This is a genomic window from Enterobacter sp. 04-C-12-SI-ECC (assembly GCF_047530715.1).
Taxonomy (GTDB): domain Bacteria; phylum Pseudomonadota; class Gammaproteobacteria; order Enterobacterales; family Enterobacteriaceae; genus Enterobacter; species Enterobacter bugandensis.
Map to the genome: position 1 here is coordinate 1 of NZ_JBLKDI010000004.1, position 224,354 is coordinate 224,354.

Consider the following 224,354-nt stretch of genomic DNA (forward strand, 5'->3'; position numbering starts at 1 on the left):
CGGCTGCTATGAAGTGTGGTGGTACAGCACGAAAGTGGGGGTGATCGACCTGAAGAAAAAGTCGATCACCATGGGTAAAGGATGTTAAAAAGTGTTCACCATGTCCCCGAACACCTGTCTACCATGTCCCCGGACTGTACAGGGAGAGGGTCAGGGTGAGGGCAACAGTCCGCAGAAGCCCCTAAAGCCCCCGCACCATCAGCGCCTCATCCAGCTCCCTGTAGGCCTCCACCAGCTTGTCCAGCGTCGCTCTGTTGAGCCCGCTAGGATTCGGCAACACCCACACCTGCGTAACGCCAATGGTGATGCTCTGCTTACCCCACTTAGCCCCGCGCTGGCTGAACGCCTGCTCGTAGGCCTGCTTACCGAGGATCGCCAGCGCGGCGGGCTGATAGTCTTCAATCTTCTTCACCAGTTCCCGCCCGCCGCTGCGCAGCTCATGCAGGTTGACCTCGCTTGCCTGTACCGTCGGCCGCTCGACCAACATGGTAATTCCGCAGCGCGTATCCAGCAAATGCTGCTCCTCTTCCGGCTTGAGTAACCTGTCGGTAAACCCGGCCTGGTAGATCACCTTCCAGAAGCGATTGCCCGGATGGGCGAAGTGAAAGCCGGTGTGCGCCGAGGACTTTCCCGGGTTGATTCCGCAAAACACCACCCGCAGGCCAGGGGCCAGAATGTCGTTGATCATCTTTACTCCCACTGATACGTCGTTATGGAAGTATAAAGGATTGATAATGCGTTGTTTATAAAAACAGCAGGCAGGTGTGAATGGCTGGATTGCTGCGGGGAGTTACTTTATAATTCACCGCCACGGCCCCTTAGCTCAGTGGTTAGAGCAGGCGACTCATAATCGCTTGGTCGCTGGTTCAAGTCCAGCAGGGGCCACCAAATTTTAGCTTTAGAATCATATAATTAAGCCACTCTCGCGAGTGGCTTTTTTGTTTATAGTTTCATCATTGGCAGCAAAATGGCAGCAGGAAATAAGCTGCCACCAATAAAAAACCCGCCGAAGCGGGTTAGTTTGTCAAAAATTCATGTGCCCCTGACCACTGTTTAAAGGGTGCGGAGGCACATAATCGACCTGTCCGGGTGTTACGATAAAGCGCACTACGGTTTCATGAGTAACAAAAGTGGTTCCACAGTTTATGTTTTGGCACTGGCAATAACGCTCTTTCGTATTATCTGATACACGAAAGCTACTGCGAGTATGTGCCGCGTGTCCGCATTTCGGACAATTCATCATATCCGTTTCTCCCCAAGTCATTACCCGCAATCCCATAATGATACACGAACATCCATTTTGTGAACATTATCATTCCATTTCTAAATCATCTATCTTTACCTCAAGCTCCAGAGTCGTAGTGAAACCATTATCTGCATTGACACTATGCGTCAGGGTGGTAATGGTCCATTCGGCATCATCAATGGGCTGTTTAAAGCCGCTCACCTTCACCGGCATTTCGGTATACAGATCAGCCCTTCCCTCTGCGAGCTGCAGGGAGAATGTTGCCACCCCGCGCTGCAGGCGCTCCCACTGCATCTTTGCCGCTCGCTCTGCATTGCTGCGGTTTGCATAAGTTCTGTTGAGTACAAGCACGTTTTCATCCGTCCCAACCAGGTAATCTCCCTGTTTTGCTTCCGGCTCCTTTGCCGCAGTGGTTTTTTTTCGACGGCGCCTAACCTTTGCAGTCTCTTTTTTCTTTGGCTCACGGGTATGGAGCCAGCTGGCAATTACCCCCGTATAGGCATCGCGATCAGCCAGAGTAAAACGATGACCGTCACCGGCCTGGCGGGTTATGGTGATAACCGGCAGCGGCTTACCGCTTGCCGTTCTGCCCTGCCCCTGGCGGATAAACAACAGATTGCCGTCCTTAACTGAGGCTATCGCCCCATACTGCCGCGCCAGCTTCATCAAAAAGCTGGCGTCGCTTTCATTAGTCTGGTCAAGATGATCGACAGGCTTGTCCAACAGGTCCTTTCCCAGCGCCATCTTTAATTTATGCCTGCCCGCGATTTCCTTCACAACTTCGCCCACCGTTGTCTGGTGCCAGGACTTTTCACGCCGCGTATTCAGGGTTTCACGGAAATCTGCACTACGCGCGCGGATTGTGAGACGGTCAGGCGCGCCGCTGTGCTCAATCTCATCGACAGTAAACGCCCCTTTCGGAAAAAGCGACTGACCTTTCCACCCCAGCGCAAACTGAACAATGGCCCCCCGACGAGGCAGAACGATTAGCCCGTCCGAGTCGTCCAGTTCCAGATCAAGCTGGTCCGCTTCAAAGCCCCGGTTATCCGTCAGCGTCAGACTCACCAGGCGCGCATCCAGCACGGTAGTCACATCTTTACCTTCAATGATGATACTGAAACCGGGAGTTTTGCTGTTCAGGTTCAGGAGATCAGAGCTGAAATTCACTGCAGTAACCCTCCAACCGTATTTTTCATATTGCCTATCGCAGAGGTGGCAGATTCCTGCAAATTACTGAGCTGGTCGCTGAGGCTGCCGAACATATCAGACAGCGACTCATCCACCCGTTTCAGGCTCAGCGAAAATTCGATGCGCCGGGGCATACCGCTCTCAAAAAATTCTGTTTTTGTCTGGCTCAGACTCTCGATCACAAACATGCCGTAAATCGTCCCGCTCCCCTCAATCAGAGGCCAGGCTTTTCCCAGCTCCGCCATCTGCTCCAGCGCCAGCAAAGACAACCTGCCGCCGGTAATCTCCGGCAGCAGGACACCGGACAGAGTAAGCGTATCGTTATCCGGTCCAAGAAACTGCGTTGACGGGCGCCGGTTAACCCGGCTGTTGGCTGCGTGCCGCCAGCTGCGCTGATACTGCAGCTCCTGATAGGGCACTGTTCGCAGCATGAATACGTACAACCCCAGCACCATCATCATTATTCGTAACCCCCTCGATCACTGAAATTACTGCGTGTTTTTGCCCTGGCCCTGCGCTCACGCTCATCAAGCTGCCGGGCCACCTCGCGGGCGATATCCTGCGCGCTTTGCCCTGGCTGCGCGACAATATGAATTGGCGCGCTTATCTCGTACTTAATTACCTGCGGCTGTCTCTCTTCCTTCGGCGACGGCGCCGGTTGCGTCCTGACAGGCACACTGTACGGATGAAGTGGTGCGGCTTCTGCCGGGGCAGCCGCCAGGCCCATTACGCCAGCGACCACGGAAGCGAACACCTTCTGGCGCATAGCCATCGGGTCAGCCCTTTTATCCGTGATTTCCATAATGGCCGGTGCTGGCATGACGGCAGCAGCGATATCAGCCAGCTCCGCAGCACGATCCCGACTAGGAAGTTTTACCGGGGCGTTAACAATCTCAGGAGGCAGTATTAACCTGCTTTCAGGCCGTTGCTCCGGGCTGGCTGTTACATCACGAACGGGGCTTACTGTTGCCGCCAGTTTCACCAGTTCAGTAGTGCGATTGATTACCGGAATATTTGCCGGACCGTTCACACTATCAGGCGGGAGAACTATCCCGCGTTCAGGACGTTGTTTAGCGCTGGCCGGTTCCGTCCGGGAAGGATTGAGCGTTGCCGCCACCCTCGCCAGATCAGCTGTCCGTTTCCTGCCGGTGACATTGGCGGGTCCGTTAACAATCTCTGGGCCATTCTCGCCCACGATGCCGAACTGGCCGCGCGGAATGGTACCGCCGCTGTCGTACATTCCAGCAAAACCCATCGTCGGGAATCCGCCAGGCGGCAGCACCACTTTACCGTCTCTGTTGACCGTAGCTGGCTGCTGCCGCGTGACCTGTTCAGGAAGCTTCGCTTTGGCCGCCTCCTTGCTGACAATGCCGAGTTTTTCAAGCAGCCAGGACACGCCCGATTTAAGCGAATCCAGCGGGTGCATGACCATGTTCAGCCCTGCCGCCAGCGCTTCGCCAAACTGCCGCCCCATCGACGCCGCGCTTTGCAGTTCTGCAGAGGTGGATTTAACCGGCGTCAGCAGATCAGTAAACCAGCCCCATAACGCCTGGACCTTGTCACCTATCCACTGGAAAACAGGCTGCAGTGGCTCAAACGCCGCACTGATAGGCGCAGCTGCAGCTTTGAATCCTTCAACCACTCCGCCTAAAAATGCGCTTATCGGCTGCCAGTATTTCCAGACAACCAGCGCCACGCCAGCCAGCGCCGCCACGACCAGACCTATCGGACTAAGCAGGGCGCCCAGCAATCCAGAAATCCCGTACAGCGCAACGCGAAGGAGGGCCAGCGGGCCGGACGCCAGAAAACGCAGCACGCCACCGGCTGCGGATAATCCCCCGCGCAACGCGGCCAGCGGATTCATTACCATGCCGATAATGTTGCGAATACCAGACATTCCGCCGCGAAGGACAGCAAGCGGCGCACCGGCCAGCGCTTTCAGCGCATTGCCAGCCAGCCCGGCAGAACGGCGCAGGGAGTTAAGGGGAGACGCCAGCAATCCGGCGCTGCTGCCTGATTCAGCCAGGCCACGGCGCAACAGGGAAAGCGGCGCATTTGCCAGCCAGGACAGCGCACCGCCGGTGCGGGTCACTGCAGACATAACGGAGGGGAGTGTTTTTACACCCAGCACGGACAGGCCTAAACGGATCACCGCCAGTGGCCCCAGCACGGCAGCCACGGCTACCGCCAGCGTGCCGAGTACAACGGTGATCGCAGCAGCGGCCGCCGCCACTTTCATCAGCGTGCCCGCCAGCTGCGGGTTAGCCTCAACCCATCGACGCAGTGCCCCGGTAACGCTTTTGACGTACCCCATGATATCCATCAGCGGCTGGCGCAGGGTTTCACCCAGGCTACTGAAAGCGTTCTGCGCGCCCGTTTTAACAAGCAACCACTGCGCGGAAAGTGAATCCTTATTGATATCGGATTCTTTCTGCATGGAGCCGTTAGCCTCAGTGCCTGAGGTAAGTTTCAGCTGTCGCTGCAGCTCCGGCAGGTTATTTGCCAGCTTCGCCGCATCGTCGCCAAACTCCTTGCCAAATATCATCGTCATGGCGGACAGGCGCTTGTCCTGCGGCAGTTTGTTGACCTTCTCCAGCACACGCTGAATGGTCCCCATTGCGTCCTTTGTCATCTGCTTTTCAATCTCTTCTGGATTGAGTTTCAGCAGATCCATACCTTCCATGAACCGCTTGCTCTGCATGGTTGCAATCGACAGTTCGCGCACCATCGCATTTGATGCGCTGGCGGCAATTTCAGGCGCGGCGCCCAGAGACAGGAAGGTGGAACCCAGCGCGGCCGCCTTGCGGAAATCAAGCCGGTCAGCCACGCCGCCCATGCGCTGCAGCACATTGATGATATCGCCGCCCTTAGACATGGCGTTATCGTCCAGGTAGTTCAGGGCATCGCCAAGCTGTTCAATATTTCGGGTCGGCACTTTATAGAGCTGCGCGATTTTTCCCAGCCCCTCCGCCAGCTCATCAGCGGGCAGCTCGAATGCCGTTGCGGCCTTTGCAGCAGTGGATGCAAAGGCCAGCAGGTCACGCTTCTGGTCTTCGTAAGAATCGTTCTGGTTTGTCACGCCCATGCGGGCGCCACCTTCAACCAGCGCGGCATAGTCGATGGCGCCATTCTCCATCGGCAGCTGTTCACTGGCGGCCTTGATGGCATCCTGCATGTCATAAAACTGTTTTGTGCGGTTGCCGTTGTCGTCCCGCAGCCCGTTAACCTGCTTTGCCACGCCTTTCATCGCATCTTCCATGCTGGCATAGCTTTTAACGGCAGCCATCACCGGCGCGCCCATCGCCAGCCCTGCGGCAGTCGTCGTTGCTCCGGCGCCCGCAATACGATCCCGCACCTCAAGGCGCCGCGAATACTGATCGCGGACGGCGTTCATACGGGCCTGCTGCTCGCCCAGGCGCTTAAGGGATTTCTGCTGTCGGTCCAGCGCCTGCCGGGTTTCGTCGGCATTCTGCCGCAGCTCCCGCTGCGCACTGCTCAGCTTTTTGGTGTCCAGCCCGGCCTCATTGAGCGCAAGACGCTGACGCTGCACCGACTGACGCAGGCCGTTATATTTGCTCTGCAGCTCGTTAACGCGGTTTTTTGCCTGCTCCAGCAGACGCGCCTGCGCCGCCGTCGGCCGGTTAGTGGCCGAGAACTGCGTGGCAAGCTTCGCCGCTTCTTCGCGTGCGGCTTTAAGACTGTTGCCGGTGACGGCCAGCTGCGCGCTTGCCTTGCGGAAACCGTCAATACGGCCCGCCTGGGCGTCTAGTTCTTTTAATCTTGCGCGGCTTTGCTGAATGGCGGTAGCCAGCTCTTTAGAACTGGCCTGCGCTGATCGGAATGGGCGGGTGAGTTTATCAACCGCATTTAGAATTACCTGCAAACGCAGGTTAGTGTCACTCATCGCTGGCCCCGCTTCTCTGAATCGCTTTATGCCGCCACTCCAGCACTTCGGTCAGCGGCATAACGTCAGTGACGGACGGCGGCCAGTGAAAAATGGTGGCGATATCAGCCACCAGGTCTTCTACCGTCAGGCTGTCGGCAAACCGGCAAGCACCGATTTCTTCAACAAAAAAGTGACCACCTCAACCGACAGCGCGGTGAGATCGGCGGGGTCCATTTCAGCCATTTCCTGAGCGGTCAGCGCGGGCGTGGAGATGCGGGGAATAATCGTCATCATCGCGCCGACGTCCATATCCATGATCGCCTGCAGACGAGTGCCACGCAGCGCGCCGGACTGCGGCTTGCGCAGCACAATTTCGGCAATTTCGGTTTTACCGCGTTTGATTGGGGTGTCCAGCTGTACGGTTTTTTCAGTCAGTTGTTCGCTCATTGTCATTTCCTGTTAATAAGGTACTGGCGCGGCTGCCCGCGCCTTTAAAGTAGATCAGAGGCCCAGGGCGTTGCGGTGCTCTTCCATCAGGTCCACGCCATCAACGATTTCAATCATGTTGATCACATCAACCTCATAGAGCACCTCGCCGTTAATGGTCAGCTTCGCGTAGCTGTTTGTGCTGCTGACTTTTGTGGTGTTGCTCTCCCCGGTTTTCCATTCGCCGGAATCGACTTCTTTATGTCGCCCGCGCACAACCAGCTCAACGGCCTGCACTTCGCCGGTATCGTCACGCTGAATGGAGCCGGTGAAACGCAGCTGGATACCGTCAACGGTGGCTTTACCCATCTGTTTGAATAACAGCAGTTCGGTGCCACCGATTGAAAATTCCGTGTCCAGCGCGCCATCATCCAGCCCCAGATCAACATCAGCCGAACCGGGCATACCGCCGCCGCGATACTTTTCAAACTTGCGGCCGAATTTAGGCAGGGTCAGGGACTCAACAATCCCCTGATAGTTATTCCCGTCGTTAAACAGGTTCAGGTGTTTTAACTTGCGTGGTAAAGCCATATTGTCCCCTTACGCGCTGACCTGGCTGGAGAAATCCAGCAGATACTGATCGGTGATGCGCTGGCGCAGCATCAGGTTTTCCAGAGGCGGTACCGGCGTATAGTCGTAATCGATAGTGAGCTTCCCGGCTTTCAGGGAATCTTTATCGTTTACGGACTCATCCAGCCAGCAGTCGGCGCCGATGATGTAGCCCTGCGTTTTCAGGTTGCGCAGTTTGGCGCGAATACCTTCGATAATGTCGCGGGCCAGTGACGGGTTAAGCACGCCATCCACCGCCCACATATGCGCTTCGGCGATGGTGTCAGCCAGTACCTGAGCGGTGCGGGTGTAGTTTTCAAAGGCAAACAGTGGATCGTCACTGAGGCAACGGGAACCCCAGAAGCGGAAGCCGTCTTTGCGGATCAGCGTGGTGACATCGTTCTGGTTCAGCAGCCCCGCATCGGTTGCCGGGTCCTGCAAATCCCAGAACACATCAGCAGAAATGCCGGTGACGCCGTTCACGCCCACGTTGGACAGGGTTTTGTGCCAGCCGGTCTGCTCGTCAATTTTGGCGCGCAGGCCGAGCGCACGGGCGGAGGCGTAAGCCGTCGCATCTGCATTCAGCACGGTGTCAAAGTTGATGAAGTCAGGCCAGATCAGCATCCCCTCGCGCTGGCTGAAATTGTCACGGTAGGCAATCGCTTCTTCCACCGTTTTGCAGCCGTAGGCGGACAGGTAGGCAAACCCGCGCAGACTCTGCGCCACGCTCAGCAGCTCAGTAGCAACCGCCTGCGTGTCGTGTCCCGGCACGCCGAGAATACGCGGCTTGACGCCGAGCTGCGACTGCGCCGAAAGCAGCGCTTTCATGCCTGTTTTTTTACCGTCAGCGGTCACGCCGCCGATAATGTTGGAGGTGGTTTCCGCTTCGGTTTCGCCCTGCGCCACGCGCACAACGACGGTCACGGGTTTAGCCTGGTCTGCAATCGCATCCAGCGAACGGGCCAGCGTGCCGGACTCTCCCGCTTTGCCGCTGGCGGTCAGCACATCGGTCAGCAGAACCGGCTTGTTGAGGGGAAACATAGACGCATCAGCATCATCGCCGGTGCAGACCATGCCCACGATGGCGGTGCTCACCGTGGTAATGGATCGGGTGCCCTCGTTGATTTCAACAACGCGCACCCCGTGGTGGTAATCCTGAGCCATAAGGCAGTCTCTCCGGTTTACAGGGGGTACGCCTATGTTCTGGTTGATATGCGTGCGGCGCACGCGCCGGGCTATGTGTGGTGAATGGTACAATGGAAGGGGTAAAAAAATCCCCGCAGGTGCGGGGACAGGATTAATCTTCGTGAGGTTCAGGCCAGTTAATATCCGGCGCTTTACTGGTATCCACACGGTTAAGCAGGACGCGGTATTTCTTCCACTCGGTGAGTGCGACAGTTTCTTTTGTCGTCGCAATCCCCAAATCAACTGCATCCTGCAATGGAGCAATCTCAGCATTAGCCATCTGCATCAGACGTAACTTTTTGCTTTCCGCCTGCGCAACGAGTTCCTCAGGTGTATAGTCGGGCTGATCTATTAGTACAGGGCCAGCAGGAGTATGGTTAATGTATTTTCCCCGCTCCTGACCGAGGAACAGTGCGGCGTGCTCTTCCTCGCTGACGGGTATCAGGTCAGCGGGAATATCGTTTCCCTTAAGTTCATCTGTACTCAGCCAGAAAAAACCTTTTGCCGAATAGCTGTAGTAATATTGTTCAGTCATTATCAGTACCCCAGTGCAAACCATGAAATGCCGTATGCGGTATCAGCGCCAGAGTTCGCTTTGCTGGCCAGATAGAATTGCGTTTTGCTTACCGGATAACCATAAGCGTTATCAATCGCGCCGCCCTGCCCATCTTTATTTGTGGCAAAGACGGCAAAGCAGGTGTCATTGAATGCCCTTGGGAACGAGTAGGTTCCCCTGGCATTATCCACATTACCCCACTGCATAATCAGCCCCGTTGACTCATCACGACTCCAGCCTGAGAAACCTAATGTAGCCGTGTTTTTCTTATTAAAATTGCTGTTAACCCAGTCTACCGTGGCACGCGCATTAATATTTGCGTCGCGAGTAGCGAGTTGACTATTGAGCCAGTTTGTTAGCGCCCCACCCCATGCGGAGCCACTAATATCTCCGTTTGTGTTTAAAACAGCCTCTCCAGCTTTAATTAGTGCTGGAGAGCGCAGCTCACCTGTTGCAACATCAAAAACCCAAAGTTTATCGTTAACCTCAAAATCTGTTTTCGCATGGAGCACAATTTGTGGGAAATTCGGCTCTCCTGTAGTGAGTAATCCCATTGACGCAGCTACCGGATAACCTGACTGAAGACTTACAATTTGCTTCCATAAAGGAAAGTAATTGTTATCATTATTTTGACGCACTATTGCCGGGCTATAAAATGGTGCTCCGCTGGTAAGTTGAGAACCAAACCCTCCAGCCCCCTCTGTCGCGTTTCCGGTTGAAATAGCCCGAAAGATTTTTGTCAGTACCTTTTCGTGATGCTGTAATTCATTTTCCGAGAAATACCCGGCAAGAACACTATTTGCCATCAGCGCAATGTTACCGTCACCATTTGACTTAAACCCTGAATCGCTGTCACCGATGGCAATGGAATTTCCACCGAGCGTGTTCTCGGTAGCCACACCAAATGAAGATGTTCGTGTCAGACCAAGCGGTCCTTCCATGTTGCCACCGGACTTCTGAATAGCACCGTCAGCTTTTTTTACCGTTTCTTCCAATTGAAGGTATTGTAGAAGGGCTGAAACGCTTTTCCCGCTGAGGTTAGTCAAAGTGGCATCGAGGGGCTGTTTCCCCGCCAGCGCGTTCATCACCGTTGTCGCAAAGTTAGGATCATTTCCCAGCGCTGCCGCCAGTTCATTCAGTGTATCCAGCGCCTCCGGCGACGAACCGACCAGCCCCGCAACGGCAGATTTCACAAACGCGGTAGTGGCAATCTGCGTATTATTCGTTGACTGAACAGCAGTAGGAGCCGTTGGCGTTCCGGTCAGGGCCGGGCTTGCCAGCGGTGCTTTCAGTGCCAGCGCATTGTTAATGGTGGTACTGAAATTCGGATCATTATTGATAGCTGCCGCAATTTCTTTCAGCGTATCCAGCGTTGCCGGTGCGCCACCTATCAGGGCAAGAATAGCGGCCTGTACAAAGGCTGTACTGGCAATCAGGGTGCTGTTGTTTCCTGCCGGTGGCGTTGGCGTTTTAGGCATGCCTGTCAGAGTCGGACTGTCTTTTGGTGCATACTGCGAATGAGGATCAACAGCAGCAAGATGCTTTGCCATCAGGTCATCCACATACACCTTAAGTTCCAGCACCTTGTCATCCACATATTTGCGGGTTGCCAGAACCACAGCGGGGTCAATTTTCAGGGTGATGTTATCGGTGCTGCTGGTAATCAGTACCATTCGCACGGTCTGCGTGCGCCCGCTCCCTTCCGCCAGCTGCGGCTTGTAGCTCTCAGGGCAGTTACCGACGGCAATCAGAGCGCCGGTGTCATCGAACAGACCTACCTCACGAATCCACCAACCGCCCTCAGTTTCGGGGATCACCTGCTCAGCAATAATCTGACTGCTGTTCTGCGGATCGATGTACAGCATATTGAGGGAAGCGCGGCGTTTTTCAGCAACCAGCGCTGTCTGCTGCGCGCTTGGAGTCGGCAGCACGCCGCCACCGTCGCCCACCGCCATCTGGGTAATTTTCAACGGGACACCGAGCGCGGCGGCGCTTGCCAGTTTCGCCGCGCCGATATCCGTCAGCAGGGTATAAAATTTTGCGCTCATGGATTCACTCTCATTGTGTCAATAACATGGACCGCCCCGCCCTCGTAAGCGGTGCCGCCAGAAATAATGGTTTCGTTGATATACGGGTAAATCGTGATTTCCTCGCCGGTGTAGGTGGCTGCCCCCACAAAATAGGGACCGCTGGTCTGCAGGTTGATGGACATGCCGATCAGATGGCGGCTACACGGCTTGGCGTCACCGATCAGGCGCTCCAGTTCCAGATAGGTTTCTTCCGTGATGCCCTGGTCCTGCACGCCAATGTCCAGGCGAAACGTGCCCGGTTGCTCGCCGGTCTGCCACCACTCAATGATGCGGATCAGGAAGCCGAACGGCTCCACCACGCGCCGCACGGCGCTGGTTGTCCCCTTGTGCTGATGGATGTAGAAAGCATCCTGCACCACGCGGCGCTTGACGTTTTCCGCCCAGCTTTCGTCCCAGCGATCAACGGAAAACGCCCACGCCAGATACGGCAGAAAGCTGACCGGACACGTTGCCGGGTTCCACAAATCGCGCAGCGGCACCTGCAGATCGGAAATACCGCTGCAAGTCTGCGCCAGTCGGCGCTCAAGCGGAGATGAACCGGGCGGCAGCAGGCTATTCATCCGTGCCCCCGTTGGTCACGCTCCATTCCGTACAGGACGCCGCCTGCGTCTTATCCAGCACAACATCTGCCAGCGGGGAGGCCAGCTCCACACGCTGGACGCCCTCAACGTGCAGCGCGGCATAAATCGCGCTGCGACGGATATCACGGCCCAGCCGTGTCTGACTGGCGATGTACTTTTGCAGGCTGGCTTTTGCCGCCGCCATCACCGGCTCAGCTTCCGGCCCCGGGTAAAGAAAAATCGTCGCATCCACGCTGTACGGGATTATTTCGGCACTGCGCACCGTCAGGCGGTCTGCCACCGGACGCACGTTTTCGCTGTTAAGCGCCTGCTCCACCACCGCCAGCAGATCAGCCTCTGCCGTACCGTCACCCTCACGGCTCAGTACGGTAAGCACAACCTCCGCCGGTGCCGGGCTGGTTGCGCTGGCATCTGCCACGCGCCCGTCCGCGCTTCTGGCGTGAAATTCATAGGCTCCCGTCGGGCCAGCAACCGACAGCCCCTCAAACGCAGCAGGGATGCGCTGGCGCATCGCCTCATCATCTTCCATCACGGCGGCGACCGGCGGTACTGCATCATTATCAGCAGGCACTACCGTCAGGCGTTTCACGTTGCAGTTGGCTGCCAGCTGCTCAAGATCATTTCCCACCGAATAGGCCACCATCACCGCCTGCGCAGCCTCGTTAATACGCTGGCGTAGCAGGATTTCGCGGTAGGTGCTTTCCTGTAGCAGCTTGGTGACTGGTTCAGATTCCAGCGCCAGCGTGCGCCGTACGGCGTCCTGCTCATCCGCAGGATAAAGGGCCACAAAAGCGGCCTTACGCTCAGCCAACAGCGTCTCAAAATCCGGCACGTCCACTATCTGCGGCGCGGGCAGCTGGGAAAGGTCAATCACTGCCATTGTCTGCTCCTGTTGATACCGAAAGGGAAACGGGCGCGCCGTTGTTGCGCTGGCCGGTAAGCTCAACCACCATGGAGCCGTCAAAATTACTGCTGATGGTGATGGAATCCAGCGTAAGCCGTGGCTCCCAGCGACTCAGCGCCACATAGACTGCAGACATGACCTGCAGGCGTAGCGCCGGGTTCTGCGGCTGGTCAATCAGGGCGGACAGCAGGGAACCATATTCCCGGCGGGCGATCCGGCTGCCCTGGGGAGTCAGCAGAATATCCCGCACTGACTGGCGCAGATGGTCCGTATCAGTAATGGCCTTGCCGTTGCCCTGGCTCATGCCGATATACAGCGTCATACCGGGCCTCCTGACGTATCGCCGCCTGACTTCACGCCGGTGTGACCGTGTTTATCCACCACGATCCCGTTGGAACTCATCGCGCCGCCGCCCTGGGTGACGCCGCCATTGATCACCATCTCGCTGTTAATGCGCGTGTTGCTTGCTTCCACCACAAACTCCCCCGTTTTCAGGGTTATGTTATCTGCAGCCTCGATCACCATGGATTTGATGCCCCGCACATGCCAGCGGCCGGTCGCTGGTTCATATTCAAACCAGCCACCGTCCGGGTATTCCGTTACGCAGCCGTCCACGGAGTCCGACGGCGGCGCGAACTGGTTGGAATAGATCGCAGGTAAGGCAAAAGCGGTTTCCAGATTGCCACCCATACTCAGCACCACCACCTGCTCATCCGGCGACGGGCACCACCATGTACGGGCACCGCCTGCGCGCAGTGTCAGCCAGTTAATCCAGTTGGTTTCAAGCTCGCCCACTTTCACCCGGCACAGCCAGTTTTCCCGGTCCACTTCGGTTACGGTGCCGGTGCGGATCAGGTTGGTGATAAGGCGCATGATTTCGGTTAGTTGTGCGTTCATAACGAAAGGTTGCCATCAGAGGGAAAAGGGAGGCAGCGTTGGGTTTTGTGCCGTCCGTGACACAAATTTCACTCCGACAGCCAGCGCAACAGCGTGTCACGGGTGATGGTTTCCACCTCATCATTCACGCCCAAAAGACGGCGTGCCGGGTACCGGGCCTCCGGGCCGTTGCGCCTCACTCGATCACGCAGACCATAATGGTGAACACGGGCGATGCGCTGGACTTTCCCATCAAACTGCACGCTGACAGAGTCCGCAGTGGCTGCGGTCTTCAGGTATTTAGTAGTGCGCAATTTGGCGAACATCTGGCGCTTGATACGCCCCTTTTTACTTCTGGCCGTCACCCGGCGCGCCTCAAAGGCGGTGCCGTCTGGATTTCGCTGCAGCCTGATGTTTTGCTGTTGCGACCGGCGCAGCTCCTGCGCCAGTTGTCGCATCATACGGTTGCGGACTGCCGGTTCCAGATTCGCCAGCAGGGCCGCCAGCCAGTCATCCACCCTCTGCAGGTCATCCACGTTTCACCGTCCACATTTCTTCGGGTACGTCGGGTTCCGGCACCGCTTCAACGCTCGATACGGTGCCGTCAGTGCTTACAATCACGCGCTCCGTGAGCTGCAGATTGAGGCTGATATCACACAGATCGTTGCTCAGGATATCGACGTCAAAGGTAAAAAGTTTTTCGCGCAGCTCCGGGTTGTTGATAGCGTCCGGTTGATTGGTCATTAACCAGAGCAATACGGGCGCCATCACTAAATTCTGGTTGCCGCTAAAGTCTTCAATCACCACATTCAGGGTGTAGCGATATTCCCATGACATTGAACTGGCGCCGGTTGCGACCAGCGAACCGTTATCAACAAAAAGGTGCAGTTTGTCCGGGCTGTCACGGACATACGCCACCGATTTATTCAGGGCGTTGCGTAAGGACTGCGGCTTGTTCACTGTCTCGCTCCTGACACGCTATGATCGTGTCCACTTTGTCGGCACATACTGCCCAGGCGGCCTCAGTCTCATCCAGCACCTGGTTCAAATCCCCATTACTGCGCGGCGCTGACCTGTCCAGGCGGCATTGCGTCACTTTTGGACAACCACTCACGGTAAGCTGCACCTCCGGCGAGGGCCGGGCGCTCCCGCAGCCGGATAATGTCAGCAGGCAAAGGAGTGTCAGCCCAGCGGCGTAAATCCTCGTTTTCACGTTTTAGCTCCTCGATCCGGCGCTGGCGACTCCGCAACAGCGAGGAAGTCTCCTCCGCTGCAGCATAAAGTTGCATCTGCGCCCGGCTGTTGGTTTCGGTAAGAATGGACAGGCTGATGAGCTGGCTGTTTTTCTTCGCCAGCTCCTGCTTGTTCTTTTTAAGCGCCCCAGCCTGCGTCCCGATGGTGTGACCGGCATTGTTAAGCCGCCATGACTGCCAGCCCAGCAATGCCAGCACCAGAGCCAGGATCACCGCCAGCGCGCGCGTCATGCCCCTACCCCTTTAAGACACCAGGCAAGCTCACGGGCGCGCCTGTTTTCCAGCCCTTTATTCCGTTGACCATTTACATAAATCCAGCGGGGGAGCTGGTTGCACGCCTGCCACCATTGCTGGCGATTGATGTAAGAAACCATTGTTGACCGGCAGATGGCCCCCGTTCCGACATTAAAACCGATACTGATCAGGGCATCGTAAACATGCTGAGGTGGCTTAACCTGCAGGCAGGCTTCAATCCTTTTTTCCGTCATCAACACGTTATTAATCAGCCCCTGCGCGGCCTGTCGCTCCGTTATGGTTTTGCCCGGTACTACCCCGGACGTATTGCCGATCCCGTCAGTCCATACCCCGGCGCTGCACTGGTATGGCTGGAGGCGACACCCTTCGAAATCAGCAATCAGTTTCAGCCCCTCGACGGAGGTATGAAGCGACTGAAAGCCCGGCAGCGTGGCGGCAATCGCCAGCACCGCGCCGACCAGGCAACGCTTAACGATTGAAGGACTCATATTCCCCCCTGGATATTCTGCCGTCCCGCAGCAGCTGGTAGGCTTTCCAGCGTAAATAACAGGTCACCGCTGCAGTAATAATCCCCAGCGCAAGACCGGTGATGGTCGACACATCTTTAAGAGACAAATCGCCGAGCCATGCCAGAAGCAGGGCAACGCAGTAAGTGATAAAGGCGCTGATTCGTTCAAGCGTCATAGTTCAGTCCCATAACTGGACAGTCTGCGCAGTGGTTGACGCCGTAATGTCCGGCAGCTCCACCTGCAGCCCGTGCGGTAAAAAGGGGCCATACTCAGCCAGCCCCGGATTCGCCTGCAGCACCTGTTCAGTGACTCCCTGCGTGCGCCCGTAATGGCGCCAGCAGAGTGCGTCCACCGTGTCATACTGATGCGCACGCACTTTCATCAAATCAGCTCCACCGTCATATGCGGCATATCGCGCAGGCGGGACTCCGCCCAGCGCACATCGCGCCACAGCTCGCCTAAGGTTGTTTCGATATCTTCAGCTTTCTTGCTTCCGTCGCCGGTTGCGTCAAAATCGCGATAGCGCTCAACCAGGTTTGCTTTTGCCCAGCAAAACACCGCACGGCGATACAGCATGAGCCGCTGGCTTTCGCCGTCGATCACATCTGCAGGGACGTCGGCCAGGCTCGCATACCCCTGCGCCCGTTGTTTCTCGCGGAACTCATAAAGATCGGCGTTAACTTCAGCAATCGCTGTCAGCAACGCCAGACGCAGGCGCGGATCGGTGACACTCCCATCCATGCGCATATCACGGCGGAACTCTGAAACCCTGACATCAGGCCAGAAACTGGTGTTTTTAATAACGTCCTGGGTACTTTCCCCGGCCTGTTCCGGCGAAACGAATTGCATATTTCTGGCACTCCCAAATAGTTGGGCGGTGGACGGGGTTTTGACGCGGCATAAAGCCTGTCGCCACCCCGTGCCGCCCCGCGCGTTGGCACGATTCGTTAAGCCGACATTGCCTGTCGCAATCGGCTTTCAAGCTTGTTGATTTCGGTTTTGACGCCAGAACTGTTATCCAGCTGCAGGGCACGCTTCAGATGGTTAAGTGCCGCCACTGCCTGATCGTTATCCCGCAGCGCGTAGCCCATCGCCTTATGAAGTCGGGCGCGGGACTGATCCGGCATATCCTGACCTTCAACGATATCGAGCACCTGGGTAAGAATGGCGGCACTGAATGATTCACCGGCAGAAAAAGCGCGCATTGCCGCGTCGGCAAACTCTTCCGCAACAGCGGTCCCGCAGGTCCGGTTGAATCGCTGCGGCAGGACCCAGCCGTGTTTAATGGCATGACGGGCAATGTCCAGCGCGCCGATATAGTCTCCGGCATCAATGCGCCAGATCATGACGTACATCGCCACGTCGTCCTGGCCTGACGCGTCAGCATCCAGTAAACCGGCAATCCATGAGGCATAAGCGGGAAGAAACTCACGTTTGAGCTGAGCCTTGCGCTCATTTGACTGGACGGTTTTAAGGCGCCTGCGGTGTTCTGTCAGCTGTAACAGCATCTGGTTGTAGCCCGTCAGGCTGGCATTACTGCCGCCCTGCCGGGCGGCATCCTGTGCCTGTACATACTGAGTGTGAGCACGGAACGGATTCATTTATCACGCTCCGGCGCCAGCACCGCCAGCTGCCTGCGCATCAAGCGCGCCTTTCACCGCTGCCGTGACGATTTCCTGGATGGTTTCAGTTGTCAGCGCTGGGCTGGCATTGCCATCTGCCTGCACGGGCAACAGTTCGATGTTCTCAACCAGGCAAACGCCGTCGTAATCTTCGACAACATACGCCTCGTTAACGGACTCGAAGTTCTCCACGCGGTCACGCTTAGGATTGTCGATGACCGAACGGCGGCGGGAGCCTGATTGCCAGTAAATAGACAGGTTATCCAGGCGGGTGATCAGCATGGCATTCGCCGGGAAGAACGGCGCACGAACGGCCGGGAGGTTGCCGATACGCTTCTGGCTGACGATGAGATCTGCCGCCAGCGCTTCGCTGTTTGGCTGGTCACGGTTGACGATCGGGAAATATTTATCCGCCAGTAACTGGCGCCCGACGATAACCACAAGCTCCGTATCTTCCTGATACCACGGCGCGATTTTCTCATTCACGGCGCCCATAACCAGTGCGTCCAGATTCAGGAAATCACCGCCTTTACCGACACGGATAGTCTGAGAAATCACCTCGCCTTCGGACACGATCTTATCCATCACCTGAACGGGTTTCTCCTGGCGGATTTTTTCCAGCCAGCCGATATTCACATCCTGCAGCAGTGGATAGGTCGCGCGGTCTGACGTTTTCTCACGCTTCACGCCGTTGAAGCCGATCATGATGCGGTCAAGCGCCTGGCGGGTAATGATGGCGTCACGGATGCGCGTCTGGAAGTCCTGGAATTTGGCCCATAAATCCAGCTTCGCATAGGGCAGCGCCGTATCAGAGTTGGTCTGGGTACACTTGTACCCTTCACCGTCGATGTAAGTCGGATCAACGGGTTCACGGTCTTTCTGGGTGGTATCAGTATTTCCGGCAATACTGGAACCAATACCCAGCCCCAGACGCTCGCCGGACTGCTCATCAACCGGGACAATGTTGATTTTCTGCAGGAACGAGGAAGACTCCTGGATTTTCGTTTCCAGCGTCTGCGCTACTGACGGCTCAGCCGTATATTTCGAAGTGATATCGATCACAGATACGCCGTTGAGTTTGGCGAGCTGCGATAGATAGCCGTTGAATTTAAAACGTGTCTCTTTTTTCATTGTGCATTTGCTCCGTCAGCAATCGGTGGTTTGTTCTGCGCCGTTATTGCCGGTCGCATTAGGGCGGCGCTCGCTGCGGCTGTCCTGAGTGGAAAGCTGCTCACGCAGGGTGGAGAGTGCGCTGGTTGTCTCATCAACAACCTTTTGCATATTGCTCAGCTTGTTGCTGAAATCGGCCTGATGGGTGCTGACCTGCTCCGCCAGCGTCTGATGCTCACGCGCGATGGTTTCAACAGCCTGATTAACATCAGCAAAGCGGGCGTTATCATCGGCGCCTTTGCGGGACAGCAGCTCTTTCACGCGGGTAAACAGGCTGGTTTTTTCCGGCACGTCCTCAAACTCGATCAGCGTTTCAAGAGCAGCGGTAAACAGGTTGTCTTTGTCCAGCTTGCGGCGCGCCAGGGGGTTATGTTCTGCGCTGGCGCTGAACTGCAGCATTTCAGTGCCGAGGCTTGCCGGATCGTCAGTAACCGCCAGACCAACCAGATAAGCGGAGCCGGTATCGGCAAAGCTGGTGTTAACTTCCATTGAGGTGAAAAGCTTCTGCCAGTTACCGGTCATGGTGACCAGATCGTCCGTCGGGGCAATCCAGCCATACAGCGCCATCTTCCCGGACAAAGCCCCTTCGGTGATTTCTTCCGCTTCCAGTTTTTCCACCATGCCAAAACGACGGAAAGGACCATCAGGGGTAAAACCCTTGATGTGTTCCATATTGATCAGCGCGGTGTATACCTGCGGGTTATAGCTCGCCGCCATCTGGGTGATCCAGTCACGTTCAATAACGCGCCCGTCAGTGGTGGCCCCTTCGACCCCAATACGAAAACGCTTAGATTTTTTTGCCATCGGTCCGGCTCCGGTTAGTTAGTTCGTAACACGTTCAGAGCCTTATGTTTGCGGTGATAGGCGCGTGTAAACAACGCGTTGGGCTTGTGCGAACTCCCACACAATGCGAAGCCGGGGAAAGTGCTGATTTGAGGCCGTATGTTTGTGCCATGACAACACTGACCCCCGCAGACCTCGATCCCCGTCGTCAGGCAATGCTGATGTACTTTCAGGGATACCGCGTAGCCCGCATTGCTGAAATGCTGGGCGAGAAAGTTGCAACCGTTCACAGCTGGAAAAAACGCGATAAGTGGGGCGAATATGGCCCACTGGATCAGATGCAGCTCACCACCGCCGCACGTTACTGCCAGCTCGTCATGAAGGAGCAGAAGGAAGGAAAGGACTTTAAAGAAATTGACCTGCTGGCGCGTCAGTCAGAACGACAGGCCAGGATCGGCAAATTTAACAACGGCGGGAATGAAGCAGACCTGAATCCCAACGTGGCGAACCGCAATAAAGGCCCGCGCAAGCCGCCGGAAAAAAACCTGTTTACCGACGAGCAGATCGAAAAGCTGGAAGAGATTTTCCGCGCCGGTATGTTCGAGTACCAGCGCCACTGGTGGGATGCTGGCATCAAGCACCGTATTCGCAATCTCTTAAAGTCACGCCAGATCGGTGCAACCTACTATTTCGCCCGTGAAGCGTTGATAGACGCGCTCACCACGGGGCGAAATCAAATCTTTCTGTCAGCGAGTAAAGCTCAGGCGCACGTTTTTAAACAGTACATCATCGACTTTGCAAAAGAGGTGGACGTTGAACTGAAAGGCGATCCCATGGTGCTGCCTAACGGCGCGTGTCTTTACTTCCTCGGTACAAATGCCCGTACCGCGCAGAGCTATCACGGCAATCTGTATCTTGATGAGTATTTCTGGATACCGAAATTCCAGGAGCTGCGCAAGGTGGCCTCCGGTATGGCGCTGCACAAAAAATGGCGCCAGACCTATTTCTCTACACCTTCCAGCCTGACGCACAGCGCCTACCCGTTCTGGTCTGGCGCCCTGTTCAATAAAGGGCGCCCGAAAGCCGACAGGGTAGAATTTGACCTTTCTCACAGTAGCCTGGCTCACGGCGTTTTATGCCCTGACGGCCAGTACCGCCAGATAGTCACCATTGAGGATGCCGTAAACGGCGGGTGTAACCTTTTCGACCTGGACCAGCTGCGCCTGGAGTACAGCCCGGACGAATACAACAACCTGCTGATGTGTCAGTTTGTTGACGACCTGGCGTCCGTGTTCCCGCTGGCGTTGCTGCAGTCCTGCATGGTTGACAGCTGGGATGTGTGGGACGATTTCGAACCGCTTTTACTGCGGCCGTTTGCATACCACCCGGTCTGGATCGGCTATGACCCGGCAAAAGGAACGCAGAACGGTGACAGCGCCGGTTGCGTTGTCATTGCGCCTCCCGTCGTCCCCGGCGGTAAATTCCGTATCCTTGAGCGTCACCAGTGGCGAGGGATGGACTTTCGCGCCCAGGCCTCAGCGATTGAGGAAATCACCAGACGCTACAACGTGACCTACATCGGCATTGATTCGACCGGCGTTGGCGATGGCGTTTACAAAACGGTTAAGCAGTTCTTCCCTGCCGCGCGTGAGTTTGTCTACAACCCGACCGTTAAAAATGCCCTGGTGCTTAAAGCCTACGACATCATCAGCGGGCGCCGTCTGGAGTTTGACGCGGGGATGTTGGATATCGCGCAGTCCTTTATGTCCATTCGACGTTCAACCACCGCCAGCGGCAACCGGCCAACCTACGAAGCAGCCCGCACAGAGGAAGCCAGCCACGCGGATTTAGCCTGGGCAACCATGCACGCACTTTATAACGAACCACTGGCAGGAGCTTCCGCCAGTACCAGCAACATCGTGGAGATTTTTTAATGGCTAACCGCAAAAACCGCAGCAAGGCACCGCGCGGCCAGACCGCCACCGATACGGCCAACATGGTCAGTAATGCACATGCGGAGGCGTTTACGTTTGGCGATCCGATCCCCGTGATGGACCGCCGGGAGTTATTTGATTACCTGGAGTGCGTTCAGGTAGACCGCTGGTACGAACCACCGATCAGCATGGATGGCCTGGCGCGAACTTACCGCGCCGCCGTGCATCATTCCAGCGCTATTCAGGTAAAACGCAATATTCTTACCAGTACCTTCATCCCTCACCGCTGGCTGTCTAAACAAGCCTTTTCCCGGTTCGCCCAGGACTTTCTGGTATTCGGTAATGCCTACCTTGAAAAACGCATGAACCGGTTAGGGCAGATCATGGAGCTGCGCGCCTCGCTTGCCAAATATACCCGTCGCGGCATTGACCCGGACACCTACTGGTTTGCACAGTATGGCCACAACTCACAGCCCTATCAGTTCGATGAGGGAAGCGTGTTTCACCTGATGGAACCCGACGTTAACCAGGAGCTTTACGGGATGCCGGAATACCTCTCCGCCATTCCCTCTGCCCTGCTGAATGAATCGGCCACGCTGTTTCGCCGTAAGTATTACCTAAACGGTAGCCATGCTGGTTTTATCATGTACATGAGCGACCCCGCCGCCGATCAGAAAGACGTGGACAACATACGCGAAGCGCTGAAAAAATCGAAAGGGCCAGGCAACTTCCGCAACCTGTTTATGTACAGCCCGAACGGCAAGAAAGACGGCATTCAGATCATCCCGCTGTCAGAAGTCGCAGCGAAAGATGAGTTTCTTAACATCAAGAATGTGAGCCGTGATGACATGCTGGCAGCTCACCGCGTGCCGCCGCAGCTGATGGGGATTATTCCAACGAATACCGGCGGGTTTGGCGATGTGGAAAAAGCGGCGCGCGTTTTCGTTCGCAACGAACTTACCCCCCTGCAGGGCCGTATCACAGAAGTTAACGAGTGGCTGGGTGATGAGGTGATACGCTTTGACCCCTACCTGACCGATGAAGACTGACGCTCAGCCGACCAACCTTTAATATTAACCGCCCTTCTCCGGGCGGTTTTTTTATTCCCTTACGCCCTGCCCCACCATCAGAGCGCCTCAGCGCCTCGCTGAGCGCTCCTACACTTTCGCCACCTGGCAGCTCACGACGAAACGCAGCGCCTCACCACGACGCAGGCGCGCACGACCAGCCACAAAAAATGACCATGCCCGCCAGACATTGAGGCCCCAAAACCGCGATTAACCCCAAAACCGCGCGCTCGTATCCCCGCCACGCCTGCCCGCTTTGTGTAGCGGTTTTCATGCACCTGCATGACATAAGCAAAAGCCCGCCATTCCTGGCGGGCCTCAGCAAAAACGATCCTCAAACGATCATGCGGATTCATGCAGCATAGTCATGCACTACCCTGCTCTGCGTCGCCAGTAGGCCTTCTCCTGCGTGTTGATGGCTTTTTACCACCCAACTTGCGGCAGTCTTTCCGGTCGCGCGCTTCGTCTTCTTTAAATTTGTTATACGTTTCAGTGTCAAAAAACGAGATAGTTTCAACTTCATCTTTAGGGATCAACACACGGAAATCCTGAATATTCAGGCGCGACATTCCACTAATGACGCCGCTTTCAAGATAGTGCTGATGGTAGTTTGTCGTGATATTTATCGTTAGGTCGTCTTTGTCACGATATCCGCTCAGCATGGGGAGAATTTCAAGGTGTTCCGACAATCCATTTTCCAGCGCCGGACAAGTCACCAGCCCTACATAGATTTTGCGTGATGAAAGTGTAGCGATGATAGGGAATTGACGCGCTGATGCTTCCATGAGTAGTGACTCAAAGGCATTGTTTCCCACAGCCTTTGCCAGTGCATCCCAACGGCGATCACCCTTCGAAGTACGCCGTTTGTTTAGCCAACCGAACAGGGCCGCCAGAACTATTGAAATCACAACCCACGCGATCTGCTTAATTTCATTGATGCGCTGCGGCTTATCCGTTGTGGTGGATAACATCCCGTTAAAGCTGTCTGGAGTCAGATTCAGCGCATTGGAAAGCCAGCGAAACCCACCACTGATGTTAAGAGCAAATGTAAGAAAGCCGCCAGCGAGGAAAAAGACAATTCCCCATGCAGCCACAAAAAAATAAGCGTCCCAGCCATTGGAACGCTTATATCTATAGCGTGTTGAAAGTGATAGGTTTACATATATAAAACCACTAACCAAAATCACTGCTAAAAGTAATGTTGCCATTATCGGGTTCTGTAATAATGTTTTGCTTTGACAGTGCTCGTTTTGATCCCTTCAAGCTTATCCATCTGATCTCTGATGGCTTTCATAGCTTCTTCGTTGGACAAATCTACGGACACAAAACCATCTTTACTCAGATTGAGCTTGTCCTGGTTCTCTTTCAGAACCCGTGCCAAACGTTCAACTGGATTACCCAGCCTCAATGCGGCGATACTTGACATAACCCCTCCTTCTTATATGGCGCGGAAGTGTACACTTCGTCACCAGCAACCACAACAGCAAATTCCTTATAACTAAGACAACCGTTTTAACTGTTGGTTGCGTTACTTAACTTAAGTTCATTGCCCCTAATCGCGCAAGATGTTTCTGCCTTAACCCGCTGCATTTAGCATATATAGTGCCTCTTATGAGAAGTAGGCACTAACCAAGACAATTTCTAACGCCTCGCGTGGCTCGTTGTTCAACCTTGCGGACGGTAAAAACCAGTTTTATCGTCCGCAACGTTCGCTAATGTAACCAGCTGTCGTCCTCCCAGACCTGCTGCATTATTTCCATCACTCGCTTTTTGTCTTCATCTAGCTTTAACCCGCTCAGCTCAACGCCATTGGCGCTGCCCTTACGGATACGAATTGCTGTTTTGGGATACAGAGGGCGCAAATTACGGTAAAGCTCGGATTCAAGGGCGTCCAGTGTAGCCTGGCTTATCTTCTGCTCTTTATCGATCATTATTTCAATGCGCATAAAGCCCCCTTAGTTGATAACGTCCATCGCCTGGCCGTAATCATGGTTCCGAATTTTCGCCATCAGCTCGTCCGTCAGTTCCGACACCCACTGGATCGCAAGGCGTTTCTCTTCTTCGCTGCACTCACTAGCCGCTACAAGCTTGATAAAGAAATCAATACGCTGGAGTTTCAACGACTCCAAAAGATAGTCCTGCATTTTCCCTCCTATCCTCACTACGGGATAAACCAACCAGCATCCCCAGGAAGAGATGCTGATAACTGTATGCATATCCACTGTTTATATATACAGTATAGGAGGATTTCGGGGTTGTAAAATATTTTTTATCAATCAATCAGATGAGTCTGTTTGCTGAGGTTAATCATTAACTTCACTCAGCGCCGTCATTATTGCCAGTCGCTCGGCATGGGGCAAAGCTGCGAACTTTTCGCGCCAGCGCTTCGCCTTGCGTTTGATGCGCTCCCTGTCGTTGTAATCCTTACCCGCAAAAGTGTGCGAGTAGGCTCTCCCCTCCGGGTAATTCATCCAGATTTTCTCTGTGCGCACGCCGCCGCGTGTCATGGCCTGAAATTCTTTCTGGCGCCAGCCCGTTAACAGTTCGTCATAAAGCGCTGATGGGTAGCCGGACAAAATCACACTGGCATTTTTTGGCAGGCTTTTAAGGCAGGCCAGCAGCCGCTCATGATCGGCAACCGTATATTCATTGCGATAACGCGCGGCACTGGTGCGCGTTTCATGCAGATAGGGAGGGTCTGCGTAAACCAGCACACGACCGGCGGAGGAAAAATCGAAGTCCCTTAAAAACTGCACCGCATCGGCAACATCGATAAAAAGGCTATCGCCCACGGTATCAAGGAAATCAGCATTGCCCTGGCAGAACGCCTCAACCGTCAGGGGATCAATATCAATGCCCCAATTGCGGCGGGCCGGTGGCTTACGCAACATGACAGCGCCACCGCCCAGGTGCGTCTCAATGTAGGTATCATGCGGCGGCATTTCCGCAATAATCTTTTGAAAAACACCGCTTGCGGCCTTGCTTCCCAGATAGGTCATTTCTTTTTTCCTCAACTCCTGATTTCGTTTTAATTCACCTGCAGCACAGTCGAAAATGACGTTACTCGATGAATGGCCAGCACTGTCATTTCTGACGGTGAATGACGGAACGCGGTACCACACCGTCAGACCTGACCATGTTGATCACGGGCTATTCACGCGCTGAAAATGCACGCTTCATTCGGTTCAAAAGGTCATCCGCCTGCTGTTTAATCTCCACAATCTGGGACGCCAGACGTTGAACACCTGCAGCAGTACGGTTTCGGACAGTAAGGCGCCCTTCTTCAACCGTTAACACCTGATCGCCAATGGCAACCACCGCGCCAGAAATCAACGAACGGACCATTCCGGCACTGGCATCCACACCACGCAGAGACAGCAGCTCACTAATTTGCTTTTCCTGCTCCGTCATAGGGCTGGCTTTTGGCCTCACTTTGACGCGCTTGTTAGTTACCCTTGCCGCGTCGCTCAGCCGCTGCGCTATCACCCGTTTTTCTTTCCGGGATAAAGAGCCAATATCCGCCCAGCTGGCACAGTCATTCATGACCGTGCCGCCAGGATCGGCGTGTTTTTCAACCTCCCGCGGCTCCCGCGTACAGTTATTGACAGAACTCCGAGGGGCGGCGGGGCCGCCTGAAAAATCAAGGTCAAAACCGGAAACGCCGTCGGCCTGACGTTTCGGCACAATTTTGTATTTGGTAGTGCGCGTATGAATCAGCGATTCCGGCCCACGGATCGGAGAGTAAACGCCGGAAATTTTGGAGACGTCATCCCCGTAAAGGTTGCCGTTTTCGGTGACTTCATAGCTGAGGCGCACGCGCAGGAGATCACGGGAAACCAGCGGGCCACCCTGAGCACTCACGTACAAATCCCACGCGCTGCTGTCAGCGGCCTGGCGCACTGGCTCAATTTCGGGGTGCAGGACCAGCTCACGATCACCGAGGCGGCGCAATTCACGCCACACTGTTACCGGTGCGCCGCCTATCTGCTGGAACTGACGGATCGCCCAGCGAGACGCCCAGGCACTTACGCGGCGCGCCATCTCTTTCAGAGGCTTGCCGGTTTCATCATCCAGATCGTCATCAAGCTGATAGCCATCAATATTTTTTGAAATGTATTTGGCGATATAGCCCGTAGCGCTGCCCTTCTCTTTCTCGATGGGTTTCATTTCGAAGCGGTTTTCAGCGGCGCCAGGCTCATTCCCATCCTCACGCATGGCGTGCTTACGAAAGATTGTTGTTGCTGGTTCGATATGCTCCGGGCGCATGAAAAGCAGGAGGTGCCAGTGCGGGGTTTCGTCGTGGTGAGGCTCAACAACGCGAAAGCCAAACACGCGAATACCATTGCGCAGCCAGGCCGCACGCGTGCGCGCCCATACTTTGCAAAGATATTTCTGCGTTTCACGCGGTGACGCGCCGCTGTATTTGTTGTTCCGGCGCCCGTCGTACTGCATTGAGTGGTATTTGGATGGAGCGGTAAGCGTGAAGAACGCCCCGGCCAGCCCGGCCTCATTCGCTAAATCTTCGAACCCACGCATGCGCGCCATCAGTTCACGGCGTCGGTTGGCTGGGTTGGCAACGCTGCCGGCCACTTTATCAATCAGCGATACGCGCTCTCCGGTGTCCTCATCTTCCAGCTCCATCGCTTTCAGAAATTCGCGGTTGGCTTTCTTTTGCGCCGTCCATTCCTGCAAACATGGGTCACTGCAGTACGGTGCGGATTTTTTGTGTACATATCCGGCCGCAACCATCAGATGCTCACGCCAGCGAGCATGCATACGGCGCAGACGATTAAGCCACCACTGCGGAGACTGCAGGCGGGCAACTGCTTTCAGTGCGTCTTCCGCCTCCAGCTCTTCTTTGCAGTAGGCCGTCCAGCACGGGACCGACGTTTTGAGGTGATTGGCAAGAAACCCCATGCGGCCATAACCTGACAGGGTGGCGAAATGGGGATCGGACGCGCGGGCCATCTGGAAATCAAACTCGCGGTTAAACTCGCTACCCAACAGGTCAGCAAGGTTATGCGCCAGCCGTTTCAGCTCTCTTTTGCCAGCCCAAAGCAGGCGCCAGAATTGTTCACGCAGAGGCAACAAAGCCGCAGGCATAACCCCCTGCGGCAGATACTGCTCGTTGACCTGATCTATACGACTCAGAACGAATCGTTCAAAGGTATTGATTAGCCAGGCATCAGCCGCTTGTTTGCCTTTACGGTCTACCTGTTCAAGTTTTTGAGCATACATACGACGGACAAAATGAGGCAGCGAAGCCAGGCGACGACGAACCGCCCGGCCCCGGTCTGGTGCTTCATCCGTTTCTGCCAGTTCGGCAATCGACAAACGCTTGCGATTGCCGTCCGGCGTCAGATACATGATCCCCGGCGCCGCATCGGCTTGCTTAAAACCACCGATTGCAGGGCGCGGGGCATTCCATGCGTAGGGAAAAACTGCATCAGTCATTCATCAATCTCAACGCTGATGAATGCTTCCTCACCCAAACCTTCTGGGTTTCGGTTTATAGAAATCACCGTAAAAATTCCGGTTTCGCGGTCGAAACGTATAACAGCCGAAACAGCGATTTCTTCCCCGTTGGCCGGGTCATATGCAGTGATGAGCAGCGCATCTTTTTTCATGCCCTGGCCTCCACAGATGAGTCATGGGCAGACAGGAGGGCATCAACAGCGACTCTTGATGGTTTTGATACGGCGATGATTTCCACGGCAGACTTAGCATCACCAGCAGCAACCCCCATGCTGCGTTTTGCTGTGAGGCGTTTATGAGTGAAATCCCGGTAAAGTGAACGAGTAAGAAAAGTGTCGCTGTTTGAAACAATGACCGGATGGCCCTCAGATGAGCGGCGTTCAAGAATAGACGCCAAATGATACTGATCATCCTCAGTAAACCCGGCGGTATGATAATCAGTGAAAGTACCGTCATAAGGCGGGTCGCAATAAACAACATCGCCAGGCACCAATAAGGCCAACGTTTCGTCGTAGCTGGCACAAATGAACGTTGCGCGAATGGCTTTCTCTGCAAAAGCGCGGATTTCACTTTCCGGGAAATAAGGATTTTTATAATTACCGTAAGGGACGTTAAACACCCCCTTTTTGTTATAACGGCAAAGCCCACGGTAACAGTGACGATTTAAGAATAAAAAAAGCGGCGCGCGCCATTCAGGGTCTTTATCGTAATTGAATGAATCACGGCTATCATAATAACCATCTTCACTATTAAAGACTTTAAACAGATGTTTGGCACGCTCAATAAAAGCAGATGCGTCTGTTGCTATGTCACGATATAGATTTATTAAATCAGGGTTGATATCCGCGACAAGATAATGAGGATAGTCTGTTGCCATCATCACAGCACAGGAACCCGCGAAAGGTTCAACCAATCGCGGGCCAGCTGGGAGGTGCTTTTTCAGTTCGGGCATGATGGCGGTTTTGTTTCCCGCCCATTTCAGGATAGTGCTCATTTGACACTCCCTGTGAATAAGTGAACCAGCGCTTCTACGGTTGTGAACGGGCGAATTGATAGCATCACCCAACTACCCGGAATCCAGTTTCCCGGCATAGGAAGAACGTCATTTACTGGCAGAATATGGGTAATAACTGCAGCGCATTCTCTGCCGGTATATTTGCCGTCGTGGTCCCATTCGCACAAAGAAAGAAGGTCACCGACTTTATAGCCCCGATCATCCTTCCTAAGCTCTGCACGTTTTTCGCCTGCAACAACGGCATTGAAATAGGCCGGAGCGATTTTTACCTGGTGAACGCGCGTAGTCATAACGCACCTCCGTTGTAGTGTTTGCTTTTTAGCTCTGCGATTTCCTGACAGGTCACACAGCACTGCACGCCTGGAATAGCGCGGCGGCGAGCTGGCGGGATCGGAGCATCACACACCGCACAGAGGACACGGGAAACGCCCGGCACTTTTGCGCGGGCATTGTTGATATGGCGCTCACGATCTTCCTGTTCGCGCTGCTGGGCGAGGTCCATTGAATCAGCCATTAATGCAGCTCCTGCGCTTCGTTCTGGATGCGTACCGCTTCAACGCGAAGCAGTTCGGCCGCCTCGATATGGCTCAACTGACGGGAAACGATGCGCACGGCCAGACTATCCAGACGAGCCGCCATTGCATCAGCACGGCAACGGCGCTCATCCAGGCGCGTTTCATTTAACAAAGCGAACAGGCCAGCATCGTCTGGGCCTGTTTTCGTTGAGTGGGTTTTAATATTTTTCATATTCATTTCCTCAAAATTCGGGCAAAAAAATGCCCGGCGGGTTTACGCCATAAAAAACGGGTTATTTACTCAGATATAGCCCGCGCAACGCGGGCTGTAAGAATCAGGCTTTCTTAAACATTGGAAGCGCTACTGCAATAATCCCCGCAACCAAAACACCATCAGCCAACATCGACATAAGACGGCCCGTGAAATCTACTGCAACAACCAAGAACAGCAGCACACAGATAATGAGACAACGCAGCTTTCCCATTACAGGTACTGGTCTAGTGACAACTGGAGAGCCTGCGCAATTTTCTTAAGCTGCGCTTCTTCCTCGCTGCCGATACCGTCCTGGTCAGCAATATCAAGACACAGGCACAACACGTTTACCGCGTCGTCAGTTCCCGCAACATCCGCAAGTTCACGCAGAGCCTGAGCATTAGCGCTACGCGGCGATGCTTCATAGCGGGCGCGGATATTACTGCTCATCTGCGCAATTTCACCGGCAAAAGGCGCAAAGGCTGGCAGAGCTGAAATTGTTTTTTCCAGCACGCCGATTTCTTTCGCGTCACAGGTTCCGTCAGCGTACGCAATGGAATAGACGCCCCAAACAGTGGCCTCTACCGCGTCGCGGTTTTCCATTTTTTTAACTTCAACAACGGCTTTACGAGCTTTCTTTTTAAAGATTCCAAACATTGTTATTTCCTCATTTTTAGTTGACTGTCTTCACAATGCCCACGTTATGAGCATTAGGCAGGCGTCAAATTAGATATAACCGGCAACCGGAACAGGCTTACTTTTAATTTGGTTGATAATTTCAGCCTGCAAACCTTCTTTAAATTCTTTGCAGCACTCCCATTCAGGATCGACACGCAAAACAGCGCCGTCACGGGTTTTAATTTCAAAACCTTCCGCCATATTTGGGATGATCACGCCCAGAATAATTCTCAGCTCATTACGAGACATGTTTCACTCCTTTAATAATCAAACGAGCAATGCGAATAATTAAAAAAGCTGACGGCTTAGCCGCTTTTGTTTTCAGCCCGTTTAATAATTCGGACTGATCGCGGCACGGGTGCCAGCGCTTGCCGTTATCTCCTGTAATCCAGCCGTGGCCGTAGTGCATTGCCGGGCTTTGCTTTACCAGGAGCGAGGCGAAAGAAGGTTCGTTTTTCAGCATGACCACCTCACATAAACCCGAAAGTCGCACTGATACCTGTAACCGTATCAATAGTGCTAGCCATGGCTTGGTTAGCCTGCAGACGCGCCTGCATGGATATCGCAGCCAACGCCATAAGGCGGGTGACAGAATTGATGCTGCTGATCACATCGCGCCGCCCAGCTGTTGTCCCAACTTCACCCGACACAGCACCGGCAGCCACACGACCAATTTCAGCTGTCGCGCTCATGACGTAATGCGGGAGTTTTTCTTTTGCCACTTCGTTCGTAGGTACGCACGGCAGGCAATGAATTTGAGCAAGGAAACCATCAACCAGCGTGGAGTCCTCAGTTATATCCGTTAGCAGCCAGATTTCCGGCGGCGTGAGCTGATGGGGCTGCTCAGGGTTAAGCTTGTTGCGCAGCGTCTGGACCTTCATTCCTGCGCGGTCTGCCAGCTTCGCCATATTGTGACGCAATGCAAAAGCGCGGCAGGCTTCATCAAAGTGAGGATGTTTGGAAACGCGATAATCAAACATGCTGTGAGTCCTTTTCTATCCCAAAATGGAACTATCAGGCTTGCATTGCGATTTCACAGCCTTGAGCGGCTTCCATCGTCAACGCGAACATGTTCACTTCAACCAGACCGTTAGCGTTTTCTTTCTTGCGGATTGGTAGGCGCCCTTCGCGAATCATTTGGCGGGCATAGCTGGTTTTATAACCGGTACGGCGGCAGAACTCATCAAGCGTGATATATGGCTCTGACACCACAAGGTTGATACTGGGGCGCATTGATAATTGACGGCTCATGATGCACTATTCCTCTTTTGTAACGTTCTCTACACTATTCGGGAGCGTTCAACACTATTCGACAACTCACTTTGCGTAAATACTATGATCCAAAATTGGAACGGTCAACAAAAAGATTTTACGAATCGTAAATCAATCACACTCCCAAATGGTGGCAAGGACCCCATTGAAAGGATTTGTGCGGCTTATGGTTTCACATCGCGTCAAGCGTTATGCCGTCATTTAGACGTGTCTCAAAGCACAATGGCAAACAGGGTAATGCGCGGTAACTTCCCTGCTGATTGGGTGTTGATATGCGCGATGGAGACTGGAGCATCGCTGGAATGGTTGGTTTATGGACAAGGCAACCCACCTATGCCCATACCACAAAATGAAGCAAACAATCTCAACAGGCACGCGCCAGAACAAACCCAAATAGAGCTTTCTGAAATCCAAAATGGGGTTATAAGCAATCACAAAACGGTATCAATTGCATCAGAGCTACTACCACCGAAAACGAGTGAACCTCGCTTAATTAGTTTCGATGGTGTCATTTGGATAGTTGATACCTTTAGTGGTGAGCTAGTCGATGGTTTCTGGCTGATAGAAATGGATAACGTTATCAGCGTTCGTGAAATGTACCGCTTACCGGGTGGAAGGTTACGGGTTGAAAATGGCAAAGCTTCATTCGAGTGTAATGCTGATGACGTTAAGGCACTTGGGAAAGCAGTCGGCAAAATGGAATTCATAGAGTGAAGAGATGATCGTTTTCATTGAGGCAATAACAATCTTTGTCTGTGGGTTCATAGTGATGCGCACAGCGAAGAAGAAGACAGAAAAAATCACCTGCAGCGTCATTTTGATAGGCGTTTTTTATCTAATTCAACATTTCTCTGCGGTAGGCGCGCATGCTTTTACAGCTTTCGTAATTTTAGGTGCAATTGGCGCCATTCTGGAAATGCTGCGCCCTTCTTCCAAGGGCCCATCAGAATCAGCGGCGGATGCAGCTGTTGACAATGGCGGCACTAACTCGTCAACGAACAGTGCCAGCATTAATCTGAATCTAATTACTTTTCAATATTGTAATTCTGCCGGGGTAGCAACAACGCGCGAAGTTAATGTTAAGAATGTGGGTTTAGACTGCCTTACTGGTTACTGCAACTTACGCAAAGAGATCAGAACGTTTCGGATTGATCGCATTACTAACCAAGAAATTGTCCTTCGAGAATCCGGCGAGGTGATGAATGTCTATGACTGGATCACCATGTTATATCCACTTCCAGAGGAATAATTTATGGCAGTAAGCAAACTCCCCAATGGTAAGTGGCAAGCCCAGGTATTCCCGAACGGCCGCGAAGGAAAACGCATCCGGCGCCAGTTTGCCACTAAGGGCGAGGCTCTGGCATTCGAGCGCCATGTAAAGGAACAAGCCCAGGATAAGCCGTGGCTGGGCGAGAAGACAGACAAACGCCGCGTTCGGGATTTGGTTACAGCCTGGTATAACGCACATGGTGTAACACTCGCTGATGGCGAGAAGCGTAAAGGCGCAATGGAGTTTGCCTGTCTCGCTATGGGCGATCCCCTCGCAACTGAATTCAACGCAAAATTATTCTCAACGTATAGAGAGCAGCGTTTAAGCGGGAAAATAACCCGCTCAGATCGCGTTAAGTCCGTAACTCCTCGCACGGTAAACCTGGAACTGGCTTACTTTCGGGCTATGTTCAATGAGCTGAAAAGACTTGATGATTGGACAGCGCCAAACCCTCTCGAAAACGTCAGAGAGTTTAAGATTGCAGAAGTTGAGCTAGCCTGGCTTACGGTTGAGGAAGCGACGCGCTTGCTTGAGGAATGCGAGAAAAGCAAAGCAGGTGATTTAACCACGATTGTCAAAATCTGCCTTGCGACCGGCGCAAGATGGGGAGAGGCTGAAAGCTTAACTGGCAAGCAGATAAGCCCCGGCAAAATAACCTTTATCAAAACGAAAGGTAAGAAAAACCGTGCGGTTCCAATCAGTGATGAGCTTTACGAATTGCTACCCAAAAGTCGAACCTCGAAGCCACTCTTTACCGGATGTTATTCAGCATTCAGGAGCGCGATAAAGCGCGCGGGAATAGAGCTGCCAGACGGCCAGCTGTCGCACGTTCTACGACATACTTTTGCCAGCCATTTCATGATGGGGGGCGGCAATATTCTGGTCTTACAACGCATACTTGGACATACGGATATTAAAGTGACAATGCGGTATGCTCACTTTGCCCCCGACCATCTAACAGAAGCGGTTCAACTTAACCCCTTAAACCTAATTGGTGGCAGCAAAATGGCAGCACAGCGCAGCACTATGCAATACTTTTCGACAATATACGAAATCCTATGCGCTTGAATTTACTGTAAATCATTGTTTTTAATGAAATACGGTTCGGACTCATAATCGCTTGGTCGCTGGTTCAAGTCCAGCAGGGGCCACCAAATTTTAGATGTAGAATCAAAGAATTAAGCCACTCGATTGAGTGGCTTTTTTATTGGTTTTTTATGAGCCGGTGGCACCGCCGTTAACCGTGACTCAACGAAGCCGTTCGGACACGTTCAGAGGCGCCAGGAGTTGCAATCAGACGCTCTACGGATTCCATCGTCACGAACGTACAGCTGCAGTCCACATTGGTGCACTGATGATAGCGCTCTTTGGTGTTTTCACTTAAATAGCGACTGGTACGCGCATGCGCTGAATGCTTGCACTTAGGACAATGAAACATACACCCTCCCTTTAATTCACTTTATGTGAATTAATAATACTCAAAAACAACGTAATGGCAAATGAATTACTCTCTATCCACAGAAAATTTTTCGTCGGTGACGTTCAGCTCAAGGTTCAGCTGCGTGGTAAATCCACTCCCGCTCAGCGTATGAACCACTTCGCTGATGATCCACGCCTGCTCGTCAATGACTCGTTTAAAGCCGTTAACCAGCACCGGCGTTTCGGGAAACAGATCGGCTCGCCCCAGCGCCAGCTGGATAGAAAATTTCACGGTTCCCCGCTGAAGCGCGCGCCACTTCGCCTCCGCAGCCCTGAGCGCCTGCTCTTCAGACGCATACACCGTAGCAAGCTCAAACACGTTCTCCGCCGATCCCACCAGCCTCTCTTTCGGCTTCGGCTCCATGCCTTTAGCTCCCGACGCGGCGGCATCCGGATGCTGTAGCACCTCTGTGGGCTGCCCCCCAACTTGGCGATTAATACTCAATTGAGTATTTTGCTGTTTTGGATCGCGCGTTTGCAGCCATTTGGCCGTCACGCCGGAATAACTTTCACGGTCGGCGACGGAAAAAAGGTGCCGATCGCCATCCCCACGTTCAATCATCATTAAGGGAATCGCTGTGCCGCTGGCCGTCACGGCCTGGCCCGCTTTCATGAAAATGACCTTCCCGGCTTTGATGGAAACAAATGCACCATTGCGTTCGGCCAGGCGGGTGAGAAACGCCGCGTCAGTCTCCTGAGACTGGTCAATATGAGAAATGGCAATGGATGAAAGCCCAGCCGCAACGCTTGTGGTCAACTGGTTCCGCTGAGCGATAGTAGTGACTATCGCGCCGATCGTCGTGTCATGCCACGACTGTTCGCGCCGCACGTTTAGCTTCCCACGAAAATCCGCGCTGCATCCCCGAATGGTCAGGGTGTCCGGCGCCCCCCGAAATTCAATTGTGTCGATCGTGAAGTTCCCTTTCGGCTGGAGCGGAGCTCCCTCCCACCCCAGCCATAAGGAGAGCGTTGCTCCCCGGGCTGGCAGGTCTAACAGCCCATCGGAATCATCCAGTTGAATATCCAGCTGATCGGCTTCAAGCCCACGTTTGTCGGTCATGGATAAACTGATAAGGCGGTGGCTGAAATTTTGCGTGATATCACGGTCGTTAAGCTTAAGCATAAAGTCAGGGGCGATTTTGCCGCCCGCCCGGATATTCATCTCGGCGATCATCCCACCAGCCCTCCAATACTATTACGTGCGCTCGTCACCAGCTCTTCAGCCTGCGTTCTCAGATCGCCAAACATCTTCATCAGCGATTCGTCCACGCGTTTTAGCGACAGGGAAAATTCAATTTTTCGCGCGGTACCATCGCTGTAGAAATCCGAATGTGTATGCGTGACTTTCTCAATGATAAACATGCCGTGAATGATGCCGGTACCATCTATCAACGGCCATGCCCGCCCTTCATTCGCCATCAGCTCAACCGCCTTGAGAGAAAGCCGCCCTCCCGTGAGCTCCGGGTAAAGTACTCCGGTGAGGCTAAAGGAGGTCTCACCTTCGCCAAGATATTGCCAGGCTTTGGGCTTCCCGATGCGATCGTTGGACGCCCAGCGGTAGTCCTTTGTAAACTGCATTGTCTGATACGGTAAGGTTCGTCGTTCAAAGACAAACAGACCCAGCACCATTAACATTTTCTCTCTCCTCAACCATACATAAAGCTGGATTGCTGCCGTCTCGCTTTATCCTGTTCAATGTTATCTATTGCCTCTCGGATTTGACGCGTCAGATCCATTCCGGAGGCCGGGCCTCCCTGCAGGGTAATGTTGTACTCGCTTTTACTCTGATCGACGTAAGAGCGTCCCCCTGTGGCGATGGTTGGTTGATACCCTTGGTAACCGCCATAGGTCCCCGTACCCGGAATATAAGAGCTGCCCACAGGAGAGGATGCCGCTTCTGCTTTTGCCGCAGCGGAGTCGAGATTGCCCGACTCGTTTTTGATAAGACCGAGTTTCTCCAGCAGCCAGCTGGCCTTGCCGCTCAGGCTGTTAAAGAGATCAAGCGGTGCCGTTAACGCATCGCCCAACGCCTGCCCAAAAATCACGCCAGCATTTTTACAGCCATCCAGCGTTTCCTGCGTCGCCTTGATCGGCGCAACCAAATCGGTGAACCATTGCCAGATACCGCCCAGCTTCTCCGAGATAGCATCAAATACCGTTATCACCGGTGAGAACATCGCCCCCAGTTGTGCGAAGGCCGTCGAAAGCCCTTCCATCACCCCGCCAAAGAAGGCGCTGATGGGTTCCCAGTATTTAAAAATCAGCAAGGCTCCGGCGGCAATCGCCGCGCCAAGGGCAATCACCGGCCAGCTAAGGGCACCCAGCACCGTCATGATGGCGCCGCCCACCACGCTGAATACCGTTCCCAACATCCCGGCCGCGGTGATGATCATATTGACGCCCGTCAGAACCGGGGCGATAACTGTTCCTACGCCGCCCAGTACGCCAGCAAACGCCTGCGCGCCGACAACAATGCTGGCGAGAGTCTGCGTCAGCTCAGGGTTGGCATTCACCCAAAGGGAGGCCGTGCTGAGCCAGCCGGTTGCGGTTGTTATCAGGTTGCGCAGAGCGCCATCCGCTTTATCGAACACGTCAATCTTCAACCCGCTCCACGCGGCCTGGAATCGGTTGATATCGCCGTCAAGATTATCGGTCTGAACGGAAGCCGCGAGCGCGGTACTGCCCTTTGCCCCCTGCAGCTGCTTACGTTTTTCATCAAGCGATCCATCACCCGCGGCGGAAACCAGCGCCCCTGCGGCTTTTATGGCATCCGGAGTCTGAACCTGGCGCAACATCGCGCTGAGCGCGTCCCCGGCGGCAGCACCGTACATCCCCTTTTCCGCCAGAACGCCAAGCCGCGCCGTTGTCTCTTCAAGCCCGATACCGGCGGCGTCCGCGGCTGGCGCAGCGGCGTTCAGGGCCGCCGCCATCTCAGCGAGGCTGGTATTTGAAGAGGTAGAACCGCGCGTAAGCACATCTGCGATGCGTCCCGCGTCCGCATCGGCCAGGCTGTACGCGGCCTGCGTGCTGCTGATAATATCGGCCGCTTTTGCCGCGTCGACATTCCCCGCCAGGCTGAGGTTGACCGTTGGCGCGGTGGCCGCAAGCAGCCCATCGGCGTCATAGCCTGAACGGGTCAGTTCGCTCTGTGCCCGGACGACCGTATCTGCAGGTACTCCGGTCCTGGTACTGACCTCCCGCGCCTGCTGGCGAATGGCCTCAAGCCGGGAATCCCCCTTATCCAGACCAAGGTTTGCCTGAATGGCAGACATCTGCTTTTCAAAGCTGATGCCAGGCGCCATAAAGCGGGACGTCTGGTCAAAGCCCGCTTTTGCTATGCCTACACCCGCATTAGCCAGCTGCTGCACCCGCGCGACAGCGCGCTTGCCTGACTCGTAGCGGTTCTGAACGGTACTCAGCCGCTCCTGCTGCTGGTTGACGCGGGCCAGCGCATCCCGCTGCCGGTTAAGCTGCTGCGTTTTCTCGCTGATGTTGGTTCGTAGACGACGCTCGTCCGACGAAAGCGTGCGCGTGTTTATCCCCGCCTGTGCGAGCTCAGCACGTTGACGCTGTACCGAGTAGCGTAAGCTGTTGTACTCAAGCTTAAGATCGGCTGCCGATTTTCGGGCCGCGGACAGCGCATCAGCCTGTGCCTGGGTGGGGTTTTGCGTGTTTTTAAACTGCACCGCCAGCGCCGCTGCCTGCTGTTTCGCCTGAGCAAGGGACTGCTCCGTCATGGCGAGCTGGCCGTTTGCTTTCCTGAAGCCGTTGATACGCCCCGCCTGCTCATCGAGTGCCCCGAGCGCCACCTGCGCATCGCGGATATCGTTCGCGAGAGTGAGGCTGGCGTTATGGAGAGCGTTAAGCGGTCGGGTTGCCCGGTCGACAGCCTTAAGCAATTCCTGAAGTCTGACATTATTACTCATGGTGGTTTCCGCTTCGCTGCAGCGCTTTTTCGCGCCATAAGAGGAGTTCGGTCACGCTCAGGGTGTATAGCTCTGACGGCGGCCAGTGAAATATCACCGCGATATCCGCCATCAGATCGTCGACCGACAGATTTTCAGGAAATTTCAGCGAGCCGAAGCCGGTGACAAAAAACCGATCACCTTGCCTGCAAAAGAGAGCAGATCGCAGGCATCCAGGCGCGCAACCTCGTGCTCGGTCAGGGCTGGCGAGGTCATTCGCGGCAGCACCTTGATCAGCGCATCTACGTCAGATTGCGCCAGCGACGCCAGCGATACCCCTCGCAGGGTCCCTGCATTCGGTTTTGAAACGGTCACCTTTTCAATTTTTTGCTCACCGCGCTGAACGGGGCTATCAAGCGTGACGATATGTGGATTTTCGTTCATGGCGATCTCGTTGGTATTTTCCATTTCGTTACTCTTCACAAAGTTAACTTACCGGCCGGCGATCCCGGCCGGTTAAAGGGTTACAGGCCGATGGCCTTACGGTGTTCTGCCAGGCGATCGACGCCATCGACTTTCAGCACCATGTTGATGATGTCGATTTCGATGATCTCTTTGCCATCAATGGTCAGCTGGTAGTAGGCGCACTCGGTGGACATTTTGGTGGTGCCGCTCTCGCCCTGCTTGTTTTCACCGCCATCAAACTCTTTATGACGACCGCGCATGACGATTTCGACGGCGGAAATTTCGCCGGTGTCATCGCGCTGATAAGAGCCGGTAAAGCGCAGCGGCACGCTGTCCGCGCCCGGAGAGGCATACTGCGCCCACAGCGCGGCGTCCGGCAGACCGCCAACGGTCCACTCCAGCGCCAGGGCATCATCGTCCAGGCCGAGATCGACAGAGACCGAGCCGGGCATACCGCCGCCGCGATACTTCTCCAGCTTGCGGGTAAGCTTCGGCAAGGTGACGGACTCAACAACGCCCATGTAGCTCAGGCCATCGTTGAACATATTCAGATATTTCAGTTTGCGTGGTAACGCCATGCTTCAGCTCCTTAGCTATTAACCGAATCTGACAGGTCTGCCAGATAGGTATCGGTGATGCGCTGGCGCAGGGTCAGATTTTCCAGCGGCGGGACAGGGGTGTAGTCATAATCGATATACAGTTTCCCCGCTTTCAGGGTTGATGCGTCGTTCGACTCAGGGTCATACCAGCAGGAGCCGTCGACGATATAGCCGTTGGTTTTCAGCTCGCGGAACTTGGCATTAATACCGGAGACGATGTCGCGGATAAGCGTTGGCGTGATGGGTTTATCCATCGCCCACGCGTGCGCTTCCGCCATGGTATCGGCCAGCACCTGCGCGGTACGGGTGTAGTTTTCAAAGACGAATAATGGATCGTCTGAACAGGTGCGGTTACCCCAGAATTTGAAGCCGTCGTTGCGAATCAGCGTGGTGACGCCAGCCTGGTTAAGCAGGTTCGCGTCGGTGGCCTGTTCCTGCAGATCCCAGGAGACCGAAGCGCTTACGCCAGTGACGCCGTTAACGCCAACGTTTGACAGGGTTTTATGCCAGCCCATTGTCTGATCGATTTTGGCACGCAGGCCAAGCGCTCGGGCGGTCGCCCAGGCCATTGTCGTCGCATTCGTAGTGGTATCCCACGCCAGAAAATCAGGGTGGATAACCATCAGCTCGCGCTGGCTAAAGTTTTTGCGGTAGTTGATCGCCTCAGAAATGGTTTTGCACCCCCATGCGCTGACATAGCCAAACGCGCGCAGGCTCTGGCACGTGGCGGCCAGAGCGGTCGCCACTTCCTGAGAGTCCAGCCCCGGTATGCCGAGAATGCGTGGCTTAACGCCGGTCACCGTTTTCGCCGTAAGAAGCGCCTTCAGACCGGTGTATTTACCGTTTTCATCAGTGGTACCGATGATGTTGGAAACGGTCTGTTTGCGGGCCTCTTCCGGGGTCTCTGCAGTGCCTTCAGCCACGCGAACAACCACGACAACCGGTTTACACTGGTCGGCGATCGCCTGCAGAGAAGCGGACAGCGTCCCCGCCTTGCCGGCTTTCGCAATCGCAGTTTGTACGTTGGTAATGAGCACGGGCTCGTTTAAAGGAAATGTCTTGTCGTCAGCATCGCTGGCCGTACAGACCATGCCGATGATTGCCGTCGAGACGGTGGAAATGGTGCGGGTGCCATCGTTGATTTCGATAACTTCCACGCCGTGGTGATAGTCGCCCATCCGGTTAACTCCTTCGTTTAGTGGTGAGGCTATTGTCTGTGGAGCGCGCGATTGATGCGACGTATTGGGGTTGGGGAAAGGATTACACAACAAACGAAAAGCCCTCCGGAGGGAGGGCTTGGGGTCAGGCAGGGCGTTCGGGCCAGTCGATATCAGGGGCAGTACTGAAATCCAGCCGGTTTAGCGTCACCCGGTAGCGCTTCCAGAGTAACAACGTGGCTGCTTCCTCGTTTGTTGCAATGCCGAGCTCGAAAGCATCCTGGAGGGGGGCAATAACATCCGAAGCTTCGGCAAGCAATTCACCTCTTCTGGTTTCCGCCTGTTGAATTAATTCCTCCCGGGTCAACTGGCGTGGAATAATTTTAGTGCCATTCCATACCCACTCACCGTGTATATTCAGCCCTTCAGGCACGTCTGTTGGATCAACTTCTGAAACTGACATCCCCAGAGGAAAAAGGCGATCAGCATCATTACTAAAAGAGCGAATAATATTATTTTTGTCGTAGCAAATTTTCAGTGTTTCAGGCTGAAATCGTGACATATGATAATACCAGTCAAGCCCCTCATCTGACTGAAGAAATATAGCATTAAACAAAAACTCTTTGTATTTTGGTTCATATTGAACGAAATTTTTAAGGGTAATCATGCTGTATGACCTACAGTAATCCATCCGATATTAGACATGTACTTCTGAATTGGGCGATAGAAAATGGTATCGCCACCGGGGTTATCACCTTCAAAGTTGTAGCCTGTCATAGCACATCCAGGAGGCACACGCTGCCAGGCATTTTTTACAATCGTAAATGCTCCCTCCGCACCCATGGCAACATCCCGGACAAAGTATTGCAGTGTCCAGTCCTGTCGTGCATAAGGGCTTAAATCCTGCTGAGGGGGTGGATTGTTTGATGAGTAAACTCGTACTCTGCCACCAGATTCAAATACACCTTGCCCTGAATAGATATTTCCACTATTCGCAATCGCTCCATCAGGAGCAACTGTTGCCAGAAGATGATTATTCATCAAAATAGCGAAGCCGGTAACGTCGGTTCCTCCCCCTCTCGTCAGACCGATAGCCATTGAATTGTCATACCATTCAAACACCGCGCCAGAGACAATCCCACCCACACCAGGCTGAGCACTTACAAGTGTCGCTGTGTTTCTTTCAGATGGCAGCGTGCCCACACTTCTAAACCTGAATGTGCCGTTATAACCTCCGCCATTCGCTGATACCGCGCCAACCTCGTCAGGGGTGGGTTTATTTACGGTATCATACTGTTTTGTCCATGGTGACCACATACCGCTGTACAGCGTACGGATATATGAACGAGATCCAACGTATATCCGGTAAACCTGCGTAATACCTGCGTGTTTAAAAATCTCAAGCGCCCCGGCAACAGCCTCAGGATAGTTTTTCCCGGTTTGCGCCTGCGCGTTTGAGGGCTGATAATACAGTCCCGGTGTGGTATAGGCATTCAGATCAGCAGCATTACCTATTTCCACAGCCTGAGTATTAAAAATATCCTGGGCGGTGATACTGATATCTTCCGTCAGAATATGTCCGTTAACCTTTCTTCCTGATGGCACACGGCCATTAGCATTATCGTTAGCAGCCTTAACCGCTTTCGGCGTCGCCGCCAGCACTTCTGAGGAGCTATCAGTCGCACTACTAAGCTGAGTAAACCCTTTAGCCGTTAGCGTTGCATCAGGATGGCGACGAGACTGCTCATGTTCTTCAAGCTTCTCATCAACGTACTCCTGGGTCGCCATTACCGTAGACGTATCTATCGAGAGTTCGACTGACTCAATGTCGCTTACCATGATGACCATACGCACGGTCTGCGCACGTCCGGATCCTTCCGCCAACAACGGCTTATAGCTTTCTGCCATGTTCCCAACGGCAATCAGTGTCCCCGTGTCATCATAGAGGCCCATTTCTCGCATCCAGAAACCACCGGTTTCAGGCGGAATGAGCAGCTCCGCGATCACATAATTTTGATGCTTGTTATCCTGGCTGATTTTATTAAGCGCGTGGCGCCAGACTTCATTAACCAGCTTCGTCTGCCCGGCATCAGGCACCGGCAACGTGCCCCCACCGTCACCCACCGCCATCGCCGTAAAATTCACTTTCTTGCCGTTCGGGACGGTCGCTGCAGCCAGTTTTTCGGCACCGGCTTTGGTGATAACCGTTTTATATTTCACTGTCATTGTGCTCTCACTTATTCGGGATAAACCGTGATGATGTCGCCGTCATAGCCCAAGGCGCCGGTATAGAGATAACCCGGAATGTCCTGGATGATATTCAGGCCAATAAGGTGGCGGCTGGCAGGCTTTGCATCAGCAACCAGCCTCTCCATTTCGTAATACATTTCCTCGTTAATACCGGTGTCCAGCACGCCAATATCAAGGCGGAAAGTGCCGGGCGGATCGTTGGTTTCCCACCACTCGGTGATGTTAATCAGATAGCCAAGCGGCTCCACCACGCGACGCACGGCGCCAATCGTCCCTTTGTGGGCATGGATAAACCACGCCGCGCGGATCACGTCCCGCTTGGTGGCTTCCGGCCAGCTCTCGTCCCAGCGGTCAACCGAAAATGCCCATGCCAGCCACGGCAGCAAATTCGCCGGGCAGGTATCCACATTCCAGAGGTGGCGCAGCGGAACGGGCGTATTTTCGATGTCCGCACAGGCGCGCGCTGCCGCGACCTCAAGGGGCGATGAGCCAACCGGTAAAAGGCGGGTGTTACTCATCGTTCCCTCCCACGGTTACGCTGTAGTGGCTGCACCATGAGGCCTGGGTTTCATCAAGCACGATGTCAGCCGCGGGTGCGGTCAGTTCCACCCGCTGCACCCCTTCTACGTGAAGAGCGGCATAAATGGCGGACTTGCGAATATCGCGTCCAAGACGATGCTGAGCCGTGATATAGGCCTGTAACCGGGTTCTTGCCGCGTTGAGTACCGGCTCGCTTTCGGGGCCGGGAAAAAGGAAAAGCGATGCTTCGATGCTGTAATCAACTATTTTGGCCGACTGGACGGTAACGCGGTCGGCAACCGGCCTGATGTCTTCATCGTTTAGGGCGTTACGAACAATAGCGATCAGCTCTTCAGACGCTATGCCGTTATTCTCCCGGGAGAGTACGGAAATCGTGACGTTCGCCGGCTGCGGACTGATGACGGAGATGTCCGCTACCCGGCCATCGGCACTGCGGCCATGGAACTGGTACGCGCCCGTCGAACCGGCCACGCTCAGCCCTTCCGGCGCCTGCTGGATGCGCAGACGAAAATCGGTATCGGACTCCATCACAGCCGGCGTGGGTGGGAACGTGGTGTCGTCGGCAGGGGCGATCACCAGACGCGCAAGATTAGCGTTTGCCCCAATCTGCTCCAGATCGCTGCCCGCTGCATAGGCTAACATGACCGCACGCGCGGCCTCGTTAACCCGCTGACGCCACATGACTTCCCGGTAGGCATTCTCCTGCAGCAGCTTCACAATCGGCTCGGATTCCAGGGTCAGCGTCCGTGCAATCGCCTCTCGCTCCTCTTCCGGATAGAGCGAGACAAAGGTGGCCTTTCGTTCTGCCAACAGCGTTTCATAATCCACCTCCTCCACGACATCAGGCGCGGCGAGCTGGCTCAGATCAACAATAGCCATAGCGTTTAACTCAGTGAAATGGTGATAGAAAAGGATTGTCCGGAGGTCGGGCGCGTGCCGGTGATATCAACATACAGCGTCCCGTCGTTCTCCGAACGCTCGAAAGTGATGGCCGTCAGGCTTATCCGCGGCTCCCATTTCTGGATGGCGGAATAGCAAGCGGACATGATTTGCAGGCGCAGCGCCGGGTTCTGCGGCCTGTCGATCATCGCCGCCAGCAGCGAGCCGTAGTCCCGGCGCATAACCCGCGAGCCAATCGGCGTGACTAGAATGTCGCGCACGCTCTGCCGGATGTGTTCAGCCTCTGAAATGCTCAGCCCGGTCTGCCTGTTCATTCCCCTGTATCGCACCGTCATTGTGTCCCCTTAGTCCAGCTTCCGCCGCTTTGCACGCTGCCGTGCGCGTGGTTGTCCACCTGCACCCCGTTGGAGGTGAATTTACCGCCGGAATGCTCAATATTTCCGGCCATCACACCGCCCTGCTGCACTTCAAGAGAGGCGGTAATTAACTTGTTGGTACACACCACTTCAGGCGTATCCAGCGTGATGCGGGAAGTTGACGTCACCCGCACCTCCGGCACGGTGGCGGTCAGCGATTCCGAGGCGGTAATGTCGGCCGTTTTAATGCCAGTAACCGTCAGCGCCCCGCGTTCGGGTTCGTACTCGATCACCGCGCCGTCAGGGAACGATACATGGAGCGCGTCAGACGACCCGGACGGGGCCGGATGGTCGTCCGAGAAAATGCCGGGCAGCACAAAGGCGGTATCAAGCTCGCCTCCGATGGCCAGCAGCAGCACCTGCTCGCCCTCGGAAGGCGCCCACCAGACGCGTGAACGTCCCGCACGACAGGTTAGCCAGTTCAGCCAGGTAGTTTTCATCCCGCCGGTCTGGACACGACAAAGCCCTCTGTTGAGGTCAACCTCGGTCACAACACCGATACGAATCAGATTGCGGATCGCGCGAGCGATACCGTTCATGGAAGTTAATGTATTCATGAGAAGAGAATGCCGTTCAGGAGGAACGGCAGCAACGAGACGGGGTTTTATGCGGGATGAAACAACACGGCGCGGGGGAAATTACGCCTCCCACTGGCTGACCAGCTCACCGTTGATGTACAACGACGTCGGACGCGTGACGGGCTCCGGCAGCGGCGGCTCCGGGGAATACGTCACGTGCAGAGCGCTCTGATCCTGTGCAACAAGCATGCGCTCGGTTAATTGCAAACTGATGCTGATATCCATCGTATCGTCATCGTTTAAGACGATCGTGAAGGAACATCCGTTTTTACGGCCTTCATCAAGGGTAAAAATGTCCGGCTGGTTTTCCCGAAGCCAGGCCAGCACGGGAACGAACAATCCCTCGCTGTCGCCGGTGAAACCGCTGACCTTTGCATTCAGTTGATAGTGTTTTTCAAAGGAGAGCGAGGAGGCCAGGCGGGCGTCAATATGCCCGCTTCCGACCGAGATCTGCAGGCGTTCCGGGCTGGCGTTCAGTTGGGGGATCGCGTCAATTAATGCCTGGCGCAGGCTCTTGAGTTTGTGCATCGAATTTATCCTGACAGTTTTTAATGGTTCCAACCTGCAGCGCGCAGGCGATAAGGGCATACTCAAGCCTGCGAATATCCGCGCTGAGATCGCCGTTAGTGGCGGGTTCGCTGCCCGGCATCGGGCAGAGGCTCACCTTCGGGCAGGCGTGGTAAACAATGGGCTGCGGAGGCGCAGGCGGTGCGGGTGTGCAACCTGCGGACAGCATCAGGCAGCCGAGCGTTATACCAGCGGCGTAACACTTCATTTTCATTAAGTAATCTCCCGATAGTCGCTTCCCGTTTCGCGCTCTCCTCACCCGCAGTGACAAGCGCCTCACGGAGCCTGACCTGGGCGTTTTCGTTTGATCGGGCAATCCGTTGCGACAGGGACAGCTGATGGTTAAGCGTGGCGAGGGCATTTTTTTGCTCGCTGGCGACCCGGTTAGCCGTAGCTAAAGAACGGGACAGGGTCAGGTTGTCATGACGGAGCCACAGCGTGATGGCCAGCAGCCCGGCCAGCGCCAGCATGAGGGCTCTCATGGCAACCCCTTCGTGCACCATACCTTCTCGCGGACACGGCGATTTTCGAGCCCGGTATTTTTAACGCCGTTGACGTACACCCAGCGGGTAAGCTGCTCGCACGCCTGCGACCACTGTTTACGCTTGATAAAGGACACCAGCGTCGAACGGCAGGCAGCGCCTGCGCCGACATTAAACGTGAAGCTCACCAGCGCGTCGTAGACCCGAGGCGGCATCTCCACCGGCGCGCACGCCGCCAGCCGCCGCTCCACGTTGAGCACGTCAGCGACCAGGTTTGCCGCGGCCTCGCGTTCGGTAATGTCCCGCGTGGGCACAACGTTTGCCGTGTGGCCAATGCCTGACGTCCACACCCCGGCACTACACCGGTAGGGCGAGAGGCGGCATCCTTCAAGATCGGCAATCAACGCCAGCCCCTCCGGAGACGTTTTCAGTAACCGAAAATCAGGCATCAGCACCGCCAGGGCCAGCACGCCGGCGACGCTGCAACGCTTAATGATTGAGTTCACGAATGCTCTTCTTATCGAGGCCAAGAGATTTGAGATAGCGCCAGGTTTTTCGCTTAAACCAGTAATTCGTCAGCGCGGTAAAAATGGCGCAAAGACTTCCCACGTACAGCGCGACTTTGTCAGGAGACATCGCCCCGAACCAGGCCAGCGCCACGGCCAGCCAGTAGGCGATAAACGTGGTGATTTTCTCCAGGCTCAGTCCCATAGGTTTACGGATTCTTTTGTGGGGGCGCTATCCACCTCCGGCATCTCTACCGGCGTGCCGTGAGGCAAGATAACCCCTAACTCCGCGAGGCCAGAGTTGGCCTTCAGAACGGCTTCAACGACGCCAGCCGTGCGCCCATAAAAGCGGGCGCAAACGGCATCAAGCGTGTCCCCCTGCATTGCATAGATCTTCATCAGTCGCTCCCAACATCCGGTTTCCAGGTACTGAAGAGTTTCCCGGGCCAGCAGGCTTTTCGCTATCGCTGACGGATGGACGCTCGCGGACACAACAAACCATCCGAGGGAAGCGAAGCGCGGTTCAATGGGAACGTAAAAATCTAATGAGGGTGTTCGGTCCGGGTAACAAAACCGGGTTTAGCGCCAGCTCTCGTCTTCCCAGACTTCCCGGAGAATAGTGTCCAGCGCCTCGCGATCGGCCTCTTTTTCAAGCCCCTGGAGCTCTACCCCCGTCACCGAGCCTACTCTCACGGTCACCCTCGTTGACGGAAACAGGGACCCTATTCTGCGGGTCAGTTCGCACTGAAAGGCTTCGGCGACGGACTGGCCAGCCAGCCGATCTTTATCGAGAGTAATGTTCACCCGAACGTTACTCTCTTTTTTGATTCGTTCCGGAACAGGCGATGCCGAGAAAACAACGGTAAAGGCGTTGTTCTTGATTAAATTTCCCCGCGCAATCTCAGCAATCAAATTCAGGGCAATCTCACGATCTCTTTCCTGACACGTTCCTTCTGTCGTCAGCCGAGCAATCATCTCGACTCGTTCAATCATGACCTGCTCGTTCAACTCTCTGTCCACACAACCTCCACCACGAGATACTGTATAAACATACAGTAGCATGTATTCATAAAAAGAGTGAAGCGAAAAATCAGAACCTTTAACGGTATGTACATGATATCGATAAAGATTAGCGTACTCGACTGGTTAACAGATCCGTTAAATACCCAATACGTTCAAGGATTTTCCGCGCCTTTTCCTGATAAGAACACGCTGCAGGAAATAGCGTTCCGTCAGCTGCGCCCCTGCACCATTTGTCGTTAAAACGGCTAACGCCTCCGGCCATAAGATGCAGGGCCTCGCCCCGGCTGATGGCTATCCCGGTGGCGAGCCGTATCTCGTCAATCACCTTCTCTGGTACCCCGTTCTGCGGGTCGCTCGCGAAAACGATGGGCGACGTAGCGCCGGGGCGGATGAATTTGATGCGTTCGGTTAATGCCCGTCTCGCACGCCGGCTTAGGGGCTGAGACAGATCGTCCTGCGTACAGTTATTGACAGAACTCCGAGAGGGCTCAGGCGCATTCTTAATTTCCGAGGCCCTCTTCGGCACAATTTTCCACTGGGTGAGCCGGGTGACAATCGGGCTGCCCGCGCCGACGGCGGAGTCGTACACGCCACGAATACGGACCGTTTCCTCGCCGTACTGGTTAAACCCGGCGCGCGGTCCATACAGCGTGCGCACCTGTAAATCATCGCGACGGACAAACGGCCCTCCCTGCGCAGTAACGTAACCCGCCCAGTCACCGGCGTCGGCGGCATCATGGACGGCGGCAAACTCAACGCTCAAGCCGCGCGCGGCCTCAGTATCCGCCATACGTCGCAGCTCGCGGTAGACCGTTACCGGCGCGCCGCCGATGAACTGAAACTGACGAATGTGCCAGCGTCCCGCCCAGGCCGAAACGGCGGACGCCGTCTCCTTCAGAAGCCCGCCGCTTTCGTTATCGGTCTCGCCATCGAGCGCATAGCCGTCGATATTCTTTGAGATGTATTTGGCTATGTAACCGGTAGCACTGCCTTTCTTAGGATCGATCGCTTCCGCGTGAAAGCGCGCTCTTATGGCACTTTCGCTCTGCAGCTCAACAGCATCCTCCTGCCGCGCGTAATCCCCGATAATCTGGCGAACGCAGTCAACATCTTCCGGCAGCATAAACATCAGCATGTGCCAGTGGGGCGTACCGTCGTGATGGGGTTCCGCAACGCGGATACCAAAAATACGTCGCCCGTCCCGGTGGAGTTTTGCCCGGATACGTGCCCAGAGACGGGTAAAGTAGCCTTGCGTATCCGCCGGGCTGGCCCCGTTCCACTTAGCGTTGGGGTAGCCCGATTTCACGGTCGCGTGATACTGCGCGGGCGCGGTTAAGGTATAGAACTCGCCCACGTAGCCCAGCGCCTCACAGATATTTTCAAACCCGCGGATGCGGGTCATCAGTTCACAGCGGCGTATCGCCGGGTTAGACACCGAGGTATCGTATTTTTCAATCAGGCTGATGCGGTTGCCCTCTTCATCTTCAAGCTCCATGCCCTTGAGAAATTCGCGGGTGCGGCGCTTCTGCTCGCGCCACTCGGTCACGCAGCGCCTGCTCGCATACGCCGTTCTCTTTTTGCTGACGTTGCCGAGGGCAATCTGCAAATGCTCGCGCCAGGCCGCCGCGATACGGCGCAGGCGCCTGCGCCACCACACCTCGGAAAACATGCGGATCACCGCCGAGGCAACGTCATCTTTGTTGAAAAACGTCTTTGACACCCGTTCCCAGTGGGGAGGCGAAACGTTGAACTGCCGGGCGATCAGTCCGGCGCGCTGGTACCAGACGTAAAGCGTCCGGTATTCGCCCATCTCAGCATCGTTAATATTCGCCAGCTCGCCGCGAATAAAGCTGGCGATATCTGCGGCCAGCAGGTCGATGTCCGCGCGGGACATATCCGGAAGACGGTTATAGCGCGTAACCAGCTCAACCATCCTCGAAGCGAGGTATTGCAGAATCTGGGTGTCGAAATGGTCATTAAACACGGCCCTGGAGACCGTATTGTGCAGGCCCTTGCAGGCATAGCGTTCAGAGACCAGACGCAGGCGGGGCAACATCCTTTTGCAGAAGCGGATCGAGAAAGCATTAGCCTTCAGGCTGCCCTGATGCTGCTCGAGGGCGTCAATCGTGCGCCAGACCTCGAAGCGCACGCAGTCAGGCTGCTGTGAGAGGGCAATTCTTGCCTGCTGCAGCGCCGCGAAGAGGCGATCGCGACGCTGCTGTTGGGTGTGCGTGAGGTAAGGGCTGGCAATGGCCGACCGTGGAGCGTTCCACGGATAAGCAAATGACGTCGCCAACTCATCCTCCCCGGACGTGTTTATTTTTCATCTCCGCGATCTCCTGGCATGTGATGCACAAGGCCACTCCAGGTACCGCCTTTCGACGCGCCTCAGGTATCGGCGCATCGCAGTCCTCGCACAGAAAACGCGAAGGCGATGCGGGTCGCCTGCGGGCGCTGTTAATGTGGCGCTCTCGGTCTTCCTGCTCGCGCGCCTGCGCAAGATCGATAAAATCGGCCATCAGTGCAGCTCCTGTGATTCACGCTCGTAGCGGGCTGCCTCGTGGCAGAGCAGTTCGGCAACGTCCTCTCCGCTCATGCCGGTTTTGTAGATATGGCTCGCCAGCACCTCCAGGCGCAGGGAGACCGCGAGGGCTCGCGCGCATCGTTCCTCAGTTTTAGCCTCCATCAGCAGGCGTTTCAGTTCTTCACTTCCGATCGGATATGGACGGTTTTCACTGTTTCGCATCACGCGTTCTCCTTAATTTCAGGCAATAGGCTGCCCGGCGGGTTTACGCCATTAGGTTTTTGGTTGGGTTATATCGGCATGGTCAGCCGTTCAGGAAATAAACTCACAACGGCACGAAAATGATTCATGGCGTTAATTAGCGCCCGTTTCTCTTCGGTCGTCAGCTCGCTGATATCGCACTCATGACGGGCGACGGGTAATCTCGCCAGGAAAAAGATGGCGGCCAGCGCCCTGCTGTTCTCCTCAAAACAGGGATCGCGCTTATCGCGCAGCTCGGCCATAAACCGTGCCAGCTCTTTTCCGCTATCGCTCCCGTATCGGGCGCGCAGTTCAGCGACGTGGTTAAGCCCGTTAAGACGTGCTCCCACGCTAAGAGGAACCTTTGCATGGGCAGCTTCTATCGCCATATCTCCCCTCGCATAAATTCACGCACGCTAATGTGCTGAAAACGCTCATAGCACGGCATTTTCCGCCGTTTGATGATTGCGATTTCACAAACCATGCTGCAAAATTCCCATTTTGATAATGTCTGCAATCATTAGCCTCTGTTTGCCAACTTCTGCCGCTGATTGCTCGAATATGCAATGATATTAATACCCAATTGAGTATTAGTAAACACCCAAAGGAATATATTTTGATACTGGATTCTCAAGTGAATAATGAAGAGTTACTCGATAGAATCTGTCAGGTATATGGTTTCACGCAGAAAATCCAGCTGGCCCGGCACTTTAATATCGCCGCCAGCTCGCTTCAGAACCGCTACGCGCGCGGTACCATCTCTTACGACTTCGCGGTTCAGTGCGCGCTGGACACCGGTGCCAGCCTGCGCTGGCTGATGACCGGGCAAGGTGCGCAGTTTGAAGGTAACCCCGCATCGGGCGATCCGGTTTCAGTTTCGGCATTCACACTCAGTGATGGTAAGCTGGAAGAAAATACCATTTTGAGCATCGATGCCAGTTTCTTTAGCAAACCGCTGGCTCGCGGCATCGCTGTTCGGGCGGAGGGAAAGCTTCACTTTATCGAAAAAGAGGCGTCTTTAACCGACGGCCTTTGGCTGGTCGAGATTGAAGGCACCGCCAGCATCCGCGACTTAACGCTGTTACCGGGCAAAAAACTTCACGTAGCGGGCGGTAAAGTTCCATTTGAGTGCGGTATCAACGAGATAAAAACGGTGGGTCGCGTGGTGGGGATCTACAGCGAGGTTATTTAAGGGACAGAGCAGGAAACAGTGAAAACGAAGCCATTTTGCGTATTCGCTTTCCTGCTCATATCTCATACCTCACAAAGTGCAAATCTAAAGAAATCCCCCATCGCGCCGATCATCATCCGTGTGTATTATTTCCTGTAGCTTTTACAACAACTACCCTTAACTCAAATACTTAAGCGCCAAAGCGAAAGGCATCATGAGCACACCGATCAAACGGCTAGAAATCATTAAAAATGCCATTGAACTGGAAGATGACGACATCATCCAGAGCCAGCTGACACGCCTGAAAAATGAAGCGTTTGACGATGAGCTACAGGCAATCGTCGTGGCGCTTGAGGAAAAGAACTATACCTCGGCCATGGCGGCCATAACCGCCTGGCTGCAGGGCCAACGCGCCGTGACCCAGTGGCGTGACCCACAGGTAGCCGCCAGCAAGCTGGAGCTGAAGGCGCTGGAAGAGCGTCTGCGCGATCTGATTGACCGCCGCAACGCGCGCGTGCAGCAGCTTGATGAGTTCAACGATCTCTATTTCTCCCGCCTCGGACCGCTGATGCAGCAGATCCTCGCCCTGCGTAAAACGCTGGCGGAGCTGAACCTGCGTCGTCAGCAGGCGGAGGCACGTCGTCGCGAGGAGGATTATCGCCGCTGTCAGCGCTATATGGCGCAGGCGGTGGAGGTGCTGGCGACGCTTACCCAGCGCTGGCGCGATCTCCCGGCTGACTCCGTCCAGGCCGCTCAGGCGCGTAAGCATCTGGAGCAGCAAAGCAATCTGATTGCCAACCTGCTGGCCGAAGCGCTCGAACTGGAAAGCGGCTTAACGCGCGAAGAAGAGCCCGCGCGTCAGGCGCGCGACGAGGCCAACGAAGAGTACGAGAAGTATCGCGAACAGCATCACGATGCCGAAGTGCGGCTGCGCAAGGGCAAGCATCTCTCGGAAGAAGATCAGAACGAACTCAAGCGCCTCTGGCGGCAGGCGAGCAAGCTCTGCCATCCGGATCTGGTGGCGGACGATCTGAAAGAAGAAGCCAACAACATGATGGTGCAGCTCAACCAGGCGAAGCAGCGCGGCGACGTGAAAGCCATTCGTTCGCTGGTGGCCCGCCTGCACCAGGGGTTCGAGCCATTGATGGCGAGCGACAGGCTGAACGATCTGGAGCGTATCCGCAAAAAAATGGCGCAGGTCCGCGAGCAAATCGACACCTTAGTGAACGAGCTGGCGGAGCTGGAAAAAGAGGAATCCTGGCTGCTGGTCTCGTCGCTGAGCAATATGGAAGCGTACTTTGCTCAGCAGGAGAAAGCGCTAAAAGAGGTATGCGCCTCGCTCGAACACCAGGTTAACGAAGCGCAGATGGATTCGGCAGCCTGATTATTTAGCGTGCCAGTATGCGCTGGCACGCACCAGCTGTGGGTCAATCGCGTCGGTTTCAAACTGACGGCTCAGGCGTTTCACCACCTTCCCTTCTCCGGTCAGCCAGATAAAGTAATCCTCCTCCGGCATGGCCAGCGCCGCCAGACGGTCAGCCACCGCCTGCTCGCTGTGGCCCACCGCCCAGGTGATGTTGTAATCACTCAGGTGCGCCAGATAGTCCTTATAAGATTCGTCACCTACGGTCACCACCGCGTGAATCTCCGGACAAACCGGCAGTTTAGCAACGCTCTCTAAACGTCGACGCAGCGCCGGCATGCCGGACTCGTCGCACACGTACAGCTGCCAGGCGTAATCCTCCGGCACTACCAGCGAACCGCGCGGACCGCCGATCGTCAACCTGTCGCCCACCTTCGCCTCGACTGCCCAGCCGCTGGCAATCCCGCCGTCATGAATGAAGAAATCGAGCGTCAGCTCATGATTTGCCTCATCGTACAGCGGCGTATAGTCGCGCGCCTGTGGACGTACGCCGTCGCCCCAGTCGATGCCTTCATCGGTGACCTTCGGCGGGACAAACGTGGTGCCAGGTGCAGGGAAAAAGACTTTGGTGTGGTCGTCGAAGCCGCGGGAGCTAAAGCCCTCCAGCGCCTCGCCGCCTAAAACAATGCGCTGAAAGCCTGCGCTAACGCGCTCAACGCGGCGCACCGTCAGCTCGCGAAAGCGCAGGTCATTACGCACGCGCTGTGGGTAACGGGTAGATGCCATTTTTAGCCTCTTATCTGATGAATACGATATATCGGAATTGATTTTTAAATGATAATGATTACTAATCAGTAAAAAAGCAAGATTTTTTAGATTGCATCTGAATATATCTTAGATATAGTTTAGATATATCAAATTAAGAGACATAACATGCGACATGAACACGACGGCGGTGGACGCCGACCGCGCTTTTTCGGCCACGGCGACCTGCGACTGGTGATTCTGGATATCCTGACCCGCAGCGCCAGCCACGGCTATGAGCTGATCAAAGAGATCGAGAACCTGACCCAGGGGAACTACACGCCGAGCCCCGGCGTGATCTACCCGACGCTGGATTACCTGCAGGATCAAACCTTTATCACCATTACGGAAGAAGAGAGCGGTCGTAAGAAGATTGCGATTACCGCTGAAGGACAACGCTGGCTGGACGAAAACCGGGAACAGCTGGAACAGATCCAGGTGCGTATTAAGGCGCGCAGCGTCGGCTTTGAACTGCGCAAAAACCCGCAGATGAAGCGGGCGCTGAATAATTTTAAAGCGGTGTTAGACCTGAAGGTAAATCAGGGAGAGCTCAGCGACGCGCAGCTCAAGCAGATTATTGGCATAATCGACCGCGCGGCGCTGGAGATCTCCCAGCTGGATTAAGCCGGCGCGTGCTCGCTCACTCGGAATACGCGTACCAGCTCTTTCAGGTGCATCGCCTGCTCGTTAAGGGATGCCGCCGCCGCGACGGACTCCTCCACCAGCGCAGAGTTCTGCTGGGTGGTGGCATCAATCAGGCCAATCGCGCTGTTGATCTGCGAGATCCCCTCCGTCTGCTCGTGGCTGGCCTGGCGGATCTCGCGCAGGATCGTGTCCATCTCCTCCACGTTGCCGACCATGCCGTTGATCAACGCGCTCGCTTTTTCCACCAGATTCATCCCGTCCTGGGTCTGGCTGGTGGAGCTCTCGATCAGCTCGCGAATTTCACTGGCAGACGACGCGCTCTTCTGGGCAAGCTGGCGCACTTCCCCCGCCGCGACCGTGCTCACCGGCACGGGCGGCTTCCACCGCTGCGTTGAGCGCCAGAATGTTGGTCTGGAACGCAATGGCGTCGATCAGGTCGATAATGTCGGACATCCGGTTCGACGTCTCGTTAATCAGGCGCATTTTGCTGGTCACCTGCTTCATCATCTCCCCGTTGTTTTTGACCACCGTGGCGGCATCTGCAGAGAGATTAGTCGCTTCCCCGGTGTGCGAGGCGGTGTTTTTCACCGTCGCGGTGATCTGCTCCATCGAGGCGGCGGTCTGTTCAACGGAACTTGCCTGCTCCTCAGTGCGCGCGGCAAGATCCTGGTTACCGGCGACAATCTGCGCGGCTGCGCTGGAGATATTCTCCGAGCCCGTTTGCACCTGCTGCACAATATCCAGCAGGCGGTTTTTCATCTCCATCAGCGCGTGCAGCAATAGGCCCGTTTCGTCTTTGCCGTGCGGCGTGATGCTGCCCGTCAGGTCGCCCTCTGAAATGGCATTGGCAAAATTCACCGCCTCGCCGAGTGGGCGGGTAATAGCGCGCACGATAAACCAGCCAATCAGGCTGCCAGCGGCGACGCTAAAGAGGGTGATCAGGATCAGCAGCAGTCGGCTGGACCTGAAGTCTCCTTCCACCTGCGCCCCCGCGCTCTGCATCTCATGGTTCTGAATCGCAATCAGCTCCTGCACTTTAGCTTTATAGGCCTGCTGCACGGTGAGGGTATGGGTCATCATCTCCTGGATAGCACCCGCACGGTCATTATTCTGCACCGCCTGCAAAATGCGATAGCGCGAGTCCAGATATTGCTGACGCACGTCGCGGATCTCGGCAAGGACCTGCTGCGATTTCGGGTCCTGCAACACCGTATTCAGCTCGCCCAAAATCACCGTGATATGCTCGCTGATCTCTTTAAGATGCTGCTGCGACTGTGCCGTGTACGTTCCCTGTTCATCCAGCAGCATGAGCTGCTGAGTGCTAATAAATTCCTGGAAGTTGTCGATTAACTGGTTCGCTTTTACCGTGGTGGGATAATCATGGGTAATGATGGATTGCATCCCGTTGTTAGCCCGGTTCAGGCTCAGTAAAGACATACTGGCGCTGATCACCATCAGGACAATAAAGAATCCAAACGCCAGAAATAATTTCGTGCCGATCTTTACGTCATGTAAGAACATATTTTCTCCATCGATGTGATTATTTCTCAGACGATCGCTGTTATCGGTAACGAATCCGCTAACTTTATGACTTTGATCGTTTTTTTATTTCATAACCATCACAATGGATAGGTAGAGGCTATTAATTCCGCCCCATCGATCGTTACCAGACCACCAGAACAGGGTTTTGCAAAATAGCATCGGGGAAAACTGACTTAGGCAGGGATAAATAACTGAGACACTTTCTTTAGTTATTTAATATCTCATTAACAATAAAAAACATTAATAGTCACAACCACAAATAAAAAAGCCGTTTATTCCTTACGGTATAAACGACTTTTCCGGAACATTACTGGCTCAATGGAGCACCGTCACCGCATCCTTAAGACGCCCGGCGCGGTGTTTCACCATGGCAGAGATGTGCGCGCTCTCCTCGACCAGGTCGGCATTTTTTTGCGTAATGCTGTCCAGTTCCGCCACCGCGCGGGTTAGCTCTGACAGCCCGGTCGCCTGTTCGGACGTCGAGTGGCTGATCTGCGCGATGAGCTGCGTGACGTTTTTCACCTGCTCGACAATGTCATCCATCGTGCGGCCTGCGGCGTGCACCTGCTCCGAGCCGGACTGTACCCTGCTGGCGCTGGCATCAATCAGCTTGCGGATATCGTTAGCCGCATTCGCGCTGCGGCTGGCAAGGTGGCGAACTTCCCCCGCGACCACGGCAAAGCCTTTCCCCTGCTCGCCGGCTCTTGCCGCTTCAACGGCCGCATTCAGCGCCAGGATATTGGTCTGGAAAGCGATGTCGTTAATCAGGGAGGTAATCGAGCCGATGCGCTGCGTGCTATCGGCGATGTCATCCATCGTTTTCACCACGGTCTGCATCGCGTTGCCGCCTTTCGTCGCCGCGCTGCTCGTGGCGACGGAGAGTTTGTCCACTTCGGCGGCGGTTTCTGAGTTGCTCTGAACGGAAGCGGCCATCTGGTTCATCGTTGCGACGGTCTGCTGCACGTTCGCCACGGTCTGACGCGTACGATCGTTCAGCGCTTCGTTCCCCTGCGCCAGCCTGTCGCTGCCGTCACGGACGCTCATCACCTGGCTTGAGACGTCATTGATGAGCCAGCGGCACATCAGCCCCAGCTGTCCTACCGCGCGCAGGGTCAGCCCCAGCTCGTCGCTGCGGTTCAGATGCTGCACGCTGTTGCGCTCGCCGGTCGCCACCTTCAGCGCCTGATGCGCGACGTTTTCGATCGGGCGGACAATCTGTTGCTCAAACAGCAGCGTTCCCAGCAGCGTTACCATGGCGGCCGCGGCGAGCGGCACCCAGCCTGCGGAGGTGGTCACCAGGGCAGCGGCAAGCGCGGCAAAGAGCGCCGCCATCACGCTGCGTACGCGCCAGCGTAGCGGCATGGAAGGAAGTTTACCCAACCAGCCCTTACGCACCACCAGTCCTTTTTGGATGCGTTTTTTACAGCTCCCGTTATTCAGCGCCCGGTAGAGCGGCTCTACGGCAGCGATCTCTTCCTCCGTGGCTTTGGTGCGGATCGACATATATCCCGTCACCTGCCCATTCCGCACCATCGGTACCGCATTCGCGCGCACCCAGTAATGATCGCCATTCTTACGTCGGTTTTTGACAATGCCGCTCCACGGCTCACCCTGCTGCAGGGTGTACCACATATCGGCAAACGCCGCTTTTGGCATGTCGGGATGGCGCACCAGATTGTGCGGCTGGCCCATCAGCTCATCAAGCTGATAGCCGCTCACCTGCACAAAGGTGTCGTTTGCATGGGTCATATAGCTGTGGACGTCGGTGGTCGACATTAAGGTGGTGTCATCGTCCAGAGGATAATTATTCTGGGTAACACAGGAAGGTGAAGACATGACGGGCATTCCTTGCAGGTTATTCGAATGTTAATTTTGTGGTTTATTGTTTTTTCGGCGGTAAACAATTTATCTTTAGTTGTTAAACTTGATGGAGATCGCAGATTTCACTTAAACCGCACTTTTTGTGAGATTTTATAATTCATTGATTCCAAATACTTTCGTAAAGAAATTACCTATAAAGCATGACCTGTTAACGCCCACTTAAGCCGCAAGCCATGCACTCCTTTAGTGCAATTGCCTTTTTGTGCACCTGAGAATGCGGGTTGCCCTGTACCCCTAAATCCCGTTTCGATTGCTCCGGCATGATTAAATATTGCGCAACATAATTTTAACCTGGCGTTTATCCCGATTTTCGTTAAGTCATCTGAAGTGGCGTAATCCCTGCAATACTTAACTCAGTATCATGTGATACGCGATCCCCGGGAGCATATTTTGAACAGGTTACCTTCCAGCGCCTCGGCTCTTGCCTGTACCGCGCACGCACTGAATCTCATTGAGAAGCGAACGCTCGATCATGAGGAGATGAAACAACTTAACCGAGAGGTCATTGATTACTTTAAAGAGCATGTGAATCCTGGTTTTCTGGAGTATCGCAAATCTGTTACCGCCGGCGGGGATTACGGAGCCGTAGAGTGGCAAGCGGGAAGTCTCAACACGCTTGTCGACACCCAGGGACAGGAGTTTATAGATTGCCTGGGTGGTTTCGGTATCTTTAACGTGGGGCACCGTAATCCAGTAGTGGTTTCCGCCGTACAGAATCAACTTGCGAAACAACCTCTCCATAGTCAGGAACTGCTCGACCCGCTTCGCGCCATGCTCGCGAAAACGCTGGCGGCCTTAACGCCCGGCAAGCTGAAATACAGCTTCTTCAGCAACAGCGGCACCGAGTCGGTCGAGGCGGCGATCAAGCTCGCCAAGGCGTACCAGTCGCCACGCGGGAAATTCACCTTTATCGCCACCAGCGGCGCGTTCCACGGGAAATCCCTGGGGGCACTGTCTGCGACCGCCAAATCCACCTTCCGCAAACCGTTTATGCCGCTGCTGCCGGGCTTCCGCCACGTGCCGTTCGGCGACATTAACGCCATGCGCACCGTGCTGAGCGAATGCCGTAAAACCGGCGATGACGTGGCGGCGGTGATCCTCGAGCCGATTCAGGGTGAAGGCGGCGTGATTTTGCCTCCACAAGGCTACCTGCCCGCCGTGCGTCAGCTGTGCGATGAGTTTGGCGCGCTGCTGATCCTCGACGAAGTGCAGACCGGGATGGGGCGCACCGGTAGGATGTTTGCCTGCGAGCACGAGAACGTTCAGCCGGACATTCTGTGCCTGGCGAAAGCGTTGGGCGGCGGCGTGATGCCGATTGGCGCGACGGTAGCTACCGAAGAGGTTTTCTCGGTGCTGTTCGACAATCCGTTCCTGCACACCACCACCTTTGGCGGTAACCCGCTGGCCTGTGCGGCGGCGCTGGCCACCATCAACGTGCTGCTGGAGCAAAACCTGCCCGCGCAGGCGGAGCAGAAAGGCGACATGCTGCTGGACGGCTTCCGCCAGCTGGGCCGGGAATATCCGGACCTGGTACAGGAAGCGCGCGGCAAAGGGATGCTGATGGCAATCGAGTTTGTCGACAATGAAATCGGCTACAGCTTCGCGAGCGAGATGTTTCGCCAGCGGGTGCTGGTAGCCGGCACGCTCAACAACTCGAAAACCATCCGCATTGAGCCACCGCTGACGCTGACGATTGAGCAGTGTGAGCAGGTGCTGAAAGCGGCGCGCAAGGCGCTGGCGGCGCTGCGAGTGAGCGTGGAGGAAGCGTGAAATACGCCGGGTGGCGCTACGCTTACCCGGCCTAAAAAATCAACACAACCCCGTACCCGCAGGCCCGGTAAGCGTTAGCGCCACCGGGCAAATCCGCTACTCCGGCAACAGCCCCACAAAACTGCGTTTCTTACGCGGCTCCGACATCAGCTCCTCAAGCTTGTCCACGCACGCCAGATAGTGCGGGGTTTGCTTATGCGCCAGCACCGCCGCTTCGTCTTTGTAGGCCTCGTAGATAAAGAACCGGGTTTTCACCCTCGGGTCCTGCAACACGTCAAAGCGCAGGTTTCCCGGCTCCCTGATGGACCCCTCGTGGTTGGCGCGAAACACCTCCAGAAACTCGTCCACCCGCTCGGGCTTGATGTTAATCTCAACCAGCGTCACGTTCATTTTGCTTCTCCCTGTTTCTCTTCCTGCCAGAACTGGAACGCCTCCCGGGCGCTCACGTTCTCGTGAACCACTTTTTTCACCGCTTTCAGCATGGCGAGCGGCGCGCTGGACTGGAAGATATTGCGTCCCATGTCCACGCCGGACGCCCCCTGATCAATCGCCCGCCAGCACATCTCCAGCGCCTCGAGCTCCGGCAGCTTTTTGCCCCCGGCGATCACAATAGGCACCGGGCAGCTGGCGGTCACTTTTTCAAAGCCCTCGTCCACGTAGTAGGTTTTGACGAACTGCGCCCCCATTTCGGCGGCGATGCGGCTGGCGAGCGAGAAGTAGCGCGCGTCGCGGGCCATCTCCTTGCCGACGCCCGTTACCGCCAGCGTTGGCATGCCGTAGCGTGCCCCTGCATCGACAAGCTTGATGATGTTGTTGATAGACTGATGCTCAAACTCGCTTCCGATATACACCTGCGCCGCCACCGCGCAGACGTTCAGGCGCAGGGCATCCTCCATCGCCACCGCCACGCACTCGTTCGAGAGTTCCCCCAGAATGGAGTTACCGCCGGAGGCGCGCAGCACCACCGGTTTGTTTGTCGCGGCGGGCACCTGGCTCCTGAGAATGCCGCGGGTACACATCAGCACGTCGGTTTCACCGAACAGCGGCGCAATGGAGAGATCGATACGCTCAAGGCCGGTGGTCGGCCCCTGAAAGTAGCCGTGGTCAAAGGCCAGCATTACCGTGCGGTTGCTCTTCGGGTTAAAGATGCGCGCCAGGCGGGACTGCATGCCCCAGTCCAGCGAGCCGCAGCCCTTGAGCGTGAACGGCACATTCTGCTGCGGCGTGCCGATGCCAAAATCCTTGCCGTCTTTGATGTCGTCTAAATCAGCCATTTGCTCCCCCGTCAGAAATCGTATTTGCTGATGTTCTCTTTGGTGAACACCACCCGCTCCGGCAGCAGCACGATGCCGTTGCCCTTCGCCTCATACTGATAGCCCTGCACGCTGTTCGGCTCCACCTTCAGCGCGCCGATACCTTTTACGTCCACGCTGTCGCCAGGGTTAAGATCGCCCTTTTTCAGCAGACGATCGGCGACATTGACCGCAATTTTGCCCTGTTGTACGACATCCCACAGGCCGAAGGCTTTCACCGTCCCGCGCTCAACGTATGGACGCATGACGTTCGGCGTGCTGAAGCCGACAATCGCCACCCCTTCCCGCTTCAGGTTTTCCGCCGCCTGCGCCGCCGCCGGCAGGGCGTTGGCGTCCGGCGCGATGATCGCGTCCAGATCCGGATACGCTTTTAAGATCCCCTCGGCGGTCTGCAGAGATTTGGTGGCGTCGTTATAGCCAAACTGGGTGGTCACGACCTGCCACTGGGGGTGATCTTTCTCGATTTTGGCCTTCGCCTCTTTCACCCACTGGTTCTGGTCGGTGACGGTTGGGCTGGAGTAGAAGAACGCCACTTTGGCATTCGGCTTGGTGACCTGTTTGCCCGCCATCTCCACCAGCAGGCCGCCGAGCTGTTCCGGCGTCCCCTGGTTGATATAAATGCTGCGGCACTCCGGTTTGGTGTCGGAATCCCAGGTCAGTACCTTCACGCCGCGCTGCATCGCGCGCTTCAGCGCCGGGCAGAGACCATCCGGCGACACGGCGGAGACGATAATGGCGTTATAGCCTTGGTTGACGAAGTTGTTGATGAGCTGCACCTGGCCGGAAACGCTCGGCTCTGTCGGGCCGTCGTAGGTCACGTCCACGCCAAGATCTTTCCCCGCCTCTTTCGCGCCGTTGCCGCCGCTGGTGAAGAAACCCACGCCCACCAGCTTGGGGATAAAGGCAATGCGGTCCGCCGCCTGCGCCGAAGCGAAGCTGAGGGCCATTGCCAGGACGAGCAGTTTTGTTTTCATCTTACGCTCCGGATAGTTTTCTGAAGAGAGATCGCACCCATTCGCGGTGCAGACTTAGCGAACGTCCCATCACCACCACAACCAGCAGCGCCCCAGACAGCGCGCTCGACACCTGGTTGGGGATGCCGACCATCTGTAATCCCTGCTGGAGATACCCCACCAGCAGCGCCGCCAGCGCCGTACCCAGCACCGACCCTGAACCCCCGTAAATATTTGCCCCGCCGAGTACGGCGGCGGTGAGCGCGGGCATCAGCAAATCGCGCCCCAGATCCGAACGCGCAGAGCCGAAATAGGAGACCATCACCAGCGCGGCCACCGCCGACGCCACGCCGACCAGACCGTACAGCGCGTAGGGCATGCCGTTCACCGACAGCGCCGCATAGCGCGCCGCGCGCGGATTCTGGCCGATTAAAAACAGATGGCGGCCAAAGCGCCCGCGATGGGTAATCAGCCAGAAAAAGGCTGTAATCACCGCGAACAGCACCAGCGGGATCGGCAGCCCCAGCACCGTGAGGTTAGCGAACGCGGTAAAGCTGTCCGGGAAGCCGCCGATGCCCTCGTAGCCCGTCGCCCCCGCTATGCCGGAGAGCAGTAACGCACCGCCGCCGTAGAGGTAGAGCGTGCCGAGGGTAATGACTAAAGGGCTGATGCCGGTGTAGTGGATCAGCGCCGCATTCACCAGCCCACACAGCAGGCCAAGCAGCAGCGTCAGCGGAACGGCGATCGTCATGGGCCACCCCGCCTGCATCATCACCCCCAGCGCGATGGCGCACAGGCCGATGGTGGAGCCCAGCGAAATGTCGATCCCGCCACTGATAATCACCAGCGTCAGCGGCAGCGCCACGATGCCGATGCAGATGAAATCGCTGGTGCTGAACAGCAGCATGTTAACGTCGAGCATGCGCGGGTTGATGGCGCCGAAGAGCAGGATCTCCAGCATCAGCAATATCAGCAGCGCGCTTTCCCAGTTGAGCCTCATTTACGCCACCTCTTTGTTGCGTTTGGGAAAGGGGGTGACGTGCTTTCCCCCTCTGTTGCCAGGCTGGAACCGGCCGTACTTCAGCGCCCGCTGATGGCGTGACAGCGCCTGGCGCAGCCGCCCGTCGAGCACCAGCACGCCCAGCAGCACCAGCCCGGCGATAAAGTCGTTCCACCACGCCGGTAGCCTGAACAGCACCAGCACGGTGTCGATTTGGGTAAGGAAGAACGCGCCGAGGAACGCACCGACCAGCGTGCCGGTGCCGCCCAGCAGCGAAATGCCGCCGAGCACGCAGGCGGCAATGGCCTTCATCTCCAGCCCGCTGCCGGTCTGGTTGGGCACAAAGCCGATCTGCGCGGCAAAGACAATCCCGGCGCAGGCCGCCAGCATGCCGTTGAGGGTGAAGGCGATCATGCGCGTGCGGTTCACCGCCACGCCCAGCTGGCGCGCGGCGGCGAGGTTATCCCCCACCGCGTAAAAATCACGCCCGAACGAGGCGCGCGATAGCCCCCACGCGCCAACGACAACGAGAATCAACACTCCCACGCCGAGCGGTGAAATGCCGATGGCGGCAGGCTCGGAGAGAGATTTCAGCCCCGGCGGCAGCCCTTCAATCCACTTTCCGCCCGTCCAGAGCAGCATCGCTCCGCGGTACAGCCCCAGCGTGCCGAGGGTGGCGACAATCGCCGGAATGCGCAGCCCCACCACCAGAAAACCGTTGAACGCCCCCGCCAGCGCGCCAATCGACAGCGCAAAAAGTATCGATACCGGCAGGCTGTAGCCACCGTTGAGCGCCACGCCGACGGCAATGGCGGACAGCCCGACGGTCGAGCCCACGGAGACGTCGATATTGCGGGTCAGCATCACCAGCGCCGCACCGATGGCCAGCAGGATCAGGATCTGCGCGCTGGCGAAGATCATCCCCAGCGTTTGCAGGCTGAAGTAGGACGGATTCAGCGCCACCAGCACGGCGAACAGCGCCAGAATGGCAAGAAACGCGCTCAGCTCGCGGTTTTTGAGTAAGATCTTCATGATTGTCCTCCAAACGCCAGCGCCATCATCCGATCGAGACTGACGGCGTGGCGCGGCAGCTCGCCGCTGAGTACGCCCTGATGCATCACCAGCACGCGGTCCGCAAGGCCGGGAAATTCATCGAGATCGCTTGAGATCATCAGCACCGCAACATTCTGCGCCGCCACGCTTTTAATGAGCTGGTAGATATCGGCGCGCGCCGACACGTCCACGCCGCGCGTCGGCTCATCGACGATCAGCAACAAAGGATTGGCCTCCAGACAGCGCGCCAGCAGCACCTTCTGCTGGTTGCCGCCGGAGAGCGTGCGCACGGTTTGATCCGCATGATTGAGCTTGATCCCCAGCGCCCGGTGATAGCGCTCCACCACCGCAGACTCCCGCTTTCGCTGCTGCCAGAGCGACGGCTCGTTCAGCGCCACCGTGTTCCAGCGGACAGGCGCGTCGAGAAACAGGCCGGACACCTGCCTGTCTTCCGGCAGATAAACCAACCCTTTTTCCAGACGTGAACCCACCGGATCGGAGGTGATCTCCCGGCTCTCCAGCCACACCCGCCCGCCGCGTACGGGACGCAGGCCGTAGAGCGTTTCGGCAAACTCGGTGCGCCCGGATCCGACCAGTCCGGCAAGGCCGACGATCTCCCCGGCGTAAATCTCCAGGCTGAGATCGATAAAGCCCTCTCCGGTGAGATCTTCCACGCGCAGCACCGGAAAATCCTGCGGCTGGGTGCGGCGGTTTCCCGGCAGCGCCAGCCACAGCTTTTGCGCATCGCTAAAGCCTTTCTCGCGGCTGACCGGCGTCATGGCGGCGATCAGGGCGCTGTCGTCAAACTGGGCGGTTTCGCCGCTGAGCACCACCGCGCCGTCGCGCATCACCGAAACGTGGCTCGACAGCGTGCGGATTTCCGGCAGCTTATGCGAGATAAAGACAATCCCGACGCCGAGCGCCTGTAAGGCGCGGATCTGGCGAAACAGCCGTTCGGTTTCGCCGGGCGTCAGCGAGGCCGTGGGCTCGTCGAGGATCAGAATTCTGGCGTTGCGCATCAGCCCGCGCAGGATCTCAACCATCTGCTGGTCCGCCACTTCCAGGGTGCTGGCCGTTGCGTCGAGATTAAGCTGACATTGCAGCTGCTGGAGTTTCTCCGCCAGCCGCTTTTCCCGATCGCGCTCTCGCGGCAGGCGGAACAGGATGTTTTCCCGCACGGTCAGGTTGGGGAAAAGCAGAGGCTCCTGCGGTACCAGATAAATGCCTAACCGGTGCGCCTGCGCCGGGGTAAGCCGTGCAAAAGACTCGCCCGCAACCGAAAGTTCACCGCTATCCGGCGTTTCCACCCCAGCGATGATCTTCATTAGCGTCGATTTTCCCGCGCCGTTACCGCCCATCAGCGCGTGCACCTGCCCCGCAAGCAGCGTGAAATCAATGCCTTTTAAGACCGGCACGCCTGAGAACTGCTTGCTGATATTTCGCGCGTTGAGAAGTGGTGTCATCATCGCTCCGCTATTGAACAAATGATTTTTAGATTTAATAATGTTCAAAAGCGTAGACGGTGAACTATATTTACAACCGTGCAGGGATCACAGTTTTATCGATTGAGATTCAGATTAACCAGAAACGATCTAAATGATCCGTTTTGCCGCGTAGCTCACATTTTCACGCCGCGCCATTACGAACATATGATCTAAATTTTTATAAGAGTTCAATTATGAGCGATAAACGCACTGCGGAAGAAGGACGGTTTGCCGGGCTGGCGCTGGCGGAAGAGGAGCTGGTGGCGCGCGTCGCCTGGTGCTACTACCACGACGGGCTGACCCAGAATGATATCGGCGAACGGCTCGGTCTGCCGCGCCTGAAGATCTCCCGCCTGCTGGAGAAAGGCCGCCAGTCGGGGGTGATCCGCGTGCAGATCAACTCCCGCTACGAGGGCTGCCTGTCGCTGGAAACCGAGCTACAGCAGCGCTTTGGCCTGAAGCTGGTGCGCGTGATGCCTGCCCTAAATACCCCGCCGATGAACGTGCGGCTGGGCATTGGCGCGGCGCAGTCGCTGATGGGCGTGCTGGAGCCCGGCCAGCTGCTGGCGGTGGGGTTCGGTGAAACCACCATGAGCAGCCTGCAACACTTAAGCGGCTTTATCAGCTCGCAGCAGATCCGCCTCGTGACGCTTTCCGGCGGCGTGGGGCCGTATATGACCGGTATCGGCCAGCTGGATGCGGCCTGTAGCGTCAGCATGATCCCCGCCCCGCTTCGCGTTTCATCTGCGGAAGTCGCCGGGATCTTAAAGCGCGAAACCAGCGTTCGGGACGTGATCCTCGCCGCGACCGCCGCTGACGTGGCGGTGGTCGGCATTGGTTCCGTGAACCAGCGACGTGACGCGACGATACTGCGCTCCGGCTATATCAGCGAAGGTGAACAGCTGATGTACGCCCGTAAAGGGGCGGTAGGCGATATCCTCGGTTATTTCCTTAACGCCGAAGGGGAATGCGTCGAGGAGCTGGAGATCCATAAAGAATTACTCGGCGTCACGCTCGATGAACTGGCGCAGCTGCCCACCATCGTCGGCGTGGCCGGAGGGGAAGAGAAAGCCGATGCGATTTATGCCGCACTGAAAGGTCGCCGTATTAATGGCCTGGTGACGGAAGAGACGACAGCCCGCGCGGTGCTGGCTCTGGCCGAATAAGAGTCGCCCTGCGCTAACATCGAGGCAAGCTCATGAGTTACCTTTTAGCGTTAGATGCAGGGACAGGCAGCGTTCGCGCCGTAATTTTCGATTTGCAGGGCAACCAGATTGCCGTCGGCCAGGCCGAGTGGAAGCACCTGAGCGTGGAGAACGTGCCGGGGTCGATGGAGTTCGATCTCGACACCAACTGGCAGCTGGCCTGCCGGTGCATTCAGCAGGCGCTGGAGCGCGCGCGCCTGAGCGCGGCGGATATTCAGTCCGTCGCCTGCTGTTCGATGCGCGAAGGGATCGTGCTGTACGACCGCAGCGGCGAGGCCATCTGGGCCTGCGCCAACGTTGACGCCCGCGCCAGCCGCGAGGTGGCTGAACTCAAAGAGATCCACGACTACCGTTTTGAATCCGAAGTGTATGACGTTTCCGGGCAGACGCTTGCCCTTAGCGCCATGCCGCGCCTGCTCTGGCTGGCGCATCATCGCCCGGATATTTATCGTAAGGCCGCCACTATCACCATGATCAGCGACTGGCTGGCGGCAAAGCTCTCCGGCGAGCTGGCGGTCGATCCGTCTAACGCGGGCACCACCGGCATGCTGGATCTCTTTTCACGCGACTGGCGTCCAGCGCTGCTCGACATGGCCGGGCTGCGCGCCGATATTCTCTCGCCGGTAAAAGAGACCGGCACCGTGCTGGGGGCCATCACGAAAGAAGCCGCACAGCAGAGCGGTTTACGCGAGGGCACGCCGGTAGTGATGGGCGGCGGCGACGTGCAGCTGGGCTGCCTGGGGCTGGGCGTGGTCCGCGCCGGACAAACGGCGGTGCTGGGCGGCACCTTCTGGCAGCAGGTGGTTAACCTGCCGCAGGTGCGCACCGACCCCGAGATGAACATCCGCGTAAACCCGCACGTTATCCCCGGCATGGCACAGGCGGAGTCGATCAGCTTCTTTACCGGGCTGACCATGCGCTGGTTCCGCGACGCCTTTTGTGCCGAAGAGAAGCTGATTGCCGAGCGGATGGGGATGGACACCTATTCCCTGCTGGAAGAGATGGCGGGCCGCGTACCCGCTGGCTCCCACGGTGTAATGCCAATCTTCTCCGACGCGATGCATTTCAAGCAGTGGTACCACGCCGCGCCGTCGTTTATTAACCTCTCCATCGACCCGGAAAAGTGCAACAAAGCGACGCTGTTCCGCGCCCTGGAGGAGAACGCGGCAATCGTCTCGGCCTGTAACCTGACGCAGATTTCACGCTTCTCCGGCGTGACGTTTGATAGCCTGGTGTTTGCGGGCGGCGGCGCAAAGGGCGCCCTGTGGAGCCAGATTTTAAGCGACGTCACCGGCCTGCCGGTGCGCGTGCCGGAAGTCAAAGAGGCAACGGCGCTCGGCTGCGCCATTGCCGCCGGAACGGGTGCGGGGCTGTTTGCGGATATGGCCTCGACGGGCGAGCAGCTGGTGAAGTGGAGCCGCGAGTTTACGCCAAACCCGCAGCACCGGGAGCTGTACGACGGCATGATGGAGAAGTGGCAGGCGGTGTACGCGGATCAGCTCGGGCTGGTGGACAGCGGGCTGACCACGTCGATGTGGCAGGCGCCGGGGTTAGCGCGGGCAGCGACGCCGTAAATAACGCCGGATGGCGCTGCGCTTATCCGTCCTGGGGTTTTGTAGCCCCGGTAAGCGTAGCGCTACCGGGGAAGTTCTTTGAGATCTATCACAATCATTCGATCCCGCTTTTACCTTTCTGCTGCCGCTGGCTAAATTAGTAACTCATCCGACCACATAACAATAATTTTACACTGGAAGAGACTATGAGCCGCTACCCGTCGCTATTCGCCCCCCTCGAGCTGGGGTTTACCACCCTCAAAAACCGCGTGTTAATGGGCTCGATGCACACCGGGCTGGAAGAGCGTCCGGACGGAGCCGAGCGCCTGGCAGCCTTCTATGCCGAGCGCGCCCGCCACGGGGTGGCGCTGATTGTCACCGGCGGCGTAGCCCCTGCCCCTTCAGGCGTGACGATGGAGGGCGGCGCAGTTCTGAATGATGCGACACAGCTGCCGCATCACCGCATTGTCACGGACGCGGTGCATAACGAAGGCGGCAAAATCGCCCTGCAAATTCTGCATACCGGGCGCTACAGCTATCAGCCAAAGCTGGTTGCGCCATCGGCTATTCAGGCGCCGATTAACCGCTTTACCCCTCACGCCCTCAGCCACGACGAGATCCTGGCGCTGATCGACGATTTTGCCCGCTGCGCCGCGCTGGCGCGTGAGGCGGGCTACGACGGTGTGGAGGTGATGGGCTCTGAAGGCTATCTGATTAACGAATTCCTCGCCGCCCGCACCAACCAGCGCGACGACGAATGGGGCGGTGACTATGCCCGCCGGATGCGCTTTGCCGTGGAGGTGGTGCGCGCGGTGCGCGAACGTGCGGGCGCGGACTTTATTATTATCTTCCGCCTGTCGATGCTCGACCTGGTGGAGGGCGGCGGCACGTTCGACGAAACCGTGCAGCTGGCGCAGGCGATTGAAGCCGCAGGTGCCACCATCATCAACACCGGGATTGGCTGGCACGAAGCGCGCATCCCGACCATCGCCACGCCGGTGCCGCGCGCGGCGTTCAGTTGGGTAACGCGCAAGCTGAAAGGCAAAGTCTCCGTTCCGCTGGTAACGACGAATCGCATTAACGACCCGCAGGTGGCGGACGATGTGATCTCACGCGGCGACGCCGATATGGTCTCAATGGCGCGTCCGTTCCTCGCGGATGCCGAACTGCTCTCTAAAGCGCAAAGCGGCCGTGCGGATGAGATCAACACCTGCATCGGCTGTAACCAGGCCTGTCTGGATCAGATCTTCGCCGGCAAAGTCACCTCATGCCTGGTGAACCCCCGCGCCTGCCATGAAACCAAAATGCCGGTGGTTGCGACGGTCAATAAAAAACGCCTGGCCGTGGTGGGCGCTGGCCCCGCTGGGCTGGCGTTTGCGGTGAATGCCGCCTCACGCGGGCACAGCGTGACGCTGTTTGATGCCGCCGGTGAAATTGGCGGGCAGTTTAATATCGCCAAACAGATCCCCGGCAAAGAGGAGTTCTATGAAACCCTGCGCTACTACCGCCGGATGATCGATCTGACGGGTGTTGATCTGCGGCTTAACCAGCTTGTCAGCGCGGCGGATCTGATCGGTTTCGACGAGGTGATCCTGGCGAGCGGGATCGCACCGCGCACGCCTGCAATCGAGGGTATCGATCATCCGAAGGTGTTGAGCTATCTGGACGTATTGCGTGACAAAGCGCCCGTTGGCGAGAAGGTGGCGATTATCGGCTGCGGCGGGATCGGCTTTGATACCGCGATGTATTTAAGCCAGCCGGGCGAGGCCACCAGCCAGAACATCGCCGAGTTTTGCGTAGAATGGGGCATTGATACCAGCCTGAGCCAGTCCGGCGGATTACGGCCGGAAGGGCCGCAGCTGCCGAAAAGCCCGCGCCAGATCGTGATGCTCCAGCGTAAGGCCAGCAAGCCGGGTGAAGGGCTGGGCAAAACCACGGGCTGGATCCACCGCGCCACCCTGCTCTCGCGCGGAGTGAAGATGATCCCGGGGGTGAGCTACCAGAAGATCGACGACGACGGGCTGCATGTGCTGATCGGTGGTGAACCGCAGCTGCTGCGCGTGGATCATGTGATTTTGTGCGCCGGACAGGAGCCAAAGCGCGATCTGGCCGATCCGCTGCGCGAAGCGGGTAAAACGGTGCATTTGATCGGCGGGTGCGACGTGGCGATGGAGCTGGATGCGCGGCGGGCGATTGCGCAGGGCACCCAGCTTGCACTGGTTATTTAGCGACGGCGACCCAGCTTCACCGCTTTCAGCACCACAAACTTGTTATTGGTCGCAATGGTGACGCAGTTGCCGAAAATCTTCTTCAGCTTGTGGAAGTAGTCCAGGTGGCGGTTCGCCACGATATACAGCTCGCCGTTGATTTTCAGGCAGCGGCGAGCGTGGTGGAACATCTCCCACGCGACGTTATCCGTCAGGGCGTGCTTCTGGTGGAACGGCGGGTTGCAGAACACGGCGTTGAAGCGGAAAGGCTCAACGCCGGAGAGCGCGTTGTTGATCATAAATTCGCAGCGATCCACCGCTTCCGGCATGTTGGTTTCTACGTTCAGACGGCTGGAGGCCACCGCCATCGGCGACTCGTCGCTGAACACCACGCTGGCTTCCGGATTCTTCGCCAGCAGCGTCAGGCCAATCACGCCATTGCCGCAGCCCAGATCGACAATCTCCCCTTCCAGGTTTTCCGGCAGATGCTCCATAAAGAAACGCGCCCCAATATCCAGCCCGGTGCGGGAGAAAACGTTCGCATGGTTATGGATGGTCCAGTCGGTGCCTTCCAGTTTCCAGCTCAGCGTCTCCGGCGCGTCGGCCAGCTCCGGTGCGCTGAAGGTGCAGTTGATCAGGCGCGCTTTTTTCCAGGCAAGCGTGGTAGTGGTCGGGCCGAGGACCTTCTCGAACAGCTCCAGCGTCGACGTGTGAATATCGCGCGCTTTGGCACCCGCAATGATCCGGGTTTCCGGCGTGACGACTTTGCGCAGCGCGCGCAGCTGCTGTTCCAGCAGCGCCATGGTTTTTGGCACCTTGATCAATACCACGCCCGGCGCCTGCGGGTAGTCCGCGGTGCTGTCGAGGAACTTCACGCTGGACTCGTCGATGTCGTTATGGCGCAGGTTTTCACGCGTCGCCAGTTCGCTCAGGTAGGAATCGCCAATGCTGTACGGCGTGTGCTCTGCCAGGGCGCAGCCCAGGGCACCAAACGCGTCATTCAGGATCAGAACCGGGCCGCGGATTTCAGTCTCATCCAACTGCTGCAGCAGATATTCATCCGCCGCTTCCCACGCCTGAAGCGGGTTTACGTCGTCCGTTTCCGGGAAACGTTTAAGGTTGAGTGAACGGAAACCGTTGTCTAAGTGGCTCATCGGCCCTCCTGAATGGTAAAATTTGGCGTATCCCTGAAAAGGGTGCGTGAGTATACCCGTTTTCGCATTAATTTGGGCTTTTGATGAACCAACTTACTTATCTCCAGGGCTACCCGGAGCATTTACTGACTCAGGTTCGCAGCCTGATTGCCGAGCAGAAGCTCGGCGCGGTGCTGGAAAAACGCTATCCCGGCACGCACGATTTCGCGACCGATAAGGCCCTCTGGCAGTATACGCAGGATCTGAAAAGCCGGTATCTGAAGAGCGCGCCGCCGATCAACAAGGTGATGTACGACAACAAGATCCACGTGCTGAAAAACGCGCTCGGCCTGCACACCGCCATCTCCCGCGTGCAGGGCGGCAAGCTGAAGGCTAAGGCGGAGATCCGCGTGGCGACGGTGTTTCGTAACGCGCCGGAAGCCTTTCTGCGGATGATCGTGGTGCATGAGCTGGCGCACCTGAAAGAGAAAGAGCACGACAAAGCGTTCTATTCCCTGTGCTGCCACATGGAGCCGCAGTATCACCAGCTGGAGTTTGATACCCGCCTGTGGCTTACGCATTTATCGTTAAATGGTAATGCGGAATAGCGCACTGGTTTTGCAATAATCCCGTGCTACAGTGGCTAAAGGTTCCCCGCTACGGAGTACGTAAACGTTTATGATACGTTTCGCAGTCATTGGAACGAACTGGATCACGCGCCAGTTCGTCGACGCCGCCCACGAAACCGGCAAACTTAAACTCACTGCAGTCTATTCCCGCAGCCTTGAGCAGGCGCAGAGCTTTGCTAACGACTACCTCGTCGAGCATCTCTTCACCTCTCTGGATGAAATGGCGCAAAGCGACGCCATTGACGCGGTTTATATCGCCAGCCCGAACTCCCTGCACTTCCCGCAAACGGCGCTGTTTCTCGGCCATAAAAAGCACGTAATTTGCGAGAAGCCGCTGGCCTCGAATATTGAGGAAGTGGAAGCGGCCATTGCGCTTGCCCGCGAAAACCAGGTGGTGCTGTTCGAAGCGTTCAAAACCGCCAGCCTGCCGAATTTCCTTCTGCTGCAGCAGTCCCTGCCGAAAATTGGCAAAGTGCGCAAAGCCTTTATCAACTACTGCCAGTATTCGTCGCGCTATCAGCGCTATCTGGACGGCGAGAATCCGAATACCTTTAACCCGGTCTTCTCAAACGGCTCGATTATGGATATCGGTTTTTACTGCCTGGCCTCTGCCGTAGCGCTGTGGGGCGAGCCGCACGGCGTTACGGCCACCGCCAGCCTGCTGGAGAGCGGCGTGGATGCACACGGTTTGGTGGTGCTGGATTACGGTGATTTTAGCGTCACGCTGCAGCACTCCAAGGTGAGCGATTCCGTGTTGCCGAGCGAAATTCAGGGCGAAGCCGGCTCGCTGGTTATCGAGAAAATCTCCGAGTGCCAGAAGGTGAGCTTCGTGCCGCGTGGCGGCAAAGCGCAGGAACTGACGCAGCCTCAGCATATTAACACTATGCTCTATGAGGCAGAGGTCTTCGCCCGTCTGGTGGAAGACAACGAAGTGAATCACCCAGGCCTTGCGGTAAGCCGCACCACGGCGAAGCTGCAAACCGAGATCCGCCGTCAGACCGGCGTGGTGTTCCCGGCAGACGGCGTGAGCGCGGAAGCGATCGCGTAAAGCTGTGTAATGAAACGGCGCAGGCCATTGACGAAACCGATGGTCTGACATATTTTGTTACCTGCAAAGGGGAGTAACTTCTTCGCCGGTGGATCGTCATTACGATGCGTGCAATACCGCATCCGGTCGCCGGGCAACCCTCGTGGTTGTAAGTGAGACCTTGCCGGAAGGCGAGGTCTATGCATAAAAAGCTAACGGCTATCGTCTTCTGACCATGGCCGTTTTTGTTTTTTATGTGTAAGGAAAATAGTATGCATTCTGTCGGCACTCCAATGCTGTGGGGCGGATTCGCGGTTGTCGTGCTCATCATGCTGGCGATCGACCTCTTTTTGCAGGGTCGTCGCGGCGAGCACGGCATGAGCGTTAAGCAGGCCGCCGTCTGGTCGCTGGTCTGGGTTACCCTCTCACTCCTCTTTTGCGCCGCCTTCTGGTGGTATCTGGCCTCGACTGAAGGCCGCGCGGTGGCCGATCCTCAGGCGCTCGCCTTCCTCACCGGTTATCTGATTGAAAAAGCCCTGGCGGTTGATAACGTCTTTGTCTGGCTGATGCTGTTCAGCTACTTTGCTGTGCCTGCAGCCCTGCAGCGCCGCGTGCTGGTCTACGGCGTACTGGGTGCCATCATCCTGCGTACCATCATGATTTTCGCTGGCAGCTGGCTAATTACCCAGTTCGAATGGCTGCTGTACGTGTTCGGCGCGTTCCTGCTGTTTACCGGGGTCAAGATGGCGCTGGCAAAAGAAGACGATACCGGTATCGGCGATAAGCCGCTGGTGAAGTGGATCCGCGGCCATCTGCGCATGACGGACAAGATCGAGAGCGAACACTTCTTCGTGCGTAAGAACGGTCTGCTGTTTGCCACCCCGCTGCTGCTGGTGCTGATTCTGGTCGAGCTGAGCGACGTGATTTTCGCGGTAGACAGCATCCCGGCAATCTTCGCGGTGACGACCGATCCGTTCATCGTGCTGACCTCTAACCTGTTTGCGATCCTCGGTCTGCGTGCCATGTATTTCCTGCTGGCAGGCGCGGCAGAGCGCTTCTCGATGCTGAAGTACGGCCTGTCGGTGATCCTGGTGTTTATCGGTATCAAAATGCTGATCGTCGATTTCTACCACATCCCGATCGCCATTTCGCTCGGCGTGGTGTTCGGCATTCTGCTGGTGACGCTGGTTATCAATACCTGGGTTAACCGCCAGCACGATAAGAAGCAGCAGGCTTAGTGCTTTTTGCCCGGTGGCGTTGCGCTTACCGGGCATTTTTCGTTAATCAATAGTTAAAAAACATGACGCAACACGTAAAATCCAGCATTTTACGCTTCCCTCCGCAGACACTTTCCCTATACTCGACCAGGCAAACATTTACTTACATCCGGACATAAATGTGACTAAGAGCACAGCCGGGATGGAACGCAATTTCACTTAAGGAACACTCATGACGATATCCTCATCGGGCCTGCTTGCGCGCCTGTCGCGCGGCAGCCTTGTTAAGCAAATACTGATTGGACTGGTGCTCGGCGTCGCGCTGGCACTGATCTCAAAACCTGCCGCCGAAGCCACTGGCCTGCTGGGCACGCTGTTCGTCGGCGCGCTGAAAGCGGTCGCGCCGGTTCTGGTTTTAACGCTGGTGATGGCCTCAATCGCCAACCACCAGCAGGGGCAGAAAACCAATATTCGCCCGATTCTGTGGATGTATCTGCTGGGTACATTCTCAGCCGCGCTGACGGCGGTTGTCGTTAGCTTTATTTTCCCGTCCACGCTGCAGTTGACCACTGGCGCCACCGACATCACGCCGCCCGCGGGTATTGTTGAGGTGATGCACGGCCTGCTGATGAGTATTGTCGCCAACCCGATCCATGCCCTAATTAACGCGAACTACATCGGGATCCTGGTATGGGCCGTCGGCCTCGGCTTCGCTCTGCGCCACAGCAACGACACGACCAAAAACCTGGTTATCGATCTTTCTCACGCCGTCACGTTTATCGTGACGGTGGTCATCCGCTTTGCGCCGATTGGTATTTTCGGTCTGGTAGCATCCACGCTGGCAACCACCGGTTTCGGCGCGCTGTGGGGCTATGCGCAGCTGCTGCTGGTGCTGGTTGGCTGTATGGCCGTCGTGGCACTGGTGATTAATCCGCTGCTAGTGTTCCTGCAGATCCGACGTAATCCTTACCCGCTGGTGCTGATGTGCCTGCGCGAAAGCGGCGTGACCGCTTTCTTCACCCGCAGCTCGGCGGCAAACATTCCGGTCAACATGTCCCTGTGTGAGAAGCTGAATCTGGACCGCGATACTTACTCCGTCTCCATTCCGCTGGGCGCGACCGTCAACATGGCGGGAGCGGCTATCACCATCACGGTGCTGACGCTGGCCGCGGTGAATACGCTGGGTATTCCGGTGGATCTGCCCACCGCGCTGCTGCTGAGCGTGGTGGCCTCGCTGTGTGCCTGCGGCGCATCCGGCGTGGCGGGCGGTTCCCTGCTGCTTATCCCGCTGGCGTGTAATATGTTCGGCATCCCGAACGAGATCGCCATGCAGGTGGTTGCGGTGGGCTTTATCATCGGCGTATTGCAGGACTCCTGCGAAACCGCGATCAACTCCTCCACCGACGTGATGTTTACCGCCGCCGTGTGCCAGGCGGAAGACGCGCGTTTAGCGAAGAACGCCCTGCGAGGTTAACAGCAAAACGGCAACCCTGAGGTTGCCGTTTTTAATGTTTGTACCCTCTCCCCGTGGGAGAGGGTCAGGGTGAGGGCATCAGGCCGCACCGATTAAAGTTCAGTAGGTCGGGTAAGCGCTAGCGCCACCCGACAAAACACTTAAAGCGTCACACCACTCTTAAAGATCGCCAGCTCGCGGAAGTCGTTCTTCTCGTTACAGGTCTGCCTGCCGTTAGCAAACTCCACGATAGTATCCACGAACTCCGTCAGCAGCTGCGGCATCGCTTTGCCGTGGATCAGCTGGCCTGCGTCGAAATCGATCCAGTGCTTTTTCTTCGCCGCCAGCTCGCTGTTGGTGGCGATTTTGACCGTCGGCACAAAACCGCCGTACGGCGAACCGCGACCGGTGCTGAACAAAACCATGTGACAACCCGCCCCCGCCAACGCGCTGGTGGCGACCGCATCGTTACCCGGTGCGCTCAGCAGGTTCAGGCCATGGGTTTTCAGGCGTTCACCGTAGCGCAGAACGTCCACCACCTGGCTGGCACCCGCTTTCTGGGTGCAGCCGAGGGATTTCTCCTCCAGCGTGGTGATTCCGCCCGCCTTGTTCCCCGGCGACGGGTTCTCGTAAATCGGCTGATTGTGGGCAATGAAGTACTGTTTGAAGTCGTTCACCATGGTGACGGTCTTCTCAAACGTCTCTTCGTCACGGCAGTGGCTCATCAGAATGCGCTCCGCACCAAACATCTCCGGCACTTCGGTCAGCACCGTGGTGCCGCCGTTGGCAATCACGTAATCCGAGAAGCGGCCCAGCATCGGGTTGGCGGTAATGCCGGAAAGACCGTCAGACCCGCCGCACTCCAGACCAAACTTCAGCTCGCTCAGCCTGCCCGGCTCGCGCCTGTCGTGGCGCATCACCTCATACAGCTGATGCAGCTGCTCAACGCCCGCTTCCACTTCGTCGTCCTGATGCTGGCACACCATGAAGTGAACGCGCTCAGGGTCGAATTCTCCCAGCGTCTCGCGGAAGGCGTCGACCTGGTTGTTCTCGCAGCCGAGGCCGATCACCAGCACCGCGCCCGCATTCGGGTGGCGCACCATGTTTTGCAGCATGGTGCGGGTGTTGATGTGGTCGTCACCCAGCTGGGAGCAGCCGTAGGTGTGGCTGAACAGATGTACCCCGTCGATGCCCTCGGCATCGTGGGTCTCCTTCAGAAAGCGGGTCTGGATCTGACGCGCAATGCCGTTCACGCAGCCGACGGTCGGCAGGATCCACAGCTCGTTGCGGATCCCCACATCACCGTTTGCGCGACGGTAAATTTGCACCTCACGATCCCCTGCCTGCACGCCTGCCTTCGGGAGTTCAGGCTGATAGCTGTACTCGTCCAGATCGCTGAGATTGGTGCGGGTATTGTGGGAATGAATATATTCACCCGGCGCAATATCCGCCAGCGCATGGCCGATGGGCAAACCGTACTTCACCACGTTCTCCCCTTTTGCAATGGGGATCAGGGCAAACTTATGTCCACGTCCAATGGCCTGGCGCAACGTGACCGACTGGTTATCGAAGGCCACTTCCGTGCCTTCGGTTAAATCTGCCAGCGCGACGGCCACGTTATCCAGCGAATGGATTTTGATGTATTGCATATCAACCTCAGACGGCCTTAGTTCAGTTCAATGGCGAAGTAGTCACGCGCATTGTTAAAGCAGATGTTTTTCACCATTTCGCCCAGCAGCTGGAGATCCGCTGGCGCTTCGCCCGCATGCACCCAGCGGCCAATCATCTGGCACAGAATGCGGCGGAAATATTCATGACGGGTATAGGACAGGAAGCTGCGGCTGTCGGTCAGCATACCCACGAAGCGACTTAACAGACCGAGCTGCGCCAGCTGCGTCATCTGACGCTCCATGCCGTCTTTCTGATCGTTGAACCACCAGCCGGATCCGAACTGCATCTTGCCCGGCATACCTTCGCCCTGGAAGTTGCCCACCATGGTGCCCAGCACTTCGTTATCGCGCGGGTTCAGGCAGTAGAGAATGGTTTTCGGCAGCAGGTTTTGCTCGTTCTGTTTGCTCAGCAGTTTTGACAGCTCTTCCGCCAGCGGGCGGTCGTTGATGGAGTCAAAGCCCACGTCCGCGCCCAGCAGTTTGAACTGGCGCTGGTTGTTATTGCGCAGCGCGCCGATGTGGTACTGCTGTACCCAGCCGCGACGGGCGTATTCCGCGCCGAGGAACACCAGCACCGCGGTTTTGAACTGCGCTACTTCATGCTGGCTAAGCGATTCACCGGAGAGGCGACGCGCCAGGATGCTGTCCAGTTCGGCTTCGTTGGATTCCGCGAACAGCACCACGTCCAGCGCGTGGTCAGAGACTTTACAGCCGTGCGCCGCGAAGTGATCCAGACGTTTGGTCAGCGCGGTTTGCAGATCGGCGAAACGACGGATGTCGGTATCGGACACTTCCGCCAGCTTCGCCATATAGTCGGTGAAGGTGGCCTGTTCGATGTTGAAGGCTTTGTCCGGGCGCCAGCTTGGCAGCACTTTAATGTCAAAAGAGGCGTCTTTGGCGACAACGGCATGATGCTCCAGGGAGTCAATCGGATCGTCGGTGGTGCCCACCATCTTCACGTTCATCTGCTTCATGATGCCGCGCGCGGAGAAGTTATCCTGCGCCAGCAGCGCATTGCACTGGTCCCAGATCTCATCCGCCGTAGCGGGAGAAAGCAGCTTGCCGGTGATGCCAAACGGACGGCGCAGTTCGAGGTGCGTCCAGTGGTAAAGCGGGTTGCCGATAGTGTGCGGAACGGTCGCCGCCCAGGCGTCAAACTTCTCGCGATCGGTCGCGTCGCCGGTACACAGGCGCTCGGCCACGCCGTTGGTGCGCATCGCACGCCATTTGTAGTGGTCACCTTTTAGCCAGATATCATACAGGTTTTTGAAACGATAATTTTCGGCAACCTGCTGCGGGGGTAAGTGGCAGTGGTAGTCGAAAATCGGCTGGTCTTTAGCGTAGTCATGGTACAGGCGGCGGGCAAATTCGGTATCTAACAGAAAATCGTCGGTCATAAACGGCGTCATTATCGTCTTCCTCATTACGGGAGCGTCAGAAAGCGTATGTTCATATGCTGCAAAGTTATCACACCAATTTCCACCCACCGAAGCTTTTTTCGTGAGTGAGATCAATAAACGCTAACAAATAAATTACCCTCAATGGGGTAAACCCTTCTACAGGCCGCGCCGTTACTGGCTTTGCGCGCAGCGATTAATGTCCCTACAAAGAATCATGCATTTGTGATGTCACTCACCTTTTAAAGTTGTATGACAAGTTATCTTTTCGCCGTCGCAAACTATAAGCCGACGGAATGCATTACCGGTGTGAGAGGCATCGGGTTTAACGGTACGGATACCGACTTATGCACGCTTACTTATGGCAAGGTTCGGGCCGTTCCGGGACATGCTTCCGGCTACGCCCCTCCCGTTACCCAACGGCTCCCGGAAACGGTTGAGAAGTTGCCGTGCTCTGGCGCGGACATAACATAACGATGAGGTTTTAGATGCGTAAAATTAAAGGGTTACGTTGGTATATGATCGCACTGGTGACGTTAGGCACCGTGCTGGGCTACCTGACGCGTAACACCGTGGCAGCCGCAGCGCCGACGTTAATGGAAGAGCTGCATATCTCCACGCAACAATACTCCTACATTATTGCCGCCTATTCCGCGGCGTATACCATCATGCAGCCTGTCGCAGGCTACGTGCTGGATATTCTCGGTACCAAAATCGGCTATGCCTTCTTCGCCATCGCCTGGGCGGTATTCTGCGGTGCAACCGCGCTGGCGGGTAGCTGGGGCGGCCTGGCGCTGGCCCGTGGCGCGGTCGGTGCGGCAGAAGCCGCAATGATCCCGGCGGGGCTGAAAGCCAGCTCTGAGTGGTTCCCGGCAAAAGAGCGTTCCATCGCGGTGGGTTACTTCAACGTGGGGTCGTCCATCGGCGCAATGATTGCGCCGCCGCTGGTGGTGTGGGCCATCGTGATGCACAGCTGGCAGATGGCGTTCATCATTTCCGGCGTGCTGAGCTTCGCCTGGGCTATCGCGTGGCTGGTTTTCTATAAACACCCGCGCGATCAGAAAAAACTCTCCGAGGAAGAACGCGAATACATTATTGGTGGTCAGGAAGCGCAGCACCAGACCAACAACGGCAAGAAGATGTCCGTCTGGCAGATCCTGGGCACCCGTCAGTTCTGGGGTATCGCCCTGCCGCGCTTCCTGGCTGAACCGGCCTGGGGCACCTTCAACGCGTGGATCCCACTGTTTATGTTTAAAGTCTACGGCTTTAACCTGAAAGAGATCGCGATGTTCGCCTGGATGCCGATGCTGTTCGCTGACCTGGGCTGTATCGTAGGCGGCTACCTGCCACCGCTGTTCCAGCGCTGGTTTGGGGTGAACCTGATTGTTTCCCGTAAGATGGTGGTGACCATGGGCGCCCTGCTGATGATTGGCCCGGGCATGATCGGCCTGTTCACCAGTCCGTATGTGGCTATCGCCCTGCTGTGCATCGGTGGATTTGCGCACCAGTCCCTGTCCGGCGCGCTGATTACGCTCTCGTCTGACGTTTTCGGTCGCAACGAAGTGGCCACCGCCAACGGCCTGACCGGGATGGCCGCCTGGACCGCGAGTACGATGTTTGCGCTGGTTGTCGGCGCGCTGGCGGATACCATAGGCTTCAGCCCGCTGTTCGCCGTGCTGGCTATTTTCGACCTGCTGGGCGCGGTGGTGATCTGGACGGTGCTGAAAAGCAAATCCGCAGAGGAGCTGGCGAAAGAGTCTCTCGGGCGACCAGCTACGCAGAGTTAGCGAAAATGCGTTTCACCGAAGCCGCCCCAGGGCGGCTTTTTTAATGGCAAAATCTGGAGAGTATTCCGTGAAAGTGGTATAACAAATCATCTGCCGTACCCTGCCTGGAGCGCATATGGAAATCACCGAACCACGTCGTTTATATCAACAACTTGCTGCCGAGCTGAAAGATCGCATCGAGCAAGGGGTCTATCTTGTCGGTGATAAACTTCCCGCCGAGCGCTTTATCGCGGATGAAAAAAGCGTAAGCCGAACCGTGGTGCGCGAAGCGATTATCATGCTGGAAGTGGAAGGCTACGTTGAGGTACGCAAAGGTTCCGGCATTCACGTTATTTCTAATCAGCCTAAACATTCTCCGGTGGCGGATGAAAGTCTAGAATTCGCCAGCTACGGTCCGTTTGAGCTGCTCCAGGCTCGCCAGCTGATCGAAAGCAATATTGCCGAATTTGCCGCCACGCAGGTGACCAAGCAGGACATCATGAAGCTGATGGAGATCCAGGAGAACGCTCGCAAGGAAAAATGTTTCCGTGATTCCGAGTGGGACCTGCAGTTTCACGTTCAGGTCGCCCTGGCAACCCAGAATACGGCGCTGGCGGCAATCGTTGAGAAAATGTGGACTCAGCGCGTTCACAACCCGTACTGGAAAAAACTGCACGACCATATTGATTCCCGTACCGTGGACAACTGGTGTGACGACCACGATCAAATTCTTAAGGCGCTGATTCGTAAAGATCCCCATGCCGCTAAGCTCGCCATGTGGCAGCACCTGGAAAATACCAAGCAGATGCTCTTCAATGAAACCAGTGACGACTTCGAATTTAACGCTGACCGTTATCTTTTTGCCGATAATCCTGTCGTTCATCTCGATACGGCCCCGAGCGGCGCAAAATAGGCGACCTTTCTACCGGCAGGCGCTTCGCTGCGCCTCCCCGCCTGAATGGGTAAGCAAAACATATATAGTGTCAGCCTTTGTAAAATCCCTCGCTCACTTTCAGGGCTTACGCCAAAATCACCTCACCCTGCAAATTCTGTGACGCAGAACGTTGGGCTTTGTTACAATTGGATTCACTTCGTTATTTTGAAAGTTAGTGCTTGCTAACCAGCCAATTAACAGGGAACAGTGTTGGCCACACCGCAATGTGTCCGCGAGCGACCATAATGAAATCACAACAATGTCGCCGTGCTGTTTATCCCGGATAACAGGCGAGACGTTAACCGATTTCCAGGAACACTGAATGGAACTTTTGACCCAACTGCTGCATGCCCTTTGGGCGCAGGATTTTGAAACGCTGGCCAACCCTTCCATGATTGGCATGCTCTATTTTGTCTTGTTTATGATTCTGTTCCTTGAGAATGGTTTGCTGCCTGCAGCCTTCTTGCCGGGTGACAGTTTGCTGGTGCTTGTCGGCGTGCTGTGTGCTAAAGGCGCAATGGCGTTCCCGCAAACCATTTTATTACTGACCGTCGCGGCCAGCCTTGGCTGCTGGGTGAGTTATATCCAGGGAAGATGGCTGGGCAATACCCGAATAGTACAGAACTGGCTTTCCCATCTGCCTGCGCACTATCACCAGCGGGCACACCACCTGTTCCATAAGCATGGGCTTTCCGCGCTGCTGATTGGCCGCTTTATCGCCTTTGTGCGCACCCTGCTGCCCACCATTGCCGGGCTGTCCGGGTTGAGCAGCGCACGCTTCCAGTTCTTCAACTGGATGAGCGGCCTGTTATGGGTTCTGATCCTGACGACGCTGGGCTATGCGCTGGGTAAGACGCCGGTCTTCATGAAATATGAAGATCAGCTGATGTCCTGCCTGATGCTGCTGCCTGTTGTTCTGCTGGTCTTCGGCCTGATCGGCTCGCTGGTTGTCCTGTGGAAGAAAAAATACGGAGCACGAGGTTAACGATGGTTATCTCACCGCTCGCCATGCGCCGCTTTGCCTGTGCCTTTATTGCACTGGTGATGCTCAGCGCCGTACTGCTGGCCTGGAACACGCTTTCACATCAGGAGGCTACGCTGGCCATTCGCCCGGTAAACCAGGGGGGCGGTGTGCCTGACGGTTTTTCTGTCTGGCATCATCTGGATGCAAACGGCATCCGCTTTAAAAGCATCACCCCGCAGGACGATGTTTTACTGATTAAGTTTGATTCCCGTGCGCAGAGCGCTGCCGCGAAAGCGGTTCTTGACCGTACGCTGCCGCACGGCTATATCATTGCCCAGCAGGAAGATGACAACCCGCCAGCCGCGTGGTTATCATTGATTCGCGATACGTCGCATCGGTTTGGATAACTTCCTGGATTCCGAATCTTTTCACTCACTTTGGTGAATCCCCCGTTTACTTACTATGCTTAAGTACGCGGAGCACCCCTCAAATGTACTCCGCATCATTTTGGATAGCGGCTAACCCCGCAGCACAATGGAAGGTTTCGATAATGAAATTCCGCATGACCCTGGCTCTGGCCCTTTTTTCTTTAAGCACTACGACCTTCGCAAACTCTCTCTGTCAGGAGAAAGAACAGGATATTCAGCGTGAGATCGGTTATGCCGAAAAGCATAACAATCAGCACCGTGTTGATGGTCTCAAAAAAGCGCTGAGCGAAGTGAAAGCGAACTGTTCAGACAGCAAGCTGCGTGCCGATCACCAAAAGAAAATCGCTGAACAGAAGGACGAGATAGCCGAGCGCCGTCAAGACCTGCAGGAAGCGAAAGAGAAAGGGGATGCGGAAAAAATTGCTAAGCGCGAGAAGAAGTTGAAAGAGGCGCAGGACGACCTGAAAGCGCTGGAAGCTCGCGATTATTGAGTTAACGGAAATCTCAACAGGAGAGAATCATGTCAAAAGATACGACGTCTGAACATCTGCGCGCTGAACTGAAATCCCTGGCCGATACCCTTGAAGAGGTGCTGAACTCCTCTGCCGATAAGTCGAAAGAAGAAGTAAGTAAGCTGCGCAGCAAAGCGGAGCAGGCGCTGAAAGAGAGCCGCTACCGCCTGGGTGAAACCGGTGATGCACTGGCGAAACAGACCCGTGAAGCGGCTGCGCGTGCAGATGAATATGTGCGCGACAATCCATGGACGGGAGTTGGTATTGGTGCCGCAGTGGGTGTGGTACTGGGTGTCCTGCTGACGCGTCGTTGATATGGAAGATCCTCGTCACGCACAAGGGCCTGCTAATAACGTCCTCGGCATCGGCCAGCGTATTTTAACGACGCTGGTTGGGATTGCCGAAACGCGCGTCCGGCTTGCAGTGGTCGAACTGGAAGAGGAGAAAGCGAACCTCTTCCAGATGCTGCTGATGCTCGGGCTGACCATGCTCTTCGCCGCGTTTGGTCTGATGAGCCTGATGGTGTTAATCATCTGGGCCATTGACCCGCAGTATCGACTTAACGCGATGATTGCCACGACCGTCGTTCTGCTGGTCGCGGCGCTGATTGGCGGCATATGGACGATGCGTAAAGCACGCAGGTCCACTTTCCTGCGCCACACGCGCCAGGAACTGGCTAACGATCGCGCCCTGCTGGAGGATGACAAGCCGTGAGCGATAAAGCGGAACGTCAGAAGCGAAAAGCGTACCTGTTAAGTCAGATCCAGCAGCAGCGGCTGGATCTTTCTGCCAGCCGCCGTGACTGGATCGACGCGACGCGACGGTTTGACCGTGGCTGGAACACCTTCCTGAGCCTGCGTTCGTGGGCGCTGGTCGGAAGCAGCGTGATGGCTATCTGGACGGTTCGTCATCCAAATATGCTTATCCGCTGGGCCCGACGCGGTTTTGGTGCCTGGAGCGCCTGGCGTCTGGTCAAAGCAACGTTGCGGCAACAGCAGCTGCGGTGATAAACGCAAAACGGTAACTCAGGTTACCGTTTTTTGTTTTTGCCCGTCTCCCCGTGGGCTGAGGGCACCAGCGCGCACCTGCCCTTACTCAATATCTTTGAAGAAGATTGACAGTTTTCCTTGCTAACAATTGCTACCCGCCCCGTTTACACTCCTCTCCATCGACAGCAGAGCCGCGGTATCTACCCGGAATTGCAGACAAATAATGTTCAGCCGCTTATGTGGTTTCCTGGAGAGTAAAATGAAAAAATTAGAAGATGTTGGTGTACTGGTCGCGCGTATTCTGATGCCAATTCTGTTTATCGTGGCAGGCTGGGGCAAAATCACCGGATATGCGGGTACCCAGCAGTATATGGAAGCCATGGGCGTTCCGGGGTTCCTGCTGCCGCTGACCATTCTGCTTGAGTTTGGCGGCGGCCTGGCGGTTCTTTTCGGCTTCCTGACCCGCACCACCGCGCTGTTTACCGCAGGCTTCACCCTGCTGACGGCGTTCATCTTCCACAGCAACTTTGCGGAAGGCGTAAACTCTCTGATGTTCATGAAAAACCTGACCATCGCGGGTGGCTTCCTGCTGCTGGCCATCACCGGCCCAGGCGCATACAGCATCGACCGCGTTCTGAATAAGAAATGGTAAGCACGCTATACTGAATAAACACAAAGCGAGGAGACATCTCCTCGCTTTTGCTATCTGACGGAGGAGTAAAAAATGGGACAACTCGTAGACGGCGTCTGGCAGGATGTCTGGTATGACACCAAATCCACCGGTGGACGCTTTAAGCGCTCTGTTTCGGCCTTCCGTAACTGGCTGACCGCCGACGGCGCACCCGGCCCGAGCGGCGAAGGCGGCTTCTCGGCGGAGAAAGATCGTTATCATCTTTATGTTTCCCTCGCCTGCCCGTGGGCCCACCGCACGCTGATCGTGCGCAAGCTAAAAGGCCTCGAATCTTTGATTCCGGTTTCGGTGGTGAACCCATTGATGCTGGAAAACGGCTGGACGTTCGACAGTGATTTCCCCGCCGCGACCGGTGATGACCTGTATCACCACGATTTCCTCTACCAGCTCTATCTGCGCGCCGATCCGCACTACACCGGACGCGTTACCGTACCGGTGCTGTGGGACAAGAAAAACCAGACGATAGTCAGCAATGAGTCCGCGGAAATCATCCGCATGTTCAATACCGCGTTTGATGCGCACGGCGCCCGCGCCGGGGATTACTACCCGGTTGAACTGCGCGAGAAAATTGACGAGCTGAACAGCTGGATTTACGACAACGTCAACAACGGCGTCTATAAGGCCGGTTTCGCCACCAGCCAGGAAGCGTATGACGAAGCGGTCGGAAAGGTGTTTGAATCGCTGGAGCGCCTGGAGCAGATCCTGGGCCAGCATCGCTACCTGACGGGCGATCGCCTGACGGAAGCGGACATTCGCCTGTGGACCACGCTGGTTCGCTTTGACCCGGTCTATGTCACCCACTTTAAGTGCGATAAACACCGCATCAGCGACTACCTGAACCTGTATGGTTTCCTGCGAGACATCTACCAGATGCCGGGCATCGCGGAGACGGTCGATTTTGACCATATTCGCACCCACTATTTCCGCAGCCATAAGACCATCAATCCAACGGGCATCATCTCCATTGGCCCGTGGCAGGATCTGGATGAACCGCACGGGCGCGACGTGCGTTTCGGATAATTATTTAGGGAATCAAGTGATTCCCTTTTTTAATTCACAGCATACATCTATCCTTACCTCGATCGCTTAGAAAACAAGTGATTGACTGATTAAGAGGCAAGGAAAATGGACTGGTATTTAAAAGTACTGCGCAACTACGTTGGATTTGGTGGCCGCGCCCGCCGCAAAGAGTACTGGATGTTCGTTCTGGTGAACTTCGTCCTGATTATGGTGCTGGGCATCGTGGATAAAATTCTCGGCTGGGAGCGCGCCGGCGGTGAAGGTGTACTCACTACGATTTATGGCTTGCTGGTTTTGCTGCCTTCATGGGCCGTGCTGTTTCGTCGTCTCCACGACACCGATCGTTCGGCGTGGTGGCTGCTGTTGCTGTTGATCCCGCTTGTCGGCTGGATCGTGATTTTAATTTTCAACTGTCAGAGCGGGACGCCGGGCGAAAACCGCTTTGGTCCGGATCCTAAGATCGGCGCGTAAATTACTGCCCGGTGGCGCTTACGCTTACCGGGCCAGCTCGCTTATTTGTTGTGATGCGCAAAGAGCTTTGGAATTTCGCGCAGGCACCACGATTTGGCTTCGCCCATGCTGTCGCGGCGCCACGCCATAATAATGTCCACTTCGCTGGTGTACTCCGGGCTCACCACCCTCAGTCGCCCTTCCGCAATATCTTTCTCCACAAACGGGTAGGGCATCGTCGCCACGCCCAGACCGGCCAGCAGCGCCTGCCGCTTGTCTTCCAGTGACGTGACCGTCAGACGAGGCTGTTTATCCAGCAGCTGCACCGTCAGCACCGGACGCTCACGCGCGGTATCCGCCACCGCCACGCCGCGGTACTTCACGCGCGTCACTTCAGAGAGCGGCTCCGGCTCCTGGTGAATCGGGTGATCCGGCGCGGCGACGTAGACGTTCATGACGCTGTAGAGCTTGCGCGAGTTGATTTCTGACGAGGAGCGGAAATGCATGTCAGGCGCAATGACGATATCCGCCCTGCCCGTCTCCAGACGCTCCCACGCCCCGGCCAGCACCTCAGTGATGATCGACAGCTGCGTATTGGCCTTCGCCGCCAGGCGGTCCACCAGCGGGAACAGCGCTTCGGTCGGCACCAGCGCTTCGGTCACGAGCGTCAGATGCGTTTCCCAGCCACGCGCCAGCGCTTCGGCGTCTGTCGTCAGCTTATCCGCCGCTTCCAGCAGCACGCGGCCTCGCTCCAGCAGCATTCGACCGACATTGGTGAATTTTGTTCGATGACCGGAGCGGTCAAAAAGCACCACGTCCAGCTCTTCTTCCAGCTTCTGCATGGTGTAGCTTAGCGCAGACGGAACGCGCCCCAGTTCATCGGCCGCCGCCGCAAAACTGCCGCGCCGGTCAATCGCGTCCATGACGCGAAGCGCCTCAAGCGTCAATGCTCTCTCTTTAGCCATCTCGCTCTCATTCAGGAAATTTGAACATACCAGGCAGAATATCTGGCTAACAATGCAGCGTCCATACCTTTACCATTGTTTTAGTGTAAAGAGAGGTCAAGTTTATGATTACGACAAGAACAGCGAAACAGTGCGGACAAGCCGATTTCGGTTGGCTGCAGGCCCGCTACACCTTTTCCTTTGGACACTACTTTGACCCTAAACTCCTCGGTTACGCTTCACTGCGCGTGTTGAACCAGGAAGTGCTCGCCCCGGGCGCCTCCTTCCAGCCGCGTACGTATCCGAAAGTCGATATCCTGAACCTGATCCTGGAAGGCGAGGCAGAATACCGCGATAGCGAGGGCAATCATGTCCAGGCAAAGGCTGGCGAAGCGCTGTTAATTTCCACGCAGCCGGGCATCAGCTACAGCGAGCATAACCTCAGCAAAGACAAAACGCTGACGCGCATGCAGCTGTGGCTCGACGCCTGCCCTGAGCGGGAAAATCCGCTGGTACAGAAGTTAGATTTAACGGGCGATAAGCAGCAGCTGATTGCATCCCCTGATGGCAGCAAAGGGAGCCTGCAGCTGCGACAGCAGGTATGGCTGCATCATATCGAGCTGAAGAAAGGTGAACAGGCAAGCTTCCAGCTTCATGGTCCGCGCGCCTATCTGCAGTCCATTCACGGTACGGTGCATGCGGTGACGCACGCGGAAGAGAAAGAGGCGCTCACCTGCGGCGACGGGGCGTTTATTCGTGATGAAGCGAATATCACCCTGGTGGCGGATACGCCGCTGCGCGCGCTGCTGATTGATTTGCCGGTATAAGAGTTGCTTGATCGGTCCCTCTCCCCTTTGGGAAGAGGGACGAATGCCCATCGCTACACCTTACTCGCCATAATCTCAATAATCTGCCGGTCCGTTGCCTGCATCGAGCGGCACGCCAGCGCGCACAGGTTCGCGATCGACTGCTCCACGTCGTGGGCCACAATCCCCTCGTTGCCCGTCACGGCTGTATCATCCAGCGCCATCATCACCGCTTTCCAGGCGCTGCTGACGCTGGTCGAGACCTTCATAGCACAGCTGTTAGACGCCCCGTCGCAGATCATCCCGCTGACGTCACCGATCATACTGCCGATCGCCATCGCGATGGTCCGATAACTGCCCCCCATTAGCCACGCTATTCCCGCCGCAGCGCCCATTGCCGCGGTTGTCGCCGCACACAGCGCGGACAAACGCGGAAGCTGGTAATGGATGTAGATAGCCGACAGATGCGAGAGCATCAGCGCCCGCGCCAGCCGTTCGTCATCGGCCTGAACATGTTCAGCGACCACGACAACCGGCATGGTGGCTGTAATTCCCTGATTCCCGGAGCCCGAGTTGCTCATCGCCGGCAGCGTCGCGCCGCCCATGCGGGCATCCGAGGCCGCGCTGGTGCGGATAACGATATCTGAACCCAGATCCTGCGCCATCCATCCGCGTGCGCGCTGCTTATTGAGGGTGGCGCCAATGTGTAGCCCCCACTTCCCGCTAAGTCCTTCACGAGAGAGCGCGTCGTTCAGTTGCCCAGCTTCCAGGATAAAGCGGATCGCCTCGAACGGTACCTGTTCGACAAACTCCAGGATCTGCGAGAGCGTGGTGTTTGACAGTACCGCCAGCGGATCGTTACTTACCTCGGCCTGCCGCTCGTCAAGACTGAAGCGCGTTTCGCCGTGACAAACCACCTCCACCACGCGGGTATGTCCGCCCGCAATGGTCACCATGGCCGAGGCCTCACCGGCGTAGACGCAGGCACGTGAATAGAGGATCTCATCGCACGGCTCCTGCAATTTCACCTGCACCAGACCCGCGTTGAGCATTGCTTTGGCCCGCGCCAGCGCATCGGCGGTGACATCTTTCAGCACCTCCAGCCCCGCCTGCGCATTGCCACCGATGGCACCCAGCGCCGCCGCAATGGGCAGCCCGACCATGCCGGTGCCCGGCACCGTTACGCCAAGCCCGTTCTTCATCAGATTCGGCGATACCCACGCCTCAATCTTCGTGACGTCGCCGGGCAGTTGCTCTGCGGCAATCGCACAGGCAAGGGCCAGAGAAACGGGCTCGGTGCACCCCAGCGCAGGCTTAACTTCTTCCTGCACTACGCGAATAAATTGATTCCATAAAGGATGAGTTTGCTCAGACATCGTTACGACCTTATTTGCCCTCAGGAAAATGCGAGGAAAGGAGAAACACAAAGCAGCAGCCCGGTGATGACAATAATCACCAGCGATACGCCCTTATATTTATGCAGCGCCGGTACCTTGTAGACCAGCCACGCAGGGATCAGGCAGCCCACCATGCCGAAGATGGGGCTACAGATAGAGGTGAAGCTCAGTACCGGCGCGTTTAACACGATCGCGCTCCAGGCCAGCAGGATAGCGAACAGCATGATCCCGCGCTGGACGGCGTTTTCATTGATTCTTTCTGCTGGCATTTTGCGGCGCAGGATGTTCATGACGATACCCTGCGTGGCCTCGCGGAAGCCGAGGTAGACGCCGAAGAAAGCGGTCATTACGGCGAAGATATTGAGGATCACGCTGACGATTTTGACCCAGCCCGCGCCGTCGCCGCTGATAAACTGCGCCGCAATCGCCAGGGCAGAGATATTCTGCTCGTAGGCTTTTACCGCCTCATCGTGCCCCATCGCCAGGGTGAAGGAGACAGCGTAGAAGAAGACCGTCACAAACAGGATGCCAAAGGCAATGTTCATTGACCGGAGCGCCTTATGACGTGCCACCTCAACGGATTTTTCCCGTGAACGATAGGAAATCACCATCGGGCTTAATGTCTGGATAAACAGAATGGAGGTTAAGGTAAAGGGCAGCGTAATAATGGCATTTTTTATCAGCAACCCCATCGGCGGCAGCATGCCGACGTTGGCTAAATGCCAGAGGCCAATCATCGAAAGCCCCAGCGCCGCCACCACAAATAATTTGGTCAGCACCATCAGGCTGGACACTTTAAACAGCAGCTTCTCACCGCGCGAAGAGATGGCGACCAGAATGCAGATCAGGAATAAGCCGTAGAAGGGATTTTCCGACAGCAAACCGTCGGTCACGCCGAAGGTGTGCAAATACGAGGCGCTGTCGTTGGTGATAGCCGTGGAATAGACAAACATCCAGATGACCAGCATCACGAAATAGAGCGCACCTAATAAGATGCCCCAGTTTTTACCTAAATAACCGCTAATCACGCTCGGGTAGTCTTTACATTCCGGGGATTCCGCCAGCGTATTAATAAATAACCGCTGGAAGAGGTACATGGCCGGATAGCCAATTATCGACGAGAGCAAAAAGACCCACAGCCCCATTAATCCAACCTGCACCGGAAGAAAAACGATACCCGCGCCGATAGCCATCCCGATACTCATGATGACCCAGCCCGTGTCGGTGCTGTCGAATTTGATCGCCTCTCGCCATTCGCTTTCGCTCATTCCCGCCCGCCTTGCCGCAGGGGAATCACTCACAATCACACTGCTGTTTGTTGCCATATTCATTGGGCACTCGCTTATTTTGTAGGGTAAACAATTGTTTTTATTAGGTTCCGAACGCCAGCGATTGCGATTCAGAGAGTGCAGGTGTGTGTTGTTGGTATGGGAAGATCATATCCGTAGCGCGGGAGAAAAAAGTCACAATCTTTATGCGGACTTCCTAAACTTAGAGAAAAAAACGCCTCATTTTTAATGATGTTTGGTAAAAAATTCTAAAAGTGACGCATTTCACAGAATCAATATATTTAAGAAATGGATCTTTTTTAGGAATTTATAAAGATGATTGTTCTACTTTATGCCTTCAAATTTTTATACGATAGCATCACTGAAACCACTCTATTATTATGGCTATGATATGGATACCGTTGAAGAGCTCAATGGAACATACTTCTATAAAGGTGTATGTAATATCTCGGCGTCTGAGTTATTTTTTTGGATTTTCCTTGATACTACCGATGAACAATTCGGTGGATTAAAAGATGCAGTAATGATGGCTACTATGATCCTTGGTTTACCTATACTTGAGACCAGAACAAAGCCAGAAACGGCTACTATAGGTACTTCCGTGGCTTCTAAGTATCTTCGTGATCTTCTGAATGTACAGCTACCACACCGATTACCTACGATTACCCTCGCAAGCTTTAAATACCGAAAACCAATGTATACCAAAAACTTAGGTGCATTCATTGGTCGATGGATCCCTGCATTGGGGATAACCATACTTGCTGCTGATCTTGCAACGATAAGTTACAAAACACTCTCACGATATAATACGATTGCTCACCCTAAAGATCGGATTTGGTGAATATGAATAGTGAAAATGATGTTTTGAAGTTCTTCAGGGAAAATTTACCAGAACAGGGAACATTTACGGGCAAGAGGATCCCGCTCGAGTTAGACGATGTTTTACAGGATTACACCGATCTGGATGATATCGTTTATGTCATTGAGAAGTTTGAGAAAAAGTATCTTATCAATGTGCCCACGCAAAACTATTTCCCCTGGACTCAAACCTGGTTTTTCAGAAAATGGTTTACGCAAGAACCCGTTAAACAAATATCGAAGCCATTAACCGTAAGAATGTTTGCTGAGGCGGTAAAAGCAGGCACATGGATCCACCACTGATTTTCGAAAGGAGCATGATTTATGGCTGTACCGGTTCATATTTGGTTTTTTGACGATGGCGGCTCACTTATTAAGGGTTCAAGTGATGTACAGGATCGGGAAGGGAGTGTTGAAATTAGAGGGTTAACCCATAATTTAAGTATTCCAACAGATCCTCTTTCCGGGAGATTAACCGGAACGCGCAAACATGCCCCTTTCTTGTTCGAGAAGGAGATAGATAGTTCATCTCCGTATCTTTATAAGGCTGTGGCTACAGGGCAAAACCTAAAAAAAGTTGAGATAAGATATTATCGAATTAACGATGCGGGAAGGGAAGTTGAATACTTCAGAACTGAACTGGAAGGTGTAAAGGTCGTATCAATCTCCCCTATTGTTAACGATACACGTAACTGTCCCGGTACGGGCCATCTTGAATCCATTCAGTTGAGATACGAAAAAGCAATATGGACTTACTGCGATGGCAATATTCAATTTTCTGATGCATGGAATGAACGAACATCTGCATGATTTATAGCAGACAAAAAAGCCCCCTTATCTGAAGGGGGCGGATTATTTGGCCTGCGTCACATCGCCTGCGTAAACGTCCTCGAAATCACGTCCTGCTGCTGCTCGCGCGTCAGAGCATTAAACCGTACCGCATAGCCGGATACGCGGATGGTCAGGTTCGGGTAGTTCTCCGGATGGGCAATGGCATCCAGCAGCATCTCCCGGTTCATGACGTTGACGTTCAGGTGCTGCCCGCCCTCAATAGACGCTTCGTGATGGAAGTACCCATCCAGCAGCCCCACCAGGTTGGTTTTGCGCACCAGTTCATCCTTGCCCAGCGCCTGCGGCACAATGGAGAAGGTATAGGAGATCCCGTCTTTCGCGTAGGTAAACGGCAGCTTGGCGACCGACGTTAGCGAAGCCACCGCCCCTTTCCTGTCGCGACCGTGCATTGGGTTGGCGCCAGGCGCAAACGGCGTGCCGCCGCGGCGTCCGTCAGGCGTGTTGCCCGTTTTCTGGCCGTAGACCACGTTGGAGGTGATAGTCAGGATCGACTGAGTCGGCACCGCGTTGCGATACGTCGGCAGCGCCTGGATCTTCTTCATAAAACGCTCCACCAGGTCGCAGGCGATGCTGTCCACGCGATCGTCATTATTGCCGTACTGCGGATAGTCCCCTTCGATGACGAAGTCCACCGCCAGGCCGGTGTGGTCGCGCACTGGTTTCACCGTGGCGTATTTAATCGCCGACAGGGAATCCGCCGCCACCGACAGCCCGGCAATGCCGCAGGCCATGGTGCGATAGACGTCACGATCGTGCAGCGCCATCAGCGAGGCTTCGTAGCTGTACTTATCATGCATGTAGTGAATGAGATTCAGCGCGCTGATGTACTGCACCGCCAGCCAGTCCATAAAGTGGTCGAGGCTCGCCATCACGGTGTCGTAATCCAGCACCTCATCCAGCAGCGGCTCGGTTTTCGGGCCGACCTGGATCTTCAGCTTCTCGTCCACCCCGCCGTTGATCGCGTACAGCAGCGTTTTGGCGAGGTTGGCGCGAGCGCCAAAGAACTGCATCTGCTTGCCGATCACCATCGGGCTGACGCAGCAGGCAATGGCGTAGTCGTCGCTGTTGAAGTCGGCGCGCATAAGATCGTCGTTCTCATACTGCAGCGACGAGGTGACGATCGACACCTGCGCGGCGTATTTCTTAAACGCGATCGGCAGCTGTTCAGACCAGAGGATCGTCAGGTTCGGCTCCGGCGCGGGCCCCATGGTGTGCAGGGTATGCAGGTAGCGGAAGCTGTTTTTTGTCACCAGCGTACGGCCATCCAGCCCCATGCCGCCGATCACTTCCGTGGCCCAGATCGGATCGCCGGAGAAGAGCGTGTCGAACTCCGGCGTGCGCAGGAAGCGCACCATGCGGATCTTCATGATGAAGTGGTCGATCAGCTCCTGGGCTTGCACCTCGTTCAGCCGCCCCGCCTGCATGTCGCGTTCGATGTAGATATCAAGGAACGAGGCCGTGCGCCCCAGCGACATCGCCCCGCCGTTCTGGGATTTCACTGCGGCAAGGTAGGCAAAATAGACCCACTGCACCGCTTCCTGCGCGTTCATCGCCGGACGTGAAATATCAAAGCCATAGTTCGCCGCCATCTGCTGGATCTGCAGCAACGCACGCTTATGCTCCGCCAGCTCCTCGCGCAGGCGGATCGTCGCCTCCAGATCTTCACCGCGCTCCAGCCTGCCCTGAAGATCGGCGAACTGAAGTTCACGCTCGCGCACCAGATAGCTGATGCCGTACAGCGCCACACGGCGGTAATCGCCGATAATGCGCCCGCGCCCGTAGCCGTCCGGCAGACCGGTCAGCACGCCAGATTTACGGCAGCGCATCATCTCCGGGGAGTAAACGTCAAACACGCCCTGGTTGTGGGTTTTACGCAGGTCGGTAAACAGGTATTCGAACTGCGGATCCATTTCCCGCCCGTAGGCTTCGAACGAGCTGCGGATCATATTGATCCCGCCGTACGGATGCAGGGCGCGCTTGAGCGGCTTGTCGGTTTGCAGGCCGACGATCGTCTCAAGATCCTGGTCGATATACCCCGGTCCGTGGGCGGTAATGGTGGTGGCAATGTTGGTGTCGAAATCCACCGGGGCGTGGGTGGCATTCTCCTGGCGAATGCCGACCATCACCTTCTGCCACAGCGCCGTCGTTGCTGGCGTCGCCTGCGCGAGGAAAGCTTCATCGCCTTCATAAGGGGTGTAGTTATGCTGAATAAAATCGCGGACGTTAACGGCGTTTTTCCATTCTTCACCGCGAAACCCGGCCCATGCGTCGCTGTAGGGCGCGACGCCCGTATCGATTGTTACTTTCATGTGATTCTCGCTTTATCAGGCGTAAGCCGCGGCCGGGATAACCTTCCCAAGACGGAGGGCGTCCAGCGCGATCATTTTTTCTTCGTTGGTAGGGATAACCGCGCAGGTCACGCGGGACGACTCGGTGGAGATGACGCGCGCACCCGCGCTGCCCGGCAGAGCGTTTTTCGCCTCGTCGAGCGCGATGCCAAATACCTTCAGATGTTCCGCCACCAGCGCGCGGATCAGCGTGGAGTTTTCACCGATGCCGCCAGTGAAGATCACGCCATCCAGACGGTGCAGAGACGCGGCGTGACCGGCGATATGCCGCGCTATGCGGTGGACAAAGGTCTTTATCGCCAACTGCGCCCGGTCATTGCCGTCATGCCAGGCTTTCTCCAGCGCGCGTAAATCGGAGGAGATACCGGAGATGCCCAGCAACCCGGACTCTTTGTTGACCACGCGCTCCAGATCCTCGAACGATTGACCGGTCTGCTGGGCAATCCACGCCATTGCGCCGAAGTCCACGTCGCCGCAGCGCGTGCCCATCACCAGCCCTTCCAGCGGCGTCATCCCCATCGAGGTATCGACGCTTTTACCGTTGCGCACCGCGCAGATGGACGCCCCGTTGCCGAGGTGAGCAATCACCAGGCCGCTGTCCTCGGGGGACAGCCCGAGGAGCGCGTGCGCCTGCCCGGACACGTAGCGGTGAGAGGTGCCGTGGAAACCGTAGCGGCGCACGCCCAGCTCTTCAAAATAGCGGTACGGCAGACCGTACAGATACGTCTGCGGCGCCATGGTCTGATGGAAGCTGGTGTCAAATACCGCCACCTGCTGCACGCCGGGGAACAGGCGCTCTGCGGCTTGCACGCCGCTCAGGTTGGCGTAGTTATGCAGCGGCGCCAGCGGGGAAACCAGGCGGATCTGCTCAATGACCTCTTCCGTGATGAGGGTCGACTCGCTGAAGAGATCGCCGCCGTGAGCGATGCGGTGGCCAATCAGGGCCACGCTGCTCATCAGGTCGCGTTTCTCCAGCTCGAGGGCGATGGCGGCCAGCGCCCCTTCGTAGTCCTGGTGAGCCAGTCTGACCGGCTCACCCCCGTTCACGGAAATACAGGCTTTTTCAGTGTTGATGCCGTCCGCAATGCCCGTCAGCAGGGCATCGCAGCCTGCTGCGTCCAGCACCGAAAACTTAACGGAGGACGATCCGCAGTTAATAACCAGTACTACCGGAAATTCAGTCATGTGTTACTCCGCTCTTCCTGAGCTTTGGGTTAGAACAGTTTGTAAACGATATTCAGAATGGTCAGCAGGCCGACCACGGTCACGAAGATGTTCTCGGTCCGGCCTTTGTATTTCGCCAGCGCGGGCGCTTTACGAATGGCGTACATCGGCAGCAGACACAGCAGAGAAGCGATAATTGGCGCCCCCATGGCTTCAATAAGGTCGAGAATGTTCGGGTTGGCGTAGGCCACAATCCAGGTGGAGCCCATGATGAAAATCATGCTGATGGTGTTCAGCTTGCCGACGGAGACGTTCTTCTTATCGCCCTTGTAGCCGAACTTGAGGATCAGGCCGTTCAGCCCCTCCAGCGTGCCCAGGTAGTGGCCGAAGAAGGATTTAAAGATAGCGACCAGCGCGATGATGGAGGCGCCGTATTCCAGCACCGTGGCGAACGTGGATTTACTGCCCGACATCGAGGCAAAGTGGTTCGCCAGGTAAGAGAGCACCGGAATGTTCTGCGCTTTGGCATCCGCCATGTTCTGCGGAGAGAGCGTAAACAGGCAGCTAAAGGCGAAGAACATCACCACCGCCACCATCAGCAGGCTGGCGCGACCGATGATTTTGGAACATTTCTGCTCGGTGAATTCTTTCCCGAACTTCGGCTCGTACTCTTCGCGCTTGGAGACCACAAACGAGGAGACGATGGGCGAGAAGTTAAAGGAGAAGACCATGATGGAGATCCCCAGCCACACCGTGACCAGAATGCCGTCATGACCGGTAAAGGCGATATCGCTCAGGTTGACCTGGTCGATCACCGCCGAGTTCCAGTACGGGATCAGCGACAGGGAAATCAGCACCAGGCTGGCAATGAACGGGAACACCAGGTAGCTCATCACCTTAACCATCAGGTCTTTCCCGAACCAGATCACAAAGGCCATCAGCAGCAGCAGGAACAGCGCCACCACGCCGCGGTTCAGCGCAGGCATCTGGAGCTGGTTTTCCCAGAAGGTCATAAAGGTGTTAGTAATGGTGACGCCGTAAATCCACAGCAGCGGGCAAATGGCGAAGAAGTAGAGGAAGGTGATCACCACCCCACCGGTTTTCCCGAAGTGCTCTTCCACCGTCTCGGTGATGTTGCCGGAGACGTTGCTGCCGGACAAACAGAGGCGCGCCAGCGCGCGGTGGCAGTAAAACGCAATCGGGAAGGCGAGTACCAGCATCAGCAGGATGGGGATCAGTCCGCCAAAGCCTGCGCGAATGGGGAAGAACAGCACGCCTGCGCCAATGGCGGTACCAAACAGGCCGAGCGTCCATGTGGTGTCAGACTTACGCCAGGAGGACGTTTTTGTCTGGCCAACGATAATGCTTTCTGTGTTGCTCATAGGTCACCTTTATGCGTCAACGAAGCCGGTAATTTGGGAAACACGGGAGAGATCGATATTGCCGCCGGAAATAATGCAGACGGTTTTACGGCCCTGAATATAGTGGTCAAGCTTGCCGCTTAATAACGCCGCGCAGGCCAGCGCGCCCGCACCTTCCGTCACCACTTTATTTCGCTGAATAAGGGCAATCATGCTGTTGCGAATATCGTCTTCACTCACCAGCACAATGTCATCGACCAGTTCACGAACAATTTCGAAGGTTAATTTACCCGGACGAGACACGTCGCAGCCGTCGGCTAATGTGCCGGTAACGCGATGGTTGGTTATTTCTCCGGCCTGCCAGGAAGCCGCCATGCCGTGAACGTTTTCAGACTGTACGCCGATAATATTGATTGTCGGGTTGATGGATTTAATTGCTGTCGCAATACCGGCAATTAACCCGCCGCCGCCGATAGGGACAATCACATTATCCACGTCGTAAAGATCTTCAAGAATTTCGAGGCCGATGGTGCCCTGGCCAGCAATAACTTTCGGATCGTCATAAGGCGGGATAAAAATGCGCCCCTCCATCTCGACGATTTCGCTCACTTTAGCGATGGTGTCGTTAAAGTTCTCGCCGTGCAGCACCACTTCGGCAGAATAGTCGCGGGTAGCGGCGACCTTGGATTTTGGCGCGCCCATCGGCATCACCACTTTGCCGTCGATACCGAGCATGGCGCAGGAGAGCGACACCCCCTGAGCGTGGTTTCCTGCGGAGCAGGCCACTACCCCTTTGCGTTTTTCTGCGTCCGTCAATGAACTTAACTTATTAAACGCCCCGCGTATTTTAAACGAACCGGTACGCTGCATATTTTCAAATTTCAGGAATATCTCACCCTTACAGCGTTCGCTGAGATAATTTGAGCGCGGCATGCCGGTTTTATAAATTTTCCCCGCCAGGCGTTTTCTGGCGTCCTGAATATCTTCAATGGTCACCGGGAGATCGTAGGTAATGTGCATAATATCCTCGTTATAATAATTCATTCTTTTCAGGCAAAGTCAGGGTATCAGAGCGTTAAAAAGCGTCGCTCCGGGTGTTTTAAAACTTAATTATTTCTATCGTCGTTTATCGATATCCATCGACGAATATTGTTTTGCCAGTTCAACTAATACTGACGCCGATTTTTTAATACTGTAATTTTTCGACCACACGGCGGCATAGCGCGCCACGGGTAATTCATCTTCCACGGGCAGCACAATAAACTGGTCTGAGCCGAACGGCGCAATCATGTCGCGGGGGATCACCGTCAGGTAATCGGCATTCAGGACAAGGTTATAAATGGTGACGACGGAATCGGTCTGGACGATGTTTTCAATGCTGATGCGGTTGTCTTGCAGGGTGGTCAGGAGTTCGTTGTAGTAGCCCATATCGGTTTGCGGCATCACCCACTGCTCATGCGTAAGTGATGCCAGTCTGGTCGGGCCGGTGCACGTTCGTGATTTACTCGCCACCAGCACAAACTCGGATTCAAACAGTGGCTCAACGTGAAGATCCTGAAGCAACATTCCGTCGCTCAGCGTGCCGATGGCAAAATCCAGCCGACCGTCGCGAATGGCGGGCAGGAATGAAGAGAGCTGCGCTTCATACATGGAGACGCGCGCTTTCGGGAACACTTCCCTGAATTTTTTGATCATCTCAGACAGGAAGGTGAAGCCAATCAGCGACGGATAGCCAAAGGAGACGTCCATGACGGTACTAAAACTGAGGCTGTTGATTTCGCTCACCATGTTTTTCATTTCGCGGGTGATCGACTCAGCGTATGATAGCAGCACCTGACCAGCGGCAGTGAGTTTTACGCCGGTGTTTTTACGCACCATCACTTCCACCCCGAAGTAGGATTCGATGTCGCTGATGATTTTGCTGACGGCGGGTTGCGTCAGGCCTAGTTGTCTTGCGGCAGAACCTATGGAGCCACTTTTAATGACTTCCTGAAATACCACGAGGTGCTGAGTTTTCGGTAGAATAATAGTGTTCATAATATTCTGCGCTTATTTCCCTATGACGCAGCGGATTCTACCCAATAATGTTTCAGGGGGTATGTGCTGTTACTCACAATTTGCTCCCCCGCGCATTTTACGGGCACAACAAGAACCTAAAAAATACTTTATAATCAATGCCATATAAAATTAAAAGCACACCATTACGCTGATATCGATCAATAAAATCAGCAGTAATAAATTTATTTTATGGCGATAACCTTGATAAATTTCTCTGCGTTAAATAAATCAATAAAGACGAACTTTCAGACAATTAAAGGCCAATAAATAACCGTTATTCCTTTTAAACATTCTTTCAAATTATCAAATTTTGCAGAGGATTTTTGGACAGCTTTTTATAAACAGTGGAATACGTCACACATTCATAGCCTGAATGTTTTTAATTTCAATATGTTTATATCAAATAAGAAAATATTTGCGATCTCTCAGTTAACATTCGCAACAAATTAACAACACTGTAAATTCACCATTTTTTAGGGTGAAATTTTGTGATAACGATCGTTTGCGGTAGGCATAGCGATGCCCGAAAGGGTCATGCAGTGAAATGTGCTTAATGTCGCAAATATGAGAATTGATGTCTTTTGTGCGAGTTGCCGGGTGGCGATGCGCATACCTGGGCAACGAAACCCCAAAAGCAAAACCCCGCCGAAGCGGGGTTCTGGAAGAAGTTGAAGCTGACCGATAAGCCGGCTTTGTATCCCATGCAATCAAGCACCAGAAGCGGTGGAATTCGGGTTGTAGCCCACAATGTATCTCATTCTCTCTCCCATTTGAAGTGCACGATACGTCGGGATCAAATGCCAAGAGCTGGGGACGCATCCCCCCTAGGTGTTCATATGCATTCAGACCCATGATAGTCTCACCTGCACTTATTCACCTAATTAATCAAGGAAAGTTTGCTGGCTCCCCTTCCGTTTCTGTGGAAAAATTGAGCTTCGAACTTTCAGACAACAGAGGGATGCTTATGTCGGTTTTTCAGGAATGGCTGCTCAGGATAGCTGGTGACAATTACTTTCTCTATATCAAACGATTGTCTGCCAATGATACTGGCGCAACAGGTGGACATCAGGTAGGACTATATATTTCTTCCGACATCGCTGAAAAACTACTTCCTTCCATCAACAATACCCAAGAACTGAACCCGTCTGTTTTTCTTACTGCGCATGTTTCATCACATGAGTATCCGGACAGCGAGGCTCGGGCTATCTATTACAATAATCGTTTTTTTGGCGGGACCCGGAATGAGAGAAGAATCACTCGCTGGGGAAGAGGAAGCCCACTCCAAGATCCTGAAAATACAGGAGCCCTTACACTTCTGGCGTTTAAGCAGGATGAGCAAGGCGGTGATAGTTCAGAGGTGAACATATGGGTCTGCGTCAATCCTGATGAAGAGAATATTATTGAGTCCGTTATAGGGGAAGTCATCCCTGGGACGCTTATATTTGGGCCATCCAGTGAAATTCTGGGGGGATTGTCTCTACAACATGCCCCAGTGAATCATAAATACAATATACCTGACGCTTGGAAGCAGCAGTTCCCATCAGGAAGTGAAATTATCCAGTATGCTGGAAGGCACTACGCAAAAAACTCCAATGACCCAGACGAACAGTTGATTGATAGACGCCGTATAGAGTACGACATTTTTCTTCTCGTAGAAGAGCTTCACGTACTGGACATCATTCGTAAGGGGTTTGGCTCTGTCGATGAGTTCATTGCACTGGCTAATTCCGTCAGTAATCGCCGAAAATCAAGAGCGGGAAAGTCACTTGAGCTACATCTTGAACATCTTTTCGTTGAGCATGGTCTACGACACTTCGCCACGCAGGCAGTAACTGAGGGCAATAAAAAACCTGACTTTCTATTCCCATCTGCTGAGGCGTACCACGATATCGGATATCCCGAAGAAAATCTCCGTATGTTAGCTGTGAAGACAACATGTAAAGACCGTTGGCGTCAGATACTAAACGAGGCGGATAAAATCAGACAGATACACCTTTTCACTCTACAGGAGGGAGTTTCTCAGGCTCAGCATAGTGAAATGCGAGATGCAGGAGTCAAGCTGGTTGTACCATCATCATTACACAGGAAATATCCGGAAGCGGTGAGAGGCGAACTAATGACGCTGGGGGCTTTTATCGCTGAACTTACAGGGCTTTACGCAGAACTGCCATAAAAAGCTCCCGGCATGTGAAGGCCGGGAGTATCCATTATGCTTTATCAGTCTTGGCAGAAACAGCCTTGAGGATGTAGGGCTCCAGTAGTCTGGCTACGGCTTCAAAGACAGGAACCACAACGGAGTTACCGAACTGACGATATGACTGCGTGTCAGAAACCGGAATTCGGAAAGGCTTGCCGTCTGGCTTTTCAAAGCCCATGAGGCGTGCGCACTCGCGGGGAGTCAGTCTCCGTGGGCGCCGAGCTTGGTTTTCAACATTCGAAAAATCTACTTCCCCAGCAGCCATATCCCAGCCACGGTCTATTAGAATTTCGGATCCGTCTTTATGATAACGGGCAGAAAGTGTGCGAGCCACGCTTTCTTTATCTTCCGGGTTAACGAGGCCAAAACCAAAGCCGTTACCTTTAGCGGCATGCTTTTTAGCATAGTTGTAAAGGTATTCCCAGAGTTTAGGCGTCAAGATATATTTGCTGTCAACCACTGGCTCCAGTAGCTCACCAAACGATGGACGTCGTTCGGGATAAAATCGACTGACGTCACGAAGAGTGAAGCCATTGTGAATATTCAGGTCGCGCCGGAACCCCACCAGAACGATACGTTCACGATGCTGAGGAAGAAAATGCTTGCCATCGATGACCTTAGGATCACTTTTCCCCATGTCCTTCGCATCGGCAACTTCATAGCCCAACTCGTCAAGCGTCTCCATGATGACTTTAAAAGTTTTACCTTTGTCATGGCTTTTCAGGTTTTTGACGTTCTCAAGTACAAAAATGGCTGGTTTTTTTGCCCGGATAATACGTGCCACATCAAAGAAAAGAGTTCCTTGAGCTTCACACTCGAACCCATGCGCGCGACCCAGCGAATTTTTCTTACTCACTCCTGCAAGGCTAAACGGCTGGCAAGGGAAGCCAGCCAAAAGCACGTCATGGTCAGGAACATGTTCATCGATATAGGCATAAGCATCTGTCTCTGATACCTCAGGCTTGTCACTAAGAGTGACTTCTCGGATATCGAGATTAAATGTATGTGTTCGCTCGTCATTAAACCAGTTAGCTTTATATGTACGTACCGCTTGTTTATTCCATTCGCTTGTAAAGACGCACTGGCCCCCGATCGCTTCGAATCCCTTACGAATCCCGCCAATCCCGGCAAATAGATCAACGAACCGAAATGCATACTCTGGATGATTTGCTGGTGGTTCCGGAAGCATTTTTCGAAGAAGTGCCTCCTCGGCTGAAATCAGTGACCTGGGGGAGCATTTATCATTGATCCAACGGTTAAGGGTTTCCCGGCTCCAGTCGTTTTTACCAACTTTTCTTAAGAGCTCTGCCACAAACTTCTGATCATAGATTTCCAGTACTTGCTCAATAAGTTTTCTATCATTTTCCTGTCGCTGCTTTTCTTCTACTTCAACTTTCTCAAGCAGGTCCTGCGCCAGTAATTCAAATTCAGACATAACGCCTCCAATGGGTCTTATGAGTGACACTCTATCACTCATTTAACCCAGATGGAAATTTTATTACTGGGTATTTAAACAGTATTTAACATAATTTCGGCTAATCCTTAAAGGCTGTTACAAAGGATGCTGCTTACAAGACAATGAAAGTCTTTCAGAACAACTTGCTAATGACCAATACTGAAATAAGTTAAGTGGTTTACCACGCCAATGCTTAAGGGGTTAAGCGCCGTTCAAAAGAGCCCCCTCCTAACGCACTGGTATCCCCACCAAATATCAGCAGGTGATTATGCAAGATCTTTCCAATGATAATCGAATTTAGTTATAAATATGAATTATTTAGACCATCTAGCATGTTAGGCGGCGATAGGTTCTAACCTTAAGACATCCTTCAAAATGATTGAAATGACTTTTTAAGTCATTATAATCAGTAGTGTTACCACCCCGGGTGCCTCTTCACCTTACCTGTTACGTGCTTGTACACAGGGTACAAGGACTAACCAGTGTCTCACTGGATAGAAAAGGAGAGCCATCATGGGCCCGAAAGTCGTTAATGTATGCAAATACAAACGCTTTCGTTTCGGTCGCTGGGAAGATGTGTGCAAGCACAAACGCTCGTTACCGAATCGCTAAGTGATACACCCGTCGGTGGTAACCAAAGATATGCGAAGGCCGAAATTTAGCTATTCGACCATCCATAAATTAATTTTATGCTATCGCCTCATCACTCATCATCGCATTAAAATGTGCATCATCGCCGGTATCTTTAAATATTCTTTCAAACATTTCCAAATAAACATGAGCGTCGATCGCTCCGATCGTTTGAATATTTTTACCATCAGAGTGTGAATGTCTATTTATAAATCGATAAAATGAGTTGTATCGTGGTTCTGCATGGGAATCTGCGAGAGTCTTTAGTACCTCTTTTAGTCGATCCTTTTTACATGAAAAGCTGAAATAATATTCAAGAATATTTCTCATCACATTCGGTAAAATTACAGGATTGACTATGCCATTTTTTGCATCTTTTAGGGTTTGCCACAATGATTGATATTCATTGAGAAGCTCATCTTTCTTGAGCTTGAGGCATTGACTATGAGCCCCTTTAATTATTCGATAAAAAGCCCAGTCTTTTATTATTTTTTTCTCAGAACTAGCTGTTATGACTAACTCTTGAAAGAAAAAAAGATTATGTGTCAATACAATAAACTTCTTAGCTATCTCTTTTAATATTAAATCATTGAAAATCATTGAAGATATTTCATATATATAATTATGAGAAAGGCTTGATATTGGATCATCAATAACGATAAATTTATCTTTGATAATATCATTTTTATTCTTGAGGCCCTTGCATTGCTCTATGAAATATAAAAATGAGATTATTGTTTTCTCACCCTCACTTAATGATTTAAAAACACTCTTAGCATTGCTTTGACCTTCCCGGTATAATTTATATGTTTCCGATTCATCCTGATGCTTGATCAAGGTAAACCCTGTAATACCAAGAGATACAAGACTATCATTAATCTTATTAATAGTATCTTCAATATTAACAACTTCACTTGCTTTTAACCTGTTTTCCTCCTGCAACTTTGCGTTTTGACTGTTAATGGTTTTAACTTCATCATTAAGCCTGTCAATTAAATCATCCAGTTCTTTTTCTTGCTCGTGATAACGATTGAGAGACGCTTCGTTAATAAACTTTAAATGGGCAAGAAGGTCTTGTGTCAGAATTCCGCGTTCATCAACATAATTATCAATCTTTTTGTTATGGGCTGCTATTTGTTCATTTATATGATTAACTTGCTTGTTAAGGTTATCAGCAACATCAATATCGCTAATCAAACCCACTGATATTGATGGTGACGAAAGTTTCTTTACAATAAGCCTCTCATTAGAATCATAATGATTTCTAATGTCACTTATATTCTTTGCTAAAAGGCTCTCATCTATTATTGCGGTAAGACCTTCGAAATTCACCAAGTAATTATCTATATTGCTTTTCCAAACTGCGTAACGTTCTTTTAGAGCTTCGATTTGCGCCAAATTTTCATTATAAGTTTCATCAAATATGCTTTCTAACTCTTCTTTTAACCGTTCACTATCTAAATATTGCTGGCAAAATGGGCATTGTTCTTCCGAAAGATACCGTACACCATTTCTCACCCAATCAGAGTTAGATAGCTTCTCAATAAATTTAGACAGATGGCTATTACCAGAACTCAATAATGGAGATTTCAATATTTGATGTTCTTCATCAGATAATATTGGTAAAATCAACTTTGGAACGGGAGTATACTTTACCCCTTTAAATCTTTCCAAATAGATATATCGTTCCTCCAGTTCAGTGAATTCATTGCTTCTAACTTTATCATGTTGATCAATAGCCTCGAAGAGTTTTTGTTTTCTTGACATCCAATTTACAAGGCCGCTAACTTCCGATTTCCTAATATGTGCCGTTCTGTTCCATATCTCGTCAATAATTTTTGAAAGAACAGATTCTTTTGATTCTATTTTTTCTTGAATCTCAGTTTGTTTGAGTTCTATTTCCTTATTATTCTTAATTAGCGTTTGCTTATTTTCTTCAATTTTTTTCGTTATCTCTGCATTTTCATTATTAAGAGTGAATACACCAGGTTGAGTTTGACTATTATGAAAATTTTCATCAATATAATCCTGATTAAAAACAAGAAACTGGACATCCTCCTCTGGTGCCAACCTGCACTTTTCATATTCTGGATTTTTTGGATTGAAGAAATATCCAGATATCGTAGATTTACCGCACCCATTTAGTCCATAAATCAAAGTGACCTTAGAACTAAAATCAAATTCAGTATCAATATCAGGATGGTAGCTTCTAACAGATTTAATAAATAATTTTGTCATTTGTCGTCCCTACATTGTAACAAAAATTATGTTTTGAACATTTAAGAAGATTAATCGGATGGAACTCAATGTCAGGAGGAAACATGGCTGTTACCTTCCACGAGAGTTAACCGATATAAAGCATACTCCGTGTTGACTGAGGCTTTCCATCAAATTTTGGGAAGAATGTGAGGATTAATTGATTTGTGTTAATATGTTATATCTCAATGGGACATTGAAATTTAGCATAACGAGTGAAGAATAACATTAATCGGGAGATCTGAAACTGACATCGGCGCGGACTATCCATACCATGCAAGCAAAAGAAAATTTGATTATTAGACAATATGAGGTAAGCATCAAAACACCGTTACGCTTAAGCGCATGAGGTATGTAACAATCGTTGATGTATCCCATTTGTGCATATAAGCACCTGAGATACATCAACTTATTGTTTTTAAAGAAGTTGAAGCTGACCGATAAGCCGGGTTCTGTCGTGGACAGTCATTCATCTAGGCCAGCAATCGCTCACTGGCTCAAGCAGCCTACCCGGGTTCAGTACGGGCCGTACCATGTGAACCCCTATTTGGCCTTGCTCCGGGTGGAGTTTACCGTGCCACGGACTGTTACCAGCCGCGCGGTGCGCTCTTACCGCACCCTTTCACCCTTACCTGATCCCGCTTGCGCGGGCCATCGGCGGTTTGCTCTCTGTTGCACTGGTCGTGGGTTTCCCCCCCAGGCGTTACCTGGCACCCTGCCCTATGGAGCCCGGACTTTCCTCCCCTCCGCCCGTCTCCCCCGAAAGGGACGACGACGAAGCGGCGACTGTCTGGTCAGCTTCGGCGCGCAGTATAGAGGGTTTGCGCGCCGCTGTCACCCTCAGGTGCGGGCTAGATGCTATTAACGCGCCACTTCCACCTTCGCCAGTTTTTCGTAGTAGCACGCAATCGCGCTGTGATCGGCCGTGCCCAGGCCATCCGCACGCAGCGCCTGCATCATCTCCATAACCGCAGCGGTCAGCGGCAGCTGTGCACCCACGCCGTGAGACGTATCCAGCGCGTTCGCCAGATCTTTGATGTGCAGATCAATGCGGAAACCGGGTTTGAAATTACGATCCATCACCATCGGCGCTTTGGCATCCAGCACCGTACTGCCCGCCAGACCGCCACGGATTGCCTGATAAACCAGATCCGGATTGACGCCCGCCTTCGTTGCCAGCGTCAGCGCTTCAGACATGGCGGCAATGTTCAGCGCCACAATCACCTGGTTCGCGAGCTTGGTAACGTTGCCCGCGCCAATGTCTCCGGTATGCACTACGGAGCCCGCCATCGCCTTCATCAGGTCATAGTATTTGTCGAACACGGCCTTATCGCCGCCCACCATCACCGACAGGGTACCGTCGATGGCTTTCGGCTCGCCGCCGCTGACGGGCGCATCCAGCATCTCTACGCCCTTCGCTTTTAACGCCTCGCTGATTTCACGGCTCGCGAGCGGGGCAATAGAGCTCATATCAATCAGCACCAGGCCCGGCTTCGCACCCTCGATGATGCCGTTTTCCCCAAGCGCGACCTCTTTGACGTGAGGGGAATTTGGCAGCATGGTGATGATGACATCGCACTGCTCAGCAATGGCTTTAGGGGTAGTAGCTGTTTCCGCGCCCGTCGCCATCACCTCAGCCACAGACTGTGGATTGTGATCGGATACCACCAGTGAGTAACCCGCTTTAATCAGGTTCTTACTCATTGGTTTACCCATGATCCCAAGACCAATAAAACCCACTTTCAGCGTCATAATCTGTTTCCTCAATGATGGTTATTTTTTAAAAGCGTCCGCTAATTTCTGCGTCGCTGAGCGGAACACGCCGAGGTCGCTGCCGACGGCAACGAACGTGGCTCCCCACTCCAGGTAGCGGCGAGCATCGGCTTCAACCGGCGCCAGAATGCCGCACGGTTTGCCGTGCGCTTTGGCGCGGGCAAAGATGTGCTGGATTGCGCGCTGTACGTCCGGGTGGCTGGCGTTGCCCAGATGCCCAAACGCCGCAGCCAGATCGCTTGGACCGACGAAGATACCGTCCACGCCATCTGTGGCTGCAATCGCATCGACGTTATCAACGCCCTGCTGGCTTTCAATCTGAACCAGAATAGTGATGTTGCTATTGGACTGGGCGAAATAGTCCGGCACGGTGCTAAACATATTGGCGCGGTGCGATACCGAGACGCCGCGGATCCCTTCCGGCGGATAGCGCGTTGAGGCCACGGCCAGCGCCGCCTGTTCTTCCGTTTCCACAAACGGGATCAGGAAATTGTAGAAACCGATATCCAGCAGACGCTTGATAATCACCGGCTCGTTAGTTGGCACGCGCACCACCGGAGTGCTGGGGCTACCTTTCAGCGCCATCAGCTGCGGAATAAAGGTGCTGATATCGTTCGGCGCGTGTTCGCCGTCCAGCACCAGCCAGTCGAATCCGGCCAGGCCTAACACTTCGGTGCTGATAGGGTTTGCCAGCGCGGACCAACAGCCAATCTGAATCTGGTGCGCCGCGAGGGCAGCTTTAAACTTATTCGGGAAGATATCGTTATTCATCACTTAACCCTTTTTTAATTCCGCAGTTTTAGCCAGTAATATTTATTCCAGAACAGATTCTTTATATTTATTTCTCTGACTGAATGGTGGCGTTATAAAATCGTCATTCAGTATAATCGGCTCTACACGTCAGCACATTGTTTTGATGCTCAAGTATTGCGTTACATCTCAATGCTATTTTGAGCATATGCACAAAGCAGTGGGCGCTAATGCACAGAATCAAGGATTAGTCCGCCTGAAACGATCGCGATCACATTTTCACTTTTCTTCTCCTGACATGCTTTATTTCTACGTTAAGAAAACGATTATCCAACGAGTTATTTTTCATAGCTGAAGCTTTGCCGGAGAAGAGTGAATAATGACCGATATTGTAATTAGAGAGGCACCCCCGACGGCGTTTTATATTAAGGTTCACGATACGGATAACGTGGCGATTATTGTCAACGACAATGGCTTAAAAGCAGGCACCCGCTTCCCGGACGGGCTGGAACTGATTGAGCATATTCCGCAGGGGCACAAGGTCGCGTTGGTCGATATTCCTGCCCACGGTGAAATCGTACGCTACGGCGAAGTCATCGGCTATGCGGTAAGCGCTATTCCGCAGGGTAGTTGGATTGAGGAGTCGCTGGTGGCGCTGCCAGAAGCACCGCCGCTGAATACGCTTCCGCTGGCGACCCGCGTTCCTGAAGCTTTGCCGCCGCTGGAGGGCTATACCTTTGAAGGCTACCGCAATGCGGACGGTAGCGTCGGCACCAAAAATCTGCTCGGCATTACCACCAGCGTGCACTGCGTGGCGGGCGTGGTGGATTACGTGGTGAAAATCATTGAACGCGATCTGCTGCCCAAGTACCCGAACGTCGACGGCGTGGTGGGTCTTAACCACCTGTACGGCTGCGGCGTAGCGATCAATGCGCCCGCGGCGGTCGTGCCGATCCGTACTATCCACAATATCGCCCTGAATCCGAACTTTGGCGGCGAGGTGATGGTAATCGGTCTCGGCTGTGAAAAATTGCAGCCAGAGCGCCTGCTTCAGGGCACCGAAGATGTCAAAGCCATCCCGGCTGACGGGGCCAGCATCGTGCGCCTGCAGGACGAACGCCACGTTGGTTTTCGTTCAATGGTCGACGATATTTTGCAGGTAGCAGAGCATCATCTGGACAAACTCAACCGCCGCCAGCGCGAAACGTGTCCGGCGTCGGAACTGGTGGTGGGAACACAATGCGGCGGCAGCGATGCGTTTTCCGGCGTGACGGCCAACCCGGCAGTGGGCTATGCGTCCGATCTGCTGGTTCGCTGCGGCGCCACGGTGATGTTCTCCGAGGTAACCGAAGTGCGTGACGCCATCCATCTGCTGACGCCGCGCGCAGTCAACGAAGAGGTGGGCAAACGCCTGCTGGAGGAGATGGCCTGGTACGATAATTATCTTGATATGGGCAAAACGGACCGCAGCGCCAACCCTTCGCCGGGCAACAAGAAAGGCGGCCTGGCGAACGTGGTGGAAAAAGCCCTCGGTTCGATTGCCAAATCCGGCCAGAGCGCGATTGTGGAAGTGCTCTCTCCGGGCCAGCGGCCAACCAGGCGCGGCCTTATTTATGCGGCAACACCTGCCAGCGATTTTGTGTGCGGCACCCAGCAGGTGGCCTCCGGTATTACAGTGCAGGTCTTTACCACCGGGCGCGGCACGCCGTACGGGCTGATGGCGGTCCCGGTGATCAAGATGGCGACGCGCACCGAGCTGGCAAACCGCTGGTATGACTTAATGGATATCAACGCGGGCACCATCGCCACCGGGGAAGAGAGTATTGAGGACGTGGGCTGGAAGCTGTTCCATTTTATTCTGGACGTAGCGAGCGGGCGGAAGAAAACCTTCTCGGACCAGTGGGGATTGCATAACCAGCTGGCGGTGTTTAACCCAGCACCGGTGACGTAATGGCCCCTCAGCCTTCCCTCTCCCCATAGGGGAGAGGGTAAAAAACCTTAAACCAGCACCACCTCAATCCCGCTTTTCCGTAATCCTTCCAGACTCTCCGCCGGAATATCTTCATCAACGATAATCATATCAATCCGTTGCGTATCAATGATTTTATGCAGGCTTGAGCGGTTAAACTTGCTGGAGTCGGTCACGACAATAATACGCTCTGCCACCTCGCACATTTTGCGGTTCAGGCGTGCTTCATCCTCGTTGTGCGTGCTCACACCGCGATCGAGATCGATAGCGTCGACGCCCAGGAACAGCAGATCAAAGTGATAATTCTGTAAGGACTGTTCCGCCTGGTCGCCGTAGAAGGACTGCGACTGACGCCGCAAGTGCCCGCCGGTCATCAGCAGCTCTACCCCTTCAGCTTCCAGCAACGCATTCGCCACGTTCATCCCGTTAGTCATCGCAATGACATCCGTGTGCTGGCGCAGCATACGAGCGATCTCAAAAGTCGTGGTGCCGGAATCGAGAATGATACGGTGCCCGGGTTTTACCAGCGCGGCGGCGGCCTGAGCGATGCTGCGCTTCACCGCCGTATTGAGCGAGCTTTTATCCTCAACGGAAGGCTCGATGCCAGGCGCATTCCCTTCGCAGATTAGCGCCCCGCCGTAGGCACGAACGGCGATGCCCTGCTTTTCCAGGAACGCCAAGTCGTTGCGGATCGTCACCGTCGATACGCCGTACAGATGAGACAGATCGTTAACCTGCACGCTTCCCTGCGCCCGCAACCGCTGAATGATCTGCTCTCGCCTTTCACTGGTGCCGGTGATGCGCTTTTCTGCGGATGAATCGGTGCTGCTCATACGAGCTCCTTAATCAATATTCTTTCGTTTCATTTCGTTTTGCCTATTAACGCCTTTCCATTACGGGAATGCAAGCCCTGCATGGTGACGATACGCAAGCTGACACCGCGCTGAAACCTTTCATTATGTTTCTTTTGTGAAACAGATCGGAAAACTATTATCTTTCGTTTTATTTTTATATCACCATGGTGCAGGATTAAATGAAACAAAACGAAAGATAAAAATCATTACCATCCGAAATGGAGAGGAAAGTGAAACATCTGACAGAAATGGTGGAACAACATAAACGGGGGAATGCAAACGGGATTTATGCCGTCTGTTCCGCACATCCACTGGTACTTGAAGCTGCCATTCGTTACGCCCATTCACGCCAAACGCCGCTGCTGATTGAAGCTACTTCAAACCAGGTGGATCAGTTTGGCGGCTATACCGGCATGACGCCCGCCGACTTTCACGGGTTTGTCTGCCAGTTGGCGGACTCGCTTGGTTTCCCGACGTCACAGCTGATCCTCGGCGGCGATCATTTAGGGCCCAACCGCTGGCAAAACCTGCCGGCTTTGCAGGCGATGGCGAACGCCGACGATCTGATCAGGCACTACGTGGCAGCCGGATTTAAAAAAATTCACCTCGATTGCAGCATGTCCTGTGAAGACGATCCGGTTCCTTTGACCGATGCGATCGTTGCCGGGCGCGCCGCGCGTCTGGCAAAAATTGCCGAAACAACCTGTCTTGAGCAATTTGGTGTAGCCGATCTGGTCTACGTTATCGGCACGGAAGTTCCGGTTCCCGGCGGCGCGCACGAAACGCTGACCGAGCTTGAGGTCACGACGCCAGAGGCGGCGCGCGCCACGCTTGAGGCACACCGCCACGCATTCGAGAAGGAAGGGTTAAGCGACATCTGGCCGCGCATTATTGGCCTGGTGGTTCAGCCCGGCGTTGAGTTCGATCATGCGCACGTTTGTGACTATCAGCCACATAAAGCCGTCGCGCTGAGCAAGATGGTTGAAGCCTATGACACGCTGGTATTTGAAGCACACTCTACCGATTACCAGACGCCGCAGGCGCTGCGCCAGTTGGTTAACGATCACTTCGCTATTTTAAAAGTCGGCCCTGCCCTGACCTTTGCCCTGCGTGAAGCGCTGTTCTCACTGGCCGCCATTGAAGAAGAACTGCTGCCGGCGAAAGCCAGCTCGGGCCTGCGTCACGTTCTGGAAAACGTGATGCTCGATCGCCCGGAATACTGGCAAAGCCACTATCACGGTGACGGCAACGCCCGACGCCTGGCCCGCGGCTACAGCTACTCCGACCGCGTGCGCTATTACTGGCCGGACAGCCAGATTGACGATGCCTTTGAACGACTGGTGCGCAATCTGGCAGACGAACCCATTCCGCTGCCGCTTATCAGCCAGTATTTGCCGTTGCAGTACAGCAAAGTTCGCGAGGGCGCTCTCAAGTCAACGCCGCGGGAACTCATCATTGACCACATTCAGGACATACTCCAGCAGTACCATGCCGCCTGCGAAGGCGTAACGACTCCACACGCATAATTAAAAAGAGGAAAACGCTATGCCAAACATTGTCTTATGCCGCATTGATGAACGCCTGATCCACGGACAGGTGGGCGTGCAGTGGGTGGGGTTTGCGGGGGCAAACCTGGTGCTGGTGGCAAATGACGAGGTTGCAGACGATCCGGTTCAACAAAACCTGATGGAAATGGTGCTCGCGGAAGGGATCGCCGTGCGTTTCTGGTCGCTGCAAAAAGTGATCGACAACATTCACCGCGCCGCTGACCGCCAGAAAATTCTGCTGGTCTGCAAATCACCCGCCGATTTTCTGAAGCTGGTTGAGGGCGGCGTGCCCATCACCCGTATCAACGTAGGAAACATGCACTACGCCAGTGGCAAACAGCAAATTGCCAAAACGGTCTCTGTCGACGCGAACGATATCGCTGCGTTCAACGGCCTGAAAGCGGCCGGGGTGGAATGCTTTGTTCAGGGCGTCCCAACAGAGACCGCTTTGGATCTCTTTAAACTGCTTTGAGGGATTCACAATGGAAATCAGTCTGTTGCAGGCATTCGCGCTGGGGCTTCTTGCCTTTATCGCGGGCCTGGATATGTTTAACGGCTTAACACACATGCACCGCCCGGTGGTGCTTGGTCCTCTGGTCGGCCTGATACTGGGCGATCTGCATACCGGGATCCTGACCGGCGGTACCTTAGAGCTGGTCTGGATGGGTCTGGCGCCGCTGGCGGGCGCGCAGCCGCCAAACGTGATTATCGGCACCATCGTCGGCACCACGTTTGCCATCACCACGGGCGTGAAGCCGGATGTCGCCGTTGGGGTCGCGGTGCCGTTTGCCGTGGCGGTGCAGATGGGTATCACCTTCCTCTTCTCGGTCATGTCCGGCGTGATGTCCCGCTGCGATCGCATGGCGGCCAACGCGGACACCGACGGCATAGAGCGAGTCAACTATCTGGCGCTGCTGGCGCTCGGCATTTTTTATTTCCTGTGCGCGTTTCTGCCCATCTACTTTGGCGCTGAACACGCGAAAACCGCCATTGCTATCCTGCCGGAGCGTCTGATTGACGGTCTCGGCGTCGCAGGCGGCATCATGCCAGCGATCGGCTTCGCCGTGCTGCTGAAGATCATGATGAAAAACGTCTACATCCCTTATTTCATTATCGGTTTTGTCGCCGCGGCCTGGCTGAAGCTTCCCGTACTGGCGATTGCCGCAGCGGCGCTGGCGATGGCGCTGATCGACCTGCTGCGTAAATCGCCTGAACCGACGGCGCCTGCGGCCCAGAAAGAGGAATTTGAAGATGGCATCTAATCAAACCACCCTGCCGGGCGCGTCTGTCAGTGAAGAGACGCTGCTGAGCGGCGTGAATGAAAACGTCTATGAAGACCAGACCATTGGCGCGGAGCTGACCAAAAAAGACATTAACCGCGTGGCCTGGCGCTCCATGCTGCTGCAGGCCTCGTTCAACTACGAGCGTATGCAGGCCTCCGGCTGGCTGTACGGGCTGCTGCCCGCGCTGAAAAAGATCCACACCAATAAGCGGGACCTGGCGCGGGCGATGAAAGGTCATATGGGCTTCTTTAACACCCATCCGTTTCTGGTGACCTTCGTTATCGGCATTATTCTGGCAATGGAGCGTTCCAAGCAGGATGTAAACAGCATTCAGAGCACCAAAATTGCGGTCGGTGCCCCGCTCGGAGGCATTGGTGACGCCATGTTCTGGCTGACCCTGTTACCCATCTGCGGCGGTATTGGTGCCAGCCTGGCGCTGCAAGGCTCCATTCTTGGCGCGGTAGTTTTTATCGTGCTGTTCAACGTGGTGCATCTCGGCCTGCGCTTTGGCCTGGCGCACTACGCATACCGAATGGGCGTTGCCGCCATTCCGCTGATCAAAGCCAACACCAAAAAGGTCGGCCACGCGGCCTCTATTGTCGGGATGACGGTGATCGGCGCGCTGGTGGCGACCTACGTCCGACTCAATACGACGCTTGAAATCAAGGCGGGTGATGCGGTCGTTAAACTGCAAACCGACGTGATCGACAAGCTGATGCCCGCGTTCTTGCCGCTGGTCTACACCCTGACCATGTTCTGGCTGGTGCGCCGCGGCTGGAGCCCGCTGCGGCTGATCGGTATCACCGTACTGCTGGGCGTTGTCGGTAAATTCTGTCACTTCCTGTAAAAGCAAAGAGGTTGCGATGTTAGGCATAATTTTGACGGGTCACGGCGGCTTTGCCAGCGGGCTTGAACAGGCGATGAGGCAGATCCTTGGCGAGCAGCCGCAGTTTATCGCCATCGATTTTCCGGAAACCTCCACCACTGTCAGGCTGACAGCTCAGCTAACGCAGGCGGTGAGTGAACTGGATCCAGAGCAGGATATTATTTTCCTGACCGACCTTCTCGGCGGCACGCCGTTTCGCGTGGCCGCGACGCTCGCGATGCAAAGACCGGGTAGCGAAGTGATTACCGGCACCAACCTGCAGCTTTTGCTGGAAATGGTGCTGGAACGTGACGGATTAAGTAGCGAAGCGTTTCGTCTGCAGGCGCTGGAGTGCGGCCACCGCGGCCTGACCAGCCTCGTAGACGAGCTGGGACGCTGTCGCGAGGAAGCACCTGCCGAGGAAGGAATATGAGCCAGCTGCTGCGCGCAAGGCGGGTGCTTACCGAAGAGGGATGGCGGGATGACCACCAGCTACGCATTGAAAACGGCGTGATAGCGGCGATCGAGCCTATCCCGACGGGCGTGGCGTCGCGCGATGCGGAACTGCTGTGCCCGGCGTATATCGATACGCACGTCCACGGCGGCGCGGGCGTGGACGTAATGGATGATGCGCCTGACGTGCTGGATACTCTGGCAATGCATAAAGCGCGCGAAGGCGTGGGCGCCTTATTAACCACCACCGTCACCGCGCCGCTGGAGGCTATCCACGGCGCGCTCGCGCGAATCGCCCGACGCTGCCAGTCGGGCGGCCCCGGCGCGCAGATCCTGGGCAGCTATCTGGAAGGGCCGTATTTTACGCCGCAGAACAAAGGGGCGCATCCGCCGGACCTGTTCCGGGAGCTGGATATCGCCGAGCTGGACAGGTTGATTGACGTTTCACTGCGCACGTTACGGGTGGTGGCGCTGGCGCCGGAAAAACCCGGCGCGCTGCTGGCGATTCGCCATCTTAAACAGCGCGGGATACGCGTGATGCTGGGCCACAGCGCCGCTACGTTCGATCAAACCCTCGCCGCGTTTGACGCGGGTGCCGATGGGCTGGTGCACTGCTATAACGGCATGACGGGGCTGCACCACAGGGAACCCGGCATGGTCGGCGCCGGGCTGACGGACAAACGGGCGTGGCTGGAGCTGATTGCCGACGGCCACCACGTTCATCCGGGAGCCATGCGATTATGCCGTTGCTGCGCGAAAGAACGCCTGGTACTGATCACCGATGCCATGCAGGCGGCCGGTATGCCGGACGGTCGGTATACGCTCTGTGGTGAAGCGGTCACGATGCAAAACGGCGTGGTTCGAACCGGCTCCGGCGGGCTGGCCGGGAGCACGCTCTCGCTGGATGCCGCCGTACGCAATATGGTGGAACATACAGGCATTACTGCCGAAGACGCCATTCATATGGCCTCGCTGCATCCCGCCCGCCTTCTGGGCGTGGATAACCAACTCGGTTCGCTAGCGCCGGGTAAACGCGCGAATCTCAACGCGCTGGACGGGGGTTTACACCTCCAGCAAATCTGGATTCAGGGTCAGGCTCTCCCCCTTTAGCCCTTTCATTGTGTCTCCTGTTGGCCTTACGGCACCCGATCGTAAGGCCTTTCTTTTCCTTTCCTTAAATTTTCCCTTTCCTTTCACGATCACACTTTTCGTTTTATTTCTTTTCTTTCATTGAAGTTTCGATTTCTTTTCTATAGATTTTATTTAACTGCTTAAGTGAACAAGTGAAACGAAACGAAAGATAGCGACACGATTGCCAGCGTCTGATGTGGAATTCACACGACTAAGGACTGAGTTATGCCACAAACCACTACCGCCGCGACAACCGGCACCTGGACCGAAGAAGAGATCCGCCAGCAGCCTGCCAGCTGGATCCGCTCGCTCAACAATATCGATAGCCTGCGCGCGTCGATCGACAGCTTCCTGACGCCGCTGCTGCGCAAGCACGATCTGCGGATCGTCCTGACCGGCGCGGGCACGTCCGCGTTTATCGGCGATATCATTGCGCCATGGCTTGCGAGCCACACCGGGAAAACTATCTCCGCCGTCCCGACCACTGACCTGGTCACAAACCCGATGGACTACTTCAGCCCTGCGCATCCGCTGCTGCTGGTTTCGTTTGCCCGCTCCGGCAACAGCCCGGAAAGCGTCGCGGCCGTTGAGCTGGCCAATCAGTTCGTACCGGAGTGCTACCACCTGTCGATCACCTGCAACGAGGCAGGGAGCCTGTACCAGACCGCCGTTGAAAGCGATAACGCATATGCCCTGCTGATGCCTGCCGAAACGCACGATCGCGGGTTCGCGATGACCAGCAGCATCACCACCATGATGGCGAGCTGTCTGGCCGTATTCGCCCCGGAGACGATCAACAGTCAAACCTTCCGCGACGTGGCCGATCGCTGTCAGGCGATCCTCTCCTCGCTCGGCGATTTCAGTCACGGCGTCTTTGGCAACGAGCCATGGAAACGGATCGTGTATCTGGGAAGCGGCGGCCTGCAGGGGGCGGCGCGCGAATCGGCCCTGAAGGTGCTGGAGCTGACGGCGGGCAAGCTGGCGGCGTTTTACGATTCCCCGACGGGCTTCCGTCATGGGCCGAAATCTCTGGTCGACAACGAAACGCTGGTGGTGGTGTTCATCTCCAGCCATCCGTATACGCGTCAGTACGATCTGGATCTGCTGGCCGAACTGCGCCGCGATCGCCAGGCCCTGCGCGTCGTCGCCATCGCCGCTGAAAACGATCCGGCCATTGAAGCGGGTCCGCACATTCTGCTGCCGCCTTCACGACCGTTTATCGATATGGAACAGGCGTTCTGCTTCCTGATCTATGCCCAGGTCTTTGCGCTCACCCAGTCGCTCAGCGTGGGCAATACGCCCGATACGCCATCCGCCAGCGGGACGGTCAACCGCGTAGTGCAGGGCGTTGTTATTCACCCGTGGCAGGCTTAAGAGGATCTGATTATGAGTATTATCTCAACGAAATATCTTCTGCAGGACGCACAGGCAAAAGGCTATGCCGTTCCGGCGTTCAACATCCACAACGCGGAGACGATCCAGGCGATCCTCGAAGCGTGCAGCGAAATGCGATCGCCGGTGATCCTCGCGGGCACGCCGGGCACCTTTAAGCACATCGCGCTGGAAGAGATCTACGCCCTGTGCAGCGCGTACTCCCTCACCTACGACATGCCGCTGGCGCTGCACCTCGATCACCACGAATCGCTGGACGATATTCGCCGCAAGGTCAACGCGGGCGTACGCAGCGCGATGATCGACGGCAGCCACTATCCGTTTGAACAGAACGTGCAGCTGGTGAAGTCGGTGGTCGATTTCTGCCACCTCAACGACTGCAGCGTCGAAGCTGAGCTGGGCCGCCTGGGCGGCGTGGAAGATGACATGAGCGTTGATGCGGAAAGCGCGTTTCTCACCGATCCGCAGGAGGCGAAACGCTTCGTCGAACTGACCGGCGTCGACAGCCTTGCCGTCGCCATCGGCACCGCTCACGGCCTGTATACCAAACGCCCAAAAATCGACTTCCAGCGGCTGGCCGAGATCCGTGAAGTCGTCACCGTGCCGCTGGTGCTCCACGGCGCAAGCGATGTGCCGGATGAGGATGTTCGTCGCACCATCGAGCTGGGCGTCTGCAAAGTGAACGTGGCAACCGAGCTGAAAATCGCCTTCTCTGACGCGGTGAAAGCCTGGTTTGCCGAAAACCCGCAGGGTAACGATCCGCGCTTCTACATGCGGGTCGGCATGGACGCCATGAAAGAGGTGGTCAGAAGCAAAATCACCGTTTGCGGCTCCGCAAACCGGCTGCAGCTTCCTGCTGAAGCCTGATTCCATCGCGCATTACGTCAATACCTAAAAAATAACTATAAGCCTCGCAAATATGAAGGCGCGTCCTTAAGCCGGACAGCGCCTTCCATTATCCTAAAAATCCGAGGAGTCCCAACATGACACAGGAAAAGTCGTTTAAATCGAAAGCGTGGGAATTTTTCCAAAGCCTGGGAAAGACATTTATGTTCCCGGTCTCCCTGCTGGCCTTTATGGGGCTGCTGCTGGGTATCGGCAGCTCCGTCACCAGCCCTTCCACCATTAAAAGTTTTCCCTTTCTGGGCGGCGAGTTAACGCAGCTGACCTTTGGCTTTATCGCCATGGTGGGCGGCTTCGCCTTTACCTATTTGCCGCTGATGTTCGCCATGGCGATCCCGATGGGTCTTGCCAAACGCAACAAGGCCGTGGGAGCCTTTGCCGGGTTCGTTGGCTATATGCTGATGAACATGAGCATCAACTACTACCTGACCGCCACCCACCAGCTTGCCGACGCCGCCACCATGAGACAGGTAGGACAATCGATCGTGCTGGGGATCCAGACCCTGGAGATGGGCGTGCTGGGCGGCATCGTGGTCGGGGTAATCACTTACTTCCTGCATGAGCGTTTTCAGGACACCGTGTTACACGATGCCTTTGCCTTTTTCAGCGGCATTCGTTTTGTGCCCATCATTACCGCACTCACGCTGTCGCTGGTCGGGCTGTTTATCCCGCTGCTGTGGGAATACGTGGCGCTGGGGATTGCCGGCATCGGCCATATTATCCAGAGCACCAGCGTCTTTGGCCCCTTCCTTTATGGCGTGGGCGTGCTGCTGCTTAAACCCTTCGGCCTGCACCATATTCTGCTGGCGATGGTGCGCTTCACGCCGGCAGGCGGCATTGAGATGGTCAACGGCCATGAAGTGGCCGGCGCGCTGAACATCTTCTACGCCGAGCTGAAAGCCGGACTGCCGTTTAGCCCGCACGTTACCGCGTTTCTGTCACAAGGGTTTATGCCGACCTTTATCTTTGGCTTACCCGCCGTGGCGTACGCCATCTACCGCACCGCCCGTCCGGAGAACCGCCCGGTGATTAAGGGGCTGCTGCTTTCCGGCGTGCTGGTGTCCGTCGTCACCGGTATTTCAGAGCCGATTGAGTTCCTGTTCCTGTTTATCGCCCCTGCGCTCTACGCCTTCCATATCGTGATGTCGGGCCTGGCGCTGATGGTGATGGCACTGCTCGGCGTCACCATCGGCAACACCGACGGCGGGATTTTGGATCTGCTGATCTTCGGCGTGATGCAGGGGATGTCGACCAAATGGTATCTGCTGTTCCCGGTCGGTATTGCCTGGTTTGCCATCTACTTCGTCGTCTTCCGCTGGTACATCCTCAAACACGATATCAAGACGCCGGGACGTGAAGTGGACGCGCAGGCTGCGCAGCAGGCCGTCGAAGCCAACACCCGCGCGCGTGGAAAATCGAAATACGATCATGGACTTATCCTGCGCGCGCTCGGTGGCAAAGAGAACATCGAGTCGCTCGACAACTGCATCACCCGCCTTCGTCTGGTGGTGAAAGAGATGGGCCTTATCGATCAGCAGGCGCTGAAGGCGGCAGGCGCCCTGTCGGTGGTGGTGCTGGATGCTCACAGCGTACAGGTGATCATCGGCCCGCAGGTGCAGAGCGTCAAAACCGGCATTGAAGCCTTAATTTAACAGGGGGTCGTTGTGTTTGATTTCGACAAAATCATCGAGCGTAAAAGCGATAAGTGCCGTAAATGGGACCATGCGTTTGTTTGCTCGCGCTTTGGTGATGTTCCGGAGGGGTTTATCCCGCTGTGGATCGCCGATATGGATTTCACCTCGCCGCCCGCCGTTATTGAAGGCTTCCGGCGCATCGTGGAGCACGGCACCTTTGGCTATACCTGGTGCTTCGACGAATTTTACGACGCGACGATCGCCTTTCAGCGCACGCGTCATCAGGTTGAGGTAGACCGATCGTGGATCACGCTGACCTACGGCACCGTGTCCACCCTGCACTACACGGTTCAGGCGTTCTGCCAGCCTGGCGACAGCGTGATGATGAACACGCCGGTCTACGATCCGTTTGCGATGGCGGCGCAGCGCCAGGGCGTGCGGGTGCTTGCAAATCCGCTGAGCGTGAAGGAAAACCGCTATCAGCTGGATTTTAATCTGGTTGAAGATCAGCTCAAAACCCACCGTCCCAAACTGTGGTTCTTCTGCTCGCCGCATAATCCCTCGGGCCGAATCTGGCGCGCGGATGAGATACGCCAGGTGTCCGATCTCTGTAAGCGCTACGGCACGATTCTTGTCGTCGATGAAGTTCATGCCGAGCACATTCTGGACGGTACATTCGTCAGCTGTCTGGCCTCGGGCTGTGCCGCCCAGGACAACCTGATCGTGCTGACGTCACCCAATAAAGCCTTCAACCTGGGCGGGCTGAAAACGTCTTATTCGATGATCCCGGACGATTCGCTGCGCCAGCGCTTCCGCCAGCAGCTGGAGAAGAACTCAATTACCTCACCCAATATGTTCGGCGTATGGGGGATTATCCTCGCCTATCAGCACGGCCTGCCGTGGCTCGACGCGCTGAACGGGTATCTGCAAGGGAATGCGCGCTATCTTGCAGACGCTATTCAGACTCACTTCCCGGCGTGGAAGATGATGAACCCGGAATCCTCGTATCTGGCCTGGATAGACGTGAGCGCCGACGAGCGCAGCGCCACAGCGTTGACCCAACATTTCGCCCAACAGGCCGGTGTCGTGATTGAAGACGGCAGCCACTACGTGCAAAACGGCGAAAACTACCTGCGGATTAACTTCGGCACCCAGCGCTACTGGCTGGAGCAATCCATCAACCGCATGCTGAAGCATTACTGATTAGGATCTTAACCGATGAAAAAAGTACTCACGCTCTCGCTGCTGGCTCTCGCTGTTTCACATGGTGCGGCAGCAGCGAACTACGCGCTCAATAACGACAATATTGCCCTCTCGTTTGATGATGCAAATGCAGCGGTGGTAGTGAAGGACAGCAAGGCTAACCATCCGCTCACGCCGCAGGAGCTGTTCTTTCTGACGCTGCCGGATGAGACAAAAATCCACACCGCTGATTTCACCATCAAGCACGTCGAAAAGCGGGACAACGCGATTGTCATCGACTTTACCCATCCGGACTTTAACGTAACGGTGAAGCTGAATCTGGTGAAGGGGAAATACGCCAGCATCGACTACACCGTTGCCGCAGTCGGCCAGCCGCGAGACGTGGCGAAAATCACCTTCTTCCCGACGAAAAAGCAGTCACAGGCACCGTATGTTGACGGGGCGATCAACAGCTCGCCGATCGTTGCTGATTCGTTCTTTATTCTTCCAGATAAACCGATCGTGAATACTTACGCCTATGAAGCGACGACCAACCTCAACGTAGAGTTAAAAACGCCGATTCAGCCCGCAACGCCGGTCAGCTATACCACATACTTCGGTACCTTCCCGGAAATCAGCCAGCTGCGCCGCAGCGTAAACCAGTTTATTAATGCCGTGCGTCCGCGTCCGTATAAGCCCTACCTGCACTACAACAGCTGGATGGATATTGGCTTCTTTACCCCCTATTCCGAACAGGACGTGCTGGGGCGGATGGATGAATGGAATAAGGAATTTATCGCCGGACGCGGCGTGGCGCTGGACGCCTTCCTGCTGGACGATGGCTGGGACGACCTGACCGGGCGCTGGCTGTTTGGCCCGGCATTCGGCAACGGTTTTGGCAAGGTACGGGAAAAAGCCGACAGCCTGCACAGCTCGGTGGGACTATGGCTCTCACCGTGGGGAGGGTATAACAAACCGCGTGACGTTCGCGTCTCGCATGCAAAAGAGTATGGGTTCGAAACCGTCGACGGGAAGCTGGCCCTGTCAGGGCCTAACTACTTTAAAAACTTCAATGAGCAGATCGTTAAGCTTATCAAGAACGAGCATATTACCTCATTCAAGCTGGACGGGATGGGTAACGCCAACGCGCATATCCCGGGCAGCCCGTTCGCCTCGGATTTTGACGCCTCCATCGCTCTGCTGCATAACATGCGCAGCGCCAACCCGAATCTGTTTATCAACCTGACGACCGGCACCAACGCCAGTCCGTCCTGGCTGTTCTATGCGGATTCCATCTGGCGTCAGGGTGATGACATCAACCTGTACGGTCCCGGCACGCCGGTGCAGCAGTGGATGACCTACCGCGATGCCGAAACGTACCGCTCCATTGTGCGCAAAGGCCCGCTGTTTCCGCTGAACTCGCTGATGTATCACGGCATCGTCAGCGCTGAGAATGCCTATTACGGGCTGGAGAAGGTGCAAACGGACAGTGATTTTGCCGATCAGGTCTGGAGCTACTTCGCCACCGGCACCCAGTTGCAGGAACTGTATATCACCCCTTCAATGCTGAACAAGGCGAAATGGGATACACTGGCGCAGGCCGCAAAATGGTCGCGTGACAATGCCAGCGTGCTGGTGGATACGCACTGGATTGGCGGAGACCCGACGGCGCTGCAGGTTTACGGCTGGGCTTCGTGGAGTAAAGAGAAAGCCATACTCGGCTTGCGTAACCCGTCGGATAAGCCGCAAAGCTACTACCTGGATTTGACGCGAGATTTCGAAATCCCGACAGGAGACGCGGTGCAGTTTAGTCTGAAAGGGATGTATGGCCGTAATTCAACCGTACCGGAGGCGTACAAAAACGCCGTGGTGATTACGCTGCAACCGCTGGAAATGCTGGTGTTTGAGGCGATACCAGGTAAATAAGTCGTGTTCAGCTGGCAGGTTATGCCATGACCTGCCAGCTTCCGCCTTTCCTTGCCCCGATGCGTTTCAATTTACCTTTTGTTTGCAAAGAATGGAGATATCGCTCCGCGGTACGGGAAGTCACGCCCAGTACAGAGGCCAACATTACCGCAGTCAATTGCGGTTGAACGGTAAGAAGCTCAAGGATTGCCTTTTCTTTTTCCGACAATTCTTCCGACATTTTTTCCGACATGACGGACGACATACTGATTCCTTCCCGCAACGCTTCCGCCATATTTTGCAGCATGAATTCAACAAATACCGTGCAATCACTGGCCCGATCGCACTGCCCTAAAATCTGGTAATAGCGCGCTTGCTGGAAGTGAATGAGTGTCTCAACGGGCAGCCATGCCAGTTCTGCGCGCCACTGGCTTAAGATCAACGTTTGCCACAGCCGCCCCATGCGGCCATTTCCGTCCGAAAAGGGATGAATAAACTCAAACTCGTAATGAAATACTGAACTGGCAATCAGCGGATGAAGATCGGTTTGCTTAAGCCAGGTGAGAAGCTCGCCGATAAGGCGATTTATCTGCGAGGCTGGCGGAGCCATGTGAACTAACTGATTTCCACGATATACCCCTACACCGCCATTCCTGAGCTTGCCGGGTTGTTCGACCAGCCCAATCATTAATAATCGGTGCGCACTCAGTAAGTCATTGAGCTTCCAGGGCTTCCATTCGGGCAACTTCTCATATGCCAGGATAGCGTTGCGTACTTCCTGAATATCTTTTTCGGGAGCAAGCACGCGCTTGCCCTCCATAATTGCCGTCACCTGGCCTGTCGTCAGCGAGTTGTGTTCAATCGCTAACGAGGCCTGAATAGTTCGAATACGGTTCTCTTTACGGAGAAGCGGAGATGTTCGACCTGAATGTGCCGCCCAATGTCCTAATAGCTCACCAATCTCAACCACCTGATTGAGGATAAAGGGTGTGATGGTAAAAGGAGGCTGATAGCGGCTCATTTGGCTTACTCCCCCTGCTGCTCCAGCGCATACTTATACAGCGCATTTTTCTTCACGCCGTGAATCTCTGCTGCTAATGCCGCCGCTTTCTTCAGCGGCAGTTCGGCCTGCAGCAAGGCCAGCGTGCGCAGCGCATCAGCAGGCAGGGCATCCTCTTCCGCCCTATGCCCTTCGACAATCAGCACCATTTCGCCTTTGCGGCGGTTTTCGTCTTCCTTCACCCACGCCAGCAGTTCACCGACTGGCGCGCCGTGAATGGTTTCCCAGGTTTTGGTCAGCTCGCGCGCCAGCACCACGTAGCGGCCTTCCCCCCAGACGGTCACCATATCTTCCAGGCTTTCCAGCAGGCGGTGAGTGGATTCGTAGAAGATCAGGGTGCGCGGTTCCGCTTCCAGCTCTTTTAAGACGTCGCGGCGGCCTTTAGATTTGGCAGGGAGGAAGCCTTCATAGCAGAAACGGTCAGACGGCAAACCTGCGGCGCTCAATGCAGCAATAGCGGCGCACGGTCCCGGCAGCGGCACAACGCGAATCCCGGCTTCGCGACAGGTGCGCACCAGATGGTAGCCAGGATCGTTAATCAGCGGCGTCCCGGCGTCAGAGACCAGCGCGATGTTCTGCCCCTCTTTGAGCTTCGCCACCAGCGTTTCGGCTTTTTGTTGCTCATTGTGATCGTGCAGGGCAAACAAACGGGCGTTAATCGCGAAATGTTGCAGAAGTAAACCGGTGTGTCGGGTGTCTTCAGCGGCAATTAAATCAACAGCTTGCAATACGTTCAGCGCACGTTGGGTAATATCAGACAAATTCCCGATAGGAGTAGGTACAATATAAAGCTGGCCTTGAGAATTATCTGCCGTTTCGTGTTGTTTCATTGTTTCGTCCGTATTGCCGATTTAATATTGAGCATTGCGTAAAAAAATCACTGGATACAGTATGGTACCGTTAACGTTTCTTCGAAAAAAAGCCACGCGCAGCGTGCCGCTGCTGCTCGCAGCCCTGATTTTTGCAGGCTGTGGCACCCAGGCACCTGACCAGAGCACCGCCCATCTTCAGGGCTCCGCTCAGGCTGATTCTGGCTTTTATCTGCAACAAATGTCGCAGAGTACAAATGATACCAGGATCAACTGGCAATTACTCGCCATTCGTGCACTGCTGAAAGAGGGCAAAACCCAGCAGGCTGCCGAGCTGTTCGGCCAACTGCCGAAAGAGCTTAACGATACTCAGCAACTTGAGCAGAGCCTGCTCTCTGCCGAGCTGAAGGTCGCGCAGAAAGATTATGATGGCGCGAAAAAGATCCTGGGGGGCATCGACCTGAGCGCGCTGGATAAAAACCAGCAGGCGCGCTTCTGGCAGGCAGGCATTACCGCTGAACAGGGGCGCCCTTCCCTGACGCTCCTGCGTGCCTTGATTGCCCAGGAGCCGCTGCTCGCCGGTGCCGACAAGCAGAAAAACATTGATGCCACCTGGCAGGCGCTTGCCTCGATGACCCAGGATCAGGCAAAGGCGCTGGTCATTAATGCGGACGAAAACGTGCTTCAGGGCTGGCTTGATCTGCAGCAGATGTGGTTTAACAACCGCAGCGATCCAAAAATGCTGAAAGCCGGTATTACCGACTGGCAGACCCGTTACCCGCAGAACCCGGGCGCAAAAATGCTGCCAACCCAGCTGGTGAATGTGCAGAACTTTAAGCCTGCGTCGACAAGCAAAATTGCGCTGCTTCTGCCGCTGAATGGCCAGGCGGCAGTGTTTGGCCGTACGATTCAACAGGGCTTTGAAGCAGCGAAAAACGGCACCACGCCGGTAACGGGCAGTGCGGTTCCGGTGCAGGCAGCGCAGGCGGCCAACGTGAACGACGTTGTCAGCCCCTCTGCCGCCGAGACCAGTGACCTGACCACCGCACAAACCCCGGCGCAGGGTACAATGCAAAACCCGGTTACCGCACCGACTACCCCTCCAGCGACTGCCGCACCGGCAGCACAGGCTCCGGCTGAGGCACAAGCGACGCCTGCACCAGAGGCTACGGCAGAACAGCCTCAACAGCCGCCTGCACAACCTACCGCTCAACCTGCAGCACAGCCGCAGGCCGTTGCAGCTACCAGCGCCAACCCGGGCGCTGAATTGAAAATCTACGACACCAGTTCGAAGCCGCTTGACCAGGTGCTGGCGCAGGTTCAGCAGGACGGGGCAAGCATCGTTGTCGGCCCGCTGCTGAAAAATAACGTGGAAGAGCTGATGAAGAGCAATACCACGCTGAACGTACTGGCGCTCAACCAGCCGGAACAGGTTCAGAACCGGGCCAATATTTGCTACTTCGCACTCTCTCCGGAAGATGAAGCCCGCGATGCGGCGCGTCATATCCACGAGCAGGGTAAACAGGCCCCGCTGCTGCTGATCCCACGCAGTACGCTGGGCGATCGCGTGGCTAATGCTTTTGCCGATGAATGGCAGAAGCTGGGCGGCGGCATCGTGCTGCAGCAGAAATTCGGTTCCGTCTCTGAACTGCGTGCGGGCGTTAACGGTGGAGCGGGTATCGCGCTTAACGGCAGTCCGGTTTCCGCCAGCCTGCCGCAGCAGCAGAGCGTGACCATTGGCGGCCTGACCATCCCTGCCCCGCCAACCGACGCTCAGATAAGCGGTGGTGGTAAAGTGGATGCGGCCTATATCGTTGCCACGCCGCAGGAGATCGCCTTTATCAAGCCGATGATCGCGATGCGTAACGGCAGCCAGAGCGGCGCAACGCTCTACGCCAGCTCCCGCAGCGCACAGGGCACCGCAGGCCCGGATTTCCGTCTGGAAATGGACGGCCTGCAGTACAGCGAAATCCCGATGCTGGCGGGCAGCAACCCGGCGCTGATGCAGCAGGCGCTAAGCTCCGTACGTAACGACTACTCTCTGGCGCGTCTGTATGCGATGGGTGTTGATGCGTGGGCGCTGGCAAACCACTTTACCCAGATGCGTCAGGTACCGGGCTTTGAGCTTAACGGCAACACCGGCGATCTGACCGCCACTCAGGACTGTGTGATTAACAGGAAGTTATCATGGCTCAAATACCAGCAGGGGCAAATCGTCCCGGCCAGTTAAGCCGTAAAGAGACCGGCGATGCGTGGGAGTTAAAAGCGCGTCGCTGGCTCGAAGGCAAAGGACTGCGCTTTATCGCCGCTAACGTCCGCGGGCGCGGCGGCGAAATTGATCTGATCATGAAAGACGGTCAGGTGATTGTGTTTGTAGAAGTCCGCTTTCGACAGTCTTCCCGTTTTGGCGGTGCTGCCGCCAGCGTGACGCTCGCCAAACAACATAAATTATTACAGACTGCCCACTTGTGGCTTGCCCGCCATAATGGGAGCTTTGATACTGTGGATTGCCGTTTCGATGTGATAGCCTTCACCGGAAATGAGATCGAATGGCTTAAAAACGCTTTTGGCGAAGACGCATAATTAAGATTTAAAAGGGATAACGTGCTCGAAAGAATTAAAGTGTGCTTCACAGAAAGCATCCAGACTCAGATTGCCGCGGCGGAAGCCCTTCCGGACGCGATCTCTCGCGCTGCAATGACGCTGGTGCAATCCCTGCTTAACGGCAACAAAATCCTCTGTTGTGGCAACGGAACCTCAGCCGCCAACGCACAGCATTTTGCTGCCAGCATGATTAACCGTTTTGAAACCGAACGCCCGAGTTTACCTGCCATTGCACTTAATACCGATAATGTGGTCTTAACAGCGATTGCTAACGATCGTCTGCATGACGAAATTTACGCAAAGCAGGTGCGCGCCCTGGGGCATGCTGGCGATGTGCTGCTGGCGATCTCCACGCGCGGCAACAGCCGGGACATCGTCAAAGCCGTTGAAGCCGCCGTTACCCGCGACATGACCATCGTCGCCTTAACCGGCTATGACGGCGGTGAGCTGGCGGGTCTGCTCGGGCCGCAGGATGTGGAAATCCGCATTCCGTCTCACCGTAGCGCACGTATCCAGGAGATGCATATGCTCACGGTGAACTGCTTATGCGATTTGATCGATAACACGCTTTTCCCTCACCAGGATGATTAAGGAGTTTTTATGAAGGCTTTATCGACCCTCGCAGTCCTTATGTCTGCATTACTGCTTCAGGGATGTATTGCTGCGGCCGTTGTGGGTACTGCCGCAGTAGGCACCAAAGCGGCGACCGATCCGCGCTCTGTGGGAACGCAGGTGGATGACGGTACGCTGGAGCTGCGGGTCAACAGTGCGCTGTCGAAAGACGAACAAATCAAGAAAGAAGCGCGTATCAACGTGACGGCCTATCAGGGCAAAGTCCTGCTGACGGGTCAGGCACCGAATACCGAACTCTCCAGTCGCGCGAAGCAGATCGCAATGGGCGTTGAGGGCACCACGGAAGTCTTCAATGAAATCCGCCAGGGTCAGCCAATCAGCCTGGGCACCGCGTCGTCTGACACCTGGATCACCACCAAAGTCCGCTCCCAGCTGCTGGGTTCAGACCAGGTGAAATCCTCAAACGTAAAAGTAACGACCGAAAACGGTGAAGTGTTCCTGCTGGGTCTGGTGACCGATCGTGAAGGGAAAGCGGCGGCGGATATCGCCAGCCGGGTGAGCGGCGTGAAGCACGTCACCACCGCGTTTACCTACATTAAGTAATCCACGTCTGACTAAAGGCCCGGTAGGCGCGAGCGCCACCGGGCTTTTTTTACATCAACGCAATACTCCCCACCATCACTCCGCTCAACGCCACCAGCCCCGCCGTCAGCCACAGCGCTTTCGCCGGGAAAGACTTACGCAGCATGATGAGCGACGGCAGGCTGATTGCCGGCAAGGTGATAAGCAGCGCCAGCGCCGGTGCGGTACCCATACCGGCCAGCATCATGGTCTGGACAATCGGAATTTCTGCCGCCGTGGGGATCACAAACAGGCAGCCTGCAACGGCCATCGCAATCACCCACATCAGCGTGTTGTCGATTGCGCCATCCGCATGCGGGAAGAGCCAGACGCGCGCCGCGCCCAGAACCAGTACCGCCAGGATATAGACCGGAATGGTGCTCCAGAAAAGCTGCCACAACGCCTTACTCCAGCGAGTAAAGAAACCGCCCTGCGGTTCGCTGACGTCCAGTTCAACGGCTGCGGGTTCGACGGCAGTATCCTTCACCAGTTTTTGTACCAGCGTCGCCACCACCAGCACCGTCAGCAGCCCTGCAACCAGACGGATAGCGGCAAAATGCCAGCCGAGCACAAAGCCCATAAACACCAGCGTCGCCGGGTTGAGCAGCGGGTTCCCCATCCAGAATGCCAGCGCACCGCCCATGGATACGCGCTGGCGGCGCATACCCGCCGCTACCGGTGCGGCACAGCAGGAGCACATCATGCCCGGCAGAGAGAAAATCGTCCCCAGCAGCGTGCCCTGAAAGCGCGGCTGCCCGAGTGTTTTCACCAGCCAGTTTCGCGGAATAAGTACCTGAATCAGCGATCCCAGGATTACCCCTAAGACGGCAGCTTTCCACACCGCCAGGAAGTAGACCATGGCGTAATCCCATGCCGCCTTCAGCGGGCTGGCATCAGCCTGAGCGAGTATAGATTTACCGATGCTGTGCGTTTCGGCGGCGGTGAAGGCTTTGCCGTAGTACGGCTGCCATTTCACATACCAGAGGCCAATGATGACCACGAGAAAGAAGAGTGCGGGCTTCCACCATTGGACAGGTGTTGCCGCCTGAGATGAAGACTGACCAGTCATACCATTCCCCGGAGAGTGTTATTTAATAAGCCGGAGAAGTTTACGCCTCGCCCTGCGCGATTTCACGCAGTTTTGCCGAAGGGATGATATTGACGCCCTCCTGCGACGGTGCCAGCCCCTCTTTCAGCATCGCCTGCGCGACGTCCCGTGCCTCGATGGACTTCCAGTTACCCGGCAGGATGCGAAACAGCGGGGCGAAGAAGGATTCGTTAAAACGCCGTTCGTCGCGGTGGCCCATTAGCATGGAAGGCCGCACGATTGTCAGGCGCTCCCACTTCTGCGCAATCAGCGCCTCTTCCATTTTGCCCTTCACCTGATTGTAAAAAAACGGTGAGCCGGTGCTGGCGCCGTGCGAGCTCACCACCAGGAAATGTTTTGCCCCCAGCTTTTTCGCCGTCAGGGCGGTATCCACCACCAGCGTGTAGTCCGCATGGATGAACGCTTCTTTACTGCCCGCCTCACGCCGCGTCGTGCCCAGGCAGCAAAAGGCGATATCTATAGGATCCTGCACCTGCGCCAGCGCGTCGGTGAGCTGGGGATCGTGCGGGTTATAGACGCCGGTGATATCCAACAGCGGGCGGCGCGTCGGGGCGGCAATATAGTTGATATGCCGGTCCTGGATCAGCAGCCGCAGCAGATGTCCCCCCACCAGCCCGGTTGCGCCGGTAATCAGTACCTGACTCATCTTATCCCCTTTACAGAATTGTCCGTTTGCGATCTGGACCTGCTCTACCACACTTAAAAGTCTGTTATCGGTAAGTATTTACCACAAACGGGAAAAAAACAGTCTGAAGCGAAAACAACGGAGGAAGCATGGGTAAAAAAATCGCAGTCTTGATTACCGACGAGTTTGAAGATTCAGAATTTACGTCGCCAGCTGAGGCATTCCGCAAGGCAGGCCACGAGGTCATCACCATTGAGAAAGAAGCGGGTAAAACCGTGAAGGGCCACAAGGGCGAAGCCAGCGTGACCATCGACGAGTCCATCGATAACGTCAGCCCGTCAGATTTCGACGCCCTGCTGTTACCGGGCGGCCATTCACCGGATTCCCTGCGCGGGGACGAGCGTTTCGTCACCTTTACCCGTGACTTCGTCGGCACCGGCAAGCCGGTTTTTGCCATCTGCCACGGCCCGCAGCTGCTGATCAGCGCTGAAGTGGTCCGCGGGCGTAAGCTTACGGCGGTGAAACCGATCGTTATCGATCTGAAAAACGCAGGGGCCGAGTTTTACGATCAGGAGGTGGTCAACGATAACGACCAGCTGATCACCAGCCGTACGCCGGACGATCTCCCGGCGTTTAACCGCGAAGCGCTACGCCTGCTCGGCGCGTAGCCAGTGAAGCTTTTTGCCAAAGCCCAGGGTGTTGTCGGTAAATTTCAGCTCATCAACGCGGATTTCCCACACCGGGGCTTTTAGCGCAGCAGCAACCGGGAAGCGGCGCGTGTAGCGTTTACGCTGTGCGTCGCTTTCTTCACCTTCCAGACGACGAATCTCACCTTTGAACTGCACGCCGCGGATCAGCGCGACGGTTTTGGGCTGGCCGTTGACCGTGCCCGCCACTTTTGCCTGCTGGCCGGTCATCTGGGCATGCCGCGTTTTGTCCTCACTCATGACGTAAAAAGCGACGCGTTCAGGATCGTAGTGGTAAAAGGCGTTGGCGCACCACATTTCGCCCTCGCTATATACGCACCAGGTCACGACGTGCTGTTTCGCCAGCCAGCGGTTAATGGCGGCCAGTGTTTCCATTTTCGTTCTCTCTCATGCTATGGTGCGTTCACCTTAACATACTGAATCTGTTTACCGTGTGCTGGTTTCTCTATCTTGTCCGAACCGCTGATAACGCACTCTACACCGGGATCACCACCGATGTGGCGCGGCGTTTTTTACAACATCAAACGGGGAAAGGGGCAAAAGCGCTGCGGGGGAAAGGCGAACTGCAGCTGGCTTTTTCTGCCGCCGTGGGGGACAGATCGCTGGCACTCAGGCTGGAGTACCGTATTAAGCAGCTAACGAAGCGCCAGAAGGAGCGCCTCGTGACCGGAGACGGCTCCTTTGAGGCGCTACGCGAGAGCCTGATTAAAAGCGATTAAAATGGTCGTGGTAGTCCACCAGACCATTTACGCCGTTCAGGGCATCATCCGCCAGGCGATGCACCTGGAAGGCGGATTCGGTACCCGGCCAGCGGCAGCGAAGATCGTAATGCGCGGCCTGCTCGAAGCCTAAACGGCCATAGAACGCCGGATCGCCCAGCGTGACCACGGCGGCATAACCAAACTCATTCAGCGAGTCCAGCCCTTCATAGACCAGCTGGCGCGCCAGGCCCTGCCCGCGGTAGTTTTCATCTACCGCCAGCGGTGCCATGCCCACCCACTGAAGATCTTCACCCTGAACGATCACCGGGCTGAAGGCAACATAGCCGACAACCTGACCTTCGTCATCGGTGGCAACCAGCCCCAGCGTGATCAGGCCGTCTTCACGGAGATCGTGGACCAGTTGGGCTTCCGCATCGCTCTCAAAAGCGCGGCGTAATAACGCATCGATACCCGGTGCATCAATCCCTATTTCGACTCGAATCAGCATGGCTCACCTACTGAAGTGTGTTTACTGTCCGGCGGGGATTTCAGCCCCGCCTCAACGAAATCTGCCATTTGCATCAACATCACGCGCAGCGCTTTCGGCATCTGCTCCAGCTCAATGGCATCCATTAAATTCTTAACGTACAGGCCAAGCTCCGTGTCGCCCTCAATCACCAGACGGCGCTGGAAGAAGAGTGTGTCCGGGTCCTGCTTACGCGCGGCAATCATCAGCAGGTCGCTGGCGTTGGCGCTAAAGCTCACGTCCGCCTCGGCAGACTCACGAACGATCAGCTGGTCGTTCTCCACGGAGGTAAACCAGCGCAGCCCGATGTCACGCACCTCAATGCTTAACCAGCGCCCTTCCAGAAACTCCAGCTCGCCATCCTGCAGCGCCTGACGGAACTGCCAGCTCAGAACCTGCTCCAGCACCTGGCGTTTAAGCGCGAACGGCGCCAGCCTGACCGGCACGCTCAGCATTGATGGACCGAATTGTACGAGACGTGAACGCAGTTTATCCAGCACGAGCTTTACTCCCTGATAGCTATAGTCCCGCTATTTTGCCACATCCGTTCCAGAACATAGCGGCGTAAATCAACAAACCATCGTCGGACGTACCCCATTATTGGTGCCATCAATACGCCATTAGCTGCCTTAAATCAAAAATTGTCGCGTATGGGTTAATTAAAATCCCAGCTCGTTAACAATTTTGCTATCGACTACATCAGGATAATTTATGGAGCTGCTCTGCCCTGCCGGAAACCTTCCGGCGCTTAAGGCGGCCATCGAGAATGGGGCCGATGCGGTCTATATCGGGCTGAAGGATGACACCAACGCCCGCCATTTTGCTGGCCTTAACTTTACGGAGAAAAAGCTTCAGGAAGCCGTTAACTTCGTTCATCAGCACCGCCGCAAGCTGCATATTGCCATCAACACGTTTGCCCACCCTGACGGCTACGCCCGCTGGCAGCGCGCGGTGGATATGGCAGCACAGCTGGGCGCCGATGCGTTAATCCTGGCCGACCTCGCCATGCTTGAGTATGCGGCAGAACGCTATCCGCATATTGAGCGCCACGTCTCTGTTCAGGCATCTGCCACCAACGAAGAGGCGGTGCGTTTTTACCATCAACACTTTGACGTCGCCCGCGTGGTGCTGCCGCGCGTGCTCTCTATTCATCAGGTTAAGCAACTCGCGCGCGTCACGCCAGTGCCGCTGGAGGTTTTTGCCTTTGGTAGTCTGTGCATCATGGCCGAAGGCCGTTGCTATCTTTCTTCTTACTTAACCGGTGAATCGCCGAATACCGTCGGGGCCTGCTCCCCTGCCCGCTTCGTCCGCTGGCAGCAGACCCCACAGGGGCTGGAGTCGCGTCTGAATGAAGTTCTGATCGACCGCTATCAGGACGGTGAAAACGCGGGTTATCCGACGCTGTGCAAAGGCCGCTACCTGGTCGACGGCGAGCGCTACCACGCGCTGGAAGAGCCCACCAGCCTTAACACGCTGGAGCTGCTGCCGGAGCTGCTGGCCGCCAATATTGCCTCGGTGAAAATTGAAGGTCGCCAGCGCAGTCCGGCATATGTGAGCCAGGTGGCGAAAGTGTGGCGTCAGGCCATCGACCGCTGCATGGCGGACCCGCAGAACTACGCCCCACAGGCGGCGTGGATGGAGACGCTCGGATCGATGTCCGAAGGCACGCAAACCACGCTGGGCGCGTATCACCGTAAATGGCAGTGAGATAACCATGAAATATTCATTAGGGCCGGTGCTCTACTACTGGCCAAAAGAGACGCTGGAAGATTTTTACCAACAGGCCGCCACCAGCAGCGCCGATGTAATTTACCTCGGTGAAGCAGTATGCAGCAAACGCCGCGCCACCAAAGTGGGCGACTGGCTGGAGATGGCGAAAAGCCTGGCCGGGAGCGGCAAGCAGGTGGTGCTGTCAACGCTCGCGCTGGTGCAGGCTTCGTCCGAACTGGGCGAGCTGAAGCGCTACGTCGAAAACGGTGAGTTTCTGCTGGAAGCGAGCGACCTGGGGGTAGTGAACATGTGCGCCGAACGCAGGCTGCCGTTTGTCGCAGGCCATGCGCTGAACTGCTATAACGCCGTCACCCTGCGCCTGCTGCTCAAACAGGGAATGACCCGCTGGTGCATGCCGGTGGAGCTCTCCCGTGACTGGCTGGCAAACCTGCTGAATCAGTGCGACGAGCTGGGCATTCGCCATCAGTTCGAAGTGGAAGTGCTGAGCTACGGTCATCTGCCGCTGGCCTACTCTGCCCGCTGCTTCACCGCGCGCTCGGAAGACCGCCCGAAAGATGAATGTGAAACCTGCTGCATCAAGTACCCGAACGGGCGCAGCATGCTGTCGCAGGAGAACCAGCAGGTGTTTGTCCTGAACGGCATTCAGACCATGAGCGGTTACGTCTATAACCTCGGCAACGAGCTGGCGTCGATGGACGGACTGGTGGACATGGTGCGTCTGTCGCCGCTGGATACCAGCGTTTTCGCGATGCTGGACGCCTTCCGCGCCAACGAAAACGGCGCGTCGCCGCTGCCGCTGACGGCAAACAGCGACTGCAACGGTTACTGGAAACGTCTGGCCGGGCTGGAACTTCAGGCCTAAAAAAGGCTCACTTTGTTAACAACGGTTATCATTTTTTAATGCAGTATTAAAGATTGACCGTCGACAAAGTGAGCTGTTATGACTGACAAAACCATTCCGTTTTCGGTGCTGGATCTGGCGCCGATCCCACAAGGCTCCTCGGCAAGAGAAGCCTTCACGCACTCTCTCGAGCTCGCTCAGCTGGCTGAAAAGCGTGGCTATCACCGCTACTGGCTGGCAGAACATCACAACATGGTCGGCATAGCCAGCGCCGCTACATCGGTGCTGATTGGCTACCTGGCAGCGAATACCACCACTTTACACCTTGGCTCCGGTGGCGTGATGCTGCCGAACCACGCCCCGCTGGTGATAGCCGAGCAGTTCGGGACGCTGAATACCCTCTATCCGGGCCGTATTGACCTGGGGCTTGGCCGCGCGCCGGGGAGCGACCAGCCGACCATGCGCGCCCTGCGCCGCCATATGAGCGGCGATATCGATAACTTCCCGCGCGACGTGGCGGAACTGGTGGACTGGTTCGACGCGCGCGATCCGAACCCGCACGTGCGCCCGGTGCCGGGCTATGGCGAGAAGATCCCGGTGTGGCTGTTAGGCTCGAGCCTGTATAGCGCGCAGCTCGCCGCGCAGCTGGGGCTGCCGTTCGCGTTCGCCTCCCACTTCGCGCCGGATATGCTGCATCAGGCGCTGCACCTCTACCGTACGAACTTCAAACCGTCCGAGCGTCTGGAGAAGCCGTACGCGATGGTGTGTATTAACATCATTGCCGCTGACAGCAATCGCGACGCGGAATTCCTGTTTACCTCTATGCAGCAGGCGTTTGTGAAGCTGCGCCGCGGCGAGACGGGCCAGTTGCCGCCTCCGGTGGAAAATATGCATCAGCTGTGGTCGGCCTCCGAGCAGTATGGCGTGCAGCAGGCGTTGAGCATGTCGCTGGTGGGTGATAAGGCAAAAGTGCGTCACGGGCTGGAAGCAGTGCTGCGTGAAACGCAGGCGGATGAAATTATGGTCAACGGCCAGATTTTCGATCACCAGGCGCGTTTGCATTCGTTTGACCTGGCGATGCAGGTGAAAGAAGAATTGGTGGGGTAGTTTTTTGCCGGATGGCGGCTTCGCCTTATCCGGCCTACGCGGTCCCTGTAGGCCCGGTGAGCGTAGCGCCACCGGGCAATGTGTTTACTGGTACACAGGCAACAGGTTAAAGCTCGACAGCACGTGGACCAGCGCGTTACCCACCCCAAATACCAGGATCAGCGCAATCATCGGTTTACCGCCCCAGACGCGGAATTTCGGGCTGCCGAAGCGTTTACGTGATTTACGTGCCAGCAGCGCTGGCACAATCGCCGCCCAGATGGTGGCCGCCAGCCCTGCATAGCCGATGGCGTACAGGAAACCGTTCGGCCACAGCAGACCGCCGACAATCGGCGGCAGGAAGGTCAGCAGCGCCGTCTTGAAACGCCCCATCGCAGAATCGTCAAAGCCAAACAGATCCGCCAGGTAGTCAAACAGGCCCAGCGTCACACCGAGGAATGAACTCGCCACCGCAAAGTTGGAGAAGACCACCAGCAGCAGATCCAGACTGCGGCTGTTCAGTACGCCGCTCAGAGCCTGCACCAGCACGTCAATGTTACCGCCCTTTTGCGCAATGCCGATAAACTCCGGGCGCGGGATGTTGCCCATCGTCCCGAGCAGCCAGATGACGTACAGCGCCAGCGCCAGCAGCGTGCCGTAGACCAGGCACTTCACGATGGTGCGCGGATCCTTGCCGTAGTACTTCATCAGGCTCGGCACGTTGCCGTGGTAGCCGAACGACGCCAGACAGAACGGCAGAGTCATTAGCAGATACGGCGTGTAGGAGGTATTAACTTCCGCAACGTTAAACAGCGTGGCGGGCGTAACGTGCCCCAGCAGGCTGCCGAAGGTCAGGAAGAAGGTGATGACCTTCGCGCCCAGCACAATCGCTGTCATGCGGCTCACCGCTTTGGTGCTCATCCAGACGATGAACGCCACGCCCATCGCAAAGAAGAGTCCCGCCAGACGCGCCGGAACGTTCAGCGACATCTCCGAAAAGGTGTGATGCAGAATCGAGCCGCTTGCTGAGATGTACGCGTAGGTCAGGATGTAGAGCACAAATGCGATGGAAAGGCCGTTCACCAGGTTCCAGCCTTTGCCCAGCAGATCTTTGGTGATGGTGTCGAAGCTGGAGCCAATGCGGTAGTTCAGGTTCGCTTCAAGGATCATCAGGCCGGAATGCAGCATGCAGAACCAGGTGAACACCAGCGCGGCCAGCGACCAGAAGAACCACGCACCGGACATGACCACGGGCAGGGAAAACATCCCGGCACCTATAATGGTTCCGCCGATGATCACCACGCCGCCAAGCAGCGAAGGTGACGTTTGTGTGGTGGTTAGTGTCGCCATACAGCCTTTTCTCCAGTTAATCATGCGGTTCTGCATTTTAGTGCGATGCACTGTACCAGTACAAGAGTACAAAGGGAATAAAAAAAGCCCCGATAGCGTGTATCGGGGCTGTATATTTTACTTTACGTCAGAAGCGAAAGGCTTACGCGTCACCGAAACGACGACGGCTGGTGCCTTCTTCACGACGTGGGCCACGGCTTTCGCGGCGCTCGCCGGAGAAACGACGACCTTCACCACCGCGACCTTCACTGCGACCGCCTTCACGACGCTCGCCGCCGAAACCGCGACCACCGCCACGACGTTCGCCACCGCGGTCAGGACGTGGCTGCGCATCGCCCAGCAGCTGCATGTTCATCGGCTTGTTCAGGATGCGGGTGCGAGTAAAGTGCTGCAGTACTTCGCCCGGCATGCCTTTTGGCAGTTCGATGGTAGAGTGGGATGCGAACAGCTTAATGTTACCAATGTAACGGCTGCTGATGTCACCTTCGTTAGCAATCGCGCCAACGATGTGACGAACTTCAACACCATCATCACGGCCCACTTCAATGCGGTACAGTTCCATATCGCCTGCGTCACGACGTTCACGACGTGGACGGTCTTCACCACCACGCTCTGGACGATCGCCGCGTGGACCACGGTCGTTACGGTCGCCACGACGTTCGAAACGATCGTCACGGTCACGGAACTCACGCTTAGGACGCATCGGTGCATCTGGTGGCACGATCAGGCTACGTTCGCCCTGAGCCATTTTCAGCAGTGCTGCGGCCAGGGTTTCCATGTCCAGCTCTTCGCCTTCAGCAACAGGCTGAATCTGCGACAGCAGCGCACGGTACTGATCCAGATCGCTGCTTTCCAGCTGCTGCTGTACTTTGGCGGCGAATTTTTCCAGACGGCGTTTGCCCAGCAGGTCTGCGTTTGGCAGGTCGGCTTCTGGAATGGTCAGCTTCATGGTGCGTTCAATGTTGCGCAGCAGACGACGCTCGCGGTTCTCAACGAACAGCAGCGCACGGCCAGCACGACCCGCACGACCGGTACGACCGATACGGTGAACGTAAGACTCGGAGTCCATCGGGATGTCGTAGTTGACAACCAGGCTGATACGCTCAACGTCCAGACCACGTGCTGCCACGTCGGTTGCAATCAGGATATCCAGACGACCGTCTTTCAGACGCTCCAGCGTCTGCTCACGCAGGGCCTGGTTCATGTCGCCGTTCAGCGCTGCGCTGTTGTAGCCGTTACGCTCCAGCGCTTCAGCCACTTCCAGGGTCGCATTTTTGGTACGCACGAAGATAATCGCCGCATCAAAATCTTCCGCTTCCAGGAAACGGACCAGCGCTTCGTTTTTGCGCATGCCGTACACGGACCAGTAGCTCTGGCTGATGTCCGGGCGAGTGGTCACGCTGGACTGAATACGCACTTCCTGCGGCTCTTTCATGAAGCGGCGGGTAATGCGACGGATCGCTTCTGGCATGGTTGCAGAGAACAGAGCGGTCTGGTGACCTTCCGGGATCTGCGCCATGATGGTTTCTACGTCTTCGATGAAGCCCATACGCAGCATTTCATCTGCTTCATCCAGTACCAGGCCGCTCAGTTTAGAGAGGTCCAGAGTACCGCGCTTCAGGTGATCCAGCAGACGGCCCGGCGTACCGACGACAATCTGTGGGCCCTGGCGCAGGGCGCGTAACTGCACGTCATAACGCTGGCCGCCGTACAGGGCTACCACGTTTACGCCGCGCATATGTTTAGAGAATTCCGTCATTGCTTCAGCAACCTGAACAGCCAGTTCACGAGTTGGAGCCAGGACGAGGATCTGCGGTGCACGCAGGTCCGGATCGATGTTGTTCAGCAGCGGCAGCGAGAACGCTGCAGTTTTACCGCTACCAGTCTGGGCCATGCCCAGCACGTCACGACCAGAAAGCAGATGCGGGATACATTCTGCCTGGATCGGAGATGGTTTTTCGTAACCCAGATCGTTAAGGGCTTCAAGGATAGGAGCCTTCAGGCCCAGATCTGCAAAAGTGGTTTCGAATTCAGCCATGTAGTACGAGTGCCTCAATGTCAATGGCGGCCAGTCTACTTAGCTCATCGTGAAAATGATTAGCAATTTTCATTGAAAAGTGTGAACCGGCTCAAAGTAGGTGTATTGACGAACAACAACGCCCTCACCAGTGAAGGTGATGGCAATCAAAAGATTACGGGCTGATGTTTATGTCGTCAGCTATTGCTGGTCCGATTCTGCCAGGTCGTCTTGCTCCTGGCCCAAGAGCGATAATTCCAACAATGCATAACGGTGCTCAACGAAGTTATGTACGTTGTTAGCAACCGTTAATTTGAACAGTGCCGTAGCGCTGTCCATATCCCCCAGACTTAGGTAGTACTTACCTAAATAGAAGTTGGTTTCACTGAGATGCTCAGCGAGCGAGGTGTTATCCGTTGCGTCCGCCTTGAGGCGTTCCATCAGCGTTGCTTCGCTAATGTTGCCCAGGTAGAACTCGACAATGTTCCATCCCCACTGTTCCTTATCCGATTTCTCGAAGCGCTGTTGTAGTGCTTCTTTTGCCTGCTTCTCATCGAGCTTCCGCTCGACGATGTAAAGCCACAGGCTACGGAAAGGATCATTAGGATCGTCTTGATAAAACGCCAGCAGATCATCTTGCGCTAACTTATCACGACCGCCGTAATACAATGCGATACCGCGATTCAAGTGCGCGTAGTTGTAAGTTGGATCAAGCTCAAGTACAGAATCAAACGCTTCATAGGCAGCATCAAAATTGCCTGCCTGCGTTAAATAAATGCCTAAGTAATTGAATACTTCAGGCATATCAGGTCGGATAGCCAGCGCTTGTGAAAAATCATTTCGCGCTAATGCCCTCAGACCGAGACTATCATACAACACTCCGCGCTCATATAAAAGCTGTGCGCGTTCGTCATCGGTTAAAGCCCGACTGGCAAGTATTTGTTCCATGCGTGCCAGAATCACTTCCTGCTGCAAAGTCGGTTGCAATGGCACTGCGAGGACTTCGCTCTTACGCCAGGCAGAGTTGCTGCATCCTGCCAGCGTTAAAGCTGTCGCAACGAAACACCAGCGCAAAAAAGGCTTCATTTCCCACTCCCGAAGACAACTATTGGATGAACGTCCTGTCCCCCGGCGGCTTAACAAGGCGTCCTGCCTGATAACAGGCCCTCCGCAAAGCGGAGGGCAAATGGCAACTTACTCGCCTTGCTGTTCAGCAGCCGGAGCTTCCGGTGCCGCAGCAGGTTGAGACTGCTCGGTTGCTTCTTTAATGCTCAGACGGATACGGCCCTGACGGTCAACTTCCAGAACCTTAACCGGCACTTCCTGACCCATCTGCAGGTAATCGGTCACTTTCTCAACGCGCTTGTCAGCGATCTGAGAGATGTGAACCAGACCTTCTTTACCGCCACCGATGGCAACGAACGCACCAAAGTCAACGATACGAGTCACTTTACCCGCGTAGACGCGGCCCACTTCGATTTCAGCAGTGATTTCTTCGATGCGACGGATCGCGAATTTCGCTTTCTCGCCGTCGGTTGCTGCGATCTTCACAGTACCGTCATCTTCGATTTCGATGGTGGTGCCGGTCTCTTCGGTCAGCGCGCGGATAACAGAACCGCCCTTACCGATAACATCTTTGATCTTGTCTGGATTGATCTTGATGGTGTGAATACGCGGAGCGAATTCAGAGATATCACCGCGTGGCGCGTTGATAGCCTGTTCCATCACGCCCAGGATGTGCAGACGCGCACCTTTAGCCTGGTTCAGAGCAACCTGCATGATCTCTTTGGTGATACCTTCAATTTTGATATCCATCTGCAGGGCAGAGATACCGTCGCGGGAACCCGCTACTTTGAAGTCCATATCGCCCAGGTGGTCTTCGTCACCCAGAATGTCAGACAGAACAACGAAGTTGTCGCCTTCTTTCACCAGACCCATTGCGATACCCGCAACGGCGGCTTTGATCGGCACGCCCGCATCCATCAGCGCCAGAGAGGCACCACATACGGAAGCCATGGAAGAAGAACCGTTGGATTCGGTGATTTCAGAAACCACGCGAACGGTGTACGGGAATTTGTCAGCTTCCGGCATCACTGCCAGCACGCCGCGCTTCGCCAGACGACCGTGACCAATTTCACGACGCTTCGGTGAGCCAACCATACCGGTTTCGCCCACAGAGTACGGAGGGAAGTTGTAGTGGAACAGGAAGTTGTCAGTACGCTCGCCCATCAGTTCGTCGATGATCTGCGCGTCACGTGCGGTACCCAGGGTTGCGGTAACCAGCGCCTGCGTTTCACCACGGGTGAACAGCGCAGAACCGTGAGTACGCGGCAGTACGCCAGTGCGTACGTCCAGACCACGAATCATGTCTTTTTCACGGCCATCGATACGCGGCTCGCCTGCCAGTACGCGGCTACGAACAACGTTTTTCTCGATAGCGTGCAGAATTTCGCCAATTTCGTTAGCGTCCAGCGTTTCGTCTTCGGCAACCAGGGTCGCGGTTACTTCAGATTTGATCGCGTCAACCTGAGCGTAACGCTCCTGTTTGTCGGTGATGCGGTAAGCGTCGCTCAGACGAGATTCTGCCAGTGCCGCAACGCGTGCGTTCAGCGCGTCGTTTGCTGCTTCTGGCTGCCAGTCCCAACGTGGCTTACCGGCTTCTTTCACCAGGTCGTTGATGTTCTGGATAACAATCTGCTGCTGCTCATGACCGAACACCACAGCGCCCAGCATCTGGTCTTCGCTCAGCAGTTCAGCTTCGGATTCAACCATCAGCACAGCCGCTTCAGTACCGGCAACAACCAGGTCCAGCTTACTTTCTTTCAGCTCTTCCTGAGTTGGGTTCAGCACGTACTGGTCATTGATGTAACCGACGCGCGCGGCACCGATTGGGCCATTGAATGGAATACCAGACAGTGACAGGGCAGCGGAGGCACCGATCATCGCAACGATGTCCGGGTTAACCTGTGGGTTAACGGAAACAACGGTCGCAATAACCTGCACTTCGTTAACGAAACCTTCCGGGAACAGCGGACGAACCGGGCGGTCAATCAGACGCGCGATCAGGGTTTCGCCTTCGCTTGGACGGCCTTCACGACGGAAGAAGCCACCCGGGATTTTACCGGCAGCGTAGGTACGCTCCTGGTAGTTAACGGTCAGCGGGAAGAAGTCCTGACCTGGTTTAGCTTTTTTCTGGCCCACAACGGTCACGAATACCGCGGTGTCATCCATGCTTACCATAACGGCAGCAGTCGCCTGGCGTGCCATCATGCCGGTTTCCAGCGTGACGGTATGTTGACCATACTGGAATTTACGAACGATCGGATTCAGCAAAATTCTGTCCTTTCTTAAATGTATGACAGCACACCGCCGGCGTGCTGTCGATTTAACCCGACCTTCTTCGCATCCTCGCGACTAATGACAACCGACACCCCCATGGGTGAAGCCTCTCATTAGCCGCGCGAACCTTTGCAATGAAGATCATTTATAGCAACAATACAATAGTTTCCATTGAATTGCTGCCGTCTGGTTGAAAAAAGGGGCCATCAGGCCCCCTTTTCTGAAACTCGCAAGACTTAGCGACGCAGACCCAGACGCTCGATCAGCGCGGTGTAGCGTGCAACATCTTTACGCTTCAGGTAGTCGAGCAGTTTACGACGCTGAGAAACCATGCGCAGCAGACCACGACGGCTGTGGTGATCTTTTTTGTGCTCTGCAAAGTGACCCTGCAGGTGGTTAATCTGTGCAGTCAGCAGTGCAACCTGAACTTCGGTAGAACCGCTGTCGTTAGTACCACGACCAAACTCAGAAACGATTTTAGCTTTAGCTTCAACGCTTAGAGACATTTTCAAACTCCAAAGTATAAAAAATGTAAGGGTGCCGATCTCTAATTCAGCGACCCCATGTACGCCCCGCAGATTGTTAAACAATTTACCGGGCGTTAAGCGGCGATATTCTACTCGTCTCCCCTGCTTATCGCAAGGTGAGGCGTAATCACCGTCACGCGTCGACCGGATATTCGACGACCAGACGACGCGGCGCAACGCGCCCTTCACCGTCCATTTCGCCCATACCGATGAATTTCCCTTCGTCACCTTCCGTCACGCGTACCAGTCCATCCAGCGGCGCATCCGCCGTACGAACCGGGTTTCCGTTCTTAAAGTAAACGGACGATGTTAAAGGAAGATTAACGATCGGGAAGTCCGCTGCCGGACTGTCCATTGGCATCAGCAATGGATCCAGCAAATCTGCTGGTTCCACTCCCTGCGCTTGTGCCTGCTCAGCCAGCGCGCGCAGCTGCTCAAGCGTCACCATGCGTTCCACCGGATATTTACTGACCGCCAGACGACGCAGGTAGATCACATGCGCGCCGCAGCCCAGCTTTTCACCGAGATCGTCAATGATGGTGCGAATATAGGTCCCTTTCGAACAGTGGACTTCCAGCTCCAGCTCGTCACCTTCGTGGCGAATGAACAGCAGCTCATACACGGTTATCGGACGCGCTTCGCGCGGGACGTCAATTCCCTGGCGCGCATATTCGTAGAGCTTCTTGCCCTGATATTTCAGCGCCGAATACATCGACGGCACCTGCATCGTGTCCCCGCGGAAGCTCTCCAGGGCCGCATCAAGCTGTTCGGCGCTGAAGGTCACCGGGCGCTCTTCCACCACCTGACCATCCGCGTCGGAAGTATCCGTACGCTGGCCCAGCTTAGCGATAACGCGGTAGCGTTTATCGGAATCGAGCAGATACTGGGAAAACTTTGTCGCTTCACCCAGGCAAATCGGCAGCATGCCGGTCGCCAGCGGATCCAGCGCGCCGGTGTGGCCCGCACGGTTAGCGTTATAAATACGCTTCACTTTTTGCAGCACGTCGTTGCTGGATGCACCCTGCGGTTTATCCAGCAGCAGCACGCCATGCACGTCGCGACCGCGACGACGAGGACGACTCATCAGTCCTCCTTGCTGTCGTCCGTCGGGTTAACACGACGTTCGTCGTCATGTTTCACCACGCTGGTCACCAGGTTGGACATGCGCATACCTTCGACCAGCGAGTTGTCGTAGAAGAAGGTCAGCTCGGGAACAATACGCAGGCGCATCGCTTTGCCGAGCAGAGAGCGGATGAAACCAGAGGCTTCCTGCAGTGCTTTAATGCCGTTTTTAACCGCCGCTTCGTCCTGATCGTTCAGGAAGGTCACGAACACTTTGGCATAGGCCAGGTCACGAGACATTTCCACGCCAGAGACGGTGGTCATCATACCGATACGCGGGTCTTTGATTTCACGTTGCAGGATAAGCGCAATCTCTTTCTGCATCTCCTGCGCCACGCGCTGTGGGCGACCAAATTCTTTCGCCATAATAAATTCTCCAGACAAAAAAGGGGCTAAAAGCCCCTTTTAAAATTATTGCCGGGTGGCACGAGGCGATCCCGGCCTACATATGGACTTATCCCTAAGGATTAGTCGATGCTGCGTTGGATCTCGATGATTTCGAACACTTCGATCATATCGCCAACGCGAACGTCGTTGTAGTTCTTAACGCCGATACCACATTCCATGCCGTTACGGACTTCGTTAACGTCATCTTTGAAGCGGCGCAGGGATTCCAGCTCGCCTTCGTAGATAACCACGTTGTCACGCAGTACGCGGATTGGGTTGTGACGCTTGATGGTACCTTCGGTAACCATACAGCCCGCGATCGCACCGAATTTCGGTGATTTGAACACGTCACGCACTTCAGCCAGACCGATGATCTGCTGTTTCAGCTCAGGAGACAGCATACCGCTCATCGCAGCTTTCACTTCGTCGATCAGGTTATAGATGACGGAGTAGTAGCGCAGATCCAGGCTTTCCGCTTCGATCACGCGGCGAGCAGATGCATCAGCACGCACGTTGAAGCCAACCAGGATAGCGTTGGATGCCGCAGCCAGGGTTGCGTCGGTTTCGGTGATACCACCTACGCCAGAACCGATGATCTTCACTTTCACTTCGTCGGTAGACAGTTTCAGCAAGGAGTCGGAGATCGCTTCCACAGAACCCTGAACGTCCGCTTTCAGAACGACGTTCACTTCGTGAACTTCGCCTTCAGCCATGTTCGCAAACATGTTCTCAAGTTTAGATTTCTGCTGACGCGCCAGCTTAACTTCACGGAATTTGCCCTGACGATACAGTGCCACTTCACGCGCTTTCTTCTCGTCACGCACAACGGTCACTTCATCACCGGCAGCCGGAACACCGGACAGCCCCAGGATTTCCACTGGAATGGACGGACCTGCTTCCAGCACTTCCTGACCCAGTTCGTTACGCATCGCACGAACACGACCGTATTCGAAGCCACACAGAACGATGTCGCCCTTGTTCAGCGTACCTTCGCGAACCAGAACCGTTGCAACCGGACCACGACCTTTATCCAGGAAGGATTCGATTACCGCACCGCTCGCCATACCTTTACGAACGGCTTTCAGTTCCAGAACTTCGGCCTGAAGCAGGATAGCGTTCAGCAGGTCGTCGATACCAGTACCCGCTTTTGCAGATACAGGGATGAACTGCGCTTCGCCGCCCCACTCTTCCGGCATAACGCCGTACTGAGACAGTTCGTTCTTCACGCGGTCCAGATCGGCTTCTGGCTTATCGATTTTGTTGACCGCAACAACCAGAGGCACCTGCGCCGCTTTCGCGTGCTGGATAGCTTCAATGGTCTGTGGCATAACGCCATCGTCTGCTGCAACAACCAGTACAACGATATCCGTAGCCTGAGCACCACGAGCACGCATTGAGGTGAACGCTGCGTGGCCTGGGGTATCCAGGAAGGTGATCATGCCGTTTTCGGTTTCTACGTGGTAAGCACCGATGTGCTGGGTAATACCACCCGCTTCGCCGGAGGCAACTTTCGTAGAACGAATGTAGTCGAGCAGAGAGGTTTTACCGTGGTCAACGTGACCCATGATGGTCACAACCGGTGCACGCGGTTCAGCCGCAGCGCCAGTGTCACGGTCACTCATTACTGCTTCTTCCAGCTCGTTTTCACGACGCAGGATAACTTTGTGGCCCATCTCTTCGGCAACCAGCTGTGCGGTTTCCTGGTCGATAACCTGGTTGATGGTCGCCATTGCGCCCAGCTTCATCATCGCTTTGATGACCTGAGAGCCTTTAACCGCCATCTTGTTCGCCAGATCGCCAACGGTGATGGTTTCGCCAATCACGACGTCACGGTTAACCGCCTGAGCTGGCTTCTGGAAGCCCTGCTGCAGAGAAGAACCTTTACGCTTACCGCCTTTACCACCGCGAACCGCTGCACGAGCTTCTTCGCGGTCAGCTTTAGATTCAGCGTGTTTGTTACCTTTCTTAGCCGGACGCGCGGCTTTTGCATTACGACCACGGCCACGGCCGCCTTCTACTTCACGGTCGTTATCATCTTCAGCCTGACGCGCATGCTGAGAAGTGGTCACGTGATAGTCGCTGGTGTCTTCAGTCGGTTCAGCGGTATTCACGCCATTCTTCTCGTTTTCTTCTGCCATACGGCGCGCTTCTTCAGCGACGCGGCGAGCTTCTTCTTCCAGCTTACGGCGGGCTTCTTCTTCCGCTTTACGCTTCAGCTCGGCAGCTTCATTTTCACGGCGGGCTTTTTCAGCCTGGGCGGTTTTGGTCATTTCGTCTGTCTGTTGATTGCTCACTTTGTCTTTTTCCGCAGCGTCACGCTTCACTTTATCACTGGCGTCGCGTTTCGCTTTTTCTGCGGCCTCACGTTCAGCTTTTAATTCTGCTTCACGTTTGGCGGCTGCTTCCGCCTCACGCTGAGCTTGTTCTTCCGCTTCACGCTGTGCCTGCTCTTCCGCGGCAAGGCGTTCTGCCTCTTGCGGATCACGTTTTACAAAGGTGCGCGTCTTGCGGACTTCAATTTGTACCGATTTGCTTTTGCCACCGGTACCAGGAATGTTTAACGTGCTGCGCGTTTTGCGCTGCAGCGTTAACTTGTCAGGCGTAGAACCGTGTTCGCGGTTCAGGTGCGTTAACAAGGTTTGTTTTTCTTGCGCGGTCACCGAGTCATCAGCGGACTTCGGGATCCCTGCATCAGCAAATTGCTGTACCAGGCGGTCCACGGAGGTCTGAATCTCAGCAGCCAGCGATTTTACAGTTACATCAGTCATGCTGTTCCTTCCTGCTACAGTTTATTACGCTTCGTCGCCGAACCAGCAAATATTACGTGCGGCCATGATGAGTTCGCCGGCTTTCTCGTCGGTTAAACCTTCGATATCGGCCAGGTCATCAACGCCTTGCTCAGCGAGATCTTCCAGCGTACAAACACCACGGGCAGCCAGCTTGAACGCAATCGCACGATCAAGACCTTCCAGATTCAGCAGGTCATCAGCCGGCTTCTTATCGCCAAGGCTTTCTTCCTGAGCCAGTGCCAGGGTGGTCAGTGCGTTTTTAGCGCGTTCACGCAGGGCTTCAACGGTTGGCTCATCCAGACCGTCAATTTCCAGCAGCTCTTTCATTGGCACATAGGCCAGTTCTTCCAGCGTAGAGAAACCTTCTTCTACCAGAACAGTGGCGAAGTCTTCGTCAATGTCGAGGTATTTGGTGAAGGTATCGATCGCCGCATGGGCTTCAGCCTGATGCTTAGCCTGCAGGTCATCAACGGTCATGACGTTGAGTTCCCAGCCGCTCAGCTGTGACGCCAGGCGTACGTTCTGACCGTTACGGCCAATCGCCTGCGCCAGGTTGCCCGCTTCAACAGCGATATCCATGGTGTGTTTGTCTTCGTCAACAACGATAGACGCGACATCAGCCGGAGCCATTGCGTTGATCACGAACTGCGCCGGGTTGTCGTCCCACAGAACGATATCAATACGCTCGCCGCCCAGTTCGGTAGAAACCGCCTGAACGCGCGCACCGCGCATACCGACGCAAGCACCGACCGGGTCGATACGCTTGTCGTTGGTTTTCACCGCAATTTTCGCACGAGAGCCTGGATCGCGAGCTGCTGCTTTGATCTCAATAACTTCTTCGCCGATTTCCGGCACTTCGATGCGGAACAGTTCAACCAGCATTTCTGGTTTAGAACGGGTCACGAACAGCTGTGCACCACGCGCTTCAGGGCGCACGGCGTACAGAACACCACGAATACGGTCGCCCGGGCGGAAGTTTTCACGCGGCAGCATGTCTTCACGCAGGATCACGGCTTCAGCGTTGCCCGGCATCCCTTCTGATTTAATTTCCAGAGAGATGTTGTCACGGTTCACTTTCTTCACCACGCCAGTGATGATTTCGCCTTCCTGATCGCGGAACTGATCGACAACCAGCGCGCGCTCGGCTTCGCGCACTTTCTGCACGATAACCTGCTTAGCGGTCTGGGTGGTGATACGGTCGAAGGTCACAGATTCAATCTGATCTTCAACGTAGTCACCCACGTTCAGACTTTCGTCTTCAAAACGTGCCGCTTCCAGGGTGATCTCTTTGGTCGGCTGGGTCACTTCTTCAACGATTACCCAACGACGGAATGTATCGAAGTCACCGCTTTTACGATCGATTTCTACGCGAACATCGATCTCTTGTTCGTATTTTTTCTTGGTTGCTGTAGCCAGTGCACTTTCCAGCGCTTCGAAAATTTTCTCACGCGGCAGTGATTTCTCGTTGGAGACGGCTTCAACAACAGCCAAAATTTCTTTGTTCATCGCGGGCTTTTCACCTCAATCCAGACTGTTAAAAGTGGGGAACCAGGTTCGCCTTCTGGATATTACTCAGCGCGAACACTTCATCTTTGCCTTCGACTGTTACCGTGATCATTTCACCATCAACGGCTTTGATAATTCCCTGCCATTTACGGCGGTTCTGTACGGCCATACGCAGAACGAGAGCCACTTCTTCACCGGTAAAGCGCACATAGTGCTCGGCCGTGAACATCGGACGATCCAGGCCAGGTGAGGAAACTTCCAGGTTGTACGCAACGGTAATCGGGTCTTCAACATCAAGAACCGCACTCACCTGGTGGCTGACATCAGCACAATCATCAACATTGATGCCATCTTCACTATCAATATAGATGCGCAGCGTCGATGTACGGCCGCGAACGAATTCGATGCCGACCAGTTCGTAGCCCAGTGCTTCGACCGGTGCAGTAATCATCTCTGTTAATTTTTGCTCTAATGTGGACAAGCCCACCCCCAAGACATAAAAAAAGGGCGTAAAGCCCAGTTATTCTGTAGTCAGATAACAAAAAACCCCGATAAATCGGGGCTTTAGATAACTGAACCCTATAGCCACAACTGTGGCCTGGAGCACTCTCCGAAAGAATTTTTTCAAATCCAGCTACGAAGGCTCTAAGTCTTCACAGTATATTTGAAAAAGAACTTTATGGGAAAGTGGTTGCGGGGGCCGGATTTGAACCGACGACCTTCGGGTTATGAGCCCGACGAGCTACCAGGCTGCTCCACCCCGCGCCTGAAACGTGGCAAATTCTACGCGTTTTGGACAGAATTTGCAAATAATGCTGGGATTTGGTACCGAAGACGGGACGTAAAATCGGCGTTTAGTATATTGATAGTTGACCCCACCTGTCAACCCAGCTTCCGCCAGAGAGAACAGACCAAATTTTTTTCAAAAAACGCATGAGTCTCTTCCGGTATTCGATAAAAGATGATTAAATGAATACTCACTTATTTTGCATAAAAATGCACAAGAGAGCGAAAGCGGTCTCTAATCAGTCAATCAAGCAGGGTTTTATTCTATGACGACGATTCTCAAGCATCTTCCGGTAGGACAACGTATTGGCATCGCTTTCTCAGGCGGCCTGGATACCAGCGCTGCACTGCTGTGGATGCGCCAGAAGGGAGCGGTTCCGTATGCATATACTGCGAATCTGGGTCAGCCGGATGAGGACGATTACGATGCTATTCCTCGTCGCGCTAAAGAGTATGGCGCAGAAAACGCGCGACTGATTGACTGCCGTAAGCAACTGGTTGCTGAAGGTATCGCCGCTATTCAGTGCGGTGCGTTCCATAACACTACGGGCGGCCTGACCTATTTCAACACCACCCCGCTGGGTCGTGCCGTCACCGGCACCATGCTGGTTGCCGCCATGAAAGAAGATGGCGTAAACATCTGGGGTGACGGCAGCACCTATAAAGGCAACGATATCGAACGTTTCTATCGTTATGGCCTGCTGACCAACGCGGAGCTGCAGATCTACAAGCCGTGGCTGGACACCGACTTCATCGACGAGCTGGGTGGTCGTCATGAGATGTCTGAGTTTATGATTGCCTGCGGCTTTGACTACAAAATGTCCGTTGAGAAAGCCTACTCTACCGACTCCAACATGCTGGGCGCGACGCACGAAGCGAAGGACCTGGAGTTCCTGAACTCCAGCGTGAAGATCGTTAACCCAATCATGGGCGTGAAGTTCTGGGACGAGAGCGTGAAGATCCCGGCAGAAGAGGTGACCGTGCGTTTCGAACGTGGTCATCCGGTTGCCCTGAACGGTAAGACCTTCTCTGACGACGTTGAACTGATGCTGGAAGCAAACCGCATCGGCGGTCGTCACGGTCTGGGCATGAGCGATCAGATTGAAAACCGTATCATCGAAGCGAAAAGCCGCGGTATCTATGAAGCTCCGGGGATGGCGCTGCTGCACATCGCTTACGAGCGTCTGCTGACCGGTATTCACAACGAAGACACCATCGAGCAGTATCATTCTCATGGTCGTCAACTGGGCAAACTGCTGTATCAGGGTCGCTGGTTCGATCCGCAGGCGCTGATGCTGCGTGACGCGCTGCAGCGTTGGGTAGCGAGCGCGATCACCGGTGAAGTGACGCTGGAACTGCGTCGTGGTAACGACTACTCCATTCTTAACACCGTGTCGGACAACCTGACCTATAAAGCCGAGCGTCTGACCATGGAAAAAGGTGAGTCTGTGTTTTCTCCGGACGACCGTATTGGTCAGTTGACCATGCGTAACCTGGACATCACCGATACCCGCGAGAAGCTGTTCAACTACGTTGAGAATGGTCTGCTCTCCGCGAATTCCGGTAACGGCCTGCCGCAGGTTGAAAACCTGGAGAATAGCGATAAGAAGTAATCGCTGACGTAACATGCAAAAGGCGCCCTATGGGCGCCTTTTTGTTTGGCTTTTGTAGGGCGGGTAAGCGCAGCGCCACCCGCCATTTTGCCCGGTGGCGCTGCGCTTAACGGGCCTACGAAAGGCAAAAGCTACAGACGAAAAAAAAGACGCCTTTCGACGTCTTTTTTCTGGAATATTGGTACCGAGGATGGGACTCGAACCCACAAGCCCGTTAGGGCACTACCACCTCAAGGTAGCGTGTCTACCAATTCCACCACCTCGGTACGGAATACTTACTGCGGGATATCGCTGGTTGGCTTAGCCGGTGCAGCTGGCTGAGTCTGCTCAGTTTTGGCTGGCGCGCTCAGATTTTCCCACTCGCTTCCTTTGCTGGTCTTGTTGCTGTTGATATTGCCCAGCACCAGACTGATGATGAAGAACAGCGTAGCCAGAATCGCCGTCGTGCGGGTCATGAAGTTCGCAGAACCACTTGAACCGAACAGCGTACCGGAAGCGCCTGCTCCGAAGGAGGCTCCCATATCAGCGCCTTTACCTTGCTGCAGCATGATCAACGCTACGAGAGCGATGGCTACAATAAGGAAAACAACTAAAAGAGCTTCGTACATAATCAACCTGTTCCTTGCGGATTTGCCGCATACCAATGCTTCGACCAATTAGCAGGATTTCTGTTTCCCACTGAAGCGGGTGTGAATACTAACCAAAGCGAATCACCTTCGCAAGGGCATTTTCGACGCATTGTATCAACTGCGGAAAAAAACAGCAAAAAGCCATTAATTGCTTAAAACAAAGGCGGCAAACGCCGCCTTTTTAAACATTTAGCATGCAAGATTATGCAGCTTTTACGGCATCCGCAATACGGTGCGCAAATTCGGTGACCTGCGCTTCGTCTTCGCCTTCCACCATCACGCGGATCAGCGGTTCGGTACCAGACTTACGCAGCAGCACGCGTCCACGGCTGCCCAGGGCCGCTTCAACCTCAGCCATCACCGCTTTCACGTTGTCATTTTCCAGCGGATCGCCTTTACCCGCAGTGAAACGCACGTTCACCAGGATCTGCGGGAACATTTTCATCCCGCTGCACAGATCGTGCAGGCTCATATGGTTGCGCGCCATCGCGGCAACCACCTGAAGCGCGGCAACAATGCCGTCACCGGTAGTGGTTTTGTCGAGCAGGATCACGTGACCTGAGTTCTCAGCGCCGATACGCCAGCCCTTCTCCTGCAATTTTTCCAGCACGTAGCGGTCGCCCACCTTCGCGCGAACAAACGGAATACCGAGCTGTTTCAGTGCCAGCTCCAGACCCATGTTGCTCATCAGGGTCCCTACCGCGCCGCCGCGCAGCTGACCCTGGCGCAGGCCTTCACGGGCAATGATGTAGAGGATCTGATCGCCGTCGACTTTATTACCTTCGTGGTCAACCATGATCACGCGGTCACCGTCGCCGTCCAGGGCAATACCCAGATCGGCTTTTTCCGCCAGCACGCGCGCCTGCAGGGCGCGCACGTCCGTCGCCCCGACTTCTTCGTTAATGTTCAGACCATCCGGCTCGCAGCCGATGGCGATCACTTTCGCACCCAGCTCGCGGAAGACATTCGGCGCAATGTGATAGGTCGCACCGTTCGCACAGTCCACCACAATTTTAAGATGCGCCAGGCTCAGCTCGTTCGGGAAGGTGCCTTTGCAGAATTCGATATAACGACCCGCCGCATCGACGATACGGTTCGCTTTACCCAGCTCTGCGGAATCAACACAGGTGATCTCTTTTTCCATTTCGGCTTCAATGGCCTCTTCCACTTCGTCCGGCAGCTTGGTGCCGTCAATGGAGAAGAACTTGATGCCATTGTCGTAGAACGGGTTATGAGACGCCGAGATCACAATTCCCGCTTCCGCGCGGAAGGTGCGCGTAAGGTAGGCAACAGCAGGCGTTGGCATTGGGCCAGTAAAAGAGGCTGAAAGCCCTGCAGCCGCCAGACCCGCTTCCAACGCAGATTCCAGCATATAGCCCGAAATACGGGTATCTTTACCAATAATGATCTTACGTGAGCCATGACGCGCCAGCACCTTGCCGGCAGCCCAGCCGAGCTTCAGAACAAAATCAGGGGTAATTGGAGCATCGCCTACGCGCCCACGGATACCATCGGTACCAAAATATTTACGGTTACTCATAGCGTTTGTTTTCCTTCGCTGCCAGTGTGGCTTCCACCACACGCATGGCTTCTACTGTTTCTTTGACGTCATGGACACGGATAATGTGCGCGCCTTGCATCGCCGCAATTACCGCGCAGGCCAGGCTGCCGCTCAGGCGCTCGCTCGGTCCTACATTCAGCAATTGGCCAATCATCGACTTTCTCGACATACCCACCAGCAGCGGCAGACCAAAGTGATGAAATTCCGATAAGCGCGCAAGCAACGCATAATTGTGTGAGAGATTTTTACCGAAACCGAACCCCGGGTCGAGCAGCAATTTCTCTTTTGGGATGCCTGCACGCTCACAGCGTTCAATATGCTCAATAAAGAAGCGATTCACGTCGGCAAAGACATCATCATACTTCGGCGCTTCCTGCATGGTTTTCGGTTGCCCCTGCATGTGCATCAGGCATACCGGCAGGCCGGTTTCGGCAGCGGCCTCGATCGCACCTGGTTCGGTCAGCGAGCGGATATCATTGATAATGTGAGCGCCCACTCTCGCCACTTCACGGATCACTTCTGGTTTGGACGTGTCGACGGAGATCCACACCTCGAAACGTTGCGCGATGGCCTCAACCACCGGCACCACGCGCGCCAGCTCTTCTTCCACCGAAACATCTGCCGCGCCGGGACGCGTCGATTCACCGCCCACGTCAATGATGGTGGCACCCGCGTTGATCATTAGATTTGCGTGCTTAACCGCGTCGATAAGCGTGTTATGCGTGCCGCCGTCAGAGAAGGAGTCAGGGGTAACATTCAGGATCCCCATCACGTGCGGATGTGAAAGATCAAGATGCGAGTCCTGGGCGAAGAGTTTCATGGTCAAATCCCTGGTTTTAGTATGGTTTAACGGAAAAGAAAAACCCCGGAGCAAGCTCCAGGGTTTGGGGTACAGACAAACGCTTCAACAGCAGTGACTTACTTGTCGCCCAACTGCTCTGACATGGTGTTGCCCGGGTTTGGCGTACGCGGTTCATCAACCGGACGCGGCGCGCGCGGGGTACCATTGTTGTCAGAATTGTTGGAAGCGCCTGGGTCTTCCCAGCCTGCTGGCGGACGCACTTCGCGGCGAGCCATCAGGTCGTCAATCTGCGGTGCATCGATGGTCTCATATTTCATGAGCGCATCTTTCATCGAATGCAGAATGTCCATATTGTCGTTCAGGATCTGACGCGCGCGACCGTAGTTACGTTCAATCAGCGCTTTCACTTCCTGGTCGATGATACGTGCCGTCTCATCAGACATATGTTTTGCTTTCGCCACGGAGCGGCCCAGGAATACTTCACCCTCTTCCTCTGCATACAGCAGCGGACCGAGTTTGTCGGAGAAGCCCCACTGAGTCACCATGTTACGTGCCAGGTTTGTCGCCACTTTAATGTCGTTCGACGCACCGGTAGAAACATGTTCTGGCCCGTAGATGATCTCTTCCGCCAGACGACCGCCGTACAGGGTCGAAATCTGGCTTTCCAGCTTCTGACGGCTGGCGCTGATCGCGTCGCCCTCAGGCAGGAAGAAGGTCACACCCAGCGCACGGCCGCGCGGAATAATCGTTACCTTGTGTACCGGATCGTGTTCCGGCACCAGGCGACCGATAATCGCGTGACCCGCTTCGTGGTAAGCCGTGGACTCTTTCTGCGCTTCCGTCATCACCATGGAGCGACGTTCCGCACCCATCATGATTTTGTCTTTCGCTTTCTCGAACTCAACCATGGAGACCACGCGCTTGTTACCGCGAGCGGCAAACAGTGCAGCTTCGTTGACCAGGTTAGCCAGGTCCGCGCCGGAGAAGCCCGGCGTACCGCGCGCAATGATTGCCGCGTCGATATCTGGCGCCAGCGGTACGCGACGCATGTGCACTTTCAGAATCTGTTCACGACCGCGAACATCCGGCAGACCGACAACAACCTGACGGTCGAAACGGCCTGGACGCAGCAGCGCAGGGTCAAGTACGTCCGGACGGTTAGTCGCCGCGATAACGATAATACCTTCGTTACCTTCGAAGCCGTCCATCTCAACCAGCATCTGGTTCAGGGTCTGCTCACGCTCATCGTGACCACCGCCCAGGCCCGCGCCACGCTGGCGGCCTACGGCGTCGATTTCATCGATAAAGATGATGCACGGTGCTGCCTTCTTGGCCTGCTCGAACATGTCACGCACACGAGATGCACCGACACCCACGAACATTTCAACGAAGTCAGAACCTGAAATAGTAAAGAACGGCACCTTCGCTTCACCCGCGATGGCTTTCGCCAGCAGGGTTTTACCGGTACCCGGAGGGCCTACCATCAGGACGCCTTTCGGGATCTTACCGCCCAGTTTCTGGAAACGGCTCGGCTCGCGCAGGTATTCAACCAGTTCACCCACTTCTTCTTTTGCTTCGTCACAACCGGCGACGTCAGCAAACGTGGTCTTGATCTGGTCTTCCGTCAGCATACGCGCCTTGCTCTTACCGAACGACATGGCACCTTTGCCACCGCCGCCCTGCATCTGGCGCATAAAGAAGATCCAGACGCCGATAAGAAGCAGCATCGGGAACCAGGAAATGAAGATAGAAGCCAGCAGGCTTGGTTCTTCTGGCGGCTCGCCTACCACTTTGACGTTTTTGGTCAGAAGGTTATCAAGCAGCTTAGGATCGTTCACCGGGATGTAAGTCGTGTAACGGTTACTATCTTTCTTGGTAACGTTGATCTCACGTCCGTTGATACGCGCTTCGCGAACCTGGTCCTGATTGACCTCTTGCAGGAAGGTAGAATAATCCACCTTGCGGCCATTCGACTCGCTGGGCCCAAAGCTCTGGAATACTGACATCAGCACAACGGCAATGACCAGCCAGAGTATTAGGTTTTTCGCCATGTCACTCAAGGGATTAACCTCATATTACAACTGTGTTAAAAACAGCGTCAGGATACTCTATATCCAGTTTCATTCAAACTTTCGTCTGAAATCTCCCGGTTATCATTTTCGCCCGGTCGCTACAATATACACTTCACGGGAACGGGCCCGGGAAGAGTCCGGCTTACGAACTTTGACCTTCGCAAACAGGGAGCGAATTTCCTTAAGATACTCCTCGAAACCTTCGCCCTGAAACACCTTCACAACAAAACTACCACCAGGCGCTAGTACATCACGACACATTTCTAACGCTAGCTCCACCAGATACATGGCGCGGGGGATATCCACCGCCGGTGTTCCGCACATATTTGGTGCCATATCCGACATGACAACCTGGACCTTACTGTCACCAACACGATCAAGTAACGCTTTCAGCACTAATTCATCACGAAAGTCGCCCTGAAGGAAGTCGACACCAACGATGGGATCCATTGGTAAAAGATCGCACGCGATGATTCGGCCCGTTCCGCCGATCTGCGTTACCGCATACTGGGACCATCCGCCAGGTGCCGCACCGAGGTCGACAACCGTCATCCCCGGCTTAAAAAGTTTGTCACTTTGCTGTATTTCATCAAGTTTAAACCAGGCACGGGAACGTAACCCCTTTTTCTGTGCCTGTTGAACATATTTATCGCTAAAGTGTTCCTGAAGCCAGCGGCTGGAACTGGCAGAACGCTTTTTACCTGTCATTTAACATTTCCGTCCTGGTTCATCGTTGCTTGCCTGTGACGTAAATTTCTACGCAGCTATTTGGCGATATAAGGGAGATGGCGGTAGAATGAACCGTTTTCAATCCCAACGTAAGCAAAAATATACGATGAATCTGAGTACTAAACAAAAACAGCACCTTAAAGGTCTGGCACATCCGCTCAAGCCTGTAGTCATGCTTGGCAACAATGGTTTGACCGAAGGGGTGCTTGCCGAGATTGAACAAGCGCTGGAACACCACGAGCTGATCAAGGTGAAAATCGCCTCTGAAGACAGAGACACTAAAAACCTGATCGTGGAAGCCATCGTGCGCGAAACCGGCGCCTGTAATGTACAGGTCATCGGTAAAACGCTGGTGCTCTATCGCCCATCTAAAGAGCGTAAAATCTCGCTGCCACGCTAAGGATATCCTGAATCAATCACATTTTCTGTGTGAAACGAGGGATTTCTTTCAGCAGGCTCAGCAAAATGCCATGCTCCTTGAGTTGATAAAAGGCCGCTATGCGGCCTTTTTCTTTTCTTTACAATGTATCAACATCTTAGTAGAGAAGCGAATTACAGGTATTCAACCTTGATAATTTCGTATTCCACTTCACCGCCAGGGGTGCGGATGGTGACAACATCGTCCTGCTCTTTGCCAATCAGGCCGCGAGCAATGGGTGAGTTCACCGAAATCAGGTTCTGTTTGAAGTCTGCTTCATCATCGCCCACGATGCGATAGGTTTGCTCTTCATCGTTGTCGAGGTTCAGAACGCTGACGGTAGAACCAAAGATCACGCGACCGTTGTTAGGCATTTTGGTGATATCGATAACCTGCGCATTAGACAGTTTCGCTTCGATATCTTTAATGCGCCCTTCACAGAAGCCCTGCTGCTCGCGCGCCGCATGGTATTCAGCATTCTCTTTCAGGTCGCCATGCTCACGGGCTTCCGCGATAGCGGCGATGATTTCAGGGCGACGCACGGATTTCAGGAAATCCAGCTCTTCGCGCAGTTTTTCGGCACCACGTAAGGTCATCGGAATAGCTTGCATTTGTTATACCTCTTAAACATTCCTGTTGGGAGCAGTGTTCCCTGCTCCTGCCCCCCGAAGCGGGCAAGAAGCAAAAAGAAAACCGACCCGGGAGCGACGCCCCAGGTCAGCAGCAATTTTTCAATTTGATACGCATTTTACCGCGAAGTTCACTATGGGTCATCGTTTACTTTGCAGTGCCATGCACCGTAGTATGACGGTTTGTTTTCGGGTTGTTAGCGCGAGATTATGCGATTTTCCAGTTTTATCATCGGATTGACTACCAGTATAACGTTCACCGCCCAGGCCGCGAATGTTGATGAGTACATTAATCAGCTCCCCGCAGGCGCGAACCTCGCCCTGATGGTGCAGAAGGTTGGCGCACAGGCTCCCGAGATTGACTATCACAGTCAACAGATGGCGCTGCCTGCCAGTACCCAGAAGGTGATCACTGCCCTCGCCGCCCTGCTCCAACTCGGGCCTGACTTCCGTTTTACCACCACGCTTGAAACCAAAGGTAACGTTGACGGTGGCGAACTGAAAGGCGATCTTATCGCCCGTTTCGGTGGCGATCCCACCTTTAAGCGCCAGGATATCCGCAACATGGTAGCGGTGTTGAAAAAATCCGGCGTGACAAAAATCGATGGCAACGTGCTGATCGATACCTCCATTTTTGCCAGCCACGATAAAGCACCAGGCTGGCCGTGGAACGACATGACGCAGTGCTTTAGCGCCCCGCCAGCCGCCGCGATTGTTGACCGCAACTGCTTCTCGATTTCCCTTTACAGCGCGCCCAAGCCAGATGATTTAGCGTTCATTCGCGTGGCATCTTACTATCCGGTGACCATGTTTAGCCAGGTGCGAACGCTGGCTAAAGGCTCCCCGGATGCCCAGTACTGCGAACTGGACGTGGTGCCCGGCGATCTTAACCGCTACACCCTCACCGGCTGCCTGACGCAGCGCGCCGATCCCCTGCCGCTGGCCTTCGCGATTCAGGATGGCGCAAGCTATGCGGGTGCGATTCTCAAGGATGAGCTGAAGCAGGCGGGAATAACCTACTCCGGCACGCTGCTACGCCAGACGCAGGTCAACCAGCCCGGAACGGTCATTGCCAGCAAACAGTCGCCACCGCTGCACGATTTGCTGCGAATTATGCTGAAAAAGTCTGACAACATGATTGCCGACACCGTGTTCCGCATGATTGGCCACGCGCGTTTCGGCGTGCCGGGAACCTGGCGCGCGGGCTCAGACGCTGTTCGTCAGATCCTGCGCCAGCAGGCGGGAATCGATCTGGGTAACACTATCGCCGTTGATGGTTCAGGATTATCGCGTCATAACCTGATTGCCCCGGCCACCATGATGCAGGTGCTTCAGTACATTGCACAACATGACACTGAGCTAAACTTTATCTCAATGCTGCCGCTTGCCGGACACGACGGTTCGCTGCAGTACCGCGCCGGGCTTCACGCGGCAGGTGTGGATGGCAAAGTCTCCGCGAAAACAGGTTCACTGCAGGGGGTGTATAACCTGGCAGGGTTCATCACGACCGCCAGCGGACAGCGCATGGCATTCGTGCAGTATCTTTCCGGCTATGCCGTCGAACCGACCGACCAGCGCAACCGCCGTATTCCACTGGTTCGCTTCGAAAGCAGGCTTTATAAAGACATCTACCAGAATAACTAGCGATGAAACTACTTATAGTTGAAGACGATCTGTTATTACAGGAAGGACTGGCTCTGGGACTCGCCAATGAAGGCTATGCCCTGGACTGTGCCGGCACCGCGGCAGAAGCAGATGCCCTGATCCAGAGCGGCGAATACAGCCTGGTGATCCTTGACCTGGGCTTGCCGGACAAAGACGGCGCGACGTTGCTTACCCAGTGGCGTCGCCGGGGCATCGCCAATCCGGTGTTAATCCTGACGGCACGCGACGCCATTGAAGATCGTATTACCGGCCTTGATGCTGGCGCCGATGATTACCTGGTGAAGCCCTTTGCGCTTGCAGAACTTCAGGCTCGGGTGCGAGCGTTAATACGCCGTTATCAGGGCCATAGTGATAACTTACTAACCGACGGGGACATTACCCTGAATCTGCAAACCCAGCAGGTATTGCGCCAGTCCCAGCCCGTTGAAGTCACACCAAAAGAGTTCGCCTTGCTGACGCGTCTGATCATGCGAAGCGGACAAACGGTACACAGAGAAACCCTTCAGCAGGATATCTATTCCTGGCAGGACGATCCGGGGTCAAATACCCTGGAAGTCCACATCCATAACCTGCGTCGTAAGCTCGGCAAAGACCGGATTAAAACCGTCCGCGGCGTTGGCTACCGCCTGGAGAGCCAGAAATGAACAGCATGCGTCGGCGATTAATGGTGTTGCTGGCGGTCATTCTGTTATTTTTCCAGCTGATAAGCGTCATTTGGTTGTGGCACGAAAGCCGCGAGCAGATTGGCTTTCTGGTGAACGAAACGCTGTCGGCAAAATCGCGTAACAACCACGTTGAGAAAGAGATCCGCGAAGCGATTGCCTCGCTGCTGGTTCCTTCCCTGGTGATGGTTGGGTTTACGTTGTTTTTCTCGTTCTGGGCGGTCACCTGGATAACCCGACCGCTGAACAAACTGCGCGTGAGCCTGGCTAACCGTTCGGCGGATAACCTAACCCCACTTCCTATGTATTCCGACATGGAAGAAATCGGCGCCGTTACCACCTCGCTCAATCAGCTACTCGCCAGGCTGGACAGTACCATTCAGCAGGAGCGTCTCTTCACGGCTGACGCCGCCCATGAACTGCGAACGCCTCTTGCCGGAATCAGGCTCCATCTGGAGCTCATGGCCCAGTCAGGCTCTACGCAGGCCACGACGCTCATCAGCCGTATTGACCAGCTAATGCACACCGTTGAGCAACTGCTGATGCTGGCCCGTGCAGGGCAGGCAATGGCGAGCGGCCACTATGAAACCATCAACTGGACGGACACCATTATCACGCCTCTTGGTCTTGAGCATGAAGCCAAAGAGCATACGGTGATTTGGCCTGCTAAAAGCGCGCTCACGGTTCAGGGAGACGCGGTACTGCTGCGGCTGATGCTGCGCAACCTGCTGGAGAATGCCGGGCGCTACAGCCCGACAGGCACCACGATTACCGTGACGCTTACCGAGGTCGAAGGCGGTACGCAGCTCAGCGTTATCGATCAGGGGCCTGGTATTGACGAAGCGCATCGACAGTCGATCACGGAGCCGTTCCGTCGCCTCGATCAGCGTTACGGCGGCAGCGGCCTGGGCCTGAGTATCGTACAGCGCATCCTGCAGCTTCATCACGGTAAGCTGATGCTGGAGAATGGTGCTGAAGGCGGCCTGATAGCAAGCTGCTGGCTGCCCTCAACGCTGGAATGAAAAAAGCCCCCTGATGGGGGCTTTGGACAGACATTAGTGCTTGTAGATGAACTCGACGCCTTCTTCGTCGTCTTCATCCCAGTCATCGTCCCAGTCGTCTTCCTCTTCCGCTTCCAGCTCTTCGAGCTGCTGGCGGTGGTAGTCATCCCACATGAATTCGACTTTTTCTGGCTGTTTCGCTTCTTCAGCCTGAACGACAGGGTTCTCAATGATGAAGGTCATCACATCCCAGCAGAGATCTTTCACGCCAACCTGACTTGCCGCGGAGATAAGGTAGTATTTATCTTCCCAGCCCATTGCTTCGGCAATCGCTTTGGCTTTCGCTTCGGCTTCCGCTTTATCCATCAGGTCGATCTTGTTGAAGACCAGCCAGCGTGGCTTACTCGCCAGTTTTTCGCTGTATTTTTCCAGCTCACCGATAATGATACGGGCGTTTTCAACCGGATCGGAACCGTCGATCGGATCGATGTCGATGAGGTGCAACAGTACGCGGCAACGCTCAAGGTGCTTCAGGAAGCGAATACCCAGACCAGCGCCTTCCGCGGCGCCTTCAATCAGGCCCGGAATATCGGCGACCACAAAGCTCTTCTCGTTATCCATACGGACAACGCCGAGGCTTGGTACCAGCGTGGTAAACGGATAGTCCGCTACTTTTGGCTTGGCCGCAGAGACGGCGCGAATGAACGTCGATTTACCTGCGTTTGGCATACCCAGCATGCCCACGTCAGCCAGCAGCATCAGCTCCAGCTGCAGGTCGCGCTTATCACCCGGGGTACCCATCGTTTTCTGACGCGGGGTACGGTTAACGGAAGATTTGAAACGGCTGTTACCCAGACCGTGCCAGCCGCCTTTCGCCACCATCAGGCGCTGACCGTGTTTGGTCATATCGCCCATGGTTTCACCGGTGCCCTGATCGATAACGCGCGTACCAACCGGAACCTTAATGGTCACGTCTTTACCGCGTTTACCGGTACAGTCACGGCTCTGGCCGTTCTGTCCGCGTTCTGCGCGGAAGGATTTTTCAAAGCGGTAGTCGATCAGCGTGTTGAGGTTTTCATCCGCCTCCAGCCACACGTCACCACCATCGCCACCGTCGCCGCCGTCAGGGCCGCCACGAGGGATATACTTTTCACGGCGGAAGCTCACGCAACCGTTGCCGCCATCACCAGCTACGACCAGGATCGTCGCTTCATCAACAAACTTCATTTTACTCTCCGTAAATCATTCGCCTGAGCCGGGAACTACATACCCTTCATAATTCACGCTGCATGCGCGTTGGCTGCGCTCACTCACCCCAGTCACATAGTTATCTATGTTCCTGGGGATTCGCTCTCTTGCCGCCTTCCTGCAACGCGAATTATTTTGGGTATACAACCGCTTCATTTTTGCGCCAACGTCCCCAAAGACGATGACCAATGGCGGAATACATCGCGCCCGCAACCACGACAAACGCACCGAGATAGCCCAACAGGTTGAGCATCGGTCTGACGAAGACATCGGGCCAGGCCATTGATAACAAATCTGAAAATAACAGCGTAAACAGCGGGGTAAGCGTGATCAATGCGCTCACCTGTGCTGCCTGCCAGCGCGCCATCGCTTCCGCCAGCGCGCCATAACCGACCAGCGTGTTAAGCCCACAAAAAATGAGGCACGCCAGTTGCCAGTCGCTCAGCTGGGTAATAACGCCCGGCTTCGCTAACGGCAATAATGCCACTGTACACAAAGTGTACAGCAAAAAAAGGATCTGCTGTGAGGCCAGGCGACGCAATAACACCTTTTGCGCGACGCCATAGCTCACCCAGACCGTTGCTGCACCCACGCCGAAGATCACGCCCCAGGTGTAGTCCGTAAGCCGGGTAAAAATCTCGATCAGGCTGGTGTTGAAGAACATCACCAGGCCGCATAGCAGCATGCTTGCCCCGATAATCTGCGTCCCGCGCATCTTCTCTTTGAGGATGAACACGCTCGCGACCATCATGCCGACAGGCGAAAGCTGACCAATCACCTGAGACGCCGTAGGGCTCAAATACTGCAGGGAAGAGCTGAACAGGATAAAGTTACCGAACAGACCGCCCGTCGCAATGGCCAGTAACACCAGCCATCGAGGTTTGCGGAAGAGCCGTAGCGGTGGAAGCTTGCCTTTAACCGCAAGGATGGTCCCGAGACCAATGCTTGCCATCAGGAAGCGATAAAAGACCACCGTAGGCGGCTCCATCACTTCCAGTACCTGCTTCATTGCAATTGGCAGCGCACCCCAGCACATTGCGGTCGTGAGCGCCAAAAGAATACCAATGCTGGCCTGCTGCTTCATGCCCGTTTTCCCTACAGAAAATTTTCCGGGTTTCCAATGTAAAAAGCCCCGCAACACGTTGCGGGGCTTTAATCCGTTACCGGACCGAGAAAACCTTACTCAGCAACGATGCTGATGTATTTACGGTTGTTCGGGCCTTTAACTTCAAATTTCACTTTACCGTCTGCTTTAGCAAACAGAGTGTGGTCACGACCGCAACCTACGTTGTTGCCAGCGTGGAATTTGGTACCACGTTGACGAACGATGATGCTACCCGCCAGAACGGATTCGCCACCGAAACGCTTAACGCCCAGGCGTTTAGCTTCTGAATCGCGACCGTTACGTGTGGAGCCGCCAGCCTTTTTATGTGCCATTTAAATCTCTCCTCAGGTCTTAGGCGCTGATGCCAGTAATTTTCACATCAGTGAACCACTGACGGTGGCCCTGCTGCTTACGGTAGTGTTTACGACGACGAAACTTAACGATTTTAACTTTCTCGCCACGACCGTGTGCAACAACTTCAGCTTTGATAACGCCGCCATCAACGAAAGGAACGCCGATTTTGACTTCTTCACCGTTTGCGATCATCAGAACTTCTGCGAACTCAACAGATTCGCCAGTTGCGATGTCCAGCTTTTCCAGGCGAACGGTCTGACCTTCGCTTACTCGGTGTTGTTTACCACCACTTTGGAAAACCGCGTACATATAAACTCCGCTTCCGCGCACGTCCTCGTATGAATCAGAGTGCGCTATAAATATTCACAATAGGGCGCGAATATTACGCAAAACGCGAGCCTTTGACAAGTGCTACCGTCAATACATGAAGAAAAAAAACACAACACGTACGGTAACGTTTATCTGAGCCGTTTTTTCAGTACAATCAGCACTACTATTGATAAACCGAAACCCTTCGTTACCCCATTTAAGATGGGATCAACAGGATAAAAAGCCCGGCTTTTGCGATGAATTTAGAAAAAATCAACGAGTTAACCGCGCAAGATATGGCGGGTGTAAATGCAGCAATCCTGGAGCAACTCAACTCTGACGTTCAACTGATCAATCAGTTGGGCTATTACATTGTCAGCGGCGGCGGTAAACGCATTCGCCCGATGATTGCCATTCTGGCTGCCAGAGCCGTTGGCTATCAGGGAAATGCCCACGTGACGATCGCCGCGCTGATCGAATTTATTCACACCGCGACGCTTCTGCATGACGATGTTGTGGATGAATCCGATATGCGTCGTGGCAAGGCCACGGCAAACGCTGCCTTCGGGAACGCCGCCAGCGTTCTGGTCGGGGACTTTATCTATACCCGCGCCTTCCAGATGATGACCAGCCTGGGTTCTCTGAAAGTGCTCGAGGTGATGTCCGAAGCCGTCAACGTCATCGCTGAAGGCGAAGTGCTGCAGCTGATGAACGTCAATGACCCTGATATCACCGAAGAAAACTACATGCGCGTTATCTACAGCAAAACAGCGCGCCTGTTTGAAGCGGCAGCCCAGTGTTCCGGCATCCTGGCTGGCTGTTCCGAGGCGCAGGAAAAAGGACTGCAGGATTATGGGCGCTACCTGGGTACTGCCTTCCAGCTGATTGATGATTTGCTGGACTACAGCGCGGACGGCGAAACGCTCGGCAAAAACGTTGGCGATGACCTGAACGAAGGCAAACCGACCCTGCCGCTGCTTCACGCGATGCGTCACGGAACGGCCGACCAGGCGAAAATGATCCGTGAGGCGATCGAACAGGGAAATGGTCGCCATCTTCTGGAACCTGTACTGGAAACGATGGCCATCTGCGGCTCGCTGGAATGGACGCGTCAGCGTGCTGAAGAAGAGGCTGACAAAGCCATCGAAGCTCTCCAGGTTATTCCAGACAGCCCATGGCGCGATGCTCTGATTGGTCTTGCCCACATCGCTGTTCAACGCGACCGTTAATCTTGCCCCCACCTCCCCGTATCCATCGCGGGGAGGTTCAAAAACGCACCAGTAAATTCCGCATTCATGTAAATGAATCGGGTTAGAGCCCGCATGAATAAAGCCATGTCTTATTCTGAATATCCCTTCAAGTAACGCGAACTTTTTAGAACAAGAAGTCGAAATGGGTATAGTAAGCCAGTCGTTTCAGAAGAAACGGCGTAGGTGAATCCGAACTTAAGGACAGCGTTATGGATACGAAATTTATCGACTGGCATACGGCAGATATCATTGCGGCACTGCGCAAAAGAGGTACGTCACTTGCAGCAGAGTCCCGCCGCCATGGTCTGAGTTCTTCCACCCTGGCCAACGCCCTGACCCGCCCCTGGCCAAAGGGAGAATTGATTATCGCGACGGCGCTGGAAACGCACCCGTGGGTGATCTGGCCTTCACGTTATCACGATCCTGTTACTCATGAATTTATCGACAGAACGCGCATGATGCGCCAGAGAAAAGCAAAAACAGAACCGCAGGGATAACGGTTTTTTTGACAGGAATAGCAACCCCCCGGTCATTTCTGGCAGGGGGCTGCCGGAACGATTACTCGCCCTTCACACGCTCGATATTGGCACCCAGCGCGCGCAGTTTGTCTTCAATACGTTCATAGCCACGATCGATGTGATAAATACGATCAACCACCGTTGTGCCTTCCGCGATACAGCCCGCCAGCACCAGGCTTGCAGACGCACGCAGATCCGTTGCCATTACCTGAGCACCGGACAGTTTCTCAACGCCATGGCAAATCACGGTGTTACTTTCGATCTCAGCATGTGCACCCATACGGATCAGTTCCGGTACGTGCATAAAACGGTTCTCGAAAATCGTCTCGGTAATCACACCGGTTCCTTCGGCAACCAGGTTCAGCAGAGTGAACTGTGCCTGCATATCGGTCGGGAATGCCGGATGCGGAGCCGTGCGCACTGTCACCGCTTTAGGACGCTTGCCGTGCATGTCGAGGCTGATCCAGTCTTCACCGGTTTCGACATCGGCACCCGCTTCACGCAGCTTCGCCAAAACGGCATCCAGAGTGTCTGGCTGTGCATTACGGCAGACAATCTTACCGCCAGAGATCGCCGCAGCCACCAGGAAGGTGCCGGTTTCGATACGGTCCGGCAGAACGCGATACACACCACCGCCCAGACGCTCAACGCCTTCAATGGTGATGCGGTCGGTACCCTGGCCGGAAATCTTCGCGCCCAGCGCCACGAGGAAATTGGCGGTATCCACGATCTCCGGTTCGCGCGCGGCGTTTTCGATGATGGTGGTACCTTCTGCCAGCGTTGCCGCAGACATGATGGTGACGGTAGCGCCTACGCTCACTTTGTCCATGACAATGTGCGCGCCTTTCAGACGACCGTTGACGGAGGCCTTAACGTAACCCTCTTCCAGCTTGATCTCTGCGCCCAGTTTCTCCAGGCCAAAGATATGCAGGTCAACCGGACGCGCGCCGATGGCGCAACCGCCCGGCAGCGAAACCTGACCCTGACCGAAACGTGCCACCAGCGGGCCAAGCGCCCAGATAGATGCACGCATGGTTTTAACCAGATCGTAAGGCGCAGAGAAGTTGTTCACGTTGCTGGCGTCGATCCAGACGGAACCGTTGCGCTCAACTTTAGTGCCCAACTGGGTGAGCAACTTCATGGTCGTGTCGATATCTTTCAGCTTCGGTACGTTCTGAATTTCTACCGGCTCTTCCGCGAGCAGCGCAGCAAAGAGGATTGGCAGCGCGGCGTTCTTCGCGCCAGAAATTGTGACTTCGCCCTGGAGACGCGTTGGCCCCTGTACACGAAATTTATCCATTGTGTGCTCTCTTATAAATTCAACCGTGCTGCGGGCCTGTCGCCCTCAGCTCAAAAACCGTTTAGTTTGCGATCGCGTGCCCACTCTTGCGGGGTGAACGCTTTAATCGACAGGGCGTGGATGCGGTTATCCGCAATATATTCCATCAGCGGCGCGTACACAGCCTGCTGCTTCTTCACACGGCTCATACCGTCGAACATCTCACCCACAGCAATAACCTGGAAGTGACTGCCATCGCCAGTGACGTGGGCTTCCTGAAGGGAGAGTGCATTCATCAGCACTGTCTGGATTTCATGATTTTCCATGGGCTCTTAATCATCTGATAGTGAAAACAAGCCCAACATCTTAGAGCAAAGTGGCGTCGTCTTAAACAAGCAAAAAGCCCCGACGATGAAACTGTCAGGGCTTTCGGAAGTAACGCACTGAAAATATTAACGAGGCAGTACGTCCTGAGGCAGATTGTAGAGTTGCGCAAGGGTAACGACATTGTCACTCGCGCCATGAAGCATGACGCTTGTTCCCTGCTTTTTGCCCACGGCAACCAGATGGGCGAGCAGCGCAACGCCTGCCGTATCCACCCGCGTGACGTCGGTTAAGTCGATAAGCGTCACGCCCTGCATCGCCTCCTGGCGTTTATCCCACAGTGGGTTCAGCAGATCCTGGTCCAGCTCACCGGACAGCCTTAACGTCTCACCTTCACGCGACCAGCGGAGTTGCTGCGACATTACTTCTTCTCGTCCAGGGTAATTTTCTGACGAGCAATGGACTGCAGCTGTGCGGTCAGGCCATCAATGCCCTTGGTGCGCAGCAGGTCGCTCCACTCGTTCTGCTTGGTGGTGATCATGCTTACGCCTTCGGCGATCATGTCATACGCCTGCCAGTGGCCGGTCTGGCTGTTTTTACGCCACTGGAAATCCAGGCGCACCGGCGGACGGCCGTTAGGATCGATGATCGTTACGCGAATAGGCACGATGGTCGCATCACCCAGCGGCTGCTCCGGGGCGATCTGATAGGTCTGACCGTGGTACATCGCCAGCGCCTGGCCGTAAGCCTGCTTCAGGTATTCACGGAATGCGGCAAAATAGGCCTCACGCTGCGCCGGGGTGGCGTCTTTGTAATAGCGGCCGAGCACCAACGCTCCCGCATATTTGATCTGCACATACGGCAGCAGTTCCTGGTCAACCACGTCACGCAGATAGTCAGGATTCGCGCGAATTTTTGGCTGTTCGTTTTTGAGACGGTCGAAGGTTTTCTTCGCAGCTTCGTCCATCAGTTTGTACGGGTTGCTCTGATCCGCAGCATGTGCCGCAGTGAGAGGGGCAATGACCAGCATGGCAACCATTAACAGTCGTTTAAACATGAATGACTTCTCCTGAATTAATTCGCAGCACCAGGGGTCGGCGCAACGTTGGTATGGTCTTCACTCTGCGCAGGGGCATCGTCAGACTTTTTATCATCCCCTTTACTGTTGTAAAGGAACTGACCAATCATGTCCTCCAGCACCATCGCGGACTTCGTATCCTGGATAACGCTACCGTCTTTAAGGATAGTCGTTCCCAGCTCAGGATCTTCAAAGCCGACGTTAAGTGCCAGATATTGTTCACCCAGCAGGCCGGAAGTACGGATAGAAAGGGAGCTGGTGTCCGGAATGTGGTTGTAACGTTCTTCGATATCCATCGCAACGCGCGGCAGATACGTTTTCTCATCGAGCGTAATGTCAGATACGCGGCCGATCACCACGCCGCCAATGCGGACCGGTGAACGCGCCTTCAGCCCGCCGATGTTATCGAACGTGGCATAGATGCGATACGTCGGCTCGGTGCGTACTGAGGTGATATCCGCCGCTCTCAGGCAGATAAACAGCGCCGCCAGCAGCGCCAGCAGCAGGAAAACGCCGACCCAAATTTCATTTTTTCTCGTTTGCATGAACTCAATTCCCAAACATCAGTGCGGTGAGCACAAAATCCAGGCCCAGTACGGCCAGCGACGAATGTACGACAGTACGTGTAGTTGCACGGCTAATGCCCGCCGAAGTCGGGATGGCATCGTAACCATTGAACAATGCAATCCAGGTGACCGTAATGGCAAACACCACGCTTTTAATCAGGCAGTTAACCAGATCCATTCGCAGGTCGATGGCATCCTGCATCGCGGACCAGAAGAAGCCGGCATCGATGCCTTTCCAGTGGACCCCAACCAGCGAACCGCCCCAGATCCCCACGGCGACAAACAGAATAGTCAGTAGCGGGAGCGAGATCACCCCCGCCCAGAAACGCGGCGAGATCACGCGACGCAGCGGATCGACTGCCATCATTTCCATGCTGGAGAGCTGCTCGGTCGCACGCATCAGGCCAATCTCAGCCGTTAATGCCGACCCAGCGCGTCCGGCAAACAGCAGTGCCGCCACAACCGGACCCAATTCGCGCAGCAGCGAAAGCGCCACCAGCATTCCGAGGCTGGTTTCCGCACTGTAGGTTGTCAGAACAAGGTAGCCCTGCAGCCCCAGCACCATGCCGATAAACAGACCGGAAACAATAATGATGAGCATCGACAGAACGCCGACATTATAAAGCTGACGCACCAGCAGAGGGGCGTGCTTGCTAAACTCCGGCTTGCCGACCAGCGCGTTGAATAACATCAATCCGGCACGCCCGAACGTCCTGATGGTTTTTATGCCACGGTGTCCGAGAGCGGCCAACGCATTTAACAGCATGAGTGGCTTAACTCCCTATTCCCAGTAAATCGTCACGATAATCGCCCGCCGGGTAGCGGAACGGTACGGGTCCGTCAGCAATACCGTCGAGGAACTGCCGCACGCGTGGATCGCAATTTTCCTGCAGCGCCTGGGCGCTACCGTGTGCAACGATCTTTTTGTCCGCCACGATATAGGCGTAATCGGCAATGCTCAACACTTCCGGTACATCGTGAGACACCACGATACAGGTGACGCCGAGCGCGCTGTTCAGTTCAGAGATGAGCTTTACCAGCACGCCCATCGTGATGGGATCCTGCCCGACGAACGGTTCGTCGAACATGATTAAATCGGGCTCTAATGCAATGGCTCGCGCCAGCGCGGCGCGGCGCGCCATCCCGCCGGACAGCTCCGAAGGCATTAGCTTCGCGGCTCCCCGCAACCCCACAGCTTCAAGCTTCATCATCACCGTGCTTTTCAGCAGCTCAGGCGGCAGGCTAGTATGCTCGCGCAGCGGATAGGCCACGTTATCAAAGACGTTCATGTCGGTGAACAACGCCCCCGACTGAAAGAGCATACTCATACGTTTGCGGACAGTATACAGGCGAGAGCGCGACATCTCCGGGACGTTTTCGCCATCGAAGAGGATTTCACCGCTATCCGGTGGGATCTGACCACCAATAAGGCGCAGGAGGGTCGTTTTACCGATCCCGGACGGCCCCATGATGGCGGTGATTTTGCCACGCGGTACGGTCAACGAAATATCATCGAATATCAGTCGATTGCCGCGAGAAAAACTCACACCGCGGACATCGACGATATTCGCCATCGTTTGGCTCATTTATAGTTCCTTTCTTACCCTGCTCACGTTAAGACGTGCAGCCTGAATCAGCCCTTAACCCCGCATTTTTACAGAATATTAGCCGTTGAGGTTAGCGAAAGCTGGCATTTGTTTTACTTTTCCGGCGCATAAAGTCAAAATTAGGAATTCGTTACGCCTCAGACCGTATGCAGTCCAGCCATTCCCGCGCGATGGACCGACAAGTATACCTGAAGAAAGGACTTTTGATGCTTTTAGCAACAGCACTGTTAATCATTGGTTTACTGTTAGTGGTCTACAGTGCTGACCGTTTAGTCTTTGCTGCATCTATCCTGTGTCGCCTGACGGGTGTACCGCCTGTAGTCATCGGGATGACCGTGGTCAGCGTTGGCACGTCACTTCCTGAAATCATCGTCTCCGTCTCGGCGTCGCTGCATGGTCAGTTAGACCTGGCAATTGGCACCGCGATTGGCTCTAACATCGTCAATATATTACTGATTTTAGGCCTTGCGGCACTGCTCCATCCATTTCGCGTGCATTCTGATGTTCTGCGCCGTGAATTGCCGCTAATGTTAGTCGTAAGCCTGCTGGCAGGGTGCGTATTTTATGATGGCGTACTGAGCTATAGCGACGGCATTTTCCTGCTGGCGTTGGCCGTCATCTGGTTACTGTATAGTGTTAAAATTGCCCGCCAGGCGGAAAAACAGGGTCAGGATAGCCTGACGCGTGAACAGGTTGCCGAACTCCCGCGGGAAGGCACGCTGCCGGTCGCCCTCCTCTGGCTTGGCGTTGCGCTGATTATAATGCCGATGGCAACGCGCATGGTCGTGGATAACGCGACGGTACTGGCGAACTATTTCGCCATGAGCGAACTGACGATTGGCCTGACGGTTATTGCTATCGGCACCAGCCTGCCGGAGCTGGCCACCGCCATTGCGGGGGCGCGTAAAGGGGAAGATGACATCGCCATTGGTAATATCATCGGCTCCAACATATTTAATATCGCGATTGTCATGGGCCTGCCGGCTCTGATTACGCCGGGGCCGTTTAATCCTCTGGCGTTTTCACGCGATTACGGGGTGATGTTGCTGGTCAGCGTGATATTTGCCCTGCTCTGCTGGCGGCGGCAACGCCAGATCGGCAAAGGCGCAGGCGCGCTGCTGACGGGTGGATTTATCGTATGGATGGCGATGCTGTACTGGCTCTCGCCTCTTCTCTCTGGGTAAACGGAAACGCATTATGTCGCAAATAGAATTGCAGCCGGGTTTTGACTTTCAGAAAGCAGGCAAAGAGGTTCTGGAGATTGAACGTGAAGGTCTGGCGCAGTTAGATCAGTACATTAATCAGGATTTTAGTCTGGCATGTGAGAAGATATTCTACTGTGCCGGGAAAGTCGTGGTGATGGGGATGGGCAAGTCCGGCCACATTGGGCGCAAAATGGCGGCAACGTTTGCCAGCACCGGAACCTCGTCCTTCTTTGTACACCCGGGGGAAGCCGCGCACGGCGACCTGGGGATGGTCACGCCGCAGGATGTCGTTATCGCGCTGTCCAACTCCGGTGAGTCCAATGAAATTCTGGCATTGATCCCCGTACTGAAGCGTCTGCAGGTGCCGCTGATTTGCATGACCAGCCGTCCGGAAAGTAGCATGGCGCGTGCGGCCGATATTCATCTGTGCGTTAAAGTACCGAAAGAGGCCTGCCCGCTCGGCCTGGCGCCAACGTCCAGCACCACCGCCGCGCTGGTCATGGGTGATGCGCTTGCCGTCGCGCTGCTTGAAGCCCGCGGTTTTACGCCGGAAGATTTCGCGCTCTCCCATCCGGGCGGCGCGCTGGGGCGCAAGCTGCTGCTGCGGGTAAACGATATTATGCACACCGGGGATGAGATCCCTCACGTCAGCAAAGAAGCCTCCCTGCGTGATGCGCTGCTGGAAATCACCCGTAAGAATTTGGGTATGACGGTCGTGTGCGACGATCTGATGAAAATTCAGGGGATCTTCACCGATGGCGACCTGCGTCGCGTGTTCGACATGGGTGTAGATGTCCGCACGCTCGGCATTGCCGATGTGATGACGCCCGGCGGCATTCGCGTGCGTCCGGGAACGCTGGCCGTGGATGTGCTGAACCTGATGCAGTCCCGCCATATCACCTCCGTTATGGTTGCCGATGGCGACCAGTTGCTGGGTGTGGTACATATGCATGATCTGCTGCGCGCTGGCGTAGTGTAATAAAGGATAAGACAATGAGTAATGCGGGTGCATCCCTTGCAACCTGTTATGGTCCGGTCAGTACCCAGATGATGGCAAAGGCGGAAAATATTCGTCTGCTCATTCTGGATGTGGATGGCGTACTTTCCGATGGCCTGATTTACATGGGCAATAATGGTGAAGAGCTGAAAGCGTTTAACGTTCGCGACGGCTACGGTATCCGCTGTGCGCTCACCTCGGGTATCGAGGTTGCTATCATCACCGGACGAAAAGCTAAACTGGTAGAAGACCGCTGTGAAACCTTAGGCATTACCCATCTTTACCAGGGTCAATCCGATAAGATGGCAGCGTTCAATGATTTACTGGGTAAACTGGCTATCGCACCGGAAAACGTGGCCTACGTCGGGGACGACCTGATTGACTGGCCTGTGATGGCTGAAGTCGGTCTCAGCATCGCGGTTGCTGATGCTCATCCGCTGTTAATCCCGCGCGCTGACTACGTTACCCACATCAACGGTGGCCGGGGTGCCGTCCGTGAAGTCTGCGATCTGCTTCTGCTGGCGCAGGGCAAGCTTGATGAAGCCAAAGGGCAATCGATATGAGTAAAACCAGACGTTGGGTTATCATTCTGCTTTCGCTTGTCGCACTGGTATTGATTGGCGTGAACCTTGCCGATCGCGACGATACGCAAACGGAAGTCGTCAACAATAACGATCCAACCTATAAAAGCGATCACAGTGACACCGTGGTCTATAGCCCGGAAGGTGCGCTGAATTATCGCCTGATTGCCCAGCACGTTGAATACTTTTCCGATGACGGCGTTTCGTGGTTTACCCAACCTGTCATGACCACTTTCGATAAAGACAAAGTGCCGACGTGGTCAATTAAGTCAGATCGGGCCAAACTGACAAATGATCGTATGCTTTATCTGTATGGCCACGTTGAAGTCAACGCCCTGACCGCTGACTCGCAACTGCGAAAAATTACGACGGATAATGCCCAGATCAACCTGGTAACCCAGGACGTGACGTCGCAGGATCTGGTCACACTGTATGGCACAACATTTAATTCCAGCGGTTTAAGAATGCGCGGGAACTTACGCAGCAAGAACGCCGAGCTGATTGAAAAGGTTAGAACCTCCTATGAAATTCAAAACAAACAAACTCAGCCTTAAAGTAATTATCGCCAGCGCGATGCTGGCGGCCAGTCTCCCCGCGCTTGCTGTAACGGGCGATACCGACCAGCCGATCCATATCGAGTCCGACACCCAGTCTCTCGATATGCAGGGTAACGTCGTCACCTTCACGGGTAACGTCGTCATGACTCAGGGGACCATCAAAATTAACGCCGATAAAGTGGTCGTTACCCGTCCGGGCGGCGAGCAGGGCAAAGAGATCATTGATGGTTACGGCAACCCGGCCACCTTCTACCAGATGCAGGACAACGGCAAGCCGGTGAAGGGCCACGCCTCGCATATGCACTATGAGTTGGCGAAGGACCTGGTCATCCTGACCGGAAACGCGTATCTGGAACAGCTGGACAGCAATATTACCGGTGACCAGATTACCTATCTGGTGAAAGAGCAAAAAATGCAGGCCTCCAGCGAGAAAGGCAAACGCGTAACCACCGTGCTGGTTCCGTCGCAGCTGCAGGACAAAGGCAAGGGCCAGGCCCCGGCACAGAAGAAGAGTAACTAATTCGCTATGGCAACATTAACTGCAAAAAATCTCGCGAAGGCCTATAAGGGCCGCCGTGTCGTAGAAGATGTCAGTCTGACCGTCAACTCCGGTGAAATTGTGGGCCTGCTTGGCCCGAACGGTGCGGGTAAAACCACCACCTTCTACATGGTGGTGGGTATTGTCCCGCGCGATGCCGGCAACATCATCATCGACGATGAAGATATCAGCCTGCTGCCGCTGCACGCGCGCGCGCGCCGTGGCATCGGCTATCTGCCGCAGGAAGCTTCTATTTTCCGTCGTCTGAGCGTTTTTGATAACCTGATGGCAGTCCTGCAAATTCGCGACGACCTGACCAACGAACAGCGTCAGGATCGCGCCAACGAGCTGATGGAAGAGTTTCATATCGAACACCTGCGCGACAGCCTGGGCCAGGCCTTGTCCGGGGGGGAACGCCGGCGTGTTGAGATTGCGCGCGCGCTGGCCGCCAATCCGAAGTTTATCCTTCTGGATGAACCGTTTGCGGGCGTTGACCCGATCTCCGTTATCGACATTAAACGCATTATCGAGCATCTGCGTGACAGCGGACTTGGCGTGCTGATCACAGACCACAACGTTCGTGAAACGCTGGCGGTATGTGAACGTGCGTATATCGTGAGCCAGGGCAATCTGATCGCTCACGGTACGCCGCAGCAGATCCTCGAAGACGATCATGTTAAGCGCGTCTATCTTGGGGAAGACTTCAGACTCTGATAGGGTAGAGGTAACGTAACGCCGAACCGGAGAAAAATGCTCTGAACATGAAGCAAGGTTTGCAATTAAGGCTCAGCCAACAGCTGGCGATGACGCCGCAGTTACAGCAGGCAATTCGTCTGTTGCAACTGTCCACCTTAGAACTCCAGCAGGAGCTCCAGCAGGCGCTGGACAGCAATCCCCTGCTGGAGCAAGCCGATCTTCATGACGAGGTAGATACCCAGCAGTCACAGGACACAGAAGCGCTCGACACCGCGGATGCACTCGAACAAAAAGAGATGCCGGACGAGCTTCCGCTGGATGCCAGCTGGGATGAAATCTATACCGCCGGGACCCCTTCCGGCACGCGTGCAGACTACCAGGACGACGAGCTACCGGTCTACCAGGGCGAAACCACCCAGTCGCTGCAGGATTACCTGATGTGGCAGGTAGAGCTTACCCCCTTCTCCGATACCGACCGCGCTATTGCCACGTCGATTGTCGACGCCGTTGATGACACCGGTTATTTGACCGTCACGCTGGACGACATTCTGGAAAGCATGGGCGATGAAGAGATTGAGATTGAGGAGATTGAAGCGGTACTGAAACGCATTCAGCGCTTCGATCCGGTCGGGGTGGCCGCGAAGGACCTGCGTGACTGTCTGCTGATCCAGCTTTCTCAGTTCAGCAAAGAGACGCCGTGGCTCGATGAGGCTCGCTTAATCATCAGCGATCATCTGGATCTTCTGGCTAACCACGATTTCCGCACCCTGATGCGCGTGACGCGCCTGAAGGAAGAGGTGCTGAAAGAGGCGGTAAATCTGATCCAGTCCCTCGATCCGCGTCCCGGTCAGTCGATCCAGACCAGCGAACCCGAGTACGTTATCCCGGACGTGCTGGTCAGAAAACACAATGACCGCTGGGTCGTTGAACTGAACTCTGACAGCATCCCTCGCCTGCAAATCAACCAGCAATACGCCTCCATGTGTACCAGCGCGCGCAACGACTCCGACAATCAATATATTCGCAGCAATCTTCAGGAAGCGCGATGGCTGATCAAGAGCCTGGAGAGCCGGAATGATACCCTGCTACGCGTGAGCCGCTGCATCGTCGAACAGCAGCAGGCCTTCTTTGAGCAGGGCGAAGAGTATATGAAGCCGATGGTGCTGGCGGATATCGCCCAGGCCGTCGAGATGCATGAATCCACTATTTCCCGCGTTACTACGCAGAAGTATCTGCACAGTCCGCGCGGTATTTTTGAGCTTAAGTATTTCTTCTCCAGCCACGTGAACACCGAGGGTGGCGGCGAAGCCTCCTCAACGGCGATTCGCGCCCTGGTGAAGAAGTTGATCGCCGCGGAGAACCCCGCGAAGCCACTAAGTGACAGTAAGTTGACCACCATGCTGTCCGATCAGGGTATTATGGTGGCACGTCGTACTGTTGCGAAGTATCGAGAGTCTTTATCCATTCCGCCGTCTAACCAGCGTAAACAGTTGGTCTGACACAACCGATAAGGAAGACACTATGCAGCTCAATATCACAGGACATAACGTCGAGATTACTGAGGCTTTACGTGACTTCGTGAACGCTAAGTTCGCGAAACTCGAGCAGTATTTCGAAAGGATCAATCAGGTCTACGTTGTGTTAAAAGTGGAGAAAGTGACTCATATCTCGGATGCAACCCTGCATGTTAACGGGGGTGAACTCCATGCCAGTGCGGAAGGGCAAGACATGTACGCGGCTATCGACGGCTTGATTGACAAGCTTGCGCGACAGCTCAATAAACATAAAGATAAACTGAAACAACACTAATTGTCCGGGCAGTTAACGGGTGCAGGACGGCCTGTTGTGAAACACAACGGGCCATTTGTACAGTTAGCGCTTAGGTGAAATTATGATGAACAACGATTCCGCTCTTCAACTGAGCAATGTCCTTAACCAGGAATGTACCCGCAGTGCCGTTCACTGCCAGAGCAAAAAACGTGCGCTGGAGATCATCAGTGAATTGGCTGCAAAACAGCTGGGCCTGCCGCCGCAGGTGGTGTTCGAAGCCATTCTGACCCGTGAAAAGATGGGCAGTACCGGTATCGGCAACGGCATCGCGATCCCGCACGGCAAGCTGGAAGAGGACACCCTGCGTGCCGTCGGTGTGTTTGTGCAGCTGGAAACCCCAATCGCTTTTGACGCCATTGATAACCAGCCCGTCGATCTCCTCTTCGCGCTGTTGGTGCCTGCCGACCAGACCAAGACCCACCTGCATACGCTTTCGCTGGTTGCTAAACGTCTGGCGGATAAAACCATCTGCCGTCGACTGCGCTCAGCCCAAAGTGATGAAGAGCTTTATCAAATTATCACTGAAGCAGAAGGCAATCAGGATGACGCATAACCAGGTGATGGCCTTCACATCTGTTGTCCTGAGGAGAAACGGAACATGGTGCTGATGATTGTCAGTGGTCGTTCAGGGTCGGGGAAATCCGTTGCTCTGCGCGCGCTGGAAGACATGGGTTTTTACTGCGTCGATAACCTGCCGGTCGTGTTATTGCCCGATCTGGCACGCACGTTAGCGGAGAGACAAACCTCCGCCGCCGTCAGTATCGACGTTCGTAACATGCCGGAATCGCCAGAGATCTTCGAACAGGCAATGAGTAACCTGCCTGACGCGTTCTCGCCTCAGCTGCTGTTCCTTGATGCCGACCGCAATACCCTGATCCGCCGCTACAGCGACACCCGCCGTCTGCACCCGCTTTCCAGCAAGAATCTCTCGCTGGAGAGCGCCATCGACGAAGAGAGCGATCTGCTTGAGCCGCTGCGCTCTCGTGCCGATCTGATTGTCGACACCTCAGAGATGTCCGTTCACGAGCTGGCGGAAATGCTGCGAACCCGGCTGCTGGGCAAACGCGAGCGCGAGCTGACGATGGTGTTCGAATCTTTCGGCTTTAAGCACGGTATTCCGATTGATGCGGACTATGTTTTCGACGTGCGCTTCCTGCCGAACCCGCACTGGGATCCCAAACTGCGTCCAATGACCGGTCTGGATAAGCCCGTGGCGGCGTTCCTCGACCGACACACAGAAGTTCACAATTTTATCTACCAGACGCGAAGCTACCTTGAGCTATGGTTACCTATGCTGGAGACAAACAATCGTAGCTACCTGACAGTGGCGATTGGCTGTACCGGCGGTAAACATCGTTCGGTCTACATCGCCGAACAGCTGGCCGACTATTTCCGCTCGCGCGGTAAGAACGTTCAGTCCCGTCATCGCACGCTGGAAAAACGTAAAACATGACCGTAAAACAAACCGTTGAGATCACCAATAAGCTGGGCATGCATGCACGCCCGGCGATGAAGCTGTTTGAGCTGATGCAGGGTTTCGATGCAGAAGTGCTGCTGCGTAATGACGAAGGCACCGAAGCGGAAGCCAACAGCGTGATTGCGCTGCTGATGCTGGACTCCGCCAAAGGGCGTCAGATTGAGGTTGAAGCCACCGGACCTCAGGAAGAGGAAGCTCTGGCAGCGGTAGTTGCGCTGTTTAACGCCGGGTTCGACGAAGATTAGGCCTGCTATTCTGGCGGGTGGCGCTGCGCTTACCCGCCCTACATTAACGCATTTCTCTCCATAAACCCTTCCCCACCCAGCTGGCGCATCTGGCGCATGATCCACGCCTGACGGCTTCGCACGTACCCTGACGGGGCGCTGGCCTTGAAGCGGACAGGATTAGGCAGAACAGCCGCGAGCAGCGCCGCCTCCGACATGCTCAGCCTGCTGGCAGGTTTATTAAAATAGCGTTGTGATGCAGCTTCGACACCAAATACCCCGTCGCCGAACTCGGCGATATTAAGGTAAACGGTCAGAATACGCTTTTTGCTCCAGACCGTTTCCATTCCCAGGGTCAGGCCCGCTTCCAGCCCTTTTCGCACCCAGCTTCGGCCATCCCACAGGAACAGGTTTTTAGCCGTCTGCTGCGACAGCGTTGACGCACCGCGCACGCGATTTTCGTGACGTTCGTTATGGGCCAGCGCCTTTTCAATCGCGGCCACATCGAACCCCCAGTGCTCCGGGAATTTTTGATCTTCCGCCGCGATAACCGCCAACCCCATGAACGGAGAAATTTCATCCATGCTTACCCAGTCAGAATGGGCAACATAGCCGAAATCACCGGAGAACCACGCGCTAAGCTGGCGCTCAACCATGACCGCTGAAAACGGTACCGGCAAAATGCTGAACACGGCCAGCCCGCCTCCCCAGAACACCGCCAGGACGAGAACGATGCGTAAAAGAAGGCATTTCACCCACGCGCCTGCGGAAAACTGTCGCCTCATTCCGTCAGCACCAGCACCCGGGCGACCAGCTTATCAATGCCCACGGCGGCTTCCGCAATATTCTTCGCCAGCATATACGCGGGCGTGGTGACAACTTTGTTGTCCTCATCCACCACAATGTCATCGACCGGGCACGGAACGTGTTCGCCCCCCATATCCTCGACGACCTCTGCGGTATCAATATCGGTTCCGATCGTCAGCCGTAACGGAAAATCGAAAATATTTGGCAGCATGGCCGGTGCAATACAGATAAAGCCCAGCGGCTTGCCCGCGGCATGCATCGCCAGCGTCAGCGCTTTTAGATCAGGGTCCACCGTGCATGCGGCACCTTCGGCAGCAAAGGTGCTGAGATTTTTCGCGGCGCCGAAGCCGCCCGGCACAATGAGCGCATCCAGTTCAGCGGCATCTGCCTGCGCCAGCGGATGAATCTCTCCCCGGGCAATACGCGCGGCTTCAATCAGCACGTTACGCGTTTCGGCCATCGGCTCGCCGGTCAGATGGTTAATCACATCCGACTGATTTTTGTCGGGCGCAAAACAGATAACCTCTACTCCCTGTTTCGTCAGGGCCAGCAGCGTGATTACGGCTTCATGTATTTCTGAACCATCAAAAACACCGCATCCGCTCAGGACAACACCAATTTTTTTCATCTTGACGATCCTTCTTTGCAACTCGCTGAAGCACATTAATAATTTTGATTAAAACGCTATGCTTCACACATTTCACTGATTCATGTAACAAACCATTTAAGATTTGCTATCTTATCTGCGTGCGGCCTAAATTTTTACGGCGGCGCCCATTAGAAAATTACTTTAAAAAACAGGCGCAGCCACGATTTCCCTGGTGTTGGCGCAGTATTCGCGCACCCCGGTCTAGCCGGGGTCATTTTTTTCTGGCATCCACCCAGGCTTTAAGCACCGCAACATCGTTCTGCCACTCTTGTTTCATCTCTTCAACCCAATCACCAACGTTATCTTCCCAAGCTGGTAAATCAGGCGACTGAATCTGTTGACCCAACTGCTGCAGGTGGCGTAACCCGACCGAGCCGGCTGCGCCTTTGATTTTATGCCCTTCTTCCACGATGCCCTTCTGGTCACGCGCCGTCAGGTTTGACTCCAGCACGCTCAGATAACCCGGCATCATTTTTTCAAACACCGCCAGGCCGTCGGTAATCAGTTTCGGGCCGACCAGATCGATATACTGCTCCAGCATCGCGGTATCGAGTATCGTTTGGGCTTTTGCGCTATCAACAGACGTCATGGTGCTCTCCTCTTCATCGTGGGTATCCCAGAACTTCTTGATCATGGCGGTCAGAGCAGGCACCGCCAGAGGCTTGCTGAGTACATCGTGCATACCGGCGTCGAGATACTCTTTTTTATCTTTCAGCACGTTTGCCGTCAGCGCCACCAGCGGCGGCAGTTCATCAGCCGCGTACTGACGCGTCAGTTCACGCGAGATATCCAGCCCGGTCATATCCGGCAACTGAATATCCAGCAGAACGAGGTCATATTCACCCGGTGTAAACATCTCCAGCGCGGCTTTACCGGTCATCGCGACATCCACGCTGTTGCCCAGTTTTTCCAGCACCGAGCGCGCTACAATCACGTTAAGCTCAATATCCTCCACCAGCAGGACGTGCAGCGCAGGCAGCGGCATATCGTCATTTTCAAAGGTATCCTCTACCTCTTCCGCCACCGCCGGCGCATGCACCGTCAGCGTGAAGGTTGACCCTTTGCCCGCCTGGCTGGCAACGGTGATGTCACCGCCCATGCTCTTCGCCAGCCGCTTAGACACCGCCAGGCCGATTCCGGTACCAGTGGCAGGTTTTCCACCGTTGCTGTCCTTCACCTGGTAGTACATCGCGAAAATCTTGTCCTGCTCCTCCTGCGGAATACCAATCCCGGAGTCCTCCACCTCGAAGTGCAGCATGTCCCCGTCGTCATAGCGAATACGCACCGCCACCTGCCCCTTCTGGGTAAATTTCACCGCGTTGCTGATAAGGTTCCATAGGATCTGACGCAGGCGCGTGCCGTCGGTAATCACTTTATGCGGCAGCGGCAGGGTGGGATCCATGACAAAATTCAGCCCCTTCTGCTGGGCCTGCAGACCAGACAAGTTTTCCAGGTCGGCAAGGAAGCTGGTGAAATCAACCGGCTGGTTATCAAGCTGAACCTTTCGGCGCTCCATCTTATCCATGTCAATAATATCGTTGAAGATATTACCCAGCGTGACCGCCGAGACATGAATCGTTTTGAGGTATTTTTCCTGTTCTGCGGTCAGGTCGGTGTCCAGCAGAATGCGGCTCAGCCCCACAATGCCGTTAAGCGGCGTACGAAGCTCATGGCTGATGGTGGAGATGAAGGTGGTCTTGTCGCGGCTGGCGCGCTCCAGCGCATCCTGATAGCGCTTACGCTCGGTAATATCACGGCCGAAGCCCATCAGGCCGTGGCGCTTCCCGACGCGGTCATAGTACGGCACCTTACGGATCTCAAAGCAGGCTTTGCGCCCGTCCGGGTAATCCAGCCACTGTTCGTAGGTCAGCGAGACGTTATGGCGGAACACTTTTTCATCCGTCTCCATGACCTTGGCGGCCGCCTCTTCGGAGTAAACGTCCTGCGGCTTGAGGTGAATCAGCTGCTTCTCGCTTTTCCCGGTCAGGAGCTCCATCGCGCGGTTACAGCCTGAAAATTCTTTATCTTCGTTACGGTAGAATACCAGATCCGGCGAAGCGTCCAGGAATGAACGCAGGAAGGAGGATTGCTGCTCAAGCTGGATCTGCGTCACCTCGCGCTCTTTCATTTCGATTTTCAGCTGTTCCAGCGTGGCCTGACGCTCTGCCTCCGCCTTCTCACGATCTGAAATTTCCTGATTCAACTGAGCAATGTTGTCTTTAAGCTGAACGTTGAGCTTCAGGTCGCGCTCGCGCATCTCCTCCAGCTTATCGACCAGTTTTGATAAGCGCTGACGGGACTCCTCAAGCTGTTCGACCACCACGGAAAGAAAATAGACTGCCCAGGGGGTAATGAGCAGGCCGAAGAAGATAGAGCGGATAACGTCGATACTCTCGACCTGACCATGCAGAACCATCGTAACGGCCATCTGCACGACAATCGCCAGAACGACCAGCGCCAGCGCCAGCAGCATGGAGAAACGCACCAGTCCAAGCTTCATCATCAGGTCGACGTAGTACTGGGCTAGCATTCGAATTTGCTTCATAGAGGATCCCTTCACGACTTTATCGCTCAATAATACTCAAATTCGAGGCGGGACGTTGAAGGTTGTGAGAAAAAGTGCGGGGTGAAACAGGAGATTAGCCTCGCCTCCGGTTCACCGGAAGCGAGGAGAGGTCAATCAGGAGCGTTTCAGCAGCAGCCAGAGGCTGATCAGGAAGAAGCTAGCGCTCGGCAGCAGCGCACCGATAATCGGCGGGATGCCATAAACCAGCGTCAGCGGACCGAAGATCTGATCGAGTACATAGAAGACAAAGCCGAAGCTAATACCGGTCACGACGCGCACGCCCATCGGCACGCTACGCAGCGGGCCGAAGATAAACGACAGCGCCATCAGCATCATCACCGCCACGGACATCGGCTGGAAGATTTTGCTCCACATGTTGAGCTGATAGCGTCCGGCATCCTGCCCGCTCGACTTCAGGTACTTCACATAGTTGTGCAAGCCGCTGATAGAGAGCGCGTCAGGATCCAGCGCAACAACCCCGAGCTTATCCGGCGTGAGGTTGGTTTTCCAGGTGCCGGTCACCGTCTGTGACCCGGTAATCTGTTTTGGATCGGTCAGGTCAGATTCATCAACCTGCGACAAACGCCACTGCTTATGTTCAGCGTCAAACTTCGCGGAAGAGGCGTGTCGGACTGACTCCAGACGGCGCTGGTCGTTGAACGCGTAGATGCTCACCCCGCCCAGTTCATCATTACCCTTTACCCGTTCGATGTAGACGAAGTTTTTCCCGTCTTTCGCCCATAAACCTTGCTGAGTCGAGAGCAGTGAACCACCGTACATTGCCTGAGCACGATAGTTACGCGCCATCTGCTCGCCCTGCGGTGCCACCCACTCGCCAATCGCCATGGTCAACAGCACCAGCGGGATTGCGGTTTTCATTACCGACAGCGCAACCTGCATACGGGTAAAGCCTGAGGCCTGCATCACCACCAGCTCGCTGCGCTGAGCCAGCATCCCCAGCCCCAGCAGCGCGCCCAGCAGAGCCGCCATCGGGAAGAAGATCTGCACATCTTTTGGCACGCTGAGCAGGGTGTACATCCCCGCACCCATCGCGTCATAGCTGCCCTGCCCGGCTTTTTTCAGCTGATCGACAAATTTGATAATGCCGGAGAGCGACACCAGCATGAACAACGTCATCATGATGGTGGTGAAAATGGTTTTACCGATATAGCGATCAAGAACGCCAAACGCCTGCATTAGATGGCTCCTTTACGCGAGAATCGGGCACGTATGCGGCGCACAGGCACCGTATCCCACAGGTTTAATCCCAGCGCCAGTAAGATGTACAGGCTGTTAACGAACCACGTCCAGACCATCGGATCCAGCTTACCCTTCGCGCCGTTAGAGCGAATCGAGGTTTGCAGCAGGAAGTAGATCAGGTAAAGCAGCATCGCTGGCAGCATAGAGAGCACGCGGCCCTGGCGCGGGTTCACCACGCTCAGCGGCACGACAATCAGTGCCATCATAAACACGGTGAATACGAGCGTAATACGCCAGTGGAACTCAGCCCGCGCTCTGTCGGTATCGGTATTCCACAGCGTGCGCATATCCATTTGCTCGGTATCCGTCGGATCGAGCGCCACCGCCTGATGACCAATAATGGCCTGATAGTTCTGGAAATCCGTAATACGGAAGTCACGCAGCATCGCGGTGCCTTCGAAACGGGTGCCTTTATTCAGCGTGACGACCTGAGAACCGTCTTTGCGCTGAGAAAGCTGGCCAGAATCGGCAACCACCACAGACGGACGCGCGTTCCCTTTAGGACGCAGCTGCGCCAGAAATACATCGTTGAATTTACTGCCGTCAACGCTCTCAATAAACAGCACGGAGTTTCCGTCAGTCGCCTGCTGGAACTGCCCCTGCGCGAGCGCCGCCATGCCGGGGTTTGCTTTCGCCTCGGCCAGCACTTCGTCCTGATGACGGGAAGACATAGGGCCCGCCCACATCACATTCACCGCCGCAACAATGCCCGTGAACAGCGCCAGTATCATCGCCGCTTTCACCAGTACGGCTTTACTCAGGCCGCAGGCATGCATCACCGTAATTTCACTCTCGGTGTACAGCTTACCGAGGGTCATCAGCAGGCCGAGGAATAGACTCAGCGGCAGAATAAGCTGCGCCATTTCCGGGATCCCCAGCCCAAGCAGGGAAAGCACCAGATTCGTTGGAATTTCGCCGTCAACGGCCGCACCGAGGATCTTAACCAGCTTCTGACAGAAAAAAATCAGCAGCAGGATGAAGAGGATCGCCAGTTGGCTTTTGAGCGTCTCCCGCACCAGATATCTTATGATTATCACTTTAAATACGCCCGTAAAAACCCGTCTCTTTGCTGGAAAATCGCTTGTTTCATGGCTTAAACGTCATTTATTCTCTTGAGTCGTCGAAATCGTCGCTAAGATTAAAACATCCGGCGGATTCACGCTTCAGGACTTTTTCTGACGTGTCGAAACCGTAGTAACGTAAGATTAACACGAAGTCACCACAACAGCGGACATGAGTTACGAAAGGTTTCAATTCTATCCGTAGCAGCCGCCGTTGTCTTTAAGATTCAGGAGCGTAGTGCATGGAGTTCAGTGTAAAAAGCGGTAGCCCGGAGAAACAGCGGAGTGCCTGCATCGTTGTGGGCGTCTTTGAACCGCGCCGACTCTCCCCGATCGCCGAGCAACTCGATAAAATCAGTGACGGCTATATCAGCGCCCTGCTGCGCCGTGGCGAACTGGAAGGCAAACCTGGGCAGACGCTGTTACTGCACCATGTTCCGAACGTCCTGTCAGAGCGTATTCTGCTGATTGGCTGCGGCAAAGAGCGCGAGCTGGATGAACGTCAGTATAAGCAGGTTATTCAGAAAACCATTAATACGCTGAATGACACCGGTTCAATGGAAGCCGTCTGCTTCCTGACCGAGCTGCACGTCAAAGGCCGTAACACCTACTGGAAAGTGCGTCAGGCCGTCGAAACGGCAAAAGAGAGCCTTTACAGCTTCGATCAGCTTAAGACCAACAAAAGCGAGCCGCGTCGCCCGCTGCGTAAAATGGTCTTTAACGTGCCAACCCGTCGCGAACTGACCAGCGGCGAGCGCGCCATCCAGCATGGTCTGGCGATTGCCGCCGGTATCAAAGCGGCAAAAGATCTCGGCAACATGCCGCCAAACATCTGTAACGCCGCCTACCTCGCCTCTCAGGCGCGCCAGCTGGCTGACTCCTACAGCAAAAACGTCATCACCCGCGTCATCGGCGAACAGCAGATGAAAGAGCTGGGGATGCACTCTTATCTGGCGGTGGGTAACGGCTCGCAGAACGAATCCCTGATGTCGGTCATCGAATACAAAGGCAATCCGTCTGAAGACGCGCGTCCGATCGTGCTCGTCGGTAAAGGGCTGACCTTTGACTCCGGCGGTATCTCCATCAAGCCTTCAGAAGGCATGGACGAGATGAAGTACGACATGTGCGGCGCGGCGGCGGTTTACGGCGTCATGCGCATGGTTGCGGAGCTTCAGCTGCCCATCAACGTAATCGGCGTACTGGCAGGCTGCGAAAACATGCCTGGCGGTCGCGCGTATCGTCCGGGCGACGTCCTGACCACCATGTCCGGCCAGACCGTTGAAGTGCTGAATACCGACGCCGAAGGCCGTCTGGTACTCTGTGACGTGTTGACCTACGTTGAGCGCTTCGAACCTGAAGCGGTTATCGACGTGGCCACCCTGACCGGTGCCTGCGTGATTGCCCTGGGCCATCACATCACCGGCCTGATGTCGAACCACAACCCGCTGGCGCACGAGCTTATCGGCGCGTCCGAGCAGGCCGGTGACCGTGCATGGCGTCTGCCGCTGGGTGACGAGTATCAGGAACAGCTGGAGTCTAACTTTGCGGACATGGCTAACATCGGCGGTCGTCCTGGCGGCGCAATTACCGCAGGCTGCTTCCTGGCGCGCTTCACCCGTAAATATAACTGGGCGCACCTGGATATCGCGGGTACCGCATGGCGCTCCGGTAAAGCCAAAGGCGCTACCGGACGTCCGGTGGCCCTGCTGTCGCAGTTCCTGCTTAATCGTGCGGGTTTTAACGGCGACGAGTGATGTAATGTGCCGGGTGGCGGCTTCGCCTTACCCGGCCTACACGCCGCTCAACCGTAGGCCGGGTAAGCGAAGCGCCACCCGGCTTTGCATTTAAATCCACGACAAGAAGCCCCATATATGAAGAATGCAACGTTCTACCTTCTGGACAACGACACCCATCAGGATGGCCTCAGCGCCGTTGAACAGCTGGTGTGTGAAATTGCCGCAGAACGTTGGCGCGCAGGTAAACGCGTACTGATTGCCTGTGAAGATGAGCAGCAGGCGATTCGCCTGGATGAAGCGCTATGGGCGCGCCCGCCGGAAAGTTTTGTTCCGCATAACCTGTCGGGCGAAGGTCCACGCGGCGGGGCACCGGTCGAAATTGCCTGGCCGCAAAAGCGCAACAGCAGCGCGCGCGATATTCTCATTAGCCTGCGGACAGACTTTGCAGATTTTGCCACCGCTTTCACAGAAGTGGTAGACTTTGTCCCTTACGAAGAATCCTTGAAACAACTGGCGCGCGAACGCTATAAAGCGTACCGCCTGGCCGGTTTTAACCTGAATACGGCAACCTGGAAATAATGGAAAAGACATATAACCCACGCGATATCGAACAGCCGCTTTACGAGCACTGGGAACAGCAGGGCTATTTCAAGCCTAACGGCGACGAAAGCAAAGAGTCCTTCTGCATCATGATCCCGCCGCCGAACGTCACCGGCAGTTTGCATATGGGGCATGCTTTCCAGCAGACCATCATGGACACCATGATCCGCTACCAGCGCATGCAGGGCAAAAACACCCTGTGGCAGGCGGGGACTGACCACGCGGGTATCGCGACCCAGATGGTGGTTGAGCGTAAAATTGCCGCTGAAGAAGGTAAAACTCGTCACGACTATGGTCGCGATGCGTTCATCGACAAAATCTGGCAGTGGAAGGCAGAATCCGGCGGCACCATTACCCGTCAGATGCGCCGTCTCGGCAACTCCGTGGACTGGGATCGCGAGCGCTTCACCATGGACGAAGGCCTGTCCAACGCCGTAAAAGAAGTGTTCGTCCGTCTGTACAAAGAAGACCTGATTTACCGCGGCAAACGCCTGGTAAACTGGGATCCGAAACTGCGCACCGCAATTTCTGACCTGGAAGTGGAAAACCGCGAGTCTAAAGGCTCCATGTGGCACATCCGCTATCCGCTGGCCGACGGCGCAAAAACCGCAGACGGTAAAGATTACCTGGTGGTGGCGACCACCCGTCCGGAAACCCTGCTGGGCGATACCGGCGTGGCCGTTAACCCGGAAGATCCGCGCTATAAAGATCTGATCGGCAAATTTGTGGTGCTGCCGCTGGTGAACCGCCGCATTCCGATTGTGGGCGACGAACACGCCGACATGGAAAAAGGCACCGGCTGCGTGAAAATCACCCCGGCGCACGACTTCAACGACTATGAAGTGGGTCGTCGTCACGCCCTGCCGATGATCAACATTCTGACCTTCGACGGCGATATCCGCGAAAGCGCAGAGGTGTACGATACCAAAGGCAACGAATCCGACGTTTACTCCAGCGAGATCCCGGCGGAGTTCCAGAAGCTGGAGCGCTTTGCTGCACGTAAAGCCATCGTAGCCGCCGTTGATGCGCTCGGCCTGCTGGAAGAGATTAAGCCTCACGATCTGACCGTGCCGTACGGCGACCGTGGCGGCGTGGTTATTGAGCCAATGCTGACCGACCAGTGGTACGTCCGTGCCGACGTGCTGGCAAAACCGGCTGTGGAAGCGGTTGAGAACGGCAGCATTCAGTTCGTGCCGAAGCAGTACGAAAACATGTACTTCTCCTGGATGCGCGACATTCAGGACTGGTGTATCTCCCGTCAGCTGTGGTGGGGTCACCGCATCCCGGCATGGTACGACAACGAAGGCAACGTCTACGTTGGCCGTAGCGAAGACGAAGTGCGTCAGGAAAACAACCTGAGCGCTGACGTGGCCCTGCGCCAGGATGAAGACGTTCTGGATACCTGGTTCTCCTCCGCGCTGTGGACCTTCTCTACCCTCGGCTGGCCGGAAAACACCGACGCGCTGCGTCAGTTCCACCCTACCAGCGTAATGGTGTCCGGCTTCGACATCATCTTCTTCTGGATTGCCCGCATGATCATGATGACCATGCACTTCATCAAAGACGAAGACGGCAAGCCGCAGGTTCCGTTCCATACCGTCTACATGACCGGCCTTATCCGCGACGACGAAGGGCAGAAGATGTCCAAGTCCAAGGGCAACGTGATTGACCCGCTGGACATGGTTGACGGGATCTCCCTGGAAGACCTGTTGGAAAAACGTACCGGCAACATGATGCAGCCGCAGCTGGCTGAGAAAATCCGCAAGCGTACCGAGAAGCAGTTCCCGAACGGGATCGAATCTCACGGTACCGACGCCCTGCGCTTCACCCTGGCGGCGCTGGCCTCGACCGGCCGTGACATCAACTGGGACATGAAGCGTCTGGAAGGTTACCGTAACTTCTGTAACAAGCTGTGGAACGCCAGCCGCTTCGTGCTGATGAACACCGAAGATCAGGATTGCGGCTTCAACGGCGGCGAGATGACCCTGTCTCTGGCGGACCGCTGGATCCTGGCGGAATTTAACCAGACGGTGAAAGCCTTCCGCGAGGCGCTGGACAGCTACCGCTTCGATATCGCAGCGGGCATTCTGTATGAATTCACCTGGAACCAGTTCTGTGACTGGTATCTGGAGCTGGCGAAGCCGGTCATGAACGGCGGTTCTGAAGCAGAGCTGCGCGGCACGCGCAACACGCTGATTACCGTCCTGGAAGGCCTGCTGCGCCTGGCGCATCCGGTTATTCCATTCATCACCGAGACCATCTGGCAGCGCGTGAAGGTCATTGCGGGCATCAACGCCGATACCATCATGCTGCAGCCGTTCCCGGAATTCGATGCGGCTAAGGTTGATGAAGCCGCGTCAGCGGATACCGAGTGGCTGAAGCAGGCGATCGTTGCGGTACGTAACATCCGTGCCGAAATGAACATCGCCCCGGGTAAACCACTGGAGCTGCTGCTGCGCGGCTGCAGCGACGCTGCCGTTCGTCGCGTCACCGAGAACAACACCTTCCTGAAAACCATGGCGCGTCTGGAAAGCATCACCGTGCTGCCTGCCGATGACAAGGGTCCGGTTTCCGTGACTAAAATTATCGACGGTGCGGAGCTGCTGATCCCGATGGCGGGCCTGGTCGACAAAGACGCAGAGCTGGCGCGTCTGGCGAAAGAAGTGGCGAAGGTCGACGTGGAAATTGGCAAAATCGAAAGTAAGCTGGCGAACGAAGGCTTTGTTGCCCGCGCGCCGGAAGCTGTCATTGCCAAAGAGCGTGAGCGTCTGGTTGCCTTCGCCGATGCGAAGACCAAACTGATCGAGCAGCAGGCCGTTATCGCGGCCCTGTAATGCTTTTACCCCTTACGCTTCAGGGCGTAAGGGGTAACCTTCCTGAAAACTCCTCGCTTGCACTCCCTTTTCTGCGGTGCTATTAACAGCAACTGTGTGTCAATTTTTGTAATGAGTAATGCTATGAGCGTGATTACCCCCGTCGCGACGACGATGCGTCGGATCACTGAGCAGGACAATCCGGCTATCGCCGCCGTTATCCGCACCGTTTCTGCAGAGTTTGGGCTGACGGCGGATAAAGGTTACACCGTTGCCGACCCGAATCTTGACGAACTGTTTAAGCTGTACAGCCAGCCGGGCCACGCCTACTGGGTCATTGAGCAGGACGGCCAGGTTGTGGGCGGCGGCGGTGTTGCACCGCTGAGCTGCAGCGAGCCGGATATCTGTGAGCTGCAGAAAATGTATTTCTTGCCGTCGGTTCGTGGACAGGGTCTGGCGAAAAAGCTGGCGCTGGTCGCCCTGGAGCACGCGCGCAATCAGGGTTTTAAACGCTGTTACCTCGAAACCACCGCCTTCCTCAAAGAGGCCATCGGCCTGTATGAACATCTGGGCTTTGAGCATATCGATGCGCCGCTGGGCTGCACGGGCCACGTCGATTGCGAAGTCAGAATGCTGAAAAGTCTGTAAGTTTCGTTCCTGCCCCCTTCTGTTAAGCGGCTGTAAACTGAATGCTCTACACTCTCAGTTCACACCACAACGGGGGAAACACGATGTCGAAGATAAAAAGCTACGCCGCACCGCAGGCGGGTGCAGAACTTGAGCTGTACGAGTACGATGCGGGCGAACTAAAAGCGGAAGACGTCGAAGTACAGGTTGATTACTGCGGGGTCTGCCACTCAGATCTCTCGATGATCGACAACGAATGGGGCTTCTCCAGCTATCCGCTGGTTGCCGGGCACGAAGTGATTGGCCGCGTCGTCGCGCTCGGCAGCGCCGCGCAGGACAAAGGGCTGAAGGTTGGCCAGCGCGTGGGCATTGGCTGGACAGCACGCAGCTGCGGCCACTGCGACGCCTGTATCAGCGGCAACCAGATCAACTGCCTTGAAGGCGCAGTGCCCACCATCCTGAACAAGGGCGGTTTCGCCGATAAGCTGCGCGCCGACTGGCAATGGGTCATCCCGCTGCCGGACAGCATTGATATTGAATCTGCTGGCCCACTGCTGTGCGGCGGGATCACCGTCTTTAAACCGCTGCTGATGCACCACGTCACCGCCACCAGCCGCGTGGGCGTGATCGGTATCGGCGGTCTGGGCCACATCGCCATCAAGCTGCTGCACGCGATGGGCTGTGAAGTGACGGCGTTTAGCTCGAACCCGGCGAAGGAGAAAGAAGTGCTGGCAATGGGCGCGGACAAAGTCGTAAACAGCCGCGATCCGGACGCGCTGAACGCGCTGGCTGGGCAGTTTGACCTGATCATCAACACCGTGAACGTCGATCTCAACTGGCAGCCGTACTTTGAAGCGCTGGCCTACGGCGGTAACTTCCACACCGTGGGTGCGGTGATGAAGCCGCTGCCGGTTCCGGCCTTTACCCTGATCGGCGGGGATCGCAGCGTGTCAGGCTCCGCGACCGGTACGCCATACGAGCTGCGCAAGCTGATGAAGTTTGCCGGCCGCACCAAAGTGACGCCGACCACCGAGCTGTATCCAATGTCGAAAATTAACGAAGCCATCCAGCACGTGCGCGACGGCAAAGCCCGTTATCGCGTGGTGTTGAAAGCGGATTTCTGATGTGAGTTTGCCGGGTGGCGGCTTCGCCTGACCCGGCCTACTTTTGCTACTGCGCCAATGTATTAAACACTTCCGCCACCGCGACCGCCCCCGGGTCCATTACCCCATCCAGATTCTCTTTATTCACATACGATGAGCGCCCTGCTCCGGCTTTCGCCATTTTCGCCGTTGCCTCCGCTCCCTGCTGCGCAGCCTGCGCTGCCGCCTGAAGATCTTTTTTCTTCAAGGCTTCCAGCGCCGGTTGCAGCGCATCGATCAGCGTACGATCGCCGAGATCTGCCCCGCCATACTGCTTCATCTGCGCCAGTCCGCTCAGCAATGCTTCAGGTAGCGGCTGTCCATCGTGAAGCTTTTGCCCCGCCGCCGTGAAGAAGATCGACATGAGTACACCGCTCGATCCGCCCATCACCGTGGCCAGTCGTTCCCCCACCAGCAACAGCAGCTTAGGCACGTCATTCAGCGGGAGAGTGTTTTCTTCCAGGCGCTGCGCAATATCCCGTGCACCTTGCGCAAACGTAGAGCCGGTATCGCCATCGCCCACTTTGGCATCCAGCGCATTCAGGCGGTTTTCAAGCTGTATGAGCGTCTTCGTCACCTGTGAAACAGACTCCTTCACCTGCGGATTGTCGGACGCGGCATATTCCACGCTATCGTGAATAGCGCTTTGCGGAACGGTACGCAGAGGGGCAAACGCCACAGGCTTCTGCCAGCCCAGCGTCTCGACCTCGGCGTGAATCGCCTTTTCAAAGTAATCGTTGAGCTTTAGCAGCGTCAGAGAAAAGCCCTTCATATCCAGCGCGCTCACCAGCGGCGCAGGTCCAATCAGGTACGCAATATTCTCTTTCAGCGCTGAATGTGCCAGCTCTTTGGTGAGCAAAGCCATCTCCAGCGCGGACACGCCGCCGAGGTTGTTGATCAGCACCGCGAAACGCCCCTCGCCCGCCTGCGCTTTGAGCGGCGACACCAGCGTGTCGATAATCGCTTTGCTGTTTTGCGTATCAACCACCGAGGCACCCGGCTCCCCGTGGATCCCCAGCCCCAGCTCGACATGGCCCTGCTTGATGCGCCCCTCTTCATCGTCGCTGCCCGGCAGGTTGCAGGTTTGCATCGCAACGCCCAGGCTCCAGAGGTTATCGCAGGCCTGCTGCGCAATATCCCGCACCTCGCTCAGCGATTTTCCTTGCTCCACTGCATAGCCCGCAATCTTGTGCACCAGCGCCGTGCCGGCAATGCCGCGCGGCTGCTTGTTGTCGGGCAGTGCGATATCGTCTGCCACAATCACCATCTCGACCTTCAGGCCGTAGCGTTTGGCCTTTTCTGCCGCCAGGCCAAAGTTAAGCCGGTCACCGGTATAGTTTTTGACGATCAGCAGGCAGCCGCGATCGCCAGTCACCGCCACAATAGCGTTCAGCACCGCATCCACGCTCGGGGAGGCAAACAGATCGCCACACACTGCCGCCGTCAGCATGCCTTTACCGACAAATCCGGCGTGCGCCGGTTCGTGCCCGGAGCCTCCGCCGGAGATCACCGCCACGCGGCTTTTATCCCAGTCGCCGCGGGCGACAACCCTGATAGCTGGATCGATATCAAGTTTGACGAGATTCGCATGTGGCGCAGAAAGCAGTATGCCTTCAATGGCGTCATTGACCAGCTGTTTGCGATCGTTAAAGAAGAATCTGGACATTGTTTTCCACTATTTTATGAACCGTATGCAAAAGCATAGTCCGCGCTGGACAATGCGCCGCAAAGTCAGCAATTTACTCAACCATTTTGCCGTCAGGTTGCCTATACTCCACCCAGGACTAAGAGAGGAAGCGCATCATGAGTACACCATTGTTAATTGCCCGGACGCTGGAAAAAGAGCTGTATTTACTGCCCGCGATGGCGAACCGCCACGGTCTGATTACCGGCGCCACCGGCACAGGGAAAACAGTCACTCTCCAGAAGCTGGCGGAGTCACTTTCAGAGATTGGCGTGCCGGTCTTTATGGCTGACGTGAAGGGCGATTTAACCGGTGTGGCTCAGGAAGGTACAGCGTCAGAAAAACTGCTTGAGCGTCTGAAAAATATCGGTATCACGGACTGGACGCCACACGGCAACCCGGTGGTGGTCTGGGACATCTTCGGTGAGAAAGGCCACCCGGTACGCGCCACCGTTTCCGATCTCGGCCCGCTGCTGCTGGCCCGCCTGCTCAACCTCAACGACGTGCAGTCCGGCGTGCTGAACATCATCTTCCGTATCGCCGACGATCAGGGGCTGCTGCTGCTCGATTTCAAAGATCTGCGCGCCATTACCCAGTACATCGGCGATAACGCCAAATCCTTCCAGAACCAGTACGGCAATATCAGCAGCGCCTCTGTCGGTGCCATTCAGCGTGGGCTACTGACGCTGGAGCAGCAGGGCGCCGAACACTTCTTCGGCGAGCCGATGCTGGATATTAAAGACTGGATGCGCACCGACAGCAGTGGCAAAGGCATCATCAACATTCTGAGTTCAGAGAAGCTCTACCAGATGCCAAAGCTTTACGCCGCCAGCCTGCTGTGGATGCTCTCCGAACTGTACGAGCAGTTACCGGAAGCGGGCGATCTGGAAAAACCCAAACTGGTCTTCTTCTTTGACGAAGCACACCTGCTGTTTAACGACACGCCGCAGGTACTGCTGGATAAAATTGAACAGGTTATCCGCCTGATCCGCTCCAAAGGGGTCGGCGTCTGGTTTGTGTCGCAAAACCCGTCGGATATTCCTGACAATGTGCTGGGCCAGCTTGGTAACCGCGTGCAGCACGCCCTGCGCGCCTTTACGCCGAAGGATCAGAAAGCGGTGAAAGCCGCCGCGCAAACCATGCGTGCCAATCCGGCCTTTGATACCGAAGCCGCGATTCAGGCGCTGGGCACCGGTGAAGCGCTGATCTCGTTCCTGGATGCCAAGGGCAGCCCGTCCGTGGTGGAACGCGCCATGGTGATCGCGCCCTGCTCGCGCATGGGGCCGGTTACCGACGATGAACGTAACAGCCTGATTAATCACTCCCCGGTGTACGGCAAGTATGAAGACGAGGTGGATCGAGAGTCTGCGTTCGAGATGCTGCAAAAAGGGGTACAGGCAACCACCGAATCGCAGGATGCTCCACCCGCTAAGGGCCAGTCAGTCACAGTGGATGACGGGATTCTCGGCGGGCTAAAAGACATTTTGTTTGGCACAACCGGACCGCGCGGCGGCAAGCGCGACGGCGTGGTACAGACTATGGCGAAAAGCGCCGCGCGGCAGGTCACCAATCAGATTGTGCGCGGCATGCTGGGGAGTCTGCTAGGCGGCCGCCGTCGATAGGCGGGGAACCCACGGGCGGCCCAGCGCCGAACCCTGTACGCCGTTTTCCTGAAGATAGCGGTCGATTTCCACCATCCCCGTCCACCGGTTCTCGCACCAGAGCGGTGCCAGAAGCGTTGGACGGCGGGCGCTGGCGGAGATGCGGTGATAGACAATCTCCGGCGGCGTGTGGCGAATCATCTCTCCCGCCGTCACCGTATAGTCGTCGAGCTCGATACTGCTTAACCGCCCGGCTTCCCAGGCTTTCGCCATTATGCTTCCCTTCACGATATGCAGCGGGTGCAGCTTAATGCCGTCTACGCCGGTTTCCACGACTTTTTCCAGCGTCTCCAGGCCATGCTGCTGCCCTTCTCCGGGCAAGCCGACAATCAAATGCGAACAGACTTTCAGGCCACGCTCGCGGGCGAGACGCGTGGTGCGCTGGTAGCAGGCGAAATCATGCTCACGATTGATACGGTGCAGGGTTTTATCGTGCGCGGTCTGCAAGCCCAGCTCCAGCCAGATCTCATAGCCCTTCTCTCTGTACTCGCTAAGTAAATCCAGCACCGCCTCCGGTACGCAGTCCGGGCGCGTACCCACGCACAGCCCGACAATGTTCGCCTGAGCAACCGCCTGCTGGTACATGGAACGCAGCACCTGCACCTCCGCCCACGTGCTGGTGTAGGCCTGGAAATAGGCCAGATACTGCTTCGCGCGGTTCACCAGGCTGACCTGATGGGCGAGCTGTTCCGCGATGGATTTATGCTGCTGGGCTTCGTCAGCAAACGACGCAACGTTACAGAAGGTGCAGCCGCCGCGCCCGATGGTGCCGTCGCGGTTCGGGCAGCTAAAGCCGCCGTGCAGCGTCAGCTTATGCACCTTTTGACCGTACCGCTGCAAAAGATCCCCACCAAACATATTGACTAATTTCTGTAACTGCATAATCTGATAGACCGTCCCGAAGAAAGGGGACAAGCCTGCCATTTTTAGCCTCTGTCGGCGATGACCTGGATCAATCGCCCTGGACGGCCTTTATCCATTTGAATAAATAATCAAGATTACCGAGATTTCATTCACCCGCCACGTAATTACTTTTCCTTATGTTCTGATGGTTTTTTTCATTTATAGCGCCATGACTGAAAAACAGTGATTTTATGCGGGTTCGAACACTGTACCAGATTATTATTCTGCCATAAATCCGCATTTCAGCACGCTGCATCAATAATACCGCTTTCATATAGTGAGTCAGATCACACTCCCCTGCACCTTCCTGGCGCTTTCAGCGGTTGTAAAATTAGTAAAATAACCAATAAAAACAAAAAGATAATTACGCTTTAGCACATTTTTGTATAAATAAGATTGCCATTTGACCTGTGTACCAATTCCCGATAAGTTGGAAATCCGCTGGAAGCTTTCTGGATGAGCGGCCTGCTCATCATATTTATGCAGTAATTGAGATTCCCTCTGAAGCAAGTCCTCAAACTTGTTTACCTGCGCGAAAGGATGAAAAAGAGGGCGAATGCGAGGTCCGCGTATGAAACGCTAACCCCGTCGCCATGCTCTTTCTGCGCCTGTGCGCCACGGTAAAGTTCAGTGGGAAGCCCGACGAGCCTGGGGAGGTTCACTGATATGTTGTACGATAAATCCCTTGAGAAGGATAACTGTGGTTTCGGCCTGATCGCCCACATAGAAGGCGAACCTAGCCACAAGGTAGTGCGTACCGCTATTCACGCACTGGCCCGTATGCAGCACCGTGGCGCCATCCTGGCCGATGGTAAAACCGGCGACGGTTGCGGCCTGCTGCTGCAAAAACCGGATCGTTTCTTCCGCATCGTGGCGGAAGAGCGCGGCTGGCGTTTAGCCAAAAACTACGCTGTCGGCATGCTGTTCCTGAATCAGGATCCTGAAAAAGCTGCCGCCTCACGCCGCATCGTTGAAGAAGAACTTCAGCGCGAAACCCTGTCGATTGTCGGCTGGCGCGATGTGCCAACCAACGAAGGGGTACTCGGTGAAATCGCCCTCTCCTCGCTGCCTCGTATTGAGCAGATTTTCGTTAACGCGCCTGCGGGCTGGCGTCCGCGCGATATGGAACGCCGTCTGTTTATCGCCCGTCGCCGCATTGAAAAACGTCTCCAGGACGATAAAGAGTTCTACGTCTGTAGCCTCTCTAACCTGGTGAACATCTATAAAGGTCTGTGTATGCCGGCTGACCTGCCGCGCTTCTACCTGGACCTGGCGGACCTGCGTCTGGAATCGGCCATTTGCCTGTTCCACCAGCGCTTCTCCACCAACACCGTACCACGCTGGCCGCTGGCTCAGCCGTTCCGCTACCTGGCGCACAACGGCGAGATCAACACCATCACCGGCAACCGCCAGTGGGCGCGTGCTCGTACCTATAAGTTCCAGACCCCTCTGATCCCTGACCTGCACGATGCCGCGCCGTTCGTGAACGAAACCGGCTCTGACTCCAGCTCCATGGATAACATGCTGGAACTGCTGCTGGCGGGCGGGATGGATATCGTGCGCGCCATGCGTCTGCTCGTGCCGCCGGCCTGGCAGAACAACCCGGATATGGATCCGGAGCTGCGCGCGTTCTTCGACTTTAACTCCATGCACATGGAGCCGTGGGACGGTCCGGCAGGTATCGTGATGTCCGACGGTCGCTTCGCTGCGTGTAACCTGGACCGTAACGGCCTGCGTCCGGCGCGCTACGTCATCACCAAAGATAAACTCATCACCTGCGCCTCTGAAGTGGGGATCTGGGATTACCAGCCTGACGAAGTGGTCGAGAAAGGCCGCGTCGGTCCGGGCGAGCTGATGGTGATCGATACCCGCGGCGGCCGTATTCTGCACTCTGCGGAAACCGATAACGATCTGAAAAGCCGCCATCCGTATAAAGAGTGGATGGCGAAAAACGTCCGTCGCCTGGTGCCGTTCGAAGATCTGTCTGACGACGAAGTGGGCAGCCGCGAGATGGACGACGATACCCTCGCCAGCTACCAGAAGCAGTTTAACTACAGCGCGGAAGAGCTGGACTCGGTTATTCGCGTGCTCGGCGAAAACGGCCAGGAAGCGGTCGGCTCGATGGGTGACGATACCCCATTTGCCGTGCTCTCCAGCCAGCCGCGCATCATCTATGATTACTTCCGTCAGCAGTTTGCGCAGGTGACCAACCCGCCAATCGATCCGCTGCGTGAAGCCCACGTGATGTCGCTGGCCACCAGCATCGGCCGTGAGATGAACGTCTTCTGCGAAGCCGAAGGCCAGGCGCACCGTCTGACCTTTAAATCGCCGATCCTGCTGTACTCTGATTTTAAACAGCTCACCACCATGACCGAGGAGCACTACCGCGCCGACACGCTCGATATCACCTTCGACGTGACCGAAACGAGCCTCGAAGAGACGGTGAATGCGCTGTGTGACAAAGCCGAGCAGATGGTGCGTAACGGCACCGTTCTGCTGGTGCTGTCTGACCGTAACATTGCGAAAAACCGTCTGCCGGTGCCTGCGCCAATGGCGGTGGGGGCTATCCAGACGCGTCTGGTCGACAAGAGCCTGCGCTGCGATGCCAACATCATTGTTGAAACCGCCAGCGCCCGCGATCCGCACCACTTTGCCGTGCTGTTAGGCTTTGGTGCGACGGCGATCTACCCGTACCTGGCCTACGAAACGCTGGCCCGTCTGGTGGATACCCGCGCGATCGACAAAGACTACCGCGAAGTGATGCTGAACTACCGTAACGGCATCAACAAAGGCCTGTACAAGATCATGTCCAAAATGGGCATCTCGACCATCGCCTCTTACCGCTGCTCGAAGCTGTTTGAAGCGGTCGGCCTGCATGACGATGTCGCCAACCTCTGCTTCCAGGGCGTGGTCAGCCGCATCGGCGGGGCCGGTTTTGCTGACTTCCAGCAGGATCTGGTGAATCTGTCGAAGCGCGCCTGGCTGGCACGTAAGCCGCTGGAACAGGGCGGCCTGCTGAAATACGTTCACGGCGGTGAATATCACGCCTACAACCCGGACGTGGTGCGCACGCTGCAGCAGGCGGTACAGAGCGGCAAATACAGCGATTATCAGCAGTATGCCGAGCTGGTGAACAATCGTCCGGCAGCGACGCTGCGCGACCTTATTGCCCTCAATCCGGGCGATGAAGCGGTCAGCATTGACGACGTTGAACCGGCATCCGAACTGTTCAAACGCTTCGATACCGCGGCGATGTCCATCGGCGCCTTGAGCCCGGAAGCCCACGAAGCGCTGGCGGAAGCCATGAACAGCATCGGCGGCAACTCCAACTCCGGCGAGGGCGGTGAAGATCCGGCCCGTTACGGCACCAACAAAGTGTCGCGCATCAAGCAGGTGGCGTCCGGCCGCTTTGGCGTAACCCCTGCCTACCTGGTTAACGCCGATGTGATCCAGATTAAGGTCGCTCAGGGTGCAAAACCGGGCGAAGGCGGTCAGCTGCCGGGTGATAAAGTCACCCCGTACATCGCCAAACTGCGCTACTCGGTGCCGGGCGTGACGCTGATTTCCCCGCCGCCGCACCACGATATCTACTCTATCGAGGACTTAGCGCAGCTCATTTTCGACCTGAAGCAGGTCAACCCGAAAGCGATGATCTCCGTGAAGCTGGTTTCCGAGCCGGGCGTCGGCACCATCGCGACCGGCGTGGCGAAAGCCTATGCGGACCTGATCACCATTGCCGGCTATGACGGCGGCACCGGCGCAAGCCCGCTCTCCTCCGTGAAATACGCGGGCTGCCCGTGGGAGCTTGGACTGGTGGAAACCCAGCAGGCGCTGGTGGCTAACGGTCTGCGTCACAAGATCCGTTTGCAGGTGGACGGCGGTCTGAAAACCGGCCTCGACATCATCAAAGCGGCGATTCTGGGTGCGGAAAGCTTCGGCTTCGGTACCGGCCCGATGGTTGCGCTCGGCTGTAAATACCTGCGCATTTGCCACCTGAACAACTGCGCAACCGGCGTTGCAACCCAGGACGAGAAGCTGCGTAAGAATCACTATCATGGCCTGCCGTTCAAAGTGACCAACTACTTTGACTTCATCGCCCGTGAAACCCGCGAGCTGATGGCGCAGCTGGGCGTGAAGCGTCTGGTGGATCTGATTGGCCGTACCGACCTGCTGAAAGAGCTGGAAGGCTTCACCGCCAAGCAGCAGAAGCTGGAGCTGTCTAAGCTGCTGGAAACGGCTGAGCCGCATCCTGGCAAAGCGGTTTACTGCACCGAGAACAACCCGCCGTTCGACAACGGCGTGCTGAACGCGCAGCTGCTGCAACAGGCGAAGCCGTACGTGGACGAGAAGCAGAGCAAAACGTTCTGGTTTGATATCCGCAACACCGACCGTTCTGTCGGCGCGTCCCTCTCCGGTTACATCGCGCAAACGCACGGTGACCAGGGGCTGGCATCGGATCCGATTACCGCGCACTTCAGCGGTACCGCGGGCCAGAGCTTCGGCGTGTGGAATGCCGGCGGCGTTGAGTTATACCTGACCGGCGATGCCAACGACTACGTCGGCAAAGGCATGGCGGGCGGTCTGCTGGCGGTGCGTCCTCCGGTCGGTTCAGCCTTCCGCAGTCATGAAGCCAGCATCATCGGCAACACCTGTCTGTACGGTGCGACCGGCGGTCGTCTGTTTGCCGCGGGCCGTGCGGGCGAGCGTTTTGCGGTGCGTAACTCCGGTGCCATCACCGTGGTGGAAGGCATCGGCGATAACGGCTGCGAATACATGACGGGCGGAATTGTGTGCGTCCTGGGTAAAACCGGCGTGAACTTTGGCGCCGGCATGACGGGCGGTTTTGCCTACGTGCTGGATGAAGACGGTGAGTTCCGCAAGCGCGTGAACCCGGAACTGGTGGAAGTGCTGGACGTTGATTCGCTGGCCATTCATGAAGAACACCTGCGCGGTTTGATTACCGAACACGTGCAGCATACCGGTTCTTCGCGCGGCGAAGAGATCCTGGCGAACTGGCCAGCGTTCTCTGCGAAATTCGCGCTGGTTAAGCCGAAGTCCAGCGATGTTAAAGCCCTGTTGGGTCACCGTAGTCGTAGCGCAGCAGAGCTGCGCGTGCAGGCGCAGTAAGGAATTCAGATGAGCCAGAACGTATACCAGTTTATCGACCTTCAGCGTGTTGATCCGCCAAAGAAACCGCTGAAGATCCGTAAAATTGAATTTGTTGAAATCTATGAGCCGTTTTCAGAAGGCCAGGCCAAAGCACAGGCAGACCGCTGCCTGTCCTGCGGTAACCCTTACTGCGAATGGAAATGTCCGGTCCATAACTACATTCCGAACTGGCTGAAGCTGGCCAACGAAGGGCGTATTTTTGAAGCCGCCGAGCTCTCTCACCAGACCAACACCCTGCCGGAAGTGTGCGGCCGCGTGTGTCCTCAGGATCGCCTGTGCGAAGGCTCCTGTACGCTGAACGACGAGTTTGGCGCGGTGACCATCGGCAACATCGAACGTTATATCAACGATAAAGCGTTCGAGATGGGCTGGCGTCCGGATATGACCGGCGTGAAGCAAACCGACAAGCGCGTGGCGATCGTCGGCGCGGGTCCAGCAGGCCTGGCCTGTGCGGACGTGCTGACACGCAACGGCGTGAAGGCGGTTGTTTTTGACCGTCACCCGGAAATCGGCGGTCTGCTGACCTTCGGTATCCCGGCCTTCAAGCTTGAAAAAGAGGTGATGACCCGCCGCCGTGAAATCTTCACCGGCATGGGCATTGAGTTCAAACTCAACACCGAAGTGGGCCGCGACGTGCAGCTCGACGATCTGCTGAAGGATTACGACGCCGTGTTCCTGGGCGTGGGTACCTATCAGTCCATGCGCGGTGGTCTTGAGAACGAAGATGCGCCAGGCGTGTACGACGCGCTGCCGTTCCTGATTGCTAACACCAAACAGCTGATGGGCTACGGCGAAACTGCCGACGAGCCGTTTGTCAGCATGGAAGGTAAACGCGTTGTCGTACTGGGCGGTGGTGATACCGCGATGGACTGCGTGCGTACGTCCATTCGTCAGAACGCGGCGCACGTCATCTGTGCTTACCGTCGTGACGAAGAGAACATGCCGGGCTCTAAGCGCGAAGTGAAAAACGCGCGTGAAGAGGGCGTGGAGTTCCAGTTCAACATCCAGCCTCTGGGCATTGAAGTGAACGCCAACGGTAAGGTAAGCGGCGTGAAGATGGCGCGCACGGAGATGGGTGCGCCGGATGCGAAAGGCCGTCGTCGTGCCGAGATCGTGGCAGGCTCTGAGCACGTGATCCCGGCCGACGCCGTGGTGATGGCGTTTGGTTTCCGCCCTCACAGCATGGAGTGGCTGGCGAAGCACAGCGTAGAGCTGGACTCACAGGGCCGCGTGATTGCGCCGGAAGGCAGCGACAACGCCTTCCAGACCAGCAACCCGAAAATCTTCGCCGGTGGCGATATCGTTCGCGGTTCAGACCTGGTGGTTACCGCGATTGCCGAAGGACGTAAAGCGGCTGACGGGATCATGAACTTCCTGGAAGTGTAAGCCCCTCTGACTCCCCGGCAGAAGCATAAAGCGGAACGCCGGGGAGCCTGTTTTCAGTAACCTCCCCTTCAGTTAACGACACCCATTTCCCCACAAATGCAGCGTAAACCCCGGACGTAAACGTTTGCATTGTCGAAAAAAATGGATATTATGCGGCGGATTTTTTTGCCAAAATTCAAGGAGGCGTTGTGTCGCAAGATAACAATTATAGCCAGGGCCCCGTCCCTCTGACGGCGCGGAAAGGCGTGGTTCCACTCACTTTTGTGATGTTAGGGTTAACGTTTTTTTCCGCCAGTATGTGGACCGGAGGCACGCTCGGTACCGGTCTTTCCTATAATGATTTCTTCCTCGCAGTTCTCTTCGGCAATCTCCTCCTCGGTATTTACACTGCTTTTCTTGGCTACATTGGCGCAAAAACCGGCCTCTCAACCCATCTTCTTGCGCGTTACTCGTTCGGTATAAAAGGTTCCTGGCTTCCCTCCATGCTTTTAGGCGGTACGCAGGTAGGATGGTTTGGCGTCGGCGTAGCGATGTTTGCCATCCCGGTGAGTAAAGCCACGGGCATCGACGTGAACATCCTGATTGCGGTTTCCGGCCTGCTGATGACGTTGACCATTTTTTTTGGCATCTCGGCACTGACGATTTTATCCATCATCGCCGTACCCGCTATCGTCATCCTGGGTAGCTATTCCGTCTGGCTGGCGGTGGACGGCGTGGGAGGGTTGGATCACCTCAAATCCATTGTGCCGCAGACGCCGCTCAACTTTTCCAGCGCGCTGGCGCTGGTTGTAGGTTCGTTTATCAGCGCAGGCACGCTGACCGCCGACTTCGTCCGCTTTGGCCGCAATGCTAAAGGTGCCGTTCTGGTAGCGATGGTGGCATTTTTCCTTGGCAACTCGCTGATGTTTATCTTCGGTGCGGCAGGCGCTGCTGCCGTAGGACAGGCCGATATTTCTGACGTGATGATCGCCCAGGGACTGCTGCTGCCGGCGATTGTCGTTCTCGGCCTGAATATCTGGACCACCAATGACAACGCGCTGTACGCCTCTGGTCTGGGTTTCGCCAATATTACTGGCCTTTCCAGCCGTACGCTGTCGGTGGTGAATGGCATTATCGGTACGCTGTGCGCGCTGTGGCTATACAACAACTTCGTTGGCTGGCTGACCTTTCTGTCGGCAGCGATTCCGCCGATTGGCGGGGTGATTATCGCCGACTACCTGATTAATCGCCGCCGCTATGCCAGCTTCGACCACGCAAAATTTGTGTCCGTTAACTGGATTGCCATTTTCTCGGTCGCCCTGGGCGTTGCTGCCGGGCACTACATTCCGGGAATTGTCCCCGTTAACGCAGTATTGGGTGGCGTCTTCAGCTATTTGGTGTTAAACCCATTCGCCAAACGTACCCTTGCCAATCCTTCGGAGGCTTCCCATGCAGAATAATTCCCTCACTATCCGTCAGGCCCGTTTGCAGGGGCAGGAGGGTTTATGGCAGATCACGATTGAGGACGGACGCTTCAGCCGTATCGATCCTCAGGAAACCGCCTCTGCGCCAGTCGGTCAGGTGCTGGACGCCGAATGCGGGCTGGTTATCCCTCCTTTCATCGAACCGCATATCCATCTGGATACAACGCAAACGGCGGGTGAACCGAGCTGGAACCAGTCAGGCACCCTTTTCGAAGGCATCGAGCGCTGGGCCGAACGTAAGGCGATGCTCACCCACGAAGACGTTAAAACTCGCGCGATGCAAACCCTGAAGTGGCAGATCGCCAACGGCATTCAGTACGTACGTACTCACGTTGACGTCTCGGACCCTACCCTTACGGCACTGAAAGCCATGCTGGAGGTGAAGCAGGAAGTCGCCCCGTGGGTCGATATGCAAATTGTGGCATTCCCGCAGGAAGGCATTCTTTCTTATCCGAACGGTGAAGCACTGCTTGAGGAAGCAGTGCGTTTAGGGGCGGATGTCATCGGCGCAATCCCGCACTTTGAATTTACGCGTGAATATGGCGTGGAGTCGCTGCATAAAACGTTTTCCCTGGCCAGAAAGTACGACCGCCTGATCGATGTCCACTGTGACGAAATTGATGATGAACAATCGCGCTTCGTTGAAACCGTTGCAGCCCTGGCACATCGTGACGGAATGGGTTCGCGCGTGACCGCCAGCCATACCACGGCGATGCACTCCTATAATGGCGCGTATACGTCCCGGCTGTTCCGCCTGTTAAAAATGTCAGGCATTAACTTCGTGGCAAACCCGCTGGTTAACACGCATTTGCAGGGCCGTTTCGATACCTATCCCAAACGCCGCGGCATTACACGCGTCAAAGAAATGCTGGAAGCGGAGATCAACGTCTGCTTCGGTCATGACGACGTTTTCGATCCGTGGTATCCGCTGGGAACCGCGAATATGCTTCAGGTTCTGCATATGGGGCTGCACGTTTGCCAACTGATGGGCTACGGGCAAATAAACGATGGGCTTAACCTGATCACTACCCACAGCGCGAAAACGCTCAATTTGCAGGACTATGGCGTGCGCGTTGGGAATTCAGCAAACCTGGTGATTCTCCCGGCAGAGAATGGGTTTGATGCCGTTCGTCGCCAGACGCCGGCACGATACTCTGTTCGCCACGGCAAGGTGATTGCCGAGACGGTGCCCAGCCAGACAACCTTGCACCTGACGCAGCCGGAAGCGGTGACGTTTAAGCGCTAATTCTGGGTTGGAAACCGCGTGGCAAACGTCATCGCGTACATAAAGATATCCTCACGGCGGAGCTAACGCCCTGCCGCTTTTTCCAGCGGATTAACTTTTGCTTTTGGCTAAAGCGCTTTTATCGCCGCCAAACGGGACGGCTCCGCTGAGAGGTTTACCATCGATGGCGTCGTGGGTTCGAATCGCCTCCGGCCGCAGCCAGCGCTGAACGCGGGACGGCATATCCAGTCCTATCAGCAGGATCACCACAAAGGTCAGGCCGAAGGAGAGCGATCCCAGGGCTGTGCCCAGCGCCATATTCTGCGACAGCAGCGCACCAATCACCGGGGCGATCGCCCCGCCCAGCGCCCCGACGTTATAGGTAAAGCCCAGACCCGCCGCACGCTGGTCGGTGTCGAAATAACCGCCGATGAGTTTCGGTAAGATCCCCGAGATCCCCTGCCCCAGCATCTGCTGGAAAAAGAGCAGCAGGCCCAGCACCCAGACATTTGCACCACCGATCGCAAAGACGGGAACGATCAGCAGCTGTGAGGCCAGCAGGCTACAGACGTAGGCCTTCCGGGTGCCCAACCAGTCGCCGAGAAAACCACCCACGCAGCAGCCTACAGCCGCGCCGAAGCCGCTAAAAAACAGCACCTTCGCCACCGTTGACGGATCATAGGCCAGGTCGGTTTTCAGATACGTGGGTAATAGCGCCTGAATCGGCCAGGAGTAGAGGAACGCGAAGAGCACGACAACCATCAGCGTGACGCCCGTAGGCCAGCGTTTACCGCTGCTTTGCACCATAAAGCTGATAAACACAATGGCGCACAGCAGGCCGAGAATAACCACCAGCCCGGCGTTGTTGAGTTCGCCGGCAAAGCAGAACCACAGCGCCGTGCCGGCAAACAGCGTCATCGCCATATTGATCAGGCGGTATTTGCCGCGATAAAGAATATCAACCATTGTACGTACCGGCGCCTGACCTTCGTGCTTCGCTTTCCAGTCTTCAGCCTCCGGAATATTTTTCCGCAGCCACAGGGCAAAGACGATGGGCAGGATGCCGATAAAGAACAGCGCTCGCCAGCCCCAGACGGGCACGACAAGGCTGTAGACCTGGGCCGCAACCACGGCACCGATGGAGAAGCCAGAAATCAGAAAACCACTCGCCTTATTGCGCAGGTGTTTCGGCCAGCTTTCGATTACGTAGGTTGCGCTGGAGCCGTATTCCCCTGCCATCCCCATACCAATCACCATGCGGGCGATAAACAGGGTGACGTAACCCGGCGCAAAACCGCAGGCCAGCGTACCGCAGGAGAAGAGTACGATGCTGGTTATCATTGCCAGCTTGCGGCCATAGCGGTCGCCCATGGCGCCCAGCAGCAGGCCGCCGAACCAGCGCGAAATAAAGGCCGCCGAAATGAGGCTCGCCGCTTCCACGGTCGTCAGGCCAAATTCACTTTTAATTTCTGTCAGGACTAAGGCAATCAGAACAAAATCGAAGCCATCAAGCAGATATCCCAGCCAGGCGGCAGAGAAGGCGCGCCACTGAGGGCGGCTTAGATGGCGGTACCACGGGATGCTTTGGGTAGACTTACTCATTTCACTCTCCCGACGATTTCTCTGTCGTTTTACCGGATGGCGGCTGCGCCTTATCCGGCAGTGCGTTAGCATTTTTCCGCCATTAACTGTTCCGCAAGCGCCTTCAGCGCCGGCACGAATTTCTCGTCTACAGGGGCAAACGGTTTACGGCACAGCGGCACGGACACCACGTCCATGTAGTGCAGAACCGTTTTCAGACCACGGAAGACCCCGGCTTTGATCAGCAGGTCGATGACCTTGTTGCATTCGCTTTGCAGGCGCTGTGCGGTGGCGTTATCCCCCTCACGAACCGCGTTGGCGATAGCCCGGTAGCGCCAGCCCATAATGTTGTAGGTGCTGCCGATCCCCCCGTCCGCGCCGGCCAGCAGGCCGGAGGCATAAATTTCGTCATAGCCGTTGTAGAGCACCAGATCCGGATGCTCACGGCGGATCTGCTCCATCTGGAAGAGATCGCCGGAGGTTTGCTTCAACGCGCCGACGCCGGGCAGCGTCACCAGAGTTTTGATCTGATCCAGGCTTAGCTTCACGCCGCTTAACGCCGGGATGTTGTAGACCACCATCGGCAGACCATCCGCCGAATCAATAATTGCACGGTAGTGATCGCAATGTTCTTCAAAGCTAAAGGGGTAATAAAACGGCGTGACGGCGGACACGGCGTCAAAGCCCAGGCGGACAGCGGCGGTGGCCAGCTGCTGGCTTTCCGCAGTGCTCACGCAGCCAACGTGGGCAATAAGCGTGATTTTTCCTTTCGCCTCCTCCGCCACGATCTCCATCACCTGCTCGCGTTCAGAAAGGCTTTGGACAAAGGCTTCCCCCGTTGAACCGCCGACATAAAGCCCGTCGATGCCCTGCGCAATATTGAATTGCACCAGACGGCGCAGGCTCTCCTTATCCAGCGCCTGCTGTTGGGTAAACGGAGTCAGAAGTGCGGCCATTACGCCGCGAAGTTGCGTTGCCATAGATACCTCAATCATTCGTGTATTTGTTATAACGATATACCTTTATACCTGTTATACCAGATCAATTAAGCAGCAGTAGAATACAGAACGCTTATATTGCGATCTGCTTCACTAAAGGATCGTTACTTTTTAGCTTTTGAATGCTGGCCGAAGGCGTGCCAGGTAGCGGAAACGCTGTTGAGGTGAGTTTGCAACGCCCGATCGGCTTCATCGGGATCGCGGCGGCGGATCGCGTCAACGATCGCGATATGCTGGCGATAGCTGGCTGCGTTATGTTGATAAAGCTCTGCATCCGGCACTTTAGGACGCGCCGCGATTAGCCAGTCGAGCAGCGCAACGTGGATCGCGTTGAAGATTGGGTTGCCGGGGATCTCCGCCAGCACGCGGTGAAAATCGACGTCGGATCGAATGAACAGCGCGTTGTCATCCAGGGACTGGCTGTTGATCTCCAGCGCTTTCGTCAGCCGCGCAATCTGATCGTCCGTGGCGTACTCTGCGGCATAACGCACGAGGCTGGATTCAAAGAACAGACGGAGCTGCTCAAAATGGGCAATACCACCGGGCTGGGTCAGAAAATCTTTCGCCATCCCCGACAGCTCGCTGATGATGGTATCGGCAGACGGCAGGGTGACGCGGGCGCGTTCACCGTTGTTAATCTGTACCAGACCTTTACGCTTCAGCGCCGCCAGCGCTTCGCGCACCGAGGGGCGGCCCACGTTGAAGAACGCCATCAGCTCGCGCTCGGAGGGCAGTTGCTCTCCCTGGGCAAATTCCTTCCGGCGGATCATCTGCTCTAGCTCTTCTTCCACCATATCCGACAGCTTTTTGCGCGTCAGCGGTCGGCGACGCAGGCTGCGGCCAAGGGTTTCATCTGAGTTTTCAGCGTTACGATCGGTCGGTTTCATTGCAGTCCGGTGCCATTGAAGGAAAACGCTGCATCATAACACAGGAAATTAGAGGGGGCGAAAAGGGGCAGAAAGCAAAACAGGCCCGTCGGGCCTGTTTGTTTATTTCACAACGCGCAGTGCGGGACGACCACCGCGCGGTGGCGGTTCATCATCGGGACCCTCGTCGTCGTCCTGACGATCGGGCTTGTCGCCATCAATCACAGACATTACCGGGTCGCTTTCGCGTTCATCGGATGCCTCATCGTCATTCAGGCTGGCAACCTCTTCATCATACGCCGCTTCCGGCTCGAACATGGTGCCTGCACCGTTTTCACGGGCGTAGATAGCCAGAACCGCAGCCAGCGGAACGGAAACCTGACGCGGCACGCCGCCGAAACGCGCATTAAAGCGCACTTCGTCGTTTGCCAGCTCCAGGTTACCCACTGCACGTGGCGCAATATTCAGTACAATCTGTCCGTCGCGTGCGTATTCCATTGGAACCTGCACGCCCGGCAACGTCACATCCACAACCAGGTGCGGCGTGAGCTGGTTATCCAGCAGCCATTCATAGAAGGCGCGCAGCAGATACGGACGGCGTGGGGTAAGTTGTGACATTTCCACAGTCATTAGCCTCGGCCGAGACGCATTTCACGTTCCGGTTCAGTTAAAGATGCCAGGAAAGAGTCGCGCTCAAATACGCGAGTCATATAGCCTTTCAGCTCTTTTGCGCCAGGGCCGCTGAACTCAACGCCCAGAATTGGCAGACGCCACAGCAGCGGGGCCAGATAGCAATCCACCAGGCTGAACTCGTCGCTCAGGAAGAACGGTTTCTGACCAAACACAGGGGCAATTGCCAGCAGCTCTTCACGCAGTTGCTTACGCGCAGCGTCGGCTTCAGAAGCGGAGCCGCTGGTAATGACGTTCATCAGCGAGTACCAGTCTTTTTCGATACGCTGCATGTACAGGCGGCTTTCACCACGTGCAACAGGGTAAACAGGCATCAGCGGCGGATGCGGGAAACGCTCATCCAGATATTCCATAATGATACGGGATTCCCACAGGGTCAGCTCGCGATCCACCAGCGTCGGTACGCTTTGGCTCGGGTTGAGATCGATCAGATCCTGAGGCGGGTTATCCTTTTCCACATGCTCGATCTCAAAACTGACACCCTTCTCGGCCAGCACGATACGAACCTGATGGCTATAAATGTCAGTAGGACCAGAAAACAGCGTCATTACCGAACGTTTGTTGGCAGCGACAGCCATGAAAACCTCCAGGTATATTCAGAATTTTTACTGCTACCAGCCCAACGGGGCCAGCCAGATGAAGTATCGCCCATCCCAGAGAAGACACATTGTTCAAGAATCGAACAAAAATCGAGTATTCACCGATATTTGGGCAGAAAATTGGATGATAGTTTACCAGATTTTGATGGCTTTGTGGTGAGGGGATGCCGGAAATGTGGAAAAAGAGAAGATATATGAAATGTTACTGTGGATAACCTGCGTATTATCCATAAAAAAACCCGCCGAAGCGGGTTTTTCGCCAATCGTTCTGCGTAAGCAGAATGGATTAACGTTTGGAGAACTGTGGACGACGACGTGCTTTACGCAGACCCACTTTCTTACGTTCAACCTGACGAGCGTCACGAGTAACGAAGCCAGCTTTACGCAGTTCAGAACGCAGGGATTCGTCGTACTCCATCAGAGCGCGGGTGATACCGTGACGGATCGCACCTGCCTGACCGGAGATACCACCACCTTTAACGGTGATGTACAGATCCAGTTTTTCTACCATATCAACCAGTTCCAGCGGCTGGCGAACTACCATGCGGGCAGTTTCGCGACCGAAGTATTGTTCCAGAGAACGCTGGTTGATTACGATTTTACCACTGCCCGGTTTGATGAAAACGCGAGCTGCGGAACTTTTGCGGCGACCAGTGCCGTAGTATTGATTTTCAGCCATTGCCTATAATCCCGATTAGATGTCAAGAACTTGCGGTTGCTGTGCCGCGTGGTTGTGCTCGTTGCCTGCGTAAACTTTCAGTTTACGGAACATAGCACGACCCAGCGGGCCTTTTGGCAGCATGCCTTTAACCGCGATTTCAATCACACGCTCAGGACGGCGGGCAATCATCTCTTCAAAGGTCGCTTCTTTGATACCACCGATGTGGCCGGTGTGGTGGTAGTACACTTTGTCAGTACGCTTGTTGCCGGTAACAGCAACTTTGTCAGCGTTCAGAACGATGATGTAATCACCGGTATCAACGTGCGGAGTGTATTCCGCTTTATGCTTACCGCGCAGGCGACGAGCCAGTTCAGTAGCCAGACGGCCCAGAGTTTTACCGGTCGCGTCAACAACATACCAGTCGCGCTGTACGGTTTCTGGTTTAGCTGTAAAAGTTTTCATTAAAAGCTTACCCAAATAATAAGTTACACGTTGGTGAACACCCAAACGTTTAGTCAGTTGAGGTTCACACGACAAAGTCCGGCAAACCTACCCCTTCGAATAGCACATGCCGACACATAGAAAGTTTCGGGAAAAAAACCTTCTCGTAACGTGGGGTCGCAAGATTATAGAGAAGTTGAGGTCAAAGATCGACCCTTAAATGTGATTTGGAATGGGTTTTTCGGGGGGCGCGTTTGTGCGGTCTGGTGCCCTCACCCTCAGCCCCTCTCCCCGCGGGAGAGGGGAGCATTGATTAGGGCATATGCTCACGCTTGAGATACTCTTCGCTCTGCATCTCTTGCAGGCGCGAGAGGCAGCGCTGGAACTCAAACTTCAGCCGCTCGCCCTGGTAGATCTCATATAAAGGCACCTCGGCGCTGACGACAAGCTTGACGTGGCGCTCGTAAAACTCGTCCACCAGCGCAATGAAGCGCCGCGCTTCGCTCTCCATCAGCCGCGTCATCACCGGCACATCCAGCATCATCACGGTGTGGAACAGGCGCGAAAGCGCAATATAGTCATGCTGGCTGCGGGCATCCACGCAGAGCGTCGCAAAAGAGACTGCCAGCGTCTGGTTTTCTACGCCAAGGGTAGGTAACGGGCGATGGTTAATCTCCAGCGTCGGTGCGTTTTCGCGTTTTGCGCCCGCCAGCGCCAGCCAGAGTTTATCCATCTCGCGAGCGGTATCGGCGTTTAACGGCGAAAGCCACAGGTGCGCCTGCGTTAACGTGCGCAGACGATAATCGACACCGGCATCGACATTCATGATGTCGCAATGCTGTTTGATAGCATCAATAGCCGGCAGGAAACGCGCCCGCTGCAGGCCGTTGCGATAGAGTTCATCCGGCGGGATATTCGACGTGGCAACGAGCGTGATCCCGCGGGCAAACAGCGCTTTCATCAGCCCGCCTAACAGCATGGCGTCGGTAATGTCAGAAACAAAAAACTCATCGAAGCAGAGCACGTCCGTTTCCGCCTTGAACCTGTCAGCCACAATCTCCAGCGGATCGCTTTTGCCCTGCAGCGCTGTAAGCTCTTCATGCACCCGCAGCATAAAGCGATGGAAGTGGAGGCGCTGTTTACGCTCCCCCGGCAGGCTGAGATAAAACAGATCCATCAGCCAGGTTTTTCCGCGACCGACGCCGCCCCACATATATAAACCGCGCACCGGAGCCTGAGCCTGCGGCGCTTTTTTGCCGAGCAGTCGGCCAAACGCCGCTTTGAGCCCACCACTCTGTTCTACTTCAGCAGGTTTTGCCGTGAGCGCCTGATAAATCATCTCCAGACGGTTTACCGCCTCACGTTGAACGTCATCAGGCTGATGAGTACCCTCATTCAGGGCCAGTTGATATCGCGATGCAGGGGACAGGATTTGCATAATCTTATTGTTATTCCTTCAATTAATGCTCATCAGCAGGCGTGACTGATGAAAAAAAGGCCGTTCTACACTACGCGATGATACGTCAGGATTCCACTTCTGCGGAAATAGCGGTTATAGTGGCATTATCAGGCACAGGCAGGAGCCGAGCCAACACCCTACGGAACAACAAGACAACGGGAGAAGTTCATGACCTGGGAATATGCGCTAATCGGTTTAGTCGTCGGCATCGTGATCGGTGCTGTGGCCATGCGTTTCGGTAACCGCAAATTGCGTCAGCAGCAGTCACTGCAGTACGAACTGGAAAAGAATAAAGCAGAGCTGGAAGAGTATCGCGAAGAGCTGGTCAGCCACTTTGCCCGTAGCGCCGAGCTGCTGGACAACATGGCGACCGACTACCGTCAGCTGTATCAGCATATGGCGAAAAGCTCCAGCAGCCTGCTGCCGGAAATGACCGCGGAGACTAACCCGTTCCGCAACCGTCTGGCCGACTCAGAAGCGGGTAACGATCAGGCTCCGGTTCAGATGCCACGCGACTACTCTGACGGAGCGTCCGGCCTGCTGCGCGGTGGCGCAAAACGCGATTAATCGCACAACATAAATATATTTTACGGGCGCATCTCTTGCGCCCGTCCTTTCTTCCCGTCCCCAGCTATTATTTAGTCAAACACCTCATTGTTCAGCGGTATAAAATTCAATAACATCATCATGATTTTGGGCCGTTCTTCTTTCATTCCAGGATACGAGAGTCAGCATCAATGAAGAAAAAAAACCAGCTGTTGAGCGCTATAGCGTTAAGTGTCGGGTTATCTCTCTCGGCGTCCTTCCCTGCCGGTGCGGCGCTGCCTTCGCAGGTGCCGGGACAGGCAGCCACTCCCAGCCTCGCGCCAATGCTGGAAAAAGTGTTGCCCGCGGTCGTGAGCGTTCAGGTAGAAGGCACGGCGGTTCAAAGCCAGCGCGTACCGGAAGAACTGAAAAAATATTTTGGCGATGAGTCCCCCAACCAGCAGGCTCAGCCTTTTGAAGGCCTGGGCTCTGGCGTCATCATTGATGCGGCTAAAGGCTATATCCTGACCAACAATCATGTCATCAGCCAGGCCGATAAAATCAGCGTCCAGCTGAACGATGGTCGTGAATTTGATGCCAAACTGATTGGCGGCGATGATCAGAGCGACATCGCGCTATTGCAGGTGCAGAACCCGAGCAACCTGACCCAGATTGCCATTGCGGATTCCGACAAGCTGCGCGTCGGTGATTTTGCCGTCGCCGTGGGCAACCCCTTTGGTTTAGGTCAAACCGCCACCTCCGGCATAGTCTCGGCGCTGGGACGCAGTGGTCTGAATCTGGAAGGTCTGGAAAACTTCATCCAGACCGATGCCTCAATCAACCGGGGCAACTCCGGCGGGGCATTACTCAACCTTAACGGCGAGCTGATTGGCATTAACACGGCAATTCTGGCTCCGGGCGGCGGCAGCATTGGGATTGGCTTTGCGATCCCGAGCAATATGGCTAAAACGCTGGCGCAGCAGCTAATCCAGTTCGGCGAAGTCAAACGTGGACTGCTGGGTATTAAAGGCATGGAGATGAGCGCGGATATCGCGAAAGCGTTCAATATCAACGTGCAGCGCGGTGCGTTTGTCAGTGAAGTGCTGCCAAACTCCGGCTCGGCAAAAGCAGGCATTAAATCGGGCGATGTGATCGTCAGCCTTAACGACAAGCCGCTGAGCAGCTTTGCTGAACTGCGTTCGCGTATCGCCACTACCGAACCGGGGGCCAAAGTGAAGCTGGGCCTGATCCGTGACGGTAAGCCGCTGAATGTCGAAGTGACGCTGGATAAAAGCACCTCGTCCTCTGCCAGCGCGGAGCTTATCGCCCCGGCGCTGCAAGGGGCAACGCTAAGCGATGGGCAGCTGAAAGACGGTACGAAAGGCATTCGCCTGGACACCGTCGAGAAGAGCAGCCCTGCCGCGCAGGCCGGATTGCATCAGGAAGATGTCATCATTGGCGTGAACCGCAATCGCGTGCAGTCCATTGCCGAACTGCGCAAGGTGCTGGAGAGCAAACCGGCGGTCATTGCCCTGCAGGTCATGCGTGGTAATGAGTCTATCTACATTCTGTTGCGCTAAGCATTTGCGATCCCGGACATCACCGCTGCGTGTGATGTCCGGATAACTCATGTTATGCTGCAAATCGTTCCTTTTTTCACGACACGCGCATCATGCTTTTAAAGCTCTTACGTTCCATTGTCATCGGTTTGATTGTCGCTGGCCTGCTGCTGCTGGCGATGCCGTCTTTGCGTCAGTTTAATAAGCTGTCTGCCCCCCAGTTCGACAGCACGGATGAAACGCCGGCGACCTATAACCAGGCCGTTCGCCGTGCCGCCCCTGCCGTGGTTAACGTTTATAACCGCGGCCTCAACAGCTCAGCACATAACCAGCTTGAGATCCGCACCCTTGGCTCCGGGGTGATTATGGACGAGCGCGGCTACATTATTACGAACAAACACGTGATCAACGATGCCGACCAGATCATCGTCGCCCTGCAGGATGGCCGCGTGTTTGAGGCGTTGCTTGTGGGTTCAGACAGCCTGACCGATCTGGCCGTGCTGAAGATTAACGCCACGGGCGGATTGCCGGTCATTCCGATCAACCGTAAACGTACGCCGCACATCGGCGATGTGGTGCTGGCGATCGGTAACCCGTACAACCTGGGCCAGACCATCACGCAGGGAATTATCAGCGCGACCGGTCGAATCGGCCTCAACCCGTCAGGACGGCAGAACTTCCTGCAGACGGATGCGTCAATCAACCACGGCAACTCCGGCGGCGCGCTGGTCAACTCGCTGGGCGAATTGATGGGCATCAACACCCTCTCGTTCGATAAAAGCAACGACGGCGAGACGCCGGAAGGGATCGGCTTTGCTATTCCGTTCCAGCTGGCGACCAAGATTATGGATAAGCTGATCCGCGACGGACGCGTGATCCGCGGCTATATCGGTATCGGCGGGCGCGAAATTGCGCCAATGCATACTCAGGGCGGTGGTATCGACCAGATTCAGGGCATCGTCGTCAACGAGGTGGCACCGGGTGGCCCGGCGGCTAACGCGGGGATTCAGGTTAATGATGTCATCGTGTCGGTCAACGGCACGCCGGCAGTCTCTGCCCTGGAGACGATGGACCAGGTGGCCGAAATTCGCCCTGGCTCGATCATCCCTGTGGAAATCATGCGCAACGATAAGAAAATGACGCTGCACGTGACGATTCAGGAATACCCGGCAACAAATTAGCCCCATAAAAAAACCGAAGCACTTACTGGCTTCGGTTTTTTTGCCGGGTGGCGCTAACGCTTACCCGGCCTACGGGAGACACTTCGTTTTACTTGTTAACGAACTCTTCACCCAGAGTGATATCTTTCTTCAGCGTGTCCAGCATGCCTTCCATCGCGTTTTGCTCAAACGCGCTCAGCGTACCGATAGGCTTACGCTCTTCAATACCGTTTTTGCCCAGCAGCAGCGGCTGAGAGAAGAAGCGGGCATGTTCGCCGTCGCCTTCAACGTAAGCACATTCAACAACGCCTTTCTCGCCCTGCAGGGCGCGAACCAGTGACAGACCGAAACGTGCAGCCGCCTGGCCCATAGACAGGGTTGCAGAACCGCCACCCGCCTTCGCTTCCACCACTTCGGTGCCCGCGTTCTGGATTCGTTTGGTCAGATCAGCCACTTCCTGCTCGGTGAAGCTCACGCCCGGGATCTGCGACAGCAGAGGCAGAATTGTCACGCCAGAGTGGCCGCCGATAACCGGCACTTCCACTTCTGTTGGCTGTTTGCCTTTCAGCTCAGCAACGAAGGTGTTGGAGCGGATGATATCCAGCGTGGTCACGCCGAACAGTTTGTTTTTGTCGTACACACCCGCTTTCTTCAGCACTTCGGCTGCGATAGCAACGGTGGTGTTCACCGGGTTAGTGATGATACCGATGCATGCTTTCGGGCACACTTCAGCGATCTGCTGCACCAGGTTTTTCACGATGCCCGCGTTGACGTTGAACAGGTCTGAACGATCCATGCCTGGCTTACGCGCCACGCCTGCAGAAATCAAGACCACGTCAGCACCCTGCAGCGCAGGACGCGCATCTTCACCGGAGAAGCCTTTGATTTTTACAGCGGTCGGGATGTGGCTCAGGTCAACCGCCACGCCTGGGGTTACCGGAGCAATATCGTACAGGGAGAGTTCTGAGCCTGAAGGCAGTTGGGTTTTCAGTAGTAGGGCAAGCGCCTGGCCGATACCACCAGCAGCGCCGAGGACTGCGACTTTCATCCTAAACTCCTTATTATGGTTAACTTAAGTATCTGTAAATCCGTTGCCGCGACCTTAAATCAGCATGTCTTTAATTACAATTTTCGAAGCTAAAGAATTTGAGGTCACACGACTTTATCTCTCACCAGAAAGCTATCTGACGACAGATGGCAACGAATTAAGAGGTGGTTACAATACACCCTGCCACGCCACCAAAACAACATCATTTTGATAACATTTAATTTACTTTTAAGCTTATTTGCGCGGCGTGACCCAGGCATGTTTTCTGATAACGAAATCTGATAAAATCACTCCCTTTCATAACATTATTTCAGCCTGCCGTTGAGCAGATAATTTGCATAAAAATTCATCCACATGCATAATAATGTTGTTTCTTTCGTCATATTCCGGGTGACTTATGCGAAGCTCGTCTAAGCAAGAAGAATTGGTAAAAGCGTTTAAGGCGCTACTTAAAGAAGAGAAATTCAGTTCTCAGGGAGAAATTGTTCAGGCGCTGCAGGAACAAGGCTTCGATAACATCAACCAGTCGAAAGTCTCCCGCATGTTAACCAAGTTTGGCGCGGTGCGTACCCGCAACGCCAAGATGGAGATGGTCTATTGCCTGCCGGCTGAACTTGGCGTGCCGACCACCTCCAGCCCGCTCAAGAATTTGGTTCTGGATATCGACTATAACGACGCCGTTGTGGTCATCCACACAAGCCCGGGTGCCGCGCAGCTGATTGCCCGCATGCTGGACTCGTTAGGTAAAACAGAGGGTATTCTCGGCACCATTGCCGGTGATGACACCATCTTTACCACCCCGGCTAGCGGTTTCTCCGTGAAGGATCTCCACGAAGCGATTCTGGTTCTGTTCGAACAGGAACTGTAATGCGCCCTCCCCCGTAGCGCCGCTGCGGGGATCATTCTGCTCTCGCATCATTTCCCCCTTTATTTCACTGCCCTTGCTTTGACAATTAGTGCTTTTTACCACTCATTAACATTCATCCAGTGAATAGCAATCCCGCAAATCGCACAAAAAATCAAAAAGCATTATCCCTATGATTTTCTTATAAATGCCAACACAAATTGCTCATAAAACACCCAGCATTATGCAATTAGGTTATAAAAAAAAGCGTGTTTAACACGTAATAACAAGGGAAACCATTAGTCTGGTATTAATTTTTTACGTTATTAGTGTATACTTGATTTTGTGATGAGGGTCACGAAACAAGACCCCACTAAAAAATTCGACGAGGTAAGAATCATGAAAATCAAAACTACTGTAGCGGCGCTGAGCGTCCTGTCTGTCCTGTCCTTCGGTGCTTTCGCGGCTGACGCTATTAATGCTGACCAGGCGCAATCCCGTGAGGCAATCGGTACGGTTTCTGTCGGCGCTATTGGCACGTCTCCAATGGACATGCATGAGATGCTGAACAAAAAAGCGGAAGAAAAAGGTGCGTCATCCTATCGCATTATCGAAGCGCGTTCCGGTGACCACTGGCACGCCACCGCCGAGCTGTACAAATAAGTTTAAGTAATCACTGAAGACATAACTCTCCACTCAACGGCACCAGGCATAAAAATAGCAGTTCAACCCTTCTCGCCGTTGAGCAAAAAACCTGTTCAGGAGTAAAGACTATGAAAACCAAATTGATCATCGCAACCCTGGGTCTGGCATCCGCTCTCTCTTTCGGCGCAAGCGCAGCCGTACAGCAAGTGAATGCCGATCAGGCACAAAATCTGCAGCCAATGGGCAGCGTCTCCGTGACGTCAGTCACCGGCTCCCCGATGGACATTCGTCAGGAGCTTGCCGCCAAAGCTGAAAAAGCAGGCGCCAGCAGCTATCGCGTCACCGAACTGAATCAGGGTGACCACTGGCACGCCACGGCTGAACTTTATAAATAAACCCTCGTCGTATCTCATCATACGACTTGCCCCTGGCCTCGTGGTCAGGGGCTTTTTTCATTTAATGCCGCGCGTTAAAGCGAAGCTGTCCTTCAAGCTCTTCCTCCGCTTCATCGAAGAGTAATATCAGCGCGCCGAAACGTCTGCGCAGCTTATCGGGCAGATGGATAAACTCAATCTCCAGCGGTAGCGGCAGCATGCTGCCGGTGACCACGTCCCACAGCGTATCCAGATTGGTCACGCTTTCCCGTTCAAGATCAAACGCCCGGATAAATTCCCGATAAAAGTCTTCCTGACTGTCGATTTCGTCAAAATCAAAAGTATAGGTTTTCATTGCCAGCCACCCAGTCCAGGCGGGCGGCAGATGCCGCCCAGTCTATTATAATCCCCCGATATGCAGGGTTTTAACTTCCAGATACTCTTCCAGCCCCAGCACGGATCCCTCACGTCCAAGACCGGACTCTTTTACGCCGCCAAAAGGCCCCAGCTCGGTGGAAACGGCGCACTCGTTAATGCCAATCATCCCGCTCTCGATGGCCTGTGAAACGCGGAAAACCCGAGAAAGGTTCTGGGTGTAGAAGTAAGCTGCCAGCCCGTAAGGCGTGTTATTCGCACGCTGGATGACTTCATCTTCCGAGGTGAAGCGGAAACACGCCGCAACCGGACCAAACGTCTCTTCTTCTGCCAGCTTCATGCCTTCGTGACAGTCGCCCAGCACGGTTGGCATCCAGAAATTACCGCCCAGCGGATGGGGTTTGCCGCCCGCCAGCACGGTCGCCCCTCGTGCGACAGCATCTTCAACATGCTCACGGACCTTGTCGACCGCGGCGGATTCAATCAGCGGCCCGACGACGACGCCGTCCTCAAGGCCATTCCCCACCTTAAGGGCATTAACCGCATCTGCGAGCTTATTCACAAACTTGTCGTAGACGGTTTCCTGGATGTAGAAGCGGTTCACGCTGACGCAGACCTGCCCGGCATTGCGGAATTTATTGGCAATCGCGCCTTTTACCGCAGCCTCGATGTCGGCATCCTCAAAGACGATATACGGAGCATTTCCCCCCAGCTCCATCGAGACTTTTTTCATGGTTTCTGCGGCGTTACGCACCAGCGTTTTGCCGACGGAGGTCGAACCGGTAAAGGAGATTTTACGCACGTCGTGGCTGGCCATGATCGCATCGCTGATTTCATGGGTATTTCCGGCCACCGCGTTGAGCACACCGTCGGGCACGCCCGCCTGTTTTGCCAGCGTCAGCAGTGCAAAGGCGCTGAGCGGCGTGTTATTGGCCGGTTTGATGACACCGGTACACCCGGCTGCCAGCGCCGGGCCTAGCTTGCGGGTGAGCATCGCCATCGGGAAGTTCCACGGCGTGATGGCCGCGACGACGCCGATGGGCTCACGGGTCGCCAGAATGCGCGAGCCGGGCTTGATTGGCGGAATAATTTCACCGTTCGCGCGCTTGGCCTCTTCGGCAAACCACTGGATAAAGCTGGCGGCATACTCCACTTCCCCTTCCGCCTCTTTCAGGGGCTTGCCCTGCTCGGTGGTCATTAACCGCCCGAGCCAGCTTTTATTTTCAATAATCAGTTCGTACCAGCGGTACAGAATCGCCGAACGCTCTTTCGCGGTTTTGGCACGCCATGCCGGGAAGGCTTTGGTGGCCGCTGCGATCGCTTCTTCGGTTTGCGCTTTACCCGCTTTCGCAACTTTAGCGATGACCTCACCGGTCGCGGGGTTTAGCACATCAAACGTTGTGTCCAGCGTTTTCCAGATGCCGTCGACCAGATAGCCGGTCTGAAAAAGGGTGTTGTCCTGAAGCGCCTGAGTCGTCATGTGTCCTCCCTTCCTGAATGTAAGTACGTGCTGGAATAAGTATAGCCACAAAAAAACCGGCGCTTTTGGCGTCGGTTTTTTTACTTCAGTCAGTTATCCGTGAGGGCATTCTGGTAGCGATGCAGCATAAACACCAGCCGCCCTACCGGCTCGGTCACCTGTTGCGGCGCTTGCCAGTGCTTGAGCTTTTCCTGATAAATATCCAGTTCTTCAAGCAGTTGGGTAAAGTAACGACGGCGTTTGTCGTCACTGCTGGCGGAAAGCACATGGTCGGCGGTACGACGCAGCTGACGGTGGAAGGCCGAGAGATCGTCGTTGATCGGCACCGGCGCGTTGCGCAGACGCTGGTGCGCGATGATCATGGTTAACGCCAGGCGGAACTTCGCTATGTCGCCCGGGAACTTGTTCAGCAGTAAAAACAGCTGCTGGTAGAGCGCGGGCAGGTGGTTCTCTTTACGACGCGCGGTATTGGTAGTCATCGACGACACGGCAGCCGATACAAACTGGTTCAGCAATACGCGCCCCGTCCGCGCCTGCGAGTTATCCCGGACCAGCAGAATCACCATCATCGCCAGGAAGCAGCCCACCAGCTGACCCAGCGCGCTGTCGAGGAACTGGCTGAAGTGGAAGGTCATCGGGTTATCCAGCACGATGATGTTAATCGTACTCGCCAGCGCCCCCAGCGATCCCAGGCGGCGCTTTTGCACTTCAATGCCGATAAAGAACGCCATCACCGCCAGGCTAATACAGAGCAGCAGCATGCTCTGCTGCGTCGACGGGATGATGACCAGGAAATAGAGCGCGCCTATCGGCAGCGCGGCGATGGTGCCGTAGAGGAAATCAATGGCGACCATGCGCGGGTTAGGCAGACGCATCGCCAGTGCGGTCACGACGGCAATCATCACCATCGCGCCGCTGCCGGACGTCCAGCCCGTCCACAGCCAGAACAGCGTGCCGAGCATACAGGCAAGCGTGGTACGCCAGAAGTTGACCATCGCGTGATGGCGCTCGGCAGACTCCGCCTTGATCACCACTTCGCCCTGGAGCACCTCTTCTTCCGCCGCACTGATTTTGGTGTTACCGATCACGCCGCGCTTAAGCAGCAGATAGCGCGTTGCGGCCCCAACCCAGGTGTAGATTGTCACCGGCGTCTCGCGCTCCCCGGTCCAGGCAATCACCCGGCGCATGCGCTTAAGCTGCTTATGCACGTCCTGTACGGTCTCTACCGGCTCGGCAAACAGTTCGCGGAACGTATCGGTGACCACTTCCGGGCGGGTGTTCTGGATGAGATAGGTTTCGCAGGCCTGGGTAATCAGCGTTAAGGAGACGGTATTCAGGGCTTTAAGGCGACGATTCGCCCGCGCCCAGCGAGACGACTCCATATTGAGGTTGCTGCGCATCCCTTCCAGCGCCTGCGTACGACGAACCAGCCCGCTCCAGGCTTTATCCACCTCTTCACTGTCGCCGTGTTTAATGCACAGCTGCATCAGCTGGTACTGGGCAACGATCAGCGCGTCCAGCTCGCGATCCACCTCTTGCTTGATCGAGCGCGGGGAGAAAAGCAGGTCAGCCACGATCGCGCAGACAATACCAATCACAATCTCGCTGCAGCGCTCCACGGCAAACTGCGGCGCGAGCAGCGGTTCGCTTTGGATGGTGATGACAATGATCAGCGCGGTATAGCCCGCCAGCCCCCAGGCGTAGGAATTCTCGACTTTTACCAGAGACGAGACCCAGGTGCAGAAGCCCGCCCAGATGCAGCATACCATTAGCATCAGCAGCGGCGTGCGGATCATCAGAATAATAATGGTCAGCGCCGCGAAACAGCCGATAAACGTCCCGATGATACGCAGCATCCCGCGATAGCGGATCGCACCAGAGTAGGGTTCTCCACCCGCGGCGAAGGCAGGGCCCGCCGCGACAATCGCGGCGGTCAGCACCGCCCAGCGAGGGGTTTCAAGCTGGAAGTGGAAGCCAACGAACAGCGCCAGCACGATGGCGCACGCCAGCTTCACGGCGAAGCGAATGTGCTGACTGGCGATGGAAAAGATACCCATGGCGATTAACCAAACTCGCGCAGGCGATGGGCAATTTTACGGAAGAGGGAGTCCTGGCTGGCATCCCGATCTTTTTCTCCGGTGATCACCACCGTCGCCGTGGTACCCGCTGGCCACAGATTGCCCTGCTGCTCATCCAGATGAATACGTACCGGCACGCGCTGCGCCAGA

The 224,354-nt window shown here is 55.4% G+C and carries 236 protein-coding genes, 3 tRNA genes, 1 other RNA gene and 1 pseudogene (1 of these 241 running past the window's edge); 89 read left to right on the plus strand and 152 right to left on the minus strand.

What is annotated here, in order from left to right:
- Positions 1 to 88 (plus strand): hypothetical protein (locus ACMWL8_RS08310; RefSeq protein WP_248225303.1); only part of this gene is annotated, 88 nt, incomplete at its 5' end.
- A gap of 93 nt (positions 89 to 181) precedes the next feature.
- Here the strand turns inward: ACMWL8_RS08310 and mug are convergent.
- Positions 182 to 688, minus strand: coding sequence for a G/U mismatch-specific DNA glycosylase (gene mug, locus ACMWL8_RS08315; protein WP_023333460.1), 507 nt, complete (start codon positions 686 to 688; stop codon positions 182 to 184).
- Positions 689 to 812: 124 nt separating this feature from the next.
- On the opposite strand from mug, the gene ACMWL8_RS08320 reads away from it, so the two are divergent.
- Positions 813 to 888, plus strand: a tRNA-Ile gene (locus tag ACMWL8_RS08320).
- A 136-nt stretch (positions 889 to 1,024) separates the two neighbouring features.
- Here the strand turns inward: ACMWL8_RS08320 and ACMWL8_RS08325 are convergent.
- The 25 genes from ACMWL8_RS08325 to ACMWL8_RS08445 form a co-directional block, all read right to left on the minus strand.
- Positions 1,025 to 1,243: a DNA-binding transcriptional regulator gene (locus ACMWL8_RS08325; RefSeq protein WP_072049702.1), complete on the minus strand. Its 219-nt coding sequence runs from the start codon at positions 1,241 to 1,243 to the stop codon at positions 1,025 to 1,027.
- Positions 1,244 to 1,312: 69 nt separating this feature from the next.
- Positions 1,313 to 2,413: a phage late control D family protein gene (locus tag ACMWL8_RS08330; RefSeq protein ID WP_045261377.1), complete on the minus strand. Its 1,101-nt coding sequence runs from the start codon at positions 2,411 to 2,413 to the stop codon at positions 1,313 to 1,315.
- On the minus strand, positions 2,410 to 2,895 hold the full coding sequence (locus ACMWL8_RS08335; protein ID WP_014884887.1) for a phage tail protein: 486 nt from the start codon (positions 2,893 to 2,895) through the stop codon (positions 2,410 to 2,412). Before ACMWL8_RS08335 ends, ACMWL8_RS08330 begins: the two co-directional genes overlap by 4 nt.
- Positions 2,895 to 6,338 (minus strand): phage tail tape measure protein, encoded by a 3,444-nt coding sequence (locus ACMWL8_RS08340; RefSeq protein ID WP_045261378.1) that lies wholly within the window; start codon positions 6,336 to 6,338, stop codon positions 2,895 to 2,897. Before ACMWL8_RS08340 ends, ACMWL8_RS08335 begins: the two co-directional genes overlap by 1 nt.
- Positions 6,331 to 6,450, minus strand: a complete 120-nt coding sequence (locus ACMWL8_RS08345; RefSeq protein ID WP_007848878.1) for a GpE family phage tail protein — start codon at positions 6,448 to 6,450, stop codon at positions 6,331 to 6,333. Before ACMWL8_RS08345 ends, ACMWL8_RS08340 begins: the two co-directional genes overlap by 8 nt.
- A gap of 14 nt (positions 6,451 to 6,464) precedes the next feature.
- Positions 6,465 to 6,767 (minus strand): phage tail assembly protein, encoded by a 303-nt coding sequence (locus tag ACMWL8_RS08350; protein ID WP_007848877.1) that lies wholly within the window; start codon positions 6,765 to 6,767, stop codon positions 6,465 to 6,467.
- A 54-nt stretch (positions 6,768 to 6,821) separates the two neighbouring features.
- On the minus strand, positions 6,822 to 7,337 hold the full coding sequence (locus tag ACMWL8_RS08355; protein WP_007848874.1) for a phage major tail tube protein: 516 nt from the start codon (positions 7,335 to 7,337) through the stop codon (positions 6,822 to 6,824).
- Between the two features lie 9 nt (positions 7,338 to 7,346).
- A complete protein-coding gene (locus ACMWL8_RS08360) occupies positions 7,347 to 8,519 on the minus strand; it encodes a phage tail sheath protein (protein ID WP_023306987.1) in 1,173 nt (390 codons plus the stop codon).
- 133 nt (positions 8,520 to 8,652) lie between these two features.
- The gene (locus tag ACMWL8_RS08365) at positions 8,653 to 9,111 is read right to left on the minus strand and encodes a tail fiber assembly protein (protein WP_120266883.1); all 459 of its coding nucleotides are present in this window, start codon (positions 9,109 to 9,111) and stop codon (positions 8,653 to 8,655) included.
- Positions 9,078 to 11,144: a phage tail protein gene (locus ACMWL8_RS08370; protein ID WP_065366023.1), complete on the minus strand. Its 2,067-nt coding sequence runs from the start codon at positions 11,142 to 11,144 to the stop codon at positions 9,078 to 9,080. Before ACMWL8_RS08370 ends, ACMWL8_RS08365 begins: the two co-directional genes overlap by 34 nt.
- Positions 11,141 to 11,746 carry a phage tail protein I gene (locus ACMWL8_RS08375; RefSeq protein WP_023306990.1) on the minus strand — a complete coding sequence of 202 codons (606 nt, stop codon included), beginning with the start codon at positions 11,744 to 11,746 and terminating at the stop codon, positions 11,141 to 11,143. Before ACMWL8_RS08375 ends, ACMWL8_RS08370 begins: the two co-directional genes overlap by 4 nt.
- Positions 11,739 to 12,647, minus strand: coding sequence for a baseplate assembly protein (locus ACMWL8_RS08380; RefSeq protein WP_045261380.1), 909 nt, complete (start codon positions 12,645 to 12,647; stop codon positions 11,739 to 11,741). Before ACMWL8_RS08380 ends, ACMWL8_RS08375 begins: the two co-directional genes overlap by 8 nt.
- The gene (locus ACMWL8_RS08385) at positions 12,634 to 12,993 is read right to left on the minus strand and encodes a GPW/gp25 family protein (RefSeq protein WP_023306992.1); all 360 of its coding nucleotides are present in this window, start codon (positions 12,991 to 12,993) and stop codon (positions 12,634 to 12,636) included. Before ACMWL8_RS08385 ends, ACMWL8_RS08380 begins: the two co-directional genes overlap by 14 nt.
- Complete coding sequence (locus ACMWL8_RS08390) at positions 12,990 to 13,568, minus strand: phage baseplate assembly protein V (RefSeq protein ID WP_045261381.1); 579 nt, start codon at positions 13,566 to 13,568, stop codon at positions 12,990 to 12,992. Before ACMWL8_RS08390 ends, ACMWL8_RS08385 begins: the two co-directional genes overlap by 4 nt.
- 68 nt (positions 13,569 to 13,636) lie before the next feature.
- The gene (locus ACMWL8_RS08395) at positions 13,637 to 14,083 is read right to left on the minus strand and encodes a phage virion morphogenesis protein (RefSeq protein ID WP_045261382.1); all 447 of its coding nucleotides are present in this window, start codon (positions 14,081 to 14,083) and stop codon (positions 13,637 to 13,639) included.
- The gene (locus tag ACMWL8_RS08400) at positions 14,076 to 14,507 is read right to left on the minus strand and encodes a phage tail protein (protein WP_045261383.1); all 432 of its coding nucleotides are present in this window, start codon (positions 14,505 to 14,507) and stop codon (positions 14,076 to 14,078) included. The genes ACMWL8_RS08395 and ACMWL8_RS08400 overlap by 8 nt, the downstream gene beginning before the upstream one ends.
- Complete coding sequence (lysC, locus tag ACMWL8_RS08405; protein ID WP_223195361.1) at positions 14,470 to 14,718, minus strand: Rz1-like lysis system protein LysC; 249 nt, start codon at positions 14,716 to 14,718, stop codon at positions 14,470 to 14,472. Before lysC (ACMWL8_RS08405) ends, ACMWL8_RS08400 begins: the two co-directional genes overlap by 38 nt.
- Positions 14,603 to 15,031 (minus strand): Rz-like lysis system protein LysB, encoded by a 429-nt coding sequence (gene lysB / locus ACMWL8_RS08410; protein WP_045261384.1) that lies wholly within the window; start codon positions 15,029 to 15,031, stop codon positions 14,603 to 14,605. The genes lysC (ACMWL8_RS08405) and lysB (ACMWL8_RS08410) overlap by 116 nt, the downstream gene beginning before the upstream one ends.
- A complete protein-coding gene (locus tag ACMWL8_RS08415; RefSeq protein ID WP_045261385.1) occupies positions 15,028 to 15,543 on the minus strand; it encodes a lysozyme in 516 nt (171 codons plus the stop codon). Before ACMWL8_RS08415 ends, lysB (ACMWL8_RS08410) begins: the two co-directional genes overlap by 4 nt.
- Positions 15,524 to 15,739 carry a hypothetical protein gene (locus ACMWL8_RS08420; protein ID WP_014884902.1) on the minus strand — a complete coding sequence of 72 codons (216 nt, stop codon included), beginning with the start codon at positions 15,737 to 15,739 and terminating at the stop codon, positions 15,524 to 15,526. The genes ACMWL8_RS08415 and ACMWL8_RS08420 overlap by 20 nt, the downstream gene beginning before the upstream one ends.
- A gap of 3 nt (positions 15,740 to 15,742) precedes the next feature.
- Positions 15,743 to 15,946 carry a tail protein X gene (locus ACMWL8_RS08425; protein WP_000868184.1) on the minus strand — a complete coding sequence of 68 codons (204 nt, stop codon included), beginning with the start codon at positions 15,944 to 15,946 and terminating at the stop codon, positions 15,743 to 15,745.
- On the minus strand, positions 15,946 to 16,413 hold the full coding sequence (locus ACMWL8_RS08430; protein WP_014884903.1) for a head completion/stabilization protein: 468 nt from the start codon (positions 16,411 to 16,413) through the stop codon (positions 15,946 to 15,948). Before ACMWL8_RS08430 ends, ACMWL8_RS08425 begins: the two co-directional genes overlap by 1 nt.
- Positions 16,414 to 16,511: 98 nt before the next feature.
- Positions 16,512 to 17,165 carry a phage terminase small subunit gene (gpM, locus tag ACMWL8_RS08435; RefSeq protein ID WP_045261386.1) on the minus strand — a complete coding sequence of 218 codons (654 nt, stop codon included), beginning with the start codon at positions 17,163 to 17,165 and terminating at the stop codon, positions 16,512 to 16,514.
- Between the two features lie 3 nt (positions 17,166 to 17,168).
- Entirely contained in the window at positions 17,169 to 18,317 is a 1,149-nt protein-coding gene (locus ACMWL8_RS08440) for a phage major capsid protein, P2 family (protein WP_045261387.1), read from the minus strand.
- Positions 18,318 to 18,332: 15 nt separating this feature from the next.
- Complete coding sequence (locus tag ACMWL8_RS08445; RefSeq protein ID WP_045261388.1) at positions 18,333 to 19,160, minus strand: GPO family capsid scaffolding protein; 828 nt, start codon at positions 19,158 to 19,160, stop codon at positions 18,333 to 18,335.
- 149 nt (positions 19,161 to 19,309) lie between these two features.
- Between ACMWL8_RS08445 and ACMWL8_RS08450 the strand changes: the two genes are divergently transcribed.
- The gene (locus tag ACMWL8_RS08450) at positions 19,310 to 21,073 is read left to right on the plus strand and encodes a terminase ATPase subunit family protein (RefSeq protein WP_017382378.1); all 1,764 of its coding nucleotides are present in this window, start codon (positions 19,310 to 19,312) and stop codon (positions 21,071 to 21,073) included.
- Positions 21,073 to 22,122, plus strand: coding sequence for a phage portal protein (locus ACMWL8_RS08455; RefSeq protein ID WP_150312756.1), 1,050 nt, complete (start codon positions 21,073 to 21,075; stop codon positions 22,120 to 22,122). Before ACMWL8_RS08450 ends, ACMWL8_RS08455 begins: the two co-directional genes overlap by 1 nt.
- Before the next feature lie 383 nt (positions 22,123 to 22,505).
- Here the strand turns inward: ACMWL8_RS08455 and ACMWL8_RS08460 are convergent, their stop codons facing one another.
- From ACMWL8_RS08460 to ACMWL8_RS08540, 17 genes are all read right to left on the minus strand, one after another.
- Positions 22,506 to 23,348, minus strand: coding sequence for a hypothetical protein (locus ACMWL8_RS08460; protein ID WP_045260153.1), 843 nt, complete (start codon positions 23,346 to 23,348; stop codon positions 22,506 to 22,508).
- Entirely contained in the window at positions 23,348 to 23,566 is a 219-nt protein-coding gene (locus ACMWL8_RS08465; protein ID WP_032706396.1) for a hypothetical protein, read from the minus strand. The genes ACMWL8_RS08460 and ACMWL8_RS08465 overlap by 1 nt, the downstream gene beginning before the upstream one ends.
- A 286-nt stretch (positions 23,567 to 23,852) precedes the next feature.
- A complete protein-coding gene (locus tag ACMWL8_RS08470; RefSeq protein ID WP_001217561.1) occupies positions 23,853 to 24,086 on the minus strand; it encodes a DinI family protein in 234 nt (77 codons plus the stop codon).
- Between the two features lie 9 nt (positions 24,087 to 24,095).
- Positions 24,096 to 24,284 carry a hypothetical protein gene (locus ACMWL8_RS08475; protein ID WP_014884914.1) on the minus strand — a complete coding sequence of 63 codons (189 nt, stop codon included), beginning with the start codon at positions 24,282 to 24,284 and terminating at the stop codon, positions 24,096 to 24,098.
- Between the two features lie 159 nt (positions 24,285 to 24,443).
- Positions 24,444 to 25,139: a DNA adenine methylase gene (locus ACMWL8_RS08480; RefSeq protein WP_045260152.1), complete on the minus strand. Its 696-nt coding sequence runs from the start codon at positions 25,137 to 25,139 to the stop codon at positions 24,444 to 24,446.
- 151 nt (positions 25,140 to 25,290) lie between these two features.
- Complete coding sequence (locus ACMWL8_RS08485) at positions 25,291 to 27,594, minus strand: replication endonuclease (RefSeq protein WP_045260151.1); 2,304 nt, start codon at positions 27,592 to 27,594, stop codon at positions 25,291 to 25,293.
- Positions 27,591 to 27,767: a hypothetical protein gene (locus ACMWL8_RS08490; protein WP_157843451.1), complete on the minus strand. Its 177-nt coding sequence runs from the start codon at positions 27,765 to 27,767 to the stop codon at positions 27,591 to 27,593. Before ACMWL8_RS08490 ends, ACMWL8_RS08485 begins: the two co-directional genes overlap by 4 nt.
- A complete protein-coding gene (locus ACMWL8_RS08495; protein WP_045260150.1) occupies positions 27,764 to 28,609 on the minus strand; it encodes a DNA adenine methylase in 846 nt (281 codons plus the stop codon). Before ACMWL8_RS08495 ends, ACMWL8_RS08490 begins: the two co-directional genes overlap by 4 nt.
- Positions 28,606 to 28,920 (minus strand): DUF3850 domain-containing protein, encoded by a 315-nt coding sequence (locus ACMWL8_RS08500; protein ID WP_045260149.1) that lies wholly within the window; start codon positions 28,918 to 28,920, stop codon positions 28,606 to 28,608. Before ACMWL8_RS08500 ends, ACMWL8_RS08495 begins: the two co-directional genes overlap by 4 nt.
- Positions 28,917 to 29,144 (minus strand): TraR/DksA family transcriptional regulator, encoded by a 228-nt coding sequence (locus tag ACMWL8_RS08505; protein WP_045260148.1) that lies wholly within the window; start codon positions 29,142 to 29,144, stop codon positions 28,917 to 28,919. The genes ACMWL8_RS08500 and ACMWL8_RS08505 overlap by 4 nt, the downstream gene beginning before the upstream one ends.
- Positions 29,144 to 29,377: a DUF2732 family protein gene (locus ACMWL8_RS08510; protein ID WP_045260147.1), complete on the minus strand. Its 234-nt coding sequence runs from the start codon at positions 29,375 to 29,377 to the stop codon at positions 29,144 to 29,146. Before ACMWL8_RS08510 ends, ACMWL8_RS08505 begins: the two co-directional genes overlap by 1 nt.
- Positions 29,378 to 29,480: 103 nt before the next feature.
- A complete protein-coding gene (locus tag ACMWL8_RS08515) occupies positions 29,481 to 29,630 on the minus strand; it encodes a DUF3927 family protein (protein WP_017382390.1) in 150 nt (49 codons plus the stop codon).
- A complete protein-coding gene (locus ACMWL8_RS08520) occupies positions 29,630 to 30,055 on the minus strand; it encodes a tellurite resistance TerB family protein (protein WP_045260146.1) in 426 nt (141 codons plus the stop codon). The genes ACMWL8_RS08515 and ACMWL8_RS08520 overlap by 1 nt, the downstream gene beginning before the upstream one ends.
- A 69-nt stretch (positions 30,056 to 30,124) precedes the next feature.
- On the minus strand, positions 30,125 to 30,325 hold the full coding sequence (locus tag ACMWL8_RS08525) for a hypothetical protein (RefSeq protein WP_017382392.1): 201 nt from the start codon (positions 30,323 to 30,325) through the stop codon (positions 30,125 to 30,127).
- Positions 30,315 to 30,539 carry a phage filamentation protein Fil family protein gene (locus ACMWL8_RS08530; RefSeq protein WP_017382393.1) on the minus strand — a complete coding sequence of 75 codons (225 nt, stop codon included), beginning with the start codon at positions 30,537 to 30,539 and terminating at the stop codon, positions 30,315 to 30,317. Before ACMWL8_RS08530 ends, ACMWL8_RS08525 begins: the two co-directional genes overlap by 11 nt.
- 7 nt (positions 30,540 to 30,546) lie before the next feature.
- Positions 30,547 to 31,056, minus strand: a complete 510-nt coding sequence (locus ACMWL8_RS08535) for a phage regulatory CII family protein (protein WP_045260145.1) — start codon at positions 31,054 to 31,056, stop codon at positions 30,547 to 30,549.
- Positions 31,057 to 31,090: 34 nt separating this feature from the next.
- Complete coding sequence (locus ACMWL8_RS08540; RefSeq protein WP_026080532.1) at positions 31,091 to 31,327, minus strand: hypothetical protein; 237 nt, start codon at positions 31,325 to 31,327, stop codon at positions 31,091 to 31,093.
- Between the two features lie 84 nt (positions 31,328 to 31,411).
- On the opposite strand from ACMWL8_RS08540, the gene ACMWL8_RS08545 reads away from it, so the two are divergent.
- Genes ACMWL8_RS08545 through ACMWL8_RS08555 form a run of 3 tightly spaced genes read left to right on the plus strand, consistent with a single transcriptional unit; the run spans position 31,412 to position 33,686 of the window.
- Positions 31,412 to 32,062 carry a phage repressor protein CI gene (locus ACMWL8_RS08545; protein WP_045260144.1) on the plus strand — a complete coding sequence of 217 codons (651 nt, stop codon included), beginning with the start codon at positions 31,412 to 31,414 and terminating at the stop codon, positions 32,060 to 32,062.
- Between the two features lie 4 nt (positions 32,063 to 32,066).
- A complete protein-coding gene (locus tag ACMWL8_RS08550; RefSeq protein ID WP_045260143.1) occupies positions 32,067 to 32,597 on the plus strand; it encodes a hypothetical protein in 531 nt (176 codons plus the stop codon).
- 3 nt (positions 32,598 to 32,600) lie between these two features.
- A complete protein-coding gene (locus tag ACMWL8_RS08555; RefSeq protein WP_017382398.1) occupies positions 32,601 to 33,686 on the plus strand; it encodes a tyrosine-type recombinase/integrase in 1,086 nt (361 codons plus the stop codon).
- Positions 33,687 to 33,855: 169 nt separating this feature from the next.
- Here the strand turns inward: ACMWL8_RS08555 and ACMWL8_RS08560 are convergent, their stop codons facing one another.
- The 25 genes from ACMWL8_RS08560 to ACMWL8_RS08680 form a co-directional block, all read right to left on the minus strand.
- Positions 33,856 to 34,056 carry an ogr/Delta-like zinc finger family protein gene (locus ACMWL8_RS08560; RefSeq protein WP_052682964.1) on the minus strand — a complete coding sequence of 67 codons (201 nt, stop codon included), beginning with the start codon at positions 34,054 to 34,056 and terminating at the stop codon, positions 33,856 to 33,858.
- A gap of 66 nt (positions 34,057 to 34,122) precedes the next feature.
- Positions 34,123 to 35,271, minus strand: coding sequence for a phage late control D family protein (locus ACMWL8_RS08565; RefSeq protein WP_045260141.1), 1,149 nt, complete (start codon positions 35,269 to 35,271; stop codon positions 34,123 to 34,125).
- A complete protein-coding gene (locus ACMWL8_RS08570) occupies positions 35,268 to 35,732 on the minus strand; it encodes a phage tail protein (protein WP_041908056.1) in 465 nt (154 codons plus the stop codon). The genes ACMWL8_RS08565 and ACMWL8_RS08570 overlap by 4 nt, the downstream gene beginning before the upstream one ends.
- Before the next feature lie 11 nt (positions 35,733 to 35,743).
- Positions 35,744 to 38,023: a phage tail tape measure protein gene (locus ACMWL8_RS08575; RefSeq protein WP_045260140.1), complete on the minus strand. Its 2,280-nt coding sequence runs from the start codon at positions 38,021 to 38,023 to the stop codon at positions 35,744 to 35,746.
- A complete protein-coding gene (locus tag ACMWL8_RS08580; protein WP_041908052.1) occupies positions 38,016 to 38,135 on the minus strand; it encodes a GpE family phage tail protein in 120 nt (39 codons plus the stop codon). Before ACMWL8_RS08580 ends, ACMWL8_RS08575 begins: the two co-directional genes overlap by 8 nt.
- 32 nt (positions 38,136 to 38,167) lie before the next feature.
- Complete coding sequence (locus tag ACMWL8_RS08585; protein WP_041908050.1) at positions 38,168 to 38,470, minus strand: phage tail assembly protein; 303 nt, start codon at positions 38,468 to 38,470, stop codon at positions 38,168 to 38,170.
- A gap of 56 nt (positions 38,471 to 38,526) precedes the next feature.
- Positions 38,527 to 39,045: a phage major tail tube protein gene (locus ACMWL8_RS08590; protein WP_023309235.1), complete on the minus strand. Its 519-nt coding sequence runs from the start codon at positions 39,043 to 39,045 to the stop codon at positions 38,527 to 38,529.
- An 11-nt stretch (positions 39,046 to 39,056) separates the two neighbouring features.
- Positions 39,057 to 40,244: a phage tail sheath protein gene (locus tag ACMWL8_RS08595; RefSeq protein ID WP_045260139.1), complete on the minus strand. Its 1,188-nt coding sequence runs from the start codon at positions 40,242 to 40,244 to the stop codon at positions 39,057 to 39,059.
- Positions 40,245 to 40,368: 124 nt separating this feature from the next.
- Entirely contained in the window at positions 40,369 to 40,890 is a 522-nt protein-coding gene (locus ACMWL8_RS08600; RefSeq protein ID WP_045260138.1) for a tail fiber assembly protein, read from the minus strand.
- Complete coding sequence (locus ACMWL8_RS08605; RefSeq protein ID WP_065366020.1) at positions 40,887 to 42,449, minus strand: phage tail protein; 1,563 nt, start codon at positions 42,447 to 42,449, stop codon at positions 40,887 to 40,889. Before ACMWL8_RS08605 ends, ACMWL8_RS08600 begins: the two co-directional genes overlap by 4 nt.
- Before the next feature lie 11 nt (positions 42,450 to 42,460).
- On the minus strand, positions 42,461 to 42,991 hold the full coding sequence (locus tag ACMWL8_RS08610) for a phage tail protein I (RefSeq protein WP_045260137.1): 531 nt from the start codon (positions 42,989 to 42,991) through the stop codon (positions 42,461 to 42,463).
- Positions 42,984 to 43,892, minus strand: a complete 909-nt coding sequence (locus ACMWL8_RS08615) for a baseplate assembly protein (RefSeq protein WP_045260136.1) — start codon at positions 43,890 to 43,892, stop codon at positions 42,984 to 42,986. Before ACMWL8_RS08615 ends, ACMWL8_RS08610 begins: the two co-directional genes overlap by 8 nt.
- Before the next feature lie 5 nt (positions 43,893 to 43,897).
- On the minus strand, positions 43,898 to 44,248 hold the full coding sequence (locus ACMWL8_RS08620) for a GPW/gp25 family protein (RefSeq protein WP_045260135.1): 351 nt from the start codon (positions 44,246 to 44,248) through the stop codon (positions 43,898 to 43,900).
- Positions 44,245 to 44,886: a phage baseplate assembly protein V gene (locus tag ACMWL8_RS08625; protein WP_041908037.1), complete on the minus strand. Its 642-nt coding sequence runs from the start codon at positions 44,884 to 44,886 to the stop codon at positions 44,245 to 44,247. Before ACMWL8_RS08625 ends, ACMWL8_RS08620 begins: the two co-directional genes overlap by 4 nt.
- 81 nt (positions 44,887 to 44,967) lie before the next feature.
- Positions 44,968 to 45,435 carry a phage tail protein gene (locus tag ACMWL8_RS08630; protein WP_045260134.1) on the minus strand — a complete coding sequence of 156 codons (468 nt, stop codon included), beginning with the start codon at positions 45,433 to 45,435 and terminating at the stop codon, positions 44,968 to 44,970.
- Positions 45,398 to 45,643: an Rz1-like lysis system protein LysC gene (gene lysC / locus ACMWL8_RS08635; RefSeq protein ID WP_082071000.1), complete on the minus strand. Its 246-nt coding sequence runs from the start codon at positions 45,641 to 45,643 to the stop codon at positions 45,398 to 45,400. The genes ACMWL8_RS08630 and lysC (ACMWL8_RS08635) overlap by 38 nt, the downstream gene beginning before the upstream one ends.
- The gene (gene lysB / locus ACMWL8_RS08640) at positions 45,531 to 45,956 is read right to left on the minus strand and encodes an Rz-like lysis system protein LysB (protein ID WP_045260133.1); all 426 of its coding nucleotides are present in this window, start codon (positions 45,954 to 45,956) and stop codon (positions 45,531 to 45,533) included. Before lysB (ACMWL8_RS08640) ends, lysC (ACMWL8_RS08635) begins: the two co-directional genes overlap by 113 nt.
- Complete coding sequence (locus tag ACMWL8_RS08645; RefSeq protein ID WP_045260132.1) at positions 45,953 to 46,462, minus strand: lysozyme; 510 nt, start codon at positions 46,460 to 46,462, stop codon at positions 45,953 to 45,955. Before ACMWL8_RS08645 ends, lysB (ACMWL8_RS08640) begins: the two co-directional genes overlap by 4 nt.
- Positions 46,446 to 46,667 carry an HP1 family phage holin gene (locus ACMWL8_RS08650; RefSeq protein WP_045260131.1) on the minus strand — a complete coding sequence of 74 codons (222 nt, stop codon included), beginning with the start codon at positions 46,665 to 46,667 and terminating at the stop codon, positions 46,446 to 46,448. The genes ACMWL8_RS08645 and ACMWL8_RS08650 overlap by 17 nt, the downstream gene beginning before the upstream one ends.
- Positions 46,658 to 46,861, minus strand: coding sequence for a tail protein X (locus tag ACMWL8_RS08655; RefSeq protein ID WP_042715252.1), 204 nt, complete (start codon positions 46,859 to 46,861; stop codon positions 46,658 to 46,660). Before ACMWL8_RS08655 ends, ACMWL8_RS08650 begins: the two co-directional genes overlap by 10 nt.
- A 180-nt stretch (positions 46,862 to 47,041) precedes the next feature.
- On the minus strand, positions 47,042 to 47,482 hold the full coding sequence (locus ACMWL8_RS08660; RefSeq protein WP_041908026.1) for a DinI-like family protein: 441 nt from the start codon (positions 47,480 to 47,482) through the stop codon (positions 47,042 to 47,044).
- Between the two features lie 109 nt (positions 47,483 to 47,591).
- Entirely contained in the window at positions 47,592 to 49,781 is a 2,190-nt protein-coding gene (locus tag ACMWL8_RS08665; RefSeq protein WP_045260130.1) for a replication endonuclease, read from the minus strand.
- Between the two features lies 1 nt (position 49,782).
- Positions 49,783 to 50,004, minus strand: coding sequence for a TraR/DksA family transcriptional regulator (locus tag ACMWL8_RS08670; protein ID WP_041908022.1), 222 nt, complete (start codon positions 50,002 to 50,004; stop codon positions 49,783 to 49,785).
- On the minus strand, positions 50,004 to 50,231 hold the full coding sequence (locus ACMWL8_RS08675; protein WP_045260129.1) for a DUF2732 family protein: 228 nt from the start codon (positions 50,229 to 50,231) through the stop codon (positions 50,004 to 50,006). Before ACMWL8_RS08675 ends, ACMWL8_RS08670 begins: the two co-directional genes overlap by 1 nt.
- A 68-nt stretch (positions 50,232 to 50,299) precedes the next feature.
- Positions 50,300 to 50,638: a DUF5347 domain-containing protein gene (locus ACMWL8_RS08680; RefSeq protein WP_045260128.1), complete on the minus strand. Its 339-nt coding sequence runs from the start codon at positions 50,636 to 50,638 to the stop codon at positions 50,300 to 50,302.
- 227 nt (positions 50,639 to 50,865) lie between these two features.
- Between ACMWL8_RS08680 and ACMWL8_RS08685 the strand changes: the two genes are divergently transcribed.
- Both ACMWL8_RS08685 and ACMWL8_RS08690 read left to right on the plus strand, forming a co-directional pair.
- Positions 50,866 to 51,441 (plus strand): phage repressor protein CI, encoded by a 576-nt coding sequence (locus tag ACMWL8_RS08685; protein WP_041908019.1) that lies wholly within the window; start codon positions 50,866 to 50,868, stop codon positions 51,439 to 51,441.
- A 193-nt stretch (positions 51,442 to 51,634) separates the two neighbouring features.
- The gene (locus ACMWL8_RS08690) at positions 51,635 to 52,804 is read left to right on the plus strand and encodes a DNA repair protein (protein ID WP_045260127.1); all 1,170 of its coding nucleotides are present in this window, start codon (positions 51,635 to 51,637) and stop codon (positions 52,802 to 52,804) included.
- Here ACMWL8_RS08690 and ACMWL8_RS08695 read toward each other — a convergent pair whose 3' ends face one another.
- Entirely contained in the window at positions 52,805 to 53,569 is a 765-nt protein-coding gene (locus ACMWL8_RS08695; RefSeq protein WP_045260126.1) for a siderophore-interacting protein, read from the minus strand.
- A 147-nt stretch (positions 53,570 to 53,716) separates the two neighbouring features.
- On the opposite strand from ACMWL8_RS08695, the gene ACMWL8_RS08700 reads away from it, so the two are divergent.
- Positions 53,717 to 54,211, plus strand: a complete 495-nt coding sequence (locus ACMWL8_RS08700; RefSeq protein WP_045260125.1) for a PadR family transcriptional regulator — start codon at positions 53,717 to 53,719, stop codon at positions 54,209 to 54,211.
- On the opposite strand, the pseudogene ACMWL8_RS08705 reads toward ACMWL8_RS08700, so the two are convergent.
- Together ACMWL8_RS08705 and ACMWL8_RS08710 are read right to left on the minus strand one after the other, a co-directional pair.
- Positions 54,208 to 55,753 (minus strand): annotated as a pseudogene (locus ACMWL8_RS08705) (methyl-accepting chemotaxis protein). The gene ACMWL8_RS08700 and the pseudogene ACMWL8_RS08705 sit on opposite strands and share 4 nt — an antisense overlap.
- Positions 55,754 to 56,089: 336 nt before the next feature.
- On the minus strand, positions 56,090 to 57,610 hold the full coding sequence (locus ACMWL8_RS08710; protein ID WP_414751578.1) for a methyl-accepting chemotaxis protein: 1,521 nt from the start codon (positions 57,608 to 57,610) through the stop codon (positions 56,090 to 56,092).
- Between the two features lie 435 nt (positions 57,611 to 58,045).
- On the opposite strand from ACMWL8_RS08710, the gene ygjG reads away from it, so the two are divergent.
- Positions 58,046 to 59,425, plus strand: coding sequence for a putrescine aminotransferase (ygjG, locus tag ACMWL8_RS08715; RefSeq protein ID WP_052682963.1), 1,380 nt, complete (start codon positions 58,046 to 58,048; stop codon positions 59,423 to 59,425).
- A 96-nt stretch (positions 59,426 to 59,521) separates the two neighbouring features.
- On the opposite strand, the gene lsrG is transcribed toward ygjG, so the two are convergent.
- From lsrG to lsrA, 6 genes are read right to left on the minus strand one after another with little or no spacing between them, the layout of a single operon-like run.
- Positions 59,522 to 59,815: a (4S)-4-hydroxy-5-phosphonooxypentane-2,3-dione isomerase gene (gene lsrG, locus ACMWL8_RS08720; protein ID WP_045260122.1), complete on the minus strand. Its 294-nt coding sequence runs from the start codon at positions 59,813 to 59,815 to the stop codon at positions 59,522 to 59,524.
- Positions 59,812 to 60,699: a 3-hydroxy-5-phosphonooxypentane-2,4-dione thiolase gene (gene lsrF, locus ACMWL8_RS08725; RefSeq protein WP_045260121.1), complete on the minus strand. Its 888-nt coding sequence runs from the start codon at positions 60,697 to 60,699 to the stop codon at positions 59,812 to 59,814. Before lsrF ends, lsrG begins: the two co-directional genes overlap by 4 nt.
- 11 nt (positions 60,700 to 60,710) lie before the next feature.
- Positions 60,711 to 61,712, minus strand: coding sequence for an autoinducer 2 ABC transporter substrate-binding protein LsrB (gene lsrB, locus ACMWL8_RS08730; RefSeq protein WP_045260120.1), 1,002 nt, complete (start codon positions 61,710 to 61,712; stop codon positions 60,711 to 60,713).
- 1 nt (position 61,713) lies between these two features.
- Complete coding sequence (gene lsrD, locus ACMWL8_RS08735) at positions 61,714 to 62,691, minus strand: autoinducer 2 ABC transporter permease LsrD (RefSeq protein WP_045260119.1); 978 nt, start codon at positions 62,689 to 62,691, stop codon at positions 61,714 to 61,716.
- Positions 62,692 to 63,723, minus strand: a complete 1,032-nt coding sequence (gene lsrC, locus ACMWL8_RS08740) for an autoinducer 2 ABC transporter permease LsrC (RefSeq protein WP_045260118.1) — start codon at positions 63,721 to 63,723, stop codon at positions 62,692 to 62,694. It lies immediately after the preceding gene.
- Positions 63,720 to 65,207 carry an autoinducer 2 ABC transporter ATP-binding protein LsrA gene (gene lsrA / locus ACMWL8_RS08745; protein WP_045260117.1) on the minus strand — a complete coding sequence of 496 codons (1,488 nt, stop codon included), beginning with the start codon at positions 65,205 to 65,207 and terminating at the stop codon, positions 63,720 to 63,722. The genes lsrC and lsrA overlap by 4 nt, the downstream gene beginning before the upstream one ends.
- Before the next feature lie 215 nt (positions 65,208 to 65,422).
- Here lsrA and lsrR point away from each other — a divergent pair, with 215 nt between their 5' ends.
- From lsrR to ACMWL8_RS08760, 3 genes are all read left to right on the plus strand, one after another.
- Positions 65,423 to 66,394 (plus strand): transcriptional regulator LsrR, encoded by a 972-nt coding sequence (gene lsrR, locus ACMWL8_RS08750; protein ID WP_045260116.1) that lies wholly within the window; start codon positions 65,423 to 65,425, stop codon positions 66,392 to 66,394.
- Positions 66,395 to 66,426: 32 nt separating this feature from the next.
- The gene (gene lsrK / locus ACMWL8_RS08755; RefSeq protein WP_045260115.1) at positions 66,427 to 68,007 is read left to right on the plus strand and encodes an autoinducer-2 kinase; all 1,581 of its coding nucleotides are present in this window, start codon (positions 66,427 to 66,429) and stop codon (positions 68,005 to 68,007) included.
- A gap of 185 nt (positions 68,008 to 68,192) precedes the next feature.
- The gene (locus ACMWL8_RS08760; RefSeq protein WP_045260114.1) at positions 68,193 to 70,214 is read left to right on the plus strand and encodes an NADPH-dependent 2,4-dienoyl-CoA reductase; all 2,022 of its coding nucleotides are present in this window, start codon (positions 68,193 to 68,195) and stop codon (positions 70,212 to 70,214) included.
- Here the strand turns inward: ACMWL8_RS08760 and rlmG are convergent.
- A complete protein-coding gene (gene rlmG, locus ACMWL8_RS08765; protein WP_028014499.1) occupies positions 70,211 to 71,347 on the minus strand; it encodes a 23S rRNA (guanine(1835)-N(2))-methyltransferase RlmG in 1,137 nt (378 codons plus the stop codon). The genes ACMWL8_RS08760 and rlmG overlap by 4 nt on opposite strands.
- An 83-nt stretch (positions 71,348 to 71,430) precedes the next feature.
- Between rlmG and ACMWL8_RS08770 the strand changes: the two genes are divergently transcribed.
- From ACMWL8_RS08770 to sstT, 4 genes are all read left to right on the plus strand, one after another.
- A complete protein-coding gene (locus ACMWL8_RS08770; protein ID WP_023333531.1) occupies positions 71,431 to 71,934 on the plus strand; it encodes a YgjP-like metallopeptidase domain-containing protein in 504 nt (167 codons plus the stop codon).
- 70 nt (positions 71,935 to 72,004) lie between these two features.
- Complete coding sequence (locus tag ACMWL8_RS08775; RefSeq protein ID WP_045260113.1) at positions 72,005 to 73,003, plus strand: Gfo/Idh/MocA family protein; 999 nt, start codon at positions 72,005 to 72,007, stop codon at positions 73,001 to 73,003.
- 251 nt (positions 73,004 to 73,254) lie between these two features.
- Positions 73,255 to 74,220, plus strand: a complete 966-nt coding sequence (locus ACMWL8_RS08780; protein WP_028014501.1) for a TerC family protein — start codon at positions 73,255 to 73,257, stop codon at positions 74,218 to 74,220.
- 211 nt (positions 74,221 to 74,431) lie between these two features.
- The gene (gene sstT, locus ACMWL8_RS08785; RefSeq protein WP_045260112.1) at positions 74,432 to 75,673 is read left to right on the plus strand and encodes a serine/threonine transporter SstT; all 1,242 of its coding nucleotides are present in this window, start codon (positions 74,432 to 74,434) and stop codon (positions 75,671 to 75,673) included.
- Positions 75,674 to 75,813: 140 nt separating this feature from the next.
- On the opposite strand, the gene ACMWL8_RS08790 is transcribed toward sstT, so the two are convergent.
- Together ACMWL8_RS08790 and uxaC are read right to left on the minus strand one after the other, a co-directional pair.
- The gene (locus ACMWL8_RS08790) at positions 75,814 to 77,301 is read right to left on the minus strand and encodes a UxaA family hydrolase (protein WP_045260111.1); all 1,488 of its coding nucleotides are present in this window, start codon (positions 77,299 to 77,301) and stop codon (positions 75,814 to 75,816) included.
- A gap of 17 nt (positions 77,302 to 77,318) precedes the next feature.
- The gene (gene uxaC / locus ACMWL8_RS08795) at positions 77,319 to 78,731 is read right to left on the minus strand and encodes a glucuronate isomerase (protein WP_045260110.1); all 1,413 of its coding nucleotides are present in this window, start codon (positions 78,729 to 78,731) and stop codon (positions 77,319 to 77,321) included.
- Positions 78,732 to 79,207: 476 nt separating this feature from the next.
- Here uxaC and ACMWL8_RS08800 point away from each other — a divergent pair, with 476 nt between their 5' ends.
- The 11 genes from ACMWL8_RS08800 to ACMWL8_RS08850 all read left to right on the plus strand — a co-directional run bounded on the left by ACMWL8_RS08800 (position 79,208) and on the right by ACMWL8_RS08850 (position 86,494).
- Positions 79,208 to 80,506, plus strand: a complete 1,299-nt coding sequence (locus ACMWL8_RS08800; protein ID WP_045260109.1) for an MFS transporter — start codon at positions 79,208 to 79,210, stop codon at positions 80,504 to 80,506.
- Between the two features lie 115 nt (positions 80,507 to 80,621).
- A complete protein-coding gene (exuR, locus tag ACMWL8_RS08805; protein WP_028014506.1) occupies positions 80,622 to 81,398 on the plus strand; it encodes a transcriptional regulator ExuR in 777 nt (258 codons plus the stop codon).
- Positions 81,399 to 81,741: 343 nt separating this feature from the next.
- Positions 81,742 to 82,404, plus strand: a complete 663-nt coding sequence (gene yqjA / locus ACMWL8_RS08810) for a DedA family general envelope maintenance protein YqjA (protein WP_008503144.1) — start codon at positions 81,742 to 81,744, stop codon at positions 82,402 to 82,404.
- A gap of 2 nt (positions 82,405 to 82,406) precedes the next feature.
- On the plus strand, positions 82,407 to 82,790 hold the full coding sequence (mzrA, locus tag ACMWL8_RS08815) for an EnvZ/OmpR regulon moderator MzrA (protein ID WP_045260108.1): 384 nt from the start codon (positions 82,407 to 82,409) through the stop codon (positions 82,788 to 82,790).
- Positions 82,791 to 82,933: 143 nt separating this feature from the next.
- Entirely contained in the window at positions 82,934 to 83,302 is a 369-nt protein-coding gene (locus ACMWL8_RS08820) for a DUF1090 domain-containing protein (RefSeq protein WP_028014508.1), read from the plus strand.
- A gap of 29 nt (positions 83,303 to 83,331) precedes the next feature.
- Positions 83,332 to 83,637: a DUF883 family protein gene (locus tag ACMWL8_RS08825; protein WP_008503141.1), complete on the plus strand. Its 306-nt coding sequence runs from the start codon at positions 83,332 to 83,334 to the stop codon at positions 83,635 to 83,637.
- 1 nt (position 83,638) lies between these two features.
- Positions 83,639 to 84,037 carry a phage holin family protein gene (locus ACMWL8_RS08830; RefSeq protein WP_041907961.1) on the plus strand — a complete coding sequence of 133 codons (399 nt, stop codon included), beginning with the start codon at positions 83,639 to 83,641 and terminating at the stop codon, positions 84,035 to 84,037.
- The gene (locus ACMWL8_RS08835; RefSeq protein ID WP_014885330.1) at positions 84,034 to 84,330 is read left to right on the plus strand and encodes a YqjK-like family protein; all 297 of its coding nucleotides are present in this window, start codon (positions 84,034 to 84,036) and stop codon (positions 84,328 to 84,330) included. Before ACMWL8_RS08830 ends, ACMWL8_RS08835 begins: the two co-directional genes overlap by 4 nt.
- 241 nt (positions 84,331 to 84,571) lie before the next feature.
- Entirely contained in the window at positions 84,572 to 84,964 is a 393-nt protein-coding gene (locus tag ACMWL8_RS08840) for a DoxX family protein (RefSeq protein WP_014833394.1), read from the plus strand.
- 72 nt (positions 84,965 to 85,036) lie between these two features.
- Positions 85,037 to 86,023: a glutathione S-transferase family protein gene (locus ACMWL8_RS08845; protein WP_045260107.1), complete on the plus strand. Its 987-nt coding sequence runs from the start codon at positions 85,037 to 85,039 to the stop codon at positions 86,021 to 86,023.
- A 105-nt stretch (positions 86,024 to 86,128) separates the two neighbouring features.
- Entirely contained in the window at positions 86,129 to 86,494 is a 366-nt protein-coding gene (locus ACMWL8_RS08850) for a DUF805 domain-containing protein (protein ID WP_028014511.1), read from the plus strand.
- 41 nt (positions 86,495 to 86,535) lie between these two features.
- On the opposite strand, the gene yhaJ is transcribed toward ACMWL8_RS08850, so the two are convergent.
- Positions 86,536 to 87,438 carry a DNA-binding transcriptional regulator YhaJ gene (yhaJ, locus tag ACMWL8_RS08855; RefSeq protein ID WP_003862655.1) on the minus strand — a complete coding sequence of 301 codons (903 nt, stop codon included), beginning with the start codon at positions 87,436 to 87,438 and terminating at the stop codon, positions 86,536 to 86,538.
- A gap of 104 nt (positions 87,439 to 87,542) precedes the next feature.
- Between yhaJ and ACMWL8_RS08860 the strand changes: the two genes are divergently transcribed.
- Positions 87,543 to 88,244 (plus strand): pirin family protein, encoded by a 702-nt coding sequence (locus ACMWL8_RS08860; protein WP_023294637.1) that lies wholly within the window; start codon positions 87,543 to 87,545, stop codon positions 88,242 to 88,244.
- 53 nt (positions 88,245 to 88,297) lie between these two features.
- Here ACMWL8_RS08860 and ACMWL8_RS08865 read toward each other — a convergent pair whose 3' ends face one another.
- Both ACMWL8_RS08865 and ACMWL8_RS08870 read right to left on the minus strand, forming a co-directional pair.
- Positions 88,298 to 89,599, minus strand: coding sequence for a serine dehydratase subunit alpha family protein (locus tag ACMWL8_RS08865; RefSeq protein ID WP_045260106.1), 1,302 nt, complete (start codon positions 89,597 to 89,599; stop codon positions 88,298 to 88,300).
- Between the two features lie 20 nt (positions 89,600 to 89,619).
- Positions 89,620 to 90,951: an amino acid permease gene (locus tag ACMWL8_RS08870; RefSeq protein WP_045260105.1), complete on the minus strand. Its 1,332-nt coding sequence runs from the start codon at positions 90,949 to 90,951 to the stop codon at positions 89,620 to 89,622.
- A 349-nt stretch (positions 90,952 to 91,300) separates the two neighbouring features.
- On the opposite strand from ACMWL8_RS08870, the gene ACMWL8_RS08875 reads away from it, so the two are divergent.
- The 3 genes from ACMWL8_RS08875 to ACMWL8_RS08885 are packed head-to-tail and all read left to right on the plus strand — an operon-like array spanning position 91,301 to position 92,577.
- Positions 91,301 to 91,750: an STM2901 family protein gene (locus ACMWL8_RS08875; protein ID WP_045260104.1), complete on the plus strand. Its 450-nt coding sequence runs from the start codon at positions 91,301 to 91,303 to the stop codon at positions 91,748 to 91,750.
- Between the two features lie 2 nt (positions 91,751 to 91,752).
- On the plus strand, positions 91,753 to 92,070 hold the full coding sequence (locus ACMWL8_RS08880) for a DUF1493 family protein (RefSeq protein ID WP_045260103.1): 318 nt from the start codon (positions 91,753 to 91,755) through the stop codon (positions 92,068 to 92,070).
- 21 nt (positions 92,071 to 92,091) lie between these two features.
- Positions 92,092 to 92,577, plus strand: coding sequence for an Hcp family type VI secretion system effector (locus tag ACMWL8_RS08885; RefSeq protein WP_048338835.1), 486 nt, complete (start codon positions 92,092 to 92,094; stop codon positions 92,575 to 92,577).
- A 56-nt stretch (positions 92,578 to 92,633) separates the two neighbouring features.
- On the opposite strand, the gene pflB is transcribed toward ACMWL8_RS08885, so the two are convergent.
- The 5 genes from pflB to tdcA form a co-directional block, all read right to left on the minus strand.
- Entirely contained in the window at positions 92,634 to 94,928 is a 2,295-nt protein-coding gene (gene pflB, locus ACMWL8_RS08890; protein ID WP_045260102.1) for a formate C-acetyltransferase, read from the minus strand.
- Between the two features lie 15 nt (positions 94,929 to 94,943).
- On the minus strand, positions 94,944 to 96,152 hold the full coding sequence (tdcD, locus tag ACMWL8_RS08895; protein WP_045260101.1) for a propionate kinase: 1,209 nt from the start codon (positions 96,150 to 96,152) through the stop codon (positions 94,944 to 94,946).
- Positions 96,153 to 96,181: 29 nt separating this feature from the next.
- Positions 96,182 to 97,513 (minus strand): threonine/serine transporter TdcC, encoded by a 1,332-nt coding sequence (gene tdcC / locus ACMWL8_RS08900; RefSeq protein ID WP_045260100.1) that lies wholly within the window; start codon positions 97,511 to 97,513, stop codon positions 96,182 to 96,184.
- 9 nt (positions 97,514 to 97,522) lie between these two features.
- Positions 97,523 to 98,512, minus strand: a complete 990-nt coding sequence (tdcB, locus tag ACMWL8_RS08905) for a bifunctional threonine ammonia-lyase/L-serine ammonia-lyase TdcB (RefSeq protein ID WP_045260157.1) — start codon at positions 98,510 to 98,512, stop codon at positions 97,523 to 97,525.
- Between the two features lie 96 nt (positions 98,513 to 98,608).
- Positions 98,609 to 99,529: a transcriptional regulator TdcA gene (tdcA, locus tag ACMWL8_RS08910; protein WP_045260099.1), complete on the minus strand. Its 921-nt coding sequence runs from the start codon at positions 99,527 to 99,529 to the stop codon at positions 98,609 to 98,611.
- Positions 99,530 to 100,514: 985 nt separating this feature from the next.
- Between tdcA and ACMWL8_RS08915 the strand changes: the two genes are divergently transcribed.
- Entirely contained in the window at positions 100,515 to 101,723 is a 1,209-nt protein-coding gene (locus ACMWL8_RS08915) for a type II restriction endonuclease (protein ID WP_045260156.1), read from the plus strand.
- A gap of 34 nt (positions 101,724 to 101,757) precedes the next feature.
- Here the strand turns inward: ACMWL8_RS08915 and ACMWL8_RS08920 are convergent, their stop codons facing one another.
- The 5 genes from ACMWL8_RS08920 to garL form a co-directional block, all read right to left on the minus strand.
- A complete protein-coding gene (locus ACMWL8_RS08920; protein WP_045260098.1) occupies positions 101,758 to 103,182 on the minus strand; it encodes a DNA cytosine methyltransferase in 1,425 nt (474 codons plus the stop codon).
- Positions 103,183 to 103,890: 708 nt separating this feature from the next.
- Positions 103,891 to 106,071, minus strand: coding sequence for an AAA family ATPase (locus tag ACMWL8_RS08925; RefSeq protein WP_045260097.1), 2,181 nt, complete (start codon positions 106,069 to 106,071; stop codon positions 103,891 to 103,893).
- 443 nt (positions 106,072 to 106,514) lie between these two features.
- An RNA gene (gene rnpB, locus ACMWL8_RS08930) (RNase P RNA component class A) lies at positions 106,515 to 106,891 on the minus strand.
- A 59-nt stretch (positions 106,892 to 106,950) separates the two neighbouring features.
- The gene (gene garR, locus ACMWL8_RS08935) at positions 106,951 to 107,841 is read right to left on the minus strand and encodes a 2-hydroxy-3-oxopropionate reductase (RefSeq protein WP_028014519.1); all 891 of its coding nucleotides are present in this window, start codon (positions 107,839 to 107,841) and stop codon (positions 106,951 to 106,953) included.
- Between the two features lie 21 nt (positions 107,842 to 107,862).
- Positions 107,863 to 108,633 carry a 2-dehydro-3-deoxyglucarate aldolase gene (gene garL, locus ACMWL8_RS08940; protein ID WP_045260096.1) on the minus strand — a complete coding sequence of 257 codons (771 nt, stop codon included), beginning with the start codon at positions 108,631 to 108,633 and terminating at the stop codon, positions 107,863 to 107,865.
- Between the two features lie 358 nt (positions 108,634 to 108,991).
- On the opposite strand from garL, the gene garD reads away from it, so the two are divergent.
- The gene (garD, locus tag ACMWL8_RS08945; protein ID WP_045260095.1) at positions 108,992 to 110,563 is read left to right on the plus strand and encodes a galactarate dehydratase; all 1,572 of its coding nucleotides are present in this window, start codon (positions 108,992 to 108,994) and stop codon (positions 110,561 to 110,563) included.
- A 47-nt stretch (positions 110,564 to 110,610) separates the two neighbouring features.
- Here the strand turns inward: garD and ACMWL8_RS08950 are convergent, their stop codons facing one another.
- Positions 110,611 to 111,414 (minus strand): DeoR family transcriptional regulator, encoded by an 804-nt coding sequence (locus ACMWL8_RS08950; RefSeq protein ID WP_045260094.1) that lies wholly within the window; start codon positions 111,412 to 111,414, stop codon positions 110,611 to 110,613.
- Positions 111,415 to 111,653: 239 nt separating this feature from the next.
- Between ACMWL8_RS08950 and kbaZ the strand changes: the two genes are divergently transcribed.
- The 11 genes from kbaZ to ACMWL8_RS09005 all read left to right on the plus strand — a co-directional run bounded on the left by kbaZ (position 111,654) and on the right by ACMWL8_RS09005 (position 123,751).
- Positions 111,654 to 112,961, plus strand: a complete 1,308-nt coding sequence (gene kbaZ, locus ACMWL8_RS08955) for a tagatose-bisphosphate aldolase subunit KbaZ (RefSeq protein WP_045260093.1) — start codon at positions 111,654 to 111,656, stop codon at positions 112,959 to 112,961.
- A gap of 19 nt (positions 112,962 to 112,980) precedes the next feature.
- Positions 112,981 to 113,454: a PTS N-acetylgalactosamine transporter subunit IIB gene (gene agaV / locus ACMWL8_RS08960; protein ID WP_028014524.1), complete on the plus strand. Its 474-nt coding sequence runs from the start codon at positions 112,981 to 112,983 to the stop codon at positions 113,452 to 113,454.
- Between the two features lie 10 nt (positions 113,455 to 113,464).
- Complete coding sequence (gene agaW, locus ACMWL8_RS08965; RefSeq protein ID WP_028014525.1) at positions 113,465 to 114,244, plus strand: PTS N-acetylgalactosamine transporter subunit IIC; 780 nt, start codon at positions 113,465 to 113,467, stop codon at positions 114,242 to 114,244.
- The gene (agaE, locus tag ACMWL8_RS08970) at positions 114,234 to 115,112 is read left to right on the plus strand and encodes a PTS N-acetylgalactosamine transporter subunit IID (protein WP_045260092.1); all 879 of its coding nucleotides are present in this window, start codon (positions 114,234 to 114,236) and stop codon (positions 115,110 to 115,112) included. The genes agaW and agaE overlap by 11 nt, the downstream gene beginning before the upstream one ends.
- 16 nt (positions 115,113 to 115,128) lie before the next feature.
- Positions 115,129 to 115,563 (plus strand): PTS galactosamine/N-acetylgalactosamine transporter subunit IIA, encoded by a 435-nt coding sequence (gene agaF, locus ACMWL8_RS08975; protein ID WP_045260091.1) that lies wholly within the window; start codon positions 115,129 to 115,131, stop codon positions 115,561 to 115,563.
- Complete coding sequence (gene nagA, locus ACMWL8_RS08980; RefSeq protein WP_045260090.1) at positions 115,560 to 116,693, plus strand: N-acetylglucosamine-6-phosphate deacetylase; 1,134 nt, start codon at positions 115,560 to 115,562, stop codon at positions 116,691 to 116,693. The genes agaF and nagA overlap by 4 nt, the downstream gene beginning before the upstream one ends.
- Positions 116,694 to 116,939: 246 nt before the next feature.
- Entirely contained in the window at positions 116,940 to 118,088 is a 1,149-nt protein-coding gene (locus tag ACMWL8_RS08985) for an SIS domain-containing protein (RefSeq protein WP_045260089.1), read from the plus strand.
- A gap of 12 nt (positions 118,089 to 118,100) precedes the next feature.
- Positions 118,101 to 118,973 carry a tagatose-bisphosphate aldolase subunit KbaY gene (gene kbaY / locus ACMWL8_RS08990; RefSeq protein WP_045260088.1) on the plus strand — a complete coding sequence of 291 codons (873 nt, stop codon included), beginning with the start codon at positions 118,101 to 118,103 and terminating at the stop codon, positions 118,971 to 118,973.
- A gap of 116 nt (positions 118,974 to 119,089) precedes the next feature.
- Positions 119,090 to 120,661 (plus strand): maltose/glucose-specific PTS transporter subunit IIBC, encoded by a 1,572-nt coding sequence (malX, locus tag ACMWL8_RS08995; RefSeq protein WP_045260087.1) that lies wholly within the window; start codon positions 119,090 to 119,092, stop codon positions 120,659 to 120,661.
- A gap of 12 nt (positions 120,662 to 120,673) precedes the next feature.
- Positions 120,674 to 121,846: a MalY/PatB family protein gene (locus ACMWL8_RS09000; protein WP_045260086.1), complete on the plus strand. Its 1,173-nt coding sequence runs from the start codon at positions 120,674 to 120,676 to the stop codon at positions 121,844 to 121,846.
- 15 nt (positions 121,847 to 121,861) lie between these two features.
- Positions 121,862 to 123,751, plus strand: coding sequence for an enterotoxin (locus ACMWL8_RS09005; RefSeq protein WP_045260085.1), 1,890 nt, complete (start codon positions 121,862 to 121,864; stop codon positions 123,749 to 123,751).
- Positions 123,752 to 123,770: 19 nt separating this feature from the next.
- On the opposite strand, the gene ACMWL8_RS09010 is transcribed toward ACMWL8_RS09005, so the two are convergent.
- Together ACMWL8_RS09010 and rsmI are read right to left on the minus strand one after the other, a co-directional pair.
- Positions 123,771 to 124,751: a Fic family protein gene (locus tag ACMWL8_RS09010; protein WP_045260084.1), complete on the minus strand. Its 981-nt coding sequence runs from the start codon at positions 124,749 to 124,751 to the stop codon at positions 123,771 to 123,773.
- Positions 124,752 to 124,756: 5 nt separating this feature from the next.
- Entirely contained in the window at positions 124,757 to 125,620 is an 864-nt protein-coding gene (gene rsmI, locus ACMWL8_RS09015; RefSeq protein WP_041907909.1) for a 16S rRNA (cytidine(1402)-2'-O)-methyltransferase, read from the minus strand.
- 61 nt (positions 125,621 to 125,681) lie between these two features.
- Here rsmI and ACMWL8_RS09020 point away from each other — a divergent pair, with 61 nt between their 5' ends.
- From ACMWL8_RS09020 to dolP, 4 genes are read left to right on the plus strand one after another with little or no spacing between them, the layout of a single operon-like run.
- A complete protein-coding gene (locus ACMWL8_RS09020; RefSeq protein WP_045260083.1) occupies positions 125,682 to 127,829 on the plus strand; it encodes a penicillin-binding protein activator in 2,148 nt (715 codons plus the stop codon).
- Positions 127,787 to 128,182: a YraN family protein gene (locus ACMWL8_RS09025; protein ID WP_028014533.1), complete on the plus strand. Its 396-nt coding sequence runs from the start codon at positions 127,787 to 127,789 to the stop codon at positions 128,180 to 128,182. The genes ACMWL8_RS09020 and ACMWL8_RS09025 overlap by 43 nt, the downstream gene beginning before the upstream one ends.
- A 21-nt stretch (positions 128,183 to 128,203) precedes the next feature.
- Positions 128,204 to 128,794, plus strand: coding sequence for a DnaA initiator-associating protein DiaA (diaA, locus tag ACMWL8_RS09030; protein ID WP_003861754.1), 591 nt, complete (start codon positions 128,204 to 128,206; stop codon positions 128,792 to 128,794).
- 9 nt (positions 128,795 to 128,803) lie between these two features.
- Positions 128,804 to 129,379, plus strand: coding sequence for a division/outer membrane stress-associated lipid-binding lipoprotein (dolP, locus tag ACMWL8_RS09035; RefSeq protein ID WP_028014534.1), 576 nt, complete (start codon positions 128,804 to 128,806; stop codon positions 129,377 to 129,379).
- A gap of 49 nt (positions 129,380 to 129,428) precedes the next feature.
- Here the strand turns inward: dolP and ACMWL8_RS09040 are convergent, their stop codons facing one another.
- Positions 129,429 to 130,466 carry a permease gene (locus ACMWL8_RS09040; protein ID WP_045260082.1) on the minus strand — a complete coding sequence of 346 codons (1,038 nt, stop codon included), beginning with the start codon at positions 130,464 to 130,466 and terminating at the stop codon, positions 129,429 to 129,431.
- Positions 130,467 to 130,506: 40 nt separating this feature from the next.
- Positions 130,507 to 131,151 (minus strand): NAD(P)H-binding protein, encoded by a 645-nt coding sequence (locus ACMWL8_RS09045; RefSeq protein ID WP_045260081.1) that lies wholly within the window; start codon positions 131,149 to 131,151, stop codon positions 130,507 to 130,509.
- Between the two features lie 128 nt (positions 131,152 to 131,279).
- Between ACMWL8_RS09045 and ACMWL8_RS09050 the strand changes: the two genes are divergently transcribed.
- Complete coding sequence (locus tag ACMWL8_RS09050; RefSeq protein WP_028014537.1) at positions 131,280 to 131,798, plus strand: type 1 glutamine amidotransferase domain-containing protein; 519 nt, start codon at positions 131,280 to 131,282, stop codon at positions 131,796 to 131,798.
- On the opposite strand, the gene ACMWL8_RS09055 is transcribed toward ACMWL8_RS09050, so the two are convergent.
- On the minus strand, positions 131,778 to 132,212 hold the full coding sequence (locus ACMWL8_RS09055; protein ID WP_045260080.1) for a YhbP family protein: 435 nt from the start codon (positions 132,210 to 132,212) through the stop codon (positions 131,778 to 131,780). The genes ACMWL8_RS09050 and ACMWL8_RS09055 overlap by 21 nt on opposite strands.
- A gap of 14 nt (positions 132,213 to 132,226) precedes the next feature.
- On the opposite strand from ACMWL8_RS09055, the gene ACMWL8_RS09060 reads away from it, so the two are divergent.
- A complete protein-coding gene (locus ACMWL8_RS09060) occupies positions 132,227 to 132,556 on the plus strand; it encodes a GIY-YIG nuclease family protein (RefSeq protein ID WP_045260079.1) in 330 nt (109 codons plus the stop codon).
- Here ACMWL8_RS09060 and ACMWL8_RS09065 read toward each other — a convergent pair.
- Positions 132,543 to 133,046, minus strand: coding sequence for a GNAT family N-acetyltransferase (locus tag ACMWL8_RS09065; RefSeq protein ID WP_028014540.1), 504 nt, complete (start codon positions 133,044 to 133,046; stop codon positions 132,543 to 132,545). The genes ACMWL8_RS09060 and ACMWL8_RS09065 overlap by 14 nt on opposite strands.
- Positions 133,040 to 133,564, minus strand: coding sequence for a ubiquinone anaerobic biosynthesis accessory factor UbiT (gene ubiT / locus ACMWL8_RS09070; protein ID WP_028014541.1), 525 nt, complete (start codon positions 133,562 to 133,564; stop codon positions 133,040 to 133,042). Before ubiT ends, ACMWL8_RS09065 begins: the two co-directional genes overlap by 7 nt.
- Before the next feature lie 211 nt (positions 133,565 to 133,775).
- Here ubiT and ubiU point away from each other — a divergent pair, with 211 nt between their 5' ends.
- The 3 genes from ubiU (at position 133,776) to ACMWL8_RS09085 (ending at position 136,743) form a co-directional block, all read left to right on the plus strand.
- Positions 133,776 to 134,771: a ubiquinone anaerobic biosynthesis protein UbiU gene (gene ubiU / locus ACMWL8_RS09075; RefSeq protein WP_014885366.1), complete on the plus strand. Its 996-nt coding sequence runs from the start codon at positions 133,776 to 133,778 to the stop codon at positions 134,769 to 134,771.
- A 7-nt stretch (positions 134,772 to 134,778) separates the two neighbouring features.
- Complete coding sequence (locus tag ACMWL8_RS09080; RefSeq protein WP_028014542.1) at positions 134,779 to 135,657, plus strand: U32 family peptidase; 879 nt, start codon at positions 134,779 to 134,781, stop codon at positions 135,655 to 135,657.
- A 78-nt stretch (positions 135,658 to 135,735) separates the two neighbouring features.
- A complete protein-coding gene (locus ACMWL8_RS09085) occupies positions 135,736 to 136,743 on the plus strand; it encodes a luciferase-like monooxygenase (RefSeq protein ID WP_045260078.1) in 1,008 nt (335 codons plus the stop codon).
- Between the two features lie 84 nt (positions 136,744 to 136,827).
- Here the strand turns inward: ACMWL8_RS09085 and mtr are convergent, their stop codons facing one another.
- From mtr to ACMWL8_RS09145, 12 genes are all read right to left on the minus strand, one after another.
- Entirely contained in the window at positions 136,828 to 138,072 is a 1,245-nt protein-coding gene (gene mtr, locus ACMWL8_RS09090) for a tryptophan permease (RefSeq protein WP_045260155.1), read from the minus strand.
- Positions 138,073 to 138,214: 142 nt separating this feature from the next.
- Complete coding sequence (locus ACMWL8_RS09095; protein ID WP_041907893.1) at positions 138,215 to 140,110, minus strand: DEAD/DEAH family ATP-dependent RNA helicase; 1,896 nt, start codon at positions 140,108 to 140,110, stop codon at positions 138,215 to 138,217.
- Complete coding sequence (yrbN, locus tag ACMWL8_RS09100; RefSeq protein WP_100122156.1) at positions 140,103 to 140,183, minus strand: protein YrbN; 81 nt, start codon at positions 140,181 to 140,183, stop codon at positions 140,103 to 140,105. The genes ACMWL8_RS09095 and yrbN overlap by 8 nt, the downstream gene beginning before the upstream one ends.
- 107 nt (positions 140,184 to 140,290) lie before the next feature.
- A complete protein-coding gene (nlpI, locus tag ACMWL8_RS09105) occupies positions 140,291 to 141,175 on the minus strand; it encodes a lipoprotein NlpI (protein ID WP_045260077.1) in 885 nt (294 codons plus the stop codon).
- A gap of 108 nt (positions 141,176 to 141,283) precedes the next feature.
- Positions 141,284 to 143,422 (minus strand): polyribonucleotide nucleotidyltransferase, encoded by a 2,139-nt coding sequence (gene pnp, locus ACMWL8_RS09110; RefSeq protein ID WP_028014547.1) that lies wholly within the window; start codon positions 143,420 to 143,422, stop codon positions 141,284 to 141,286.
- A 242-nt stretch (positions 143,423 to 143,664) separates the two neighbouring features.
- Positions 143,665 to 143,934, minus strand: coding sequence for a 30S ribosomal protein S15 (gene rpsO / locus ACMWL8_RS09115; protein ID WP_003861789.1), 270 nt, complete (start codon positions 143,932 to 143,934; stop codon positions 143,665 to 143,667).
- 154 nt (positions 143,935 to 144,088) lie between these two features.
- On the minus strand, positions 144,089 to 145,039 hold the full coding sequence (truB, locus tag ACMWL8_RS09120) for a tRNA pseudouridine(55) synthase TruB (RefSeq protein WP_045260076.1): 951 nt from the start codon (positions 145,037 to 145,039) through the stop codon (positions 144,089 to 144,091).
- On the minus strand, positions 145,039 to 145,443 hold the full coding sequence (rbfA, locus tag ACMWL8_RS09125; protein WP_041907887.1) for a 30S ribosome-binding factor RbfA: 405 nt from the start codon (positions 145,441 to 145,443) through the stop codon (positions 145,039 to 145,041). Before rbfA ends, truB begins: the two co-directional genes overlap by 1 nt.
- A 101-nt stretch (positions 145,444 to 145,544) precedes the next feature.
- On the minus strand, positions 145,545 to 148,232 hold the full coding sequence (gene infB / locus ACMWL8_RS09130) for a translation initiation factor IF-2 (RefSeq protein ID WP_041907885.1): 2,688 nt from the start codon (positions 148,230 to 148,232) through the stop codon (positions 145,545 to 145,547).
- Between the two features lie 24 nt (positions 148,233 to 148,256).
- Positions 148,257 to 149,759, minus strand: coding sequence for a transcription termination factor NusA (gene nusA / locus ACMWL8_RS09135; RefSeq protein WP_014885374.1), 1,503 nt, complete (start codon positions 149,757 to 149,759; stop codon positions 148,257 to 148,259).
- A gap of 28 nt (positions 149,760 to 149,787) precedes the next feature.
- Positions 149,788 to 150,240, minus strand: a complete 453-nt coding sequence (gene rimP / locus ACMWL8_RS09140; RefSeq protein WP_014833432.1) for a ribosome maturation factor RimP — start codon at positions 150,238 to 150,240, stop codon at positions 149,788 to 149,790.
- Between the two features lie 207 nt (positions 150,241 to 150,447).
- Positions 150,448 to 150,524 (minus strand) — tRNA-Met (locus ACMWL8_RS09145).
- 287 nt (positions 150,525 to 150,811) lie between these two features.
- Here ACMWL8_RS09145 and argG point away from each other — a divergent pair.
- Positions 150,812 to 152,158, plus strand: coding sequence for an argininosuccinate synthase (argG, locus tag ACMWL8_RS09150; protein ID WP_028014551.1), 1,347 nt, complete (start codon positions 150,812 to 150,814; stop codon positions 152,156 to 152,158).
- 179 nt (positions 152,159 to 152,337) lie between these two features.
- On the opposite strand, the gene ACMWL8_RS09155 is transcribed toward argG, so the two are convergent.
- The 6 genes from ACMWL8_RS09155 to rlmE form a co-directional block, all read right to left on the minus strand.
- A tRNA-Leu gene (locus ACMWL8_RS09155) sits at positions 152,338 to 152,424 on the minus strand.
- 9 nt (positions 152,425 to 152,433) lie between these two features.
- Positions 152,434 to 152,766, minus strand: a complete 333-nt coding sequence (gene secG, locus ACMWL8_RS09160; RefSeq protein ID WP_021242256.1) for a preprotein translocase subunit SecG — start codon at positions 152,764 to 152,766, stop codon at positions 152,434 to 152,436.
- Positions 152,767 to 152,989: 223 nt separating this feature from the next.
- Positions 152,990 to 154,327 (minus strand): phosphoglucosamine mutase, encoded by a 1,338-nt coding sequence (gene glmM, locus ACMWL8_RS09165; RefSeq protein WP_041907881.1) that lies wholly within the window; start codon positions 154,325 to 154,327, stop codon positions 152,990 to 152,992.
- Positions 154,320 to 155,168 (minus strand): dihydropteroate synthase, encoded by an 849-nt coding sequence (gene folP, locus ACMWL8_RS09170; protein WP_014885377.1) that lies wholly within the window; start codon positions 155,166 to 155,168, stop codon positions 154,320 to 154,322. Before folP ends, glmM begins: the two co-directional genes overlap by 8 nt.
- A gap of 98 nt (positions 155,169 to 155,266) precedes the next feature.
- Positions 155,267 to 157,201 (minus strand): ATP-dependent zinc metalloprotease FtsH, encoded by a 1,935-nt coding sequence (gene ftsH, locus ACMWL8_RS09175; protein WP_013098921.1) that lies wholly within the window; start codon positions 157,199 to 157,201, stop codon positions 155,267 to 155,269.
- A gap of 102 nt (positions 157,202 to 157,303) precedes the next feature.
- Positions 157,304 to 157,930, minus strand: coding sequence for a 23S rRNA (uridine(2552)-2'-O)-methyltransferase RlmE (rlmE, locus tag ACMWL8_RS09180; protein WP_003861812.1), 627 nt, complete (start codon positions 157,928 to 157,930; stop codon positions 157,304 to 157,306).
- Positions 157,931 to 158,057: 127 nt separating this feature from the next.
- Between rlmE and yhbY the strand changes: the two genes are divergently transcribed.
- The gene (yhbY, locus tag ACMWL8_RS09185) at positions 158,058 to 158,351 is read left to right on the plus strand and encodes a ribosome assembly RNA-binding protein YhbY (RefSeq protein WP_003861814.1); all 294 of its coding nucleotides are present in this window, start codon (positions 158,058 to 158,060) and stop codon (positions 158,349 to 158,351) included.
- A 152-nt stretch (positions 158,352 to 158,503) separates the two neighbouring features.
- Here yhbY and greA read toward each other — a convergent pair whose 3' ends face one another.
- Entirely contained in the window at positions 158,504 to 158,980 is a 477-nt protein-coding gene (gene greA, locus ACMWL8_RS09190) for a transcription elongation factor GreA (RefSeq protein WP_006812122.1), read from the minus strand.
- A 228-nt stretch (positions 158,981 to 159,208) separates the two neighbouring features.
- Here greA and dacB point away from each other — a divergent pair, with 228 nt between their 5' ends.
- Genes dacB through pmrB form a run of 3 tightly spaced genes read left to right on the plus strand, consistent with a single transcriptional unit; the run spans position 159,209 to position 162,347 of the window.
- Positions 159,209 to 160,642, plus strand: a complete 1,434-nt coding sequence (gene dacB, locus ACMWL8_RS09195) for a serine-type D-Ala-D-Ala carboxypeptidase (RefSeq protein WP_028014554.1) — start codon at positions 159,209 to 159,211, stop codon at positions 160,640 to 160,642.
- A 2-nt stretch (positions 160,643 to 160,644) separates the two neighbouring features.
- On the plus strand, positions 160,645 to 161,307 hold the full coding sequence (pmrA, locus tag ACMWL8_RS09200; RefSeq protein ID WP_028014555.1) for a two-component system response regulator PmrA: 663 nt from the start codon (positions 160,645 to 160,647) through the stop codon (positions 161,305 to 161,307).
- The gene (pmrB, locus tag ACMWL8_RS09205; RefSeq protein WP_041907874.1) at positions 161,304 to 162,347 is read left to right on the plus strand and encodes a two-component system sensor histidine kinase PmrB; all 1,044 of its coding nucleotides are present in this window, start codon (positions 161,304 to 161,306) and stop codon (positions 162,345 to 162,347) included. The genes pmrA and pmrB overlap by 4 nt, the downstream gene beginning before the upstream one ends.
- 33 nt (positions 162,348 to 162,380) lie before the next feature.
- Here the strand turns inward: pmrB and cgtA are convergent, their stop codons facing one another.
- The 4 genes from cgtA to rplU form a co-directional block, all read right to left on the minus strand.
- Positions 162,381 to 163,553, minus strand: a complete 1,173-nt coding sequence (gene cgtA, locus ACMWL8_RS09210) for an Obg family GTPase CgtA (protein WP_014885381.1) — start codon at positions 163,551 to 163,553, stop codon at positions 162,381 to 162,383.
- Between the two features lie 151 nt (positions 163,554 to 163,704).
- Entirely contained in the window at positions 163,705 to 164,658 is a 954-nt protein-coding gene (locus ACMWL8_RS09215) for a DMT family transporter (protein WP_045260468.1), read from the minus strand.
- A 95-nt stretch (positions 164,659 to 164,753) separates the two neighbouring features.
- Positions 164,754 to 165,011, minus strand: a complete 258-nt coding sequence (gene rpmA, locus ACMWL8_RS09220; RefSeq protein ID WP_004385076.1) for a 50S ribosomal protein L27 — start codon at positions 165,009 to 165,011, stop codon at positions 164,754 to 164,756.
- A gap of 19 nt (positions 165,012 to 165,030) precedes the next feature.
- On the minus strand, positions 165,031 to 165,342 hold the full coding sequence (gene rplU / locus ACMWL8_RS09225; RefSeq protein WP_003025032.1) for a 50S ribosomal protein L21: 312 nt from the start codon (positions 165,340 to 165,342) through the stop codon (positions 165,031 to 165,033).
- A gap of 257 nt (positions 165,343 to 165,599) precedes the next feature.
- Between rplU and ispB the strand changes: the two genes are divergently transcribed.
- The gene (ispB, locus tag ACMWL8_RS09230; protein WP_045260467.1) at positions 165,600 to 166,571 is read left to right on the plus strand and encodes an octaprenyl diphosphate synthase; all 972 of its coding nucleotides are present in this window, start codon (positions 165,600 to 165,602) and stop codon (positions 166,569 to 166,571) included.
- A 230-nt stretch (positions 166,572 to 166,801) separates the two neighbouring features.
- Entirely contained in the window at positions 166,802 to 167,089 is a 288-nt protein-coding gene (sfsB, locus tag ACMWL8_RS09235; RefSeq protein WP_028014559.1) for a DNA-binding transcriptional regulator SfsB, read from the plus strand.
- Positions 167,090 to 167,150: 61 nt separating this feature from the next.
- Here the strand turns inward: sfsB and murA are convergent, their stop codons facing one another.
- From murA to mlaF, 7 genes are all read right to left on the minus strand, one after another.
- Positions 167,151 to 168,410, minus strand: a complete 1,260-nt coding sequence (gene murA, locus ACMWL8_RS09240) for a UDP-N-acetylglucosamine 1-carboxyvinyltransferase (protein ID WP_028014560.1) — start codon at positions 168,408 to 168,410, stop codon at positions 167,151 to 167,153.
- A 50-nt stretch (positions 168,411 to 168,460) separates the two neighbouring features.
- Entirely contained in the window at positions 168,461 to 168,715 is a 255-nt protein-coding gene (ibaG, locus tag ACMWL8_RS09245) for a BolA family iron metabolism protein IbaG (protein WP_008501458.1), read from the minus strand.
- Positions 168,716 to 168,841: 126 nt separating this feature from the next.
- Positions 168,842 to 169,135 (minus strand): lipid asymmetry maintenance protein MlaB, encoded by a 294-nt coding sequence (gene mlaB, locus ACMWL8_RS09250; protein WP_028014561.1) that lies wholly within the window; start codon positions 169,133 to 169,135, stop codon positions 168,842 to 168,844.
- A complete protein-coding gene (gene mlaC / locus ACMWL8_RS09255; RefSeq protein WP_028014562.1) occupies positions 169,135 to 169,770 on the minus strand; it encodes a phospholipid-binding protein MlaC in 636 nt (211 codons plus the stop codon). Before mlaC ends, mlaB begins: the two co-directional genes overlap by 1 nt.
- 17 nt (positions 169,771 to 169,787) lie before the next feature.
- Entirely contained in the window at positions 169,788 to 170,336 is a 549-nt protein-coding gene (mlaD, locus tag ACMWL8_RS09260; protein WP_041911946.1) for an outer membrane lipid asymmetry maintenance protein MlaD, read from the minus strand.
- A 4-nt stretch (positions 170,337 to 170,340) separates the two neighbouring features.
- On the minus strand, positions 170,341 to 171,123 hold the full coding sequence (gene mlaE, locus ACMWL8_RS09265; RefSeq protein ID WP_028014564.1) for a lipid asymmetry maintenance ABC transporter permease subunit MlaE: 783 nt from the start codon (positions 171,121 to 171,123) through the stop codon (positions 170,341 to 170,343).
- 7 nt (positions 171,124 to 171,130) lie between these two features.
- Positions 171,131 to 171,943: a phospholipid ABC transporter ATP-binding protein MlaF gene (gene mlaF, locus ACMWL8_RS09270; protein ID WP_028014565.1), complete on the minus strand. Its 813-nt coding sequence runs from the start codon at positions 171,941 to 171,943 to the stop codon at positions 171,131 to 171,133.
- Between the two features lie 227 nt (positions 171,944 to 172,170).
- On the opposite strand from mlaF, the gene ACMWL8_RS09275 reads away from it, so the two are divergent.
- The 11 genes from ACMWL8_RS09275 (at position 172,171) to npr (ending at position 180,090) form a co-directional block, all read left to right on the plus strand.
- Positions 172,171 to 173,148: a calcium/sodium antiporter gene (locus tag ACMWL8_RS09275; protein WP_028014566.1), complete on the plus strand. Its 978-nt coding sequence runs from the start codon at positions 172,171 to 172,173 to the stop codon at positions 173,146 to 173,148.
- A gap of 13 nt (positions 173,149 to 173,161) precedes the next feature.
- Positions 173,162 to 174,148, plus strand: a complete 987-nt coding sequence (gene kdsD / locus ACMWL8_RS09280) for an arabinose-5-phosphate isomerase KdsD (protein ID WP_028014567.1) — start codon at positions 173,162 to 173,164, stop codon at positions 174,146 to 174,148.
- Positions 174,149 to 174,162: 14 nt separating this feature from the next.
- On the plus strand, positions 174,163 to 174,729 hold the full coding sequence (gene kdsC, locus ACMWL8_RS09285; RefSeq protein WP_025756695.1) for a 3-deoxy-manno-octulosonate-8-phosphatase KdsC: 567 nt from the start codon (positions 174,163 to 174,165) through the stop codon (positions 174,727 to 174,729).
- Complete coding sequence (lptC, locus tag ACMWL8_RS09290) at positions 174,726 to 175,301, plus strand: LPS export ABC transporter periplasmic protein LptC (protein ID WP_028014568.1); 576 nt, start codon at positions 174,726 to 174,728, stop codon at positions 175,299 to 175,301. Before kdsC ends, lptC begins: the two co-directional genes overlap by 4 nt.
- A complete protein-coding gene (gene lptA / locus ACMWL8_RS09295; RefSeq protein ID WP_028014569.1) occupies positions 175,270 to 175,824 on the plus strand; it encodes a lipopolysaccharide ABC transporter substrate-binding protein LptA in 555 nt (184 codons plus the stop codon). The genes lptC and lptA overlap by 32 nt, the downstream gene beginning before the upstream one ends.
- Before the next feature lie 6 nt (positions 175,825 to 175,830).
- Complete coding sequence (gene lptB / locus ACMWL8_RS09300; RefSeq protein WP_028014570.1) at positions 175,831 to 176,556, plus strand: LPS export ABC transporter ATP-binding protein; 726 nt, start codon at positions 175,831 to 175,833, stop codon at positions 176,554 to 176,556.
- 47 nt (positions 176,557 to 176,603) lie between these two features.
- Positions 176,604 to 178,037 (plus strand): RNA polymerase factor sigma-54, encoded by a 1,434-nt coding sequence (rpoN, locus tag ACMWL8_RS09305; protein ID WP_028014571.1) that lies wholly within the window; start codon positions 176,604 to 176,606, stop codon positions 178,035 to 178,037.
- Positions 178,038 to 178,059: 22 nt separating this feature from the next.
- The gene (gene hpf, locus ACMWL8_RS09310) at positions 178,060 to 178,347 is read left to right on the plus strand and encodes a ribosome hibernation promoting factor (protein ID WP_014171818.1); all 288 of its coding nucleotides are present in this window, start codon (positions 178,060 to 178,062) and stop codon (positions 178,345 to 178,347) included.
- Between the two features lie 82 nt (positions 178,348 to 178,429).
- Positions 178,430 to 178,921 carry a PTS IIA-like nitrogen regulatory protein PtsN gene (gene ptsN, locus ACMWL8_RS09315; RefSeq protein WP_008501443.1) on the plus strand — a complete coding sequence of 164 codons (492 nt, stop codon included), beginning with the start codon at positions 178,430 to 178,432 and terminating at the stop codon, positions 178,919 to 178,921.
- 45 nt (positions 178,922 to 178,966) lie between these two features.
- Complete coding sequence (gene rapZ, locus ACMWL8_RS09320) at positions 178,967 to 179,821, plus strand: RNase adapter RapZ (RefSeq protein ID WP_014885397.1); 855 nt, start codon at positions 178,967 to 178,969, stop codon at positions 179,819 to 179,821.
- Positions 179,818 to 180,090 carry a PTS phosphocarrier protein NPr gene (gene npr, locus ACMWL8_RS09325; RefSeq protein ID WP_025756690.1) on the plus strand — a complete coding sequence of 91 codons (273 nt, stop codon included), beginning with the start codon at positions 179,818 to 179,820 and terminating at the stop codon, positions 180,088 to 180,090. The genes rapZ and npr overlap by 4 nt, the downstream gene beginning before the upstream one ends.
- Positions 180,091 to 180,128: 38 nt before the next feature.
- On the opposite strand, the gene mtgA is transcribed toward npr, so the two are convergent.
- The 6 genes from mtgA to ACMWL8_RS09355 all read right to left on the minus strand — a co-directional run bounded on the left by mtgA (position 180,129) and on the right by ACMWL8_RS09355 (position 186,511).
- Positions 180,129 to 180,854, minus strand: coding sequence for a monofunctional biosynthetic peptidoglycan transglycosylase (mtgA, locus tag ACMWL8_RS09330; protein ID WP_045260466.1), 726 nt, complete (start codon positions 180,852 to 180,854; stop codon positions 180,129 to 180,131).
- On the minus strand, positions 180,851 to 181,504 hold the full coding sequence (gene elbB, locus ACMWL8_RS09335) for an isoprenoid biosynthesis glyoxalase ElbB (RefSeq protein WP_045260465.1): 654 nt from the start codon (positions 181,502 to 181,504) through the stop codon (positions 180,851 to 180,853). The genes mtgA and elbB overlap by 4 nt, the downstream gene beginning before the upstream one ends.
- 232 nt (positions 181,505 to 181,736) lie before the next feature.
- Positions 181,737 to 184,070 carry an aerobic respiration two-component sensor histidine kinase ArcB gene (arcB, locus tag ACMWL8_RS09340; RefSeq protein WP_241276810.1) on the minus strand — a complete coding sequence of 778 codons (2,334 nt, stop codon included), beginning with the start codon at positions 184,068 to 184,070 and terminating at the stop codon, positions 181,737 to 181,739.
- Between the two features lie 135 nt (positions 184,071 to 184,205).
- Positions 184,206 to 185,288 (minus strand): LPS export ABC transporter permease LptG, encoded by a 1,083-nt coding sequence (gene lptG, locus ACMWL8_RS09345; protein WP_028014575.1) that lies wholly within the window; start codon positions 185,286 to 185,288, stop codon positions 184,206 to 184,208.
- Positions 185,288 to 186,388: an LPS export ABC transporter permease LptF gene (gene lptF, locus ACMWL8_RS09350; RefSeq protein ID WP_028014576.1), complete on the minus strand. Its 1,101-nt coding sequence runs from the start codon at positions 186,386 to 186,388 to the stop codon at positions 185,288 to 185,290. Before lptF ends, lptG begins: the two co-directional genes overlap by 1 nt.
- 63 nt (positions 186,389 to 186,451) lie before the next feature.
- Positions 186,452 to 186,511: a hypothetical protein gene (locus ACMWL8_RS09355; protein ID WP_213743486.1), complete on the minus strand. Its 60-nt coding sequence runs from the start codon at positions 186,509 to 186,511 to the stop codon at positions 186,452 to 186,454.
- A 143-nt stretch (positions 186,512 to 186,654) separates the two neighbouring features.
- On the opposite strand from ACMWL8_RS09355, the gene pepA reads away from it, so the two are divergent.
- From pepA to ahr, 5 genes are all read left to right on the plus strand, one after another.
- Positions 186,655 to 188,166 (plus strand): leucyl aminopeptidase, encoded by a 1,512-nt coding sequence (pepA, locus tag ACMWL8_RS09360; RefSeq protein ID WP_028014577.1) that lies wholly within the window; start codon positions 186,655 to 186,657, stop codon positions 188,164 to 188,166.
- Positions 188,167 to 188,283: 117 nt separating this feature from the next.
- The gene (holC, locus tag ACMWL8_RS09365) at positions 188,284 to 188,727 is read left to right on the plus strand and encodes a DNA polymerase III subunit chi (RefSeq protein WP_003861884.1); all 444 of its coding nucleotides are present in this window, start codon (positions 188,284 to 188,286) and stop codon (positions 188,725 to 188,727) included.
- Positions 188,727 to 191,582 carry a valine--tRNA ligase gene (locus ACMWL8_RS09370; protein WP_045260463.1) on the plus strand — a complete coding sequence of 952 codons (2,856 nt, stop codon included), beginning with the start codon at positions 188,727 to 188,729 and terminating at the stop codon, positions 191,580 to 191,582. The genes holC and ACMWL8_RS09370 overlap by 1 nt, the downstream gene beginning before the upstream one ends.
- A 123-nt stretch (positions 191,583 to 191,705) precedes the next feature.
- Positions 191,706 to 192,209, plus strand: a complete 504-nt coding sequence (locus ACMWL8_RS09375; protein WP_028014579.1) for a GNAT family N-acetyltransferase — start codon at positions 191,706 to 191,708, stop codon at positions 192,207 to 192,209.
- An 83-nt stretch (positions 192,210 to 192,292) separates the two neighbouring features.
- A complete protein-coding gene (ahr, locus tag ACMWL8_RS09380) occupies positions 192,293 to 193,312 on the plus strand; it encodes an NADPH-dependent aldehyde reductase Ahr (RefSeq protein ID WP_028014580.1) in 1,020 nt (339 codons plus the stop codon).
- A 46-nt stretch (positions 193,313 to 193,358) separates the two neighbouring features.
- Here the strand turns inward: ahr and ACMWL8_RS09385 are convergent, their stop codons facing one another.
- Positions 193,359 to 194,996, minus strand: a complete 1,638-nt coding sequence (locus ACMWL8_RS09385; RefSeq protein WP_414751579.1) for a dihydroxyacetone kinase subunit DhaK — start codon at positions 194,994 to 194,996, stop codon at positions 193,359 to 193,361.
- 137 nt (positions 194,997 to 195,133) lie between these two features.
- Between ACMWL8_RS09385 and ACMWL8_RS09390 the strand changes: the two genes are divergently transcribed.
- Positions 195,134 to 196,636: a helicase HerA-like C-terminal domain-containing protein gene (locus tag ACMWL8_RS09390; RefSeq protein WP_045260461.1), complete on the plus strand. Its 1,503-nt coding sequence runs from the start codon at positions 195,134 to 195,136 to the stop codon at positions 196,634 to 196,636.
- Here ACMWL8_RS09390 and ACMWL8_RS09395 read toward each other — a convergent pair.
- On the minus strand, positions 196,616 to 197,557 hold the full coding sequence (locus tag ACMWL8_RS09395) for a TIGR01212 family radical SAM protein (RefSeq protein WP_414751580.1): 942 nt from the start codon (positions 197,555 to 197,557) through the stop codon (positions 196,616 to 196,618). The genes ACMWL8_RS09390 and ACMWL8_RS09395 overlap by 21 nt on opposite strands.
- A 687-nt stretch (positions 197,558 to 198,244) precedes the next feature.
- Here ACMWL8_RS09395 and gltB point away from each other — a divergent pair.
- The 4 genes from gltB to ACMWL8_RS09415 all read left to right on the plus strand — a co-directional run bounded on the left by gltB (position 198,245) and on the right by ACMWL8_RS09415 (position 206,842).
- Entirely contained in the window at positions 198,245 to 202,705 is a 4,461-nt protein-coding gene (gltB, locus tag ACMWL8_RS09400; protein ID WP_045260459.1) for a glutamate synthase large subunit, read from the plus strand.
- A gap of 9 nt (positions 202,706 to 202,714) precedes the next feature.
- Positions 202,715 to 204,133, plus strand: a complete 1,419-nt coding sequence (gene gltD, locus ACMWL8_RS09405; protein WP_041907852.1) for a glutamate synthase subunit GltD — start codon at positions 202,715 to 202,717, stop codon at positions 204,131 to 204,133.
- A 188-nt stretch (positions 204,134 to 204,321) separates the two neighbouring features.
- Complete coding sequence (codB, locus tag ACMWL8_RS09410) at positions 204,322 to 205,572, plus strand: cytosine permease (protein ID WP_045260458.1); 1,251 nt, start codon at positions 204,322 to 204,324, stop codon at positions 205,570 to 205,572.
- Positions 205,562 to 206,842, plus strand: a complete 1,281-nt coding sequence (locus tag ACMWL8_RS09415; RefSeq protein WP_045260457.1) for a cytosine deaminase — start codon at positions 205,562 to 205,564, stop codon at positions 206,840 to 206,842. The genes codB and ACMWL8_RS09415 overlap by 11 nt, the downstream gene beginning before the upstream one ends.
- Before the next feature lie 90 nt (positions 206,843 to 206,932).
- Here the strand turns inward: ACMWL8_RS09415 and ACMWL8_RS09420 are convergent, their stop codons facing one another.
- The 8 genes from ACMWL8_RS09420 to zapE all read right to left on the minus strand — a co-directional run bounded on the left by ACMWL8_RS09420 (position 206,933) and on the right by zapE (position 214,095).
- The gene (locus tag ACMWL8_RS09420; protein ID WP_045260456.1) at positions 206,933 to 208,423 is read right to left on the minus strand and encodes an MFS transporter; all 1,491 of its coding nucleotides are present in this window, start codon (positions 208,421 to 208,423) and stop codon (positions 206,933 to 206,935) included.
- A gap of 65 nt (positions 208,424 to 208,488) precedes the next feature.
- Positions 208,489 to 209,382, minus strand: a complete 894-nt coding sequence (gene nanA / locus ACMWL8_RS09425; RefSeq protein ID WP_045260469.1) for an N-acetylneuraminate lyase — start codon at positions 209,380 to 209,382, stop codon at positions 208,489 to 208,491.
- A 122-nt stretch (positions 209,383 to 209,504) separates the two neighbouring features.
- Entirely contained in the window at positions 209,505 to 210,287 is a 783-nt protein-coding gene (nanR, locus tag ACMWL8_RS09430) for a transcriptional regulator NanR (protein ID WP_045260455.1), read from the minus strand.
- 102 nt (positions 210,288 to 210,389) lie between these two features.
- Positions 210,390 to 210,890 (minus strand): ClpXP protease specificity-enhancing factor, encoded by a 501-nt coding sequence (gene sspB, locus ACMWL8_RS09435; RefSeq protein WP_028014588.1) that lies wholly within the window; start codon positions 210,888 to 210,890, stop codon positions 210,390 to 210,392.
- 5 nt (positions 210,891 to 210,895) lie between these two features.
- A complete protein-coding gene (gene sspA / locus ACMWL8_RS09440; protein WP_028014589.1) occupies positions 210,896 to 211,534 on the minus strand; it encodes a stringent starvation protein SspA in 639 nt (212 codons plus the stop codon).
- Between the two features lie 307 nt (positions 211,535 to 211,841).
- Positions 211,842 to 212,234, minus strand: coding sequence for a 30S ribosomal protein S9 (gene rpsI / locus ACMWL8_RS09445; protein WP_003860436.1), 393 nt, complete (start codon positions 212,232 to 212,234; stop codon positions 211,842 to 211,844).
- A gap of 15 nt (positions 212,235 to 212,249) precedes the next feature.
- Positions 212,250 to 212,678 carry a 50S ribosomal protein L13 gene (rplM, locus tag ACMWL8_RS09450; protein WP_006178824.1) on the minus strand — a complete coding sequence of 143 codons (429 nt, stop codon included), beginning with the start codon at positions 212,676 to 212,678 and terminating at the stop codon, positions 212,250 to 212,252.
- 292 nt (positions 212,679 to 212,970) lie between these two features.
- Positions 212,971 to 214,095, minus strand: a complete 1,125-nt coding sequence (gene zapE / locus ACMWL8_RS09455) for a cell division protein ZapE (protein WP_041907841.1) — start codon at positions 214,093 to 214,095, stop codon at positions 212,971 to 212,973.
- Positions 214,096 to 214,284: 189 nt separating this feature from the next.
- Here zapE and zapG point away from each other — a divergent pair, with 189 nt between their 5' ends.
- The 3 genes from zapG to degS all read left to right on the plus strand — a co-directional run bounded on the left by zapG (position 214,285) and on the right by degS (position 217,381).
- Positions 214,285 to 214,683 (plus strand): Z-ring associated protein ZapG, encoded by a 399-nt coding sequence (gene zapG, locus ACMWL8_RS09460; RefSeq protein WP_010436126.1) that lies wholly within the window; start codon positions 214,285 to 214,287, stop codon positions 214,681 to 214,683.
- 170 nt (positions 214,684 to 214,853) lie between these two features.
- On the plus strand, positions 214,854 to 216,221 hold the full coding sequence (gene degQ / locus ACMWL8_RS09465; protein ID WP_041907839.1) for a serine endoprotease DegQ: 1,368 nt from the start codon (positions 214,854 to 214,856) through the stop codon (positions 216,219 to 216,221).
- A gap of 92 nt (positions 216,222 to 216,313) precedes the next feature.
- Positions 216,314 to 217,381: an outer membrane-stress sensor serine endopeptidase DegS gene (gene degS, locus ACMWL8_RS09470; protein ID WP_028014593.1), complete on the plus strand. Its 1,068-nt coding sequence runs from the start codon at positions 216,314 to 216,316 to the stop codon at positions 217,379 to 217,381.
- A gap of 88 nt (positions 217,382 to 217,469) precedes the next feature.
- Here the strand turns inward: degS and mdh are convergent, their stop codons facing one another.
- A complete protein-coding gene (gene mdh, locus ACMWL8_RS09475; RefSeq protein ID WP_028014594.1) occupies positions 217,470 to 218,408 on the minus strand; it encodes a malate dehydrogenase in 939 nt (312 codons plus the stop codon).
- Positions 218,409 to 218,805: 397 nt separating this feature from the next.
- On the opposite strand from mdh, the gene argR reads away from it, so the two are divergent.
- From argR to yhcN (ACMWL8_RS09490), 3 genes are all read left to right on the plus strand, one after another.
- Complete coding sequence (argR, locus tag ACMWL8_RS09480) at positions 218,806 to 219,276, plus strand: transcriptional regulator ArgR (protein WP_008502836.1); 471 nt, start codon at positions 218,806 to 218,808, stop codon at positions 219,274 to 219,276.
- Between the two features lie 375 nt (positions 219,277 to 219,651).
- Positions 219,652 to 219,915, plus strand: coding sequence for a peroxide/acid stress response protein YhcN (gene yhcN / locus ACMWL8_RS09485; RefSeq protein ID WP_045260454.1), 264 nt, complete (start codon positions 219,652 to 219,654; stop codon positions 219,913 to 219,915).
- Positions 219,916 to 220,025: 110 nt separating this feature from the next.
- Entirely contained in the window at positions 220,026 to 220,292 is a 267-nt protein-coding gene (yhcN, locus tag ACMWL8_RS09490; RefSeq protein ID WP_028014595.1) for a peroxide/acid stress response protein YhcN, read from the plus strand.
- 61 nt (positions 220,293 to 220,353) lie between these two features.
- Here yhcN (ACMWL8_RS09490) and ACMWL8_RS09495 read toward each other — a convergent pair whose 3' ends face one another.
- From ACMWL8_RS09495 to aaeA, 4 genes are all read right to left on the minus strand, one after another.
- Positions 220,354 to 220,626 (minus strand): barstar family protein, encoded by a 273-nt coding sequence (locus ACMWL8_RS09495; RefSeq protein WP_028014596.1) that lies wholly within the window; start codon positions 220,624 to 220,626, stop codon positions 220,354 to 220,356.
- 45 nt (positions 220,627 to 220,671) lie between these two features.
- Positions 220,672 to 222,126: an NAD-dependent succinate-semialdehyde dehydrogenase gene (locus tag ACMWL8_RS09500; RefSeq protein WP_045260453.1), complete on the minus strand. Its 1,455-nt coding sequence runs from the start codon at positions 222,124 to 222,126 to the stop codon at positions 220,672 to 220,674.
- Positions 222,127 to 222,215: 89 nt separating this feature from the next.
- The gene (gene aaeB / locus ACMWL8_RS09505) at positions 222,216 to 224,183 is read right to left on the minus strand and encodes a p-hydroxybenzoic acid efflux pump subunit AaeB (RefSeq protein ID WP_045260452.1); all 1,968 of its coding nucleotides are present in this window, start codon (positions 224,181 to 224,183) and stop codon (positions 222,216 to 222,218) included.
- A 5-nt stretch (positions 224,184 to 224,188) separates the two neighbouring features.
- Positions 224,189 to 224,354, minus strand: the final stretch of a protein-coding gene (gene aaeA / locus ACMWL8_RS09510; RefSeq protein ID WP_028014599.1) for a p-hydroxybenzoic acid efflux pump subunit AaeA. Its footprint extends 767 nt past the window's final position; the window shows 166 of its 933 coding nt (coding positions 768-933); its start codon lies off the right edge, out of view; its stop codon occupies positions 224,189 to 224,191.

Bases quoted from the DNA above. Each gene is read 5' to 3' on its own strand.
- ACMWL8_RS09495 (WP_028014596.1), bottom strand. From the start codon at position 220,626: ATGAAAACCTATACTTTTGATTTTGACGAAATCGACAGTCAGGAAGAC.
- ACMWL8_RS08340 (WP_045261378.1), bottom strand. From the start codon at position 6,338: ATGAGTGACACTAACCTGCGTTTGCAGGTAATTCTAAATGCGGTTGAT.
- ACMWL8_RS08565 (WP_045260141.1), bottom strand. From the start codon at position 35,271: ATGATCGCCGAGATGAATATCCGGGCGGGCGGCAAAATCGCCCCTGAC.
- infB (WP_041907885.1), bottom strand. From the start codon at position 148,232: ATGACTGATGTAACTGTAAAATCGCTGGCTGCTGAGATTCAGACCTCC.
- ahr (WP_028014580.1), top strand. From the start codon at position 192,293: ATGTCGAAGATAAAAAGCTACGCCGCACCGCAGGCGGGTGCAGAACTT.
- ACMWL8_RS08515 (WP_017382390.1), bottom strand. From the start codon at position 29,630: ATGGGAAAGCTGCGTTGTCTCATTATCTGTGTGCTGCTGTTCTTGGTT.
- pflB (WP_045260102.1), bottom strand. From the start codon at position 94,928: ATGAAAGTAACAATCGATACGGGCGTCGCGCCCTACAGCGACGCATGG.
- lsrB (WP_045260120.1), bottom strand. From the start codon at position 61,712: ATGAAAACAAAACTGCTCGTCCTGGCAATGGCCCTCAGCTTCGCTTCG.
- lptG (WP_028014575.1), bottom strand. From the start codon at position 185,288: ATGCAGGCGTTTGGCGTTCTTGATCGCTATATCGGTAAAACCATTTTC.
- ACMWL8_RS08820 (WP_028014508.1), top strand. From the start codon at position 82,934: ATGAAATTCCGCATGACCCTGGCTCTGGCCCTTTTTTCTTTAAGCACT.
- mlaF (WP_028014565.1), bottom strand. From the start codon at position 171,943: ATGAGCCAAACGATGGCGAATATCGTCGATGTCCGCGGTGTGAGTTTT.
- hpf (WP_014171818.1), top strand. From the start codon at position 178,060: ATGCAGCTCAATATCACAGGACATAACGTCGAGATTACTGAGGCTTTA.
- ACMWL8_RS08350 (WP_007848877.1), bottom strand. From the start codon at position 6,767: ATGAGCGAACAACTGACTGAAAAAACCGTACAGCTGGACACCCCAATC.
- ACMWL8_RS08875 (WP_045260104.1), top strand. From the start codon at position 91,301: ATGGATACCGTTGAAGAGCTCAATGGAACATACTTCTATAAAGGTGTA.
- ACMWL8_RS08490 (WP_157843451.1), bottom strand. From the start codon at position 27,767: ATGAAAAAAGATGCGCTGCTCATCACTGCATATGACCCGGCCAACGGG.
- ACMWL8_RS08710 (WP_414751578.1), bottom strand. From the start codon at position 57,610: ATGTCTTCACCTTCCTGTGTTACCCAGAATAATTATCCTCTGGACGAT.
- ACMWL8_RS08825 (WP_008503141.1), top strand. From the start codon at position 83,332: ATGTCAAAAGATACGACGTCTGAACATCTGCGCGCTGAACTGAAATCC.
- ACMWL8_RS09095 (WP_041907893.1), bottom strand. From the start codon at position 140,110: ATGGCTGAATTCGAAACCACTTTTGCAGATCTGGGCCTGAAGGCTCCT.
- ACMWL8_RS08850 (WP_028014511.1), top strand. From the start codon at position 86,129: ATGGACTGGTATTTAAAAGTACTGCGCAACTACGTTGGATTTGGTGGC.
- folP (WP_014885377.1), bottom strand. From the start codon at position 155,168: ATGAAACTCTTCGCCCAGGACTCGCATCTTGATCTTTCACATCCGCAC.
- rpoN (WP_028014571.1), top strand. From the start codon at position 176,604: ATGAAGCAAGGTTTGCAATTAAGGCTCAGCCAACAGCTGGCGATGACG.
- tdcB (WP_045260157.1), bottom strand. From the start codon at position 98,512: ATGCACATTACCTACGATCTCCCGGTGACCATTGAAGATATTCAGGAC.
- mdh (WP_028014594.1), bottom strand. From the start codon at position 218,408: ATGAAAGTCGCAGTCCTCGGCGCTGCTGGTGGTATCGGCCAGGCGCTT.
- lsrK (WP_045260115.1), top strand. From the start codon at position 66,427: ATGAGTTACCTTTTAGCGTTAGATGCAGGGACAGGCAGCGTTCGCGCC.
- ACMWL8_RS09275 (WP_028014566.1), top strand. From the start codon at position 172,171: ATGCTTTTAGCAACAGCACTGTTAATCATTGGTTTACTGTTAGTGGTC.
- arcB (WP_241276810.1), bottom strand. From the start codon at position 184,070: ATGAAGCAAATTCGAATGCTAGCCCAGTACTACGTCGACCTGATGATG.
- holC (WP_003861884.1), top strand. From the start codon at position 188,284: ATGAAGAATGCAACGTTCTACCTTCTGGACAACGACACCCATCAGGAT.
- nanR (WP_045260455.1), bottom strand. From the start codon at position 210,287: ATGAAACCGACCGATCGTAACGCTGAAAACTCAGATGAAACCCTTGGC.
- yhcN (WP_045260454.1), top strand. From the start codon at position 219,652: ATGAAAATCAAAACTACTGTAGCGGCGCTGAGCGTCCTGTCTGTCCTG.
- ACMWL8_RS08885 (WP_048338835.1), top strand. From the start codon at position 92,092: ATGGCTGTACCGGTTCATATTTGGTTTTTTGACGATGGCGGCTCACTT.
- gltB (WP_045260459.1), top strand. From the start codon at position 198,245: ATGTTGTACGATAAATCCCTTGAGAAGGATAACTGTGGTTTCGGCCTG.
- yrbN (WP_100122156.1), bottom strand. From the start codon at position 140,183: ATGAAAATTGCTAATCATTTTCACGATGAGCTAAGTAGACTGGCCGCC.
- lsrG (WP_045260122.1), bottom strand. From the start codon at position 59,815: ATGAACGTGACGCTGGTTGAGATTAACATCAAGCCCGAGCGGGTGGAC.
- garL (WP_045260096.1), bottom strand. From the start codon at position 108,633: ATGAATAACGATATCTTCCCGAATAAGTTTAAAGCTGCCCTCGCGGCG.
- uxaC (WP_045260110.1), bottom strand. From the start codon at position 78,731: ATGACGCCGTTTATGACCGACGATTTTCTGTTAGATACCGAATTTGCC.
- garD (WP_045260095.1), top strand. From the start codon at position 108,992: ATGACCGATATTGTAATTAGAGAGGCACCCCCGACGGCGTTTTATATT.
- ACMWL8_RS08555 (WP_017382398.1), top strand. From the start codon at position 32,601: ATGGCAGTAAGCAAACTCCCCAATGGTAAGTGGCAAGCCCAGGTATTC.
- ACMWL8_RS09010 (WP_045260084.1), bottom strand. From the start codon at position 124,751: ATGAGCCGCTATCAGCCTCCTTTTACCATCACACCCTTTATCCTCAAT.
- ACMWL8_RS08780 (WP_028014501.1), top strand. From the start codon at position 73,255: ATGCATTCTGTCGGCACTCCAATGCTGTGGGGCGGATTCGCGGTTGTC.
- ACMWL8_RS08590 (WP_023309235.1), bottom strand. From the start codon at position 39,045: ATGGCGTTACCACGCAAACTGAAATATCTGAATATGTTCAACGATGGC.
- ACMWL8_RS09020 (WP_045260083.1), top strand. From the start codon at position 125,682: ATGGTACCGTTAACGTTTCTTCGAAAAAAAGCCACGCGCAGCGTGCCG.
- ACMWL8_RS08450 (WP_017382378.1), top strand. From the start codon at position 19,310: ATGACAACACTGACCCCCGCAGACCTCGATCCCCGTCGTCAGGCAATG.
- ACMWL8_RS08760 (WP_045260114.1), top strand. From the start codon at position 68,193: ATGAGCCGCTACCCGTCGCTATTCGCCCCCCTCGAGCTGGGGTTTACC.
- ACMWL8_RS09420 (WP_045260456.1), bottom strand. From the start codon at position 208,423: ATGAGTAAGTCTACCCAAAGCATCCCGTGGTACCGCCATCTAAGCCGC.
- ACMWL8_RS08470 (WP_001217561.1), bottom strand. From the start codon at position 24,086: ATGCGCATTGAAATAATGATCGATAAAGAGCAGAAGATAAGCCAGGCT.
- ACMWL8_RS08700 (WP_045260125.1), top strand. From the start codon at position 53,717: ATGCGACATGAACACGACGGCGGTGGACGCCGACCGCGCTTTTTCGGC.
- ACMWL8_RS08920 (WP_045260098.1), bottom strand. From the start codon at position 103,182: ATGTCTGAATTTGAATTACTGGCGCAGGACCTGCTTGAGAAAGTTGAA.
- rbfA (WP_041907887.1), bottom strand. From the start codon at position 145,443: ATGGCGAAAGAATTTGGTCGCCCACAGCGCGTGGCGCAGGAGATGCAG.
- pepA (WP_028014577.1), top strand. From the start codon at position 186,655: ATGGAGTTCAGTGTAAAAAGCGGTAGCCCGGAGAAACAGCGGAGTGCC.
- ACMWL8_RS09040 (WP_045260082.1), bottom strand. From the start codon at position 130,466: ATGACTGGTCAGTCTTCATCTCAGGCGGCAACACCTGTCCAATGGTGG.
- rapZ (WP_014885397.1), top strand. From the start codon at position 178,967: ATGGTGCTGATGATTGTCAGTGGTCGTTCAGGGTCGGGGAAATCCGTT.
- ispB (WP_045260467.1), top strand. From the start codon at position 165,600: ATGAATTTAGAAAAAATCAACGAGTTAACCGCGCAAGATATGGCGGGT.
- lsrF (WP_045260121.1), bottom strand. From the start codon at position 60,699: ATGGCTGATTTAGACGACATCAAAGACGGCAAGGATTTTGGCATCGGC.
- ACMWL8_RS08600 (WP_045260138.1), bottom strand. From the start codon at position 40,890: ATGATTACCCTTAAAAATTTCGTTCAATATGAACCAAAATACAAAGAG.
- rlmE (WP_003861812.1), bottom strand. From the start codon at position 157,930: ATGACAGGTAAAAAGCGTTCTGCCAGTTCCAGCCGCTGGCTTCAGGAA.
- exuR (WP_028014506.1), top strand. From the start codon at position 80,622: ATGGAAATCACCGAACCACGTCGTTTATATCAACAACTTGCTGCCGAG.
- tdcC (WP_045260100.1), bottom strand. From the start codon at position 97,513: ATGAGCAACACAGAAAGCATTATCGTTGGCCAGACAAAAACGTCCTCC.
- ACMWL8_RS08415 (WP_045261385.1), bottom strand. From the start codon at position 15,543: ATGAGTCCTTCAATCGTTAAGCGTTGCCTGGTCGGCGCGGTGCTGGCG.
- ACMWL8_RS08445 (WP_045261388.1), bottom strand. From the start codon at position 19,160: ATGGCAAAAAAATCTAAGCGTTTTCGTATTGGGGTCGAAGGGGCCACC.
- ACMWL8_RS08770 (WP_023333531.1), top strand. From the start codon at position 71,431: ATGAACCAACTTACTTATCTCCAGGGCTACCCGGAGCATTTACTGACT.
- gpM (WP_045261386.1), bottom strand. From the start codon at position 17,165: ATGAATCCGTTCCGTGCTCACACTCAGTATGTACAGGCACAGGATGCC.
- ACMWL8_RS08425 (WP_000868184.1), bottom strand. From the start codon at position 15,946: ATGAAAGTGCGTGCGCATCAGTATGACACGGTGGACGCACTCTGCTGG.
- dacB (WP_028014554.1), top strand. From the start codon at position 159,209: ATGCGATTTTCCAGTTTTATCATCGGATTGACTACCAGTATAACGTTC.
- ACMWL8_RS08570 (WP_041908056.1), bottom strand. From the start codon at position 35,732: ATGTTAATGGTGCTGGGTCTGTTTGTCTTTGAACGACGAACCTTACCG.
- ACMWL8_RS08985 (WP_045260089.1), top strand. From the start codon at position 116,940: ATGCCACAAACCACTACCGCCGCGACAACCGGCACCTGGACCGAAGAA.
- ACMWL8_RS08950 (WP_045260094.1), bottom strand. From the start codon at position 111,414: ATGAGCAGCACCGATTCATCCGCAGAAAAGCGCATCACCGGCACCAGT.
- malX (WP_045260087.1), top strand. From the start codon at position 119,090: ATGACACAGGAAAAGTCGTTTAAATCGAAAGCGTGGGAATTTTTCCAA.
- ACMWL8_RS08625 (WP_041908037.1), bottom strand. From the start codon at position 44,886: ATGAATACATTAACTTCCATGAACGGTATCGCTCGCGCGATCCGCAAT.
- lptB (WP_028014570.1), top strand. From the start codon at position 175,831: ATGGCAACATTAACTGCAAAAAATCTCGCGAAGGCCTATAAGGGCCGC.
- ibaG (WP_008501458.1), bottom strand. From the start codon at position 168,715: ATGGAAAATCATGAAATCCAGACAGTGCTGATGAATGCACTCTCCCTT.
- mtr (WP_045260155.1), bottom strand. From the start codon at position 138,072: ATGGCGACACTAACCACCACACAAACGTCACCTTCGCTGCTTGGCGGC.
- ACMWL8_RS08520 (WP_045260146.1), bottom strand. From the start codon at position 30,055: ATGTTTGGAATCTTTAAAAAGAAAGCTCGTAAAGCCGTTGTTGAAGTT.
- ACMWL8_RS08925 (WP_045260097.1), bottom strand. From the start codon at position 106,071: ATGACAAAATTATTTATTAAATCTGTTAGAAGCTACCATCCTGATATT.
- ACMWL8_RS09050 (WP_028014537.1), top strand. From the start codon at position 131,280: ATGGGTAAAAAAATCGCAGTCTTGATTACCGACGAGTTTGAAGATTCA.
- ACMWL8_RS08605 (WP_065366020.1), bottom strand. From the start codon at position 42,449: ATGACAGTGAAATATAAAACGGTTATCACCAAAGCCGGTGCCGAAAAA.
- ACMWL8_RS08495 (WP_045260150.1), bottom strand. From the start codon at position 28,609: ATGAGCACTATCCTGAAATGGGCGGGAAACAAAACCGCCATCATGCCC.
- lsrR (WP_045260116.1), top strand. From the start codon at position 65,423: ATGAGCGATAAACGCACTGCGGAAGAAGGACGGTTTGCCGGGCTGGCG.
- mtgA (WP_045260466.1), bottom strand. From the start codon at position 180,854: ATGAGGCGACAGTTTTCCGCAGGCGCGTGGGTGAAATGCCTTCTTTTA.
- nlpI (WP_045260077.1), bottom strand. From the start codon at position 141,175: ATGAAGCCTTTTTTGCGCTGGTGTTTCGTTGCGACAGCTTTAACGCTG.
- ACMWL8_RS08615 (WP_045260136.1), bottom strand. From the start codon at position 43,892: ATGGCTATTGTTGATCTGAGCCAGCTCGCCGCGCCTGATGTCGTGGAG.
- lysC (WP_082071000.1), bottom strand. From the start codon at position 45,643: ATGCTGTCCGCAGGTTGCACACCCGCACCGCCTGCGCCTCCGCAGCCC.
- ACMWL8_RS08465 (WP_032706396.1), bottom strand. From the start codon at position 23,566: ATGTCAAGTATCGCCGCATTGAGGCTGGGTAATCCAGTTGAACGTTTG.
- ACMWL8_RS09055 (WP_045260080.1), bottom strand. From the start codon at position 132,212: ATGGAAACACTGGCCGCCATTAACCGCTGGCTGGCGAAACAGCACGTC.
- ACMWL8_RS08865 (WP_045260106.1), bottom strand. From the start codon at position 89,599: ATGTCTGAGCAAACTCATCCTTTATGGAATCAATTTATTCGCGTAGTG.
- tdcD (WP_045260101.1), bottom strand. From the start codon at position 96,152: ATGACTGAATTTCCGGTAGTACTGGTTATTAACTGCGGATCGTCCTCC.
- ACMWL8_RS09390 (WP_045260461.1), top strand. From the start codon at position 195,134: ATGAGTACACCATTGTTAATTGCCCGGACGCTGGAAAAAGAGCTGTAT.
- ACMWL8_RS09080 (WP_028014542.1), top strand. From the start codon at position 134,779: ATGAAATATTCATTAGGGCCGGTGCTCTACTACTGGCCAAAAGAGACG.
- agaF (WP_045260091.1), top strand. From the start codon at position 115,129: ATGTTAGGCATAATTTTGACGGGTCACGGCGGCTTTGCCAGCGGGCTT.
- secG (WP_021242256.1), bottom strand. From the start codon at position 152,766: ATGTACGAAGCTCTTTTAGTTGTTTTCCTTATTGTAGCCATCGCTCTC.
- tdcA (WP_045260099.1), bottom strand. From the start codon at position 99,529: ATGAACACTATTATTCTACCGAAAACTCAGCACCTCGTGGTATTTCAG.
- lptA (WP_028014569.1), top strand. From the start codon at position 175,270: ATGAAATTCAAAACAAACAAACTCAGCCTTAAAGTAATTATCGCCAGC.
- ACMWL8_RS09085 (WP_045260078.1), top strand. From the start codon at position 135,736: ATGACTGACAAAACCATTCCGTTTTCGGTGCTGGATCTGGCGCCGATC.
- ACMWL8_RS08360 (WP_023306987.1), bottom strand. From the start codon at position 8,519: ATGGCTCAGGATTACCACCACGGGGTGCGCGTTGTTGAAATCAACGAG.
- ACMWL8_RS08355 (WP_007848874.1), bottom strand. From the start codon at position 7,337: ATGGCTTTACCACGCAAGTTAAAACACCTGAACCTGTTTAACGACGGG.
- ACMWL8_RS08375 (WP_023306990.1), bottom strand. From the start codon at position 11,746: ATGAATAGCCTGCTGCCGCCCGGTTCATCTCCGCTTGAGCGCCGACTG.
- lsrC (WP_045260118.1), bottom strand. From the start codon at position 63,723: ATGAAGATCTTACTCAAAAACCGCGAGCTGAGCGCGTTTCTTGCCATT.
- ACMWL8_RS08385 (WP_023306992.1), bottom strand. From the start codon at position 12,993: ATGACGCTGTATATCGGCATGAGCCAGGGCAACGGCAAGGCCATTACT.
- ACMWL8_RS08335 (WP_014884887.1), bottom strand. From the start codon at position 2,895: ATGATGATGGTGCTGGGGTTGTACGTATTCATGCTGCGAACAGTGCCC.
- ACMWL8_RS08620 (WP_045260135.1), bottom strand. From the start codon at position 44,248: ATGACGGTGCGATACAGGGGAATGAACAGGCAGACCGGGCTGAGCATT.
- ACMWL8_RS08655 (WP_042715252.1), bottom strand. From the start codon at position 46,861: ATGAAGATCTATGCAATGCAGGGGGACACGCTTGATGCCGTTTGCGCC.
- ACMWL8_RS08650 (WP_045260131.1), bottom strand. From the start codon at position 46,667: ATGGGACTGAGCCTGGAGAAAATCACCACGTTTATCGCCTACTGGCTG.
- degS (WP_028014593.1), top strand. From the start codon at position 216,314: ATGCTTTTAAAGCTCTTACGTTCCATTGTCATCGGTTTGATTGTCGCT.
- mzrA (WP_045260108.1), top strand. From the start codon at position 82,407: ATGGTTATCTCACCGCTCGCCATGCGCCGCTTTGCCTGTGCCTTTATT.
- ACMWL8_RS09060 (WP_045260079.1), top strand. From the start codon at position 132,227: ATGCTATGGTGCGTTCACCTTAACATACTGAATCTGTTTACCGTGTGC.
- glmM (WP_041907881.1), bottom strand. From the start codon at position 154,327: ATGAGTAACCGTAAATATTTTGGTACCGATGGTATCCGTGGGCGCGTA.
- rpsI (WP_003860436.1), bottom strand. From the start codon at position 212,234: ATGGCTGAAAATCAATACTACGGCACTGGTCGCCGCAAAAGTTCCGCA.
- yhaJ (WP_003862655.1), bottom strand. From the start codon at position 87,438: ATGGCTAAAGAGAGAGCATTGACGCTTGAGGCGCTTCGCGTCATGGAC.
- lysB (WP_045261384.1), bottom strand. From the start codon at position 15,031: ATGACGCGCGCGCTGGCGGTGATCCTGGCTCTGGTGCTGGCATTGCTG.
- kbaZ (WP_045260093.1), top strand. From the start codon at position 111,654: ATGGAGAGGAAAGTGAAACATCTGACAGAAATGGTGGAACAACATAAA.
- ACMWL8_RS08560 (WP_052682964.1), bottom strand. From the start codon at position 34,056: ATGTTTCATTGTCCTAAGTGCAAGCATTCAGCGCATGCGCGTACCAGT.
- agaW (WP_028014525.1), top strand. From the start codon at position 113,465: ATGGAAATCAGTCTGTTGCAGGCATTCGCGCTGGGGCTTCTTGCCTTT.
- ACMWL8_RS08505 (WP_045260148.1), bottom strand. From the start codon at position 29,144: ATGGCTGATTCAATGGACCTCGCCCAGCAGCGCGAACAGGAAGATCGT.
- ACMWL8_RS08575 (WP_045260140.1), bottom strand. From the start codon at position 38,023: ATGAGTAATAATGTCAGACTTCAGGAATTGCTTAAGGCTGTCGACCGG.
- elbB (WP_045260465.1), bottom strand. From the start codon at position 181,504: ATGAAAAAAATTGGTGTTGTCCTGAGCGGATGCGGTGTTTTTGATGGT.
- argG (WP_028014551.1), top strand. From the start codon at position 150,812: ATGACGACGATTCTCAAGCATCTTCCGGTAGGACAACGTATTGGCATC.
- ACMWL8_RS08530 (WP_017382393.1), bottom strand. From the start codon at position 30,539: ATGCTGAAAAACGAACCTTCTTTCGCCTCGCTCCTGGTAAAGCAAAGC.
- nanA (WP_045260469.1), bottom strand. From the start codon at position 209,382: ATGGCAACGCAACTTCGCGGCGTAATGGCCGCACTTCTGACTCCGTTT.
- rsmI (WP_041907909.1), bottom strand. From the start codon at position 125,620: ATGAAACAACACGAAACGGCAGATAATTCTCAAGGCCAGCTTTATATT.
- ACMWL8_RS08550 (WP_045260143.1), top strand. From the start codon at position 32,067: ATGATCGTTTTCATTGAGGCAATAACAATCTTTGTCTGTGGGTTCATA.
- yhbY (WP_003861814.1), top strand. From the start codon at position 158,058: ATGAATCTGAGTACTAAACAAAAACAGCACCTTAAAGGTCTGGCACAT.
- kdsD (WP_028014567.1), top strand. From the start codon at position 173,162: ATGTCGCAAATAGAATTGCAGCCGGGTTTTGACTTTCAGAAAGCAGGC.
- ACMWL8_RS08480 (WP_045260152.1), bottom strand. From the start codon at position 25,139: ATGACCTATCTGGGAAGCAAGGCCGCAAGCGGTGTTTTTCAAAAGATT.
- ACMWL8_RS08430 (WP_014884903.1), bottom strand. From the start codon at position 16,413: ATGCAATTCGTTTCGCCGGAACAGGCCGGGGAAAGTACCCAGGACGTT.
- lsrA (WP_045260117.1), bottom strand. From the start codon at position 65,207: ATGACACCACTTCTCAACGCGCGAAATATCAGCAAGCAGTTCTCAGGC.
- mlaC (WP_028014562.1), bottom strand. From the start codon at position 169,770: ATGTTTAAACGACTGTTAATGGTTGCCATGCTGGTCATTGCCCCTCTC.
- ACMWL8_RS09385 (WP_414751579.1), bottom strand. From the start codon at position 194,996: ATGTCCAGATTCTTCTTTAACGATCGCAAACAGCTGGTCAATGACGCC.
- ACMWL8_RS08630 (WP_045260134.1), bottom strand. From the start codon at position 45,435: ATGCACAAACTCAAGAGCCTGCGCCAGGCATTAATTGACGCGATCCCC.
- ACMWL8_RS08775 (WP_045260113.1), top strand. From the start codon at position 72,005: ATGATACGTTTCGCAGTCATTGGAACGAACTGGATCACGCGCCAGTTC.
- agaV (WP_028014524.1), top strand. From the start codon at position 112,981: ATGCCAAACATTGTCTTATGCCGCATTGATGAACGCCTGATCCACGGA.
- ACMWL8_RS09370 (WP_045260463.1), top strand. From the start codon at position 188,727: ATGGAAAAGACATATAACCCACGCGATATCGAACAGCCGCTTTACGAG.
- ACMWL8_RS08695 (WP_045260126.1), bottom strand. From the start codon at position 53,569: ATGGCATCTACCCGTTACCCACAGCGCGTGCGTAATGACCTGCGCTTT.
- npr (WP_025756690.1), top strand. From the start codon at position 179,818: ATGACCGTAAAACAAACCGTTGAGATCACCAATAAGCTGGGCATGCAT.
- ACMWL8_RS08545 (WP_045260144.1), top strand. From the start codon at position 31,412: ATGATCCAAAATTGGAACGGTCAACAAAAAGATTTTACGAATCGTAAA.
- ACMWL8_RS08860 (WP_023294637.1), top strand. From the start codon at position 87,543: ATGATTACGACAAGAACAGCGAAACAGTGCGGACAAGCCGATTTCGGT.
- ACMWL8_RS09045 (WP_045260081.1), bottom strand. From the start codon at position 131,151: ATGAGTCAGGTACTGATTACCGGCGCAACCGGGCTGGTGGGGGGACAT.
- lysB (WP_045260133.1), bottom strand. From the start codon at position 45,956: ATGAGAGCCCTCATGCTGGCGCTGGCCGGGCTGCTGGCCATCACGCTG.
- ACMWL8_RS09375 (WP_028014579.1), top strand. From the start codon at position 191,706: ATGAGCGTGATTACCCCCGTCGCGACGACGATGCGTCGGATCACTGAG.
- ACMWL8_RS08870 (WP_045260105.1), bottom strand. From the start codon at position 90,951: ATGAATATGGCAACAAACAGCAGTGTGATTGTGAGTGATTCCCCTGCG.
- ACMWL8_RS08525 (WP_017382392.1), bottom strand. From the start codon at position 30,325: ATGTCTCGTAATGAGCTGAGAATTATTCTGGGCGTGATCATCCCAAAT.
- ACMWL8_RS08610 (WP_045260137.1), bottom strand. From the start codon at position 42,991: ATGAGTAACACCCGCCTTTTACCGGTTGGCTCATCGCCCCTTGAGGTC.
- ACMWL8_RS08585 (WP_041908050.1), bottom strand. From the start codon at position 38,470: ATGGAAAATACCAACGAGATCGCCATGAACGAAAATCCACATATCGTC.
- ACMWL8_RS08485 (WP_045260151.1), bottom strand. From the start codon at position 27,594: ATGACTGATGCAGTTTTTCCCTACGCATGGAATGCCCCGCGCCCTGCA.
- ACMWL8_RS08845 (WP_045260107.1), top strand. From the start codon at position 85,037: ATGGGACAACTCGTAGACGGCGTCTGGCAGGATGTCTGGTATGACACC.
- ACMWL8_RS08680 (WP_045260128.1), bottom strand. From the start codon at position 50,638: ATGGCGATAGAAGCTGCCCATGCAAAGGTTCCTCTTAGCGTGGGAGCA.
- rplM (WP_006178824.1), bottom strand. From the start codon at position 212,678: ATGAAAACTTTTACAGCTAAACCAGAAACCGTACAGCGCGACTGGTAT.
- dolP (WP_028014534.1), top strand. From the start codon at position 128,804: ATGAAGGCTTTATCGACCCTCGCAGTCCTTATGTCTGCATTACTGCTT.
- mlaE (WP_028014564.1), bottom strand. From the start codon at position 171,123: ATGCTGTTAAATGCGTTGGCCGCTCTCGGACACCGTGGCATAAAAACC.
- ACMWL8_RS08460 (WP_045260153.1), bottom strand. From the start codon at position 23,348: ATGGCAACATTACTTTTAGCAGTGATTTTGGTTAGTGGTTTTATATAT.
- murA (WP_028014560.1), bottom strand. From the start codon at position 168,410: ATGGATAAATTTCGTGTACAGGGGCCAACGCGTCTCCAGGGCGAAGTC.
- zapG (WP_010436126.1), top strand. From the start codon at position 214,285: ATGACCTGGGAATATGCGCTAATCGGTTTAGTCGTCGGCATCGTGATC.
- agaE (WP_045260092.1), top strand. From the start codon at position 114,234: ATGGCATCTAATCAAACCACCCTGCCGGGCGCGTCTGTCAGTGAAGAG.
- pmrB (WP_041907874.1), top strand. From the start codon at position 161,304: ATGAACAGCATGCGTCGGCGATTAATGGTGTTGCTGGCGGTCATTCTG.
- cgtA (WP_014885381.1), bottom strand. From the start codon at position 163,553: ATGAAGTTTGTTGATGAAGCGACGATCCTGGTCGTAGCTGGTGATGGC.
- ACMWL8_RS08670 (WP_041908022.1), bottom strand. From the start codon at position 50,004: ATGGCCGATTTTATCGATCTTGCGCAGGCGCGCGAGCAGGAAGACCGA.
- ACMWL8_RS08880 (WP_045260103.1), top strand. From the start codon at position 91,753: ATGAATAGTGAAAATGATGTTTTGAAGTTCTTCAGGGAAAATTTACCA.
- ACMWL8_RS08455 (WP_150312756.1), top strand. From the start codon at position 21,073: ATGGCTAACCGCAAAAACCGCAGCAAGGCACCGCGCGGCCAGACCGCC.
- rpmA (WP_004385076.1), bottom strand. From the start codon at position 165,011: ATGGCACATAAAAAGGCTGGCGGCTCCACACGTAACGGTCGCGATTCA.
- ACMWL8_RS08915 (WP_045260156.1), top strand. From the start codon at position 100,515: ATGTCGGTTTTTCAGGAATGGCTGCTCAGGATAGCTGGTGACAATTAC.
- aaeB (WP_045260452.1), bottom strand. From the start codon at position 224,183: ATGGGTATCTTTTCCATCGCCAGTCAGCACATTCGCTTCGCCGTGAAG.
- ftsH (WP_013098921.1), bottom strand. From the start codon at position 157,201: ATGGCGAAAAACCTAATACTCTGGCTGGTCATTGCCGTTGTGCTGATG.
- mug (WP_023333460.1), bottom strand. From the start codon at position 688: ATGATCAACGACATTCTGGCCCCTGGCCTGCGGGTGGTGTTTTGCGGA.
- zapE (WP_041907841.1), bottom strand. From the start codon at position 214,095: ATGCAAATCCTGTCCCCTGCATCGCGATATCAACTGGCCCTGAATGAG.
- ACMWL8_RS09415 (WP_045260457.1), top strand. From the start codon at position 205,562: ATGCAGAATAATTCCCTCACTATCCGTCAGGCCCGTTTGCAGGGGCAG.
- ACMWL8_RS08675 (WP_045260129.1), bottom strand. From the start codon at position 50,231: ATGCGAAACAGTGAAAACCGTCCATATCCGATCGGAAGTGAAGAACTG.
- yqjA (WP_008503144.1), top strand. From the start codon at position 81,742: ATGGAACTTTTGACCCAACTGCTGCATGCCCTTTGGGCGCAGGATTTT.
- garR (WP_028014519.1), bottom strand. From the start codon at position 107,841: ATGACGCTGAAAGTGGGTTTTATTGGTCTTGGGATCATGGGTAAACCA.
- ACMWL8_RS08580 (WP_041908052.1), bottom strand. From the start codon at position 38,135: ATGGCGGATATCGCGGTGATATTTCACTGGCCGCCGTCAGAGCTATAC.
- ACMWL8_RS08690 (WP_045260127.1), top strand. From the start codon at position 51,635: ATGAGCACACCGATCAAACGGCTAGAAATCATTAAAAATGCCATTGAA.
- ptsN (WP_008501443.1), top strand. From the start codon at position 178,430: ATGATGAACAACGATTCCGCTCTTCAACTGAGCAATGTCCTTAACCAG.
- ACMWL8_RS09005 (WP_045260085.1), top strand. From the start codon at position 121,862: ATGAAAAAAGTACTCACGCTCTCGCTGCTGGCTCTCGCTGTTTCACAT.
- sstT (WP_045260112.1), top strand. From the start codon at position 74,432: ATGACGATATCCTCATCGGGCCTGCTTGCGCGCCTGTCGCGCGGCAGC.
- sfsB (WP_028014559.1), top strand. From the start codon at position 166,802: ATGGATACGAAATTTATCGACTGGCATACGGCAGATATCATTGCGGCA.
- ACMWL8_RS08420 (WP_014884902.1), bottom strand. From the start codon at position 15,739: ATGACGCTTGAACGAATCAGCGCCTTTATCACTTACTGCGTTGCCCTG.
- ACMWL8_RS09395 (WP_414751580.1), bottom strand. From the start codon at position 197,557: ATGCAGTTACAGAAATTAGTCAATATGTTTGGTGGGGATCTTTTGCAG.
- mlaB (WP_028014561.1), bottom strand. From the start codon at position 169,135: ATGTCGCAGCAACTCCGCTGGTCGCGTGAAGGTGAGACGTTAAGGCTG.
- kbaY (WP_045260088.1), top strand. From the start codon at position 118,101: ATGAGTATTATCTCAACGAAATATCTTCTGCAGGACGCACAGGCAAAA.
- ACMWL8_RS08500 (WP_045260149.1), bottom strand. From the start codon at position 28,920: ATGACTACGCGCGTTCACCAGGTAAAAATCGCTCCGGCCTATTTCAAT.
- argR (WP_008502836.1), top strand. From the start codon at position 218,806: ATGCGAAGCTCGTCTAAGCAAGAAGAATTGGTAAAAGCGTTTAAGGCG.
- ACMWL8_RS08390 (WP_045261381.1), bottom strand. From the start codon at position 13,568: ATGAACGCACAACTAACCGAAATCATGCGCCTTATCACCAACCTGATC.
- truB (WP_045260076.1), bottom strand. From the start codon at position 145,039: ATGAGTCGTCCTCGTCGTCGCGGTCGCGACGTGCATGGCGTGCTGCTG.
- ACMWL8_RS09500 (WP_045260453.1), bottom strand. From the start codon at position 222,126: ATGACGACTCAGGCGCTTCAGGACAACACCCTTTTTCAGACCGGCTAT.
- ACMWL8_RS08830 (WP_041907961.1), top strand. From the start codon at position 83,639: ATGGAAGATCCTCGTCACGCACAAGGGCCTGCTAATAACGTCCTCGGC.
- ACMWL8_RS08790 (WP_045260111.1), bottom strand. From the start codon at position 77,301: ATGCAATACATCAAAATCCATTCGCTGGATAACGTGGCCGTCGCGCTG.
- yhcN (WP_028014595.1), top strand. From the start codon at position 220,026: ATGAAAACCAAATTGATCATCGCAACCCTGGGTCTGGCATCCGCTCTC.
- gltD (WP_041907852.1), top strand. From the start codon at position 202,715: ATGAGCCAGAACGTATACCAGTTTATCGACCTTCAGCGTGTTGATCCG.
- ACMWL8_RS08370 (WP_065366023.1), bottom strand. From the start codon at position 11,144: ATGAGCGCAAAATTTTATACCCTGCTGACGGATATCGGCGCGGCGAAA.
- ACMWL8_RS08380 (WP_045261380.1), bottom strand. From the start codon at position 12,647: ATGGCAGTGATTGACCTTTCCCAGCTGCCCGCGCCGCAGATAGTGGAC.
- ACMWL8_RS08510 (WP_045260147.1), bottom strand. From the start codon at position 29,377: ATGAAAAATATTAAAACCCACTCAACGAAAACAGGCCCAGACGATGCT.
- greA (WP_006812122.1), bottom strand. From the start codon at position 158,980: ATGCAAGCTATTCCGATGACCTTACGTGGTGCCGAAAAACTGCGCGAA.
- ACMWL8_RS08540 (WP_026080532.1), bottom strand. From the start codon at position 31,327: ATGAGCCGTCAATTATCAATGCGCCCCAGTATCAACCTTGTGGTGTCA.
- ACMWL8_RS09025 (WP_028014533.1), top strand. From the start codon at position 127,787: ATGGCTCAAATACCAGCAGGGGCAAATCGTCCCGGCCAGTTAAGCCGT.
- rlmG (WP_028014499.1), bottom strand. From the start codon at position 71,347: ATGAGCCACTTAGACAACGGTTTCCGTTCACTCAACCTTAAACGTTTC.
- sspA (WP_028014589.1), bottom strand. From the start codon at position 211,534: ATGGCTGTCGCTGCCAACAAACGTTCGGTAATGACGCTGTTTTCTGGT.
- ACMWL8_RS08595 (WP_045260139.1), bottom strand. From the start codon at position 40,244: ATGGGCGACTATCACCACGGCGTGGAAGTTATCGAAATCAACGATGGC.
- kdsC (WP_025756695.1), top strand. From the start codon at position 174,163: ATGAGTAATGCGGGTGCATCCCTTGCAACCTGTTATGGTCCGGTCAGT.
- nagA (WP_045260090.1), top strand. From the start codon at position 115,560: ATGAGCCAGCTGCTGCGCGCAAGGCGGGTGCTTACCGAAGAGGGATGG.
- lsrD (WP_045260119.1), bottom strand. From the start codon at position 62,691: ATGAGGCTCAACTGGGAAAGCGCGCTGCTGATATTGCTGATGCTGGAG.
- mlaD (WP_041911946.1), bottom strand. From the start codon at position 170,336: ATGCAAACGAGAAAAAATGAAATTTGGGTCGGCGTTTTCCTGCTGCTG.
- pmrA (WP_028014555.1), top strand. From the start codon at position 160,645: ATGAAACTACTTATAGTTGAAGACGATCTGTTATTACAGGAAGGACTG.
- ubiU (WP_014885366.1), top strand. From the start codon at position 133,776: ATGGAGCTGCTCTGCCCTGCCGGAAACCTTCCGGCGCTTAAGGCGGCC.
- lptC (WP_028014568.1), top strand. From the start codon at position 174,726: ATGAGTAAAACCAGACGTTGGGTTATCATTCTGCTTTCGCTTGTCGCA.
- ACMWL8_RS09215 (WP_045260468.1), bottom strand. From the start codon at position 164,658: ATGAAGCAGCAGGCCAGCATTGGTATTCTTTTGGCGCTCACGACCGCA.
- ACMWL8_RS08800 (WP_045260109.1), top strand. From the start codon at position 79,208: ATGCGTAAAATTAAAGGGTTACGTTGGTATATGATCGCACTGGTGACG.
- ACMWL8_RS08475 (WP_014884914.1), bottom strand. From the start codon at position 24,284: ATGCAGGACTATCTTTTGGAGTCGTTGAAACTCCAGCGTATTGATTTC.
- nusA (WP_014885374.1), bottom strand. From the start codon at position 149,759: ATGAACAAAGAAATTTTGGCTGTTGTTGAAGCCGTCTCCAACGAGAAA.
- ACMWL8_RS08440 (WP_045261387.1), bottom strand. From the start codon at position 18,317: ATGAAAAAAGAGACACGTTTTAAATTCAACGGCTATCTATCGCAGCTC.
- rplU (WP_003025032.1), bottom strand. From the start codon at position 165,342: ATGTACGCGGTTTTCCAAAGTGGTGGTAAACAACACCGAGTAAGCGAA.
- ACMWL8_RS09065 (WP_028014540.1), bottom strand. From the start codon at position 133,046: ATGCTGATTCGAGTCGAAATAGGGATTGATGCACCGGGTATCGATGCG.
- rpsO (WP_003861789.1), bottom strand. From the start codon at position 143,934: ATGTCTCTAAGCGTTGAAGCTAAAGCTAAAATCGTTTCTGAGTTTGGT.
- ACMWL8_RS08325 (WP_072049702.1), bottom strand. From the start codon at position 1,243: ATGATGAATTGTCCGAAATGCGGACACGCGGCACATACTCGCAGTAGC.
- degQ (WP_041907839.1), top strand. From the start codon at position 214,854: ATGAAGAAAAAAAACCAGCTGTTGAGCGCTATAGCGTTAAGTGTCGGG.
- ACMWL8_RS08840 (WP_014833394.1), top strand. From the start codon at position 84,572: ATGAAAAAATTAGAAGATGTTGGTGTACTGGTCGCGCGTATTCTGATG.
- ACMWL8_RS08535 (WP_045260145.1), bottom strand. From the start codon at position 31,056: ATGTTTGATTATCGCGTTTCCAAACATCCTCACTTTGATGAAGCCTGC.